Below are 222,279 nucleotides of genomic sequence, written 5' to 3' on the forward strand. Positions count from 1 at the left end.
GCAAAATGCGTCGATAGCGTCAGCATGAGGGCGGTTTGAACGGCGGTCATCTCTGAAGATCCTTTTGGCGAAGAATCTTCAATCTTACCCCTTCATCCCGCTCTCACTTAAACTGTCGTGTACGGTGGAAACACGGAAACGCTCTAGAGAAAACGGCGCTGCCCGGCTTCAGGCCTCGGCGGCGCCATCCCTTTTGCCCGAGAAGGCGGTGGCGAGCGCCGCATAGAGTTCGCGCGGGCTGAAGGGCTTGCGCAACGTTGTCGTGGCGCGCAGATCGGCCGGCATGCGCGCCGAGGCGCTGACCATGACGACCGGCGGCAAGCCGCCGGCGCAGCGGCTTTCCAGGGCGTCGAGCACGTCGGTGGCCGTCTCGTCGCGCAGCGTCCAGTCGACGATCACCACATCCGGCCGGCAGGTGGCGACGACGGCTTGCGCCTCGGCGCTGCCGCCGGCCTCGAACACGTCGACCTCGAAGGACTCGAGGATGCTGGTTATCAGCATGCGGGCGATCGGGCTGTCGTCGACGACCAGCGCCACCGGACGGGCTTCGCCGGCCGTCGCGTCGTCATCGCCGTCGCCGGCAGGGGTCGGAGCGACGGCGCGGCGGCCCAAGAGATGGCCGACGAGACGACGGCCGCCGATGATCGCCTGGGCGCCGCCGGAGCCGGCGGACGGAGAGGCAGGGGACGGTCGCATGGGCATGGTCGGTTTCCTGGCGAATGATCGGCCAAGAGTAGACGCCGGACCTTTCCGCCGTGTTAAACGTCGCACCTGGTCCACAAACCTCTTGAGAAACCGGTCTTTCGCCGATCGACCGTTGACGGCCGACCGCCGACCGGTATAGTCCGCCTCCGCTGCCCCAGTGGCGAAATGGTAGACGCGGCAGACTCAAAATCTGTTGTTCGCGAGAACGTGCTGGTTCGAGTCCGGCCTGGGGCACCATTTCATTATTTCATTTCTCTCGGCTCGTGCCCTGTCGAATCATGGTGCCGACCGATATGAAGCCGGAAAGGCCGCGAGGGTCGCGCCTTGGTTCTCGCAAACCCCCATCCGCCGCATGCCTCAGGCATTCTCGGGCATGTAGATCTGCACGGATATCAGGGTGTTTTGCGGCGTGCCCTCAAGCCGGCCGAGCAGCCTGGCCATGGTTTCCGCCGCCGTGCGCACTTCGGCCTCGGGGTTCTGATCGATGATGGCGTCGATCGCACGGGCGCGCAGCAGCCCTCTCCGGTCTTCGGTCAATTCGTGGGTGATCAGCTTGACGTCGTTCTGCCGCCCCAGCGCGCGGATGGCCTCGACGACCGGCAACGCGCCCGACGACAGGTGATAGACGCCTTTGATGCCCGGATTGTTTCTGAGGGCGGTGTAGATGATGTCGCCGGCCCGGTCGAATTTTTCACCGCTCTCCACCACCGCCACGACGCGGCACTCCGGATGGAATTGCCGCAGCACCTCGCGGAATCCCTGCTCGCGATCGCGATGCCCGCCGATGTCGCGCAGGCCGGCGATGATGACGATATCGCCGCCCTGGGGCTGGAGGAACCTTCCCATCAGGTCGCCGGCGACGCGGCCGGCCCTGAGGTCGTCGGGGCCGACATAGGCCGACCGGTTGCTGTCGTCGATGTCGGTCGCCAGCGTGATGGTCGGCAGCCGGGCCGACGCGTCCCGCAAGGCGGCGGCGATCGACGGATGGTTGGGAAGGGTGACGATCAGCCCGTCGTGCCGTTCCGCGGCCTTGCGGATCAACTCGGCGATCCGCGCCGGCTCGTTCGGATCGATGTGATAGACCAGGAACTGGATGTTGAGGTCGGAATAGACGCGCCCCGCCAGATCGAAGGCCCGCTTGAGCGCGGCGTGGAAGGGGTTGGCCGGCGGTTGCATCAGCAGGGCGACGCGCATCGTCCGGCTCGGCCGCACCGCAATTGACGGGCTCAGCCCGAGCCGTTTGGCCGCTTCGAGGACGCGCGCCTCCTTGTCCTCGGCAACGCCGCCGCGGCGGTTGAGCACCCGGTCGACGGTCGCCGGCGAGACATCGGCGGCCCGCGCCACCTCCCTGGCCGTGACTTTGCGGGGGCTCACGGTCCTAATCCTCCCAACACGCTGATTTGGCTCTTTAAAAATGATGGCAGTTCATCAGGGAACGGCTTCCGGCCAGCGGCCTATCCGCTTATCATCCAGTCAATCCGGATAGCAATCAAAATAACACGCCCCCGATCGCGAGATGATCCAGAGACGACGATCCTCCCTCGGATCGACGGCGAAGATGTTTCGCGCCTCGGAACGGGAGGAATTTCATGAGCATTACGATCACCACGGCGCCCTGCTGCTGGGGCGTCGACGACGTCGACAATCCCAACCTGCCGAGTTGGCGCCTCGTGCTCGACGAGGTGGCGGCGGCCGGCTTCGGCGGCCTCGAGCTCGGTCCCTACGGCTACATGCCGCTCGACCTGCCGCTGATTTCGCGCGAGCTCGAAAAGCGCGATCTTTTCATCGTCGCCGGCACGATCTTCGACAATCTGGTGGACCCGAAGAACCGCGACAGCCTCCTGCGCCAGACGGACGAGATCTGCGGCCTGGTCAGCCGCCTGCCGCAGCCGCGGAAGCGTCCCGGCCAGCGCTTTCCGACGCCCTATCTCACGGTGATGGACTGGGGCCACGACGAGCGGGACTATGCGGCCGGCCACGGCGACCGGGCGCCCCGGCTGTCCGACGGCGACTGGGCCGGCATGATCGCCAACATCGAGGCCATCGCCGACCTGGCCGCCAAGCGCTACGGCGTGCGGGCCGTCGTCCATCCCCATGCCGGCGGCTATATCGAGTTCGCCGACGAGATCGAGCGGCTCGTCGCCGGTATCCCGGCGTCGGCCGCCGGTCTCTGCGTCGACACCGGGCACGCTTTCTACTCGGGAATGGATCCCGTCCAGACGCTCGAGAAATACTATCCGCGCCTCGACTACATCCACTTCAAGGACATCGACCCCGCCAAGTATCGCGAGGTGATGGGCCGCCGCATCCGCTTTTTCGAAGCCTGCGCCGAGGGCGTGATGTGCCCGATCGGGCGCGGCTGCATCGACTATCCGGCCATCCGCGCGCTGCTCACCCGCCTTGGCTACGAGGGCTACATCACCGTCGAGCAGGAACGCGATCCGCGCAATTCCGGCGGCACGCTCGCCGACGTCAAGGCCAGCCGTAGCTATCTCGCCGGCGCCGGCTTCTGAGGACGAGGAAACAACATGATCAACGGTGAAAAGCACACCGAAGCGCCGATCCGCTGGGGCATGGTCGGCGGCGGCAAGGGCAGCCAGATCGGCTACATCCATCGCTCGGCCGCCCTGCGCGACAATACCTTCACCCTGGTTGCCGGAGCGCTCGACATCGTGCCCGAGCGTGGCCGCAGCTTCGGCATCGAGCTCGGCATCGATCCGTCGCGCTGCTATGCCGACTACGAAACGATGTTCGCAGCCGAAGCGCAACGGGCCGACGGCATCCAGGCGGTTTCCATCGCCACGCCCAACAACACCCACTTCGCCATCGCCAAGTCGGCTTTGGAACACGGCCTTCACGTCGTCTGCGAAAAGCCGCTGTGCTTCACCGTCGCCGAAGCCAAAGAACTGGAAGCTCTTGCCGCCGCCGGGAAGAAGGTGGTCGGCGTCACCTACGGCTATGCCGGCCATCAGTTGATCGAGCAGGCCCGCGAGATGGTGGCGCGCGGCGACCTCGGCGAGATCCGCCTCGTCAACCTGCAATTCGCCCACGGCTTCCATAGCGCGGCCGTCGAGGAGCAGAACCCGGCGACGCGCTGGCGGGTCGATCCGCGCTTCGCCGGTCCGAGCTACGTGCTCGGCGACGTCGGCACGCATCCGCTCTACCTGTCGGAGGTGATCCTGCCCGACCTCAGGATCAAGCGGCTGATGTGCGCCCGGCAGAGCTTCGTCAAGTCGCGGGCGCCGCTCGAGGACAACGCCGTCACGCTGATGGAATACCAGGGCGGCGCCTTCGGCACCGTCTGGTCGAGCTGCATCAACGCCGGCTCGATGCACGGCCAGAAGGTGCGCATCGTCGGCTCGAAGGCCAGCCTCGAATGGTGGGACGAGCGGCCCAATCAGTTGTCCTTCGAGGTCCAGGACGAGCCGGCGCGGGTGATCGAGCGCGGCATGGGCTATCTCTATCCGCCGGCGCTCGCCGACGACCGCATCGGCGCCGGCCATCCCGAGGGACTCTTCGAGGCCTGGGCCAATCTCTACTACCGCTTCGCCATGGCGATGGAGGCCAGCGACCGCGGCGACGCGGCGCGGCTGGCCGGCATCCGCTATCCCGACATCCGTGCCGGCATCGAGGGCGTGCGCTGGGTCGAGAACTGCGTGCGGTCGGCCGACCTCGGCGGCGTCTGGGTCGACTACGTCTGAGGCGATGGCGGCATCCGGCCGGTCGGGAGGATCGGCCGGACGCGCAATGCGGATATCCGCTTCCGGGCCCTGCCGGAGAGGGGCGAGCCCGGGGCGATACGCTCCCCGTGAGGAGGGGATCCGACGATGGACGCCGGTGGCGTCGGACACCGGAACAACGCAGAGCAACGAACAACGGGTGACCGCCCATGGCGCCGACTGTCCGATCGTGCGGAGCTGGAGACTCTCCGGCCGTTCAATCGATTAGGGCAACGAGGCAGGATCGGCGGTTTGGAGGAGAAGGAAATGAAAGTCAGGAAATTCGTCACGACCCTGCTGGCGGCCTCGATCATCGCCGGCCTCGGCCTGTCGCAGGCTGCGGCCGCCGACAAGGTCAAGATCGGCATGGTTCTGAAGACCGTATCGAGCCCGTACTGGCAGGCGATGGCCGCCGGCGCGCAGGCGGCGGCCAAGGAGAACGACGCCGAGCTGGTTCTGCTGGCGCCGCCGACCGAGGATGCCGTCGAGCAGCAGATCAACATGTTCCAGGACGTGCTGTTCCAGCAGCCGGCCGTCATGATTTTCTCGCCGACGCAGCCGCCGGCAGCCGTCAACATCATGGAGAAGGCCAAGGCGCAGAAGGTGCCGGTCGTGCTGGTCGACACACCGATGCCGCCGAAATTCACCGACTACGTCACCTTCGTCGGCATGGACAACGTGGGGATCGGCAAGGTGGGCGGCGAAGCGCTGGCCAAGGTGCTGAAGAAGGGCGACAAGGTGCTGCTGCTGGAGGGCGCGCCCGGCAACCCGACCAACACGGAACGGTGCAACGGCGCCGAAGAGGTCCTGAAGGCGGCGGGCATGGTGATCGCGGCGCGGCAGCCGGCCTATGACGATCGCGAGCGGGCCTATTCGGTCACCCAGAACGTGCTGCAGGCGAACCCGGATATCGCCGGCGTGTTCGGCGCCGACTACACCAAGCAACTCGCGGCCTCGCGCGCCTTCAAGCAGGTCGGCAAGGGCGAGGTGCCGATCGTCGGCGTCTATGCCAACGACGAGGTGATCAACGCCATCGCGGCGGGGGATCTTTACGCCTCCGTCCACATCAACAGCTACGACATGGGGCAACTGGCCGTGAAGACGGCGCTCGATATCGTCGCCGGGAAAGAAATTCCCAAGAACACCTACGTGAATACGGTCGTTGTCACCAAGGACAACGTGCAGGAGCTGATCGACCAGAACGCCAAGTTCGCCCAGTGAAGCGAAGGCGTGCTCGTGCCGGTGCCGGAGCATCGCTGCCAATTGCTCACTCCCGAGCAGGGGGCTCCGGCGTCGCCACGGTCGAAGCGACGCGGCCTTACCGCTTGGGCCGCGCCGCTTCGGCGCCCTCCATGCCGGGCGCCGGCGCGATGTCTCTCCCTTCGCGCGGGCGGCCCGGCATGGAAACCCGGCGGTCCGTTCGGCTGCCGGCCGAAGTTCACAAGCCCGAAGGCCGCTGGCACGGCCGGAGGGCCATGAGGAGGAAACGATGAAACTCGCGCTCGATCCCTACATGCACCGTCACCTGTCGCTGCCGGAGATCTGCCGGCTGACCGCCGAGCTCGGCTACGACGGCGTCGAGCTGTCGCCGCGCGCCGACTTCCTCGACTGGTGGGTGATGCCGCGCGCCACCCCCGAACGCCGCGCCGAGTTCAAAAAGGCGCTGAAAGACCACGGCCTCGAACTGATCACCTTGCAGCCGATGTACCGCTGGGCCAGCCCGGTGGAGGAAGAGCGCCAGATGGCGGTGCGCTACTGGAAGCGGGCCATCGAGGTGGCCGTCGACATGGGCTGCGACACCATGGTCTCCGAGTTCGGCCGCGGCACCTCGCCGGAACGCTCCAGGACGCTGCCGCTCGGCACCGACACCCGCGAGACCAAGGAAGCGGCCTGGTGGCGGTCGATCGAGGAACTGACGCCGATCTTCGAGAAGGAAGGCGTCGTCCTGTCGGTCGAGCCGCATCCGGAGGACTGGGTGGAGACCTTCCATCCGGCCTTCGACATCATCCGCATGGTCGGCTCGAAGAACGTCCGGATGAGCTACATCGCGCCGCACACCTTCTACTATTGCAGCGGCGACGCCAGCAAGATGGCGACGACGCTGCGCGAGGCGGCGCCGATCCTGCACCACGTTCGGGTGGCCGACACGTTCAATCCCTTCGTGTCGTCGGGCAACCGCTACATCGCCAACCCACCGGACGCGTCGATCCGGGTGCACCAGCACCTCGACATCGGTCAGGGCGAGATCGACTGGGAGACGTTCTTCAAGACGCTCGGCGAGGTGAAGTTCGACGGCATCTATTCGTCCTGCGTGTTCGCCTGGGAGGACCGGGCCGAGGAATCGTCGCGCTTCATGTGCCAGGAAATCAGACGGTACATCGAGAAATACGCCAAGGCCGGCGCCGCCCCGTGAAGGGGGCGGCATCGTGCCGCCTCCCGGCGCCCTTCATCGCCACAGGCCTACTTGCCGCGCTCGATGCGGCACGCATCAGCGCCAAGGAGGGTGGGTGGTGCTGGCAAAATAAGGATGTTGTCGGCTTCGGGATATCGAATGCAGTAAAGAACCCGATATCCTTTGGTGTGACGATTCGCTGAAGTCGCCCTGCGGCTCTGTCCGCGATGCGTGGTCTCTGCCGGCTGTCCTATCGATGGCAGCCGGCGAAGCCGAACGGCAGCCGTCCTGACGGACAAGAGCGCATTTGATGGTTGATCTTCAGAGTACCGTCCTTCAGCCGGTTTTCCTCGCGGTTGCGATTCCGGCGATCTTCAGCGTCGGCCTTTCCAAAGGCGGCCTCACGCCGGTCGGCGGGCTGGCCGTTCCCCTGCTCGCCTTCGTCGTGCCGCCGACGACGGCAGCCGGCATCGTCCTGCCTCTTCTGTGCTTTTCCGATCTCATCGCCATGTGGACGTTCCGCCACCATGTCGATGTCAAGCTCTTGTGGCCTCTGGTCCTGTCGGCCGTCGTCGGGGTGGTGATCGGCTTCCTGACGTTCCATCTGCTGGACGAGAAGACGATCGGCCTGCTGATCGGCCTGATCACCGTGGTCTTTACAATTCGCCATTGGCTGGGCGCGCTCGTGGAAAGGCTTGCCAGCGCGCGCCCAACGACGCGCGACGGCGTCATGTGGTCGATCGTCTCCGGCTTCACCAGCTTCGTCGCCCATGCCGGCGGCCCGCCGCTGATGTTCTATCTGCTGCCGCTCAAGCTCGACCGCATGACCTTCACCAGCACGTCGGTCTTCTTCTTCGGCATCGTAAACTACGCGAAGCTGCCTTTCTTTGCCGTTCTGGGCCTGTTGAGCGCCGACAATCTGATGACATCGCTGGTCCTGACGCCGGTCGCGCTTATCGGCGTGGCGGTCGGCACCTGGCTGCTGCGGGTCATGAACGAAGCCCTCTTCTACAGGCTGAGCTACCTGCTGACGTTCCTGGCCGGCCTGAAGCTGATCTGGGACGGCCTCGGTCTTTGACCGGCGTCGCCCCCCATTTTTCCGCGCGATGTTCTAGACATTTTCAGGGGTGATGATCTCGAAAGGAACAACCCGCTGGATAATGGACGATTGCTGCCCCTGTCCGATTGCCTCCAGCATGGCGTCGATCAGCTCGTGGGAGGTGCGGTCGCGGGGATGGCACAGCGCCGCCGCGATCAGGCCTTCGTTCAATCCTTTGCGGGCTTCGGTTCCGACGTCACGGCAGACGATCCGGATTTTCGCGCGCCGCTCGTCCGGAAGCTCGCGGATCGCCCGTAACACACCGGAAATGCCGCCACCGATGACGTAGAGGCCGACCAGATCCGGCTCGGTGGACAGGAGCTCGTCGACGATGTCATGGGCGGCATTCGCCTCCTCATGGGTCAGACAGGCATCGAGCACCGTCATGTGGCTTGCATGCTCGCGGATATAGGATCGAAAGCTGGCGTCGGATATGTCCTGGCACTGATAGCGATGATTGCCGATGAAGGTTGCGATCTTGCCCGAACCACTTACCATGTTGGCGATCAGATAGGCGGCCGTGCGCCCGAGCTTCCAATTGTCGGTGCCGACATAACCCGCCTTGTTGGAAGCTGATAGGTCCGTGATGAAGGCGATGACGGGAACCCCGCGCTCGCGAAGCGTATTGATCGTCTGACTGATCTGGGGGTGGTCGGCGCAAACGACCGCCAGGGCGTCGACCTGGATCCCGATCCGCAGCATCGCATCCGAAATGGACTGAGGCGACAGGTCGTCGACGAAATCGATGTTGGCGTGAATGTGGGCATCGTGCCAGTGGCGCGCCGTATCGGCGATGGATGTCGCAAACAGGCGATAAATCTCGCGGTTCGACTGCTGCAGCAGAAAACCCAGCCGGTAGCGGGGCAACGCATTTTTTTCGCGGTCAAGCAGAGTTCCCAAGCCGTAAAACTGAATTTCCTCGGCGGCCTTTCGAACGCGCTCCGCCGTGTCCTGCCTCACCTGAGCCGTGCCATGCAGCAGCCGATTGATGGTTGCGATACTGACGCCGGAAGCCTGAGCCAAGTCGGCGATGGTGGGGCGACGCATGGGAGTCTCAAATCATGTCATTTATGGTTGGTATAATATGACATTAAATAGATCAGCTTGGAAGCCGCTATCTTTCGCTAAACAAGCCCGTATGGTAGAAAATCGACATCGATATAGAAGGAAACAGCGCGGGGAGGCGCTGAAGAAGCCATCTCTTCTCGAACGGGTTGGAGTCGTCGTTTGATATTCTTCGGGATGAAGCAATGCTATTTTGTTTCATTTCCTGATGAATTCATCAGCCGCTGATGGTACGCGCCTTTGGTGTGCTGGCGTCTAATATCGTGTCGAGGAGAGGCAACAAGCTTCGGCCTAAAAGGCGCCGGGTGGGAGGAAAGACAATGAAGGTTTTGACGACCTTGTCGCTTTCGGCGGCGCTTACGGCCATCCCAATGGGACGCATGCCGAAATCATGATCCGATCGCGGCTATAGCTCCCGGGAACTTATCCGACTCAACGGTTCTGCTTTCCACGCCGGCACGCCCACCCGTGCCGACGAACGGGATTGCCATGGCCGTTCCGCAGACTTCTTTCCCAACACTCCGTTGGAGGCGCCCTGGCGCCCGATTGACTAGCTGAAAGGTTCAGAAATGTTGAATGGCGAAAAACTCATCCGGCGTCCGTTGCGCTGGGGCATGGTGGGCGGTGGCCGTACCGGCCAGGTCGGCTACAAGCATCGCACCGGGGCGCTCAGGGACAATACCGCCTACCGGCTGGTGTGCGGCGCCTTCGACATCGACCCGGCGCGCGGCAAGGATTTCGGCGTGAACATCGGCGTCGACGCCGATCGCTGCTATGCCGACTACAAGACGCTGATCGCCGGGGAGGCCAAGCGCGCCGACGGCGTCGAGGTGGTGACCGTCGCCACGCCCAACTTCACCCACTACGAGATCACCAGGGCCTGCCTGGAGGCCGGACTGCACGTCATCTGCGAGAAACCGCTGTTCTTCACGGTGAAGGAATGCCGGGAGATCGAGGAACTGGCGGCGCGCAAGGGCCTCGTCGTCGGCGTCACCTACGGCTTCACCGGTCACCCGCTCGTCCACCAGATGGCGGCGATGGTGAAGAAGGGCATACTGGGCGACATCCGCATCGTCGATCTGGAATATACCCACGGCTTCAACTCCGGCGACGATGTCGGCGCCTCCGAGGCGGTGAAATGGCGGACCAATCCCAAAACGGCTGGCCCGACCTTCGTGCTCGGCGACATTGGAACGCATCTCTACTATCTGTCGGAGATCGTTCTGCCGCATCTGAAGATCGAGAAACTGCTGTGCGACCGTAACGCCTTCATTTCGACCCGGGCGCCGCTCGAGGACCATGCCACGGTGCTGATGCACTATGATAATGGGGCTCGCGGCCGGCTTTGGGTGTCGTCGGTAGACGCGGGCAACATGGGGTCGCAGCGCTATCGCTTCGTCGGTTCGAAGGCATCGGTTTCCTGGTCCGATGCCCATCCCGACCAGCTCATCTATGAAATCCAGGGCGAGCCGCCGCAGATCCTGCACCACGGCATGCCTTATCTCGAGAAGGAAAGTCTCGCCTGCGACCGCATGGGCGCGCTGCATACCGAAGGCCTCGGCGACAGTTGGTCCAATATCTACCTGTGGATCGCCGAGGCCATCGACGCCAGGAATCGTGGCGACGAGGCCTTCCTGAAAACCCACCATTATCCGGGCATAGCGGCCGGCACCGAAGGCGTGCGCTGGCTGGAGAACTGCGTCCGGTCTGCCGACGCCGGCTCCGTGTGGGTCGACTTCCAGTGACCTTGCGGACGCCGCCGTCAGCGGCGCCCCTTCTTCCAAAGGATATCAAGATGAAGCTTTCCATCTGCACCGACGTGATGGGCAATCTCTCCTTCACGGAGATGCTCGACAAATGCGTCGCCCTCGGCGTCGAGGGCGTTGAGATGACCGGCGGCGGCTGGTCGCGGGCGCCGCATTTCCGCGCCGACGAACTCTTGGCCGACAAGGGGCTGCTGAGATCCAAGCTGAAGGAGATCGAGGCCCGTGGCCTTGAGATCGCCGCCCTCAACTGCTCGGCCAACCCGCTCGATCCCGGCGCCATGGGCGGGCGCCATCGCCAGGAGATGGAGGACACCATCCGCCTTGCCGGCGAGATCGGCGTCAAGACCATCGTCACCATGTCCGGCCTGCCGGAGGCGGCGCCCGGCGATACGGTGCCCAACTGGCTGGTCTACACCAAGAGCTGGCCCGACGAGATGCCGGAGCGCGACCGCTACCAGTGGGAAGACCGCGCCTTGCCGCTGTGGCACGACCTCGTCAAGCTCGCCAAGCAGGTCGGCGTCGAGCGCTATGCACTCGAAAACTTCTCGGCGATGCTGGTGTGGAACCCCGAGACGCTGTTCCGCCTGCGCAACGCGGTCGGCCCGACGGTGGGCATGAACCTCGATCCCAGCCATCTGATGTGGATGGGCGCCGACCCGATCGCCTCGGCGCGGGCGCTGGGGTCTGCCATCCACCATTGCCACGGCAAGGACACGCGCATCGAACGCGGCCGGTCCGATGTCGACGGGCTGCTCGAACTGCGCGAGGTCACCGACGTCGCCAACCGCACCTGGAACTACGTGGCGGTCGGCGCCGGCCATGACCTGCAATGGTGGAAGGAGTTCTTCTCCGTCGTTCGCATGGTCGGCTACAACGGCTGGGTCAGCCTGGAGATGGAAGACTTCACCATGTCGACCGACGCCGGCATCCAGACCTCGGTGGACGCGCTCAAGACGACCATCAGCCGCTGATATCGACGGCGGCCGTTCTCGAACCACGATGATGGATCGCGGCTCCTCAGCGACGCCATCGGTCATCGTGCCGACGCCGGGCATTGGTGCGAATTTCTCACTCCCGAGCACAATCCACCGGCGTCACCACAGTCGAAGCGACGCGGTTCGCTGTTCAGGCCGCGCCGCTTCGGCATGTTCCAATCCCCGGCGGCGACGTCGGGCACGTTCAAGCGGCGGCGGATGCGCGTGCAGATATCGGCTTCCGGGCTTTGCCGGAGAGGGGCGAGCCCGGAAGCGGTGTGCTCCCCATGAGGAGGGGATCCGACCAGGAATGTCGGTGGCGTCGGACACCGGAACAAAGCAGAGCAACCAACATCAAGCGGCTGTCTGTCGTGCCGATCATCGGGTCCGGCTGGGTCTGGCCGGACGGATGAATCATTGACCGTTTTTTTGAGGCAGGACAGGTGGCCTGGAGGAGAAGAAAATGAAAGTCAGGAAACTTATCAAGGCCTTGCTGGCCGCTTCGATCGTTGCCGGTGTCGGCCTGTCGCCGGCTGCGGCCGCCGACAAGGTCAAGATCGGCCTGGTGCTCAAGACGATGACGACCCCCTATTGGCAGGCGATGATCGCCGGGGCGCAGGATGTCGCCAGGGAGAACGACGTTGACCTCGTCATGCTGGCGCCGCCGACCGAGGATGCCGTCGAGCAGCAGATCAACATGTTCCAGGACGTGCTGTCGCAGAATCCGGCGGTCATGATCTTCGCCCCGACGCAGCCGCCGACCGCGATCAACATCATGGAGAAGGCCAAGGCGCAGAAGGTGCCGGTCGTGCTGGTCGACACGCCGATGCCCGAAGGGTTCGACGACTATGCCACCTTCGTCGGCATGGACAATATGGCGATCGGTCGTGTTGGCGGCGAAGCGCTGGCCAAGGTGCTGAAGAAAGGCGACAAGGTTATCCTGCTGGAAGGGGCGCCCGGCAATCCGACCAACACGGAGCGGTGCAACGGCGCCGAAGAGGTCCTGAAGGCGGCCGGCATGGTGATCGCGGCGCGGCAGCCCACCTACAACGACCGCGAACGGGCCTTCTCAGTCACGCAGAACATCCTGCAAGGCCAGTCGGATATCGCCGGGGCATTCGGCGCCGATTTCGACAAGCAACTCGGGGCCAAGCGCGCCTTCACCCAGAGCGGCAAAGATGTTCCGATCGTCGGCGTCTACGCGACCGACGAGGTGCTCAGAGGCCTTCTGAACGGCGAGCTTTACGCCTCGGTCCACATCAACAGCTACGATATCGGACAGCAGGCCGTAAAGGCGGCGCTTGACGTCATCGCCGGCAAGGATGTTCCGAAGCGTCTCTTCGTCGACGCGATGGTCGTCACCAAGGACAACGCGCAGGCCGTGCTCGATCAGGCCGCCAAATACGCTCGGTGAGCGGTTCTCCGGCGCCGTTTCGGTGCCCTCCATGCCGGGCGCCGGCGCGATGTCTCTCCCTTCGCGCGGGCGGCCCGGCATGGAATCCCGGCGGCCCGTTCGGCTGCCGGCCGAAGTTCACAAGCCCGAAGGCCGCTGGCACGGCCGGAGGGCCATGAGGAGGAAACGATGAAACTCGCGCTCGATCCCTACATGCACCGTCACCTGTCGCTGGCGGAGATCTGCCGGCTGACCGCCGAGCTCGGCTACGACGGCGTCGAGCTGTCGCCGCGCGCCGACTTCCTCGACTGGTGGGTGATGCCGCGCGCCACCCCCGAACGCCGCGCCGAATTCAAGAAGGCGCTGAAGGACCACAGCCTCGAACTGATCACCTTGCAGCCGATGTACCGCTGGGCCAGCCCGGTCGAGGAAGAACGCCAGATGGCGGTGCGCTACTGGAAGCGCGCCATCGAGGTGGCCGTCGACATGGGCTGCGACACCATGGTGTCCGAGTTCGGCCGCGGCACCTCGCCGGAACGTTCCAAAACGCTGCCGCTCGGCACCGACACCCGCGAGACCAGGGAGGCGGCCTGGTGGCGGTCGATCGAGGAGCTGACGCCGATCTTCGAGAAGGAAGGCGTCATCCTGTCGGTCGAGCCGCATCCGGAGGACTGGGTGGAGACCTTCCATCCGGCCTTCGACATCATCCGCATGGTCGGCTCGAAGAACGTCAGGATGAGCTACATCGCGCCGCACACCTTCTACTATTGCAGCGGCGACGCCAGCCAGATGGCGACGACGCTGCGCGAGGCGGCGCCGATCCTGCATCACGTTCGGGTGGCCGACACGTTCAATCCCTTCGTGTCGTCGGGCAATCGCTACATCGCCAACCCGCCGGATGCGTCGATCCGGGTGCACCAGCACCTCGACATCGGCCAGGGCGAGATCGACTGGGAGACCTTCTTCAAGACGCTCGGCGAGGTGAAGTTCGACGGCATCTATTCGTCCTGCGTCTTCGCCTGGGAGGACCGGGCCGAGGAATCGTCGCGCTTCATGTGCAAGGAAATCAGAAGGTACATCGAGAAATACGCCAAGGCCGGCGCCGCCGCGTGAAAGAGGGGCGGCAGCCTTCCACCTCGGCTCGATCGGCGGATTGCGGGACGTAATTCGAAAGCACCCGGCGGTTCGGTTCCGACATTGTTTCGCTTTCGGCCTCGACCTGATACATCGGACGCGCCAATCCCGATCGTCCGCAGGCCCAATGTCCGATACCGCGCCCAGCCAATCCTCGCTCATCCCGTTTCTCCGTGGTGCCCTCGACCGGCATACCAGCGGCGTCATCTATCGCGACCTGGCGGCGGCGCTGCGGCAGGCGATCACCGAGAACGTGCTGGGTGCCGGCGATGTGCTGCCCGGCGAGCGGGACCTTGCCGAGGAGATCGACGTCTCGCGCACCTCGGTGCGCAAGGCGATCGAGGCGCTGGTCGGCGATGGCGTGCTGATTCGCCGCCATGGCGCCCGCACCGCCGTGGCCGAGCGCGTCGAGAAGCCGCTGTCGGCGCTGACTTCCTTTTCCGAGGACATGCGCTCGCGCGGCATCGAGCCGGGCATGGCCTGGATCAGCCGCGAGGTGGGTCCCGCCTCGCCGGCCGAGATCATGGCGCTGCACCTCTCCGTCGGCGCCCGCGTCTGCCGCCTGAAGCGCCTCAGGACCGGCGATGGCCTGCCGATGGCCATCGAGCACGCGGTGGTGCCGGCCGACGTGCTCGACGATCCCGAGGTGGTCACCGGCTCGCTCTACGACGTGCTTGCCGAGCGGCATCGCCGGCCGGTCAGGGCCTTGCAGCGCCTGCGCGCCGCGGTGGCCGGCGCCGAGGACGGCCGCCTGCTGCACATCGAGATCGGCGCGCCGCTGCTGGTCGCCGAACGCCGCTGCTTCACCGCCGACGGCACGCCGGTGGAATTCACCCGCACCTATTATTGCGGCGAGCGCTACGACTTCCTGGTCGAGCTGCGTGCCCAGGACGGGATGTGATCACTTTAATACCAGTTGAGCAAATTATAGGCCTTTAGTCCAAACTGGTTGCTGACTGGTTCCTTCGCTGCTACCACTCTGATCGTGAACAGCAGCGAGGAAACCGTGTCCGACTGCCTCCAGCGCTTCGCCTCATCGCTCGTCGTCTCCTGCCAGCCGGTGCCGGAAGGGCCGCTCGACCATCCCGACCAGGTGGTCGGCTTCGCGCTGGCGGCGCTGGCGTCGGGCGGCCGCGGCCTTCGCATCGAAGGCATCGCCAATCTCAAGGCGGTGCGCGCGGCCACCGACGCGCCGATCATCGGCCTCATCAAGCGCGACCTCGATACGTCGCCGATCCGCATCACCCCCTTTCTCGACGACGTTGCGGCGCTGGCCGAGGCCGGCGCCGACATCATCGCCTTCGACGCCACCGACCGCGTGCGTCCCGTCGCCGTCGCCGAGCTTTGCAAGGCCGTGCAGGCCCACGGCAAGCTCGCCATGGCCGACATCTCGACCATCGAGGAAGCGAAGGCGGCGGTGGCGCTCGGCGTCGACGTCGTCGGCACCACCATGTCCGGCTACACCGGCGGCCCGGAGCCGTCCGATCCCGACTTTCCGCTGCTCGCCGCCGCCGTCCGGCTCGGCCGGCCGGTGATCGCCGAGGGGCGCATCCGCGTGCCGGAGCAGGCGGCCGAAGCGATCCGGCTCGGCGCCCACGGCGTGGTCGTCGGCTCGGCCATCACCCGTCCCGAGCACATCACCCACTGGTTCGCCGATGCCATCGCGGCGGCGCGCGCCGCCTCGGCCCGGCCGTCCCTCGCCTTCGACCTCGGCGGCACCAAGACGCTGGTGGCGCTGGTCGACGGCGACCGCATCGTCGAGGCGAACGAGCGGACCACCGACCGGCATCTCGATCCCGACGACTGGTGCGACGCCATCGCCGAGCTGGCCGCCCCCTGGCAGAGCCGCTATGGCGCGATCGGCGGCGCGGTGACCGGCGTCGTCCACGCCGGCCGCTGGTCGGCGCTCAATCCGGGCACGCTGCCGGTCTCGGCGAACTATCCCTTGGCCGACGCGCTGGAGAGGCGTCTCGGCCGGCCGGTGGTGCTCCATAACGACGCCCAGGCGGCGGCCTGGGGCGAGTACCGCTTCGGCGCCGGCGCCGGCCGCGACCTGTTGTTCGTCACCGTCTCCACCGGTATCGGCGGCGGCGCCGTCATCGGCGGCCGGCTGCTCACCGGCCGGGGTGGGGTGGCAGGCTCGGTCGGCCTCACTCAAGAAACGGCCGGCGTTCCGCTTGAAACGCTGGCGAGCGGCCGCTTCCTGGCCGACGCGGCGGCCGCGCTCGGTCATGCCGTCGACGCGCCGGCCGTCTTTGCGGCGGCGGCGCGCGGCGAGGCCTGGGCCTCCGCGGTTCTGGACCGCTCGGCCGACGTCGCGGCGCGGCTTCTTCAGAACCTGCAACTGCTGTTCGATCCGGCCATCATGGTCGTCGGCGGCGGCGTCGGCCTGGCCGACGGCTACCGCGCGCGCCTCGAAGCGCGACTGGCGCATCTGCCGCCACACCTGAAGCCCGAGATCCGCGCCGCGGCTCTCGGAAAATCCGCCGGCGTGATTGGCGCCGCCGATCTCGCCCGTCGCACATTATAAAATCCAAGGGGACACAAATGACGCGACTGAAGACTCTCCTGACCGGCGCCGCCCTGTTCGCGGCGCTTGGCGCAAGCGGGGCCATGGCCGAGGTGACCGTGCTCGGATGGCCGGGCGGGCCGGAGGAAGCCGGCCTGCGCAAGGCGGCCGACGCCTATAACGCCACCGCCTCCGATGCCGACAAGGTGAAGCTGATCTTCTTCAACCGCGACGGCTTCTTCGACAAGCTGGCCGCCGACCTCGCCGCCGGCTCGACCGATTTCGACGTCAACCTGCTCGCCACCTACGCGCTCGGCCGCTACGCGCCGTTCATGGAGCCGATCACCCTGCCGGACGCCTCCAAGGCGACCTTCCCCGAGAAGGTGCTGGCGACCATGCAGTATGACGGCAAGCAGTACGGCATCCCGACCGACCTGTCGCTGCACTTCATGTATTACCGCACCGACCTCGTCGAGAAGCTGCTTTCCGATGCCGACTGGAAGGCGAAATACGGCGAGATCTCCGAGAAGTATCTCGGCAAGAAGCTCGAGCCCAAGGATCCCGACGCCTGGACCTGGGAAGACTGGATGGCGACGGCGCTGTTCTTCACCAAGGCGATCAATTCCGACAGCCCGACCCGCTACGGCACGGTTCTCCAGATGAAGAACCTGTTGTTCAACATGATGGTCTGGCACTCGGCGGCACGCGCCGAGGGCGGCGACTGGATGAATGAGGCGGGCGAGATCACCGTCGACAGCCCGGCCTACCGCACCGCGCTCGACATCTACAAGAAGCTCTACGACGAGGGCACCTCGCCGAAGGATTCGACCACCTACGAGTTCGCCGAGGCCAACGCCGCCTTCGGCGCCGGCCAGGCGGCCACCATGCTGCAATGGAATGCCGCCTTCGGCGACCTCGACAACAAGGAAAAGACGCCGGCGGTCGCCGGCAAGGTCGGCACCGTGGCGCCGCCCACCGGGCCGGCCGGCCGCTTCACGCATATCCACGGCCTCGGTCTCGGCATCAACAAGGCGTCCAAGAACAAGGACGGCGCCGTCAAGTTCCTCAACTGGCTGGGCACGCCCGACGCCATGGAGATCTACGCCAAGGCCGGCGGCTCGCCGGCGCTCAGCGACGCCGTGGTGGAGAAGGTCAGCGCCGAGCGGCCCGACCTCGTCAAGCTCGGCCAATATGCCGGCGCCTACGGCTTCGTCATGCATGGCGGCACGGCGGCCAAGGCGCTGCAGGTCTACGAGCTGCAGGCCAAGGAGTTCACCGCCTACTGGGTCGGCGACAAGTCGATCGACGACGCGCTCACCGCCGCCAAGACCGGCATGGCCGAGCTGCTGAAGCCCTGATGCCGGGGCCTTTCAAGGACCCCGGCATTCCGGTCGCGAATTTCTCATGCCACTGATGCAAATGGGAAATTCGCGGAACAACGCGCGGATGCGTCAGCATCTTCGCGCGTTGGCAGGATTGTCCGGACGGCGGCCTGGCCGCCGCTGTTCCACCTCCGGCGGATGCGGTAGACTCGACAGTTGAGCCAGCAGCGCCGCGCCGCCGTCCCGCGCGCCGATCCCCCCGGCCGGCGCGCGGGCGCCTTTCCGACGTCGCCGACCTTCCGAGGACGAGACCCCTTATGCCGCGGACTTCCCGTTTCGAGGGGCGCCTTCTGATCGCCCCGCTCACGGCCTTCCTGATCGCCCTCCTGGGGTTCCCGCTCGTTCTCGACATCATCTATTCGGTCTCGCGCGTCGGCTTCGAGAATATCCGAGCGCCCGAGCCGATCGGCTTCTCCAACTATGCCAAGGCGGTGGCCGACCCGGAATTCTGGGCCGCCGCCTGGTTCTCGCTGCGCTTCGGTCTGATCGTCGCCGTCATCCAGGTGGTGGCGGGCCTCATGCTCGCCGTGTTCCTGGCGCCGCTGTTCGCCAAACGGCCGTGGCTGATCGCCCTCTTGATGCTGCCGATGATGGTGGCGCCGGCGCTGGTCGGCCTGATGTACCGGCTGATCCTGCATGAGTTCGTCGGCGCCGTGCCCTACTATCTCCTCGAATGGTACGGCGATTTCCCGGCCTTCCTCGGCCGCGACTGGGCATTCACCACGCTGGTCACCGTCGAGACGCTGCAATGGACGCCGTTCGCGCTGCTCATCCTGCATTCGTCCTACGCGGCGATCTCGCCGGACATCCGCGAGGCGGCGGCGCTCGACGGGGCGCGCGGCCGGCGGCTGTTCGTCAACATCGACCTGCCGCTGATGCTGCCGGCCCTCGGCCTCACCTTCTTCATCCGCTTCATCGACAGCTTCCGGGTGTTCGACAATCTCTACACCCTGGTCGGGCCGGGCGCCGGCGGCTCCACCACGTCGATGAGCATCTACATCTACCAGGCCTTCTTCAAGGTCGGCGACATCGGCCTTGCCGTCGCCGCCTCGATGCTGCTGCTCGCCGCCTCCTTCGTGGTGCTCTGGGCCATCAACGGGCTGACGGCCAGAAAGGCGCCGCTATGAGGAAGCCTCTCGTCAACGCCCTGCGCTGGCTGGTGTTCGCCGCCGCCGTGGTGATCCTGAACTTCCCGGTGATCGCCACGCTGGTGACGTCGCTGAAGAGCGAGGCCGAGATCATGACCAACGCCTCGCTGATGATCGAGGCGCCGACGCTCGACAACTACGCGGCCGTGTTCGCCATGGCCGACCGCTTCGACATCCTGCATTTCCTGATGAACAGCCTCGTCGCCTCGCTGATCGGCTCGGTGCTGGCCATCGCGCTGGCCTTTCCCGCCGCCTATGCCATGGCGCGCTTCGGCGTGGGGCGGAGCTGGCTGCTGCCGCTCGCCGTCAACCTCAGGGCGGTGCCGCTGATCATCTTCGCCATTCCGATCTATCTGATGTACCAGCAGGTCGGCCTGCTCGACACGCGCTTCGGCCTCGCCCTGATCCTCTGCCTCGTCAACGTGCCGCTGGTCCTGGTGCTGTTCGCCTCGTCGATCGCCGACCTGCCGCTGGAGATCGAGGAGGCCGGCCGGGTCGACGGCGCCGGCACGCTCAGGCTTCTCGCCTATGTGGTGGCGCCGATGTCGCTCAACGTCGTCGCCGCCTCGTCGGTGCTCGCCTTCATCTATTCCTGGAACGAGTTCCTGTTCGGCCTGATGCTGACCACCAACAACGCGACGCCGGTGTCGGTCGGCGCCTCCTTCTTCTTCGCCGCTTCAGGCGGTGGCGTACGCTGGGGCGTCGCCGCTGCCGTGATGATCCTGGCGACGCTGCCGCCGCTCGCCCTCGGCCTTCTGATGTATCGCCAGATCGGCCGGTCGATGACCGCCGGCGCCGTCAAGGGCTGAGCAAAACGCCTTACCGCCTCGAAATTTCCGGGAAACGACCATGGCCGAGATCGAGTTCAAGTCCGTCGCCAAATCCTTCGGCAAGGTCGGCGTGATCGCCGGCCTCGACCTCAAGGTCGACGACGGCGAGTTCATCGTGTTCGTCGGTCCGTCCGGCTGCGGCAAGTCGACGGCGCTCCGCATGATCGCCGGCCTCGAGGAGACCACTTCCGGCGACATCCGGATCGGCGGCCGCTCGATGGCCGGCCTCGCGCCGTCGGACCGCAACGTCGCCATGGTGTTCCAGAGCTATGCGCTCTATCCGCACATGACAGTCGCCGGCAACATCGGCTTCCCGCTGAAGATGGCCGGCCGGTCCTCGACCGAGATCGCCGAGCGGGTGCGGGAGGCGGCCGACATTCTCGACCTCGGTCCCTATCTCGATCGCCGGCCCGCCCAGTTGTCCGGCGGCCAGCGCCAGCGCGTCGCCCTGGGACGGGCGATCGTCCGCCATCCCGACGTCTTCCTGTTCGACGAGCCGCTCTCCAACCTCGACGCCGACCTGCGCGTCTCCATGCGCGGCGAGATCATGCGCCTTCGCGAGCGCATCCAAGCCACCATGATCTACGTGACGCACGACCAGACCGAGGCGATGACCATGGGCGACCGCATCGCCGTCTTCGCGCCGCTGAGGGACGGCCACGCCCGCAACCTGATGCAGGTCGGCAAGCCGGAAGAGCTCTACGAGCGGCCGTCCAACCTGTTCGTCGCCCGCTTTCTCGGCTCGCCGAAGATGAACCTGATGGCGGTCGCAGACGGAGAGGCGCCGGCCTTCGGAACCCTCGATGTCGCCCCGCGTCCGGCCGGTCGCGCCGGCGCGGTGCTGCTCGGCGTCCGTCCGGAGGACATCCGCATCGCCGAGGCCGGCGCGCCGGGCCTTGCCGGCCGCATACGGTTGGTCGAGGCGCTCGGGGCCGAGTATTACGTCCACGTCGAGACCGCGGCCGGCGAGCTGATCGTCCGCGTCATGGACAAGCGGCTGCGTCCCGAACCGGGCGACGACGTGTCGCTGCAGCCGGCGCCCGGCTCCTTTCACCTGTTCGACAAGGCGACGGGCGAGCGTATCGAAGGCTGATTACCCTACTCGATCCTGGCGATCGGTGCCGGACGGCCGCGCCACATGCGGGCCAGCGTGCCTTCGCGCCAGAGATAGGCATGGGCGAGCGCCATGGCGGTATGGCCGAGCACCAGGGCGAGCAGCGCCCAGCCGAGCAGGCCGTGCGCGGCGTTGGCCGGCGCCATCAGGGCTGGGATGCGTTCGCCGCCGCCGGCGAATACCTCGATGCCGAAGACCGAAAGGCCGCGGCCGCTGCCGTAGGTCCTGAGCACGGCGAGCAGCGGGACCGCAATCATCAAGAGATAGAGCGCAAGATGCCCCAGGCGGGCGGCGGCGCCAAGGAAACCCGTGGGGTGGGCCGGCCGGTTGCCGAGGTTGACGAGCGCCCAGACGCCGCGCAGGACGACGGCAGCCAGCAGCAGGAAGCCGACCGACATGTGCCAGGACCAGAAGAAGCGCGCCACCGGCATCTCCCGGTCGACGGCATGCAGGATGGCCGAGAGGAACTGCCAGGCGAACAGCGCCGCCATCAGCCAATGAAGGGCGCGGCTGACGGAGCCGTATCCTTCGGGGTGGTCAAACAACGTCGATTGATCGTTCGTCACGGCGTGGTCTCCTGTCGTTCGGCGGAAGGCCCCTGAATTGCGCAAATATGTGTAAAGCGCTCAAGAAATGCCAACCGGAATTCGGCAATCGCGTGACACACGCGGCTGCCTGTGGCTCAAAACTCCGTGAAGCTGGAACATTTGCCAAGAGGGCAGATCGGGCGTGACCCCAAGGTTGCCTCCCCGAGCGGCTTCCTTTAAATTTCCGGAAGATGCGGGATCCGGCGCTTGGTGGGAGGCGCCACCGGATCTGACCGGTGGCAGGAGGACCAATGAAGCGCGTTTCCGACTTGAATCATCCCTTCTATCGGCCGCTGTGGCGCCGCGTGCTGCTGGTCGCCGTCACCGGGCTCTGGGCGAGCTACGAGAATTTCGTGGTCAAGGACCCGATGTGGATGGTGCTCACCGCCGGCGTGTTCGTCTACGCCGCCTGGGTGTTCCTGATCAAATGGGTCGATCCGGCGGACAAGCCGGCGGAAATCACCGGCGTCGCCGACGAGGAGCCGCCGGCTGCCGAGCAGGACGACGAGGGCGTCGACCGGCGCTGACTTGCGGTCTATATTAAGGGATCCCACGTAGGAGGCGACACTGTCGTCGACACCGTTTCCGGGAGCCCGCCATGACCGTCGAAACTTTCCCCTTTACCCGCACCGACGAGGAGTGGCGGCGGCTGCTTACCGACGAGCAATACCGCGTCATGCGCGGCCACGGCACCGAGCCGCCCGGCAGTTGCGCGCTGCTTCATGAGAAACGGCGCGGCGTGTTCCACTGCGCCGGTTGCGATGCGCCGCTGTTCGCCTCGCACGACAAGTTCGAGAGCGGCACCGGCTGGCCGAGCTTCAACGAGCCGGAGCCGGGCGCCGTCGAGACGTCGGTCGATCGCAGTCATTTCATGGTGCGCACCGAGGCGCATTGCGCCCGCTGCGGCTCGCATCTCGGCCACGTGTTCGACGACGGGCCGCCGCCGACTGGCCTGCGCTACTGCATCAACGGCGTGGCGCTGGTCTTCCATCCGTCGGATTGACGACGGCGGCCGATCGGCCGCCGCCATTTCGCGATGTCATGACCGGAGGCATTTTCAATGCCTCCGGTATTCAGATGTCGGTCTTGCCGTTGGCAATCGCCGCGACGATCAGTTCCGCCGCCTCGTCGACGCCGCCCCAGCCGATCACCTTCACCCATTTGCCGGGCTCCAGATCCTTGTAGTGCTCGAAGAAGTGCTCGATCTGGTGGACGGTGATTTCCGGCAAGTCGTCGATCGTCTTGATCTTGGAATAGCGGGTGGTCAGCCGGTCGGAGGGAACGGCGATGATCTTTTCGTCGTGGCCGCTCTCGTCCTGCATCTTGAGGACGCCGATCGGCCGGCAGTTCATGATGGCGCCCGGCACGATGGCGCGCGTGTTGACCACCATGACGTCGATCGGGTCGCCGTCGTCGGACAGCGTGTGCGGCACGAAGCCGTAGTTTCCGGGATAATGCATCGCCGTATAAAGAAAGCGGTCGACGTACATGGCGCCGGCCGCCTTGTCCATCTCGTACTTGATGGGCTCGCCGCCGAGCGGCACCTCGATAATGACGTTAATATCTTCGGGCGGGTTTCGGCCGATGGGAACGGCGTCGATGCGCATGATCAATCCTTGAAAAGAAACAAAGCCGCGAGCACGTGTTTATCCGTAATGATGGGACGAAAGCAAGGCGGCACAAGCAGCGGCGGATTGGCGTGCCGCCGGAATTTCAGCCGCGTCCGACCGGCGGCCAGGCGTAGACGGTGACCGGCACGAGGCGACCGGCGATCTCCTCGCTGGAGTCGACCACCTGATGGCCGCTGAGCCGCTCGTAGAAGCCGACGCCGACGGCGTTGGAGGCCAGCACGCGCACCACGAGACCGTCGAGGCGCATGTCGGCGAGCGCGGCGCGCGCCTCCTCGAACAGCCGGCGGCCAAGGCCGATGCCGTGCATGTCGGGATGCAGATAGAGCTCGTAGATCTCGCCCCGGAAGGGCAGGGCGCGCATGCGGCTCGGCCCCAGCGTCGCATAGCCGGCGACGCGGCCTTCCACCTTGATGACCAGCATGGCGATATTGCGGGCGATGGCTTTGGCCCACCAGCGCGGCCCGCGTCGTTCGATCATCCGCTCGAGCTCGACGCCATCGAGAATGCCCCGATAGGCGTAGCGCCAGGCGGCGTCGTGGACGGCCGCGATTTCTGCGGCATCCTCGATGGCGGCGCGCTGGACGTCGATCGAAAGGGTGCTCATGGAGTAAGCTTAACCCGGTCCTTCCGGTAGCGGAAGACAAAAACGCCGTCGGCCGCCATCGCGGCCGACGCCTTTTTCAGAACCAACTGCCGATGCGGTCGAGAATGCTCTTGTCCCTGGCCGTCGGCGTCGGGTCGACGGCCGGCGCGGCGGCAAGCGATGGGCAGGGCGGCGTGCCGGCCGGTACCACCACGCCCGGCGCGGCGCAGGCGATCTGCGGTGCGGTCGGCTGGGCAACCGCGCCGGGCTGGCCCGTGACCGCCGGCGCCGGTTGACCGGGGAGCGGCGGAATGGGGGCGGCGGCCGTTATCGCAGGTACTGCTGTAGCAGCAGGTGCCGCTGCCACCGGCGCCCCCTGGGCCGGTATGGCCGGAACGAGGGCGGGCGTCGCCGGCGTCGGCAAGGCGGGCGCGGCGGCGGCCACCGGAATGATCGGCGCGGCGGCCGGTGCCTTGTCGCCGCCGGTCACGAAGGAGAACAGACGGGAAATGGCGCTGGCGCGCTCCTGCTCGACGGGCTCGGCCAACGCGACGGCGTGGATCTGCGGGCCGCGCGGATCGGCGATCGGAACCGGGGCGCCGGTCGGCGGCACGATCACCGGTCCTATGGTGATGCCGGCATCCGGGTTGGGCTCGGCGCCGAACAGCCGGGCGATGGTGCTCGGGTTGCGCTCGGCCTCGATGCGGGCCAGCTCGGCCTCGGCCTTGGCCTTTTCCGCGTCGGCCTTGCGCTTCTCGGCGGCCAGCGCCAACTGGATGCGCTTGTCCTCTTCCGCCTTTCGGTCGTTCTCGAGCTTGGCGAACATCACCTCGGCTTCGGCATAGTCGGCCTTGGCCCTGGTCTGAAGCGACGCGACGAGTTCCTTCGGCTGCCCGAGATCGACGGGACAGGCGGCGACCGTGTCGAGCGGCTCGGCCGGGTTGGCGTTGAAGACGTATTTGCGGCCGCAGACGTCGACCTTCGGTTCCTGGTGGGTCATCTCGAAGGTGTCGTAGCCCTCCTTCAGCATCTTCCAGAAGGGCATGTTGGGATCGTTCCAGTGCTTGGCCATGTTCTTGCCGTCGAGGCGGAACGGGAAGGCCTGCAACTGGAAGGCCTTCTGGCCGCCGCGAAACGCTTCGCGGGCCAGCGCGTAGATCTCCTGGATCTGCGGGTCGGTCATGGCATAGCAGCCGCGCGACGAGCAGGAGCCGTGCACCATCAGCGCCGTGCCGGTGCGGCCGTTGGCGCGGTCGTAGGCGTTGGGAAAACCGGTGTTGAAGGCGAGATACCAGTCCGACTTGGGATTCATCAGGCCGGGCGTGATGGGGTAGAAGCCCTCCGGCGCCTGCCGGTCGCCTTCCTTGACCTTGGGGCCGAGATTGCCGGACCAGCGGCAGATGTCATAGCTCTTGAGCAGCGCGTAGCGGCCGCTCGCGTTCATTTTCCAGACCTCGAACTTGTTCTCTTCCTTGAAGATGCGCATCAGCACCGGCGAGGAGAGCTTCATGTTGAGCTTCTTCATCGCCTCGAGCGTCTTCGGCGACACCGGGCGCTGGTCCTTGGGGCCGTAGCCATAACCGATCTCGTCGGCCTGGCAGGCGGCGAGCAGCGCGGCGACGCCAAGGGCGCCGGCAAGCCGCGCGAGGCGGCCGGCGGTCGAAATGCCTCGGGAGGGCTGGGTCGGGCGGAACGAGGTCATGCTCTCCGTTTCACTCATAGGCGCCGTGGTGGCATCCAGCGTATCGGGCTGACCGGCCGCCCCCCGGCGCCGGACAACATATCATGAAGCAATCCTCGGCGGCGATGGTTACCGAAAGGTTACCGCCCGATGGATCGAGCTGGCAAGCCGGCGCATCCGTCGGTCAAGGCCGCCCAGAGCATCTCCGCGGTCCATGGAAACGCGGGAACGCTCTATCTTTTTGAATCAACGTATTTTCTTCACGCGAACCGGCATCCACTTCGCTCGGAAATGCTCCGGGATCTCCCATTTCCATCGGAAACATGAGAAATTCATGGCAAGGCGGCGAAAAAACGCGATGTCGATGCTCGATGTCAGACCTTGAGGTCGCGGCCGATCGCCAGGAACTTGCGGCGGCGATCGGCGCGGATATCGTCGCGGCTCTTGCCGTCGAAGGTGGCGAACGCCGCCTCGACGACGCCGCCGACCGCCTCGATCACCTGATCGGGCGCCCGGTGGGCGCCGCCGACCGGCTCGTCGATGACGCCGTCGATGATGCCGTAGCGGGAGAGATCCTGGGCGGTGATGCGCATGTTCATGGCGGCGTCCTGCGCCTTGGCCGAGTCCTTCCACAGGATGGAGGCGGCGCCTTCGGGCGAGATCACCGAGTAGATGGAATGCTCCAGCATGAAGACGCGGTTGGCGGTGGCGATGGCGATGGCGCCGCCGGAACCGCCCTCGCCGATCACCACCGAGACGATGGGCACGCCGAGCCGCAGGCAGGCCTGCGTCGAACGGGCGATGGCCTCGGCCTGGCCGCGCTCCTCGGCGCCGATGCCGGGATAGGCGCCCGCCGTGTCGACCAGCGAGATGAGCGGCAGGTCGAAGCGGTCGGCCAGCTCCATGATGCGGATGGCCTTGCGGTAGCCTTCCGGGCGAGCCATGCCGAAGTTGTGGCGGATGCGCGTCTGGGTGTCGTGGCCCTTTTCCTGGCCGATCACCGCCACCGGCCGGCCGCGAAAGCTGCCGAGGCCGGCGATGATGGCCGCGTCCTCGCCGAAGTTGCGGTCGCCGGCGAGCGGCGTCCAGTCCGAAATCAGCCGGTCGATATAGTGTACGGCGTGCGGCCGGTCCGGGTGGCGGGCGACTTGCGCCTTCTGCCAGGGTGTCAGGCGAGTGTAGATGTCGGCAAGCGCCTGGGCAGCGCTCATCTCGAGCTTGGCGATGTCATCGTCGATTGAAAGAGCGTTGCCGCTATCCGCCAGGGCTTTCAGTTCCTGGACCTTGCCTTCAAGGTCGGCAATGGGTTTCTCAAAGTCGAGATAGCTTCTCATCCGGCTCTCTTCTGGTACCCCGGCCGCCGTCTTGTCCCGCGAGGACAACCGAGGGTGCGGCAGCCGCGCACACTTGGCTTCCGAACCACCGCCTTGTCAACGCCAATTGCCGCAAATGCCGGCAATTCTGTGGTGATCTCCGTGCCAATACCAAGCCGGTTATCGTTCGGACAGGGGATGATGGTCGGCGACCAGGGCGGCGAGACGGTGCTCGAGGACGTGCGTATAGATCTCGGTGGTGCCGATGTCGGCATGGCCGAGCAGCTCCTGGACGACGCGGAGATCGGCGCCATTTTGCAGCAGATGGCTGGCAAAGGCGTGGCGCAGCACGTGCGGCGATACCTTGTCGGGCGATATCCCCAGCCGGGCGGCGGCGTCCTTCAGCTCGCGGGCGAAGCTCTGGCGGGTGACGTGGCCGGTCTCGGAATTGGCCGGGAACAGGAAGGGACTGCCGGCGTGACGGCCGCTCGCTTTCAGGCGCTGGCGATAGGCGAGGACGGCGGCGCGGGCCGTGTTGCCGATCGGCACCAGCCGGTCCTTGGCGCCCTTGCCGCGCACGGTGATGGCCGCCGTGCCCTCGCGGATGGCGCCGGCCGGCAGCGAGACGAGCTCCGAGACGCGCAGGCCGGAGGCATAAAGCGTTTCCAGCATGGCCGAGAAACGGGCGCGGCGCAGCGCCTCGGCCTGGTCCTCGACGGGTTCGGCGGCGGCAAGCGCCACGGCGTCCATCAGCCGCCCCACCTCGTCGACGCTGAGCACCTTCGGCAGCGGCCGGCGGGTGCGCGGACGATCGACCCGGGCGGTGGGGTCGTCGGCCCGGCGGCCCTCGGTATAAAGGAACTTGTGCAACTGACGGACGGCGGACAGCCGGCGCGCCTGGGTAGCGGCGGCATAGCCCTCGGCGGCGAGCCCGGCGATGAACGCCTCGACGTCGGTCGTCCCGGCGTCGAGCAGGCCGCGGCCGCGGCCGGCGAGGAAGCCGGCATAAAGGTCGAGGTCGGCACGGTAGGCGGCAAGCGTGTTGTCGGAGGCGGCATCCTCGATGCTGGCCGCCTCGAGATAGGTCTCGATCAGCGTGGCGTCGCCGACGCTCATGGCGCTTTGCCCGGCAGGCTGGCGGGAGTAGCATCGGCCGCGGCGGGATCGGTGACGGCCGGCGCCGGCGGCGGCGACAGCGGCCGGGCGCCCGCAAGCACCGACGGATCGATCGGCACGGTGTAGGTGCGTGGCTCCGGCGTCACCAGATAGGCCAGCGCCAGAACGGCGGCCGTGGCGGCGGCGGCCAGAACGAGGAGAAAGCCGAGGAAGCGGGTAATGGTCGGCATGGTTCCGCTCCGGGTGCGGTCCGGCAGGTCGCTCGGCAGCGCTAACGGCTTGACAGACGCGCCGCCCCAACCCATGAGACTTCTCATGACCGACGTCAAGACCAGCCGCAGCCGCGACCCCGACGCCGCCCATCGGCGCGGTCGCGTTCATGCGCGCATCGTCGAGCTGCTCGGCGGCCGTTCGGTGGTGCTGGTGGGCATGATGGGGGCGGGCAAGACGTCGGTGGGCAAGCGCCTCGCCGGCCGTCTCGGGCTTACCTTCATCGATGCCGACACGGCGATCGAGGAAGCGGCCAAGAAGAGCGTGTCGGAGATTTTCTCCGAGCATGGCGAGGATTATTTCCGCCAGGGCGAGCGGCGGGTGATCGCCCGGTTGCTGCGCGAACCGCGCCAGATCATCGCCACCGGCGGCGGCGCCTTCATGAACGCCGAGACGCGGGCGGCGATCCGCGGCGCCGGCATATCGATCTGGCTCAGGGCCGACTGGGAGCTGCTTTTCGAGCGGGTGCGGCGGCGACCGACGCGGCCGCTCCTGCAGACGGCCGATCCCGAGGGGACGCTGAAGGCGCTCGTCGAGGCGCGCTATCCGGTCTATGCCGAGGCGGACCTCATCGTCCAGTCGGTCGACGTGCCGCACGAGGCGATGGTCGATGCGGTGGTGTCGGCCCTGGAGGCATGGCTCGTCGAGGACGCTGTAAAAAGAGCGCCGTGACGGCGCAAGAGGACGGGGAACGGGCGGGGATTGAAATGACGGTTGAAGAGGAAAAGGACGGCATCGTCCGGGTACCGGTGTCGCTCGGCGAGCGCTCCTACGACATCCTGATCGGCGAGGGGCTTGCCACCGATGCCGGCCGGTGGTTCCGGGCCGTGCTGCCGAAGGCGCGAGCCTGCATCATCACCGATTCCAACGTGTCCAGCCGGCATCTCGTCGGCTTCGAGAAGTCGCTGCGGCGGGCCGGCGTCACGGCCAGCGCCGTGGTCATCCCGGCCGGCGAGGCGTCCAAATGCTTCGACGTGTTCGAGCAGGTGGTCGACCAGGTGGTCGGCGGCCGCTACGAGCGCGGCGACGCGGTGGTGGCGCTGGGCGGCGGCGTGGTCGGCGATCTCGCCGGCTTCGTGGCGGGGGTCGTGCGGCGCGGCATGCGCTTCGTGCAGGTGCCGACGACGCTTCTTTCGCAAGTGGATTCGTCGGTCGGCGGCAAGACCGGCATCAACAGCCGCCACGGCAAGAACCTCGTCGGCGTGTTCCACCAGCCCGATCTGGTGCTGGCCGACACCAAGGTGCTCGATACGCTGCCCGAGCGCGAGTTCCGCGCCGGCTATGCCGAGGTGGTCAAATACGGCCTGATCGACAACGCCGATTTCTTCGCCTCGCTGGAGCGGAACTGGCGCGAGGTGTTTGCCGGCGGGCCGGCGCGCGCCGAGGCGATCGCCGTGTCCTGCCGTTCCAAGGCGGCCATCGTCGCCCGCGACGAGCGCGAGACCGGCGACCGGGCGCTGCTCAACCTCGGCCATACCTTCGGCCACGCCATCGAGACGGCGGCCGGCTACAACGGCGCCGTGGTGCACGGCGAGGCGGTGTCGCTCGGCATGGTGCTCGCCCACGACTTTTCGGCGCGCCTCAACCAGATGTCGCCGGATGACGCCGGCCGCGTTCGCGCCCATCTCGCCGAGGTCGGCCTGCCGACGCGGCTCTCGGAGATTCCCGGCGGGCCGCCGTCCGTCGCTGCCTTCATGGAGCTGATCGGCCAGGACAAGAAGGTGCAGAACGGCGCGCTGACCTTCATCCTGAGCCGCGGCATCGGCGACGCCTTCATCGCCAAGGACGTGCCGGCCGAGGCGGTGCGCGCCTTCCTCACCGACAAGCTCAGCGAGGGACAGGCCTGATGGACGACAGGGGCGGGGCGCTCGTCGATCTGCTCGTCGCCGGCGTGCCTGTCGCCCTGTTCGTCGTCATCACCGTCATCCTGTCGGCGGCCGGCTCGGCGCTTCTCGCCTCCAACCGCACCAAGCTGCACCACATGGAGCGGCTCGGCGACCGCCGCATCAAGCGGCTCGTCGAGCTGACCGCCGAGCGGGCGCGGGCGGTGTCGGCCATCCGCCTGGCGCGGCAGGTGTCGACGGTGGCGCTGACCATTTTCGCGACGCGAGCCGTGCTGTCCTACGAGACCGATCCGATGCGCCTCGCCGTCTGGGCGGTCGGCGGCATCCTGCTCGCCATTCTGCTCGACGCCGTGCCGCGCGTCATGGTGTCGCTGAGGCCGGAGCGCTCGGCCTTGATGCTTCTGCCGGCCATCGAGGCGTCGTCCCGCCTGCTGGAACCGCTGATCGGCGGCATCGAAAAAGCGGTGATCGCGCCGCTGCGGCTGGCCAGCAAGACGCCGCGCGAGGCGGCCTGGACGGCCCATGAGGAGATTCGCGAGGCGGTCGACCTCCTGCATCGCGAGGGCGGCGTGGTCAAGGCCGACCGCGACATGGTCGGCGGCGTGCTCGACCTCAGCGAGCTGCCGCTGTCGGACATCATGGTGCACCGCACCAAGATGCGCACGTTCGACATCGACATGCCGGTCGGCGATCTCCTGAAGGCGCTGATCGCCAGCCCGTTCACGCGCCATCCGCTGTGGCGCGACGAGCCGGACAACATCGTCGGCGTGCTGCATTCCAAGGAACTCATGCGCGCCGTCGACCGGGCCGGCGGCGACCCGGCCAAGGTCTGCGTCGAGACGCTGATGACACCGCCCTGGTTCGTGCCGGACACGACGCTGGCCGCCGACCAGCTCAAGGCGTTCCTGAAGCGCAAGATCCACCTGGCGTTGGTGGTCGACGAATATGGCGAGGTGCAGGGCCTCGTCACGCTGGAGGACATCCTCGAGGAAATCGTCGGCGACATCGCCGACGAGCAGGACGTGGTGGTGCAGGGCGTCCGCCCCTATCCCGACGGTTCGGCCTCGGTGGACGGAGCGGTGCCCATCCGCGATCTCAATCGCGTGATGGACTGGCGCCTGCCGGACGACGAGGCGACCACCATCGCCGGCCTGGTCATTCACGAGGCGCGGATGATTCCCGACCCCGGCCAGTCCTTCACCTTCCACGGCTTCCGCTTCCGCGTGCTGCGGCGGCAGAGGAACCGCATCACGGCGCTGAAGGTGGGGCCGGTCGACGGCGTCTTCCGGTCCGACTGAACGGTGCCATGCCGGCACAGCTCCGCACCGATGCGATCGCGCAGCCCTGATCCGCCTCCACCGCATGGGCGTGCCGGGACGGAAAGCCCTGCCGTTCCGGCAACCGCCCGGAATCACTCCCCCGGCGCGCGGGCGGTGACGGAGAGGGCATGCAGGCCGCCGTCGAACTCGGCTTTCAGGGCGTCCATGACGAGGCGCTGGCGGGCAACGCGGCTCTTGCCCTCGAAGGCCGCAGATACCACTTCTACGGCGAAATGGGTCTCGCCGCCCTCGCGCCAGCCGCCATGTCCGCGGTGGCGCTCGCTGTCGTCGACCACGTTCAGGTAGGACGGCGACAGCTCGGCGAGGAGCGCCGCCTCGATGCGGCTCTTGCGGGCGGGAACGGGCGGGGTCATCGAAGCCATCAGGCCTCCTCGGCGATTGGCACATGCGAAGCAATCCGGTATCTGGCGACCACGGATGCCGATTGTCAACGCCTTGCCGACGCGCTTTCCAGTGCCCATAATCGGCAGACCATGGACTCCTATTCCAAGCTCTTCGATAAAATCCGGATCAAGCCGGACAAGGAAAGCGTCGCCCGCGACCAGTTCCCACCCTGCGAGTGGGAAGGCTGCGAGAGCGCGGGCGCTTATCGCGCGCCGAAGGGCCGCGGCCGCGAGGGGCAGTATCACCACTACTGCCTCGAGCACGTGCAGCTCTACAACAAGTCCTACAACTACTTCTCGGGCATGGGTGACGACGATGTCATCGCCTTCCAGAAGGACGCCATCACCGGCCATCGCCCGACCTGGACGGTATCGGTCAACCGCTGGGGGCAGACCGATCCCAACGCCGGCCATCGCAGCCGGCCGGCCGAGCCGACCTACAACGATCCCTTCGGCGTCTTCCACGGCTCGCGGGCCGGCGGCATGCGGTCCGAGCCGGAGGAGCCGCGCCGGCACGTGTCGCCGATGACGCAGCGCGCCTTCGAAACGTTGCATCTCGAGGTCGGCGTCTCCAAGGAAGAGATCAAGGCGCAATACAAGGTCATGGTCAAACGCCACCACCCGGATGCCAACGGCGGCGACCGGTCCTCAGAGGAACGGTTGCGGGAGATCATCCAAGCCTATAATTACCTGAAGACCGCCGGTTTTTGTTGACCGGCTACATTTTCCCGATTCGACGGAGCGACTTCCTCCCTCCGCTTGGTCGCTCCAGGAGGTCTCATGGCTCAGACGTATGACGCGCCGCTACCCGATATCCGGGTCTCGGTCCGCGAGGTGTTCGGTATCGACACCGACATCGAAGTGCCCGCCTATTCCCGGGCTGACGAACACGTTCCCGATCTCGATCCGGACTATCTGTTCGACCGCGCCACCACTCTGGCGATCCTGGCCGGCTTCTCGCACAATCGCCGCGTCATGGTGTCGGGCTATCACGGCACCGGCAAGTCGACGCATATCGAGCAGGTGGCCGCCCGCCTCAACTGGCCGCTGGTGCGCGTCAACCTCGACAGCCACATCAGCCGCATCGACCTCATCGGCAAGGACGCCATCGTCCTCCGGGACGGCAAGCAGGTCACCGAATTCCGCGACGGCATCCTGCCCTGGGCGCTGCAGAACAACGTGGCGCTGGTGTTCGACGAATACGACGCCGGCCGGCCGGACGTGATGTTCGTCATCCAGCGCGTGCTGGAAGTGGCCGGCAAGCTGACGCTGCTCGACCAGAACCGCGTCATTCGTCCGCATCCGGCCTTCCGCCTGTTCGCGACGGCCAACACCATCGGCCTCGGCGACACCTCCGGCCTCTATCACGGCACGCAGCAGATCAACCAGGGCCAGATGGACCGCTGGTCGATCGTCACCACGCTCAACTACCTGCCGCACGACCACGAGGTGAACATCATCGCCGCAAAGGCCAAGACGTTCACCGGACCGGAAGGCCACGACGCCATCTCCAAGATGGTGCGGGTGGCCGACATGACGCGCTCGGCTTTCATCAACGGCGATATCTCGACGGTGATGAGCCCGCGCACCGTGCTGACCTGGGCCGAGAACGCCGCGATCTTCGGCGATGTCGGTTTCGCCTTCCGCCTCACTTTCCTCAACAAGTGCGACGAGACCGAGCGGGTGCAGGTGGCCGAGTTCTACCAGCGCTGCTTCGGCAAGGAGCTGCCGGAGAGCGCCGCCAACATCCTGTTGAGCTGATCCGGGAAGATTGCGAGATGGCGCATCCCGAAACGCAGAAGGGCGGCCAGCCGGTCGTCGAGCCGCTCAAGAAGGCGGTGACGACGGCGATGCGGGCCATCTCCGGCGATGGCGAGCTGGAGGTGGTGTTCGCCGCCGACCGGCCGTCGCTTGCTGGCCACAAGGCGCGCGTGCCCGACCCGCCGCGCCGGCCGACCGCCTTCGACGTTGCGGTGACCCGCGGCGTCGGCGACGCGCTGGCGCTGCGCCTTGCCTGCCATAACGAGGCGGTGCATCGCACCTTCGTGCCCGAGGGGCCGCGCGCCAAGGCGGTGTTCGAGGCGATGGAGCAGGCCCGCTGCGAGGCGCTCGGTGCCCGCGCCATGCCCGGCGTGGCCGGCAATCTCGCCGCCATGCTCGAGGAGCGCTATCTCCGGGCCAATCTCCAGCACATCGAAAGCCGCGACGACGCGCCGCTGTCCGAAGCGGTGGCGCTGATGGTGCGCGAGAAGCTGACCGGCGCGCCGCCGCCCAAGAGCGCGCAGGGCCTGATGGAGGCCTGGCGCGACTTCATCGAGGAGAGGGCCGGCGCCGACCTCGAGGGTCTTGCCGACGCCATTTCCAGCCAGCAGGCGTTCGCCCGCGCGACGCGCAACCTGCTCGTCAACCTCGAGATGGGCGACGAGCTCGGCAGCGATCCCGACCAGGACGACAACCAGGACGGCGAGCAGCAGGAGGCGGAGGACAGCGAGGCTTCGGCCGAGCCGGCCGACGACGCCGACGCCGACCAGTCGGCGGCCCGCGAGCGCGAGGTGGCCGGCGAGGACGAGGAGTCCTCGGAAGGCGACGCCGAATCGGAGATGTCGGACGATCCCGGTGATTTCAACGAGGAAGACGATTCGACCGATCCCGGCGAGGCCAAGCGGCCGGAGCTGCCGTTCACCAACCAGCCGCCGGTCAGCGACTACAAGGTGTTCACCCACAAGTTCGACGAGGTGACGCGGCCGGAGGACGTCTGCGACGGTGCCGAGCTCGAACGGCTGCGCGCGCTTCTCGACAAGCAGCTCGCCAACCTCGCCGGCGTGGTGGCGCGGCTCGCCAACCGCCTGCAGCGCCGCCTGATGGCCCAGCAGAACCGCTCCTGGGACTTCGACATCGAGGAAGGCATCCTCGACACGGCGCGCATCACCCGCGTGGTCACCGATCCCCTGGCGCCGCTCGCCTTCAAGATGGAGCGCGACACCGATTTCCGCGACACGGTGGTGACGCTCCTGATCGACAATTCCGGCTCGATGCGCGGCCGGCCGATCACGGTCGCCGCCGCCTGCGCCGATATCCTCGCCCGCACGCTGGAGCGCTGCGGCGTCAAGGTGGAGATCCTCGGCTTCACCACCAAGGCCTGGAAGGGCGGGCAGTCGCGCGAAGCCTGGCTCGCCGCCGGCAAGCCGGCCGGTCCCGGCCGGCTCAACGATCTGCGCCATATCGTCTACAAGCCGGCCGATGCGCCCTGGCGGCGGGCGCGGCGCAATCTCGGCCTGATGATGCGCGAGGGCCTCCTCAAGGAGAACATCGACGGCGAGGCGCTCGACTGGGCGCACCAGCGCCTGCTCGCCCGGTCGGAGAACCGCCGCATCCTGATGATGATCTCCGACGGCGCGCCGGTCGACGATTCGACGCTGTCGGTCAATCCCGGCAACTATCTCGAGCGTCACCTGCGCTACGTCATCGAGGAGATCGAGGAGCGTTCGCCGGTGGAACTGATCGCCATCGGCATCGGTCACGACGTGACGCGCTTCTACAAGCACGCCGTCACCATCGTCGATGTCGAAGAACTGGCCGGCGCCATGACCGATCAGCTCGCCGCGCTGTTCGAGGAGCAGCCGACGCAGAAGGCGATCCGGGCCGGCGCCCGGCCGCGGCCGCGGCGCGTCTCGACGCTGGGCCTCACATGAGGGGTGGGCGGGCGCTTCTTCCGGCCCTCACCGCCTTGATGCTGATCGCGACGGAGGCTGTCGCCGCCGACATCGCCACCCGTATCACCGTGCGGCCGCTTGCCGGCTTCTCGATTTCCGAGCCGGCAAAGGTTCGTTTCGGCCGGCTCGACTATGTCGGCGGCTTCGAGATCAGGGCCGACCGGCGCGAGGTGGGCGGCCTGTCCGGTCTGGTGATCTCGGACGCCGGCCGAAGCTTCCTGTCGCTCAGCGACGACGGCTTCATGGTGCAGGCGAAGATCGAACGCGACGCCCGCGGCCGGCCTGTCGGCCTGTCGTCGGCCTCGATCCGCCGGCTGCGGACTCCCAAGGGGCCGCTGTCCCTCAACAAGGCGCTGTCCGATACCGAGTCGATCGACGTCTACACCGGCGAGGGCCGCCGTCCGTTCGGCGTCGTCTCCTTCGAACGGCGGCCGACGGTGATGATCGGCCCGCTCGGCGCCGACGGCTTCGTCGGTCCGCTGACGGCGATCGACCTGCCGAAGGACGTCGGCCGTCTCCAGGCCAACCGTGGCCTCGAATCGGTGGCGGCGCTGCCGGCCGGCAACGGCCTTGGCGGCCGCTTCGTCATCCTCGCCGAGGCGGCGGAACGGGACGCCGCGACGGACAATCCGCCGGGCTGGGTGATCGGCGGCAAGGCGCCGTTTGCCTTTCGCGTTCGCCGCTCGGACGGCTACGACCTGACCGATGCCAAGGTCGGTCCCGATGGCCGTCTCTACGTTCTCGAACGAAGCTTTTCGTTCCTGGCCGGCATTCGCTGCCGCATCCGCGCTTTCCGCCTCGCCGATATCCGCCCCGGCGCGCTGATCGACGGCGACACGCTGCTCGAGGCGAGCATGTCGGAAGAGATCGACAACATGGAAGGCCTGTCGGTCTGGAAGACGGCGGGCGGCGAGACGCGGATTTCGCTGATTTCCGACGACAACCGCGCCTTCATTCAGCGGACGCTCTATCTCGAGTTCCGCCTCGGCGCGCCATGAGCGACCGGCGCCTTCCGACGGCGCTCGCCGCCGCCGTGGCCGAGCGCGCCCGTCCGGAGCGACTGGGCGCGGCGGCGGCGCGGCTGTCGGCCGGCTACCGCGCCAACCTCACGTCCCGCGAGGCCGTTCCCGACGCCGCCGGCGTCGCCGCCTATGCGGCGAGCCGCATGCCGGCCACCTATGCGGCGGTGACCGCGGCTCTCGACCGGCTCGCGGCGGCGCGGCCGGATTTTTCGCCGGCAACGGTGCTCGATCTCGGCGCCGGACCGGGCACGGCGAGCTGGGCGGCCGCCACGCTGTGGCCGTCGGTCGTTTCCGTCACCATGATGGAAGGCAGCGCCGATTTCCGGGCGCTCGCCGCCGATCTGGCGCGCGCCGGGCCGCCGGCGCTGCGACGGGCCGATATCCGGCGTGGCGACATCGCGCAGCCCTTCGGCCTGCCGGACGGGCCGGTCGATCTCGCGGTCATCGCCTATGCGCTGACCGAGCTCGACCTTGCGGCCGCCGGGCGGCTCGTTGCCGACTTGGTCGGACGGGCCGGTCGGCTGGTGATCGTCGAGCCGGGAACGCCGCGCGATCACGGCCGGCTGATGGCGGTGCGGCAGGCGGCGCTCGCCGCCGGCGCCCGCATCCTCGCGCCCTGTCCGCATGCCGGCCCCTGTCCGCTGCCGCCCGGCGACTGGTGCCACACCGCGGTGCGCGTCGAGCGGAGCCGCGCCCACATGCGCCTCAAGGGCGGAACGGTGCCGTTCGAGGACGAGCGCTACGCCTATCTGGTGCTGGAATCGGGATCGTCGGCCGGGAGCGAAAACGACAGCGGCGGCCGCATCCTGCGGCCGCCGCGTCTTGCCAAGCATGAGATCGCCTTCAGTCTCTGCCGCGCCGACGGAACGCTCGGCGAAGCGCGGATCGCCAGCCGCGAACGGACCGCCTTCAAGGCGGCCGGCAAGCTCGGCTGGGGTGACTTTCTGCCGGACGATCTCCGGGGTTGAGATCAGCCGCGGATCGGCTGGTAGGGCTTTATCCAGTTCATCAGGCTGGCGTAGGGCAGCAGCGAACAGATCGCCACCAGCATCTTCACCGAGAAGTCGCCGAGCGCCCATGTGGTCCAGGGCAGGCCGGAGCCGGCGAAGGCGATGGAGAAGAAGATGACCGTATCGAGCGCCGAGCCGATCGACGAGGAGACGAGCGGCGCCCGCCACCAGGAGCCGGCGCGCAGCCGGTTGAAGACGGTGACGTCGAGAAGCTGGGCGCACAGGAAGGCGGTGCCGGAGGCAAGCGCGATGCGCGGTTCCGACAGCCAGACCGACAGCAGCACGGCGATGGCGAAGCCGACGTAGACGACGCGCCGGGTCTTCACCGGCCCGAACCAGCGGTTGGTGAGGTCGGTCACCAGGAAGGCGAAGGGATAGGTGAAGGCGCCCCAGGTGAGGAGGTCGCCGAGCCCGAAGGGCGTGAACGGGTATTGGACGAGAATATTGGATGCGACGACGGTGACGACCATCGCCAGCACCGAGGGGGTGAGGCGTCTATCGAACATTCCAGAAGGTCTCCGGCAGAACAGACCAGGCTTTTGGAGCTATGATGCGAAATCCGGCCGATTACCGAATTTCACGCGATGTGTATCATCTGAGGCACACATAAATAAAGCCGCGATACCGTTTCCGGCATCGCGGCTGAATTCGCGGGGCAAATCGGCCCGGAAAACTCAGGCAGCAGCGGCCTCGGCGGCCTTCTTGGCGATCTGCTTCTTGATCAGCCGGGCGCGCGGGGACAGCTCGTCGTCGCCGGCCTTGGCGAGATAGGCATCGAGGCCGCCGCGATGCTCGACCGAACGCAGGGCGTTGGCGGAGATGCGCAGGCGCACCGACTGGCCGAGCGTGTCGGACAGGAGCGTCACGGCCAAGAGATTCGGCAGGAAGCGCCGCTTGGTCCTGTTGTTGGCGTGGCTGACGTTATTACCCGTCAGAACGGCCTTGCCGGTAAGTTCGCAGCGCCGGGCCATCGGGATACCCTCTTTTTCTGTTGGCGCGGGATCGAGGCCTTGCGGGCCGCTCCTCGCGACGAAATAAGCCAAGGCGCCGCTTGCATCTGCCGACGGCGCCGTTTCAAGTCGCGTTCCTATAGTCGGTCGGCATCGGCTCCGTCAACCCCGGAAGCGAGCGGAAGCCGGCAAAAATGCCGTCCGGCAGGGCGGAAGCAGTGGCCGGATTTCGCGCCGCGGGAACATCGAGGCTTTCGCGGCGTTAACCATCCGGTTACCATGACAGCCGATCATCCGAAAGACGGTGATCGGCCGGCAGGGCCGGCGGCTTGCCGCCGGCGGTGGCGTCGCCCGTCGGAATGATCTTCCAGACGTCGTTCCGGTCGCCGGTGGCGACCGAGGGTGAGGACGGTTCGCCGTCCGCAAACGGAGGTTCCGTAGTGGCTCGTGTCGAAACTCTCCCGCGCCGTGTGAAAGGCGCCATGGCCGCGGCGGTCTTCGTCGCCGCGCTGTCCGCGGTGCCGCCGTCCGGCGTGGCGGCGGCGCGCGAGGGCGAGGTGCAGGCCCTCTATGCCGCTTCCTTCATGGGCATCGGCATCGCCAAGGGATCGCTGTCGATCAAGGTGGAGCGCGGCGCCTATGCGGCCAAGCTGCACATCTCGACCGCGGGCCTCGCCCGCATCGTCAGCTCCGAAGAGAGCTACGTCGACGCCAAGGGTTACGTCGGCCGCACGCTGGTGCCGTCGACTTACGAGCTGATGAGCCGCGGCGACACGGTGACGCAGGTGTCGATGGCGCTCGGCGGCGGCAATGTCCGCAGCCTCAGGGCCATTCCCGAGCTCGTCGAATACGACGACCGCGTGCCGGTGACGGCGGCGGCCAAGCGCCGCGTGGTCGACCCGCTGTCGGCGGCGATCCTGCCGATCGCCCGCGACGACAAGGACGTCTGCGACCGCACGCTGCCGGTGTTCGACGGCTGGACCCGCTACGACATCAATCTCAGCTACACCGGCACGGATCAGGTGGACATCCCCGGCTACAAGGGCGACGCCGTCCACTGCTCGGCGCGCTGGGTGCCGGTGGCGGGCCATCGCGAGGGCACAAGGTCCACCGAATACATGCGGGACAACCGCGACCTCGACGTCTGGTTCGTGCCGATGGCCGACGGCCGGTTGATGGTGCCGAGCAAGATCTCGGTGAAGACCATGCGCGGCCTGCTGCTGGTGGTGGCGACTCAATTCGGCGACAATGCCAAGCTCGGCAAGGTGGAACAGGCGTCCAACTGACCCGGCCAATAGCCGCATCGACAAAAAGAGGCGTCCTTCGGGGCGCTTTTTTATTGCCGGTGGGACCGCGTGACCCTGTCATTTGTGCCAATCCAGGACACAGGCGTTAACGCTTCGGTGACCGGGGCAGGCGATAAGGACGGCGCTCCGCCGAGATCTTGTGTGTGGGGCGGCGTCCGGCGGTAGATGTGGCCGGAGCAAAACGAGAACATCGGCCTGTCGGCGATTCGCCCCGCCTTCGTTCCCGCTCTGTTGAAAGTGTTAACGCCTCCATCGTTCTACTTCGATATCTTAGTATAATTGGTTAACCATGATTTCGGTTCGGAGTCTTGGCGGAGATACGCTCTTGACATCGATTCGGGGCGCGAATCGAACGACTCTGCGGCTGGAGTCTCCGGATTCAACATAGCGCAGCGAAGACTCCGCCTCCCTCCATATCTTGTGGGGAACGAATGCAGAATCTCTTTGGAGTTGCGATTCGCCCCGCATCCGTTCTCGTTTGATTCCTTTTGGCGGCCGGCCGCCATGCTTCCGCCGGTTTTCTCTGGCCTCTCGGCGGGGCTTTTTCGTATAGGGAAGGTCACGGCGTCATCGCGCAACCGAACGGGACCCCATGAACATCGTCCGAGCGGCTCCCCTGTCCTCGTCCGTCCGCGCCCGGGCGGTGACGGCGGTGCTGGGGCCGACCAATACCGGCAAGACCCATCTCGCCATTGAGAAGATGCTGAGCCACGGTTCCGGCGCCATCGGCCTGCCGCTGCGCCTGTTGGCGCGCGAGGTCTATGGCCGGATCGTCGCCCGCGTCGGCGCGGGCGCGGTGGCGCTGGTGACCGGCGAGGAAAAGATCGTGCCGCGCGACGCCCGCTATTGGGTGGCGACGGTGGAGGCGATGCCGCGCGATCTCGACGTCGCCTTCGTGGCGATCGACGAGGTGCAACTCGCCGGCGACATCGAGCGCGGCCACGTGTTCACCGATCGCCTGCTCAACGTGCGCGGCCGGCAGGAGACCATGCTGCTCGGCTCGGCGACGGCGCAGCCGTTGATCGAGCGCCTGCTGCCGGGCATCGCCGTCACCTCGCGTCCGCGGCTCAGCCACCTCGCCTATACCGGCGCGAAGAAGATTACCCGGCTGCCGCCGCGTTCGGCCATCGTCGCCTTCTCGGCCGACGAGGTCTACGCCGTCGCCGAGCTGATCCGTCGCCAGCGCGGCGGCGCGGCGGTGGTGATGGGGGCGCTTTCCCCGCGCACCCGCAACGCGCAGGTGGCCCTCTTCCAGAACGGCGACGTCGATTTCCTGGTGGCGACCGACGCCATCGGCATGGGCCTCAACCTCGACGTCGATCACGTCGCCTTCGCCCAGGCGCGCAAGTTCGACGGCTACCAGTATCGCGGCCTGACGGCGGCCGAGCTCGGCCAGATCGCCGGCCGGGCCGGCCGCTATCTCAACGACGGCACCTTCGGCGTCACCGGCCGGGTGATGCCGTTCGACGACGACATCGTCGCGGCCATCGAGGGCCACGATTTCGAGCCGGTCGGCGTCTTCCAGTGGCGCAACGGCGATCTCGACTTTTCGTCGGTCGACGCCCTCCGCGCCTCGCTCGAAAGGCTGCCGGGCGTCGAGGGGCTGACGCGGGCCTTGCCGTCCGACGACCAGCGGGCGCTCGACTTCGCGCTGAGGGCCGAGGACGTGGCGGCGGCGGCGCGCGGCCGCGAGCGGGTGGCGCTTCTCTGGGACGTCTGCCAGGTTCCCGACTTCCGCAAGATATCGCCGGCCCAGCACGGTGATCTCATCGTCGCACTCTATCGATTCCTCATTGCAAAAGGCGTGATTCCAGACGATTGGTTTGCACGGCAGGTCGGGTTGTCTGATCGGACGGATGGCGATATCGATACGCTGTCGCGGCGTCTGGCGGACATCAGGACCTGGACCTTTGTCGCCAATCGGCCGGATTGGCTGTTTGCGCCGGGCCATTGGCGGGAGAAGACGCGCGCCATCGAGGATCGGCTGTCGGATGCGTTGCATGACCGGTTGACCCAGCGTTTCGTGGATCGCCGGACGTCGGTATTGTTGAAGAGATTGAGAGAGAACAACATGCTCGAAGCTGAAATCACCAGTACCGGCGGCGTGCTCGTCGAAGGGCAGGCGGTCGGGGAGCTGCACGGCTTCCGCTTCGTGCCCGATCCGGGTGTTGGCGGCGATGGTTCCGAAGCCAAGGCGCTGAAGGCGGCGGCCCAGCAGGCGCTCTCCGGCGAGTTCGACAAGCGCGCCGAGAAGATTTCCAAGGCGCCCAACGAAGAGATCGTGCTGTCCACCGACGGCAGCCTGCGCTGGCTCGGCGAGCCGGTGGGGCGGCTGGTGGCCGGTGACGACACGCTGGCGCCACGGGTGATGCTGCTCGCCGACGACCAGCTTGCCGGCGCCGCCCGCGACAAGGCGCAGGACCGGCTCGACCTCTGGGTCGGCGCCCACATCCAGACGCTCCTGAAGCCGCTGTTCGACCTGCGCAGCGCCGCCGACCTCGAAGGCATCGCCCGTGGCGTCGCCTTCCGCATGGTCGAGGCGCTCGGCACCGTCGAACGGCACGACATCGCCGACGACGTCAAGGCACTCGACCAGACGCAGCGCGCCGTCATGCGCAAATACGGCGTCCGCTTCGGCGCCTACCATATCTACGTGCCGGCGCTGTTGAAGCCGGCGCCGGCGGCGCTGGTCGCCCAGCTCTGGGCGCTGAAGCACGGCTCTCTCGACATGCCGGGCCTTGCCGAGCTGCCGCAGCTTTCCGCCTCCGGCCGCACGTCGATCAAGGTCGATCCGGCCTTCGACAAGACGCTCTATCGCCTGGTCGGCTTCCGCGTCGCCGGCGAGCGGGCGGTGCGCCTCGACATCCTGGAGCGCCTTGCCGACATCATCCGGCCGCTGATCGCCTTCAAGTCGGTGGACGGCGCCACGCCGCCCGAGGGCGCTCTGCCGCAGGGCGGCGGCTTCACGGTGACGGTGGCGATGACCTCGCTGCTCGGCTGTTCGGGCGAAGACTTCGCCTCCATCCTGCGCGGCCTCGGCTATCGCTCCGAGAAGCGGACGATCAAGGTGCCGGTCAAGCCGCAGAAGGCCGAGACGCCGGCGGCCGAGAGCGTTGCCGCCGAGGCGGCGCCCGCCGCCGCGACGACCGAGGAAACTTCGGTCGAAGCTCCCGTCGAGACGCCCGCCGCGGAGGCTGCGCCGGCCGAAACGCCGGTCGCCGAAACGCCGATCGCCGAGACGCCGGCGGCAGAAGCGCCGGCAGCCGAAGCGCCGGTGACGGAAACCACCGAGGCGCCGGCGGAAGCCGCCGCTCCGGAAGTCGTCGCCGAGGCGCCGGTCGAAGCCGCTGCTCCGGAAGCCGCCGCTCCGGAAGTCGTCGCCGAAGCGGCTGCCGAGCCGCCGGCCGAAGCGGCCGAGACCTTCGAGGACCGGGAAGTCGATGTCTGGCGGCCCGGTCGGGGTGACCGTCCGCGGCACGGCGATCACAGAGGCGAGCATCGGGGCGAGCACCGGAACGATCATCGCGGCGGCCGCGGCGGCCCGCATCGGGGCGCGCCACGGTCCGGCGAGCCCGGCGAGGCGGCGGCCGAGGGGCGCGGCCCGCACCCGCAGGACGATCGCCGCCAGGACCGTCGTCCGCAGGGCGATCGGCGCGAAGGACGCGAGGAGCGCCGTTTCGGCGACCGTCGCGACGGCCGGCCCGCCGAGCGGAACGGCGACCGCGGTGCCGAGCGGGCGCCGCGCAAGGAAAAGGTCGCCGATCCCAATTCGCCGTTCGCCGCGCTGGCCGCCCTCAAGGCGTCGCTCGAGCAGCAGAAGAAAAAGTAGGAGAGCGGACGGGCGTGTCCGGGGAACGGCAACGGATCGACAAGTGGCTGGTCTACGCGCGCGTGGTCAAGACGCGGACGCTCGGCCAGGCGCTCGCCGCGTCCGGCCATGTCCGCCTCAACGGCCGCAAGGTCGACGACCCCGCCCAACCCGTCAAGGCCGGCGACGTGCTGACCATCGGCCTGCATGGCCGCGTCAGGGTGCTGAAGGTGCTCGATTTCGCCGAGCGGCGCGGCTCCTATTCGGTCGCCTCCGAGCTCTACGAAGATCTGACGCCACCCGCTGCCGAGGAGGCCGGTCCGACCGTCGAGGCGGGCGAGGGGCGGCCGACGAAGCGCGATCGCCGCCGCTTCGACAAGCTGAACGAGCCGGACTGAACGGCTGATGATCGCCCTTGAACGGCGGAGGGAACTCCGGTAGGCCAGCATGCGTTCCGCCTGTGGATATCTGGGTACTGGCTCATGACCTATGTCGTCACCGACAACTGCATCGCCTGCAAATACACCGACTGCGTGGAAGTCTGTCCGGTCGACTGCTTCTACGAAGGCGAGAACATGCTCGTCATCAATCCCGACGAGTGCATCGATTGCGGCGTCTGTGAGCCCGAATGTCCGGCCGAGGCGATCAAGCCGGATACCGAGCCGGGGCTCGACAACTGGCTGAAACTCAACGCCGAATACTCCGTGATCTGGCCCAATCTCGCCGCTCGCCGCGATCCTTTGCCGGACGCCAAGGAATATGACGGCGTGGAAGGCAAGCTCGCCGCCCTGTTCTCGCCCAAACCGGGCAAGGGGGGCTGAGGAAAACCTGCCGCCGAACCCGCGGAATAGGCAATGCTGCCATGTGACGGCGCATTTTGCGGCGCATGGCGTCATATTGCTTTGTTTTTTGTGGTTTTTGTGCTATAGCTAACGTTGACAGTCGACGAACTTCTTCCGGTCGCCAGCGGGACCCTGCACGGGGTCTTTTTTATGACATGCATGGAGGCGCAAGCCTTGGTGCCGGTCTTGGCATGTGTGCAGCAAGTACGCTGCGGTTGGAAGCGAAACCCCAGTTCGACTGAAAACAACGCGAAAGCGTGCCGGCGGAGCGGACGTACAGGTTCGCAGTTCATAATCGACCCGTTTTTTCTTGCTGCCTCCCGGCAGGAGAGGGTGATTTTGTCATCGCCGGCACCGAGGAGTGGATGGACTGAATGGCCACTGCGAAGAAACCCGCTGTCCGTAATGGGTTCAAGACCAACGAGCACATCGTCTATCCGGCCCATGGGGTCGGCCAAATCGTTGCCGTCGAGGAACAGGAAATCGCCGGCATGAAGCTGGAGCTTTATGTCATCGTCTTCGAGAAGGACAAGATGACCCTGCGCGTGCCCATGGCCAAGGCCGAGCAGGTCGGCATGCGCAAGCTCGCCGAGGACGACACCGTCGACAAGGCGCTGGAGATCATCAAGGGCCGCGCCCGCGTCAAGCGCACCATGTGGAGCCGCCGCGCCCAGGAATACGAAGCCAAGATCAACTCCGGCGATCTGGTGGCCATTTCCGAAGTGGTGCGCGACCTGCACCGCGCCTCCAGCCAGCCCGAGCAGTCCTATTCGGAGCGTCAGCTCTACGAGGCGGCGCTCGACCGCATGGCGCGCGAGATTTCGGCGGTGTCCCGCATCACCGAGACCGAGGCCATCCGCCGCATCGAGGACAGCCTCAACAAGAGCCCGAAGCGCATCGCGGCGCGCGGCGATGCCGCCGAGGAAGTCGCCGACGAAAGCGAAGACGAGGCGGAAGCCGCCTGACAGGCTTCGGCCCGTTTGATTTAAAGGCCCGGCGGGGAGACCTGCCGGGCCTTTCTCTTGTGGTCTTCCAAGCGCCGCCCGTCAGCGTGCCATGTCGAACAGCAGGATTTCGGCGTCACTTCCGGCGACGATCGACAGGCGCGCCTGCCGCTCGATGGCGGCGCCGTCGCCTTCCCCGAGGGCCTGCCCGTTGACGGCGACGCTGCCGCGCACCACCTGCAGCCAGCCGAGCCGGCCCGACGCGAAGGCATGGGCGACCTCGGTGCCGGCCTTGAGGCGACCGGCGTAGAGGTCGACGTCGCGGTGAAGCGTCAGCGCGCCGTCGCGACCGTCGCGGGAAGCGACGAGCCGCAACCGATCCGACAGTTCGGCGTCGCCGAAGGTGGTCTGCTCGTAGGACGGGGCGAAGCCGTCGGCTTCCGGCAATATCCAGATCTGCAGGAAATGCACCGGATCGGTCGCCGAGGCGTTGAACTCGCTGTGGCGGATGCCGGTGCCGGCGCTCATGCGCTGCACGTCGCCGGGGCGGATCACCGAGCCGGTGCCGAGGCTGTCGCGGTGCTGCAGGGCGCCTTCCAGCACGTAGGAGACGATCTCCATGTCGGCATGCGGATGCGGAGGAAAGCCGCCGCCGCCGGCGACGCGGTCGTCGTTGATGACCCGGAGCGGGCCGAACCCCATGGCCTCGGGGTCGAAGTAGTGGCCGAACGAGAAGCTGTGGTGGCTGTCGAGCCAGCCGGCGTCGGTATGGCCGCGCGCGTCGGCCTTGCGGATGGTGATCATTGCGGGTCTCCCGGATCGGGGCGAAGCTTCGTCGCCCGCTTGGTGACCCGAAGATGGGACCCGACGCGCGGTTTGTCAGGATAGCGTGTTGCCGCCTGACCGTTCTCGAAAGGTGAACAATCCGCCCGGACCGATGCCTTGCGTCAGCGATCGACGATGATCTTGACGCGCGTGCCGGGGCGCGGCTCCTCGTTGGCGGCAAGGCCGTTGAGCGCCCGGAACAGGATGACGCCGCGGTCCATCGGCACCATGCGCCGGGTGAGCGTTTCGGCGGTGTCGCCGGCCCCGACGGTGACGACGCGGATGCGCAGCGGGGCGAGCGACGCCTTCTCCGCCTCGGACAGCGAGCGGAAGGAGGCGACCGTCGAGCTGAAGGTCTGGTCGAGCGCCGCGGCGTCGCCGCGCGTCGCGAACAGGAAGCGGAAGGCCTGGTCGTTGAAGCGGATGACGGCGATGCGATAGGTGAAGCCGCGCGCCGCCGCCGAGGCAACGGCGGCCGGCAGGCCGGCGATCGACACGGTGCGCACCGACTGCTGGTCGAGGCCGTTGACCCAGCCGGAGGTCAGATAGCCGACCAGGTCGCTGCCCGCCGCGACATTGGCGCCGTCGAAGCGCATGGCGACGCCGTCGGCATTGGTGGCCAGCACCGCCTTGGAGGTATTGTCGATCAGGAAGCCGTTCGGCACCTCGAAGGCGAAGCCCAGCTTGGCGTGCAGGAACTGGCGGCCGCGCACATAGCCCTCGTTCGGGTCGTCGCCATACATGATGCCGTCGATGCGCGACAGATAGCCGTCGCGGTCGACCTCGCCGTTGGTGACGCCGGTGGCGCGCGCCACCTCCTGCGCCTGGGCAAGGCGTTCGGGCGTCGAGGGATGCGACGACAGGAAGTCGATCGAGCCGGTGTCGTCTTCGGGAAGGCCGTTCTTCCAGGCGGCGAGGCGCGACATGGAGGTGAGGAAGCGCGGCGAGCCGAACGGATCGAAGCCGGCCTTGGCCAGCGTCGCGATGCCGATCCGGTCGGCCTCCAGCTCCTGGATCTGCGAGAAGCGGGCGAGCGACACCTGCGTCGAGGCGAGCGCCACGCGCTGCACCGCCGGATCCTGCACCACGTCCTGCACCGCCTGGCTGGCGACGGCGGCGGCCTCGGCCTTCTGGGCGCGCAGGAAGGCATGGCGCGCCGTGACGTGGGCCATCTCGTGGGAAATGACGGCGGCGACCTCGGCGGTGTCGCTGGCCAGCGCCAGGAGGCCGCGCGTCACGTAGACGTAACCGCCGGGAAGGGCGAAGGCGTTGACGGCCGGCGAATTGAGGATGGTGACGCGGTAGCTGCGCCAGGGCTCGGGGCTGGCGGCCACCAGGCGGCCGACCACGCTGGCGATCATCAGTTCGGCTTCGCGGTCCTCGTAGGTGCCGCCGAAGGCCGCGACGATCTTGGGATGCTCGCGCTCGGCGATCGCCACTTCGTTGGGATCGACCTTGCCCTGGGGAACCGCCGTCTGGGCGATCTGGTCGGCGGAAACGCCGCCGTCCTCGCTCGACAGCCCCAGGCAGCCGGCGAGCGACAGGGCAAGCGCCAGTGCGGCGGCCCGCGATGCCAGCCAGCAGAAATTGCCTGTCCCACCCATCCGTCCGGCCATGCTGCTTCCTAGTCCGTTCTCAGATCCGACGCCGCGTCCGCCAGCCGCAAGGCCTGCGGCGACTCCAGTTCCATATCGAGGCCGTCGCGCCGGTTGGCCCAGCCGCGCACCTCGATCACCCGGCCGGAAAGACTCTCCGGCGGCTGCCCGGCGGCAACGAGCGCCGACGTCATCGCTTCACGAAGGCGCACCGTGGCATCCGTCCGGAAGTTGCCGCCGAAATTGATATAAGTGGTACGACCCGATCGGCCAATCGAGGCGACCCTGCCACGACCGAGCACGAAATCGGGCAGGCCGGTAGCTGCCGCATTGAGATTCGTCCATATCCGGCTTTGCCGCCAAATACCACGCTTTTCCGCGCGTGCCCGGGCCTCGGCGGCGAGAAAGCGCGTCGCACACGGCGCAAACGACACATCGGCAAGACCGGCGCCGGCGGCGAGCAGCCGCTCGCCGAGACTGTCGCCCCCCTCCAGCCGGACGACGCCATGCCGGCGACCGCGACGGTCGGGAGCCTCGGCCGAAGCAACGAAGGCGGCGGGAGTGCCCTGAAGGCCGGCCATCACATCCGAATAGGCGGCCCGGGCCGCCTTGCCCGCCCTGGCCGGCAGGACGACGCCGTCGAGAACGACGATCACCGCGGATTCGGCGGCAGGCCGAAGCCCTTCCAGGGCGATCGCCGGCCGGACGGTTCCCGCCGGCGGCGGCAGGGCCGCTTCGATGCGGTGGGTCGGCGTCACCGGGCCGTCGGTGCAGGCTTCGTCCGCTCTGCCCGGCTGGGCAGCCAGCAGGGTCGTCACGAGAGGAAACACCACGGCAAGGCGGAGGGCGGCAAGCATCGACAGGTCTCTGATGCCCCAATTCTAGCGGATGTCGCGGCCGCCGCCTATCCCACGCGCCGGCAGGGCTGCTGTCCCTCACGGACATGCAACCTTTCGAAAGGGGCTGTCAAAGCCGGCGCCGATTTGCTAGATGAGCCAAAGCGGCCGGACCAAGGTCCGGCCGCGCCGCGTCCCGGTAGCTCAGCAGGATAGAGCAACGGTTTCCTAAACCGTAGGTCAGGGGTTCGAATCCCTTCCGGGACGCCACTTTCCAACCGATGCGCTACCGCTGGACCGCCCTGACGCCGCCGATCAGGATGCAGGCGCCGATGACGCCGGCGATGAGATAGCCGATCCAGCCACCGAACGAGACGCCGAGAATGCCGAACAGGAAGCTGGCAATGGCGGCGCCGATGATGCCGAGCACGATGTTCAGGAACAGTCCGGTATTGGTTTTCATCAGTCCCGAGGCGATCCAGCCCGCGAGGCCGCCGATAATGATGGCTGCGATCCAGCCGATGCTTGCGTCGTTCATCTTGTCACCTCGAGCAATCCGTTCGAAACGAATGGCCTTGCTGCCTTCGATTGCGCTTGCGTGCGGCAACCTTCGGCTGGCCGACGGGAGAATAACGTGGGACGGAGCGAGCAGTTCCCGTCCGGCTTGCGTCGACGGACTCGAATGACGGTCCGCCGGCCGGGAAGTGCCGCTCAGGGGAAGCGGGCGCGGAAATCGGCGAGCGTCGCGTAGGAGCGCTGGGTGCCCCGCCGGGTGATCGAGTCGGCGGCGTATTTCGCGGCTTCGGTCAGCGCCTCGAACACCGGCAGTCCCTCGGTGTAGAAATGGGCAAACGAGCCGATGAAGGCGTCGCCGGCGCCGGTGGTGTCGACCGGCTCGACCTTGACCGGCGGGACGCGGCGCGTGCCGCCGGCGTCGACCAGGAGGGCGCCGCGGCCGCCCATGGTGACCACCACCGTGCCGATGCCGCGGGCGATCAGCGACCGGGCGGCCGCTTCCGCTTCGTGCTCGTCGCCGACCGAGAGGCCGGTCAGCGTCGCCAGCTCTGTCTCGTTGGGCGTCAGGAAGGCGAGGTCGGCAAGCCGCGCCACATCGAGATCGGCGGCGGCCGGCGCCGGGTTGAGCAACGTCGGCACCCCGAGCTCCTTGGCCCGGCGGACCGTGTGGTAGACCGTTTCGACCGGTACTTCCATCTGCATCAGGATCAGCTTGCAGCCGGCGAGGGTCGGCGCGGCGGCGTCGACGTCGGCCGGCGTCAGGTCGGCATTGGCGCCCTTGACGATCAGGATGGAGTTCTCGCCCGACGGCTCGACGAAGATCGGCGCGACGCCCGACGAGCGGCCCGGCGTGCGCAGCACGTGGGTGGCGTCGATGCCGTTGCGCTCGAAGTTGGCGATGGTGGCGTCGGCGAAGGCGTCGTCGCCGACCCGCGTCACCATCATCACCTTGGAACCGAGCCGGGCGGCGGCGATCGCCTGGTTGGCGCCCTTGCCGCCGTGCCCCATCTCGAAGGTCGGCGCCTCGATGGTCTCGCCGCGCAACGGCATGCGGTTCACGTAGGTGATCAGGTCCATCATGTTGGAGCCGACAACGGCGATCTTCGACATCTGTTCCTCCGGTTGTCCCGCTGCCCGTTTCGGGGCGGCCGACTTGGTCTCGGGGCGCGGCGATCAGCCGGCCATGCGTTCGGATTCGCGCCGGCATTCCTCGGCGTCGAGGTGGCCGAGCTCGACGGTGAAGCGGGCGGTTTCGCCGGCCTGAAGGCTGCGGACGTTGCCCTTCCGCTTCTCCGCCGTGTAGCCCTCCGGCTCGCAGGTCGACGGCAGCGCGAAGGCGGCCACCTGCTGGTCATGGCCGGCGAGGATCCAGCGTACCGTCTTCGGAAAGTCGGTCGTGTTGTAACGGGCGAAGAAGGCGTCGCCCTCCGGCCGGCGCATCAGAAGGCGGGTGTCGCCGGCCGCGTCGGTGCCGAGGCCGCGCAGGTAGAACACCTGTTCGGGATCGTAGCCGTCGGCCCTGCGGACGAAGCGGCTGCCGGCCGGATCGTTGGCCAGCGCCGCGACGCGGGCGAGATAGGCGGGATTGGGCCGGACGTGCGCCGGCACCGCCGTGCGCGTCACGGTGCGGTCGGGCGTGAACGGCGCCTGCTGCAGGATCTCGGCGCCCTCGCTGAAGGCGTAGTTGACGTGGCACATGTACATCAGGTCCATCGGGTCGCCGGCCGACAGGTTCTTCACCTCCATTGCCATGTCGAAACGGGCCGAGCCGGCGCGCAGCGTCACCGACGGCCGCGCCAGGTAATGCGAACCGAAGCCCATGGCGTATTCGTAGGTGCCGACGATGCGGAGATAGTCGCCGCGTTCGTCGCTGCCCGCCTTGATGCCGGCCCAGTCCATGGCGGCGCAGGGCATTTCGCCGTGCGACGGATGATCGTCGGTAGGCCCGGGCACGCCGTTGCGCAACAGGCCCGAGTGGAAGGCGAAGCTGCCGTAGGTCTCGCCGATGGTCGGCACGCGGCGCGGCGCCTTGAAGATGCTCTTCATGGTGAGGTCGACGCCGTCGAAGGCGGCCCGCCAGATCATCTGCCCGAGATAGGGGAGAACGATCAGTGCGCCGCGGGCGTTCTCGAGGCGGATCGCCTCGACGCCGGTCGGGTAGCGGAACAGGCCGGCCTTGAGGCTGCCGTGCTCGACGGCCGGGCGTTCGACTTCGTCGAAGGCGGCGCGGGAAAGGTGGAAGGTGGTCATCTGCCGCGATTCCTCAGAACGTTGATCACCATGACGAGCAGCAGGAAGCCGCCCCAGATGAAATCGATGAGGTGGTTGGAAAAGCGCATCATCTGGAAGCCGGAGGCGAGCAGCATCAGCGCGATGACGGCGATGGAGACGCCGAGCACCGTGCCCTTGCCGCCGGCCGGATTGGTGCCGCCCAGCACCGAGATCAGCACCGCCTGGAGGAGGTAGGAGGTGCCGTAGTCGGATTTGGCGGCGTTGGTGCGGCCGGACAGCACGATGCCGGCCAGCGCGGCGAGGGTGCCGCTCAGCATGTAGGAGTAGAGCACCATGCGCTCGGTGCGGAGGCCGGCGAACACGGCGGCGCGCGGGTTGGTGCCGATCAGGAACAGGTTGAGGCCGAAGGGCGTCTTGGTCAGCATGACGGCGATCAGCACCGCCACCACCAGGAACAGGATCAGCGGCACGGCGACGCCGAGGATCTTGCCGTTGCCGATGAAGCCCCACCAGGCGGGGAAGCCGACGATGGCCGGACCGCCGGTCAGCACCATGCAGAAGCCGGTGAAGATCTGGCCGGTGCCGAGCGTGGCGAGGATCGGCGTGATCTTCACTTTGGCGATCAGCAGGCCGTTGAGCGTGCCGGCGAGCAGGCCGACGCCGAGCGCCAGCACCACGCCGGCGGCGACGCGCATCAGCTCGGCCGCCGCTCCGGCGTCCGGGCCGGCCGGATAGAGGCGGGTGAAGAACACGCCGGCCAGGATGCCGGCGAGATTGGCGATGCCGATCACCGACAGGTCGATGCCGCCTGTCAGCATGGCCAGCATCATGGCGATGGCGACGATGCCGAGCTCGGGAAAGATGAAGCTGATCGATTCGAAGTTGTAGTAGCGCAGGAACTTGTGCGGCTCCAGCGCCGACATCAGCAGGAAGATGATCGCCGTGATGACAAGGAGCTGGACGATGTTGTTGTCGCGATTGACGAAGCGTCTGAAGTCGGTGAGCTTGTTCATGGATCTGGCTTTCACACGAGCGCCTTGCGGTCACGCCAGGCGGTGAGAGCCGTGGCGATGACGATGACACAACCGACGACGACGCCCTGCCAGGTGTTGTCGATGCGCATGATGATCAGGCTGTTCTTGATCAGCGTCAGCATGAAGACGCCGAGGATGGTGCCGAACACCGAGCCGCGGCCGCCGAAGATCGAGGCGCCGCCCAGCACCACGGCGGCGATGACGTCGAGCTCGTAGCCGACGAAGTCGCGCGGGTTGGCGAGCCAGATCATCGACGAGTGCAACAGGCCGGCAAAGCCGGCCAGCGCGCCGGCGAGGCCGTAGACGAGATAGACGGTGCGGCGGGTGTTGAAGCCGACGCGCTTGGCCGATTCGGCGTCGTCGCCATAGGCGAACACGGCGCGGCCGGCCATGGTGCGCGTCAGGAACAGCCACATCAGCACGGCGATGCCGAGGTAGATGAAGATCATCAGCGACAATTTGCTGCCGCCGATGTCGACGGTGCTGCTGCCGAAGGCGATCAGCGACGGCGGCATGCGGTCGATGTTGATGATCGAGGTGCCGACGAGGCCGAGCAACAGGCCGCGCACCACCGAGGCCGAGCCGAGCGTGACGATCAGCGGAATCATGCGGAAGGTGTGGATGAAGAAGGCGTTGGCGAGGCCGCAGAGGAGGCCGATCAGCGTCGCGCCGATGAACGGCAGCACCACGCCCTGGTAGCCCGCCGCGTTCATGGCGATGACGGTGAGATACATGGCGGCGACGGCGAAGGCGGGGAAGGACACATCGATGCCGCCGGAGATCATGACGGTCAGCACGCTGAGAGCCATGATGCCGATCACCACGTTGGCCCTGAGCAGGTTGAACAGGTTGTCGGCCTGCCAGAAGGCCGGGTTGATCACGCCGATGACGAGCATCACCACGATCAGGATGGCCAGCACCGCCGTTTCGGACCGGCGCAGAAGTTTGGAAACAGCGGTCATCAGCGCAGACCCTTCAGGCGGCCGTGGATGTCGTCCTCTTCGACGCTCCGGGCGTCCAGGCGGTCGACGATCTCGCCCCGGTGCATCAGCAGGATGCGGTTGCAGTTCTGGATGAGCTCGGGCACGTCGTCGGAAATCATCAGCACGGCGAGGCCGGTGCTGGCGGCGAGCTCGCGGATGCGCCGGTGGATTTCCGCCTTGGAGCCGACGTCGACGCCGACGGTGGGGCCGTTGAGGATCAGCACCTTGGGGTTGGTGAGCAGCCAGCGGCCGATGACGACGCGCTGCTGGTTGCCGCCGGAGAGCTGGCCGGCGTGCTTGTCGATGTCCGGCGTGGCGATGCGCATGTCGGAGACCGTCTGCTCGGCCAGCGCATTGAGGCGATCGCCGTCGAGGAACGGGCCGCGCGTCGCCCGGCCGATGGCGCTGGCGATGACGTTGCGGGCGATCGGCTGCCGCATGAACAGGCCTTCGGACAGGCGATCCTCCGGCACGTAGGCGATGCCGGCGGCGACGGCGTCCTGCACGCTCGCAAGACGCAGCGGCGTGCCGTCGAGGCGGATCTCGCCGGTGTGCGGCTCCATGCCGAATAGGGCCATGGCCAGTTCGGTGCGGCCGGAGCCGAGCAGGCCACTGAGGCCGACGATCTCGCCCTTATGAAGATCGAGGTCGACGCCGCGCACCGTCTCGCCGGCGGAAAGACCGCGCACCGACAGGCGGGGCGCCTCGGTGTCGTCGCCGGCCCAGACGTGGCGCTCGTGGCCGATGTCATGGCCGGTCATGGCGCGGGTGATGCGCGCCTCGTTGAATTCGCCGGTGGGGCCTTCCTCGACCTTGCGGCCGTTGCGGAAGACGGTGATGCGCTCGGAAATCTCCAGCATCTCGCGCATCTTGTGGCTGACGAACAGCACGGCGATGCCCTTGGCCTGGATCTCGCGGACGATGGCGAACAGGCGGTCGACCTCGCGGCCGGTCAGCGCGGTGGTCGGCTCGTCCATGATCAGCAGGCGGGTGTCGCTCATCAGCGCGCGGGCGATGGCGACGATCTGGCGGTCGGCGGTCGACAGCGTGCCGACCGTGGCGTCGAGGTCGATCGCCACGTCGAGCCGGGCCAGCGCCTCGGCGCCGAGCTGGCGGCGGCGCTTGGGGTCGACGAAGGTCCTGCCCTCGCTGAGCAGCCGGTTGAGGGCGAGGTTTTCGGCCACCGTCAGGCTGGGGAACAGCGAGAAGTCCTGGTAGATCACCTGGATGCCGGCGGCGATGGCAGCGCGTGGACCGAAGTCGGCCACCGGCTTGCCGTCGACGAGGAGCTCGCCCTCGTCGAAGTCGTAGACGCCGGAGACGATCTTGATGAGGGTGGACTTGCCGGAGCCGTTCTCGCCGGCAAGGCAGACGATCTCGGCTGGGAATATCTGGAAGTCGACGCCGTCGAGCGCCTTCATGCCAGGAAAGCGCTTTGTGACGGCGCGGAGTTCGATCAGGGGTTCGGCCATGGTGTGCGCTTCGATTTCCGGACGGGGACGACCTTTGGAGCAGGCGGCTCGGCGGCCGGGCGCATCGGCGCCGACGGGCAAGACCCGTCGCCGTCCCGAGCGGTGACGACCGCGCAAGATAAGGGAACGGCGGTTCGCCGCCGCTCCCCCAGAACATTTCCGCGTTTCATGGAAACACGGAAATGCTCTATCTTATTGATTTGAAGCATTTTCCTCAGGCGAACCGGTATACTTCGCTCGAAAATGCTTCAGCCTTCCGTCAGAAGTTGTAGTCGGCCATGTTGTCCTTGGTGACACCGACCCAGCCCTGGCCATACAGCAGGTTGGGCGAGGCACCGGCCGGCGTCGTCAGGCTCTCGTAGCCCTTGAGGCCGAGGTTGAGACCGGCCTTGATCTCGTCCTTCTTGTCGGTGAGCGCCATGACGGCGAGCGTGTTCATGGCATAGGCGGCGACCGCCGGATCCCAGAACTGGATGTACTGGATGTCGCCATCCTGCAGGTACTTGCCGGCCACCGACGGCAGGCCGGTGCCGGAGAAGAACACCTTGTCCTTGAGGCCGCGCTCGGCGATCAGCCGGCCGGCGCCGGCCGAGGTCGGCATCGGGCCGCCGACGATGCCGGTGACGTCCGGATAGGTGGTCAGGGCTTCCGACAGGCGGTTGTAGTCGGTGTTGGCGTCGTCATAGGTCTCGAGGCGCTCGGTGGCGAGCGACATGTCCGGGAAGTGTTCCTTCTGGTAGGCGATGGCGCCGTCGATCCACTCGTTCTGCGACTGCGAGGTCAGGCTGCCGACGGTGGCGAGGTACTTGCCCTTGCCGCCCATCGACTCGCCGAGCACTTCCATCAGCTTGGCGCCGTAGGCCTTGTTGTCGAAGGCCTCGAGCACGTAGTCGGCGTTCTTCAGGTTGGAGGCTTCGTGGGCGATCACCACGATGCCGCGGTCGCGGGCCTTCTGCAGCACCGGCTCGACGGCTTCCACCGAGAAGGGCACGACGCAGATGGCGTCGACGCCCTGGGCGATCAGGTTCTCGATCAACTGCACCTGGGCCGCCGCGTCGGCCTGGCTCGGGCCGACCTGCCAGACGTCATGGCCGGTATCCTCGCCGAACTGCTTGACGCCGTCGCGCATGCGGTCGAACCAGGCGATGCCGTCGACCTTGACCACGGTGGCGATCGAGAAGGTCTTGCCGGCGGCGTCGGCGGAGATGTCCTTGCGGGCCTGGCTCACGTCGACGACGCCGTCGGCGAAGGCCGGCAGCGCCAGCATGGAGAGGCCGGCGGCCAGCGAAATCAGTGTCTTCCTCATTGTGTCGTCTCCTCCCAAGAGAACGATTGTTCAAGGCCCGTCAGTATCCGGCGGGGCCTCCCTTGCCGGCGCCGCCGACGATGGCGATACTGGCGCTGGCACCTATGCGCGTGGCGCCGGCTTCCACCATGGCCCACGCATTCTCGGCGGTGCGAACACCGCCGGAAGCCTTCACTCCCATCTCCGGACCGACCACCCGACGCATCAGCGCGATGTCCTCAACCGTCGCGCCACCGCTCGAGAAGCCGGTGGAGGTCTTCACGAAATCGGCGCCGAGCTCCTTGGCCGCCCGGCAGGCCGTCTCCTTCTGGGCGTCGTCGAGCAGGCAGGTCTCGATGATCACCTTCAGAACCTTGCCGGCCGTCGCCTGCCGCACGGCGGCGATATCGGCGCGGAACCGGTCGAGGTCGCCCTCGCGCAAGGCGCCGACGTCGATCACCATGTCGATCTCGTCGGCGCCGTCGGCGATGGCGCACACCGCCTCGTCGGCCTTGGCGGCGGCGCCCGAGGCGCCGAGCGGGAAGCCGACGACGACGCAGGTCCTGACCTTGCTGCCCTCGAGGCGCCCGGCCACGAAGCCGGCGTGCACGGCGTTGACGCAGACCGAGGCGAAGCCGTGGGCGATCGCCTCGTCGCAGAGGCGGGCGACCTCCGCCCTGGTCGCTTCGGGCTTCAGGATGGTGTGATCGATCATGCCGGCAAGAGCTTGCGAATTCCTGGCGGATTTATGTTTTGATTCTTCCACTTCCGGGCCTCCCTCCGGCCGTCATGTTATGATTTTAACAAGATTTGTTTGGAAGGTTTCATACCGGCCTTGACGAGTCAAGGGGAAAGGTGGATTGAAAAGCCGTGACCGGCGGGAGCAATTCGTGAAGAAGGCCGAGCGCCTGGGGCGCCTCGAGGACCGATTGCGGGAAGCGGGCGTGCTGCATCTCAGCGATGCGGCCGGCCACCTCGGCGTATCGGAAATGACCGTGCGGCGGGACCTCGCCTCGGCGCCGCACCTGTTCAATTATCTCGGCGGCTACATCCTGCCGGCCGGCGGCGAGCGCACCACCACCTATCGCCTCGACGCGGAGGCCGATACCCATGCCGAGGCGAAGGAGCTCGCCTGCCGCAAGGCGGCACGCCTCGTCGAGCCGGACGACACGATTTTCATCGATTGCGGAACCACCACGCCGCGGATGACCGAGTACCTGCCGGTGACCGGCAAGCTGACCGTCATCACCTATGCCATGAACGTCGCCGAGCGCGTCATGAAGCGGCCGAACACCAACCTGATCCTGCTGGGCGGCCTGTTCCACGCTTCGTCGCAGACGTTTTCCGGCGACGAGGCGCTTCGGACGGTGGAGCGGCTCGGGATCAGCAAGGCCTTCCTGTCGGCCGGCGGCCTGCATTCGCAGCACGGCGCCACCTGCTCCAACTTCCACGAAGTGCCGATCAAGCAGGCGGTGCTGGCCCGCGCCGGATTGAGCTATGTGGTGATCGATTCGAGCAAGCTCGAGAAGATCAAGCCGGCCTTCTTCGCGACCACCGACCAGTTCGACGAGATCATCACCGAGTGATGGCGAGCCGTGGCCGGCGAGGTGATGCTCGAAACGTTGCAGCGATCAGGCGAGCGCCGCGACGGCGGTCTTCACCTCGTCGAGGGCGGCGATGGCCTGATCCTTGGCCTCCTCGGTCCTGGCCTCGGCGAGAACCGTCTCGGCAATGGCCAGCTCGGAGGCCGCGACGGCCGGATCGAATTCGCTTTCCGGCACCGCCTTTTCGGCCAGCACGCTGAGACCGGCGGCGTTGACGTCGGCGAAGCCGCCGCGCACGTAGATGCGGCTGGAAAGACCGCCGGCCTTGACGGTGACGATGCCGGTCTTCAGCGTGGTGAGGAAGGGCGCGTGGCCGGCGAGCACGCCGAAGTCGCCCTCGCTGCCGGGCAGGTCCACCTGATCGGCGTCGACCGAGAGAATCAGGCGCTCGGGGCTGACGAGCTCGAACTTGAAGGTTGCCATCCGGCGCTCCCCACGGTGTTTTCCGGCAATTCCGGGTGAAAGCGGTCTTGCTTCCGGCAATTGCCCCGGCGGCCATCAAGGCCGGTCAATGTCTCTCGGCCGGGGCGATGGCACCGGCGGGGCGGGGCGGCGGGGCGCCGCCCGGTCCGATGGCGATCAGGCCGCCTGGGCGGCGAGGCGCTGGGCCTTCTCGACGGCGTCGTCGATGGTGCCGACCATGTAGAAGGCTGCTTCCGGCAGGTGGTCGTAGAGGCCCTCGCAGAGGCCCTTGAAGCCCTTGATGGTGTCCTCGAGGGCGACGAGCTTGCCGGGCGCGCCGGTGAACACTTCGGCGACGTGGAAGGGCTGGCTCAGGAAGCGCTCGATCTTGCGGGCGCGCGCCACCGTCAGCTTGTCTTCCTCGGAGAGCTCGTCCATGCCGAGGATGGCGATGATGTCCTGCAGGCCCTTGTACTTCTGCAGGATCTGCTGCACTTGGCGGGCGACGGCGTAGTGCTCCTCGCCGACGATCTGCGGGTCGAGCATGCGCGAGGTGGAATCGAGCGGATCGACGGCCGGGTAGATGCCCTTCTCGGAGATGGCGCGGTTGAGCACCGTCGTCGCGTCGAGGTGGGCGAACGAGGTGGCCGGCGCCGGGTCGGTCAGGTCGTCGGCCGGCACGTAGATCGCCTGCACCGAGGTGATCGAGCCCTTGTTGGTGGTGGTGATGCGCTCCTGCATGGCGCCCATGTCGGTGGCCAGCGTCGGCTGGTAGCCCACCGCCGAGGGAATGCGGCCCAAGAGGGCCGACACTTCCGAGCCGGCCTGGGTGAAGCGGAAGATGTTGTCGACGAAGAACAGCACGTCCTGCCCCTTGTCGCGGAAATGCTCGGCGACGGTGAGGCCGGCCAGCGCGACGCGGGCGCGGGCGCCCGGCGGCTCGTTCATCTGGCCGTAGACCAGGGCGCACTTGGAGCCCTCGGTCGAGCCGCCATGCTCGCGCGGGTCCTTGTTGACGCCCGATTCGATCATCTCGTGGTAGAGGTCGTTGCCCTCGCGGGTGCGCTCGCCGACGCCGGCGAACACCGAGTAGCCGCCGTGCGCCTTGGCGACGTTGTTGATCAACTCCTGGATCAGCACCGTCTTGCCGACGCCGGCGCCGCCGAACAGGCCGATCTTGCCGCCGCGGGCGTAGGGGGCGAGCAGGTCGACCACCTTGATGCCGGTGACCAGGATTTCGGCTTCCGTCGACTGGTCGGTGTAATCGGGCGCTTCCTGGTGGATGGCGCGCTTGGTCTCGCCGACGATCGGACCGACCTCGTCGACCGGCTCGCCGATGACGTTCATGATGCGGCCGAGGCAGCCGTCGCCGACCGGCACCGAAATCGGCGACCCGGTGTCGACCACTTCCTGACCGCGCACCAGGCCTTCCGTGGTGTCCATGGCGATGGTGCGGACGGTGTTCTCGCCGAGGTGCTGGGCAACCTCGAGCACCAGGCGGTGGCCGCCGTTCTTCGTCTCGAGCGCGTTCAGGATCGCCGGCAGGTGTTCGTCGAACTTGACGTCGACGACGGCGCCGATGACCTGGGTGATCCGTCCGATATGCGTTTCAGCCATCGATGTGGTCCTTGATCGAAGTTGCGGTCAGAGCGCCTCGGCGCCCGAAATGATTTCAACGAGTTCGGTGGTGATCTTGGCCTGGCGCGTGCGGTTGTAGGTGATCGACAGGCGGTCGATCATCTCGCCGGCGTTGCGCGTCGCGTTGTCCATGGCGCTCATCTTGGCGCCCATCTCGCCGGCGGCGTTCTCCAGCAGGGCGGAGAACAGCGTGACGGAGATGTAGCGCGGCAGCAGGGTCTCGAGGATCTCGGCCTCGTCGGGCTCGAACTCGTAGTCGGTCTCCGAAGCCGCCGCGGGGGCGTCGACCTTGACCGGCAGCAACTGCTTGGCGGTGGGGATCTGCTGGATGACCGACTTGAATTCCGAATAGAACAGCGTGCAGACGTCGAACTCGCCGGCGTCGTAGAGCTCGACGATGCGCTTGCCGAGATCGACGGCGATGTCGAAGCCGACCGACTTGACGCCGCGCAGCTCGATCCGGTCGATGATGCGCTCGCCGTGCTCGCGCTTCAGGGCGTCGGCGCCCTTCTTGCCGACGGTGAGGATCTTCACGGTCTTGCCGGCGGCGAGCAGGGAGGCGATGTGCTCGCGCGCCAGGCGGACGATCGACGAGTTGAAGCCGCCGCAGAGGCCGCGTTCGGCGGTGCAGACCACGAGGAGATGCACGTCGTCGCGGCCGGTGCCGGCCAGCAGGCGCGGCGCATCGTCGCGGCCGGCCATGGCGCCGGCGAGATTGGCGACCACCAGGCCGAGCCGGCGCGCGTAGGGACGGGCGGCGATCGCTGCCTCCTGCGCGCGGCGCAGCTTCGCCGCGGCGACCATCTGCATCGCCTTGGTGATCTTCTGCGTCGCCTTCACCGAAGCGATGCGGTTCTTGAGTTCTTTCAAGCTGGCCATATCGGCTCCTGCCCGGCGGGCATCGGGGCGCGGGAGAGGAGGGCGGCCGTCGCCCTCCCCGGTTCATCCGGCGTTGGCGTCAGGCGAAGGTCCTGGCGAAGTTGGTGATCGCCTCGTGGAGCTTGCCGCGCAATTCGTCGGAGAGCTGCTTCTCGGCCCAGATGCGTTCGAGGATGTCGGCGTGCTTCTCGCGCAGATAGCGCAGCAGCCCTTCCTCGAAGGGGCGCACCTTGCTGAGCGGCAGCGGATCGAGGAAGCCGGAGACGCCGGCGAAGATCACCGCCACCTCCTCCTGGGTCTTCAGCGGCGAGAACTGCGGCTGCTTCAGGAGCTCGGTGAGGCGGGCGCCGCGGTTGAGCAGCCGCTGGGTGGAGGCGTCGAGGTCGGAGCCGAACTGGGCGAAGGCGGCCATCTCGCGATACTGGGCGAGCTCGCCCTTGATGGTGCCGGCGACCTGCTTCATCGCCTTGATCTGGGCCGACGAGCCGACGCGCGACACCGATAGGCCGACGTTCACCGCCGGGCGGATGCCCTGGTAGAACAGCGAGGTCTCCAGGAAGATCTGGCCGTCGGTGATCGAGATGACGTTGGTCGGGATATAGGCCGACACGTCATTGGCCTGCGTCTCGATGACCGGCAGGGCGGTGAGCGAACCGGCGCCGTTGTCGTCGTTGAGCTTGGCGGCGCGCTCCAGGAGGCGGGAGTGCAGGTAGAACACGTCGCCGGGGAAGGCCTCGCGTCCCGGCGGACGGCGCAGGAGCAGCGACATCTGGCGGTAGGCGACGGCCTGCTTGGTCAGGTCGTCGTAGGCGATCAGCGCGTGCATGCCGTTGTCGCGGAAATACTCGCCCATGGCGCAGCCGGCGAAGGGGGCGATGTACTGCATCGGCGCCGGATCGGAGGCGGTGGCGGCGACGACGATCGAATACTTGAGCGCGCCGGCGTCCTCGAGCTTCTTGACGAACTGGGCGACGGTGGAGCGCTTCTGGCCGACGGCGACGTAGACGCAGTAGAGCTTGTGCTTCTCGTCGTCGCCCTCGTGCAGGGACTTCTGATTGAGGAAGGTGTCGAGGATGATGGCGGTCTTGCCGGTCTGGCGGTCGCCGATCACCAGCTCGCGCTGGCCGCGGCCGATCGGGATCATCGCGTCGATCGCCTTGAGGCCGGTCGACATCGGCTCGTGCACCGACTTGCGCGGGATGATGCCGGGCGCCTTGACGTCGACGCGGGCGCGCGTCTCGTACTCGACCGGGCCCTTGCCGTCGATCGGGTTGCCGAGGGCGTCGACGACGCGGCCGAGCAGGCCGCGGCCGATCGGCACGTCGACGATGGCGCCGGTGCGCTTGACCGTGTCGCCTTCCTTGATGTCGCGGTCGGAGCCGAAGATGACGACGCCGACGTTGTCGCTTTCGAGGTTGAGCGCCATGCCGCGGATGCCGCCGGGGAACTCGACCATCTCGCCCGCCTGGACGTTGTCGAGGCCGTAGACGCGGGCGATGCCGTCACCGACGGAGAGAACCTGGCCGACCTCGGATACCTCGGCATTGCGGCCGAAGTTCTTGATCTGCTCCTTGAGGATTGCGGAAATTTCCGCGGCGCGGATATCCATCAGCCGACCTCTTTCAATGCAATCTTGAGTGCGTCGAGTTTCGTTTTGAGCGACGTGTCGATCATGCGCGAGCCGAGCTTGACGACGAGGCCGCCGATCAGCGACGGGTCGACGTCGAGTTCAACATGAACCGACTTGCCGGATATGTCGGCCAGCGCGCCCTTGATGTCGGCGAGCTGGCCATCGGAAAGGGGAATTGCCGAAACGATGCCGGCGGTCACCTCGCCGCGCCGGTCGGCGAGCAGCTGACGGAAGCGGCGGAACATGTCGGGCAAATTCGAAAGGCGGTTGTTGGCGGCGACCAGCTTGACGAAATTGCTCACCGTGCGGCCGAGACCGGCGGCCTCGACGACGGCGCTGATGGCCTTGAGCTGGTCCTCGGTGGTGAAGACCAGCGATTTCATCAGGCGGCGAAGGTCGGCGCTTTCGTGGCGAAGGGTCTCGAAACGGGCGATGTCCGCCTCGACGATTTCGAGTTCGCCGGTCTCGCTCGCCAACTCGAACAGGGCCGTGGCATACCGTTCGGCGACCCCGAAGACCATCGTTTCCGCTTCGCTCACGTAACAACCCCTCATCGGTGCGAACCATCAAAGGTTCACCCGTTTGAACGCTTTGAAGATATTCGCAAAATAGCACACGACAGCGGCACGGCGCACGGCCCCGCAGCGAACTTGGCACCGTCTACCACAGGAGTTTCCCTCACGCAACGCGTTCACTGGATTCAGGAATTCGGTTTTTGCGCGGATATCCTTAGGTATTTGGCCGCTTGGGACATCTCCTTAAGAAACGCTTATCCTAAAGTCGAATGGTTTATCGTTTTAGGTGACATTCGACCCATTCCAAGGAAGTGACGATACTCCTATGGAGTGACTTTACACCTCTTGCCGGTCTTCACAAGAAATTCTGCGGATCGACGTCGACATAGGCTTCGACGCCGCGCGTCGGCCGGTCGGCGGCGGCGATCCAGGCGCGCATGTAGGCGGAGAGGTCGGTGTCGCGGCCCGAATGGGCGATCAGGCGGAAGCGGTGGCGGCCGCGTACCACGGCGAGCGCCGCCTCGGCCGGGCCGAGCACCTCGACCGCCGGATCGCGCGGCGCCGTGCGGGCGAGGTGGCGGGCGTGATCCTCGGCCAGTTCGCGGCTCGGTCCGGACACCAGGATCGCCGCCAAGCGGCCGAAGGGCGGCATGACCGACCGCTCGCGCTCGGCCAGCTCGGTGCGATAGAAGCGCTCGGCGTCGCCGGAGACCAGCGCCTCGATCACCGGACTTTCCGGCGCGTAGGTCTGCAGCAGGCCGAGGCCCTTGCCGATCACCCGGCCGGCGCGGCCGGTGACCTGGGCGAGCAACTGGAAGGTGCGCTCGGCGGCGCGCGGGTCGCCCTGGGACAGGCTGAGGTCGGCGTCGACCACGCCGACCAGCGTCAGCTTGGGGAAGGTGTGGCCCTTGGCCACCATCTGCGTGCCGACGACGATGTCGCACTCGCCCCTGGCCACCGCCTCGAACTCGGCGCGGAGGCGCTGGACGCCGCCGCCGATGTCCGAGGACAGCACGACGGTCCGCTTGTCGGGCAGGAGCGTCTGCATCTCCTCGGCGATGCGCTCGACACCGGGGCCGCAGGCGACGAGGCTGTCGAGCGTGCCGCAGGACGGGCAGGCCTCCGGCCGCGGCACCGAATGGCCGCAATGATGGCAGACGAGCCGGCCCCGGAAGCGGTGCTCGACCAGCCAGGCCGAGCATTGCGGGCACTGGAAGCGGTGGCCGCAGGAGCGGCAGAGGGTGAGCGGCGCATAGCCGCGCCGGTTGAGGAACAGCATGGCCTGCTCGCCGCGCGCCGTCACCTCGCGGATGGCGGCGACCAGGCCGGGCGCCAGGAAGCGGCCGCGCGGCGGACCGGCCTTGCGCATGTCGATGGCGTAGAGGCTGGGCAGATCGCGGCCGGTGGCGCGGGCCGGCAGCACGATGTGCCGGTAGCGGCCGCGCGCCGCGTTGACGCGGCTTTCCAGCGACGGCGTCGCCGAGGCGAGGATGACCGGGATCCTTTCGAGCCGGCCGCGCACCACCGCCATGTCGCGGGCGTGGTAGCTCGCCCATTCCTCCTGCTTGTAGGCGCCGTCGTGCTCCTCGTCGACGACGATCAGGCCGAGATCGGAGAAGGGCAGGAACAGCGCCGAGCGGGCGCCGACCACCACGCGCGCCTCGCCGAGCGCCACGGCGCGCCAGGTGCGGGCGCGCATCTTCGGGCCGACGTCGGAGTGCCATTCGGCCGGCAGCGCACCGAAGCGCTCGGAGAAGCGTTCGAGGAAGGCGCGGGTGAGCGCGATCTCCGGCACTAGGATCAGCGCCTGCCGGCCGGCCCGGAGCGCGTCGGCCACCGCCTCGAGGTAGACCTCGGTCTTGCCGGAGCCGGTGACGCCGTCGATCAGCGTCACGCCGTCGTCCTGCGCTTCGCGCAGCCTGGCGACGGCCGCCGACTGGTCGGGCGTCAGCGCGATGGGGTTGAAGTCGGGATCGGGCGCCCGGAACGGCCGGCCGGGCGTCAGCTCGATTTCGGCGAGCGTGCCGGCGGTCACCAGTCCCTCGACGACCGATGGAGAGACGCCGGCCGCCGCCGCGAGGCCGGCGCGCGTCCAGGCCTGGCCCTCGTTCTCGGCGAGCAAGGCCAGCACGCGGCGCCGGGCGTCGGTGAGGCGCTCGGGCGGCGCGCTGGTCGCGACGAGGCCGCGCAGGGGCGGCTCCGGTTCCAGCGCATCCGGCGCGCGCAGCACCATGCGCATCACCATGCCGCGCGGCGTCAGCGTGTAGCGGGCGACCCAGTCGACGAAGGCGAGCATCTCCGGCGTCAGCGGCGGCGCGTTGAAGACCGCCTCGATGGGACGGAGCCGGTTCGACGACGCCGACAGCTCGGCCGGCTCGGCGGTGACGACGCCCACCATCCTGCGCGGGCCGAGCGGCACCTGGACGATCGATCCCGGCCGCACCTCCATGCCGTGCGGCACGCGGTAGGAATAGGAGAGATCGAGACCGACCGGGGTGAGCACCTGCACCACTTCGCCGCCGGCCGCCGGGCGGGGGGCGGCCTCTCCGAACAGGTCGTGGAGCGAGGGGGCGGGTTTTTCGGTCGGCATCGGCTGATTCGGGATGTATGGGGAACGATCATAGGCTAAACGGAGGGCCGCCGCCTCGCCAAGCCGCCATCCATCCGGAAAAGCCGCCGACCATGAGCCGTCCCGCCGTCATCGTTCTCTCCTCCTTCGTCGCCCGCGGATCGGTGGGCGCCCGCGCCGCCTTTGCGCTGGAGCGGCTCGGCCACCGCGTCTGGACGCTGCCGACGGTCGTCCTGCCCTGGCATCCTGGCCACGGCCGCGCCCACCGGATGGCCCTGCCGGAAGCGGATTTCGCGGCGCTGTGCGCCGACCTCGCCCGCGCGCCCTGGCTCCCCGAGGTGGGCGGTATCATCACCGGCTATCTCGGCTCGGCCGGGCAGGCGGACGCCGCCGCCGCGCTGGTCGCCGCCGTCCGGGCGGCCAACCCGCGGGCGCTGCATCTCGCCGACCCGGTGATCGGCGACATAGGCGCCGGCGGCGCCGGCGGCCTTTATGTGCCCGAACCGGTCGCCGTGGCCCAGCGCGACCGGCTCGTCGCCATCGCCGACATCGCGACGCCCAACCGCTTCGAGCTCGGCTGGCTGACCGGCCGGCCGGTCGAAACCCTGACCGAGGTTGCCGCGGCCGCGCGGGCGCTGGGGCCGAAGCGCGTGGTCGTCACCTCGGCGCCGGCGCTGATGGCCGGCAAGATCGCGGCGGCGCTGGTCACCGCCGGCGAGACCATCGTCGCCGAGAACCAGTTGGTCGAGCGTGCGCCCAACGGCACCGGCGATCTGTTCGCGGCGCTGCTGCTGTCGCGGCTGATCGGCGGCGCTTCCGACGAGGCGGCGCTGGCCGCCGCTTCGGCCTCGACCTTCGAGGTGATCGTCCGGTCGGTGAAAGCGGGCGGGCGCGAGCTGGAGCTGGTGGACGAGCAGGAAGCGCTGGTCCGGCCGATGGCCATGGTCGACATCCGCCGCCTCGCCACCCCGCGACGGCCCGCGCGGCCCTCGGGGATCGAGGCGTCGTGAAGGCGGCGACGATTGACGCCCATAAGTAGACCTTCGTATAAACGCCGCGGCGGGGACCTGCCCGCCACCCTGCCGCTCCAGCCGGATGATCATCGATGACCGAACCGAAATCCTCCCTTCGCCCGAAGCTGCCCGCCTCCTTTCCGGGGCGCCTGACGACCGGCTACGAGGCCTTCCGGGACGGTCGATATCCGAGCGAGAACGAGCGCTACAAGCGGCTGGCGGCCGAGGGACAGAAGCCGCAGATCATGATCATCGGCTGCTCGGACAGCCGCGTGTCGCCGGAGGTGATCTTCGACGCCGGGCCGGGCGAGATCTTCGTCGTCCGCAACGTCGCCAACATCGTGCCGCCCTACACGCCGGACGGCGAGACGCACGGCACGTCGGCGGCCCTCGAATTCGCGGTGGTGGCGCTCGCCGTCCGCCACATCGTGGTGATGGGGCATGGCCGCTGCGGCGGCATCGCGGCGGCTCTCGATACGCGCGATCCGCTGACGCCGACCGACTTCATCGGCAAGTGGGTGTCGGTGCTGGACGAGACCACCGAGCGGGTGCGTTGCGACCACTCCATCACGCCCGGCCTGCGCTACACCGCCCTCGAACACGAGGCGGTCAAGGCGTCGCTCGGCAATCTCCTCCTCTATCCCTTCGTCCGCAGCCGGGTCGAGGCGGGCGCGCTGGCGCTGCATGGCGCCTGGTTCGACGTCGCCGAAGGCGAGCTGCACGTGCTCGACCGCGACAGCGGCGGCTTCACCGTCCTCTCCGGTACGCTTGCCCCTTGAACCTTGGCGGCAAGGCGATTACGGCTAACGGCCGATGTTTGGCCGGACGAGGCCGGACGCCCCGTTTTCAAGTTCGAGGATGCGACGATGGCAAAGAATTCGCTGTTCCTGCTGCCCGGCGACGGCATCGGCCCGGAAATCATGGCCGAGGTCGAGACGATCATCGCCTTCCTGAACGGCAAGGGCCTCACCGACTTCTCGCTCGATCGCGGCCTGGTCGGCGGTTCGGCCTACGACGCCCACGGCGCCGCCATCTCGGAAGCCGACATGGCCAAGGCGCTCGCCGCCGACGCGGTGCTGTTCGGCGCCGTCGGCGGCCCCAAGTGGGACAGCGTGCCCTATGACTGCCGGCCGGAAGCCGGCCTCCTGCGCCTCAGGAAGGACCTCGGCCTGTTCGCCAACCTGCGTCCGGCCATCTGCTATCCGGCGCTGGCCGACGCCTCGTCGCTGAAGCGCGAGGTGGTGGAAGGCCTCGACATCCTGATCGTCCGCGAGCTGACCGGCGGCGTCTATTTCGGCGAGCCGAAGGAAATCGTCACGCTGGAGAACGGCGAGAAGCGCGCCGTCGACACGCAGGTTTACACCACCCACGAGATCGAGCGCATCGCCCGCGTCGCCTTCGACCTCGCCAAGGCGCGCAACGGCCGCGTCTCGTCGGCCGAGAAGCGCAACGTCATGAAGTCGGGCGTGCTGTGGAACCAGGTGGTGACCAAGATCGGCAAGGAAGAATATGCCGACGTCAAGCTCGACCACATCCTCGCCGACAATTGCGCCATGCAGCTTGTCCGCTGGCCCAAGCAGTTCGACGTCATCCTGACCGACAACCTGTTCGGCGACGTGCTGTCGGACATCGGCGCCATGCTGACCGGTTCGCTCGGCATGCTGCCGTCGGCTTCGCTCGGCGCGCCTGATACGGCCACCGGCAAGCGCAAGGCGCTCTACGAGCCCGTCCACGGCTCGGCGCCGGACATCGCCGGCACCGGCGCAGCCAACCCGATCGCCATGATCGCCTCCTTCGGCATGGCGCTGCGCTATTCCTTCGGCCTGATCGATCTCGCCGGCAAGCTCGACGAAGCGATCGCCCGCGTGCTCGGCAAGGGTCTCCGCACCAGGGACATCGCCCAGAAGGGCGAGGCCACGGTCGACACGCGCGCCATGGGGGCCGCCATCCTCGGCGAATTCAAGGCGCTCCTTGGCTGAGGCATTCGACTTTCGGCGATCGCGGAGGCGCTCACGGGGTTGTTAACTCCGCGGCTCTTGTTTTCGGGTGGTGCCGCACCAAATCATGATCATGACGGCACCGCCCACCAGGCACTGCCCCCCGTCTCGCCAGCGGCGGTGACCGTCGGCCGGGTTCCCCTCCCGGCCCGCGCTGATCCCTAGCGCCGCGCCCAGCCTTCCCCCGAGGCTGGGCGCTTTCCTTTTGGAGTCTATTCCTTGAGATCCAGGCCCTCGTAGACATCGGCAAGCGACAGGCGCACGCCGATTTCCGGCAGGTCGACGAGGCCATGGCGACCCATTGCTTCGCCCTCGAGGACGAGTTCGCTCCCCGCCCGGCGCAGCACCGCCGCCCGCATGATGTCCTGATTCAGGATGACATAGGTGGAGATGGTCGGAACGGAGGCGTAGTCGCGCGGTTTCTGAAGATAGTCGGTGGTAAGCGAAGTCGGCGACGCCACCTCGATGACGACGGTCGGCCCAGTGGCAAGATGGTCTCCAAGTTGTCCTTTGCCACAGTCGACAAGAACGTCGGGATAGCGAATGTTTCCGGCTGCCGTCACGACGGCAAACTCGTCCATTGGCTGACCGGGTTTGCCGCGCAGGGCGCCATGAAGGAAGGTCAGGACATTTCTGGATATGAGACGATGGGCACGCGTGCCGCCGGTCATCAGTCGTGGCCGGCCGTCCACCAGCTCATGACGCTCCTCCTGCGTCTCCTGCCAGCGCAGGAATTCTTCGACGCTCATCGGGGTTTCGGCAAGCCGGGTCATGATGGCTGGTCCTCTCGCTTGGCCGCAATGCTATCACAACGGCGATTGTCGGCGGGCCGGTTTTTCAGTATAGAGCGTTTCTATGAAAGCGAAGCCGCAGCACACGCACCTGCCGACGTCGGCCGACTACTTCCCGGCCCACGATCACGCGCGTCTGCCCTGGCGGTTTCTGGCGCGGCAGATCGGCGACGGCCGACTCTGACGGATGCCCTGCCGGCGCCATCGGCGCTTTTCCCTTTTTCATCGCTTTCCGGGCCGACTTGCGCCCAATTCACGGAATCGAAAGTCCGACCATCATGACCGCCAAGCCCCGCACCCTCTATGACAAGATCTTCGACGACCACGTGGTCGAGACGCAGGCCGACGGCACTTCGCTGCTCTACATCGACCGCCACCTCGTGCACGAGGTGACCAGCCCGCAGGCCTTCGAGGGCCTGAGGACCGCCGGCCGCAAGGTGCACCAGCCGGGCAAGACGCTGGCCGTCGTCGACCACAACGTGCCGACTACCGACCGCACCAAGGGCATCGAGGATCCCGAGAGCCGTGATCAGGTCGCCCAGCTTGCCATCAACGCCGCTGAATTCGGCGTCGAGTATTACAACGAGCTCGACCGGCGGCAGGGCGTCGTCCACGTGGTCGGCCCCGAGCAGGGCTTCACGCTGCCCGGCATGACCATCGTCTGCGGCGACAGCCATACCTCGACGCACGGCGCCTTCGGCGCGCTCGCCCACGGCATCGGCACCTCCGAGGTGGAGCACGTGCTCGCCACCCAGACGCTGATCCAGAAGAAGGCCAGGAACATGCTGGTGCGCGTCGACGGCAAGGCGCCGGCCGGCGTCACCGCCAAGGACATCGTGCTGGCGATCATCGGCGAGATCGGCACGGCCGGTGGCACCGGCCACGTCATCGAATATGCCGGCGAGGCGATCCGCGCCCTTTCGATGGAAGGCCGCATGACCGTCTGCAACATGTCGATCGAGGGCGGCGCCCGCGCCGGCCTGATCGCGCCGGACGAGACGACCTACGCCTATATCGCCGGCCGGCCGAAGGCGCCGACGGGCGAGGCGCTCGAACGCGCCAAGGCCTACTGGCAGACGCTCTATACCGACGAGGGCGCCCATTTCGACAAGGTGGTGACGCTCGACGCGGCCAGCCTGCCGCCGATCGTCACCTGGGGCACCAGCCCGGAGGACGTCGTGTCGGTCACCGGCGCGGTGCCCGACCCGGACGCCATCGCCGACGAGGTGAAGCGCGTGTCCAAGTGGCGGGCGCTCGACTACATGGGCCTCAAGCCCGGCCAGAAGATGACCGACATCGCCCTCGACAAGGTGTTCGTCGGCTCCTGCACCAACGGCCGCATCGAGGACCTCAGGGCCGCCGCCGCCGTGGCCCAGGGCCGCAAGGTGGCGCCGTCGATCAAGCTCGCCATGGTCGTGCCGGGCTCCGGCCTCGTCAAGGAACAGGCGGAAGCCGAAGGCCTCGACAAGGTGTTCATCGAGGCGGGCTTCGAGTGGCGCGAGCCGGGCTGTTCGATGTGCCTTGCCATGAACCCCGACAAGCTGGCGCCCGGCGAGCGCTGCGCCTCCACCTCGAACCGCAACTTCGAGGGCCGGCAGGGCTACATGGGCCGCACCCACCTGGTGTCGCCGGCCATGGCGGCGGCCGCGGCGATCGCCGGCCACTTCGTGGATATCCGCGACTGGAAGTGAAGACGGCGCTCTCGCGGCAAAATATCGGGCCGGGGCCATCGCCCCGGCTTTTTCTTTGCTATTCGCCGAGCCAGCGCAGCCAGCGGCCATGGAAGTCGCCGCGGGCGAGGACATGGTGCTCGCCGGAGGGGAACAGCGTGACGAGAAGGCCGGCGCCGGGGGTGCGGCCGTCCGCCTCGAGCCGCAGCCAGGCGAGCGGCGCCGCCTCGGCCGCCCTCAGCATCGCCGTCTGGATGCCGAGGCGCGCCGGGTCGGCGAGATATTGCCAGAAGATCGAATGCACCACGACGCGCAGCGCCCCGTCGGTCGGCGGCGCGGCCAGTTCGCGGGCGAGGAACTCCGCCGCGTCGGCCGCTTCCACTCGCTCGGGCCGGGCGGCGGCATGGTCGAGGGCGGCGACGAGGCGCGCCTTGCGCTCGGCCTGGTCGGCCCAGACGTAGGAGAGAAGGCGCGTCCGATGCTCGGGGTTGGTCGGATCGAGGGGCGACAGGTCGCAGGCCCCGCGGTGCACCACCTCGACCGCGCCGTCGAGGGGCGGAGGCGCGTCGCAGTCGGGAGACAGCTCGATCGGCGCCTTCGGATTGCCCCAGCGGGTGTCTCCGTAGCGATAGGCGTAGTCGTCCCAGTGAAGGTTGAGGCCGGCGCTGGCGCCGATCTCCAGAATGTCGAGCTTCGGCCCGAAGCGGCGGGCAAGCCACAGGAAGCCGGGCAGCAGCATGGCCGAGCGGCCGACCTCGTTGGTCTGCGGCGGGCTCATCAGGATGTCGTGGAGCTCATGGTCGTGCTGGGCGACGGCGGCGCCCACGGCGGCGGCGATCGCCTCGTCGGACGCCTCGGCCGGCGGATAGACGGCCGCCAGTCCGGCGTCGCGGCCGGTCAGCACCAGCCGGTGCAGGCCGCCGAACAGGCGCAGCGGCACCGCGTCCTCGCCGGCGTGGCCGTTCCAGGCGATGACGCGGCGGCCGGTCAGCGTCGTCCGGTCGACGAAGCGCGGCGCGAGGTCGGCGAGGCGGGCGGTGAACGGCGAGCCCATGGCGCGGCAGGCCTCGGCCTGACGGCGGAAATGGTCGAAGATGTCGCTCATTGCGGCTTGTCCCCCGGCGTTTTCCCGATTCCGGCCGCGACGATAACGATGGCGGCGCCCGATGACCAGCCCGCCCGCCGTCAAGCCGGTGTGAGGGGCGGTTGCCGGCTTCCGGTTCAAAAAACGTTCCTCCCGTCCGTCTCAGCCTTGCCCAAGCCAGCCGCATGGGGCAAGTAATGCAGGTGCGTAAGTATCGCTTTTCCGGGGGACTTTTGATCATGTCGCTGACGATTGCCGCTGTCACCCAGGCGGATGCCCACAAGCTGGCGCCGATCATCGCCGCCTATGCCCAGGCAATGAAGCGCGGAGCGCCGCGCCGCCCGGACGAATATTATGCCGAACTGCTCGCCGTCGATCCGGCGACGGAAGTGCTGGGCGCCTTCGTCGATGAAGAGCTGGTCGGCTTCGCCGTGTTCTTCGACCTGCCCGATACCATGTCCGGCCACCGGGTCGGCCATCTCGAGGATATCTACGTCCTGCCTGCCTTCCGCAACCGCGGCATCGGCCGCAAGTTCGTCGACGTTCTGAAGATCGAGGGCCAGAGCCGCGGCTGGGACCGCCTGCGCTGGGTGGTGCCGCCGCCGGTCGACGCCGCCGCCACCGGCCTGCCCACCGACACTGCGCTCTATGAAGAGATCGCCGCGCCGTCGACCTCCAGGCTCTACGACATCATCATCGACCCGCTGTCGCGCAAGTCCTGACGGTCTGCCCATAAAGCAAGCAGGCGCCGCCCAAGCTCAGGGCTTTCCCGGATGGGCGTTTCGCCCTTAAATGCGGTCGCGCCCGACGCGATCGCAGGGAGAGATGATGGCCGTCCTGACCAAGCTGACGCATGTCACCCGCTATGTCTATGACAAGCCGGTGGTTCTGTCTCCCCAGGTGGTGCGCCTCAGGCCGGCCCCGCACAGCCGCACCGCCGTGCCGGCCTATGCGCTGAAGGTCACGCCGGAGAACCACTTCGTCAACTGGCAGCAGGACCCGCACGGCAACTGGCTGGCCCGCTTCGTCTTCCCCGAGCCGGCCGCCGAATTCTCCGTCAGCGTCGACCTGCTCGCCGAAATGGCGGTCTACAACCCGTTCGACTTCTTCATCGAAGAGTATGCCGAGCATTGGCCGTTCACCTACGCGCCGGAGCTCGCCAAGGATCTGGCGCCCTTCCTCGAATGCGAGGGAGAGGGCGGGCTGTTCGAGGCCTACCTCACGACGATCCCGCGGGAGCGCACCCAGACCACCGATTTCGTCGTGGCGGTGAACCAGGCGCTGCACCGGCATGTCGCCTACGAGATCCGCCTGGAACCGGGCGTGCAAAGCCCGGAGGAGACGCTGTCGCGGCGCGCCGGCTCCTGCCGCGACAGCGGCTGGCTGCTGGTGCAATTGCTCCGCCGGCTCGGCCTCGCCGCCCGCTTCGTCTCCGGCTACCTCATCCAGCTCAAGCCCGACGTCAAGGCGCTGGACGGCCCGTCGGGCACCGAGGTCGACTTCACCGACCTGCACGCCTGGGCGGAGGTCTACATCCCCGGCGCCGGCTGGATCGGCCTCGATCCCACCTCGGGTCTTCTGACCGGCGAAAGCCATATTCCGCTCGCCGCCACGCCGCATTATCGCTCGGCGGCGCCGATCGTCGGCTCCTACAGCGCGCCGCCCGACACCAGGACCGAGTTCTTCTTCGACATGAAGATCGCCCGCATCGACGAGCGGCCGCGCGTCACCTGGCCGTTCTCGGACGAGGCCTGGGCGCGGCTCGACCGGCTGGGCGAAGCGGTGGACGCCGATCTCCAGGCCGGCGACGTCCGTCTCACCATGGGTGGCGAGCCGACCTTCGTTGCCATCGACGACTATCAGTCCGACGAGTGGAACACCGCCGCCGTCGGTCCGACCAAGCGGGGCCTTGCCGACGAGCTGATTCGCCGCCTCGCCGCCTGTTTCGCGCCGGGCGGCTTCCTGCATTACGGCCAGGGCAAATGGTATCCGGGCGAAAGCCTGCCGCGCTGGACCTTCTCGCTCTACTGGCGCAAGGACGGCAAGCCGATCTGGCGCAACCTCGACCTCGTGGCGCCCGAGCGCCAGCCGGCGCCGGCCGACGCCGAGGCGGCCTGCGCGCTGGCCCGCGGCGTCGCCCGCCGGCTCGGCGTGCCCGGCCGCTGCGCCGTTGCCGCCTACGAGGATCCGGCCCATTGGATCCTGAAGGAAGCGGAACTGCCGGACAATGTCAGCGCCGAGGACAGCAAGCTCGACGATCCGGAGGCGCGGGCGCGCATCGCCCGGGTGTTCGAACGGGGCCTCGGCGCGCCCAGCGCCTACGTGCTGCCGGTGCAGCACTGGCAGGGAGCGGCGGGCGCCAACTGGCTGTCGGAAGTCTGGAGTTTCCGGCGCGGCAAGCTCTACCTGATCCCCGGCGATTCGCCGGCCGGCTTCCGCCTGCCGCTCGCCTCGCTGCCGTGGGTGCCGCCGGCCGCCTATCCGTTCCACGTCGACCGCGACCTGATGGGCGAGCTGCCCGACCTGCCGGACCCGGACGAACTTTCGCGCGTCTACGAGCATTCGCGCGAGCCGGCGCCCAACGATCCGCGCGTCGCCCAGTGGATGGCCGATGGCGGCGCGGTGCGCACGGCGCTGAGCGTCGAGCCGAGGGACGGCCGGCTCTGCGTGTTCATGCCGCCGATGGCCGGCGCCGACGACTATCTGGAACTGCTGGCCGCCGTCGAATCCACGGCCGAGGATCTCGGCCTGCCGGTCCACATCGAGGGCTATGCGCCGCCGCACGATCCGCGCCTCAACGTCATCCGCGTGGCGCCCGACCCCGGCGTCATCGAGGTCAACATCCATCCGGCCGCCGGCTGGCGGGATTGCGTCGCCATCACCTCGGCCGTCTACGAGGAGGCGCGGCTCTCCCGCCTCGGCACCGACAAGTTCATGATCGACGGCCGCCACACCGGCACCGGCGGCGGCAACCACGTGGTGGTCGGCGGCGCAAGCCCGGCCGACAGCCCGTTCCTGCGCCGGCCCGATCTTCTGAAAAGCCTCGTCCTCTACTGGCAGCGGCATCCGTCGCTCAGCTACCTGTTCTCAGGCCTGTTCATCGGCCCGACCAGCCAGGCGCCGCGCGTCGACGAGGCGCGGCAGGATGCCCTCTACGAGCTGGAGATCGCGCTCGCCCAGGTGCCGGCGCCCGGCGAGGGACCGGCGCCCTTGCCCTGGCTGGTCGACCGGCTGTTCCGCAACCTTCTGACCGACGTCACCGGCAATACCCATCGCTCGGAAATCTGCATCGACAAGCTGTTCTCGCCGGATGGGCCGACGGGGCGGCTGGGTCTCGTCGAGTTCCGCTCCTTCGAGATGCCGCCGGACGCCCGCATGTCGCTCGCCCAGCAACTCCTGCTGCGCGCTTTGATCGCCTGGTTCTGGAAGGAACCGCTCGAGGGCAGCTTCACGCGCCACGGCACGGCGCTGTTCGACCGCTTCATGCTGGAGCATTTCGTCTGGCAGGACTTCCTGGAAGTGATCGCCGACCTCGACCGGGCCGGCTATCCGATGGAGCCGGTCTGGTACGACGCCCAGCGCGAGTTCCGCTTTCCCTATTTCGGCACCGTCAGCCGGCAGGGCGTGTCGCTGGAACTCCGGGGCGCGCTCGAACCCTGGCACGTCACCGGCGAGCAGGGGGCGATCGGCGGCACCGTGCGCTTCGTCGACAGCTCGGTCGAACGGCTGCAGGCGCGCGTCTCCGGCTTCGATCCGGCCCGCCACGTGCTGGCCTGCAACGGCCGGCGCGTGCCGCTCGCCGCCACCGGCCGCAACGGCAGCCATGTCGGCGGCGTCCGCTTCAAGGCCTGGCAGCCGGCGAACGGCATCCATCCGGCGCTGCCGGTCAACGCACCGCTGACCTTCGAGATCGTCGACCGCTGGTCGAAGCGCTCGCTCGGCGGCGCCACCTATTTCGTCGCCCATCCCGGCGGCCGCAACTACGAGACCTTCCCGGTCAACGCCTACGAGGCCGAGGCGCGGCGGCTCGCCCGCTTCCAGGATTTCGGCCATTCGCAGGGGACGGTGGACCTGCCGGCCGAGGAGGTGCCCGGCGAATTCCCGACGACGCTCGACCTGCGGCGGCCGCCGGGCGTCTGAACGGATGCCGGCCGGCGAGCATCTTGGCGATGCCGCGCCGGTCTGCTTAACTCGTAGTCTCGCCGTCCACTTCGGAAACCCGATGAGCCAGCTCCAGCCAGATCCGATCGCCGCCGGACAGACCGCCGGGCCTGATGCCGGACTTGGCCTGCTGACGCGGGGCTATTGGCCGCTCGCCGGGACCTACGACGAGATGATGGCGCCGGACGGCACGCTGCGTGGCCCCTGGCCGGCCTTTCTCAGGCGGCTCGCCGAGCTCGGCGAGGAGGGGGTGCGCGAGGCCTTCGCCGGCGCCGAGCAGCAGCTCAGGAACTCCGGCGTGTTCTTCCGCGTCTACGACGATCCGGCCGGCGCCGAGCGGCCGTGGCCGCTGACGCCGGTGCCGCTTCTCGTCTCGCAGTCGGAATGGGCGGCGCTGTCGGCCGGCGCCGTCCAGCGCGCCCGCCTCGCCGAGGCGCTGCTCGCCGACGTCTACGGTGCGGGCCGGCTCGCCCGCGACGGCATCCTGCCGGCCGCCGCCATCGCCGGCAGCCCGGATTTCCTGCGGCCGCTGGTCGGCGTCGAGCCTAAGGGCGGCCGCTTCCTGCGCTTCTTCGCCGTCGACCTCGGCCGGGGGCCGGACGGCCGCTGGTGGGTGCTCAGCGATCGGGCGCAGGCGCCGTCGGGCGCCGGCTACGCGCTGGAAAACCGCCTGGCGGTGACGCGGGCGCTGCCGGAGGTGGCGCGCGGCCTCAACGTCGAGCGGCTCGCGCCGTTCTTCCAGGCGTTCCGCGACGACCTCGCCGCCCTCAACGCCGGCGCCGATGCGCGGGTCGGCCTGCTCACCCCCGGCCGCCTCAACGAGACCTATTTCGAGCACGCCTATCTCGCCCGCTACCTCGGCTTCCTGCTGGTGGAGGGCGGCGACCTGACGGTGCGCGGCGATGCGGTCTACGTGCGCACCGTGTCCGGCCTCAAGCGCATCGACGCGCTGTGGCGGCGCCTCGACGGCGATTTCGCCGATCCCCTGGAGCTGCGCACCGCTTCGGCGCTCGGCGTGCCGGGCCTCGTGCAGGCGGTGCGGGCCGGCCGCGTCGACGTCACCAACGCGCTCGGCTCCGGCGTCGCCGAATCGCGGGCGCTGATGGGCTTCATGCCGGCGCTCTGCCGGCATCTGCTCGGCGAGGAGCTGACGCTGCCCAACCTCGCCACCTGGTGGTGCGGACAGGAGAGCGAACGCCGGGCGGTGCTGGACGGCTTCGACAGGATGGCCATCGCCTCCGCCTTTTCCGGGCCGCTGCCGGGGCTTCCCTTCTGGAGCAAGCTCGGCGCGGCGATGAGCGAAAGCGAGCGGCAGGTGGCGCGGGCGTTGATCGAGACGCGCGGCCTCGACGTGGTCGGCCAGGAGAACGTCGGTCTCTCCACCATGCCGGTGTGGGACGGCGGCCGTCTCAAGCCCAAGCCCTTCGTGCTGCGCCTGTTCGTGGCGGCGGTCGGCGACCGCGACTGGACGGTGCTGCCCGGCGGCTTCTGCCGCATCTCCGGGGCGAACGACGCCCATCTCGTGTCGATGCAGCAGGGGGCGGAGACGGCCGACGTCTGGGTGCTGTCCGATGCCCCCGTCAAGCAGACTTCCCTGCTGCCGCAGCCGGACCGCGTCGCCATCCGCCGCTCCACCGGCACGCTGCCGTCGCGCTCGGCCGACAATCTCTACTGGCTGGCCCGCTATCTCGAACGGGCGGAAGGGACGCTGCGCCTCCTGCGGGCGCTGATCAACCGGCTGGTGGAGGCCGGCGGCGATGCCGACCAGCCGATCGTCCGGCTGCTGATCGAGCACCTGCGCTTCATCGGCACCATCGAGGCCGAGCGCGAGGGCTCGCCGATCGACCTCGTCGCCGCCGCCCTCAGCGATCCGGCCTCGCCTTCCGGCCTGCCGGCGCTGACCGGCGCGGCGCGCGCCGCCGGTTCGGCCATCCGCGACCGGCTGGCGCCGGACGCCTTCCGGGCGGTGACCGAGATCGCCGTCCTGTTCGAGACCATCGGCCGGCAGCGGCTGACGCCGGCCCAGATGCTCGACGAGGTCAACCACGGCCTTCGCCGCATCGCCGCCTTCGCCGGTCTCGCCGCCGAGAACATGAACCGGGCCATGGGCTGGCGCTTCCTCGACCTCGGCCGGCGCATCGAGCGGGGGCTCGCCACGGCGGCCGTCGTCCGCCGCTTCGCCCTCGATGCGCCGTCGACCGAGGCGCTCGACCTGGCGCTCGAGGCGGGCGATAGCCAGATCACCTACCGCTGGCGCTACGTCATGCGGCCGGCGCCGCTGCCGGTGATCGACCTTCTGATGCTCGACGACGCCAATCCGCGCTCCATCGCCTTCCAGACGGCGCGCATCGTCGAGCATCTCGAGGCGCTGCCGGCCACCCGGCTCGACGGCCGGCCGGTGGAACTGCTGCGCCTTGCCCGCAAGCTCGACGCCCGCCTCGCCAATACCGCCGCCGAGAAGATCGACACGCGCGACATCGACCGGATCACCGGCCGGCTGCTGCGGCTGTCCGGCCTCGTCACCGACCGCTTCTTCACCCAGCGCCCCAGCGAGGCGCGGCCGGAGGAGCTCGAATGATCTACGAGCTCAGCCAGGAAACCCGCTACGTCTACACGGCGGAGGTCCCCTATTCGAGCCACGTCGCCCGCCTGCTGCCGGTGGACCGCAGGGGACAGACGGTGCGGCAGGCGATGCTTTTCATCGCGCCCGTCCCGGCCGAGCGGCGGGAGACCACCGATTTCTTCGGCAACCGCCTCTGTCATTTCGCCCTCGACCGGCCGCACGACGAATTGCTGGTCCGCCTCGAAGCCGAGGTGGAGGTGGCGCCGGCCGAACCCTATCTCGCCGCGCTGACGCCCCCCGCCGAGGAGGTGCGGGCCTTGGCGGCGGCGAGCGGCGACCCCGGCGCCGATTCCCCGGTGCACGGCCTCTTTCCGTCGCCGTCGGTGCCGCTCGACACGGCCGTCAGCCGCTACGCGGCGCTGTCCTTTCCGGCGCGGCGGCCGGTGCTCGACGGCGCCATCGATCTCATGAAGCGGATCAAGGCCGATTTCGCCTACGTGCCCGGCGCCACCGATGCCGACACCAGCCCGTCCGACGCCTTCATCGCCCGTAAGGGCGTCTGCCAGGATTTCGCCCACGTGATGATCGCCGGCCTCAGGGGGCTCGCGCTGCCGGCCCGCTACGTCTCCGGCTATCTCCGCACCGAACCGCCGCCGGGCAAGCAGCGGCTCGAAGGCGCCGACGCCACGCATGCCTGGGTGGAGGTGTGGTGCGGCGACGAGGCCGGCTGGGTGGGGCTCGATCCCACCAACGGCATAGCGGCCGGCGAGGACCACCTCATCCTGGCCATCGGCCGCGACTATTCCGACGTGTCGCCGCTCGACGGCGTCATCGTGGCGTCCGGCGCCCACAGCCTGACGGTGGCGGTCGACGTCATTCCCCTGTCCGGTCCGCCCGGAAAGAGGCTGCTCCGGGCGGTGGAGTGAGGTCTCATCCCTTCGCGAAATCGAGGCAGGCGGCGAGCACGGCCCGGAGCGTCCCGCGTGTCGGCGCGGCGAAGTCCGCATCGAAGGCGACCGGCCAATCGGCTTCGGTGACTGCTCCCATGGGCTCGCGGATATAGCCGCGGCAGGCGAGCTCCATCTGCAACGCGTGGACGCCGTTCTCCGGCCGGCCGTAGTGGCGGGTGATGTAGCCGCCCTTGAAGCGACCGTCGACCACATGGCTGCGGCCGGAGGCGGCGATGATGTCGGCGACGCGCGCCATCAGCGCCGGATCGGCCGACGCGCCGCTGTTGGTGCCGAGGTTGAAGACGGGTAGTTTGCCGGCAAATAATCTGGGAATGGCGGAACGGATGGAATGGCAGTCGTAGACGACGATGCGCTCATGTAGGTTACGTAGCCGGCTAATTTCGTCCGCCAAAGCCTTGTGGTAAGGCCGGTAGAAGGTGTCGATGCGCGCCTCGATCTCCTTGGCGTCCGGCTCCTCGCCCTGATGATAGAGCGCTTCGCCGTCGAAGGTTTCAACGGGGCAGAGGCCGGTGGTGGCCTGCCCCGGATAGAGCGAGACGCCGGTCGGATCGCGGTTGAGGTCGATCACCGTGCGCGACCAGTGGGCGCGGACGATGGTGGCATCGAGGTCCGCCGCGAAGGCGTAGAGCTCGCCGATCCACCAGTCGGCGTCCTTGCGGGCCAGCCAGGGCGAGACGAGCCGCGTCTCGATGTCCTCGGGAATCGCCGTGCCGACATGCGGCAGGGAAAGGACGAGCGGCGCCGCGCCGTGCCGGATGACCGGGTCCGCCGCGCCGCTCATGCCTGCACCAGCGCCGGCAGGAGGTCGTTGCCGAGGACGGCGGCGAGCCGGCCGGAGGTGACGAGGCGGGTGGCCGCCTCGATGTCCGGCGCGAAATGCCGGTCGTCGGCAAGCGGCGGCACGTCGGCGCGCAGCAGGTGAATCGCGGCGGTGAGCGGCGTCGAGGTGCCGAGCGGCGCGTGGAAGCCGATGCCCTGGGCGGCGGCGAGATATTCGATGCCGATGACGTGGGCGGCATTGCTCGCCATGCCCCGGAGGCGGCGGGCGCCATGGGCGGCCATCGAGACGTGGTCTTCCTGGTTGGCCGATGTCGGGATGGAATCGACCGAGGCCGGATGGGCCATCTGCTTGTTTTCCGAGACGAGGGCGGCCGCCGTCACCTGCGGGATCATGAAGCCGGAGTTGAGGCCGGGCTTCGGCGTCAGGAAGGCCGGCAGGCCGCTGAGCGCCGGATCGACCAGCATGGCGACGCGCCGCTCGGCCAGCGAGCCGATCTCGCAGAGGGCGAGGGCGATGATGTCGGCGGCGAATGCCACCGGCTCGGCGTGGAAGTTGCCGCCGGAGATCACCTCGCCGGTGTCGGTGAACACCAGCGGATTGTCGGAAACGCCGTTGGCCTCGTCGCTCAGCGTGGCCGCCGCCTGGCGCAGTAGGTCGAGGCAGGCGCCCATCACCTGCGGCTGGCAGCGCAGGCAGTAGGGGTCCTGCACGCGGCCGTGGTCGTCGAGATGCGAGGCGCGGATGGCCGAACCCGACAGCAGGGCGCGCAGGCTGGCCGCGACGTCGATCTGGCCCTTGTGGCGGCGCAGGACATGGATGCGCGGATCGAACGGACCGTCGGAGCCCATGGCGGCATCGACGGAGAGCGCGCCGGTGACCAGCGCCGCCTGAAACACGCGCTCGGCCTCGAACAGGCCGGCCAGCGCCAGCGCCGTCGACACCTGGGTGCCGTTGAGCAGCGCCAGCCCTTCCTTGGGGCCGAGGACGAGCGGCTTGAGGCCGTTCGCTTCCAGCGCCGCGGCGGCGTCGACCGGCCGTCCGTCGACGAACACCTGGCCGACGCCCATCAGCGCCGCCGTCATGTGGGCGAGCGGCGCGAGGTCGCCGGAAGCGCCGACCGAACCCTGGCCGGGAATGACCGGGATCAGGCCGCGTTCGAGGCAGGCGCCGAGATGAACCAGCGTGTCCCAGCGCACGCCGGAGGCGCCCTGGGCGAGGCTCGCCAGCTTCAGCGCCATGATCAGCCGGACGACGGCTATCGGCAGCGGCTCGCCGACGCCGGCGGCGTGCGATAGCACGATGTTGCGCTGCAGCGTTTCGAGGTCGGCGGCGTCGATGCGCACCGAGGCGAGCTTGCCGAAGCCGGTATTGACGCCGTAGACCGGATCGCCCTTGCCGATGATCGCTTCGATGGCGGCGGCCGCCTTGTCGACCGGACCGCGCGCGGCGGCATCGATGGTCGCGCCGTCGCCGAAGTAGACGGCGCGCCAGACCGACAGCGGCACCTCGCCGGGCACGAGGCGATGGAGGATCGGAGTGTCTTTCATTCACCTCTCCAGTAGCGGGCGGCGAGCGGGTTGAAGCCCATGCGGTAGACGAGTTCGGCCGGGCGTTCGACGTCCCAGACGGCGAGATCGCACCATTTGCCTTCCTCGATCGATCCGGTCTCGCCGGCAAGGCCGAGGGCGGCGGCGGCGTGGATGGTCATGCCGGCCAGGCACTCGGCCACCGTCAGGCGGAACAGCGTCGCCGCCATGTTCATGACGAGCAGCGGCGAGGTCAGCGGCGAGGTGCCGGGGTTGCAATCGGTGGCGATGGCGATGCGGGTGCCGTGCTTGCGGAACAGATCGACCGGCGGCACCCTGGTCTCGCGGATGAAATAGAAGGCGCCGGGCAACAGCACGGCGACGGTGCCGGCGGCGGCCATGGCGGCGGCGCCCGCCTCGTCGGTGTGCTCGAGATGATCGGCCGACAGCGCGCCGTGGCGAGCGGCGAGCGCCGCGCCGCCGAGGTCGGACAACTGGTCGGCGTGCAGCCGCACCTTGAAACCCAGGCGGCGGGCGGCCGAGAACAGTTCGTCCACCTCGTCGGGCGAGAAGGCGATCGCCTCGCAGAAGGCATCGACGCAGTCGGCCAGCCCTTCGGCGGCGATGGCCGGCAGCATGTTGTCGCGAACGAGCGCCAGATAGCCGGCGCGGTCGTCGCGGAATTCGGTCGGCAGCGCGTGGGCGCCGAGGAAGCTGGTGCTGACCGTCACCTTTCGCTCGCTGGCAAGGCGGCGGGCGGCGCGCAACTGGGCGCGCTCGCTGTCGAGATCGAGGCCGTAGCCGGACTTGACCTCGACGGTGGTGACGCCCTCGGCGATCAGGTGATCGAGGCGGGGCAGGGCGCTTGCCAGAAGACCGTCCTCGCCGGCCGACCGGGTGGCCGTGACGGTCGAGACGATGCCGCCGCCGGCGCGGGCGATCTCCTCGTAGCTGGCGCCGGCGAGGCGCAGCTCGAATTCGTGGGCGCGGTCGCCGCCGTGCACGAGGTGAGTGTGGCAGTCGATGAGGCCCGGCGTCACCAGCCGTCCCTCGAGGTCGATCGTCTCGGCATCGGAAGCCGTCGCCGGCAGGCCGGCCTCGGGACCGGCATAGGCGATGCGGCCGTTGACGGCGAGGATCGCCGCCCACTCCACCGGCGCAATACTGGCGGGATCGGCCATCGTGACGAGGCGGGCGTTGCGGAACAGGCGGGCAGCCATGTCGGTACCTGAGGTGGATGTCGTTCCCATATGTATAGACAACCTCGATGGTGATGCAAGCCATTGGCAAGGGCATCATGGGAGACGGCAGCCGGCTTGCGCAAGACAGCCGCGCGAAATCCGAATGGGCCATCGAAAATCGGTATTACCTCTATGGACATCATAGCCCGGAAATGCTGCATTGCCGGCCGCATCGTCCGGCTGCTCCAGAAGGGCCGGAAAGTCCTGTTTTTGCCGGAGTTCCCCGCATGCCGCCGCTCGCTCTCTTCAGTCTCGAAGGCCGCAGGGCGCTGGTGACCGGGGCGAGCCGGGGCATCGGCCGGGCGCTTGCCGAGGCGCTGGCCGGCGCGGGTGCCGACGTCGCGATAACCGCCCGCGACGCGGCGTCGCTCGAGGAAACCGTTGCCGCCATCGCGGCGCTCGGCCGGCGCGCCGTGCCGCTCGCTCACGACGTGCGCGATGTCGCCGGCAGCCGGTCGGTCGTCGAGAAGGCTGCCAACGGGCTCGGCGGGCTCGACATCCTCGTCAACAACGCCGGCTACGAGGAAGTGACGCCGTCGCTCGACATCGAGGAGGAGGTGTGGGACCGGGTGGTCGACACCAACCTCAAGGGCGCCTTCTTCGTGGCGCAGGCGGCGGCACGGCAGATGCAAGCCGCCGGGCGGGGCGGCGCCATCGTCAACCTCGCCTCGCTGACCAGCTATGTCGGCGTGCCGACCGCCGTGCCCTACGGCTCGTCGAAGGCCGGCATTGTCGGCATGACGCACGCGCTGGCCACCGAATGGGCCGGCCTCGGCATCCGCGTCAACGCCGTGGCGCCCGGCTATTTCCGCACGGCGATGACCGACGTTTTCTACCGCGACGATGGCTGGCAGACCTCGATGCTCGGCAAGATTCCGCTCGGTCGCTTCGGGGCGCTCGGCGACCTGGCCGGCACGGTGATCTTCCTCACTTCCGACGCCTCCGCCTACGTCACCGGCCAGTGCATTCCGGTGGATGGCGGCTATCTTGCCTCAATTTGAGGCATGCTTAAAAATACCTCGGACGGCGGGTGACGACCTGTCTAGAGATGTATATGGTACTGCGGCGCCTCCGGACGGCAGGGGATCGGAAGCGCGGCGAATTCGAGAGTCAGAGAGTAAGGGGATGACGGAAACGATAGCAGCCGGCACGCCGTTCGCGGTGTCGGTCCGCGACGTCAACATGGTGTTCGACGGCGTGCACGCGGTGCGCGACGCCACGTTCGACCTGGAAAGGGGGCGGTTCCTCACCATTCTCGGCCCGTCGGGCTCGGGCAAGACGACGCTGCTCCGGATGATCGCCGGCTTCGGCAAGCCGACCTCCGGCGAGGTGTTCATCAACGGCCTTGCCGTCGGCAGCGTGCCGCCGCACAGGCGGTCGATCGGCATGGTGTTCCAGAAGCTCGCGCTGTTCCCGCACATGACGGCGGCCGAGAACGTCGCCTTCCCCTTGCGCATGCGCCGCTTCGACGCGCGCACCATCCCCGACCGGGTGCAGCGGTATCTCGACCTCGTCAAGCTCGGCAGGCTCGGCGACCGCCGCATCCACGAGCTTTCCGGCGGCCAGCAGCAGCGCGTCGCCATCGCCCGCGCCCTGGTGTTCGAGCCGGACCTGTTGCTGCTCGACGAGCCGCTGGCGGCGCTGGACCGCAAGCTGCGCGAGGAGATGCAGCTCGAATTCCGCCGCATCCAGCGCGAGCTCGACGTCACCACCATCAACGTCACCCACGACCAGCGCGAGGCGCTGGTGGTGTCCGACGAGATCATCGTCATGGACCACGGCCGCATCCAGCAGAAGGCGCGGCCGGAAGCCACCTACCGCCAGCCGAACAACGCCTTCGTCGCCAATTTCATCGGCGTCACCAACTTCATCGAGGGCACTGTGGCGAGCGTCGACGGCGAGCGGATCGCCTTCGAGCGTGCCGGTTTCGCCGGCCGGACTGGCAACGGATTCCGCCCGACGGCCGGTGCCTCCGCTCGCGGGGCGCTCCGGGCCGAGCAGATCCGCATCGCCGGTGGCCGCGAGGCGCTGGGCGACGTCGATACCGTGGTCGACGGCACGGTCACCGACGCCATCTTCGAGGGCGAGCGCGTCGTCTACGAGGTGGCGGTGGCCGATCTCGGCGAAGCGACGCTCCGCGTCTTCGACCATGACCCCGTGGCCCATAGCCAGCACGACGTCGGATCGGCGGTTGCGCTGGGATGGAACGTGAAGGATGTGCTGGTCTTCGGGGATTGAGCCGACCGGCGCGTAAGCATCGGACCGCAAAATGGAAGCCGGTCTTCGGGCGATCCGATGCGGGAAAAAAAGAAACAGAGCCAGAGGAGAACGACAATGACTGGATCGACCAAGCCTCCCTTCAATTTCGGCCGTCGCCGTTTCCTGCAGGACGTCGGCCTTGCCGGCGCCGCCGGCCTCGTCGGCATGCCGTTCGGCCGCGCCTTCGCCGCCGAGCCGGAGAAGCCCAAGGAAATCATCGTCCGCGCCTGGGGCGGTTCCTGGGTCGACAGCCTGAAGAAGGGCGTCTCCGACCCCTTCACCAAGGCGACCGGCATCGCCGTCCGTCACGACCTCACCGAGGACAACGAGATCCAGCCCAAGCTGTGGGCCGCCGCGGCGCAAAAGCGCGTGCCGCCGATCCACGTCAACTGGGACACGACCACCAACGCCACCAAGTCGGCGCTGCGCGGCGTGACCGAAGACCTGTCCGACCTTTCCAACCTGGCGGGCGTGACCGAACTCGCCAAGCCGGTCGGCCTCGACGGCTATCCGATCGTCAACACCTACGGCTACGTCTACGTGCTGGCCTATCGTCCGGGCGCCTTCCCGGACGGCGCGCCGAAGTCGTGGAAGGACCTGCTCGACCCGAAGTTCAAGGGCCGCATCGCCCTCTACAACGACGGCATCGGCTTCCATTTCCCGGCGCAGGTGGCCGGCGGCGGCAAGCTCGAGGACATCCCCGACAACATGCAGCCGGCCTGGGACTTCATCGCCAAGATCAAGGAACAGGCACCGCTGCTCGGCGAGGACCCGGACTTCACCGCCTGGTTCCAGAAGGGCGAGATCGACGCGGCCTGCACCATCTCCACCAATGCCCGCGAAGCCAAGGCCAACGGCGTCGACATCGCCTGGACGGTGCCGGAAGAGGGCGCCAAATACGACACCGACGGCCTGTGGATTCCCAAGGGCCTGCCGGAGAACGAACTCTACTGGGCCAAGCAGTACATCAACTTCGCCATCACCAAGGAAGCGCAGCAAGTCTGGCTCGACGGCCTCGGCCTGCCGGGCGTGGTGCCGGGCGTCACGCCGCCGGCCGACCTCGTCGGCGACCCGTCCTACCCGACCACCGAAGCCGACTTCGGCAAGCTGATCCGCATCTCCTCCAAGGTGCAGGTCGAGCACGAGAGCGAGTGGTTCGGCAAGTTCAAGGAAATCATGCAGGGCTGATCGCCCTTCCTGTTTCATCAGGGTCCGCCGCTCCGAAGCGGCGGACCGCCTTTCGAGAAAACTAGCCTGAACAATGCGCCCGAGCCGCACATCCTATCCCCTGTCCTGGCGACTGATGGACGCCCTCGAAGCGATCGCCGCCGCCGTCTGGCCGCGCAGCTTCTCGGCGGCCGTGCCCTGGCTGATGCTGTTGCCGGCCGTCGTGCTGGTCGGGCTGCTGGTTCTCGGCCTCTGGGACATGGCCGATGGTTCGTTCCGGACGCTGGATACGGCGACCTTCCTGCCGTCCGACGATTATTCGCTGGCGAACTATCACCGCGCCTTCACCGAGAGGCTGTTCTTCACGGTGGCGAGCCGCAGCCTGATCGGTTCGCTGATCGTCACGGCGATCACGCTCTTTCTCGCCTTTCCCTATTCCTACGTCATGGTGCGCACCCGCTCGGCCGCCTTGCGCAAGTTCCTGCTGATCGCCCTGTTCCTGCCGTTCTTCATCGGCCAGGTGGTGCGCGCCTACGGCTGGCTGATCATTCTTGGCTCGCAGGGCATGGTCAACGAGGCGCTCGGCCTGGTCGGCGTATCGCCGATACGCCTCCTCTATAATTATCCGGCGGTGCTGTTCGGCCTCGTGCAGTACATGCTGCCGTTCGCCGTGCTGATGCTGGCGCCGGCGCTCACAGCAATACCCGAGGAGATGGAATCGGCGGCCGGTTCGCTCGGCGCCAACTGGGTGAGGACCTTCCTCCACGTGGTGCTGCCGCTCGCCAAGCCGGGCTTCATCGGCGCCGGCCTGGTGGTGCTGACGCTGTCGCTCACCGATTTCGCCATCCCGGCCATCCTCGGCGGCGGCTCGCAGGACTTCATCGCCAACGCCATCTACGACCAGTTCTTCCGGACCTCCGATCAGGGCATGGGCGCAACGCTGGCGCTGCTCCTGGTGGCCGTCGGCTCGATGATGGTCGGCGTGGTGTTCGCGCTGTTCGGGGCCGGCACGCTGGCCATGGGGAGGTCGAAATGAAGGGCGACCGTTCCAAGGCCGTGACGCTCTGGACCTTCGTCACCATCGCGCTGGTCATGCTGTCGGCGCCGACGCTGGTGGTGCTGGGCGCCTCGTTCACGGCCGGCAACATGATCACCTTTCCGCCCGAGGGCCTGTCGCTCAAGTGGTACGCGGCGATCGCCGGCGCCACCGACCTGCGCGACGCCTTCCTGCGCTCGGTGATCGTCGCCACCATCTGCACGGCGATCTCCATCCCCACCGGAACGCTGGCCGGCATCGCGCTGGCGAAATATCGCGTGCGCTTCGCCTGGGGCGTGCAGGTCTACCTGCTGCTGCCGTTCACCGTGCCGCTGATCGGCTCGGGCATCGGCCTGATGCTGATCTTCGGCAAGTGGGGGCTGCTAGGCCAGCTCTGGCCGGTGGGCATCGCCTGCGCGGTGATCAACCTGCCGTTCATGATCTGGGCGGTGACGGCCAGCGCCGCCAGCCTCGACCCGGATCTGGAGCTGGCCGCCGCCAACTGCGGCGCGCCGCCGCTGTCCACCTTCCTGGCGGTGACGGTGCCGGCGGTGACGCCCGGCATCATCACCGGCGCGCTCCTGATGTTCATCCTGGCGCTCAACGAGTTCCTGGTGTCGCTGCTGCTGGTCGACGCGCGCATCGTCACGCTGCCGGTGCAGATCTACAATTCCATCCGCTCCATCATCACCCCCGACCTCGCCGCCATCTCCGTGGTGTTCATCGCCGTCGCCGCCATCGCCATCGCGCTGCTCGACTGGCTGGTCGGGCTGGACATTTTCCTGAAATCGAAATGAGTGCGCGCCAAGCGCCCTTCCGAGGATCGCAACCATGACCGACGTTTCCTTCCACGACTATGCCAAGCTCGACGCGGCGGGCCGCGCGGCCCTGCTCAAGCGCTCGGAAACCGACCTCACCTTCTTCCTCGACAAGGTCGGGCCGATCATCGAGGCGGTGAAGACGGAAGGCGACGCGGCGCTCCATCGCTTTGCCCGCGACCTCGACAAGTCGGAGGTCAAGCCCGGCGCGCTGAAGGCGAGCGAGGCCGAGTTCGATGCCGCCTTCAAGGCCGTCGAGCCGGAGGTGGTGGAGGCGATCCGCTACGGCATCGACAATATCCGCCGCTTCCACGAAGAGCAGAAGCCGGAGGCGATGTGGCTGAAGGAGATCCGCCCCGGCGCCTTCGCCGGCGACCGGGTGACGCCGATCAAGTCGGTGGCGCTCTACATTCCGCGCGGCAAGGGCGCCTTCCCGTCGGTGACCATGATGACGGCGGTGCCGGCGGTGGTGGCCGGCGTGCCGAAGCTGGCCATCGTCACGCCGCCGACGCCCGATGGTTCGGTCGACGCGGCGACGCTGGTCGCCGCCCGTCTCGCCGGCGTCGAGACGGTCTACAAGGTCGGCGGCGCGCAGGCTGTGGCCGCCGTCGCCTTCGGCACCGAGACGGTGAAGCCGGCGTTGAAGATCGTCGGCCCCGGCAGCCCGTGGGTGGTGGCGGCCAAGCGCCTTCTCTCCGGCGTCATCGACGCCGGCTTGCCGGCCGGGCCATCGGAAGCGATCATTTTCGCCGACGATACGGTGCATGGCGGTCTCGCCGCCCTCGACGTGCTGATCGAGGCCGAGCATGGCCCGGATTCGTCGGCCTATATCGTCACCCATTCGCGCCGCGTCGCCGAGGAGGCGCTGGCCGCGCTGCCCGAGCATTGGGCGCGCATGACGCCGCAGCGCGTCGAGTTCTCGAAGAAGGTGCTGGGCGGCGCCTTCGGCGGCATCATCCTGACCTCGTCGGTCGAGGAGAGCCATGCCTTCGTCAACGCCTATGCGCCGGAGCATCTGGAGATCCTCTCCACCGACCCCTACGCCCATCTCGGCAAGATCACCGAGGCGGCGGAGATCCTGATGGGTCCCTATACGCCGGTCTCCATCGCCAATTTCGGCCTCGGCCCCAACGCCGTGCTGCCGACCAGCCGCTGGGCGCGCACCTGGGGACCGCTGTCGGTGTTCGACTTCGTCAAGCGGTCGTCGGTCGGCTATGTCACGGCGTCCGCCTATCCGGAGCTGGCGCATACCGCCCGGGTGCTCGCCCGCTACGAGGGCTTCTCGTCGCACGAGCATGCGGTGTCGGCGGTGCGCGACGCCTATCTCAAGGGCTGAGCGATGAAGGCCGTCCGCCTCTATGCCGCCGGCGACCTCAGGGTCGAGGATATCGCGCCGCCACCGGCCCCACGGGCCGGCGAAGTGCGGCTGACCGTGACGGCGGCCGGCATCTGCGGCTCCGACCTTCACAACTTCCGCACCGGCGCCTGGATCAGCCGGTCGCCGTCGGTGGCCGGGCATGAGTTCGCCGGCAGGGTGGCGGCACTCGGCGAAGGCGTCGATGGCTTGGCGTTGGGCGATGCGGTGGTGGCCGATTCGCGCGTCACCTGCGGCGTCTGCGCCGCTTGCCGCGATGGCCGTCCGAACGTCTGCGAAAAGCTCGGCTTCGTCGGCGAGGTCTGCGACGGCGGCTTTGCCGAGGAAGCGGTGCTGCCGGCCTCGCTGCTCATCAAGGCGCCCGACGATGCCGATGCGGCGGCGCTGGCCATGGCCGAGCCGTTGGCCGTGGCGCTGCATGCGGTCAGGCGCCTTGCCGCTCCGGCAGGATCGCCGGTGCTGATCGCCGGCTGCGGACCGATCGGCGGCCTCGCGGCGCTGCTGCTGTCCGAACGGCATGATGGGCCTTTGTTCGTTGCCGACCGCAACGCCGCTCGGGCCGGACGCGTCGCCGAGGTGACGGGTGCCCGGATCACCGAGCTCACGGCGGAAGCCGTTGCCGGGGTGCTTGGCGGCGCGCCGCTGCTGGCCGCGCTGGACGCCACCGGTCATCCCGGCGTGATCGGCACGCTGGTCGATCTCGTTGCGCCGGGCGGTATCTTGGCGCTGGTCGGCATTGGCCACGGCAGCCTGGCCGTCGATCCGGTGCGGCTGGTCGAGCGGGAGATCACGCTCGCCGGCTGCCACGCCTTTACCGACGAGTTGCCGCAGGCGGTGGCGCTGATGCCGGCGCTTCAGCATCGTCTGCTGGCGCTGGTCGACGAGACCATCGATCTCGACGGCGTGCCGGCCGCTTACGAGCGCCTTCTGGCCGGCCGGTCGGTTGGCCTCAAGACGATCATCCAGCCGAGGCGAGCATGACCTCACCGAGCCGCACCGCCGAGATCCGGCGTCTCGCCGCGACGGACGAGGGCGCGGCCGTCGCCGCGCTGGCGGCGCTGTTCGCCGACCTGTTCGGCCTCTCGGCCGAGGGCGTCGCCATCAACCGCGACCAGTACAGCCTCAACTCGCTGAACGGCTTCTTCTCGGCCGGCGGCGCCGACTATTTCTTCAAGTTCCATCAGGAGGACGGTGAGGAGGCGATGACCGGCGAATATTATCGCGCCGACATCCTCGCCCGGGCCGGCCTGCCGGTGGACATGCCGGTGTTCGTTTCCAACCTGCCGGGCGAGCAGGTGCTGGTCTACCGCCGTCGCTCCGATCCCCGCTTTTCCGATGTGCTGCGGGCGCTCGATATCGCCGGCCTCGAAGGCCGGCGCGACCTCGCCGGCGAGGCGGATGCGGTCGCCGCCGAACGCGGTCTCGATGCGGCGATCGCGCGCGTCTATCTCGACAGCCTGCATCCGGTCACCGTGAGCGAGGCGGCGGCCGAGCCGATCCACCGCCTGTTCCACGACCGCCTGGTCGACATGCCCGGCCGGCGCTTTTCCGGCGGCCGGCTTGCCGGCTTCTATCTCGGCAAGACGGTGCGCCTGCCGGGCGCCGAACTCGACTGGGACGATTTCGCGGCTCGGCGCATCGTGGTCAACGGCCGGGCCTACCGCCGGACGATCGGCGAGTTGTTCGCGGCGGCCGGCGCGCGGCTGCGGCCGGATCTGCTCGCCGATGCCGGCGGCGTGGTGGCGCATGGCGACGCCCACAACGCCAATGTCTGGTACGGTCGGGGGGCGGACGAACCGGCGCTCAGCTTCTACGATCCGGCCTTTGCCGGCGCGCATGTGCCGGCGCTGATCGCCGAGGTGAAGGCCACCTTCCACAACGTGTTCGCCCACCCGCTCTGGCTCTACGATCCGGCCGAGGCGACGCGGCGGTTTTCGGCCTCGGCGCGGCCCGGCGACGGCATCCTCGCCATCGATACCGACTGGGCGCCGACGCCGGTGCGGCGGGCGCTTCTCGCCGCCAAGGCGGAGCTGGTGTGGAAGCCGCTGCTTTCCACGCTCAAGGCGCGCGGCCTGCTGCCGGCCGACTGGCGGCAGGTGATTCGCCTGGCGCTGTTCCTCTGCCCGACGCTGGTGATGAATCTGAGGGCCGGCGCGGCGACGCATACCGAGACGTCCTCGGCCATCGCCTTTGCGGTCTCCGTCATGGCTGGCAGCGAGCCGGACATGGGCGAAGACGACATCACCGCCTTTCTCGACGCCATCGATCCGGATCGGTAGGCGCAAAGCAAAGGGAGCGGCGCCGGTGGGCGTCCGCTCCCTCGATTTGGCAGGAAGGCGCCGGTCGCGGCGGCGCCTTCCGAAAAGCTGTCAGCCTCAGGCGGCAGCCGGCATGCACGAGCCCGACGGGCAGACTTCGGCGCACTGCTGCGTGTCGAAGTGGCCTTCGCACTCGGTGCACTTCTTGGCGTTAATCGAATAGACCTTGCCCTTGTGGCTGATCGCCTTGTTGGGGCATTCGTCTTCGCAAGCGCCGCAGGAGGTGCAGGTGTCGGTGTCGATCATATAGGCCATGGGTGTCACTCCTCTTGGTTGTCCAACGGGGCCGCGGCTGTCCGTTTTATGTGCGGCTCCGATCCCAGGTCGCCGGAGCAAGTGGTTCGCGCCCTTGCTCTGGCTCCAGTTTTCGCGCATTTGCGCCGTCCGAAAAGTCTGCAACTTTCCGGATGACCGTCCTCAGCGTTCCGTGCAGGAAAGGCAGGGGTCGATGCTGTTGACGATCATGGCGATGTCCGCGACCTTGGCGTCCTGCAGCATGAAGCGCAGGCTGTCCCAGTTCATGAAGGTCGGCACGCGCCACTTGACGCGCTCGGGCTGCGGGGTGTCGTTGGTGCGGAGGTAGTAGATCACCTCGCCGCGCGGCGCCTCGCTGCGGGTCACCGCCTGTCCGGGCGGGATGTCCGGGCGGTCGTTGATGTTGACCGGGCCGCCGGGCAGATCGCGCAGGCAGACGCGCAGCAGGTCGATCGAGGTCAGGATCTCCTCGAGACGGACCATGGCGCGCGACCAGACGTCGCCGTCGGTCAGCGAGTGCACCACCAGCGGCAGCCGGTCGTAGGCGGCATACGGCGCTTCGCGGCGCACGTCATAGTCGACGCCGGAGGCGCGGGCCACCGGGCCGACGACGCCGCAGGTGATGGCCTCGGCATGGGTGAGCACGCCCACGCCCTTGGTGCGGCGCAGGATGGAGCCGTTGGTCTTGAAGGTCTTGATGATGTCCTTGGTCTCGGCCTCGATCTTGTCGAGGGCGCCCTTGATGTAGGCGATCGACTTGTCGTCGAGGTCGTAACGGACGCCGCCGATGCACATGGCGCCGATGTCCTGACGGTTGCCGAAGATCGACTCCAGCATGTCCTGGCCGATCTCGCGCACCTGCATCATGTGCATGAAGTAGGTCTCGTAGCCGACGAGGTGCACCAGGAGCGCCACGTTGAACAGGTGCGAGGTGACGCGCTTCATTTCGTCGGCGACGGTGCGCAGATAAATGCCGCGCTCGGGCACCTCGATGCCGGCGATCTTCTCGGCCGCCATGGCGAAGGTCTGCGGATGGCTGTTGGAGCACAGCGAGCAGATACGCTCGGTCAGCACCACGTTCTGGTACATCGTCCGCTTGGTGGTCAGGTACTCGATGCCGCGGTGGGCGTGACCGGCGTTGATGTCGATGTGGCTGACGGTCTCGCCCTGCACGTCGATCTTGAAGTACATCGGCTCCTCGAGGGCCACATGCAGCGGGCCGACGGGAATGCTGAAGGTCTCGGGTACGTTGTGCGTGCTCATGCTGCACCCTTCTTTCCGGCGAGGAGGCGTTCCCACAGGCCCTTGGTGCTGGCGGCGTTGACCAGCGTCGAGAACGGAATCAGCCGCTCGAGAACGGCGCCGTCGACCGAGGCGTCGAGGAACAGGCGGCGCGGATCGGGATGGTCGGTCACCTTGACGGCGTAGAGCTCCATCATCTCGCGCTCGTGCCAGTCGGCATTGCGGAACAGCGGCGTCAGCGAGGCGATGCTGCCGCCCTGCGGCACGTAGGCGATGACGGTCAGGGCGTCGCCGGCGATGTCGAAGTGATAGTCGATCTCGTAGGAGGTGCCGTCGAGCGGCGTGCCACCGAACGACTTCGGCGTCTCCTTGGGCTCGGTCTCGGCCTTCTCCTCGCCGTCCTCATCATCCTCGTCCTCGTCTTCCTCCTCCTCTTCGGGAGCGGAGGGCTGGGCGCAGGTGATCATCGAGAGGCGCGCGCCCATCTCCTTGAGAAGGGTGGCGACCGGCGACAGATCGGCGGCGCTGGCTAGGCCCAGCCAGGCGACGGTGACGCCGTACTGGTCGGTTTCGGCCGAGAACTCAACGCCGGCCGGGGCCGCGGCGGTGAGGCGGGCTTCCAGGTCTTGCGGTAGGCGGCTCATGCTGGGACCTTCCGGTTCTTGAGATACTTGGCGCGGCACTTGGGGCAGCGCGCGCGCAGCTCAGTATATTCCTCGGCGCTGAGCGGCGGCTTGGCATTCTTGATCACCGGCGCCGTATTCAGCGCGGTGGCGCCACACTCGACGCACTTCTGGTTGGGAATCAGGCCGTGCTCCACCATGTCGAATTTGTCGGCGTTGACGTGGGAGAGGTCCCAGTCGTTGGTCTGATGGATGGCGTCCGTCGGGCAATAGAATTCGCAATTGCCGCAGAACACGCAGGTGTTGTGCCAGCAGTCGAAGGTCATGCCGTCGGGCGTTTTGGCGAAGCGGATGGCATTGGCCGGGCAGACGCGCTCGCAGATGCGGCAGCCCTCGCAATGGTCGGCGTTGAACTCGATGCGGCCGCGCAGACGCTCGGGCGTGAAGGCCGGTCCCAGAGGGAAGGCCTCGGTCTGAGGGCCCTGCTTCAGGTTGCGGGCGAAAATCGTCAGGAAGTTCATCTTGGGACCTTTCCTCAGAGACGCTCGCGCCAGATTTCGATGGCCTTGGCGACGCCGGCGATGATCGCCTGCGGCCGGGGCGGACAGCCGGGCACGTTGACGTCGATCGGAATGTACTGGTCGATCGGCGCCAGCACGGCGTAGCTCTCGCGGAAGATGCCGCCGGAGATCGGACAGACGCCGACCGCCACCGTCACCTTCGGGTCGGGGATCTCCTCGTACATGCGCAGCACGGCATCCTTGACGCGGACGGTGAGCGGACCGGAGATCAGCACGATGTCGGCGTGCTTGGGGCTGCCGCAGTACTGGCAGCCGAGACGCTCGATGTCATAGCGGGGAATCAGCGCGGTGGTTGCCATCTCCACGTCGCAGCCGTTGCAGGAGCCGGCGTTGATCCGGTAGATCCAGGGCGAGCGCGTGGCGATCTTCTTGAAATCGGGTATCAGGCCCATCTAGCCCTCCTCAGACCACGACGACGACCGCAAGGCTCGCCACGGCGAGCAGCAGGGGCCACTTCAGGAAAAACACGAAGGCCTGGTCGATGCGCATGCGGCCCATGGACAGGCGGACCGCGGTGATGCCGACCAGCATCAGCACCGCCATCTTGATCAGCCACACCAGGAAGCCGCCGACGATGCCGGCCGGCGCCGCCGGGAAGAACAGGGCGATGCCCAGGCTGAGCACCACCACCTTCTTCAGCGCCGACATGATCTTGAACAGCGCCAGCACCGGGCCCGAGTATTCGAGCAGCGGGCCTTCCAGCACTTCGGTCTCGGCCTCCGGAATGTCGAAGGGCACGATGCCGAGGTTGGCCGGATAGAAGAAGCAGAAGGCGGCGACCGCCGGCCACATCACCGGGTCGAACAGGAAGGAGCCGTGGGCCTGCTGGTAGGCGATGATGTCGTTCAGCGAGAAGGTGGCCCAGCCGCCGAGCCCCAAGCCGGTGCGGATGGCGACGGCGGCGGCGATCAGCACCAGCGGGCCCTCGTAGGCGATCATCAGGGCCATCTCGCGCGAGAAGCCGATGGCGCCGTAGGGCGAGCCGGAGGCCGAGCCGGCGATCATCAGCACGATGCCGGGGATCATCAGCAGGTAGAGCAGCACCAGGAGGTTGCCGATGGCGGCATCCGGCGCATAGACCGAGGTGATCGGCACCAGGGCGGCGGCGATCAGCATCGAGACGACGCCGACCAGCGGCGTGTAGAGGAACACCGTCTCGTTGGCGGCGGCCGGCACCATGGTGCGCTTGAAGCCGAGCTTGACGATGTCGAAGAACGGCTGCAGCAACGGCGGGCCGACGCGGCTCTGCAGGCGGGCGGCGACGCGGCGGTCGACACCCTTCATGGCAAGGCCGAACACGAGGGCGAACACTCCACCTGGGAAGAGGAGCACCGCCAGCAAGATAGCGATCTGGTTGGACATTTTCTCTCCTCCCCCGTCAGTGCTGCTCGTTGGCCTTGGCGGGCTTGCCCGCCAGGAGGCCGCGGATGGCAGCGGTCGGGGACTCGAACAGGTTGGCGGTGCCGACACGGCCGCCGGCTTCCGGACGGAAGTCGTCGGGTGTGGCGCCGGCGAAGTGCAGGCCGCTCTTCTGGACGCCGCGGTGGGCGAGACGCATCCAGGGGATGAATACCGCCGCGACGATCAACACCAGGAGGCTGAGGGCGAGCGGGCTCCAGCCACCGGCGCCCGGCAGCGGGCCGAAGATCGAGGCGTCGATCGGGGTGAGGCCGAGTTCGGTCTGCATCTTGGCGATCGGCACCAGGGCGAGGCCCGGGAAGAAGCCGAGCAGCACGCTCGCTCCCACCAGCACGCCCATCGGCAGCAGCATGGACAGCGGCGCTTCCTCGGCCGCGAGGGCCTTCTGCGTCGGCGCGCCCATGAAGGCGGCGTGGGCGAACTTCAGCACGGCGGCCAGCGTGAACAGCGACGACAGCATGGCGCCGGCGCCGAGCGCCCAATGGCCGCTCTCGAAGGCCGCGGAGAAGATCATCCACTTCGAGGAGAAGCCGTTGAGCGGCGGCACGCCGGCCAGCGACAGGCCGGCGAACAGGAAGAAGCCGAAGGTGATCGGCATCTTGCGGCCGAGGCCACCCAGTTCGTCGAGCTGGCTGGCATGGCTCTTGACCATGACGGCGCCGGCCACCAGGAACAGCGTGTCCTTCAGGAACATGTGATTGACGAAGTGGAACAGGCCGCCGGCGACGCCGAGCGAGGTGCCGAGGCAGAGCGCCATCAGCACGTAGCCGAGCTGGCTGACGGTGGAGTAGATCAGCAGGAGCTTGATGCCGTTCTGAACCACCGCCATGGCGCCGGCGTAGACGACGGTGATGCCGGCGATGACGGCGATGATGTCGATCAGCGCCGGAACGCCGCCGATCTCGCCGCCGAGGCGCAGGAACACCGCGCTGCCGCCGAACAGGCTGAACAGCTTCAAGACGCCCCACGGACCCGACTTCAGCAGCACCGCCGAGATGTAGCCGGAGACCGGCGTCGGCGCGAGGGCCGGGTGCATCTGCACGTCGATGCGGACGGGCAGCATGGCGGCCTTCATGACGAGGCCGATGAACACCGGGATGATGCCGATGGCCAGCGTGGCGAGCGGCATGTCGAGCGCCTTCTGGCCGATCTCGACGAGATCGAAGGTGCCGGCATGGGCGGCGAGCGCCGCGACGCCCAGGAACATGAAGGAGGCGCCGATGGTGTTGAAGAAGAAGTACTTGAAGCCTTCCCTCCGCGCCTCGTCGTTCTCCTCGTGGATGATGGCGGCCCACAGCGCCCAGCTCGACATCAGCTCCCAGAAGCCGAAGAAGGTGAAGATGTCTTTCGCCGCCGTCATGCCCAAGAGGCCGGCGATCATGATGCCGAAGGCGGCGAAGAAACGCGGCTGGGCGTGGTTGTGGGCGAGATAGGCGGTGGCGTGCAGCATGTTGAGCGCGCCGACGCCGGCGATCAGCACCGCGAACCAGAAGGACAGCGTGTCGTAGGCCGGCGCGGTGAAGATCACCGCCAGGAAGGCGGCGACCAGCACCGCCACGGCGAGCCAGCCGGCCTGCTCGACCGACTTGCGGCCGACGAGCCAGACCGCCACGGCGCCGAGGAAGGCGATGGTGGCGGGCAGCGTCCAGCTCATGACCAGCGACGGCAGCGCCGCTGCGGCAAGACCGCCGCGGGCAGCCACCTCGGCGCCGACGGCACCGACGAGGTCGAGCTGGAAGGACGGTACGAAACCGCCGAAGATGATGGCGGCGGCGAGGACGCCGACGGCGATCAGCATGGGAAGCGGCGCTTCCTTGACGCCGGCCTCGCCCTTCCACGGACGGAAGAACAGCATGCCGACGACGCGGAGATAGTAGACGACGGCGATGATGCCGCCGACCAGCAGGCCGATGGCCACTTCATAGTGGCCGGCCTCGGCCGCCGCGTAGACCATCAGGAACTTCGAGACGAAGCCCGAGAAGGGCGGCAGGCCCATGATCGACACGGTGGCGAGCGCGTAGCAGCCGGCGGTGAACGGCATGACGCGGCCGACGCCGGCGAGGTCGGCGATGTTGCGCCGGCCGGTCTGCATGATGAAGGCGCCGGCGGCGAAGAACAGCAGCGTCTTCATCACCGCGTGGTTGGTGACGTGCAAGAGGCTGGCGTCGGTGGCGAGCGCCGTGCCGATGCCGAGCACCGCGACGATCTCGCCGACCTGGGCGAGCGTCGAGAAGGCCAGCATCCGCTTGATCTCGGTCTCGAACAGGGCGCGGATCTCGCCGTAGAGCAGCGTGATCAGGCCGAGGCCGATCAGCACCACCTCGAGGCTGAGGCCCCAGCCGGTGAAGGTGGAGAGCGCCGGCACGCCGATGACGATGAACAGCACCTTGACGAGGCCGAACACGCCGGCCTTGGTCAGGATGCCGGACAGCGGACCGGAGATCGACGACGGCGCCGCCGGATGGGCGATCGGCAGCCAGCTATGCACCGGCCAGACGCCCGCCTTCACCGCGAAGCCGGCGAAGAAGCACAGCGCGATGACGAGGCCGGCGACCGGCGAGATGGTGCCGACCTTGTCGGCCAGCGCCGCGAACTCGAACGAGCCGATCTCGGCGTGCGTCAGCAGGATGCCGAAGTGCATCAGGTAGGCGCCGGAGGCGCACATCATGAAATAGATGAGGCCGGCGCGCAGCGACTTCTGGTTCTGCTCGTGGATGACCAGGAAGTAGGAGGTCCAGGTCATCAGTTCCCAGTAGACGTAGAAGTTGCCCATCTCGTGCGCGGTGGTGAGGCCGAGCAGCGAGCCGATCATCAGGAAGGCGAAGAAATAGTAGCGGTTGGTCCACTCGGCGCGGGCCATGTAGCCGACCGAGTAGACGATCATCACGGCGGTGATGCCGGCGAATACCAGCGCGAAGACGCGCGAGGCCGGATCGAGGCTCGTATCGAACACCACCAGGGCCAGCGTCGCGACGGCGAGGATCACGGCGCCGATGTCGCGGGCGCGGGTCGAGACGTGGCCGAGGCCGTAGATCGCGAAACCGCCGATATAGGGAACGAGGACAAGCAGCGCCCAAGGCGACTCGAATTCGGGCACGCCGCTGGCGGCGCCGGCCAGCGCTTCCGCCGCGTGCTGGAAGGGCAGCGGGAACACCGAGATCAGCGCGGTGACGGCGGCGAGCGCCCAGGCGATCGGCAGGGCGAGAGCCGGCGCGTCTTTGAGCTCGACGCGGCGCGCCGGATGCTCGAGGCAGACGCGCTGGATCACCACCAGGTAATAGTAGGCGGCGACGATCGAGGCGGCGGTGCCGACGAGCGCGATGGCCCAGTGGCCCTGCTCGATGGCGGCGTAGAGCACCAGGAACTTGGAGAAGGATCCCTTGAACGGCGACAGGCCCATCACCGAGAACATGCCGAAGCCGAACAGCGTCGCGGCGACCGGCATGCGGTGGCCGGAGCCGGCGAGGTCGTCGAGGCGCGACGAGCCGGTGCGGCGGATGATGTACCAGCCGGCGGCGACGACGAGGCCGCGCATGATGATCTGATAGCCGAAATGCATGTAGGCGCCGGTCAGGCCGGCTTCACCGCCGAGGCCGATACCGATCAGGATGTAGCCGATCTCGGCGATGGTCGACCAGACGACCACGCGCACCAGGCTCGGCAGACTCATGAGGGCGGCGACTTCGCCGAAGAACAGGAAGATCGCGCCCATCCAGGCCAGCGCCATCGGGTCGATCTGAGTGAGGGAGAGCATGAGAGGAGATCCTTCCGCAGACATGCATCTTGGCTGTCATGGATGACGTTAATCGGAGCATCCACTAGGGTATGTCGGCTAGCCGACATATACGCATTCGCACGACGACGATGCTTTGGTATTGGAAGTAAAAATGATTTTTACATTCATGTTATTATGAGGCTATAAAGTCATGAAAAATCAGTCGTATACGCCTGAACGGTGTCCATGCGGAGCCTCGGCGGGGGAACTTTCTAAAGGATTTAGCCGTCCGTTTCGGCCGATTTTCTAAGTAGTATGTCCGATACAGCTTTGTGCATCCCGGCCATGCAGAATCCAAGGGATTCCCGCTAGTTGCGAGCGATTTGCAGAAAGCGGCGCAAAAACCGCCCTTTCGTGGCCAAGTATTTCCTCTACGCCCGCGAATGGGATAGAGAACAAACGGCACCCGAAAGGAATAGGCGATGCACGAAACGGCGGTGGTCGAGGGGCTGATGCGCATCCTAACCGAGCATGCCCGGCAGAACGGCGTCGACCGGGTCGTCGCCGTGCGTCTGAAGATCGGCAAGCTGCGCGGCATCGACAGCCGGCAGATCCGCCTGGCCTTCGAGATATTCGCCGAAGGCACGCTGGCCGAGGGTGCGCGGCTCGATATCGACGAGGTCGGCGTGACCGCGAAATGCCGGACCTGCGGCACCGTATTCGAGGTGGAGAAATACCGCTTCGTCTGCTCGGGCTGCGGCGGCTCGGATGCCGACGTGCTGACAGGACGCGAACTCTACATCGAGAGCTTCGAAGCGGCGAAGACCTGAGAGACCGTTTGGAAATTCTACTCCGGCGGTCGTCCAGCTCGACTTTCTGTGCTTCCGGTGCTCACGAACAGGAAGTTCGCTCCGCTCCGGTTCTCGAAAGCCGCGCCAGCCGACTCCCCGGAGCGAATTTCGAAACGGTCTCTGAGCGCCGGTCAGGAGCGGCCCAGCGCCTGCCGCCGCTCGGCGAGGCGGTCGACGATCCATTGCGTCCAGGCATCGAGGCCGGCGCCCTTCTTGGCCGACACTTCGATGACCGGGCCGGGGCCATGGACGCGGCCGACGGCGGCGCGGGCGCGCTCGGTCGAGAATTCCTCGATGGCCGGCAGCAGGTCGGTCTTGGTGATCAGCACCAGCTCGGCCTTGCGGAAGATCACCGGATACTTGTCGGGCTTGTCGTCGCCCTCGGTCACCGACAGCAGCACCACGTCGTGATGCTGGCCGACGTCGAAGTCGGCGGGGCAGACGAGGTTGCCGACATTCTCGACGAACAGCACGTCGATGTCGTCGAGGTCGAGCACGTGCAGCGCGTCCTGGATCATCACCGCGTCGAGATGACAGGTGACGCCGGTGGTGATCTGCACCGCCGGCACGCCGTGGCGGCGGATGCGGTCGGCGTCGTTCTCGGTCTCGAGATCGCCCTCGACGACGGCGACGCGGATGCCCTTGGGCAGCGCGGCGATGGTCGCCTCGAGAAGCTGCGTCTTGCCCGAGCCGGGCGACGACATCAGGTTGATCGACAGCACGCCGTGGGCGTCGAGATGCTCGCGGACGTGGGCGGCGATCCGGTCGTTCTCCGACAGGAGGTTCTCGACGACGGGAATGGTGGTGGTGGCGGTCTTGTCGCCGCAGCCGCAGGCGCTGCACATGGGATGGAACTCCAGAAAAGGGCGGTCAGCGGACGTCGGCGAGCTCGCGGCGCAGGCGGCCGAGATCGGAGATCACCATCGAGCCGCCGCCGAAGCGGTAGAGGATGCCCGAGCGCACCAGCTCGGCGATGACGGTGGAGACCGACTGCCGCGTGGCGCCGATCTGCATGGCGAAATCCTCGGCGTTGGGCAGGTGGTCGATGACGATGCCTTCCTCGGCCGGACGGCCGATCCGGTCGGCGGTGTCGCAGAGCACGCGGATGAGGCGATGCTTGACGCCGTGGAAGGCGATGTCCTCGATCATGCGGATCGACTTCTGCGCCAGGCGGTCGAGGGCCGGCAGCACGGCGAGCGCCAGTTCCGGCTCGGCGAGCACCAGCTGGCGCAGGACGGCGGGCGAGGCGAGCACGACGTCGGCGGCGGTGCGCACCTCCAGCATGGCGCCGCCGTGCAGGTAGATGGCGTCGCCGGCCTCGAGCAAATAGAGCGTCAGCTCCTTGCCCTCGAAGGAGGTGAAGCAGCGCAGCCGGCCGGACCGGACGATCAAGAGGTCGCCGTCGGCAGTTTCGTCGCCGCCATAGACGATCTGGCCGGCGCGCATCGAACGCTGGCTGAACAGGCGGCCGTGGCCATCCTTCAGGAGACGTTCGATGATGGCGCTCAGCGGATTGTCGGTGTGCATCGGCTTTCCAGGGGTACCGGCTTGAAGTGTTCGCTTCGGGTCAGTTTATCATATGGGAAATTACGTGTTCGTTGTTAATGAGAATAGGCCAAAGCGGGTCAACTTTTCAAGTTTGGCTATATCCTTCAAGACGTTGGTTTTTTATGGTCTGGGTTGCCATATTTGCATGGTAAGTGTCGCAAGGTCTTCGCACTTCCGGCCGACTTATACTTTGGTCGCGATTGGCGGCCGGACGGCCCCGCGCAGGGTGAACAGGATGTAGCCCAGGAAGGCGATGGCCCAGCTCCAGCGGGCCAGCGGAATCAGCCTGTCGTAGAACTCGAAATCCAGGGCGGCGCCGACCCGGGCGACGGCGGCGCCGGCGATCGCCACGTAGATGACGTCGGCGAGCAGCGACGGCATCAGCGATCGCTTGTCCTTCTTGCGGACGATGGAGGTGGCGATGCCGATGGCCAGCGTCGCGAGGCCGCCGACCGCGAAGGCGTGGATGACGGCGAAGGGCGAGATGCCGGCGACGCCGAGATCCATCAGCGCCAGCAGGAGAAAGGCGACACGTTTCCACAGGAGGCCGACCGCCAGGATGACGCAGCCGGCATAGGGCCTGATGCGCCAGGGCTGGATATGGACGAGCCAGGCCATGCCGAACAGGAAGGCGGCGAGCGCCGGCCAGCCGGCGTTCCAGCCGAGCCCCCAGAGGGCGAGCGCCAGAACGGTGAAGGCGCGCTGCGGCAGGGCGATGAGGGCCGGGACGGGCGTCAGCTTCGGATAGCCGGCGCGCTCGCGGGCCACCGCCAGCACGGCGACGCCGATGCGGTTCGACACCTCGATGCAGATCAGCACGATGACGGCGAGGCCGGCCATGGTGGCGCCGGACCAGCCGTGCAGGAAGGCGGCGATGCCGATCAGCGCATGCAGCGCGGCGAGGCCGAGAATCGGCAGCGTCTCCGCCGTCTTGCCGGACGGGGTGGTGGAGAGCAGCAGCGCGACGCCGGACAGCGTCGCCAGGGCGCGCAGCACACCGCCCATCTCGAGGCCGACGCAGCCCCAGAGAAAGGCGGCGGCGTGGGCGGCGAGCACCGCCCAGAGCACCGGCGCCGGGGTGATCGGCTTGCCGATCCAGCGCGGCAGCGCCACGGTCAGGAAGCCGAACAACTGGATGCCGAAGAAGCCGAAGATCAGCTCGTTCGGATGGGTGGCGATGTCGCCGATCCCCGGGCCGATCGCCCGGAGCGCCGTCAGCGCCGCCAGCACGAAGGCGACGCGGAACGGGTCGGGCCTCGTCATGCCATTTCCACGCGGGCGCTCCCCGGCTGACCGCGCGTGAAGCCGTCGACGAGTTCGCCGGGGAGGTCGAGCGCCTTCAGCGCGGCGAGCGTCTCGGCCCGGTCGGCCCGGCCGTCGAGCAGCGCCCGGTAGAGGCGGCTGACCGCAACCATGTCGGTGGTGTGCGGCGAGAGCCGCAGGCGGCGGACGCCGAGCCTGGCGAGATCGTCCGGCGTCGGGCAGAAGGCCTCGACGCCGTTCGACAGCGTCTGGATGCCGTTGATGGCCAGGAAGCGCTGGCCGTCCAGCGTGTCGACGGGCAGGCCGTCCGGATCGCGGTCGCAGACGAACTGGCAGCCGTCCTTGTGCAGGCCGTGCAGGCGGGCGTGATAGCAGCGGCCGGACAGCGCCAGCGGCAGGCGGCCGAAGGCGAACAGCTCGAATTCCACCTCGGGCAACGCGGCGGCAATGATCGCGACCGAGGCGATCGGCAGCTCCACCGGCAGGCAGATGCCGGTGGCGCCGCGGCCGGCCAGGAAGCGGGCGGCGCCTTCGTTGTAGACGTTGACGAACGGGCCGACCACGAACGGCTTGCCGGCAACGGTCGGCAGGGCGGTGAGGTCGTTGATCTCGGCGAGTTCGCCGGCCCGGCAGAAGTCGATGACCGCCTTGCGCTCGCGCGGATTGTAGGGGAGGGCGAGCGTCGACAGCACGACCTGCTTGCCGGCCGCCTGAAGGCGCTCGATCAGCTCCGGCCACAGGCCATCGGTGAAAGGCTGTCGCTTGCCGCAGACCACCTCGCCGAGATGGACGCGGTCGACCTCCGCCTCGTCGGCGATGCGGGCGTAGAAATCGCGCAGGCGGTCGGCCGACCAGTTGAAGAGAACGGGGCCGAGGGTGAGGCCGGTCTTGGTCATCTCAATCGACTTTTCTGTTCCGGGCATCAGCGCCAGGCCTTCTTGTAGGCGCCCGAGGTCTGGCGGCCGCCCTCGACGAGGCCGGCGAGCAGACGCCCGACCTCGACCTCGGTGCCGCCGGCGTCGATCGCCTCGACGGCGGCGCGGAAGGTGCGGACCACTTCCGTGACGTAGCCCTTGCCGCGCTGGCGGCCTTCGATCTTCAGCGCCGTGATGCCGGCCTTGGCCAGCGCGGCGATGAGGCTCGCCGCGTTGAGGCTGACCGGGTCCTCGAACAGATAGGAGGTCTTGCCGCCGGCCATGAAGCGGCCCTTGCAGAGCGTCGGATAGCCGGCCTGCTCGCCGGCGCCGAAGCGGTCGATGGTGAAGCCGTTGAGGCGGGTCGCCGTGCCGTTCCGGTCCTCGGAATAGGCGACGTGCTCGGGCGGCGAACAGACGCCGGTGAGGTTGGGCGACTTGCCGGTGGCGTAGGACGACAGCGAGCAGCGCCCTTCGGTCATCGGGCAGAGGCCGCCGAACACGAAGGCTTCGGTCTCGACGTCGATCGCCGCGTTGAGCTTGGCGATCTCCTCCACGGAGAGGACGCGCGGCATGACGACGCGCTTGACGCCGAAGGTGTCGGCATAGAAGGCGATCGCCTCGGGCGTCGCGGCGGCGGCCTGGACGGAAAGGTGCAGGCGCAGGTCGGGATGATGGGTCGCCGCGTGGTCGAGCACCGCGAGGTCGGCGAGAATCACCGCGTCGGCGCCGGCCTTCTCGGCGTTGGCGAGCGCCGCCTTCCAGGCGTCCATGGCGCCGGCCTTGGCGAAGGTGTTGATGGCCACCAGCACCTTGGCGCCGTGCGCATGGGCGAAACGGATGCCCTCGACGAGTTCGTCGGGCGAGAAGTTGAGGCCGGGGAAGTTGCGGGCGTTGGTCTCGTCGCGGAAGCCGCAGTAGACCGAATGGGCGCCCGCCTCGACGGCGGCGCGCAACGCCGCCGGCGTGCCGGCCGGGCAGACCAGTTCCAAGCTCATGACGGCTCTCCCGGAATGGGCGAGCCGGTGAAGCGACGGGCAAGGCCGAGGCCGCCGATCACCGAGCGGTCGACCAGCTTGCCGAGGCCACCGGTGGCGCCGACGAAGTCGGCCGGCGTCAGCTCGGCGTCCTCGATGGCGTTGCGGAGGGCCACCAGCGCGTCGGTGCGGCCGGATACGGCGATGGCGCGGTTGAAGAACAGGGCGTCGCCGTCGAAGGTGCCGTCGAGCAGGCCGAGGAGCACGAGGAGCGGGCCGCGCACCGTCACGTCGGCGGTCTGGCCGGCCCGGCGCCTCAGGCATTTCACCTCGGCGCGGGTTCCGTCGGGCACCATCAGGAAGCTGATGTCGAGGTCGGACGGCTCGATCAGGAACGAGCATTTGCCATAGTCGCCCAGCCGGTCGAAGACGGCCGGCTTGCGGCGGGCGAATCGGCGGACGGCCAGCGTCAGGGCCGGTCCGAGCGGCAGGAAACCGGCCGGCGCCGCCAGGATGCGGAGAAGTCTGGGCAATTCGCCCCGGAAATGTTCGGCCATCGCAATATCCATTTCGAAGACGGCGAGCTTAGGACAGTCCGCCGCTCATGTTTTTGTCATAACGCAAAGACGTACCGCTTTTTAGCATGGCAGCCTATCGGATTGGCGAAAGGGTGTTATGTCTCTGGCGAGAATGAGCAACGCGGGGCGCTTTATACCCCTCTCTCCAACTCTCCCCCACAAGGGGGGAGAGGGTTCGTCGAGGCAAATATCCAGAGCCGAGAGTCGTCTTCAGTTCTGGAAAGAACCAATCGGAGCCCTCTCCCTCTTGTGGGGGAGAGTTGGAGAGAGGGGTGAGGCCGAAGGCCTTCCGTGTCGCACCTGGTGAAAAAGGTCGGAAAAGTCGAAATGTTCAGCCGCAGCCTGCCGCGTTTTCCCGATCTCGCCAGCTTTCTCGCCTTCCTGGAGACAAAAGGCGACGTCCGCGACGTGGCGGCGTCGGTCGATATGCGTCTCGAAGTGACGGAGATCCACCGGCGGGTGATCGCGGCCGGTGGGCCGGTGCTGCGCTTTTCGGCGCCCACCGTCGGCGGCCGGCCGTCGGCGATGCCGGTGGTCGCCAACCTGTTCGGCACGCGGGCGCGGGTTGCCGCCGGTCTCGGCACCGACGAGGCCGGCCTTGGCCGGCTCGGCCGCATGATGGCTTTCCTGCGCTCACCGAAGCCGCCGCGCTCGCTCGGCGAGGCCACCAGCCTGTGGCCGGTGGCGCGGGCGACGCTCAACGCCCGGCCGAAGATCGTCGGCGATCGCGGCCGCTGGCGCGACCTTCCCGTCGATCTCGCGGCGCTGCCGATCCAGACCTGCTGGCCGGGCGACGCCGGCCCGCTGATCACCTGGCCGCTGGTGGTCACCCGGCCGCCCGGCGCCGACGACCTCAACGCCTATAACCTCGGCGTCTACCGCATGCAGGTGCTCGACGGAACGAGCGCCATCATGCGCTGGCTGCCGATGCGCGGCGGCGCCCAGCACCATCGGCAATGGCTGAAAGCCGGCGAGACCATGCCGGTGGCGGTGGTGATCGGCGCCGATCCGGCTACCATCCTCGCCGCCGTCATGCCGGCGCCGGAAGGGGTGACGGAACTGTCGCTGGCCGGCCTGATCGCCGGCAGCCGCCTTCCCGTCGCGCCCTGCCGCACCATTCCGCTGCATGTGCCGGCCTCGGCCGAGATCGTCCTCGAAGGCATGATCACCGCCGGCGACATGGCGATGGAGGGACCGTTCGGCGACCACACCGGCTATTACAATCCGCCCGAGCCGCATGCGGTGTTCCGCCTCACCGCCGTCCGGGCGCGCGAGGGCGCGCCTTACCTCACCACCTTCACCGGCCGGGCGCCGGACGAACCGGCGGTGATGGGCGACGCGCTGGCCGAGGTGTTCAAGCCGCTGCTGATGGAAGCCATTCCGGAGATCCGCGACCTGTGGCTGCCGCCGGAGACCTGCTCCTACCGTGTCGCCGTCATCGCCATCGACAAGCGTTTCGCCGGCCAGGCGCGGCGGGTGATGATGGGCTTCTGGTCGCTGTTGCCGCAGTTTACCATGACCAAGATGGTGATCGTCGTCGACGACGACATCGACGTGCGCTCGTGGTCCGATGTGATGTGGGCGGTGGCGACGCGCGCCGACCCGGCCCGCGACACGCTGGTGCTCAATCGCACGCCGATGGACCATCTCGATTTCGCCTCGCCGCTCGAGGGACTCGGTGGCAAGATCGGCATCGACGCCACCAACAAGATCGGCGCCGAGACCAGCCGCCAATGGGGCCGGGTGATGACCATGGATGAGACTGTGAAAAAGTCAGTCGATGCCCGTTGGACCGAGCTGTTCGGAGCGGCGCCATGAGGGTCGTCGTCGGCATCAGCGGCGCCTCGGGCGCCGCGCTCGGCCGCGAGGTGCTGCGCCAGCTCGGCGCGGCCAACGTCGAGACGCATCTCGTCGTCACCGCCGGCGGCGAGCGCACGATTGCGCACGAGCTGGGGCCGGACGGCCTTGCCGAGGTGCGGCGGCTCGCCACCTTCGTGCACGACATCGACGATCTCGGCGCCTCGATCGCCTCCGGCTCGTTCGGCGCCGAGGCGATGGCGGTGGCGCCCTGCTCGATGCGGACGCTGTCGGCGCTCGCCCATGGCTTCGGCGACAACCTGTTGACGCGGGCCGGCGACGTGATGCTGAAGGAGCGGCGGCGGCTGGTGCTGCTGCCGCGCGAGGCGCCGCTCACCGAGGCGCATCTCAAGTCGATGCTGATGCTCACCCGCATGGGCGCCATGGTGGCGCCGCCGGTGCCGCCCTTCTATGCCAAGCCCGAGACCATCGACGACATGATCCGCGAGATGGCGGCGCGGGTGGTTTCCTGGCTCGGCGTCGATCCCGGCGAGGCGCTGACGCGCTGGCAGGGACTGTGAGCCCTTGTCAGTTCGCATTTCTGCGGGTATAGCCCTTGTCATGACCACGACGTCCGACATCTCGCGCTTCATCTCCGCCGAGGGCACCGCCCCCGGGGATCGCGCACGGATGCTCGGCTCGCTGCTTCGTCTCGGCCTTATCAGCGGTTGCCGGGTCCAGTGAGGGAGCGCCCGGCGGCCGATAGCCCGCCGCTGGCCATGAGCTCTCTCGTTCTCAACCCATCGCATGACCAATTGCGCCTTACGCCGCCTATCGACGTCGCTGGAACGACGCGGCCGGCCCGAGGCGCCAGCCAGAGACGAGTGACAGCATCATGACCGATATGAGCCGCGACCGGGTAGGCATGCCCAACGCGTCCGCTAAATACCGCCCTTTTTCGCCCATCAACCTCAGCGATCGCACCTGGCCGGGCAAGGCGATCGACAAGGCGCCGATCTGGTGCTCGGTCGACCTCAGGGACGGCAACCAGGCGCTGGTCGATCCCATGGGCCACGATCGCAAGGCCCACATGTTCCGCCTGCTCCTGGAGATGGGCTTCAAGGAGATCGAGGTCGGCTTTCCGTCGGCCTCGCAGACCGATTTCGACTTCGCCCGCTGGTGCGTCGAAGAGGGCGGCGCGCCGGATGACGTGTCGCTGCAGGTGCTGGTGCAGTGCCGGCCGGAGCTGATCGTCCGCACCTTCGAGGCGTTGCAAGGCGCCAGGCAGCCGATCGTCCATTTCTACAATTCGACCAGCAGCCTGCAGCGGCGGGTGGTGTTCGGCAAGGACGTCGCGGGCATCAAGCAGATCGCCGTCGACGGCGCCAAGCTGATCGCCGACATGGCGGCCAAGGCCGGTGGCGGCTTCCGCTTCGAGTATTCGCCGGAGAGCTTCACCGGCACCGAGCTGGAGGTGGCGCTGGAGATCTCCAACGCGGTGATCGAGGTGATCGATCCGACGCCCGACAACAAGCTGATCCTCAACCTGCCGTCGACCGTCGAGATGGCGACGCCCAACGTCTACGCCGACCAGATCGAATGGATGAGCCGCAACGTCGACCGGCGCGACTCGGTGCTGATCTCGCTGCATCCGCACAACGATCGCGGCACCGGCGTCGCCGCCGCCGAGCTGGCGCTGATGGCCGGCGCCGACCGCGTCGAGGGCACGCTGTTCGGCAACGGCGAGCGCACCGGCAACGTCGATGTCGTCACCATGGCGCTCAACATGTTCACGCAAGGCGTCGATCCCGGCCTCGACTGCTCGAACATCGAGCGCATCCGCGACGTGTTCGAATATTCCAACCAGATGAAGGTGCCCGAGCGGCATCCTTACGTCGGCGAACTGGTCTACACCGCCTTCTCCGGCTCGCACCAGGACGCCATCAACAAGGGCCTCAAGGCCATGAAGGCGTCGAACACCGGCGTCTGGGAAGTGCCCTACCTGCCAATCGATCCGCAGGACGTCGGCCGCTCCTACGAGGCGATCATCCGCATCAACTCGCAGTCGGGCAAGGGCGGCATCGCCTACCTGATGCAGAACGACCACGGCATCAACCTGCCGCGCGCCCTGCAGGTGGAGTTCCGCGAGGACATCCAGGCGATCACCGACCGCGAGGGCCGCGAGCTCAGCTCGCAGCGCATCTACGAGCGCTTCATGCAGCTCTACGTCGACCAGCCGGCGGGGCGGCTCAAGTTCGTCGACCACCACACCTACCCCGATCCTGAGGTAAAGGGTCAGCGCATCTGCGTCGCCGAGATCGTCGACGGCGGCGTTCCGCGCACCATCGAGGGCCACGGCAACGGCCCGATCGACGGCTTCGTGCATGCGCTGTCGGTCCATATCGGCATCCCCATATCGGTGGCCGACTATTCCGAGCATTCGCTGCAGCAGGGGTCGGACGCCTCGGCCATCGCCTATGTCGAGCTGAAGCATCCCGGCGGCAAACTCAACGGCGTCGGCATCAACACCAACATCGTCACGGCGTCGCTCTCCGCCGTGGTGTCGGCGGTCAACCGGGTGCTGGAACTCAACGCCGGCTGATCCGGCGGAATCGCGACGAAACACGCTCCCGGTCCGGCGACCGGGGGCTTTTCGATGCCTGCCCGGCGAACTTGACTTTCGCCGTCCGCCACGTGCAAGCATGGCCCATGCCGCTTCCCGACGATCTCGCGAACTGCCTTGTGCTCAACACCGTTGCGGCGGCGCGCGCGCTGGTCCGCCGCTACGATGCCAAGCTGAAGCCGTTCGGGGTCACGGTGCAGCAATTCTCGCTGCTCGCCGCCATCCGCTACAACCCCGGCGCCACGGCGGCGGCGCTGTCGTCCCGCATCCATCTCGACCGCACCAGCCTGATCCGCAACCTCGACCGGCTCGAACTGAAGGGTCTGGCGCGGCGGGTGGACGGTTCCGGCGGCAACATGCGGGTCAGCCAACTCACCGACGAAGGCGATGCCCTGCTCGATCGCCTGCTCGTCGAATGGCAGGCGGCCCAGGCCGGTCTGATGCGCGGCAGTTCGCCGGAGGAGACCGCAGCCTATCTCAAGATCAGCCGGCGGTTCTCCCGCTGACGACGGCGACGGGTTGTTTGTCATGCCGATAGTGTATATGCACTGTGCTGGTACACATGGAGGCGGACATGCAGGAGCCGATCGTCGTGACGGGCATGGGAGCGGTGTCGCCGCTCGGTGCCGGCGTTGAAACCAACTGGCGGCGCCTGGTCGCCGGCGACAGCGGCATCGGAAGGAACGATCGCTTCGACACCGAGGGCTGGAAATGTCGTATCGCCGGCCTGGTTCCCGGCCGTGACGCGCCGGGCGGCTTCGATCCCGAGGCGGTCATGGACCCGCGGGACCTGCGCCGCACCGACCTGTTCATCCACTACGCCATGGCGGCGGCGTCGGAAGCGCTCGGCCAGGCGGGCTGGCATCCGGAAGCCGAGGCCGAACGGACGCGCACGGCGACGGTGATCGCCACCGGCGTCGGCGGCGTGCCGGCGATCACGGCGGCCAGCGAAACCGTGCGGACCGACGGCGTTCGCCGGTTGTCGCCCTTCGTGGTGCCGTCCTTCCTGCCCAATCTCGCCGCCGGACAGGTGACGATCCGCTTCGGCTTCCGCGGGCCGTCGGGTGCGCCGGTCACCGCCTGCGCCGCCTCGGCCCAGGCGATCGGTGACGCCGTGCGCCTGATCCGCAATGGCGAGGCGGACATCGCGCTGTGCGGCGGCAGCGAGGGCTGCGTCGATCCGGTGGCCATCGGCGGCTTCACGGCGGCCAAGGCGCTGTCGTTCAACTTCAACGACGAGCCATGGCGGGCGTCGCGGCCGTTCGACGCCGACCATGACGGTTTCGTGCTGTCGGAGGGCGCGGCGGCGCTGGTGATCGAGCGGCTGTCGCATGCCGAGGCGCGCGGGGCGACGCCGTTGGCCATCGTGGCGGGTTACGGCACCACCACCGACGCCCATCACGTCACCGCCGGCTGGCCGGACGGCCGGGAAGCGGCGCGCGCCATGCGGCTGGCGCTCGGCATGGCCGGCGTCGAGCCCGATGCCATCGGCTATGTCAACGCGCATGCCACCTCGACGCCGGTCGGCGACGCGGCGGAGCTCGCCGCCCTTGCGGCGGTGTTCGGTCCGGGCGGCGGTGGCGTGCCGGTCAGCTCCACCAAGTCGGCGACCGGCCACATGCTGGGGGCGGCCGGCGCCATCGAGGCGATCTTTTCGGTCCTGGCGCTGCGTCACCAGATCTTGCCGCCGGGCCTCAACATCGAGCGGCCGATGGCCGAGGCCGACGGCTTCGACCTGATCGGCTCCGCTGCCCGCCCCGCCGCCGTCGACCACGTGCTGTCCAACGCCTTCGGCTTCGGCGGCGTCAACGCGGCGCTGGTGTTTTCCCGCTTTCGCTGACCGATTGCGCGAAAAAAACGGGCGGCAGGTCGCCCCGCCGCCCGGCTTTCAATCCTCGAAAAGCGCCTGATCAGTAGATCATGGTGCTCATCTTGATCTCGCCCCAGATCTCCTTGACCGTCAGTTCCAGCTCGGCCTTGCGGTCGGTGTAGAAGGTGTGCAGGAGGTGGTGCGCCTTCTCCGAGTTCGGCGAACCCAGGAAGTCGCGGTAGAGGGCCTTGACCTGCTCGTTGTTGTGCGACTGGCGCACCTTGGCCTTGCGGTCGATGCCGAACATCGTCTCGCGCCGCTTGAGGGCATAGGGCAGGTACTGCTTCTTGGAGCGCAGCGTGCCGCCGCCGTCGACGCAGCCGCCGGGGCAGGCCATGATCTCGATGAAGTCGAAGTCGGCCTCGCCGGCCTTGATCGCCTCCATCAGGGCGCGCGTCTCGCCGAGGCCATGGGCCATGGCGATCTTCACTTCGCCGATGTTGCCGCCGAGATCGACGGTGGCCGAGCGGACGCCCTCGAAGCCGCGCAGCTGGGTCAGCTCGATCTGATCGAGCTCCTTGCCGTTGACGACCTTGTAGACGGTCCTGAGCGCCGCTTCCATGACGCCGCCGGTGGTGCCGAAGATGACGCCGGCGCCGGTGTACTCGCTCATGTAGGGGTTGTCGAAGGTCGACGGCTCGATGGTGTTGAGATCGAGGCCTTCGCGCTTCAAGAGGCGCGCGAACTCGCGCGTCGTCAGCACGACGTCGACGTTCGGCATGTCGTCGTCACCGAGCTGCGGCCGGACGATCTCGTCCTTCTTGGCCGTGCAGGGCATGATGGAGATGACGCGGATCTTCTTCGGATCGAGCCCCATCTTGACCGGCAGGTAGCTCTTGGCGATGGCACCGACGACCGCCTGCGGCGAGCGGGTGGACGACAGGAGCGGCAGCAGCTCGGGATAGTGGACCTCGGCGAAGTTGATCCAGGCCGGGCAGCAGGAGGTGATGGTCGGCCGCTTGCGCTCGCCGAGGCGATGCAGAAGCTCGGTGCCTTCCTCCATGATCACCACGTCGGCGCCGAAGTTGGTGTCGAGCACGATGTCGACGCCGAGCTTGCGCGAGGCGGCGATGATCTGCCCCTCGACGTTGGTGCCCGGCGGCATGCCGAATTCCTCGCCGAAGCCGACGCGGATGGCCGGCGCGAACTGCAGGACGGTGGTGATTTCCGGATCGTAGATATAGTCGAGGACGCGATCGGTCTCGTCCTTTTCGGCGAGCGCGCCGGTCGGGCAGACCAGGACGCACTGGCCGCAGGTGACGCAGGTGGAGTCCTTCTGGTTCTTGCCGTGGCGCAGGCCGACGGCCGTGTTGAGGCCGGTGCCGGTGATGACCAGCGCGTCGACTTCCTGGTAGTTGCGGCAGACCGCGACGCAGCGCTGGCAGCGGATGCACTTGGTCATGTCGCGGACCATGGCCGGCGACGAGTGGTCGATCTCGCGGGCGGCGACGCGGATCGGGTCGAAGAAGCGGTTCTCCTTGAGGCCGACGAACTGCGCGACGTCCTGCAACTCGCAGGAGCCGTGGCGGATGCAGGTGGCGCAGTCCTGCAGGTGGTCGGCCATCAGGAGCTCGACCTGCAGCTTCTGCATGTCGCGCACCTTCTTGGTGCGCGTCTCGATGGCGAGGCCTTCCTTCACCGGCGTGTTGCAGGCCGTCACCATGTGGGTGCTGGCCTGGCCGGGCATCTGGATCTCGACGAGGCAGACGCGGCAGGTGCCGGGCGTGTGGTCGATGTCGGCCAGCTCGCACAGCGTCGGAATGTAGAAGTCATGCCGGCGGGCGGCCGAGAGAATCGTCTCGTTCGGATAGGCCGTGACGGCCTTGCCATTGATCTTGAAGCCGATGGTGGCTTCGGCGCCGACGGGGATGAGGGTTTCGACGTTGCACATGGTCTCACGCCGCTCCTTCGGGGATGGAGTGTTCGGTGATCACGGAATAGATGCGGTAGCAGCGCATGCAGCGCATGGACTCCTTGTAGGCGTCCTCCGAGCTGATGATCTGCTCGACTTCCCCGAACATGGTCTTGCGCACTTCCGGCGACAGTTCCGGATGGTGGACGCGATACTCGTTCTTGACCGGCACTTCGATGCAGTCGTTGGAGAACAGCTTGTTGTTCTCCAGGATCTTGCGCATGCGCGAGCGCGGGAAGAAGCGGGTCGAGCCCCGCCGCAGGTAGTCGTCGATGTTGCGGGCGGCCTTGAGGCCGTCGGCCATGGCGGCGATCAGCGTCGACGGGCCGAGGTAGCAGTCGCCGCCGGCGAACACGCCCGGCCGCGAGGTGGCGAGCGTTTCCTTGTTGGCGACCACCCAGTTCCACTTGCTCATCTCGACGCCGTCCTGGGGCTTGACCGAGCCGGTGTCGACCTGCTGGCCGATGGCGGCGATCACCACCGAGCAGGGCATGACGTATTCGCTGCCGGGGATCGGCCGCACGTTGCGGCGACCCTTGGCGTCCATCTCCGTCTGCTCCATCTTGGTCAGCCTGACGCCGGTGACCCTGCCGTCCTCCGAGATGATGGCCAGCGGGTTGGTCAGCACGTGGAACTCGATGCCCTCGTCATGGGCGGCCACGACCTCCTCGCGGTCGGCCGGCATGTCGGCCTCGGTGCGGCGGTAGACCAGGTGAACCTTCTTGGCGCCCATGCGGATGGCCGAGCGGACGCAGTCCATGGCGACGTTGCCGCCGCCGACCACCACCACTTCGCCGTCGATCTCATGCTTCTTGATGCCGGCCACGTGGTCGTGGACCTTGAGCAGGAAGCCGACGCCGGACTCGTAGCCCGCGAGGCTGGTGTCCTCGTTGTCGCAGCCCATCTTGGTGCCTTCCTGGCAGCCGAGGGCGAGGAACACCGACTTGTAGCCGCGCTTGAACAGGTCGTCGACCGAGAAGTCGCTGCCGAGGCGCTGGTTGAAGAAGAAGCGGCCGCCGAGCTTGGTGATGGCGTTCATCTCGTTGAGCAGAACGTCCTTCGGCAGGCGGTAGGACGGGATGCCGATGGCGGCCATGCCGCCCATCTCGCCCTGCGCCTCGTAGACGTCGACGTGGTAGCCGCGCATCAACAGGTGATAGGCGCAGGAGACGCCGGCCGGGCCGGCGCCGACGACGGCGACGCGCTGGTCTTCCGGCAGGATGTTGGCGATCATGTCCTTGGAGAACACCAGCGGATGCGGGCCGGTCTGGTATTCGGCGACGTAGCGCTTGAGAATCTTGATGCCGACCGCCTCGTCGACCATCTTGCGCCGACAGGCCGCCTCGCAGAAGCGGACGCAGACGCGGCTGCAGGTGGCGGCCATCGGATATTTCTGCAGGATGACGCCGAGCGAATGCTCGGGCTTGCCGTCGCGGATATAGTCGATGTAGCGGGGGACATTGACCTTGGACGGACAGGCCTCGATGCAGGGCGCCGTCATGTAGCTCATGGCATGCTGCCGACGGGCCGGCTCGTGCTTGGCGAGCTCGGCCTCGAACTCGTCGCGGAAGGCGGCGATGGCCTTGCCGAGGGCGGTGCCGCAGGACTGGCCGAGACCGCAGAGCGAGGTGGCGCGCATCTGCTCGGCCATGGTGGCGATCTCGTCGAGGCCGAGATCGGCCTCGAGGCCACGGCGCATGGCGCCGAGAGCGTCGCGCACCAGAACGGTGCCCATGCGGCAGGGCGTGCACTTGCCGCAGGACTCCTCGGCCGCCTTGCTGAGATACTGCCAGAAGGTGTCGATGAGGTTGACGTTCTCATCGAAGACGAAGAAGCCGCGATCGGCCACGAAGGCGCGGATCGGGTTGTCGTCGTCGAAGACCTCGAAATCCTTGAGGTCGGGAGGCGTCGCGCCCTCCACGGCCTTTCCCTGGCGATAATCGTGGACGACACCGTCCCACACGCCATAAATAACCTGTGCCATGCTCCATCCCCACTTTGGTTGGGCGTTCCCCGGCAAGTCTGTCACAGGCGAGCGACCCTCGGGGAAGTGTGTCCGTATCATGCGTTCCATACGCATCTGCCATGCGAACAGCAATGACGAAAGTCAAACGACGCGGGCTACGTAGTTGCTTTTTCTCTTTTTCGATTTAGATGCTTCCTGTTCTCAACTTTCATGTTACGTGTTAGTGCGTACAACGGTAAATCCCTATCCGTATCTCTTCGGAAAAGCTTGCAATTCGATTTATTGCTTATCAAGTGAAGGTATTTTCTCAGGCGATTTCCCAGGGACGTGAATTGGTCTAGTGTCATGCGAGCGTTTCTCAGGACGCGATTGCCCCAGCCGTCTTCAGGGTCCACCATGACAGTTTCCTCCATGCCCCGAGGCATGAGCCGTCGCCGTTTCCTCGAGTGCCTTGCCGCCGCCGGTCTGGCCGCGCTGCCGGTCCCGACGGCCACCCGCGCCGCCGGCCTCGACCAGCTCACCGTCTGGGGCATGCCGGCGTCGCCCTCGGTGGTGCTGGCCCGGGCCGTGGCCTCGGGCGCGCTGGCGCCGCTGGCGGGCGAGGCGCGCTTCGACGTCTGGCGCACGGCCGACCAGATGCGGGCGGGCGTCGTCTCGGGCGATATCGCGCTGTTCGCCGCGCCGAGCTATGCCGCCGCCAACCTGTTCAATCGCGGCGCCGGCGTCCGTCTCGTCAACATCCTGACCTGGGGGCTGCTCTATATCTTCGCCGGCGACGGCGTGCGTCTCGAAACGATCGGGGATCTCAAGGGCAAGACGCTGCTGGTCGGCGCCAAGAACGACGCGCCGGACCTGCTCACCCGTTTCGTGCTGAAATCGGCCGGGCTCGAGCCGGGCCGGGATGTCGGCCTCTCCTACGTCGGCACGTCGGCCGAGGCGGTGCCGCTGCTCCTGGCCGGCAAGGCGGATGCCGCCGTGCTGCCGGAGCCGGCGGCCAGCGCCGCCGAGATCAAGGCTAAGCAGGCGAACCTCAACGTCATGCGCGCCCTCGACGTCACCGACCTCTACGCTGCGCACAGCGGCCGGCCCGCCGGCATTCCGCAGGCCGGCCTCGCGGTGACGGAGGCCTTTCTCGATGCCCATCCCGACATCGTCGCGGCGCTGCATGCCGCCTCGGTCGAGGCGGCCGGCTGGGTCGGCGACAACCCGAAAGCCGCGGCGGCGCTGGTCGCCGATCCGCTGAAGCTGCCGGCGCCGATCATCGAGGCGTCGCTGCCGCGTTTCCGGCTGAAGGTGGCGTCGGCGCTGGAGGCCAAGGCCGACCTCGAGGCCTATTTCGAGGCCCTGATGACGCTGTCGCCTGACATCGTCGCCGGACGCCTGCCGGACCCGGCCTTCTACTGGGGACGCTGAGACCATGCCGAGGCTTTCCTGGCGCCGGCTGACCGGCGGTGGCGAACGCCGCTGGGCGATGCTCGGACTCGCCGTCGTCGTCGCGCTCTGGGAGATCGGCCATCGCGCCTACGGCGACTTCGTGCTGCCGTCGCCGCTGGCAACGCTCGCCGCCCTCGGGCGCCTCGCCGCCGGCGGCGAACTCGGGCCGGCGGTGGCGACGACGGCACGCGACGCGCTGAGCGGCTTTGTTGCGGCGACGCTGGCCGGTTCGTTCCTCGGCGGCCTCGCCGGGCGTTCGATGCCGGTGAGGGCCATGCTGCAGCCGATCGCCACCATGCTGATCGGCGTGCCGGCCATCGCCTGGGTGGTGCTGTCGCTCCTGTGGTTCGGCAGCTCCGGACTGGCCGCCACCTTCTCCGTGGCGGTCGCCGCCGGCCCCCTGGTGTTTGCCGCGGCGACGCAGGGCACGCGCACCGTCGACGGCGGCCTTCGCACCATGGCGCGCGCCTTCCGCGTGCCGCTCGGCGCCAGGATCGTCGACGTCTACCTGCCGCACGTGCTCTCCCATCTCCTGCCGGCGCTCGGAACGGCGCTGGCCATGAGCTGGAAGGTAGCGGTGATGGCCGAACTGCTGTCGGGAGCCGGCGGCATCGGCGACGGTCTCGCCGCGGCCCGCGCCGAGGTCGACACCGCCAAGACCATGGCCTGGGTGGTCGTTGTCGTGGCGCTGCTGCTTGTCGTCGAACGTCTGATCATCGAACCGGCGCGCCGGCATTTCGAGACCTGGCGGCGCGGTCTGCCGGGAGAGGCGGCATGAACGGCGAGGGCGGCCTCGTTGCCGGCGGCGTCGCCCACGGCTTCGCCGGCACGAAAGTGCTCGACGGCATCGATCTCCGCGTGCCGCGGGGCGGCGTCCTGGCCATCCTCGGACCATCGGGTGCCGGCAAGACGACGCTGCTCCACATCCTCGGCGGTCTGCTCGAACCGGACGCCGGACGCATCGACCGGCCGTTCGAGCGATCGGCCTTCGTCTTCCAGGATCCGCTGCTCCTGCCCTGGCGGACGGCGCGCGGCAACGTCGTGTTCGGCCTTGCCGGCGAGCGGCTCTCCCGCGCCGAACGCCTCGCCCGGGCGCGATCGATGCTGGTCAAGGTCGGTCTCGGCCAGGGCGATGCCGGCCTTTATCCGCACCAGTTGTCCGGCGGCATGAAGAAGCGGGTGGCGCTGGCGCGGGCCCTCGCCGTCCTACCCGACCTGCTGCTGCTCGACGAGGCTTTCTCGGCGCTCGACGTCGGCCTGTCGCGTGAGATGCAGCAGCTCGTCCGCCTCGACGCGCAGGAGCGCGGCGTCACGGTGGTGCTGGTGACCCACGACCTGTCCGAGGCGGTGCGGCTCGCCGATCGGGCGGTGGTGCTGGCCGGCCGACCGGGGCGGATCGTCGCCCGCCTCGCCATCGACCGACCGGCCCGCCTTCGGGACGACGCCTTCGTCGAAGCGGAAATCCGCCGCATCGCGGCGCTGGATGCGATCCGCGACGCCTTCCGGCCGACGCTGTCGGGCTGAAGCCTCCCTAGGCGGCCAGCCTTCGATGCGGTTGGTCCGAACCGATCGGCGGCCGCGTCCCGGATATCGAACTTATCAAGTTGGTTCATCCGGGCTTCCGGCGCTTCCGGACGAAGCCATCTATTCCAGGTTGGCGTGACGGGTGAACATCCCGTCGCTGGTCGCCCCGCGCCGCGCCATCAGCTCGAGAATGACCGCATCGAGGAGCAGCAGCAGCGCCTGCTCGAACAGCGAGCCCATGGGCTGGATCGACCGGACGCCGTCGCCGGCCTTCGCCTTCGGCGATGGCGCCGGCAGCACCAGGCGGCGGTCGGCGAGCTTGCCGATGGTGGAATCCGGCACGATGGTCACCAGCGCGATCTTGCCGCCGATCCGCCGCGCCTTGTCGGCGATCGACACCAGGCTCCCCGTTTCGCCCGAGCCGGAGCAGACGACGAGCAGGTCATCCCCGGAATAGGCGGGCGTGGCGATTTCGCCGATGACGAAGGCGTCGAGGCCGAAGTGCATCAGGCGCATGGCGAAGGCTCTGCCCGCCAGTCCGGACCGGCCGGCGCCGGCGACGAAGATCCGCCGCGCCGCCAGAAGATCGCCGGCGAAAGCGCTCACCTCGTCGGGCGACACCTTCGACAATACGGCCCGCAGTTCCTCCAGGATGGCGCTGCCATAGTCCGCGACGTTCATTCTTCCCGCTCCTTCGTTTCCCGATGGGCCAGCCGGGCCAGCTCCTCCGCCGCCTTCGCCGGGTCGGCGGCGTGCCGGATGCCGCCGCCGACGATGGCCACGTCGGCGCCGAGACGGATGTATTGCGATATGGTGGCCGGGGTGATGCCGCCGGCGACGAACAGCTCGGACTGCCGCGCCACCTCCTTCATCACCTTCAGCTCGTCGGCCGGCGTGCGGCCGGCCGCCTGCTGGTCGACGCCGGTGTGGACGGCCAGCGCCTTGATGCCGAGGTCTTCCAGACGGCGGATGCGGTCGGGAAGGTCGGCGACGCAGATCATGTCGGCGATGACGGTGCCGCCGAAATCCGCCGCCACGTCCAGGCAGCCCTTGACCGTGAGGAGATCGGTGACGCCGAGCACGGTGACGTAGGCCGCGCCGGCGGCGAAGGCCTGCCGCGCCTCGTAATGGCCGGCGTCCATGATCTTGACGTCGGCCAGCACCGGCAGGTCGGGGTAGCGGGCGCGGAAATCGCGCACGGGCCGCAGCCCGTCCTCGATGAGAAAGGGAGTTCCCACCTCGACGATATCGATGAACGGGCGCACCCGATCGATGAGGGCCACCGCCTCGTCGATCGTGATGTCATCCAACGCGAGCTGCAGTTTCATCCGGTCTGTCCTCCTGGCGCCGGACCTCGTCCGGAACGCGGATTGCGCAAGGCCTCCGGGGAGCGGCGGCACGATAATGAGCACGATCCCATTGGCTGAGCCTCCGAAACGCCTCTCCTGGCCGACGAGCGCCGCCATTCCGGCCTGACGCCTCCCCGGAATGGCCAATTGGTAGTTTAGCGCAGCTCCAAAAGTCGTAAAAGCGGTCCACTACATAGATGTTTCGGCAATATTGACAGGCCCGGGCACCTATGTCAGTTTGCCCCAACAAATGAGATCGGTCTCATATATCACAAAGGGCCGGATCGGTCGAGGGAGGCAGCGGCATGGACGACGGCAAGTCGGGGGAGATCGGCGACGGCGCGCGCAAGCGGGCGCGGCTCATCGACGTCGCCCGGCGGGCGAACGTGTCGCGCGCCACCGCCGCGCGGGCGCTCGGCAACTACGGCCTGGTGACCAAGGAGACGCGGGCCAAGGTGCTGGCCGCCGCCGAAGCGCTCAACTACCGGGTCAACGAGCTGGCCCGCTCGATGCGGTCGGGTCGCACGCTGACCATCGGCGTCGTGGTCGCCGACATTTCCAACTCCTTCTTCAGTACGTCGATCCGCGCCATCATCGACACCGCCGCCTCGTCCGACTACCAGATCCTGGTCCTGAACACCGGCGACGACCTCGAGGCCGAGCGCGACGCCATCCGCGTGCTGCTGGAAAAGCGGGTCGACGGCATGGTGGTGGTGCCCTCCTCGCGCAGCCACTTCAGCCATCTCCAGTTGGAGGACGGCGGTCCTTCGGTGCCGATCGTGCTGCTCGACCGCTATGTCGAGGGGCTGAAGATCAGCTCGGTGACCACCGACGACTTCGCCGCCTCGCGCGAGGCGGTGCGCCATTTCGTCGCCTGCGGCCACCGCCGCATCGGCCTGATGGTGGCCACCGCCGCCGTCAACGGCCACTCCACCAAGGAGCCGGCCGACATCGTCTGGACCGCCCAGGCCCGCATGCACGGCGGCATGGTCGGGCTGGCCGAGGCGGGCATCACGCCGACGCACAAGTGGCTGCGCTACAGCCGCGGCGAGTTCGAGCACGCCAGGGCGGCGGCCATGACCATCCTGAAGGACGAGCCGCGGCCGACCGCCATCCTGGCGACCAACGAGGAAATGGCCATCGGTTGCATCTCCGTCGCCAATGAGATCGGTCTCACCATCGGTCGCGACCTGTCGCTGATCCTGTTCGACGACCCGCCCTGGGTGTCGGTGTTCACCCCGCCGCTCACCGTCATCCGCCGCCCGACCTATGATCTTGGGCGCCTCGCCATGCAATTGCTGCTGGCCGAAATCAATGGCGAAGGGACCTACCAGGCAGCCATGCTGCGCACCGAAATCGTCCATCGGCAGTCGGTGCTGACGCTGCGGGCAACGGAGGTTGACCGGCATTAGTATATATTGAAATAAGTTTATATTACTTTATTTTACGTGGCTAACCACCGCGTATATTCCGATTCTGCCCTGAGTATACTTCTATAATACTTTAAGATGACATCTTTTTCTATTGCGTCGCCTGAAAAGCGTGCTATATGTCGACGCCGCGTACCGAGGAGGATCGGTACGCCGCAAGGCCGGTGAGGCCCTCGTGAACGGCACGAAGCAGTCGTCACCGTCCGCGATCCCTTGGGAGGTCCCTCGATGAAAAAACTCGTCACGGCGGCACTTGCCGCCGCCTTCATGCTGCCTGTCGTCGCGCAGGCGGCCGACAAGAAGTTCACGGTGGCCGGCATCGTCTTCCAGGAAGACCAGTTCATGAAGACGACGCTGCTCGGCATGAAATCGGTGGCCGAGAAGGAAGGCGTCAACCTGTTGACGTCCAACACCTCGAACCAGATCAGCAAGGAAGTCGAGGTGGTCAACACCTACGCCGCCCGCGGCGTCGACGCCATCGCCATCACCTATCTCGATCCGGCCGCCGCGTCGATTCCGGCCGTCAAAGCCGCCAGCGACAAGGGCATCAAGATCGTCAGCTTCAACAACAAGCTGGCCGCCGACTTCCCGGTGTCGACCGTCATGTCGGACAATACGCTGCTCGGGGCCGGTTCGGGCAAGGAAGCCGCCGCCTACATCAAGGCCCACTACGGCGACAAGACGGAGATCAAGGTCGCCATCATCAACTACAAGGCCCAGCTTCCGCCGGAAAGCAACGCCCGCCAGGACGGCTTCTGGAATGAGATCAAGGACATCCCCGGCGTGACGCTGGTCGCCGAGGCCTCGTCGCCGGTCGCGGAGGAGGCCATCAAGAAGGCCGCCGACATCATTACGGCTCATCCTGATATCGATCTCATGTACGGCTGCAACGCCGGCGGCCTGATCGGCGCCGTGCTGGCCGTCAAGAACTCCGGCAAGGCCATCCCGGTGTTCGGCATCGACCTCGACAAGCAGATCGTCGGCTTCCTGCAGTCGAAGGACAACATCCTTCAGGCCTCCACCGCCCAGGACCCGTTCAAGATCGGGGCTCTCGCCATGGAGAACGCCATCAAGTCGCTGAAGGGCGAAGCGGTCGAAAAGGAGATCATCGTTCCCGGCCTGACGCTGTCCCGCACCGACTCGGCGGCGGTTGCCGAATACGCCAAGACCGTCAAGTAACCGAGGTTAGGAACGGATGATGGGACCCGCAAAGCTCGAAATCAGCAATCTGACGAAAGCCTATACCGGGGTCCTCGCTCTCGACGACTTTTCCGCCGACTTCGACGGCGGAAAAGTCTACGCGTTGCTGGGCAAGAACGGGTCGGGAAAGAGCACCTTCGTCAAATGCCTGTCGGGAGCGGTCATTCCGACATCCGGCGAGATCCGGATCGACGGCGTTCCGGTCCGCTTCAAGGGGCCGGCGGACGCCAATGCCGCCGGCATCGCCGTCGTCTATCAGGAGCTCAGCCTGATCCTCGACTTCACGGTGGCCGAGAATATCATGCTCGGCCGCTTCCCTACCGTCGGGCCGGGCAACATCACGGTCGACTGGAAGGCAACCAACGCTCACGTCCAGGACATCCTGACGTCGCTGAAGATCGACATTCCGGTCACCCGCAAGATTTCCGACCTCTCGGTCGGCCAGCGGCAGGTGATCGAGATCGCCAAGGCGATGTCGCTCAATCCGCGCGTGCTGCTGCTCGACGAGCCGACCTCGGCGCTGGCCCGCCACGAGATCAACAGCCTGCTGGAAGTGGTGCGCTCGCTGCGCGAGAAGGGCGTGGCGATCATCTTCATCACCCACAAGCTCAACGAAATCCGCGGCGTCGCCGACTATGTGACGGTGCTGCGCGACGGCCGGATGGTCGGCACCGTGCCGATCGACGTGGCGACGCCCAAGGTGATCGTCGACATGATGTTCGGCGAGACGACGCTCAAAAGCCGGCCGGCCGACCTCAAGGTGGGCGAGGAAATCCGCCTCAAGGTCACCGGCCTCAAGCGCAAGGACAAGTACGAGGACATCAGCTTCGAGCTCCGGGCCGGCGAAATCCTCGGCATCGCCGGCATGCTCGGCGCCGGCCGCAGCGAGCTGTTGCGCGGCATCTTCGGCGCCGACGCCATCGACGGCGGCGCCATCGTGCTCAACGGCACCGAGGTGCGGCGGCCGACGGTGGCCCGCATGAAGACTCTCGGCCTAGCCATGACCATGGAGAACCGCAAGGAGGAGGGGCTCATCCAGATCATGTCGATCGAGGACAACCTCTGCCTCGCCAGCCTCGACGAGGTGGGGCAGCGGGGCTTCCTCAGCCACTTCCTGCAGGCGCCGGTGGCCGAGAAATGGATCGGGCGGTTGCAGATCAAGGTGTCGGACGCCTTGCAGGAGGTGCAGTCGCTGTCGGGCGGCAACCAGCAGAAGGTGGTCGTCGGCAACTGGCTCAACACCGACCCCAAGGTGGTGTTCTTCGACGAGCCGACGCGCGGCATCGACATCGTCGCCAAGCAGCAGATCTTCCAGATCATGTGGGATCTATCGCGCCGCGGCCTCAGCGTCGTCTTCGTGTCCTCCGAGCTCGAGGAACTGCTCGAGGTCTGCCACCGCATCCTGATCATGGAGGCCGGACGCTTCATCGGCGAGGTCCGGGAGCCGGAGAACACGCCGATCGAGTCGCTATACGCCATGTGCATGGGGGAAACGGCGAAATGACCACCACCGATACCACCGGCCGCGCCAAGGACAAGGCCGCCCTCCGGGCGCCGATCGCGCGCCGGCCCTTCTTCAAGCTGTCCGACTTCGTTCTCGAAGCCATCCTGCTGGCCATCATCGTGCTGCTCGCCTTCACCGCGCCCGGCTTCGCCTCCTGGGACAACGCGATGAACATCCTGCGCAACGCGGCGATGACCGGCATCATCGCCTTCGGCATGACCTTCGTGCTGATCCTCGGCGAGATCGACATCTCCGTCGGCTCGGGCCTCGCTTTCTTCGGCTGCCTGCTGGCCGTGGTCACCGACAGCATGACCGCCACCGGCTGGTCGGCCGAGATCGGCGTCGGCGCCGGCGTCGTGCTCTGCCTCGGCATCGCCATCCTGGCCGGCATGTTCACCGGCTGGGTGCGCCACGCCCTCGCCGTGCCGACCTTCATCACCACGCTGGCCTGGATGGCCGCCTTCCGTGGCGGCGCCTATCTCCTGACCGGCAGCTTTCCGGTGACGCCCTATCCGGAATGGTTCTTCTTCTTCGGTTCGGGCGCCATCTTGGGCATCCCCTTCCAGGCCTTCGTCTTCCTCTTGGTGTTCGTCGTCACCTGGTTCATCTCCCGCTATACGGTGTTCGGCAAGTCGGCCTATGCGGTGGGCGGCAACGCCGAGTCGGCGCGGCTCTCCGGCATCAACGTGCTGGGCGTCCGCATGGCGGTGATGGCGATGATCGGCGTCTTCACCGTGCTCTCCGCCATCATGGTGTCGAGCCAGATCCAGGCCGGCAATCCGACGGTGGGCGTCACCTGGGAATTCACGGTGATCACCGCCTGCGTCATCGGCGGCGTCAGCCTGATGGGCGGCAAGGGCCGCGTCTGGGGCACCTTCGTCGGCGTGCTGTTCCTGTCGATCATGCTGAACGGCATGACGCTGCTCAACATCGACGAGTACTGGCAGTACGTCGCCCGCGCCATCCTGATCCTCGGCGCCGTGCTGATCTACCAGGTACAGGCCATGAATGCCCGGCGCGGCTGATCCCGCCGGCAGCGGGCACGGCGCGAGCCCCTTTCCTCCGCTCCGCCGTGCCGCTCCCCCGAACTCCATCGGAGAAAGATCGTGCAACCTTATGAAAACGTGTTCCGCGATACCTCGCACCTGGTGGTCGAGGAGCTGTCCCGGACGCTCGAGCGCATCGACCCTGCCCAGGTGCAAGCCTTCGTCGACGCCCTGCTCGCCGCCGACAAGGTATTCGTGGTGGGCGTCGGCCGCGTGCTGCTGGCGCTGCAGGCGATGACCAAGCGCTTCGCCCACCTCGGCATCGCCATCACCTATGTCGGCGCCATCACCGAGCCGGCCATCACGCCGAAGGACTTGCTTGTCGTCGGCTCGGGCAGCGGCTCGTCGCTGTTCCCGCTGGCCATCGCCCGCAAGGCCAAGGCGATCGGCGCCAAGGTGGTGCACATCGGCTCCAACCCGCAGTCCGACATGAAGGACGTCGCCGACTTCATGGTGCGCATTCCCGTCCGCACCAAGCTCTATCTCGACGACGAGATCGACTCCCGCCAGCCGATGACCTCGCTGTTCGAGCAGTCGCTGCTCATCTTCGGCGACATCGTCGCCAAGATGATCATCGACGAGCGCCAGCTCGACCTGAAGGGGCTGTGGCAACACCACGCCAATCTCGAATGACGACGCTGACCAAACGCGAGCTGCTGGCACGCGTCGGCAGCGTGCAGCAGGTGGCTTCGGTCCGGCCGATCACCTTCCGCGAGGGGCGGGCCGACGGCCTCACCGCCTATGCGGTCAGGAACGGGCCGCTGGCCTTCGACGTGCTCGCCGACAAGGGCCTCGACATCGGCAGCTTCAGCTATCGCGGCGTCGGCTTCGACTTCCTGGCGAAGCCCGGGCTGATCGGCCGTACCGCCTATGACACCCATGGCGCCGAGGCGCTGCGCTCGATCATGGGCGGGCTGATGTTCACCTCGGGCTACGAGAACATCTGCGCGCCCTGCACCATCGACGGCAAGGACTATCCGATGCACGGCCGCATCCGCACGACGCCGGCCGAGCACCGTTCGGCCGACGCCTTCTGGGAGGACGATGCTTATGTGCTGCGCCTCTCCGGCGAGATGCGCGAGGCCGAGCTGTTCGGCGAGAACCTGGTGCTCAGGCGCTCGATCGAGACGCGGCTCGGGACGCGGGCGGTGCGCATCGTCGACGAGGTCGAGAACGAGGCGTTCCGGCCGGAGCCGCTGATGCTGCTCTACCATTTCAACGTCGGCCATCCGCTGCTGTCGGAGGCGGCGCGCGTCGTGCTGCCGGCGCTGGCCACGCAGCCGCGCGACGAGGTCAGCCGGCCGCAGGTCGACGGCTGGGCGACGATGGCGCCGCCCCGGGCGAACGAACCGGAATACGTCTTCCTGCACGAGTTGGCCGCCGACGAAGCCGGCAACACCTTTGCCGCCATCGTCAACCCGGAGCTGAAGCTCGGCGTGCGCCTCGGCTTCAACCGCGAGGTTCTGCCCTACTTCATGCAGTGGAAGTCGACGGCGGCCGGCGATTACGTGATCGGCCTCGAGCCGGCCAATGCGTCGGTCTACGGCAAGCCGCACCACGTCGCCGCCGGCGACCAGCATCTGCTGGCGCCGGGAGCCAGAGAAATCTTCGAGCTCACCATCACCGTCCTCGACGGCGACGAGGAGCTCGACCGCGTCCAGGAAGAAGCCGATCGGCTGTCGCGCCGATGAACCGGAGGAAACCCGATGAAAAGATCCGAAATCAATGGCGCCATCAAGCGCATGGAGAAGATGCTCGGCGACTACAGGTTCGCGCTGCCGCCCTTCCTGCACTGGACGCCCGAGGACTGGAAGACGGCCGGACACGAGTATGACGAGATCCGCGACAACATGCTCGGCTGGGACGTCACCGACTACGGCATGGGCAAGTATGCCGAGCTCGGCATCGCGCTGATCACGCTGCGCAACGGCAACGTCAAGAACAAGAAATACACCAAGACCTATGCCGAGAAGGTCATCATGATCGAGGAAGGCCAGGTGTCGCCGATGCACTTCCACTGGTCGAAGATGGAAGACATCATCAATCGCGGCGGCGGCAACCTGATCTTCCGCCTGTACAACGCCACCAAGGACGGCGCCATGGCCGATACCGACGTGGAGATCAACCGCGACGGCCGCCGCTACACGGTGAAGGCCGGGGAGGACATCGTCGTCGCGCCGGGCGAAAGCCTGACTTTCTATCCCTATTATTATCACGAATTCGTGGTGCAGCCGGGCACCGGCTCGGTGCTGATCGGCGAAGTGTCGATGTGCAACGACGACAACACCGACAACCGCTTCCTCGAACAGTATCCGCGCTTCCCGAAGATCGAGGAAGACGAGCCGCCCTATCGGCTGCTCTGCACCGAATATCCCAAGGCCGCCTAAGGCGGCAGCGTGCCGCCGGTGCGATGCGGGAAAACGTTCGTCCGGCAACACGCCGGACGGACGACCGGAGGAGTTTGACGCGTGGATCTTCTTTCAATCGGCGAAATGGTCATCGACTTCCTTCCCGGCCCCGAGCCGGGCAGCTATCTGCGCAACGCCGGCGGCGCGCCGGCCAACGTCGCCATCGCCGCGACGCGCAGCGGGCTGACGGCCGCCTTTCTCGGCAAGCTGGGCAACGACGATTTCGGCCGCTTCCTGGCGGCGACGCTCGAGGAGAACGGCGTCGAGGTGGTGCTGAAGGAGCCGACCGACGAGGCGGTGACGACGATGACCTTCGTCACGCTCGGCGCGGACGGCGAACGCAGCTTCACTTTCGTCCGCAAGCCAGGCGCCGACATGCTGCTCGCGCCAGCCGACATTCGGCCGGAGGTGGTCGGGGCATCGACGATCGTCCACATCGGCTCCTGCTCGCTGTCGGGCTCGCCGTGCGCCGAGGCGACGCTCGCGGCGCTGCGGCTCGCCCGGGCGCAGGGCAAGCTCGTCTCCTTCGACGTCAACTACCGGGCGCCGCTCTGGGCACGCCAGAGTGACGCCGCCGCCAGGATTGCCGAGGCGCTGCCGTTTGTCGACCTGCTCAAGGTGTCCGAGGAGGAGGTGCATCTGGTTGGTGGAACCGCGGGCCTTGCCGGCTGCCTGAAGGCGCACGGCATCGCCGTCGCCGTCGAAACGCTGGGCGCGCGCGGCGCCCGATGCCACTTCGCCGGCGAAACCATCCATGTACCGGCGCCGCCGGCCGTGGCCATCGACGCGACCGGTGCCGGCGACGCTTTCTGGGGCGCGCTCCTCTCGCATCTCATCACGGCCGGTGTCCGGCGCGTTGGCGATCTCTCCCTCGGCGCGCTGCGCGACGCGGCCACCTATGGCGCCGCCGCCGGCTCGCTCTGCGTGCGGCGAAAGGGCGCAATTCCCGCCCTGCCGACGCGGGCCGAAATCCTTACCCTTCTCAACAAGGAAGTTGCCTGATGAGCTTTTCCTGGCGCAAGTCCTGCATCGTCGCCCCGTCGCTGATCTGCCTCGACCTCTGTAACCTGCAAGCCCAAGTCGAGGCCTGCGAGGCGGCGGGCATCGAGGTTCTGCATGTCGACATCATCGACGGCCATTTCAGCCCCAGCCTGCCGCTCGGCCTCGAAACCGTCCGCCGCCTGCGCCAGCTCACCAGGCTGAAATTCGACGTCCATCTGATGGCGACCGACAACGACTATTTCGTCGACGAGCTGATCGACATCGGCGTCGAGCAACTGGTCTTCCACCTCGAAACGGAGCGGCACGTCGACAACCAGCTCAACCGCATCCGCGCCAAGGGCGTGCGGGCCGGCGTGGCGCTGAAGCCGTCGACGCCGGTCGGTCTGCTCGACTGCGTCGTCGAGAAGTGCGATGCCGTCCTGCTGATGCTGATCAACCCTGGCTATGCCTGGAACAAGGGCGAGAAGCAGGTCGCCTTCGCCGACCGCAAGATCCGCGAGCTGCGCGCCTTGATCGACGCCCGCGGCTCGGACACGGCGATCAGCATCGACGGACGCGTCTCGACCCAGAACATCGCCGACTACGGCGCCGGTCTCGTCGACATCTTCGTTGGTGGCACCACCTGCATCTCGCGCGACGACATCGCCGGCAGCGTCGGCAAGCTCAACGCTCTGCGCGAAACCTTCTCTCCGATCTGAGGGCCACGATTTCCGGGAAGCGATATCTAGGTTATCGGATTTTCCGCCGGTGGCCCGGCCTTCTCCTCGCGGATGCGGAACCAGGTGACGTAGAGCGCCGGCAGGAAGATCAGCGTCAGGGCGGTGCCGACGAGGATGCCGCCGATCATGGCGAAGGCCATCGGTTGCCAGAACACCTCGCTGGCGATCGGGATGAGGCCCAGGCTGGCCGCCAGCGCCGTCAGCACGATCGGCCGGAAGCGGTGGTCGGTCGCCTCGATCACCGCGTTCCAGGCCGGCACGCCCTCCGCCCGCAGCCGTTCGATCTGGTCGACCAGGATCACCGAGTTGCGGATGAGGATGCCGATCAGCGCCAGCACGCCGAGGATGGCGACGAAGCCGAGCGGTGCGCCGGTGGGCAGCAGCGCCGCCACCACGCCGATCAGCGCCAGCGGCGCCACCGCCACCACCAATATGAGGCGGCTGAAGCTCTGGAGCTGGATCATCAGCACGGTGAGCATGACGAATATCATCAGCGGCACGACGGCGACGATCGGCGCCATCGCCTTCTGCGATTCCTCGGCCGAGCCGGCGGTCGTCACCTTGTAGCCGGCCGGCAGGGTGGCGGCGAAGTCGTCGATCGCCGGCTTGAGCTGCTTGACGATGGTGTCGGCCTGCGTCGCGTCGGCGCGGGCCGCCTTGACGGTGACGGTCGGCAGGCGGTTGCGGCTCCACACCACCGGCTGTTCCATCTCGTAGCGCAGGTTGGCGACGGCGGCGAGCGGCACGCTCGACCCGGTCTGGCTCGCAAGCTGGAGGTTTTTCAGCGTCTCGATGGAGTTGCGCTCTTCCGAGACGGCGCGGCCGATGACGTCGATCTGGTAGATGTCGTCGCGGATCTTGGTGACGGTGGCGCCGCCGATGATGCCGTAGAGCGCGTTGGAGATATCCTGCGAGGAGACGCCGAGCAGGCGCGCCTTGTCCTGCATGACGTCGACCTTGACGACGCGTCCGGGCTCGCCCCAGTCGGTGACGATATTGTCGACGTGGGCGTTGGTGGCGACGACGGCGGCGAGCCGGCCGGCGGCGTCGCGCACGCCCTCGATATCCGGGCCGGACAGGCGGTAGGCGACCGGCCGGCCGACCGGCGGTCCGATCTCCAGGAGGCGGACGAAGCTGTCGACGCCGGGGAAGGTGCGGCGGAGATAGTCGGAGAATTCCGCCTTGAGGCGGTCGCGCGTCTCCTCGTCGCGGGTGACGACGACGATCTGGCCGAAATAGGGGGCGGCCGGCTCCTGGTCGAAGGTGAGCAGGAAGCGCACGGCGCCCCGGCCGACATAGGACGACCAGTGGTCGACGCCGTCGTTGCCCGCCAGCATGTCCTTTTCGAAGCGGGCGATCACCCGGCCGGTTTCCTCGATGGCGGCGTTCTGGGGCAGCGTGAAGTCGACGATCAGCTCGGAGCGGTCGCTGTCGGGAAAGAACTGCTGCTGGACGTGGGTGAGGCCGTAGAGCGAGGCGCCGAAGGCGAAGAGCGTCAGGCCGATGACGATGAAGCGGTGGCGCAGGCCGGCGACCAGAAGGCGCTCGAAGCCGCGGGCGAAGCGGGTTTTCTCCGTCTTCTGGTGCTTCAGCTTCGCCGGCAGCACGGTGACGCCGATCAGCGGCGTGAACACCACGGCGACGATCCAGGAGATGACCAGCGACACGGCGATGACGACGAACATGGTGAAGGTGAATTCGCCCGCCATCGACGAGTTGAGGCCGACCGGAATGAAGCCGGCCACCGTCACCAGCGTTCCCGTCAGCATCGGGAAGGCGGTGGAGGTGTAGACGGCGGTCGCCGCCTTCCTGAGCGAATCGCCCTTTTCGAGGCGGGCGATCATCATCTCGACGGCGATCATGGCGTCGTCGACCAGCAGGCCGAGGGCGATGATCAGCGCGCCGAGCGACACCCGCTGCAGCGAGATGGCCGATGTCTCCATCACCATGAAGGTGATGGCGAGCACCAGCGGAATGGACAATGCCACCACCACGCCGGCCCTGAGGCCAAGGCTGACGAAGCTGACCAGCAGGACGATGGCGATGGCCTCGAACAGCGCCTGCGTAAAGCCGGAGACCGCCTTCTCCACCAGCGCCGGCTGGTCGGCGACCTGGTGCACGGCGATGCCGATCGGCAGCTCCGCCTCGATCCCCACCATCTCGGCCCGGAGCGCCTCGCCGAACTTCAGGAGGTTGGCGCCGGCCTTCATGCCGATGGCGATGGCCACCGCCGGCTCGCCATTGTAGCGGAACAGCTCGGTCGGCGGGTCGGCGTAGCCGCGGCTGATCTTCGCCACGTCGGACAGGCGGAAGAACCGGCCGTTGACGCGGAGATTGACCGCCTCGAGGCTCTTTTCCGAGCGGAATTCGCCGGTGACCCGCACCGACACCCGCTCGGAGCCCGTCTCGATGGTGCCCGACGGATTGACGGCGTTCTGCTCGGCGAGCGTCGTCAGCACCGCCTTTTCGTCGAGGCCGTAGGCGGCGAGCTGGCGCGGCGAGAACTCGAGATAGATCACCTCGTCCTCGGCGCCGATGATCTCCACCTTGCCGACGTTGTCGACCGAAAGGATGCGGGTGCGGATGTCCTCGGCATAGTCGCGCAACTGGCGCGGCGTGAAGCCGTCGGCGGTCAGCGCGTAGATGTTGCCGTAGACGTCGCCGAAGTCGTCGTTGAAGAACGGGCCGACGACGCCGTCCGGCAGCTCGCCGCGGATGTCGGAGATCAGGTTGCGCACCCGCACCCAAGTGCCGTCGACATCGGCCGCCCTGGTGTCGTTGCGCAGGTTGACGAACACGGTGGTGACGCCCGGCCGCGTCAGGTTGCGCGTGAAGTCGAGGTTCGGCAGCTCCTGCAGCTTCTTCTCGATGCGGTCGGTGACCTGCCGGGTCATCTCGGGGACCGAGGCGCCCGGCCAGTAGGCCTGCACCACCATGGTCTTGATGGTGAAGGAGGGATCTTCCTCGCGGCCGAGATTGACGTAGGAGAACACGCCGAACAGCGTGAAGACGACCATGAAGTACCAGACGAGGGACTTGTGATCGAGCGACCAGTCCGAGAGATTGAACCTTTTCACGGTGCATCTCCCTCGGCGCCGTCCCGGCCGTCGGCCAGCACCAGGACCTTCTGCCCTTCCTTAAGGCTGTGCACGCCGGCGATCGCCACCCGCTCGCCGGCCGAAAGGCCGGACAGGATGCGGAGGCGCCCCTCGCCCGCCGGCGCGGTGGTCACCGGCCGAAGGGCGACGCTGCCCTCGCGCCGCGCCGCAGGGCTCGCCTCGTCGACCGTCACCACCCAGACGAAGCTGCCGTCCTGGCGCGTCAGCACGGCGGCCTCCGGCAAGGTGATCGTCGGGCTTGCCTGCCGGTCGGCGCGCACCTCGACCGTGGAACCGAGGCGGAACAGGCTGGGCGGCTCGGCGAGGGCGATCTTGATCCGGCGGGTGCGGGTGATGGGATCGGCCTCCGGCGCAATCTCCCGCAGCCGGCCGGCGATCGGCTGGTCGGGCGCGATCTGCGGCGCAACGACGAAGGACGCTTCGGGCGACAGCGTGCCGGCCATCCAGTCGGGCATGTCGATCACCGCGTCGCGCGGATCGGGCTTGGCGATGGTGACGACGCTCTGGCCGGCCGCCACCGTCTGGCCGGGTTCGGCGCCGGTGGCGGTGACGACGCCGGCAAAGCCGGCCCTCAGTTCGGCATAGCCGAAGGCGTCGCGCGCCTTGGCCAGGTCGGCTTCCGCCTGGCGGACGGCGGCGTCGGCGGCGTCGAAAGCGGCGCGGGCGTCGTCGAGGCTGGCTTCGGCCGCCGTGCCGCTGGCCCGCAGCGTCTCGATGCGGGTGACCGTGGCGGCGGCGTTCTCCCGCTCGGCGCGGCGGTTGCCGAGCGCCGCCTGGGCCGAGCGGACCGTGAGATCGAGCGTCGTGGCGTCGATGGCGGCGACGAGGTCGCCGGGACCGACCATGTCGCCGATGTCGACGTTGCGCGTCATCAGCCGGCCGAGCACCTGGAAGCTGAGATCGGCCTTGTCGCGCGCCTCCACCGTGCCGACGAAGGACTGCTCTCCGATGTCGTCGACGGCGACGCGCGCCGACAGGACCGGCCGCACGGGCGGCGGCGTTTCGATCTTTTCCTGGCAGGCGGCGAGCATGAGGCCGGCGAGGGCTGCCAGGGCCAGGCGGCGGATCATGGCGCGTCCTCCCCGACGATTTCCACGCTGGCGCCGGGGCGGAGCAGCTTGCCGCCGCTGGTGACGACGCGGTCGCCGTCGGCGAGGCCAGATGCGACCACGATGCTGTCGGTGGTGTAGGCGGCGATGCCGATCGGGCGAAGTTCGGCGCGGGCGCCGTCGGCGGCGACCACCCATACGGCAGCACTGCCGTCGCTTTCGTTGAGGGCGCCGGCCGGCAGCAATACCGAAGGCATTTCCCGGCTGGCGATGCGGCCGGTAACCGGCGCGCCAAGGCTCATGGCGGCCGGCGGGCTGCCGATATCCACCTTGACCCGGACGGTTCCGGTCTGCGTCTCGACGGTCGGCGATATCTCGCGCACGTTGCCGGGCACGGTGACGGACGGATCCTTGACGAGGCCGACCGTTATGTCGGGCAGGCTGGTAATCGACAGGAAGAGCTGTTCGTATACGTCGAAGACGGCGTCGCGCGGGCCGTCGGCGGCGATGACGAAGATCGGCCGGGCAGCGGCGACCACCTCGCCGGCATCGGCGTTGCGGGCGGTGACGACGCCGTCGGCGTCCGCCCGAAGTTCGGTATAGGCGAGATTGGCGCGGGCGATGTCGAGGGCGGCCTTGGCGGAATCGACCGTGCCGCCGGTGGTCCGCACCGCCTTGGTTGCCGCGTCGAAGGCCGACTGGGTGGTGAAGCCCTTGTCGAGCAACGTTTTCTGGCGCTCGAAGGCCGAAGCGGCCTGACGGGCGCCGGCTTCGGCGGCGGCCAGCGCCGCCTCGGCGTTGGCCACGTCGGCCTGCTGCTGGCTGGGATCGAGGCGGGCGAGCAGGTCGCCTTTCTTCAGGTGGTCGCCGACGTCCGCGAAACGTTCGGCGATGCGGCCGGAAAGGCGAAAGGAGAGCTGCGACGAGGTGCGCGCCCGGATCTCGCCGGTCAGCGCCAGCGTTTCGCTGTGAGGCACCAGCCGGGCAGTGGTGATCCTGACGGCAACCGGACGGCCGCCGGCGCTCGATGGCTCATCGGCGAATGCCGGCGAAAGGGCAATGGACCACGCGGCGATCAGCGACAGCAGTAGCTTCACGGTGAGCTCCGTCAAACGCATGGATGCCAGGGTTTAGTCTCGGCGGCCCAGCGGGTCAACGAAGAGGAGGGAACCTCGGTTCGCCCCACTCGAAGCGCGAATGGAAGCGGACGCCCCGGCGGGATGCCGGCTTTCGTCATGGCGGACTTGCAAGTCGCCATCCCGACCGGGGCGCCGGATATCAGCTTTCCGGCGCGTAGTAATAGTAGCTGTTGTACTTGTTCCGATAGGAGCCGACGCCGAGTTCGGCCTTGGACAACACGGCGGCGATCGGCAGGTCGTCACCGGCGGTGGTGCGCAGGTCGTTGATCGCCGCGCGGACATCGCGCTGCGAGGTGGACGCCCAGTGGACGACCAGCGTGACGATGTCGGCGCGGGTGGCAAGATATTGCGCGTCGACGACCGGCAGGATCGGCGGCGTATCCAGCACGATGATCTCGAAACGCTCCTTGGCGAGTTCCATCAGCAGATTGAACTGAGCGGTTTCGATGAGGCTGTCGGTCGACGTTCTGTGGCTGTTCTTGCCGACGATCATGTCGAGGCCCGGCACCTTGTCCTTGGTGACGAACTGGCGGATCGACTGGGAATCGAGCGACAGGGTCAGATAGTCGGCGAGGCCGCTTTCCGGCGTCAGCCCAAGCGACGGGGCGATCGACGGCCGGCGGAGGTCGCAATCGACGAGCAGCACGCGCTTGCCCGACATGGCGAAGGCGCGGGCGATGGCGATGGCTGTGGTCGTCTTGCCCTCGCCGGGAATGGCCGAGCCGACCATGATGATGAGGCCGCCTTCCCGGTTCTTGTCCTGCAGCTTGCGCTTCAGGATGTTCTCGAGGCCGAGACGGATGCGCCGGATCGACTCGCTGTAGGCGGTCAAGGGGTGGTCGAGCAGCTCGCTCGCCACTTGCGCCCGCTCGGTGATCGAGCGCCCGGCCCGCGACAGCAGCGGGATGGACGAGATGACCGGCACGCCGAGCACCGCCTCGAACTGCTGGTCCGAGGTGAAGCCGCCGATGAAGTTCTCGTTGAGGAAGGCGAGGCCGAGGCCGAGGCCAAGGCCGGCGACGATGGCGAGCGTCAGAATTAGCTTGGTCTTCGGGGCGCTTGGCGCGTCCGGAGGCAGGGCCGAAGAGACGACGCGGCTGTCGGCGAGCTGCAGGTCGGCCTGGGTCTCGACGCCGCGCAGGCGCTGCAGCAGATCCTGGTAGAGCGTCTTGGCGACCGTCGACTCCTGCTGGAGCTCGTAGATCTTGACCATGACGTCGTTGGACAGGTTGCTGGACAGCACGGTGTCGCGGATGGAGGCGCGCAACCGATCCTGTTCCTGCTGCGCCGTCTTGACGTGGTCGGAAAGCGTGCCGAGCTCGACGTTGACCTGATCGGTGAGGCGCTGGTCGATCTGGGCGAGGCTGGCGCGCAGGTTGCTTTCTCGCGCCGATCCCGCGGCAGCGCTGCCGATATCGGCCAGGACCTTGTCGCGCTCGGCCTTGATCTGGGTGATGGTGTCGGATCTCAGTTGGGCGGCGATGCCATCCCAATCCTTGTTGGCCGCCAGCGAGGCGACGCTCGTCTGCAACGACTGGGCCGAAACGCTCTCGGCCTTGAGCGCCTCGAGGTTGGCGCGCATCGTCGTGATGTCGGCCCGGGTGCTTTCGTTGGAGACTTTTTCGATATTCTCGTTGACGAAGGCGTCGATGCGGTTTTCGTTTTCGTTGATGGTCGTCGATGCCTGGGCGAGGCGGCGGTTGAGCGCATCGCGCACGCTCAGGGCATTGGAGATCTTGGCGTCGACCTGAGCATCGATGTAGGTGCTGGAAAGGGTGTTGGCGATCAGCGCCGCCTTGGCCGGATCGGCCGAAGTGGCGGAGACGCTGATCACATAGGTCAGGCCGCGGCGGGCGATGGAGACGTTGTCGGAAAAGCGCGCCAGCACCGCGCGCAACTGGGCGTCGGTATCGGCCAGCAGGTTCTCCATCGTCTTGATCTTGAGGAAAACCATCAGCCGGTCGACGGTGCTGAGCTTCACGCCGAATTCCGGATCCTTGATGAGCCCAAGGCGGGAAATCGCCTGGATCTGGGTCGACGGAGACTTCAGAATCTCGACTTCGCTTTCGACCCGCGCGTTGTCGGTGGGCAGAAGCGACATCTGGCTTTCCGGGTCCAGCGCGTTTTTCTGCCGGGGATCGACCAGGATCAATGTCGAGGCGGTGTAGGTCGGCGTTTGGAGAAAGACGTAGACGGCGGCCAGGCCGACGATAATCAGAACGGTTGAGACAATGAGCCAAATCTGGCGACGGACGAGACCAATTGCGTTGCGAACATCGAACTCGGATGAATCCATTTGAAGAAAACTTCCTTGAACTTCCTTCGACGCTATCACTATGACCGAAATCGTGCCGCCAACCAAGCGGACAAGCGGCCCAAAATGTGCTGCGGGATGAAGAAATCTCGAAAAAAGAGATATTTGGTTAACTATATTCGCGCCGAAATCCTGAAGGCAATTGCTACCATTCGGCAGTCAGGTCGAGGACCACAGCACGCACGATTGCCGTCGTCGCGATCAAACGAGAAACAACGCAAAACAAAGGTCGTGGTCTCGATTCAAGACCACGACCCTTTTTGGGCAATACGCTATATATCAGCCACCGGCACCGGCGCTGGCACTGGGGTCGACGATCTGGGCCGAACCAAAGCTACCACCGCCACCGCCCGGCGAACCGCCGGCGGGAGCGCCGCCAGCCGGCGTGCCCGTCGCGCCAGTCGGAGCCGTCGGCGAAAGAGCGTCGACGCTGCTGGCAAGCGTAATATAGTTCGGGTTAGTCGTCACGCCCGGCGTGTTCGCCGCCGTATCCCGTGCGAGCGAAGCGACATCCGCGGCCAGCGGGCCGGAGAGGCCCAATGCCTGGGCCGCCGCCACAAGGTTTTCCAGAGCAATGATGCAGGCGTTCGAGCTCGCTCCCGAGCAAGCGCCAGGCAGGCTCTGAATTTCAGCGATCAGGTTGTTTCGCGCGGCCGATGCGGGCAGGGACGAAAGCGAGCTGATCAGTGAATTCGCCGCGCTGGCATTGACGGCGGCCGAGGCGCCCGTCATGGCGGAAAGAGCCAATGCGGCGCTCAACGACGCAGAGAGGAAAAATCTCTTCATATTTATTGTCTCCTATCGAGTTTGCATAAAACCGGAGCTTTCGGCCCAACCTGTCGCCGCATTTTCCAATAATTTACATTAAGTAGTTGTCGGTACGCAAGGGTTGATTCTCGATTTAAACGAATTTTCAAGCATATGGTCAATTTGCAACGGATTCCGGCCGGATCGCTCGGGAAAAGCCGTATTCGGCAATTGAAATGCCCGTCGATGACGTCGAGCCGCCGCTTGAAAGGCGACCTTACCCATTCGCCGCAACCTCTTCCGTTTCGAGTTCCGGTTAATGGAAGATATCCGACAATGACCAGAATTTGAACCACATTTGCTTCAATTCGAACGCTTTGCGCTGTGAATTCATTGGTCAGTTCGCCTAACCTAATCTCAAAGAAAATCTGGTGTACTCGGTCCACATAAAGTTCGACGGGAGTTTACCGCCATGAACAAGTTGGTCCGCTTGCTGATTGTCCTCGCTGCCGCCGCCGTGCTTCCCCAGGCGGCGTCGGCCGGCTTTCTGAATGTTCCCAAGCAGAGTCTGGATCTGCCCACGGCCGGCCGCGTCAACACAAAAGGCAATACGGTCGGTCCGACCGGCTTTTATGTGATGTGCTCGGTCATACCCTCCGCCTGCAAAGTCCAGCGCGCCCGGAATGTCGGAACAGCGGCTGGCAACGTCAAGCTGACGGTGGATACGCTGGCTCTGCTCGATCGCGTCAACCGGGAGGTCAACGGGGCGATGCGCCCGCAGGCGGAAACCGGCCTGACCGACGTCTGGCAGATCGGCGGATCGTCCGGCGATTGCGAGGATTACGCGCTGACCAAGCGGGCGGCCCTGCTGCGCAAGGGCTTCCCGAGCTCGGCGTTGCTGATGACGACGGTGGTTACCGGACGCGGCGAACCGCATGCCGTATTGATGGTGCGCACTGATCGCGGTGACTTTGTGCTCGATAACCTCAACCAGATCGTCAAGCCGTGGAACAGCACCGGCTATCGGTTCGTCTCCATGCAGTCGCCGGACAATCCGCGTATCTGGGTTAATCTTTGAGCCGGGCCGGTGGGCCTCTCCCCAAGGGAACGCAACGCAAAACGCCCTCCCGGACAGGAGGGCGTTTTGTTTTTCCATCGGATGGGCTGCCGATCAGAAGCCCTTGCCGCGCAGGACTTCGTTGATCAGGGTGCGGAAAAGGATGCGGATATCCAGCCAGATCGAGAAGTTGCGGATGTATTCGATGTCGCAGGCCACCCGCATGACCGACGGCTCGACCTCGATGGTTGGTCCGCGAAGACCGTTGGCCTGAGCAAGTCCGGTGATGCCGGGGCGCATGGCGTGGCGGCGTTCGTAGCCCAGGACGAGCTCTTCGTAGCGAACGCCGGCGGCCAGCATGCCCGGGACGTGCGGGCGGGGCCCGACCAGCGACATGTCGCCCAGCAAGACGTTGATGAGCTGCGGCAGCTCGTCGATGTTGGTTTTGCGGATGATGCGGCCGATCGGCGTGACGCACGGATCGTCGGCGACCGTTTGCGCCACACCCGAGAGATCGCAACGGTCGGTGTACATCGAACGGAACTTGAGGATCTGGAACGACTTGTTGTCCAGTCCCGTCCGCTCCTGACGGAAGAATACCGGCCCGACGCTGGTCAGCTTGATGATGGCGGCAACGGCGATGAGCAGTGGCGACAGCAGGAGGAGACCAAAGGCCGCGCCGACGATATCGACCAGCCTTTTGGCCACGAGATGGGCCGGGCGCCAGTTGACCCCGGCTTCCGACTGCCCGTCGTCGATAACGGCTCCGTCGAAGGTGGCGACCGCCACCGACTGTGCCGGCGAAAAGGTCGACGCCGGCATTATGCGGGCGGTGTGGGATGCCCCATAACGCCCGGAAGATCCGCCTTCGGCCAGCGCGAGATCATGCAATCCGGACGAACTTTCTGCGCCGCCCTTCGAAAAATCATGGGTAAGATCTGTAAGACGCATTACATCCCCCGAAAATAAAAATCAAAATCCGGCAATTCCACCGAAGCCAGCAGGGCGAAAACCGCCGCAACCATCACTTCGGGATAACGAAACGTTTACCAAACTAGTGGATTTCCCCTAGTTCCGCAAGCCGACAGGCCGTCGGAAAAAGCGGAAAGCCCATGCGCTCAATGCAATGCTCGGCTTCGCCTGCCAGCCGCCAATCGCCAAATAGCAATCGCCATGCCATGCGCGGCCCGCCGATTTCGTGCCAGAATCGCACAAGGCGCGTCCGGCCTTCGCATCCTCTCCATAGTTAATTTTGATTAAACTTATATCACACCTGCCCGATTCAAACCCGGATTCCGGGCCTGACGGTGGAGCGTCCGTTTCCGGCGGACCCTCCTGCGTCTTGCATGACGTCTTGGCGGGTCATTTCAGCCGGAGCGGCAGGCCGGCGGCAATGAACCACGCCTCGTCGGCGATGGCGGCGATCTTCTGGTTGAGGCGGCCGGCTTCGTCACGGAAACGGCGGGCCAGGGCGTTTTCGGGGACGATGGACAGCCCCACTTCGTTCGATACCAGCACCACCGGTCCATCGGCCGCGGCAAGCGCCGCGGCGAGATGATCGCCCTCGGCGTCGAGGTCGGCGTCGGCGAGGAGGTGATTGGTGAGCCACAGCGTCAGGCAATCGACAAGCATGGCCCGGTCGCCGCGCGCTTCGGCGGAAAGCGTCTCGGCGAGCCGGTATGGCGCTTCGACCGTGCGCCAATCGGCGCCGCGCCGGGCACGGTGGAGGGCGATGCGGCTTTCCATCTCCGCGTCGCGGCACTCGGCGGTGGCGATATAGACGTTCTCCTGCGCCGCAAAGCGGCGTGTCCGCTCCTCGGCGAAGCGGCTCTTGCCGGAGCGGGCGCCGCCCAGAACGAAGATGATCGGTGCCATGGCTTTATTCCCCCCGCAGTAACCGTCGCGTCACCGGCTAGCGGCCGGACGGCCCTTGCGCAAGCCGCCGCCGCCGGACTATTGGCCGAAAGTAGCATGATCCTTGCAAAGCACGCTGCAGCTTCAACGCCCCACCGTTCACAGGGACCGCTTCGGCGGGAACGGAAGTCGATCTCGAATCGCGTCGCGTGGGAAGCTCATAAAGATGAAAAGGGGAACGCAATGTCCACCTCCGAAGGAAGCGTCAGCTACAAGAAAGCCGACGCCAGCTATTTCGAGCAGCGGCATCTATCGCGCTACGCCGGCATCTGGTCGCTGTGGGCGCTGGGCGTCGGCGCGGTGATTTCCGGCCATTTTTCCGGCTGGAACTTCGGATTTGCCACCGGCGGCTGGGGCGGCATGCTGGCCGCCGGCGCCATCATCGCCGTCATGTACCTCGGTCTCACCTTCTCGATCGCCGAGATGAGCCCGGCGCTGCCGCATACCGGCGCCGCCTATTCCTTCGCCCGCACGGCCATGGGCCCGTGGGGCGGCTTCGTCACCGGCCTCTGCGAAAACGTCGAATATGTCATCACGCCGGCGGTGATCGTCACCTTCATCACCGCCTACGTAAACTCCATTCTCGGCCTCGACGCTGCCTATTCGCCGCTCGTCTGGATCGTTTTCTATGCGATCTTCCTCGGTCTCAACGTGTTCGGCCTCGAACTGTCGTTCAAGGTGACGCTGGTGGTGACCGTGCTGTCGCTGGCCGTCCTGGTGTTCTTCTGGGTGAGCGCCATTCCCAACATGGACTTCTCGCGTTGGGCGCTGAACATCGGCGCCGGTCCCGACGGCACGGCGATCGAGCTGCCGGAGGGCGGCGGCGCGTGGTTCCCGTTCGGCTTCTCTGGCGTGCTCGCCACGCTGCCGTTCGCCGTCTGGCTGTTCCTCGCCATCGAGCAGCTGCCGCTGGCCGCCGAGGAATCGGTCGATCCCAAGCGTGACATGCCCAAGGGCATCATTCTCGGCATCTCGACGCTGATCCTTTCCGCCTTCATGATCGTGCTGCTCAACCCGTCGGTCGCCGGCGTCGGCGCCTTCCACCTGGGGTCCTCGCTCGAGCCGCTGCTCGACGGCTTCCGCGCCGTCTACGGCGACGGCGGCGTGGTGCTGCTCGGCATCGTGGCGCTGACCGGCCTGATCGCCTCCTTCCACACCATCCTCTATGCGCAAGGGCGGCAGGTCTATTCGCTGTCGCGCGCCGGCTATTTCCCGACGGCGCTGTCACTGACCCACGCCAAATACCGGACGCCGCACGTCGCCATGATCACCGGCTCCATCGCCGGGCTACTGGTGATGCTGGTCATCTGGTTTGCGCTCGGCGCGGCCGAAGGCGGCGCGGCGATCGGCTCGGTGCTGCTCAACATGGCGGTGTTCGGCGCCATGTTCTCCTACATCATGCAGGCGATCTCCTTCATCCTGCTCAGGGTCAACCAGCCGGATATCGAACGTCCCTACAGGAGCCCGCTCGGCATTCCCGGCGCGGCGCTGACCATCGTCATCGCGGTGGTCACGCTCTATTATCAGGTGCAGGATCCGAACTTCTCCAAGGGCGTGCTGTGGGTGGCCGTATGGTTCGCGGTGGCGATCGCCTATTTCGCGCTCGTCGGCCGTCACAAGCTGATCCTGTCGCCGGAGGAAGAGTTCGCCATCGCCCACGCTGGCGGTACCGAACCCGGCTCGGAGGAGCCCGCTCCGGCGGAGTGAGCCGTCTTTTCCACGCGAACAGCACGGGGCGCCTCCACTGGCGCCCCGTTTTTCATGTTGCGTCTGTCTCTTGATTGCAGGGCGCCGGCATGCAGAGATGAAGACTTGGGTGTCTGCTGGTCGGCGCCCCAGAGAGCGAATGGAGCACCCATCGTGTCCGACGTCATGACGCTCGTTTCGCCCGTCGACGGCTCGGTCTATGCCGAACGCCGGATTGCCGCCGAAGCGGAGATGAACCGCGTGTTCCGTCTCGCCCGCGATGCCCAGAAGCCCTGGGCGAAGCTGCCGCTCGAAACCCGCGTCGACTATTGCCTCAAGGCGCTCGACGCGCTGCTGGCCATGCGGCCGCGCATCGCCGAGGAACTGACCTGGCAGATGGGCCGGCCGATCCGCTACACGCCGTTCGAGCTCAACGGCGTCGAGCAGCGCACCCGCCATATGGCTGAGATCGCCTCGGCCAGCCTCCAGCCGCTCGACAGCGGCCTCGAGTTCGGCGACCACGGCGCCCACCGCACTATCAGCCGCGAACCGCTCGGCGTCGTCTTCGTGGTGGCGCCCTGGAACTATCCCTATCTCACCACCGTCAACTCGGTGATGCCGGCGCTGATGGCCGGCAACACGGTGGTGCTGAAGCATTCCGACCAGACGCTCCTGGTGGCCGAGCGTTTCCAGGACGCCTTCGACGCCGCCGGCCTGCCGGAGGGCGTGTTCCAGCACATCGTGCTCAGCCACGACCAGACGGCGGCGGCGATCGCCGGCCGCAAGGCCGACATGGTGGCCTTCACCGGCTCGGTGGCCGGCGGCGCGGCGATGGAACGGGCGGCGGCCGGCACCTTCATCGCCGTCAACCTGGAGCTCGGCGGCAAGGACCCGGCCTACGTCCGGCCCGATGCCAGGCTCGATTTCGCCATCGAGAACGTCGCCGACGGCGCTTTCTTCAATTCGGGACAGTGCTGCTGCGGCATCGAGCGCGTCTACGTTCATGAGAAGGTCTACGACGATTTCCTGGTCGGCCTCGTCGATCTGACCAGGAAATACGTGCTCGGCAATCCCACCGATCCCTCGGTCACCTTGGGGCCGATGGCGCGCGCCCGCGGCGCGGCGACGGTGCGCGCGCAGATCGCCGCGGCGCTGCGGGGCGGCGCCGTCGCCCATATCGACCCGAAGCTGTTCCCGGCCGATCGGGACGGTACGCCCTATATCGCGCCGCAGGTGCTGACCTCGGTCAATCACCAGATGGCCTTCATGACCGAGGAGACCTTCGGCCCGGCCGTCGGCATCATGAAGGTGCGTGATGACGCCGAGGCGCTGGCCCTGATGAACGATTCGAAATACGGGCTGACCTGCTCGCTGTGGACCGAGGATCTCGATGCCGCCGAGGCGATCGGCCGCGACCTCGAAACCGGCACCGTCTTCGTCAACCGCTGCGACTATCTCGACCCGGCGCTCACCTGGACCGGCGTCAAGGATACCGGTCGCGGGGCGGCGCTGTCGCCGCTCGGCTTCCACGGCCTGACGCGGCCGAAGAGCTGGTACGTGCGGCAGGCGCCGGTGTAGCCGGGCTGCCGCCCGGACCTGCCCGGAGGCACAGCCTCCGGACCTCCCGTTCTCTTTTCAAAAAGCTGGAGGGTGTGGGAGGCTGCGCTTCCCACACGGGGATCGGGGCGGCAGCCCCGAATTCCGGCGATCGAGGCTTTCTCCGGCCGGCAATGCCGCCGAGAGCGCCGTGCGTTCTGTCGAACGCAAGGTGTCGCTCTCGGTTATTGCCTTGTCGCATCGCTTTCGCGGAAAACCGGTTCCCACTTTTCCGCACGATGCGTTATATCGCCTACCGAGCTCGTTTCCCGGAGATCCGCCATGCCCGTCATTCCTTTCGCCGACCGCTTCGAGGCGATCGCCGACCGCCGCTCGCCGCTCACCGTCGGCATCGATCCGGCGCCGGAGGTGCTGAAGGCGTGGGATCTGCCCTACAACGCCGAGGGCGTGCGGGTGTTCGGCCTCGAAATGGTCGAGGCGGTGGGCGATCTCGTCGGTGTCTTCAAGCCGCAGATCGCCTTTTTCGAGCGCTTCGGCTGGCAGGGCCTCAAATCGGCGGCCGAGGTGATCGGCCACGCCCGCTCGGCCGATGCGCTGGTCATCGCCGACATCAAGCGGATGGACATCGGCCATACCATCGAGGCCTACGCCGGCGCCTGGATCGGCGACGACGCGGGAACGCCGGTCGATGCCATCACCCTCGGTGCCTACATGGGCTCGGGATCGCTGAAGCCGGTGGTCAAGCGCGCCGCCGAGCACGGCGCCGGCCTGTTCGTCGTGGTGCGCTCGTCGAATCCCGACGGCATCCTGCTACAGACCGCCCGGCAGGCCGATGAGCGCACGGTGGCCGACGCGCTGGCCGACGACCTCACCGCCTTCAATCAGGGCGCGCTCGGCAAAACGGGCAACGGTCCCTGCGGGGCGGTGGTCGGCGCGACGCTCGACGACGCCGACGAGGTGCTCGAACGGCTGCCGACGTCGCTGATCCTCGCCCCCGGCATCGGCGCGCAGGGCGCCACCATGGCCGACCTCAGGTCGCGCTTCGGCCGGGCGGCGGCCAAGCGGACGCTGCCCAACGTCTCGCGGCAGGTGGCGGCGGCCGGTCCGTCGAGGAAGGCCTTGCGCGAGACCGTCGAGCGCCTCGCCGAAGACGCCTTCGCGCTGCGCGGCTGACGGAGACGATAGCGGATGGCTTCTCCCCCGGTTCTGTTCCTCAGGAATATCCGTCTCACCTTCGGCGCGACGCCGCTCTTGACCGGCGCCGACCTGACGGTCGGCGAGGGCGACCGCATCACGCTGGTCGGCCGCAACGGCTCGGGCAAGTCGACGCTCTTGAAGATCGCCGCCGGCCTCGTCGAGGCCGACGACGGCGAGCGCTTTGTCCAGCCGGGCAAGACGGTGCGCTACCTGCCGCAGGAGCCGGATCTCACGGCCTTCAGGACGACGCTCGACTATGTCGAATCGGGGCTCACGCCCGGCGACGACCATTACCGGGCGCTCTACCTGCTCAACGAGCTCGGCATGACCGGCAACGAGCCGACGGCGTCGCTGTCCGGCGGCGAGACGCGGCGGGCGGCGCTGGCCCACGTGCTGGCGCCCGAGCCGGACATCCTGCTGCTCGACGAGCCGACCAACCACCTCGACCTGCCGGCCATCGAATGGCTGGAAGGCGAGCTGAAGGGCATGAAGTCGGCGCTGGTGCTGATCTCGCACGACCGCCGCTTCCTGGAGAACCTGTCGCGCACCACCGTCTGGCTCGACCGGGGCGTGACGCGTACGCTCGATCGGGGGTTTTCGCATTTCGAGGCCTGGCGCGACCAAGTGCTGGAAGAGGAAGAGCGGGAACTCGTCAAGCTCGACCGCAAGATCGAGGCCGAGGAACACTGGATGCGCTACGGCGTCACGGCGCGCCGCAAGCGCAACGTCCGCCGCGTCGACCTTCTGGCCGATCTTAGGAAAGAGAAGCGCGAGCATCGCGGCTCGCTGGGCAACGTCAAGATGGCCGCCGCCGAGGCCGAGGCGTCGTCGAAGCTGGTGATCGAGGCGAAATCGATCTCCAAGTCGTTCGGCGACCGGCCGATCGTCAGGGACTTCTCGATCCGGGTGGCGCGCGGCGACCGCATCGGCATCGTCGGTCCCAACGGCGCCGGCAAGACGACGCTGCTGAGGCTCTTGACCGGCGATCTCGAACCGGACAGCGGCAGCGTCAAGCTCGGCCTGTCGCTCGACATGCAGACGCTGGAGCAGAAGCGCGACAGCCTCGATCCGGAGACGACGCTGGCCGACGCGCTCACCGAGGGCAAGGGCGACTGGGTGGTGATCGGCGAGGAGAAGCGCCACGTCGTCGGCTACATGAAGGACTTCCTGTTCTCGCCCGAGCAGGCGCGGACGCCGCTCAGCGCGCTGTCGGGCGGCGAGCGCGGCCGGGTGATGCTGGCGCGGGCGCTGGCCAAGCCGTCCAACATGCTGGTGCTCGACGAGCCGACCAACGACCTCGACCTCGAGACGCTCGATCTCCTCGAAGAAATGCTCGGCGACTATCGGGGCACGGTCATCGTCATCAGCCATGACCGCGACTTTCTCGACCGCGTCGTCGCTTCGGTGGTGATGAGCGAGGGCGACGGCCGCTGGCTCGAATATGCCGGCGGCTATACCGACATGCTGGCCCAGCGGGGCAGGGGCGTCGAGGCGAGAAAGACCGAGAAGTCCGCCGCCGCGCCGAAAAAGGACGCCGCGTCCGCCGCCGTCGCGCCGCCGAAGGCCCGTTCCAAGCTCAGCTTCAAGGACAAGCACGCCCTCGAGACGCTGCCGGGCCGGATCGACGAGCTTGCCGATGAGGCGAGGCGCCTGCATGCCGTGCTCGACGATCCCGGCCTCTACGGCCGCGATCCCAGCCTGTTCGCGGCGACCACCGAGAAGCTCGCCACCAGCGAGGCGGCGCTGGCCGCCGCCGAGGAGGAATGGCTGCGTCTCGAGATGCTGCGCGAGGAACTGGAGGGCTGACGGGGCGTTGCCGTGTGCCGGCTTGCGCACCGCCACCTTTTAGGCAAGACAGGAGGCTAATTCGGTCGATGATGATGCGAACCATGCCCGTCCTCCGCTTTCTCGTCCTTCTTTTCACCCTTGTCCTGCCGGTCATGGCCGAGGCGCAGACGGCTCCGGCCCCCGCCATTCCGACGCCGAAGATCGTCGTGCCGACCCAGCCGGCGGCGCCGGAGGCCGCTCCCGTCACCTCGCCGGAGGCGGCGAAGGCGCTGGCCGACATCCTGAAGGATGATACCGCACGGGCGGCGCTGATCGGCGAACTGGAACGGCTGGCCCAGCCGGCCACGACGGGCGAGGCGACCGCCAATGGCGGCGAGGCGGCCCCGCCCGCCGACGCGACGGCTGCCGAGCCGGCCACCCCGGTGGTGCCGCTGGCCCGCGAGATCGGATCGGTGACGCAGGACCTGTCGCGGCAGGTGGTCGACGTGGTGCTGAAGATCGGCCGCGGCCTCGGCAACCTGACGCGCCTCGTCGACGGCAGCGCCGCCATCAACTGGGAGGGGGTGCGCGAGCAGGGCGTGTCGCTGGTGATCCTGGTGGTCTTCGCCTTCGCGACGCTGACGATCGCCCGCTTTATCGCCCGCTGGCCGCTCGGCGCGGTCGAGAGGGCCGCCGGGGACAAGCCGTGGACGCGACGCATCCTGTGGAGCGGCCTTGCGCTCTTCATCGACTGGGCGGTGATCGGCCTCGCCTGGTTCGTCACCTCGGCCTATGCCATCGCCGCCTCGGGTGGCGGTCGCATCGACCTGATGCAGAGCCTGTTCATCGACGCCTTCGTGGTGATCGAATTCCTGAAGAGCTGCCTTGCCGCCGTCCTCCAGTATCGCCGGCCGGCCCTCAAGGTATTCGATCTCGATCCGGCGACGGCGCGCTTCTGGTATCTCTGGCTCAGCCGCCTGATCGGCTTTCTCGGCTACGGCGTGCTGGTCGCCCATCCCCTGGTCAACCAGGCGATCGGCTTTTCGGTCGGCATCGGCTTCCGCCTCGCCGTGGTGCTGATCACGCTGGTGGGCGCCACGGTGCTGGTGACGCTGAAGCGCGACGAGGTGAGGGCCGGCCTCTACCGGCTGATCGAGCCGGTGAAGAGCTCGGTGCCGCGCACGGCGCTGGCGCTGCTCGCCCATAGCTGGCACATCGTCGTCATCGTCTATCTCGCGGTGGCCTTCGTGCTCTGGGTGAGCCGGCCGTTCGACGCCGTCGACTACATGGCCTGGGCGACGGTCGAGACGGTGCTGGCCATCGCCCTCGGCGGCCTCGCCGACGGCCTGATTTCCCACGCCATCTCCGGCGGCGTCCGCCTGCCGGCCGACGTCAAGAAGACGCTGCCCCTCTTGGAAGCGCGGCTCAACATGATGGTGCCGATGATCTTCCGCGCCGTGCGCATCGTGCTGGTGGTGGTGGTGGTGGCCGTGGTGCTGCAGAGCTGGGGCGTCGTCGACCTGATCGCCTGGTTCCAGTCCGACGGCGGCACCGACGCGGTCGGCCGCATCCTGTCGGCGGCGATCATCGTGCTCATCGCCGGCGGCATCTGGCTCGCCGCTTCGAGCTGGGTGGAATACCGTCTCAACCCGTCGCTCGGCCGCATCACGAATGCCCGCACGCGCACGCTGCTGTCGCTGTTCCGCAACGCCTTCTCGATCGTGCTGATCATCATCGCCGCCATGCTGACGCTCAGCCAGCTCGGCGTCGACATCGCCCCGCTGATCGCCGGCGCCGGCGTCGTCGGCCTCGCCGTCGGCTTCGGCTCGCAGAAGCTGGTGCAGGACATCATCACCGGCGCCTTCATCCAGTTCGAGAATGCCATGAACGAGGGCGACACGGTCACCGTCGCCGGCCTCACCGGCACCGTGGACCGGCTGACCATCCGGTCGGTCGGCATCCGCGACGGCGACGGCGTCTACCACATCATCCCCTTCTCGTCGGTGACCAGCGTGTCGAACGCCATGCGGGGCTTCGCCTTCGCCTCGTCGACGATCAGCGTCTCCTATGCCACCGATCTGGAGGTGGCGAAATCCGCCATGCGGGAGGCGTTCGACCGGCTGATGGACGGACCGCGCGGCGCCGTCATCCTGGAGCCGTTGGAAATGCAGGGTCTCGTTTCCTTCTCCGCGGCCGGCGTGGCGGTGAAGGTGCGGATCAAGACGCTGCCCGGCGAGCAGGGAGCGACCGGGCGGCTCTACAACGAGCTGGTCAAGCAGGTGTTCGACGAGCGCGGCATCCAATTCTCCTTCCCCTGACCGGCGGGCGATATCGCCGATCTGCAAGGCCGTGGTTACGCTCTTGCCGAAAAAGACATTTGCGTTTGACGGCCGGCGTTCTAAATGAAAGGCCAGAGGCGCGGGGCCGCGCGCCCGACCGGCCCTTCCCGGATGGAGACGACAGGATTTGAGCGATCCCACCGACGACGACACCAGCGCGGGAGCGCCGCCGGGACGTATAGCGCGCGTGCTGAAGTGGGTCGGCCCAGCCATTGCCGTGGTGTTGATCGCTGGTGCGGTCTGGGTGCTGTGGGACATGGCGACCAAGATGTCGCTGGCCGACATCCATGCCGCGCTGGTGGCGCTGCCGGCCCACCGTTTCGCGCTGGCTTTCGCCTTTACCTTTTGCGGCCTCGCGGCGCTCGCCACCTACGACCTGCTGGCGCTGCATGCGCTCAACTACACCAGTTCCATCAGCCTGACGCGGGCGGTGTTCGGCGGCCTCATCGCCAACGTGTTCGCCAACACTCTCGGCTTTCCGCTGCTGTCGGGCGGCGGCGCCCGTTACCGCATCTATTCCATGGTCGGCGTCAGCTTCTCGGTGGTGGCCAGGCTGATCGTCATGAGCTGGCTGACCATGTGGTCCGGCATCCTGTTCGTGCTGGGGCTGGCGCTGACGCTGGAGCCGACGACGCAGTATCCGGTGTTTCCCCACCACTATATCGACCGGCTGGTCGGCCTCGTCGTTCTGGTGGCGCTCACCGGCTTCATCGTCTGGCTGGCGAAGAAGCGCCGGGCGATCAGGGTCAGCGGCATGGTGGTGCGCATGCCCAAGGCCAAGCCCGCCTTCCTGATGGTGCTGGCCGGAGCGATCGATCTTCTTGCAGCCTGCGGCACGCTGTATGTCCTGCTGCCGCCCGACGCGGTGCCCGACACCGCCCGCTATCTCGTCACCTACTCGCTGGCCTTTCTGGCGGGCATGGCCGCCAACACGCCCGGCGGCGTCGGCGTGTTCGAGGCGACGGTGGTCACCGGGCTCGGTATCGCCCACCGTCCGGACGTCGCCGCCGCGCTGATCCTGTTCCGCGTCATCTATTTCGTGGTGCCGCTCATCTTCGCCCTGGTGCTGCTGGCCTTCTTCGAAGGCCGCCACCGGCTCGCCGTGCGGCGGGCGCGCCGCGAGGAAGTGTGAGCCGGAAGTAACGGTGCGGCGCACCGAACCATAGAGCCATGGGCAAGGCTTGTTCGGCGCTCCGTTCTGGATCACTACTCGTCGCCCGCCGGCCGTGAGCCGCGTCCGCCCGAGTGACCATATGAGCCATCCGACGTCGACGAACGCCTTCGCCCACCGGCCGTATGTTCTCTACTGGCTGGCCCGTCTGTTCGCCACCTTCGCCATCCAGATCGTGGTGGTCGCCGTCGGCTGGAAGGTCTACGACCTCACCCACGATCCCATGGCGCTCGGCTATGTCGGGCTGATGCAGTTCCTGCCGGCCTTCCTCCTGGTGCTGATTACCGGCACGGTGGCCGACCGCGTCTCGCGGCGCTTCATCATCGTCGTTTGTTTCACTGTGGAGGCAGCGGCGGCCGTCTGGCTGTTCGCGCTGTCCTGGACGGCGTCGCCGAGCGTGGCGCCGATCTACCTCATCCTCCTGGTGCTGGGCGTCGCCCGCGCCTTCATGGGGCCGGCCATGCAGTCGGTGGTGCCGAATCTGGTGCCCAGGGCGGCGCTCGCCAACGCCATCGGCTGGGTATCGTCGTCCTGGCAGGTGGCGGCGATCGGCGGACCGGTGGCCGGCGGCCTGCTCTACGGCATATCCGAATTCGCCGCCTTCGGCACGGCGGTGGTGCTGCTGGCCGCCGCCGTCGGCCTGATGCTGGCGCTGCCGCCGATCATCGTGGCCCGGCAGGGCAAGGAGTCGGCGTGGCAGGCGGTGTCGGCTGGCTTCCGCTACGTGTTCTCCAACCGCATCGTGCTCGGCGCCATCTCGCTCGACCTGTTCGCGGTGCTGCTCGGCGGCGCCGTGGCGCTGATGCCGGTCTATGCGTCCGACATCCTGGTGCTCGGCCCGACCGGTCTCGGCATGATGCGGGCGGCGCCCGGCGTCGGCGCCATCCTGGTGGCGGCTTTCCTGGCGCGCTTTCCGATCCGGGCGATGGCCGGCGTCAAGATGTTCCTGGGCGTTGCGGTGTTCGGGCTGGCCACCGTGGTGTTCGGCGTCTCGGTGACGCCGTGGCTGTCCATCCTTTGCCTCGGGCTGATGGGCGCCGGCGACATGATCTCGGTCTACGTGCGCGAGACGCTGATCCAGCTCGCCACGCCCGACGAACTGCGCGGCCGCGTCTCGGCCGTCAACATGGTGTTCGTCGGCGCCTCCAACGAACTCGGCGAGTTCCGCGCCGGCAGCATGGCGGCCTTGATCGGCACCGTGCCGGCGGTGGTGTTCGGCGGCGCCGGCACGCTTTTCGTCGCCGGCCTGTGGTCGGCGATCTTCCCCGACCTCCGCCGCGCCGAGAAGCTCGATGGAAGTTGATCGGGCCATTTTGTTGGCCTCAATCGCCGGCGGGCCTCCGGCCCTTAGGCTTTCCGCTCCGCTAGACGCATTTCGAGGCGATTCTTGCCTCGAAATGCCGCTTCGCGCGGTGCCGTTCGGCACCGAAAGCCGCTTGGCGCGGCTTCAAGCAATGTCGTTTCAGGCGGCCGCTACCGCCTTCAGGAAACGCTCGATCTCGCCGGCGAGCTCGTCCTTCACCGCGTCGACGGTGGCGGCCGCCTCCAGCACCCGGTTCGCCGCGTTGCGCGTTTCGCCGACGGCGGCGTTGAGGTTGTCGACGTTGTCGGCGACCGTGCGGGTCTCGCGCGACGCCGCGTCGACGCTGGAACCGATCTCGGAGGTGGCGGCGCCCTGTTCCTCCACGGCGGCGGCGATGGTGGCGGCGTGGCTGTTGACGTCCTCCATGGTGCTGGCGATGCCGGCGATCACCTCCACGGCCTCGCCGGTGGCCTGCTGGATGGCGGCGATCTGGTGGGAGATCTCCTCGGTGGCCTTGGCGGTCTGGCCGGCGAGGTTCTTCACCTCGGAGGCGACGACGGCGAAGCCCTTGCCGGCTTCGCCGGCGCGTGCCGCCTCGATGGTGGCGTTGAGCGCCAGGAGATTGGTCTGGTCGGCCACCGCCTGGATCAGCGTCACCACTTCGCCGATCTTGGCGGCGGCCTTGGCGAGCTCGCCGACCTTCTGGTGGCTGACGCGGGCGCCTTCGGTCGCCGAGCCGATCACCGTCGAGGTGCGGGCGACCTGAGCCGAGATCTCGCCGATGGAGGCGGCCAGTTCCTCGGCCGCCGAAGCGACGGTCTGGACATTGCCGGACGCCCGGCCGGCGGCCTCGTGGGCGATGCCGGCCCGCTCGGTGCTCTGGCCGGCCGAGGCGGCCATTTGCCGCGCGATGGCGTCGAGATCGCGGCTGGCGATGGAGACGCGGCCGATGGTGGCCGTCGCTTCCCCGCGGAAGCCGGCGACCAGCGCGTCGATTTCGGCCTGCCGTGCGTCGCGGCGCGTCGCCTCCGTCGCCTGGTCGTTCTCCAGTTCGCGGCGGGCGATGGCGTGATCGCGGAACACGTTGATGGCGCGGGCCATGGCGCCGATCTCGTCGGCACGGTCGGCGCCCTCGACGGCGACGGAGGTGTCGCCGGCGGCGAGCGCCTGCATGCGGCCGGTCATGTCGCCGATCGGCTTGGCCAGCGTGTGGGCGAGATAGCCGACGAAGCCGAGCGCCACCAGCAGGGCCGCCACCGACACGGCGGCCATCAGGGCGCCGGTGTCGCGGGCTCCGGCCGTCAGCGTCGCTTCGGGGATGGTGGCCACCAGCGTCCAGGTTTCCTTGACGCCGGGAAAGGCGACCTTGGCGGTGGTAAGATAGGTGGCGCCGCCGCCGACGGTCACCAGTTGGCTGCCGCCGGGCGGCAGGGCGGCGGCCGCCTTGGCGATGTCGTCGTCGGCGTTCTTGCCGATCAATGCCGCGTCGGGGTTGGCAACCCAAAGGCCGCCGGTGCCGATCAGCCGCACGGAGCCGGTGTCGAACGGCTTCAGCGACGAGACGAAGGCCGAGATGTCGGTGAGCGGCAGGTCGGCGGTGGCTATGCCGATCGGCTTGCCGCTGCGATGCACCACCACCGACAGCGTCGACATCAGCACGTCCTTGCCGTTGACCGGGTAGATGTAGGGAGCGGTCAGCAGGTCGCGATTTTCGCGCAGCGGCTGGTCGTACCAGCCTTCGGTGCCCGCCTCCTTGGTCATCACCAGCTTCTCGACGGCGACGGTGCCGTCGGGCTGGTTGTAGAAATAGGGCACGAAGCGGCCGGTGGCGTCGGAGTAGGGATGCGTCTTGAAAGCCTGGTCGGCGCCGTCGAGGGCGTCGGGCTCGAAGGCGAGCGTCATGCCGACGAGGTCGGGATGGGCGCCGATGACGGCGGCCATGAAGGCGCCGATGCGGTCGCGGTCGGCCTTGCCGTCGGCGACCATGCCCTCGACGCCGCGGGCGGTGGTGGTGGCCAGGGCGAAGGCGCTGTCGACCTTGTTGCGGACCTCCAGCGTGTAGCCGGTGAGAAGATCGGCGGCGCGGCGCTCGGCGGCGGTGCGCTCGCTTGCCATCATCATGGTGGTGCCGAGGATCGTGACGGCGCCGAGAGCGACGGCGAAAAGGATGCCGGTGCCGGCAATGAGCTTGGTACGGAGGGGCAGGTCGCTGAGGCGCATGGCGGTGGTTCTCGACGTGATTTCTGAAGCGGGCCGATGCTGGGACAGCAGAAGTTAACCGCTGATGACGGTGGGGCGGATTCCGAGGCGTGGCCCTGAAATTTTTCCCAATGGCAAGTATCAGGAGGTGCGGGGCCGGCAAATCTCTCCCGCATGAGATGTCCGAATTGTCGCGCCGCCGGAAAGCGGCTAGGTGTCTCCGGCGGTTCCGGACATGTGCCGGGCTTACGGGAGAGGAATGATGTACATCGGGATCGACTGGGGCGGAACGAAGATGGAGGTGATCGGCCTCGATGCGGAGGGCCGCGAACTCTGCCGGCACCGCATCCCGACGCCGCGCCAGGATTACGACGCCTCGATCCGGGCGGTGGTCGATCTGGTGGGCCATGTCGAGGCGACGACCGGCGAGACGGGCAGCGTCGGCATCGGCCTGCCCGGCAGCCCCAATCCGCTCACCGGCCTCATCCGCAACTCCAACGCCTTCTGGCTGAACGGCAAGCCGCTCGGCCGCGACCTCGAAGCGGCGCTCGGCCGGCCGGTTCGGCTCGCCAACGACGGCAACTGCCTCGCCGTCTCCGAGGCGGTCGATGGCGCCGGCGCCGGGCTCGACGTGGTGGTCGGCATCATCCTCGGCACCGGCCACGGCGGCGGCATCGCCCTCAAGGGGAAGAGCCACGCCGGCTTCCAGGGGTTGGCCGGCGAGATCGGCCACTATTCGCTGCCCTGGCCGAAGGAGGGCGAGTATCCCGGTCCGAAATGCTGGTGCGGCCGGCGCGGCTGCCTCGAGATGTTCTGCTCGGGCACCGGCTTCGAGCTCGACTACAGGACGACGACCGGCGTCGCCCGCAAGGCGTCGGAGGTGATCGGGCTGAAGCGGGCCGGCGATCCCGTGGCCATGGCGGTCTATGGCCGCTACGTCGATCGCCTCGCCCGGTCGCTGGCGCTGATCATCGATCTCGTCGACCCGGACGTGTTCGTGCTGGGCGGCGGCATGAGCAACGTCGACGAGCTCTATGACGACGTGCCGAAGCTGTTGTCGGCCCGCACCAATCTCTGGGAAGGCGGAGAGGACGGCTCCGGCGACGGCCGGCTGGCGTTCTCCGACAGCGTGGCGACGCCGATCCGCAAGGCCAGACACGGCGACAGCTCGGGCGTCCGGGGAGCGGCCTTCCTGTGGAAGGAGTAGGATAGGGGCGCCTTATATCCGTCCCTTGCCTTATTCTGCCCGAGGTCCTGCGCCTGCGCGCAGGATGACAGGTTTATATAATAAAAACAAATATATAGATTGTCATCCTGCGCGCAGGCGCAGGACCTCGGGCAGGATGGAGCGATCGGCGAATATAGGTCGTCCCTTCTCTGCCCCGGAAAGCGCACGAGCGATTGCCTTCCCGCATGAAAAGAAGGAGGAGCTGACACAGCTCCTCCCCGGCAACGCGGATCGCCCGTACCGGCTCAGAGATCGACCCAGCGGCCGGTCTTTGCCGATTCGACGATGGCGTCGAGGATCTTCATCATCTGGATCGCGTCGCGCGGACCGTAGGGCAGCGGCTCGACGCCGCGGATCGCCTTGGCGAAGGCCTCGCCCTGCAGGCCGTACTGGTCGCAGGCCGGCAGGCGGATCTCTTCGATCTCGGCGTCGCCGAGAACCTTGCCGCGATCGAGCCGGATCACCGTCTCCGCCATCGCCGGGGCGTTGAAGGGGATCAGCACCTCGATGCGGCCGGTGGAACCGACGATGTTGACGTGCTGGTGCGGCACCGTCTGCGTGCCGACGGTGAACGTCAGGTGCCGGCCCTCGCCGAAGTCGAGGATGGCCGAGGTCAGCACGTCGGTGCCGAACGTCGGGTCGAGCTCGATCAGGCCGACCACCCGTTTCGGCTCGGCGTCGAACGCAAATCGGGCGGTGACGATGGGATAGACGCCGATGTCCCAGAGGCCGCCGCCGCCGTTTTCCGGCTTGTTGCGGATATTGGCGGGGTCGTCGAGGAAATAGGAGAAGAAGGCCTGCGCCGCCGCCACCTTGCCGATGGCGCCGCCGCGAACGAGCTCGCGCGCCTTCAGCCACTGCGGATGGTGGCGGACCATGAAGGCCTCGAGATAGACGATGCCCTGCGGCAGGGCGGCAAGCCGCTCGGCGTCCTTGGCGTTCATCGCCGCCGGCTTCTCGCAGAGCACGTGCTTGCCGGCGCGGGCGGCGGCGAGCGCCAGGTCGACGTGGCTGTCGTTGGGCGTCGGAATATACACCGCTTCGATGGTGGGATCGGCGAACAGCGCCTCGTAGGAGCCGTGGGCGACGGGGATGCCGAGAGCGGCGGCCGCCGCCTTCGCCGTGTTGGCGTTGCGCGAGGCAATGGCCGCCACCTCCAGCCAAGGCGTGGTGCGGAAGCCGGGGATCACCTTTTCACGAGCGATGTTGGCGGTGGAAACGACGCCGATACGGACCGGCTTTTGCGTGGACATATGCGCCCTCCCTACTGTTTTGTATGACTTATACGGGAGGGCTCGCCGGAAGGAAAGCGGTCAGCCGCCGTCCGATGGCCAGCCGTCGGACGAGGCCAGGCCGGCGTGCAGGCGGGCGAGTTCGCCGGTGGTCAGCGCCCGTTTGCGTTCGGTGGCGACCCGCCGCACCGCTTCGACCAGCGGCGCGGCGAGCCGCGGGTCGAGGGCAACGCCGCGGCTCGCCAGCACGTGGGCCAGGGCCTGGGCGCCGGAATGCTTGCCGACGACGACGGAATGCTGGCGGCCGAACAGCCGGGGATCGAGGCCCTGGTAGGTACCGGCCTCTTTCAGGAGGCCGGCGACGTGCAGGCCGCTCTCGTGGGCGAAGACGTCGCGGCCGACCACCGCCTTGCCGGGCGGCACGCCGCGGCCGGCCGCCGCGGCGACCGCCTCGGCGAGCGGCTTCAGCGACGGCAGGTCGATGCCGGTCGACAGGCCGTCGAGGCGGAGCAGGGCGACGGCCACTTCCTCCAGCGCCGCGTTGCCGGCCCGTTCGCCAAGGCCGAGCACGGTGACCGAGGCCTCGGTGCAGCCGGCGCGCAGGGCGGCCAGCGTGTTGGCGGTGGCAAGGCCGAGGTCGTCATGGCCGTGGAATTCCAGGGCGAGCGAGGTGCGGGATTTCAGTCCGGCCACCAGCGTCGCCGTCGACAGCGGATCGAGCACGCCGACCGTGTCGGCGAGCCGGAGGCGCCAGCCGCCGGCCCGTTCCACCGCCTCGGCCATGGCGGCGAGATGGCCGGGGTCGGCGCGCGAGGCATCCTCGGCGCCGACCGACACCGAAAAGCCGAGGTCGAGCGCCATCGGCACGAAGCGGCCGATGCGGAGAAGCGCCTCGCGCCGGTCGATACCGAGCTTGGCGGCGAGCTGCAAATCGGAGGCGGGGATGGAGAGGTTGATCGCCGGCGCGCCGCTGCGGACGGCGGCGGCGATGTCTCCGTCGCGCATGCGGCACCAGACGGCGACGCGGGCCGGCAGCGCCAGCCCGACGATGGCGGCGATGGTGTCGATCTCCTCGTCGCCCATGGCCGGTGTGCCGGCCTCGATCTCGGCGACGCCGGCAGCGGCGAGCGCCTCGGCGATGGCCAGCTTTTCGCCGCGCGTGAAGGCGACGCCCGGCGCCTGCTCGCCGTCGCGCAAGGTGGTGTCGTTGAGGCGGGCGTCGGTCATGCCGCGGTCTCCGGGATGCGGGCCTCCCGCGCGATGGCCGGCAGCACCTCGACGAGGCGGTCGACGTCGGCGTCGGTATTGAAGCGGGAGAGCGAGATTCGGACGGTCGAGCCGGCGAGGCGCCCGAGCCCCATGGCGAGGAGCACGCGGCTCGGCGCGGCGCCGCCGGCGGCGCAGGCCGAACCCGAGGAGGCGGCGATGCCGGCCCGGTCGAGGCGGTGCAGCATCATCTCGGCGTCCGAGCCGGGGAAGGCGAGGCAGGCCGTGTTGACGAGGCGGGCGTCGCGGTCGCCGAGGACGATGGCGCCGGGCAGGGCGGCGAGGATGGCCGCTTCGAGGCGGTCGCGCAGGCGGGCGAGGCGGCCGGCGTCGCCATCGGCGAGGGCGAGCCGGGCGGCGACGCCGAAACCGACGATGCCCGGCACGTTCTCGGTGCCGGCCCGGCGGCCGCGCTCCTGGCCGCCGCCGGTGATCAGGCTCGAAAAGGCCGTGCCGCGCCGGACGTAGAGGGCGCCGACGCCCTTCGGACCGTGCAGCTTGTGGGCGCTGAGCGAGGCCATGTCGACGCCGCCGGCGGCGACGGCTAGGTCGAGGCGGCCGGCCGCCTGCACGGCGTCGGTATGGAACAGGGCGCCGGCGGCGTGGGCGGCCGGCACGAGGCCGGCGATGGGGAACAGCGTGCCGGTCTCGTTGTTGGCGGTCATCAGCGTGACCAGCGCCGTGGCGGGGCCGAGGGCGGCGCGATAGGCGTCGAGGTCGAGCCGGCCGCGGCCGTCGACGGGCAGGCGGCGGACGACAATGCCGTCGGTCGCCGCGAGGCGGTCGAGCGTCGCGTCGACCGATGCGTGCTCGACGGCGGAGGTCAGCACCTCGCGCCGGCCGGGGCGGGCGGCGAGCGCCGCCCGGATGGCCGCGACGTTGCTCTCGCTGCCGCCGGAGGTGAAGACGATCTCGTCCGGCCGCTCGGCGCCGGCGAGCGCCGCCACCTCGCGCCGGGCGGTCTCGACGGCGCGCCTTGCCTCGCGGCCGGCCGCGTGGCCGGAGGACGGGTTGCCGGGAAGGCCGGTCAGCGCGGCGAGCATCGCCTCGACGACGCGCGGATCGGCCGGCGTGGTGGCGTTGGCATCGAGATAGACAAGCGGAGCGCCGGTCATGGTGGATGTCCGGATCAGGCGACGGCGGCGGCGCGGCCGAAGCGCTCGGCGTAGACCTTGCCGACGGCGGCCTCGATATAGTCGTAGGCATGGGCGTCGCTGACGATGATGCCGGCGGCGGCGAGCGCCTCACGCGGGCAGTCGCCCACCTTGGCGCAGAGCACGGTGTCGATGCCGTCGAGGGCGGCGATGGTGGGATCGAGCGTCGCGTCCTCGCCGAAGCCGCCCATGCAATAGGCGTCGACCTTGCGGTGGCCGGTGAGCGTGATGCCCTTCGGTCCCGCCTCGTAGACCTGGAATTCGCGGGCGTGGCCGAAGTGCTCGTTGACGCGGGCGCCGCCCTTGGTGGCGACGGCGACGAGGAGGCGGACGTCGTCGGTCACCGTGCCGACGCTGCGGAGAGCGTCGGCGCGGGCGGCGCCCCGGTCGCCGCGCTCGGCGGCGACGAAGGCGCGATAGGCTTGCCGGGGAGCGGGATCGTAGGTGACGGCCGCCGGCAGCCGGTCGAGGGTGAATTCCTGGCCGCGGTCCTCGCCGAGCAGGCCGATGGCGTCGGCGCGGCACTGGCGGCAATGGCGCATCAATTTGGCGCCGCCGTCGAGCCGGTCCTGCAATGCCTTGAGTTCGGCCGGCGTCGGTCCCCGCTGGCCGGTGAGGCCGAAATGGGTGCCGTGCGCCGGATCGGAGATCAGCGGCATGACGTTGTGCAGGAAGGCGCCGCGCGCCCGCACCGCCCGGTTGACCTCCGGGAGATGGTCGTCGTTGATGCCGGGGATCATCACCGAGTTGATCTTCACGAGGACGCCGCGCGCCGTCAGCATCTCGAGGCCGCGCATCTGCCGCTCGAGCAGAATGGTCGCCGCTTCCAGGCCGGTGCGGCGCTTGTGGTCGAAGAAGATCCACGGGTAGATCCGGGCGCCGATCGCCGGATCGACGGCGTTGATGGTGATCGTCACGTGGTCGATGGCCATGCCGGCGATCTCGTCGGCGTGGTCGGGCAGGACGAGGCCGTTGGTGGAGAGGCAGAGCTTGATGTCGGGAATGACCGCCCGCACCGCCTCGAAGGTGGCGCGGGTCTTCTTCCAGTTGGCGAGCGCGTCGCCGGGCCCGGCGATGCCGAGCACCGACAGCTCCGGCACGGCGGCGGCCACCGCCACCACTTTCCGCACCGCCTCTTCCGGCGTCAGCCGCTCGGAGACGACGCCGGGCCGGCTCTCGTTGGAGCAGTCGTATTTGCGATTGCAGTAGTTGCACTGGATGTTGCAGGCCGGCGCCACGGCGACGTGCATGCGGGCAAAATAGTGGTGCGCCTCCTCCGAATAGCAGGGGTGATCCTTGATCTTCTCCCAGATGGCCGGGTCGACATCGGCGGGGCGGGCCGAGGTGCCGCAGGACGACGAGGCGCAGCCGCCGCGCCTCGGGCTTGGCGAGGCCATCAGGCTGTCGAGGGAGACGATCTGCGAGGACATGGCAACTCTCCGGGCGAAACGAGGTCATCTCGTCTCCGCAAGCGATGTGCCAAAGTGAAAACCGTTAAATATCAGTCTGTTGTCTAGCCATGCCGCGAAAGCGACAGGGGAAACGACAGGCTTTGTCGGACTTGCGACACGACATCGCCGCGAGCGCGCACCGTCAAAAAACCGCGTCGGGTCAGGTGCCTTGCGCCTTCGCATCGGTTAGGCGGCGAATACTAGTAAAATCCCTTATTTTTCAATCGGAAACGCCATACATTAAAATGCCTCTAAGAAAGGCTTGCAATTCGTGCCGGATGTGTCGATAGTGCCGCCCGTCCCTTTCAAACTCACTCGTGACGAGGATATTTCCCATGCTCGGTATTGGCGACAAGCTCCCTTCCTTCACCGTCACCGGCGTCAAGCCCGGCTTCAACAACCACGTCGAGGGGGGCGTCTCCGCATTCGAGGAAATCACCGAAGCGTCCTTCCCCGGCAAGTGGAAGGTGATCTTCTTCTACCCGAAGGACTTCACCTTCGTCTGCCCGACCGAGATCGCCGAGTTCGCCCGTCTCGCCAAGGATTTCGAGGACCGTGACGCCGTCGTGCTCGGCGGCTCCACCGACAACGAATTCGTCAAGCTGGCCTGGCGGCGCGACCACAAGGATCTCGACAAGCTGCCGATCTGGTCGTTCGCCGACAGCAACGGCTCGCTGGTCGACGGCCTCGGCGTGCGCTCGCCGGACGGCGTCGCCTACCGCGTGACGGTGGTCGTCGATCCCGACAACACGATCCAGCACATCTACGGCACCAACCTCAACGTCGGCCGCAACCCGAAGGACACGCTGCGCGTCCTCGACGCCCTGCAGACCGACGAGCTCTGCCCGTGCAACCGCGAGGTCGGCGGCGAAACGCTGAAGGCCGCCTGATGTCGATCGCCAGCCTGCAGGACAGGCTTCCCCCCTATGCCCGCGACGTGAAGCTGAACCTGTCGGCCATGGCCGAGGACGACAGCCTGACGCCGCAGCAGAAGTACGGGTTGTTCGTCGCCTGTGGCCACGCGACGCGCAACGCGGACGTGGCGGCGGCGCTCGAAGGGGAGGCGGCGAGCCACCTCTCCGCCGAGGCGCTGGACGCCGCCCGCGGCGCCGGCGTGCTGATGGGCATGAACAACGTCTACTACCGCTTCCTGCACCTGACCTCGAACCCGGAATACCGGACCATGCCGGCGCGGCTGCGCATGCAGCTGATCGGCAAGCCGGGCGTCGACAAGGTCGACTTCGAGCTGTGGTGCCTCGCCGTTTCGGCCATCAATGGCTGCGGCATGTGCATGGACAGCCACGAGAAGGTGGTGCGCGAGGCCGGCTTGCCGGCGTCGGCGGTGCAGACCGCCGTCCGCTTCGCCGCCATCATCCAGTCGGCGGCGGTGGCGCTCGAGACGGCGGCGGTGGTCGCCGCCTGATCCCGACGCCCTTTATCGATCATTGAGCGCCCGGCCGGATACCTCCGGCCGGGCGTTCCGTTACCACTGATCGGCGGGCGGTCGGCCTTCGAACAGCTCGGCGAGGCGGCGGCGCGTCGCCGCGGTCGTTCCCTCCGGCAGGTCGTCCGGCGGGAAAAGGCCGATTTCGGCGATCTCGCGATTGGCGCGGAAGGCGCGACGCACCGCGCAGGCCGGCAGGTGGTAGAGGGCGACGTGGTCGCGGCCGGCCATGGCCGGATTGAAGTAAAGGCCGAGGAAGCGGGCGGGGCCGGTCGCCTCGTAGCCGGTTTCCTCCAGAAGCTCGCGGCAGGCGGCGGCCTCGGCCGTCTCGCCGGCATGGACGCCGCCGCCGGGCAGGTGCCAGCCGGACACGTAGGTGTGGCGGACCAGCAGCAGGCGCGCGTCGTCGAAGGCGATGGCGCGCACGCCCAGCGTGGTGCCGCGCCACAGCCGCACGGCCAGGGATCTGGCATGCCCGACAAGAGGTTGCATCGCATCGACGAGGCCGGAACGGGTCATGGGTTCCTCATTGCGCGAGCGGATGAGACGTTGGAAATGAGCCGAAAGTTAGCCCTCGTGCAAAAGCCGATCGGTCCGGCGTGGACCCTCTTTCCCCACGCATCCGCACGGTCCGGAAAGTCTGTGAACTTTCGGGTGGATGATTTAGCCTTTCGTCTAGGTCATACTTCGGGTTAACCACTTTTACCTCAAAGGAAAGCTCAGTGTTTAGCCTCATGGCAAAAACATCGTGCATTTGCTATAGCTTTCCTGTGAAAGAGAAGTCGCTGGTGATTTCTCTCGACAACCTCAGAAGAAGGCTATCATGTTTTCCCTCTTCCGCCGTCGCTTCAACCGTGCCCCGCGTTATAGTTGGGTGTCGGCCGTCGACGCGAGCAATCCCCATATCGTCGCCGCCGTGCTGACTTTCTGGGGGCGTTAGTCCGGTTCGGACACGCAACGGTTCGAGGCGTGAACCAACTTCATGAGCATACCATTCGGGGCGGGTCGCCGGGCGGCGATCCGCCCCTCGCTTTCAAGGTCGCGCCATCTGGCTTTACCGGCGGCCGGGCATCGGCTACCCAGGGATCATGTTCCGCCTGATCCACATTTCCGACCTGCATCTCGGTCCGCTGCCGGCGACGCGCATCCGCGATCTCGCGTCCAAGCGCATCCTCGGCTACGTCAACTGGCGACGCAACCGGTCGCGCGCCTTCGGCGACGATATCGAAGCGGCGCTCATCGCCGCCATCGCCGCCGAGCGGCCCGACCATGTCGCCGTGACGGGTGACCTCGTCAACATCGCGCTGGCCGGGGAGTATGTCACCGCCCGCGCTTTTCTCGGTCTCCTAGGGCCGGACGACGCGGTGAGCGCCGTGCCCGGCAATCACGACGCCTACGTGCCGGGCGCCGCCCGCCGGGCGCGGGAGGCCTGGGCGGCCTATATGACGGCGGATGCCGGCGAGGCGGGCGGCTGGCCCTATGTGCGCAGGCGCGGCGACGTCGCCATCGTCGGCGCGTCATCGGCCGTCGCCACCGGCCCGTTCATGGCGACGGGCAGCTTTTCCGAGGAGCAGGAGGAGCGGCTCTCGGCGGCGCTCGACACGCTCGGCCGGGCCGGTCTTTGCCGGGTGGTGCTGATCCATCATCCGCCGGTCAAGGGCGCGACGGCCTGGCACAAGCGGCTCTCCGGCGCCTCGCGCTTCCGCAAGGCGATCGCCAGGCACGGCGCGGAGCTCATCCTGCACGGCCATACCCACCAGCCGACCCGGCTGTCGGTTGCCGGCCCGAAGGGCGACGTGCCGGTGATCGGCGTTTCCGCCGCGACGCAACGGCCGGACGGCAGCCATCCGGCCGCCGGCTTCAACCTGTTCGATATCGAGAAGATCGATCCGGGATTCCGCATCCGTCACCGCCTGATGCAGGTGACGCCGGGCGGCGCGTTCGAGGAAACGCGCGCCGAGGAAATTATCAGCCCGGTACCATGAACCAGGCATAGGCGACGAGGCCGAGCGCCCCGACGGCAAATCCGGCCAGGAAGACGATCAGCGCCCAGACGAGGGCCGAGCCACGGTCGCCCGTCCGGCCCGCCGCCGGTTCGCCGGCCGTCTCGCGGCGGTCCAGCGCCACGCTTCGCAGCTTTTCGACCAGCGCGTCGCTTTCGAGCGAGCGTTCGCGCTCGACCACCCGCTCGGCGATATAGTCGGTCACCGCGTCGGCGGCCGCGTCGAGGTCGGCGCTCTCGTGCAGCGTGAGGCGGCCGAGGCGGGTGTCCTTCAGGAAACGGTAGGAGCGGCGGTCGCGCGCCATCACCACATGCGTGGTGGGGTCGATCCACAGGCGCGGCGGCGTCGAGCCGGCCACCTCGCAGATGAAATAGGGATCGTCGGCGGGCAGTTCGGCAAAGACGCTCTGGAGCTCTTCGGCCAGCAGCGTCAACCGCGCCCGGTCGCCGTCGTGCAGGTCGGCATAGGCGTCGGCCCGCTCGCTCTCGGCGATGCGCACGCGGCGCACGGCGTCGGAAAGACGCCGGACCTTGCCCTCGCCGATCTGGTTGTCGCCCGCCTCGCCGCCTGCCATGGATCACCTTGATTGGTTGGGTCCAGTCTGGAACCTCACTCGAAATCATACATGGATGGCGGAATTAGGACTAGCTTAACCATTCTGTGCCCACAGCGGCCGCCGCGCTCCGGGGAAATGGCTGGCGTGGCCTTTCCAGGTGGGGCTTGCCGTCCGGCCTTTCGTCGTGCTTGAAGTCTGCCATGATGCCCGGCGCCGTCCGGCGACCGTCGGCGAGGAGGAAGCCCATGAAGCCCGTTTTCATCCAGTTGCAGTGCACGCCCGGCCGGACCTACGCGGTGGCCGACGCCATCTACGCCCTCGAAATCGCTTCCGAACTCTACTCGACGTCGGGCGAATACGATCTGCTGATGAAGATCTACGTCGACTCGTCGGCCCATGACGACATCGGCAAGTTCATCAACGAGAAGATCTCGTCGATTCCCGGCATCGTACGGACGCTGACGACGCTGACGTTCCGGGCGTTTTAATCCGCGCGGCGTCCGACGGCGCTCAGCTGCCGCTGCCGCTCTGGAGCGCCAGGCGGGTGGCGCCGAGGATCGGGCCGGGCAGGCCGCCCTTCTTGGCCTGAACGATGACGGCAAGGCCGGCGGTGCCCTCGGGGGCCACGTCGGCGAGCGGCAGTTCCAGCGTCATCGCGTCGCCGGACCACATCCCGACCACCTGCATCCGGTCGACGACGTTGACATAGGTGACCGAGGCATCGCGATTCTCGCCGGAGCGGATATTCACCGTCTTCGGCGGCAGGTAGCCGGCGATCCACACCGAGGCCTCGCCGGCGTGTTCCCGTGCCGGCAGGGTGATGACGACGCGGTCGTCGGCGATGCGGGCGGCGACCGCCAGGTCGGGCGTCTCGCCGTTGTCGCGCATGACGTCGAAGGAGGCGCGGATTTCGTCCTGCCGGCTGCCGATCACCGCGCTGCGGCCGTTGAGCACCGCCTGCGGCGTGAAGACGGCGTGGTCGGCGCGCGCCTTGGCATATTCGCGCTGGCGGCGCGTGAATTCCGGCTTGGCGTAGGTGTCGCGCCAGCCGAGATAGTCCCAGTAGTCGACGGCGAAGGTAAGGGCGACGGTGTTGGGATCCTTGGCGAGCTGGGCCAGTACCTTGTCGGCCGGCGGGCAGGCGGAGCAGCCCTGGCTGGTGAACAGCTCGACGACATCGGCCGCCGCGGCGCTGCCGCCGCCGACTGCCAGGGCGACGCAGCAGGATGCCATGCTGCGAGCAAATCCGCCGAAGGTTCCCCGCCACACTAACGTATCCAAGGCCGACCTCTTCGCCTCTGTTCTTTACCGAAGCAAGGAATACGACGGCGGCGCATGACGATCCACTCACGAGTGCTTGACCGAACCAATCGGTCAACGCTGCCGCCCGGCCGAAGATCTCCCGGATAATCTCGCGGAATCAGGCCGGATTCCGCAACGCGGTGGCCTCGATCTCGATCTTCATTTCCGGGCGGATGAGGCCGGCGACAATCATGGTGGCGGCCGGCCGGACGTCGGCGAACCAGCGTCCGACCACCGAGAACACCGGATCGGCATAGGCGGCATCGGTGACGACACGTCCAAAAATCTGGCACTTAGGGTTTTACATGATTCAATGAGCCGTAGGGCCGATTCCGGCGAAGGGAATGTCTGGATTTTCGACATTGACGGACGGTTGGAGGTCTTCCGGCCAAGGGCGACGATCTCTTCCACCTTGGGCCATTTTAATGTCCTTCTCAGGCCCACTAGCCGTAACGTAAAAAGGATCACCTTTCAGGGGGGCTAATAAGTCCAAATGTTAAGCACGAATAATTGAAAATCTGTCAGTCATACTTTATTCAAATGGTGTAAAGTCATCAACAGGGCAACTTTCGGCATTTACCTATCTAATTCTCTACAAAATTAGAGAGTGTTTCGTAGATGCTCCCTGGGGTTGGGTTGTTAAGATCTTTTTTTATGTGGCTTTTATAAAAATGGATCAGGACTAAAGGCATCGAAAGATATTTCTCAGGATCGTCAATGGCATCGAATAATGGGACTTGCAATGCCGTCAGACAATATTCCGGCGGCAGGATTTGCCCATCAAAAGTGTTCTTTTGTAGCATGTCAAAAATTGCAAGGCGACCAAGCGCTCCCCATGGTAGGTGTTTCGCATGCATATTACAGGATAGCAGTGACCTGCGAAAAAATACCCAGGTTTTATGGGGATTTTTCCAAGACAAACCGCGCAAGGGATTCTGGAAGCGGCCGATAATCTCTTCAACGATCGGATGGTTCGGTTCAAGTTTCAGCACAGCATTGTTGATGCTCTCAAGTGTGGCGTGTCCCTCGTAGGCGAGGATATTCTTTCCGGAAAAATCAAAGTGGCGCACCAGAAAAATGTCCGCATCCAGCCATAGCGCCTCGAAGTGCTTCATGATTGTGACGCGATAGAGGTCGGAGAATATCGCGAGGCTTTTTTTCCGCGCCGTGCGGAAAACTTGGCTCTCAGGGATTAGCTGTGCGGCGTTGAACAGCTCGACGCCGTCCGGTACCTGAGGGTGATCATAAGAGTGCAAAACAACCCTATAGCCTAAGCGAACCCAGGATTTCAGGCACAGCTTCTCAAGGGGGCCTAATTCTCCATACACCCACAATGTATGGATAGCATATGTAGGCTTACTAGCTTCAGAGGGGGGCATTTCAAGTCCGGCAAGAGAAGCCCAAGACAGGTCCAGGGCAGCTTTTAGTCAGCTTAATGCCACATAGGATATCAAGGGCATACTATTTTTATAAGCGAGGCAAAAAATGTCCCGTAATTGAGCTCAGGCCATGTCCGTGGCTTGGGATGGGAAAAGTCCGTTCGGGCGAATTGTTTGCCCACACATGGCCCCACAAAATGACTTTTGATTCAATGCACCCGCTTTCCGATGAGCCCGCCGAGTATCTGATCAAGGATCGGCATGTCGTTCATGCGCTCTCTTGGGCTGGGTTGGTGCATGCCGTGCCGGACGCCAACACGATCTGAATCTTTCGCGAGGCGCTGAAGACGGCCGACGCCATCAGCCGGTGGTGCCGGAGACGAAGCACCAGGGGCCATCGGCGACGGCCCGCGAATAGCCGGCGGCCTTCTCGAAGGGCGAGCCGGTGGAAACGAGCTGGCGCATGGGCGCGGCCTCACATGAAAACGCCCTCCGAGGGGAGGGCGTCTCAGGAGAAATCAGGCCCAGGGACGGGCGGTGGCGTTCTTCGTCTCGAAGGCGGCGATTTCCGGCGCCTTCTCGAGCGTCAGGCCGATGTCGTCGAGGCCGTTCAGCAGGCAGTGCTTCTTGAACGGGTCGATGTCGAAGGAGACCTGGCCGCCGTCCGGGCCCTTGATCACCTGATTGACGAGGTCGACGGTCAGCGTGGCATTGGCGCCGCGCTCGGCGTCGTCCATCAGCTTCTTGAGGTCGTCGGGCGGGACGACGATCGGCAGGATGCCGTTCTTGAAGCAGTTGTTATAGAAGATGTCGGCAAAGCTCGTGGAGATGACGCAGCGGATGCCGTAGTCGAGGAGCGCCCAGGGCGCGTGCTCGCGCGAGGAGCCGCAGCCGAAGTTGTCGCCGGCCACCAGGATCTCCGCCTTGCGCCAGGCCGGCTTGTTGAGGACGAAGTCGGGGTTCTCCGAGCCGTCCTCGCGATAGCGCATCTCCGAGAACAGGCCCTTGCCGAGACCGGTGCGCTTGATGGTCTTGAGGTACTGCTTGGGGATGATCATGTCGGTGTCGATGTTGAGGATCGGCAGCGGCGCGGCGACCCCGGTGAGCACGTCGAATTTCTGCATGATCTGTCCTTTCCCGAAGCAAGCCATTACGCGGGGAGGAGGCCGGTAGTGGCCGGCCGTCCCAGCATCAGGTTGAGGTTCTGAACGGCGGCGCCGGAGGCGCCCTTGCCGAGGTTGTCGTAGAGCGAGACGATCAGCGCCTCGTCGCCGGCAGCGTCGGCGAACACGTAAAGGCGCAGTTCGTTGGTGTCGTTGAGCGCCCGCGGGTCGAGGCCGGCGAGCCGCTCGGTCGCTTCGAACGGCATCACCTTGACGAAGGTCTCGCCGGCATAGCGCTCGGCGAGCATCTCGTGGATCGCCTTCGCCTTGAGGCCGGGCGCCTGCGCCCACAGGCGGAGCGGCACGAAGGTCAGCATGCCCTGCGCGAAATTGCCGACCGACGGCTGGAACTGCGGCGCGTGGGTGAGACCGGTATAGGCGGCCATCTCCGGCAGGTGCTTGTGCTTGAAGGTGAGGCCGTAGGGCAGGAACGGCGCCGGATCGGCGGCGGACACATAGTCCTCGACCATCTTGCGGCCGCCGCCCGAATAGCCGGAGACGCCGTTGTAGCTGAGCGGCGCCCCGGCGGGCAGCAGGCCGGCCTCGACGAGCGGGCGGATGGCGGCGATCAGGCCCTGCGGCCAGCAGCCGGGGTTGGCGACGCGCTTCGATCCGGCGATCGCCTCGGCCTGGCCCCTGGCCATCTCGGCGAAGCCGTAGGTCCAGCCGGGCGCGACGCGATGGGCGGTGGAGGCATCGATCACCGCCGTGCGGTCGTTGTCGATGAGATTCACCGACTCCCTCGCCGCATCGTCGGGCAGGCAGAGGATGGCGACGTCGGCGGCGTTGAGGAGGCGCCGGCGCTCGTCCATGTCCTTGCGCTTGGCCGGGTCGATGGCCAGCAGCTCGATGTCGTCGCGGGCGGCGAGGCGGTCGCGGATCTGAAGGCCGGTGGTGCCTGCTTCGCCGTCGATATAGATCTTCGCCCGCGTCATGCTCGTTGCCCGGAATTGGCCGGCTCAGGCCGGCACATGTTGGAAAGTCCGCCGCGGCGGGGCGCCGGGCGGAGTGCCGAGAGGCTTTACCATCATCGGCCGCTCCTGTCATGCGCCTTGAAGGGCGACGCCGGCGCCAGGGGGCGGTATCCGACGGACTCGGGATCAGATGGGCAGGAGATAGGTGACGACGAGATAGGCGCAAAGGCCGATGGCCAGCACGGCCCCCAGCCCCCGGGCAATCTTGCGCGCAAAGATGACGTCGGGGTCTTCGTTGTCGTTGGCGGGGTCGTCGAACTGCATGGCTCCGGCCCGGTCGGAATGGTTTCGCTTGTATATAAGCGCCCTCGGGGTGCGGCCAAGTGAACAAAAGGGCTTGCATCGGGGTTAGCCTTCGGTCGACCCTTGCAGTGCACCGTCCGTCCGCCTGCCGATTCCCCTTGGGGGAGCGCCAGCCACCCGGACGGCAACGCCGAAGAGGTTGCCATGGCCAGGCTGTTCACCGCCCTCGAAATCCCCGCCGCGGCCGGCTTCCACCTGTCGCTCCTGAAGGGCGGCCTGCCCGGCGCCCGCTGGATCGACCCGGCCAACTATCACGTGACGCTGCGCTTCATCGGCGATATCGACCACCGCACCGCCGACGAGGTGGCCGCCGCGCTCGACCGCATCTACCGGCCGCCGTTCGAGATCAGCCTCAGGGGGCTGCACTGCTTCGCCTCCGGCCGCGTGCCGCATTCGCTGGCCGTCAAGGTGGAGCCGACCGACCAGTTGATCGAGCTGCAGGCCGAGCACGAGCGCATCATCCAGCGCCTCGGCTTGCCGGCCGAAGGGCGGCGCTACATTCCGCACGTCACGCTGGCCCGCTTCAAGGGCACCACCTCGACCGACGTTGCCCGCTGGCTGTCCGAGCACGGCGACTTCGTCGGCCCGCGCTTTCCCGTCGACCGCTTCGTGCTCTATTCGTCGCGCGCCTCGGTGGGCGGCGGCCCCTATCTCGTCGAGGAAGCCTATCCGCTGGCGGCTTGATCAGCTACCGGCGCGAAGCTTTTCCATGAAGGCGCGGGCGGCCCGGTCGCAGAGGTCGAACACGGCGTCGAAGGCCCGCTCGTCCTGGTAATAGGGATCGGGCACCTCGCCGGCGAGGCCGAGCGCTTCCTCGAGGCAGAGACCGATGCGCGCCGTCGAGCCGGCCGGCGCCAGGCGGTTGAGGTCGGCGACGTTCTGCCGGTCCATGCCGACGATCAGGTCGAAATCGGAAAAATCGGCCGGCCGCACCTGGCGGGCGCGCAGCGGCGCCAGATCGACACCGCGCTTGCGGGCGGCGGCGATGGCGCGCCGATCGGGCGGGTCGCCGGCGTGCCAGCCGCCGATGCCGGCGCTGTCGACGCGGGCGTGCCGGGAAAGACCGGCGGCGGCGAGGTGGTTGAGCATCAGCCCCTCGGCGGTGGGCGAGCGGCAGATGTTTCCGAGGCAGACGAACAGGATCGAGCGCATGGGGCGGTTTTCGCCGCGACGCGCCTTGCGGTCAAGACGGCGGCGATCATACTGTCCCTTATTGGAGTGTGCCGAATGGATTTCCTGCCGACGGGCGGCGTGCTCGCCGCCTATACGCTGGCCGTGCTGGCGCTCAACTATACGCCCGGACCGGACATGGCGATGTTCGTCGGCACGGCGATCACCCGCGGCCGGCGGGCGGGGATCGCCGCCTTTCTCGGCACCAATACCGGCATTCTCGTGCATACGCTTCTGGTGACCTTCGGCCTCGCGGCGCTGCTCGCCGCTTCGCCGGTTGCCTTCGACGTGCTCAAGGTGATCGGCGCGTTCTATCTGCTGCATGTCGCCGTCGGCTCCATCCGGCATGGCAGCCGCTTCGCGCCGGAAGGTGGCGCCCTGCCGCCCGAGCCGGCCAGCCGGCTCTACCTCAAGGGGCTCGCCATCAACGTGCTGAACCCCAAGGTGGCGCTGTTCTTCCTGACCTTCCTGCCGCAGTTCGTCGAGCCGGGCGATCCGGCGGCCCGCGGCAAGCTGCTGTTCCTCGGCCTGTGGTTTCTTCTGGTGTCGACGCTGTCGACGCTGCCGCTGATCCTCGGGGCGAGCGGCGTCGCCGCCTTTCTCAAGGCGCGGCCGAAGGTAATGCGGGGCATCGACTATGTGTTCGCCGGGGTGATGGGCGCCTTCGCGGTCAAGCTGGTCACGGCTCGTCTTTAGAGCTCCGCCGTCCGGTCAGGAAAACGCCGTCGACGCCGGCCATGCGGCCGGCCGCCAGCCAGTAGACGAAGCCGCCGATGAAACCGGCGGCGATCAGGATGGCGATGCGGCGCGGATCGCCGTCGAGCGGGCGCATCATCGGCGCGATTCCGAAGGCGGGCAGGGCGCCGAGGAAGCCGCCGGCGACGAGATAGATGAGAACCGAGCGCAGGCGGAACACCTCGGTGACCAGGATGATCACCGCCCAGGGGGCGAGCGCCATGGCGCCGAGGTAGCTGGCGGCAAAGGCGGCGCCGACGCCGAAGTTGCCCCAGAACCAAACGCTGTCGGCCGGATCGGCGGGGCCGAGACCGACCGAGGCGGCCAGCATGAACACGGCGGCGGCGATCACCGCCAGGATGAAGCCGATCAGCGCGGCGAAGATGCGGCCGACCGCCCGCATCAGTCCTCTCCGTGGCCGGCCACCATGGCGCGCATGGCGAGATCGGCCTCCATGAGCCCCATCTCCAGCCGGAGCCGCTCGGTCTTCCTGAGCCGCTCGCTCTCGCTCTTCAACTGGCCGCAGGCGGCGGCGATGTCGCGGCCGCGCGGCGTGCGGATCGGCGAGGCGTAGCCGGCGTCGTTGACGAACTGGGCGAAGGCCTCGATCGTTTCCCAGTCGGAGCACTCATAGGCGGTACCCGGCCAGGGATTGAAGGGAATGAGGTTGATCTTGGCCGGAATGCCCTTCAGGAGCTTGACCAGATCGCGGGCGTCCTCGAGGCTGTCGTTGACGCCCTTCAGCATCACGTATTCGAAGGTGATGCGGCGCGCATTCGACAGGCCCGGATAGGCGCGGCAGGCGTCCATCAGCTCCTTCAGCGGATACTTCTTGTTGATCGGCACCAGCACGTTGCGCAGGTCGTCGCGCACGGCGTGCAGCGAGATGGCCAGCATGCAGCCGATCTCGTCGCCGGTACGGGCGATGTTCGGCACCATGCCGGAAGTGGACAGCGTGACGCGGCGCTTCGACAGCGACAGGCCGTCGCCGTCCATGATGATGGCGAGCGCCTGCTTGACGGCGTCGAAATTGTAGAGCGGCTCGCCCATGCCCATCATGACGACGTTGGAAACGAGACGTCCCTCGCTCGGGATGGCCGCCTCGGCGTTGTGCGCCACGTCCGGATAGTCGCCGAGCCGATCGCGGGCGACCAGCACCTGCGCCACGATCTCCTCGGCGGTGAGGTTGCGCACCAGCATCTGCGTGCCGGTGTGGCAGAAGGCGCAGTTGAGCGTGCAGCCGACCTGCGAGGAGACGCAGAGCGTGCCGCGCCCCTCCTCGGGAATGTAGACGGTCTCGATCTCCACCGGCTTGCCGGCGCCGCGCGAGGGAAAGCGCATCAGCCATTTTCGCGTGCCGTCGGCCGATACCTGCTCGGCGACGATTTCCGGCCGGCCGACGACGTAGGCGGCGTCGAGGCGGGCGCGCAGCTCCTTGGCGACGTTGGTCATCGCCGAAAACTCGCGCACGCCGCGCACGTAGATCCAGTGCCAGAGCTGGGCGACGCGCATGCGGAGCTGCCGCTCCTCGACGCCGATGGCGAGGAGCGCCTTGGCCATCTCGACGCGCGTCATGCCGACGAGCGACGGCTTTTCCGGCGCGGCGGCGGGCAAGGCGGCAACAGGGCGATGGTCGATGAGGGTCGACATGGGCGTTCGGTCGGTCCTGATGGGGTTGGGAGGCGAAAAATGTCGCCGGAAAAACAAGAACGGCCGCGGACGTCACCGTCCCGACCGTTCCCGGTTAAGAAAAGCCATAGCAGAAAACCGGAGAAAACCCAAGCCTAGGTTGGGTTGATCCCGATTCAGGCGTGCAACTTACTGACACTCGCCATCGATGCGCTTCAAGGCGGCGCTGACGCCCTTCAGCGAATAGGTATCCGTCGTCACGGTGCCGCGGCGCGAGGTGCCGGTGATCACCATATCCGAGCCGGCCTTCATGGCGTTGATGAAGCGGCTTTCCTCGGCGGCGTTGTCGACCCAGGCGCCCTGGTCCTTGGTGTACATGCTGAAGGTGGCGTCGCCGATCTTGACGGTGGTCTTGGAGCCTTCCTTGTAGGGATAGCCGGTGATCACCGACACCTCGTGCTTGACGCCTTCCTTCGGACGATTGGTGATGAACATGAACACCGGGTCGCGGTTGACGCCTTGCGGCTGCGTGTCGGTCGGCTGCGTGGCAGCGTAGCAGACCTTGGCGCCGGCATTGTTGTAGGTGTAGGTGGCCCAGCGCTCGAACGTCTGGAGCGGCGTGGGCGCCTTGGTCTGCTGCTGCTGGGCGCCGGCGATGGTCGTCGCGCCGAGCAGCAGTGCGACGGCCAAGCCGAGGGTGCGTGCGTTCGTCATCTAATCACCTTGGGTCTTGTCGTGGGACACGGATGCGCCCACCGAAGCGGTCCGCATGAAGCCTAAGGGAAACGTTAAGGCGTCATGGTTACCAAAGTGTTGCTCCGGCGTTTCGTTTCGTCGGGCGATGGTGGCCATGGGCGCCTCACGTTGCTGCGGCGCGAGGCTTGGCCCGAAATCGGGCGACAATGCGGCCAGCCGTGGTGGTCTCGTTTCGCTGTCGCGAGTTATCCGGCTTTTTCGGCGGCGAGCCGGTCGAGGGCAACGCGGGCGGCCAGGCGGTGGCGCTCGCCGATGTGGCGCCGCACCATGCCGATGGCGGTGACCAGCACGGTGATGTCGTCGGAGAAGCCGAACCCCAGAATGAAGTCCGGCACGATGTCGAGCGGCACCACGAAATAGGCGAGGGCGGCGAGCAGCGTCGCCCGCACCGATGCCGGCGTCTCGGGGTCGAGGGCGCAGTAATAGGCGGCCACCACCTCGTCGATGAAGGGAATGGCGGCGATCGCTTTCTTGACCGTCTTCCAGAAGCGGGAGCGGACACGGGCCTCGTGGCCTTCGGCCGGGCCGATGATCTCGGGGTCGGGATGGTGGGATTTGCGCATGGCGTCGAAAATGGGAATCCGGGCGGCCGCTGTCAACGGTCGATGCGGTAGATCGGCATGCGGCCGCCCGGCGCCTTGTAGATGCGGGTGTCGAGGGCGCCGAGCGGCTCGATCCGCTCCGGCGCGATGCCGAGCGCCGCCGGATCGGCCTCGGTGACCAGCAGCGCCGGACCATGGACGGCGGGCTCATAGGGAATGGTCATCTCGAACTGGTCGGCCGGCGCGGCGCCGGGCGCCACATAGGGCCGGACGTCGAGGCCGCTGTCGCGCAATTCGTAGAGGGTTTCGGAGGTCATCGGCCGTCCGACGGTGACGACGGTGCGGACACCGGCCGCCCGGGCGGCCTCGGCAAGCTTGTCGCCGTAATCGGCCCAGTGCAGCAGGCGATGGAGCTGCCGCGGCTTTTCCGGCAGCGGCACATGGCCGACGAGGCTGGCGCCGGCGGCCAGCGCCACGGCCGCCGCCGTGCCGATCGCCGCCGACAGCTTCAGGAGACCGCGCCAGCGGCCGTTGCAGAGCAGGGCGCTGGCGAAGACGATCAGCGCCGGGAAGGCGGTGGCCGCCCAGTTGCCGTGCAGCTTGGCGAAGGCGGCATTGACGCCGATGACGATCAGGATGGGCAGGCTCAGCCACATCATCAGCCGGTCGGCCGCCGGCCTGGCCGATCGCCAGCCGAGGATGGCGGCGAGGATGGCGACGGCGAACAGGATCGGCCCGGGAATGACCGCCTGCCCGCCGAGATATTCGAAGATCTTGCCGAACTTGAAGCCGATCTTCTCCCAGCCGGCGTTGTCGCCGGTATGATGGAAGGTGACGAAGCCGTTGTGCGCGTTCCAGATCAGGTTGGGCAGGAAACCGGCGAGGCCGCCGAGAAGCGCCACCCAGGTGGCGCCGGTGCGCAGGAGCGGGCGCCGGTCGGCCGTCGCGACGAGATAGACGAGCAGCGAGGCCGGCAGGTAGATCATCGCGTATTTGGCGTTGAGGCCGACGGCGACGGTGCCGGCGAGATAGAAGGCGCGGGCGAGGGACCGCTTTTCGAGGAGCAGCACCGTCGCGTGCAGGCCGACGCACCAGAAGAACAGGAGCGGCACGTCGGTGTTGAGAATCAGCGACGACAGGCTGACGGCCGGCATCGCCACATAGGCGAAGGCGCTCCAGAAGGCGACGCGGGCGTCATAGAGGCGGCGGGCGGCGAGGAAGACGAACCAGGCGGCCGCCGCGTGCAGGATGGGCGCCGGCGCCCGCACGCAGGCGACGCCGTCGCCGCAGACTTCCGTCGTGCCGCGGATCAGCCAGGCGATCAGGCCCGGCTTGGTGAAATAGCCGAAGGCGAGGTGCCGCGACCAGGCCCAATACTGCGCCTCGTCATAGGTGAGCTCGAAACCGCTCAACAGGAGGGCGGCGAGGCGAAGGAGAAGGAAGGCGGCGATGACCAGAAGGGTCAGCCTCGTCCAGTCACGGTCGGAAATCGGATGCGGATCGGTCATGCTCGGCTCGGCTGGCAAGGTGGCGGCCGGTTTATCAGCTGCGATCGTGGCCGGCAAATGGCGAATCTCCAGCCTTGCGCGGCCGGCATAGTCGGTTAAATTGCCGCCGATCCTTTCGAGCCGCCGGCGACCCTCCCGCCGACCGCCGCGGCGTTCATCCTCACGGAGTTTCCATGAAAAAGGGCGAAGTCAAGAAAGTCGTGCTGGCCTATTCGGGCGGCCTCGACACGTCGATCATCCTCAAGTGGCTGCAGACCGAGCTCGGCGCCGAGGTGGTGACCTTCACCGCCGACCTCGGCCAGGGCGACGGCGATCTCGAGCCGGCCCGCAAGAAGGCCGAGATGCTGGGCATCAAGGAGATCTTCATCGAGGACGTGCGCGAGGAGTTCGTCCGCGATTTCGTCTTCCCGATGTTCCGCGCCAACGCCGTCTACGAGGGCGTCTACCTGCTCGGCACGTCGATCGCCCGGCCGCTGATCTCCAAACACCTGATCGACATCGCCAAGAAGACCGGCGCCGACGCCATCGCCCACGGCGCCACCGGCAAGGGCAACGACCAGGTGCGCTTCGAATTGTCCGCCTACGCGCTCAACCCGGACATCAAGATCATCGCCCCCTGGCGCGACTGGACGTTCAAGAGCCGCACCGACCTCCTGGACTTCGCCGAGAAGCACCAGATCCCGATCGCCAAGGACAAGAAGGGCGAGGCGCCCTTCTCGGTCGACGCCAACCTGCTGCACTCGTCCTCCGAGGGCAAGGTACTGGAGGATCCGTCGCAGCCGGCGCCGGAATACGTCCACATGCGCACCATCTCGCCGGAGGAGGCGCCCGACAAGGCGACCATCATCACCGTCGGCTTCGAGAAGGGCGATGCCGTTTCCATCAACGGCAAGCGCATGAGCCCGGCCGAACTTCTGACGGCGCTCAACACCTACGGCCATGACAACGGCATCGGCCGTATCGATCTGGTCGAGAACCGGTTCGTCGGCATGAAGTCGCGCGGCGTCTACGAGACCCCCGGCGGCACCATCCTGCTCGCCGCCCACCGGGCGATCGAAAGCATCACGCTCGACCGCGGCGCGGCGCACCTCAAGGACGAGTTGATGCCGCGCTACGCGGAGCTGATCTACTACGGCTTCTGGTTCGCGCCCGAGCGCTACATGCTGCAGGCGCTGATCGACAAGAGCCAGGAGAATGTCGAGGGCGAGGTGACGCTGAAGCTCTACAAGGGCAACGTCATCGTCACCGGCCGCTCGTCGCCGAAGACGCTCTACTCGTCGACGCTGGTCACCTTCGAGGACGATCAGGGCGCCTACGATCAGAAGGACGCCGCCGGCTTCATCAAGCTCAACGCGCTGCGGCTCAGGACGCTCGCCAAGCGCGACCGCGGCTAAGCGCTATCAGAATGGCAATTCCTCCTGCCCGTCGCCCTCATCGGGGGCAGCGGGTGGGAGCAGGTCGAACTCGACCTGTTGAGCTGCGGCATTTGCGGCATTGCGGCCGACCTTCAGGCAATAGAAAGCCGCCGGCTCGAAATGCATCGGCACGATATCGAAGCTGATATCCCCGGTTTTCTGCCTGGTGGTGATCACGATATTTGGCGATGGGGCAGGCCAGTTGAGCGAGCGGGCGTGTTTCGCCGCGAATTTGCGCAGGTAGCCGAGATCTCCGGGGCGTTCGAAAAAGCGGTCCGTCCATTTGATCTCGACGATCCATGCCGGTTCGCCGAACTGGACGGAAACAATGTCGATCTCCCCCTCCTTGTCCCTTGCATAACGAAGATGATCCTTGGCCTTGGCGTCGTGGAACCATTGGGCGAAGATCGCCGTCTCGACCATGGCGCCCATGATGTCGTCGTCCGCCCTGACGGGTCCGAACAAAGCCGCCCGAAGGCAAGGATTGGTCAGGTAGACCTTGAAATAATGGTTGCGCTGGAAGCGCTGAGCGTTGATGTCGATGCGTTCCACGGTGCGCACCAGGAAGGCGGCTTCCAGATATTCGATATAGCGCCTGAGGGTGTTCTTGGCGACGCGGGAGCTTTTCGACAGCCCTTCCAGCGAGACCTCCTGGCCGGTGTTGAAAGCCAACACCTTGAAGAGATGCTGCAATTCCTGAACGTCGGAAATGCCGTAGAGGCTCGGCAAATCGCGTAACAGCACCTTCTCGACGATGTCCTGGCCGATGTAGCGCGCCGGGTTCCGCTTGGCTTCCTCGGACAGGGCGAGTTCCGGATAGCCGCCGTAGTTAAGGTAGTCGACGAAGGCGGCGTTGAGTTCGCCGATGCGGTCGATCAGATCCGTTTCCCCCATGACGGTTGCCAGGGGATGCCCTGTCAGGCGCAAGAACTCGGCGAAGGTCAACGGCGGCAGCAGAAACTCGGTGAAGCGGCCGGCCCCTGATTCCCGCGATCCACGCGAGAGGGCGGCAGCGGCCGAGCCGGAGACCACGAACTTGATGTCGCGATAGCTGTCGACCAGCGACTTCAGGTGAACTTCCCAGTCCTTGAGGTATTGAATTTCATCGAAGAAGATCGTCCTGTCGCCCGGCGCGCCGCCATAGCTGCCGAGATAGACCTGAAGCAGCTTTTCGAGCGGCAGGCCGGAAAACAGCGGCGTATCGAGCGAGATGAACAGCAGGTTCTGCTTGTCAGCTCCCGCTGCTAGCAAATGCTTTATGGCCTGCTGCATCATGATCGTCTTGCCGACGCGGCGCGGCCCCATCAGCACCACGGCCCGGCGAAGCTGCCGTTGGCGAACAAGGTCGAGGAAAGGCGCGAAATAGTCGCGCTCGGGATAGGCGGAAACATCCTGAGGTATGGCACCGCTGCCCCACCACGGATTGTCGAAGCGCATTCGGTTGACGAGTTCTTCGTCAGATATGGTCAGCATTTGGATCACCCAATTGATCCTATAGGCGCCTCAACCGCTAACAAGGTCATTTGACTGATCTTATTTGACATGCCTTATGAATAAGATCAATGGGCTGACTCTAAAAAATGGTCGGCACCCCTAACCAACCGGAATAGCGGCGCTTTGGCCTGTTTGATGCCGCACGCGGGCTGCCGACTGGCGTTCAAAGTCGACTGATAGCGACACCAGATGGGGCACGGCTGGTCTGTTCGGCGGCCACTGAATATTCTGGGCAATCGCCGGTGGCCACGCCCTGTTTCTCGACCGCGTCGCGTTCGAGGACGTAACCTCGCGAATCGTCGAGGTAATGGATTCGGCCGGCAAACGTAAACTTGTATCCGGAATACAACAAAAATGTCATCCGGTCTGCCTCGGTCTTGCTCGCGCGGCGTCCGCCACCCTACAACGGCTGGTATCGATGAAGGGCCGTGCGGGGGCATGCCTGGCTGCGGGCAAATCTCTTGCGGCAGATCCGTCTTGCCGGCGGCTGGCAAGGCGCGCAATGCCCCGTTCCCGACGCGCGGCGATCTTTCCTCGCTTTGAAAGACAAGGAGACCTGCATGACGCGCCTCGTTGCCAACGCCACGGCCGCCGTTGCCCATCCCGAAGCGGTGATCGCCGAGGTTTGCGAGCACTTCAGCGACCATGAAGCCCGCATCGACCGGGACGGGAGTGCATATGTGGTGACGTTCCCCTTCGGCACCGGGCGCCTCGCTGCGCAAGGCGGCACGATCGTCATTCAGGCCGAGGCCGACGACATCACCGGTCTCTACTACATGCGCATGGCGATCGCCGGACACGTCAAGGAACTGGCCGGCCCGTCCATGCCGAACATCGTCTGGACCGGCGATGGCCAGGATATCAGGACCCCGCCCAACTTCCGCATGGTGCGGGTGCTCCGGGTGGAGGATCTGACCGGCAGCCTCCGCCGGGTCACCTTCGCCGGCGAGGACATCGCCCGTTTCGCCACCGACGATGCCCTGCATGTCGGCCTGTTGATCCCGCCGCCCGGCAGCCTCCTCCTGCCGCCGACCGTCGGGGCGGACGGGCTGCTGGTCTGGCCCGAGGGCACGGATCGCCCGGCCATCCGGCGATACACCATCCGCAGTTGCGACGCCTCGGCCGGAACGCTCGACGTCGATTTCGTCCTGCATGCCGATGCGGGGCCGGGTTCGGCCTTTGCGGCCAGAGCCAGGGAGGGGGACGTGATCGGCGTCGCCGGCCCGATGGGTGGCTCCATCCGGCCCGACAAGGACTGGTATCTGCTGGCCGGCGACGAGACGGCTCTGCCGGCGATTGCCCGCATCCTCGAGTTCCTGCCGGCGGAGAAGCGCGGCATCGCCCTGATCGAGGTCGACGATGCCCGCTCGGAGATCGAGCTCCGCAACAATACCGCCATCGAGGTGACCTGGGTGCACCGGCGCGGCGGGGATCATGAAACCGCGTCCCCGCTGGCCGAGGCGGTGCGGCGCGCCCGGTTTCCGGACGATCTTTCCGCGGCCTACGCCTGGGTCGGCTGCGAGTTCGCCGACTTCAAGGCAATCCGCTCGTTCCTGCGAAGCGAGGTGCGGCTTCCGAAGGACCAGCATCTCGTCGTCGCCTACTGGCGCAAGGGACAGGCCGACGATCCCACCTCTTCCGCGGCCCATGACGAATAGCCGGGATTTGCCCCGGCTGGACCGTCAGACGGGGCAGCCGTCGGGAAAGCCGGCGATCCCGCCGGTCTGGCGATTGGCCAGCCTGGCTTTCTCGTAAAGCGCCCGCCGGGCCTCGGGCGTGATGATCTGCCCGAGATCGGTGACCGTCGTCATCACGCAGACGAGTTCGTTCTGGGCGTCGAATACCGGGGCGGCCTGGCCGGTGATGCCGGGCAGCAGGTGATTGGTCAACTCGGCCCAGCAGGACGTTCGGACCTCTGCAAGCCGCTCCGGCGAGGGCGCCGCGCCACGAAAGCGCTCCGGTTGCACCTGTCGCGCCGCCTCGACCCGGCTCCGCGGCAGGAAGGCCTGGAACACCAGCCCGCTGGCGGTATTGTCGAGCGGCAGCGCATCGCCGAGCCCGAGCGAACTGATGGAAAAAAAGGCGCTGCGATACCACCGCACGAGGGTTGGCCCGCGGTCGGTCCAGATGGCGACGCCACCGCTGGCGGCGATGTGCTGGGCAAGGTCGCGCATGTGCCGGGCGGCGATCTCCACCGGCTCGATGCGCTTGAGGGCGGCAATCCCTATGCCGAGCGCCGTACTGCCAAGGTCGTAATGGCCGCTGTAGGGATCCTGGCGGGCGAGGCCTTCCTTGACGAGGCTGTGCATGTAGCGATGCGCGGTGGAAGAGCTCGTCCCGGCCAGCCGGGCAAGCGAGCCGAGCGGCAACGCGCCGCCGGCATTGGCGAGGATGCCGAGGAACCGGGCGGCAATGGAAACGGATTGGATCGCCCCGGATCTCTTTTCTGTCTTTTCGGCCTCAACAGGCAAAGCGCTTTACCTCATATCCGGCAGCGATTTTCCCGATCCGAAAACCGAGAACGTAACCTCGGGCAGCGGCCGACAGTTGTCGCGCGAGGTGGATACACCGCGCATTGCACTAGCACCAATTCGGCTTGGGTGCAGTTGGCGATTATAACCATTCCCGGGTGCACGGCCGCCCGAAGCCGGGTTGCCGACGGCCGGCCCATCCGTTTTCCACAACGGTCCCGCTCCACCCATCGAAGGAACCATGTCCGCCGGCGTTCGGCGCAGCGGGCTGGCTTCCTAGGTACTTACTCTTATTGCAATGCGGAATACGTTTTGTACTGTGGAAAAATTATGACAATTTGGGGGCAGATATGAGTCAGAATGCGGCTGAATTGCTAATGAGAGGCATTAGCGTAATCGGCATGGTAGCCGCATCCGCGACGATCGGCGTTGCGCAGGACCTGACGGAGCAAACGGTCGATTCCATCGAGATCGAACCGATTGTCGTCACCGGCGAGAAGGTCGGGCGCAGCCTTCAGAAAACGGCCTCGTCGGTCTCGGTGATCAAGTCTTCCGACCTCAAGGAGATCAACGGCGCCGCGACCGTCAGCGATGCCATCGCCAGCGTTCCCAACGTCATCTACAACAGCACGGTCGGGGCGCCGATCATCCGCGGGCAGGACACGCAAGGCCCCAATTTCGGTTCCACGGCCTTCTTCGGCGGCACCATTCCGCGCGCCACCGTCAACTTCGATGGCCACTACCAGAACTTCTATGAATATGTCTTCGGGTCGACGCCGATCTGGGACGTGGACAGCATCGAGGTGTTCCGCGGACCGCAGACGACATCGCAGGGCGCCAACGCCATCGCCGGGGCGATCATCGTCAATACCAAGGATCCGACGTTCACGCGCGAGGCGGCCTATCAGGCCGAGATCGGCAGCTACAACCGGCGCCGTACCTCATTGATGCTGAACGGGCCGATCATCGAAAACCAGCTCGCCGGCCGGCTCGCCATCGACTACTGGGGGCGCGATACCTTCATCGACTATGTCAACAGCAGCTTCTCGCGGGGCGATATCAACCTGGATTTCCGCTCGTTCAACGCGCGGGCCAAGCTGCTTTGGGAGCCGACCGACCTTCCGGAGCTGAGCGCCAAGCTCACCTATTCCCACACCTACAACAATCGCCCGACCTGGGAAGCGGCGTTTTCGCCCTACGAGGACCTCGAGAGCAATGCGGCGACGATGCCGAGCTGGAATGCCGACACCGATACCGCCGTCCTGGACGTCAACTACGATCTCGGGAACGACCTCAAGCTGTTCAACCAGACGCAGTTCAGCAACACCCACGTCGATCGCGTGGCCGAGCCGGCGTCCAGTGGATCGGCGGTGATCGACCAGCAGAACTATTCCAACGAAACACGCCTGACGTTCGGCAACGAGGATTCGGTGTGGAGCGGCGTCGTCGGCCTTTACCTGGCCACCACCCGTTCCGACGACACGCTCTATATCGCCGGCACCTCGGATTTCGACGATCGCAAGAACAATCTCGGCCTGTTCGCCGAAACCTCCTATCGCCTGACCGACCGCTGGCTGCTGACGGGCGGGTTGCGCTATCAGGTCGACGACATCAACCGGACGGGCACCTCGCCTTATGCCCCCGCACAGGCCCTCGACTATGACGAGACCTTCGACGCCTTCCTTCCCAAGCTGTCGATCGCCTACGACCTGACGCCGGACGTCACCGTCGGCGCCCTCATCAGCCGCGGCTACAATCCGGGCGGCGTCAACCTCAGCTTCGCCGGCAAGGACTACATCACCTTCAAGGAAGAAACCGTCTGGAACTACGAGCTGTTCGCCAGGGCCGCTCTTCTCAACAATCGCCTCAACCTCACCGGCAATCTGTTTTATGCCGACTACACGGATTCCCAGCGGCTGTTGCCCGACTATCTCGGGTCCATCCAGTACGGGTCCGTCGTGGTCAATGCCGATAGCGCACAGGCCTATGGCCTCGAAGTCGGCGCCGACTACCGCGTCTTCGACAATCTCCGTCTGAAGGCGGGGGCGGGCCTGCTGCACACCGAGATCGGTCAGTTCACCGACGCGCTCGGCATCTCCTACAAGGACAACGAGTTCGGCAGCGCTCCCGGCTACATGCTGAGCGTCGGCCTCGACTGGACCATCATTCCCGACCTGAAGCTCGGCCTGGAGGCGCGTTTCACCGACGGGTATTACTCCACCGACGAGAACAAGCCCGCCTACGAGGTCGACAAGTACGTCGTTGCCAATGCCCGGTTGAGCTACGCGCTTCACGAGCACATGGAGATCTACGGCTTCGTCAACAACATCTTCGACGAACGCTCTCCGCTCTATTTCTCCACCGACCGTTCGTCGGGGATCAACACCGTCGCCAACATGCTGGAGCCGCGCACCTTCGGCATCGGCATCAAGGGCACCTTCTAGGGCATCGGACCGAAAAGCGGAATCCGGTTTTCGGAAAATCCGATGCATAAACAAAAATCTGGAGCGGCAGCCCGGATATATCGGGCGCCCGCCGCTCCAGGGCATTTCCGGCGGAAACAGGTTCGCCGGAAATACTCTGTCTCTTTGAATGGGCGTTCGATGCCGCCGCCGCCCGTCAATTCTCCAAAGCCAGGATTCCCCATGCGCTTCGTTGTCCCGCTCATGGCTCTGCTTTTTTCGGCCGGGCCGGCCTTCGCCGGCGATCGGACCGTTACCGACGACGCCGGCCGGCAGGTCGTTGTTCCCGACAGGCCCCAGCGGATCGTAGTCATGCACGAACCGCTTCTCGGCGTGCCGCTGATCGAGCTCGGCGTGCCGGTCGTCGGCAGCTACGGGCGCAACGACGACGGCAGTTTCGTGACGGCGACCGATTTTATCGATGTCGTTCTCGGCGAGGGCCACGCCAAGCCGAAGGGAATCGGGCCGGTCGGCCAGATCGACCTCGAGAAGCTGCGGGCGCTGGCGCCCGATCTGATCGTCGGTTCGGAACTCGATATCGGCAAGGTGCCGCAACTGGAGACGGTGGCGCCGGTCTATCTGCAGAATGCCGGCAAGGGGCGGGCCTATGGGTTCGACGTCGAGGAGAAGCTCGCCGGACTGGTCGGCCGGCAGGAGGCCTTCGAGGCGCTTCGGACGGCCTACAGCCGGCGTCTTGCCGATGTGCGCGCGGCTTTGCCGTCCGATCCTGCCGGCCAGACCTATCTCGCGGTCTTCCTGACCGACCAGATCAACGTGGTCTGGGATATGTCGGGGGCCGTGCAGGCGCTGGAGGATATCGGCTACGTGCGGCTCAAGCTCGATGAGGATGGGTCGGGATCGACCTTGGGGTCGACGCTGATGGTGCCGGTCAGCGCCGAAACCTTCGGCCAGCTCGATCCCGATCTCCTGGTGGTGATGAACAGCTATGCCGGCACGACGCGCGGCGAGACGGAAACGCGCGCCGCCCTCGACAGGATCGTTCCGGGCTGGGACCGTTTCGTGCGGGCGGCCCGCGAGGAGCGGCTGGTGTTCGTCGATTCGGCCAAGGTCACCACGCCGACCGTGGCAAGCGCCAGGCACATGCTGGACGCCCTCGAGGCCTGGTCGAACCGGTAGGGCCGTCGCCGCATGCTTTCAGTTCACGACCTGGTTGTCCACTACGGGAACACGCCCGTCCTCACGGGCTTGACGCAGCGCTTCGCCCGTGGCCGGGTGACGGCGCTGGTCGGCCCCAACGGCTGCGGCAAGTCGACCTTGCTCAGGGCGATCATGGGATTTCTGCCCGCCGCGCGGGGCGAGGTGCGGCTTGAGGGGCAGCCGATGCGCGGCATCGGCCGCCGCGAACTGGCCAGGAGGGTGGCCTATCTCCCTCAGGAGTGTCATTGCCCCGACTACATGACGCTCGGCGAGTTGATCGAACTCTCGGGCTACGCGCGCTACTCCCTGGCCGGCGGCCCGTCGGACCGGGACCGGGCGCTTTTCCGGCAATCGCTCGAAATCGTCGGCTTGGCCGACCGGGCCGGCAGCCAGATGAACACCTTGTCGGGCGGCCAGCGGCAGCGGGCCTGGATTGCCATGATGCTGGCCCAGGACACCGAGATGGTTCTGCTGGACGAGCCGGTCAATCATCTCGACATGAAGTATCAGTACGCCGTCATGGGACTGATCCGGACCCTGTCGCTGCGTCACGGCAAGACGGTGATCGTGGTTCTGCACGACCTCAACCTCGCCACGGCGTTCACCGACGACGTGGTGATGCTGGCCGACGGTCAGGTGCAGGCTGCCGGTCCGGTCGGCGAGATCATCACGGCCGCCAACGTCGAGCGGGTCTTCGGCATCGTCACCGACGTCTTTACCCGGGACGGCCGGCTGATGTGCCTGCCGCGCCTGATCGACAGCCTGCCGGTCACGGCATGACCCTTCGCCTTCTCTATCTCGCCGGGGCCGCGGTCGGTCTGGTCGTCCTCTCCGCCATCAACCTCGGCTATGGCCTCACCACCCTGTCGCCGGCCGACATCGTTCGGACGGTGTTCCAGGCGGACGCATCGAGCTTCGAGCAGGCGATCCTGCTTCATCAGCGCCTGCCTCGCGTTCTGATCGCCGTCTATGTGGGAGCGACGACGGCCGTCGGCGGCGTCGTGCTCCAGGGATTGGTGCGCAATCCCCTGGCGGCTCCCTCCACCCTCGGCATCAATGCCGGAGCGACGGTTTTCGTCATCGCCGGCGCCTTCCTGTTCGACCTCGGCATGTCCGCCCAGGGCGTCGCGGCGCTGGCGGGTGCGTTCGCCGGCTTCGCCGCCTGCTTCCTGGTGGCCCGTCTCGCTGCGCGCGATCGCGATCCGCGCGGCCTTGCGCTGATCCTGTCGGGCGCCTTGGTGTCGATGTTGTGCGTCGGCCTCACCAACGCCCTGCTGCTTTCCGACCCCACCCGCCGCAACGATTATCTCGGCTGGGTCAGCGGCAACATCAACCATGCCTACGCCGATCGCCTTTATGCCTTCTGGTGGATCGGGGCGATCGCCCTGGCCGTGCTGATGTGGCTCGCCCGTCCCCTGACCTTGCTGCTGTTCGGCGCCGAAAAGGCGGCCTCGGCGGGCGTCGACGTCCGGGCGGTCTCCCGCCTCGGGCTGGCGGCGACCATGTTTGCCACCGGATCGTCGGTCGCCATCTGCGGCCCCATCGGCTTCGCCGGTCTCGTGGTGCCGCACATCGTCCGGCCGCTCGTCGGGTCGAATTTCGTCACCCTGCTGCCGGCCGCCGCGCTCGTCGGCGCCGATCTCTGCCTTGCCGCCGACTTCGCGGCCCGCGAGGCCTTCCGTCCCTACGTGCTGCATACGGGATTGTTCACCGACCTGATCGGCGGCCTGTTCTTCGTGGCCATCGTAAAGCGCTTCTATCTGGCGTCGCCCGGGGCCGTTCAGCGATGAGAAAGGCTCGTTCCACCGACGGCCGGCCGATCCTGCGCTTCGCCAGCGGGCTCGCCATTCGGCTCGGCAATCTCCGGGCGGCGGCCGGGCTTGTCGCGCTCGTGGCGGCGATCGCCGTGCTGTCGGCCGGCTTCGGCACGACCCGAGCCGGCATGCTCGACCTTCTCCGCGAGATCATCGGCGCCGACCTGACCGACGCCCAGAGCTACGCGTTGTGGACCGTTCGCCTGCCCCGCATCGCGCTGGGGTTCATGACCGGCTGGGCCGTCGCCCTTTCGGGCGCCATGCTGCAATCGATCGCCCGCAATCCCCTGGCCGATCCCGGCCTGCTCGGCGTCAGCCAGGGCTCCATGACCACCATCATGCTGCTGCTGGTCCTGGTTCCGGCGGCTCCCAAGGCGCTGGTCGCCGGCATGGCGGTGGGCGGCGGCCTGTCCGTGGCGCTGCTGCTGATCTGGCTGGTGGGCGGCGAACGTTCCAGCGGCCTTGCCCTGCTGCTGATGGGCATCGCCGTCGAAACGGTGCTGTCGTCGGTCGGCGCGATGCTGCTGCTCTACACGCCGCCGGAAATATCGCTGTCGCTGGCCGACTGGATGGCCGGCTCGCTGTTCGCGGCCGACTGGCCGACCGTCGCCGCCTTTGCGCCGCTGTTCGCGCTGAGCATGGCCGGCGCCTTCCTGGTCGGAGCGAGGCTGTCGGTCTACGAACTCGGCGGCGAAATGGCCGTCTCGCTCGGCGAATCGGTCAGGTGGTCGCGACCGGCGATCCTGATCCTCGCCGTCGTGCTCAGCGCGTCCGCCGTGACGGCCGTCGGGCCGCTGATCTTCCTTGGCGTCCTTGCGCCGCATATTGCCGGTTTCCTGTCGCCGGCAACGGCGCGGGCACGCCTCTATCTGTCCGGCCTCACGGGCGGCGCGCTGGTGATCGCCGCCGACGCGATTTCCCGCGGTGCCGCCACCGGCATTCCGCTGCCGGTCGGCCTGGCCCTGACATTGATCGGCGTGCCGCTTTTCATCCTGACATTACGGTTGCAGGCCCTGCGCCGGAGAGGCTGACCGGGCCGCGCGAGGCTCGGTCAACGCCTTTTGGGCAGGCCCTCACGCCGCGCGCAGGCTGTCGACGAACTTGCCCACTTCGCTCTGCAGGTCGACGGACTGGCGTTCGAGGTCGGCCGACAGCGACATCAGGTGGGTCGAGGCGCGGCCGGTCTGTTCGGCGGCCTCGCCGACGCCGGCGATGGAGCCGGTCACCGTCTGGGTGCCCTCGGCGGCCCGCTGGGTGTTCTGGGCGATCTCGCCGGTGGCCGCGCCCTGCTCCTCGACCGCGCCGGCGATCGAGGCGGTCACCTCGCGGATCATCGAGATGGTCGAGGTGATGCGGCCGATGGCGGTGACCGTCTCGTTGGTCGCCTCCTGGATCTCGCCGATCTTGGAACCGATCTCGTCGGTGGCCTTGGCGGTCTGGGCGGCGAGCTGCTTCACCTCGCTGGCGACGACCGCGAAGCCCTTGCCGGCGTCGCCGGCCCGCGCCGCCTCGATGGTGGCGTTAAGCGCCAACAGGTTGGTCTGCTCGGCGATCGCCCGGATCAGGTTGACCACGTCGCCGATGCGCACGGCGGCGTCGGTCAGCGCCCGCACCTTGGTCTCGGTGCGCGACGCTTCGGCGGCCGCCTCCTCGGCGATGCCGGCCGACTTGGACACCTGGGTGTTGATCTCGCGGATCGAGGCGGTGAGCTCCTCGGCGCCGGCCGCCACGGTCTGCACGTTGGAGGCGGCGGTCTCGGCGGCGCCGGTCACCGACTGCGCCCGGCCGGACGTGGCGTCGGCGGTCCCGGACAGTTCGCGCGCCGCTTCGGCCACCTCGGCCGACGAGCGGGCGAAGCGGTCGGCCAGCGCGCCCATGGTCGACTGGAAGGCGTCGGCGAGCGTCTGCCGATCCTGAAGCTGCCGCTCGGCGGCCAAGCGGTCCTTCTCGCCCTGCTCGGCCCGGAGACGCTCAGTCTCCGACAGTCCCCTGGCGAACACGTCGAGCGTCCGCGCCATGTCGCCGACCTCGTTGCGATGGCCGGCGTAGGGAATGGTCGCGTCGCGGTCGCCGGCGGCGACCGCCTTCATGGCGGCGGTGATGCGGCCGATCGGCTTGACGATGCCACGCGCCAGGAGCAGGCCGAACACCAGCGTCATCGCCATGATGGCGCCGAAGACGATTATCAACTGGTCGCGGGCGTCGCGGCGGGCACGGATTTCCGAGGTGGAGGCGGCGGTGTCGACGCTGCGGATCGTCGAGACCAGGTTGTCGAGCTGCGGTTCCAGCGCCTTGTAGCCGTTGGACAACTGCTCGTAGATGCTGAGGAACTTCTGCTGCAACGCCACCCACTGGCCGACGTTGTTGGCATATTCCTCGGCCGCCTTGCCGAGCGCCGCCTTGGCGTCGGCGCCGAGCGTGCTGTGGGCGAGTGCGCGGGTGAAGTCCATGGAGGTCTTGCCGAAGGCGGTGAAGGCCTGCGGGTCGCTCTTCAGCATGAACTCCTTCTCGAAGGTGCGCATGGTGGCGAACAGCGCCGCCAGATCGGGCGCCGGGTTGGCGGCCAGAAGATCGGTCACCGCCTGGCTGGATTTGAGGAGCGCGCCGTTGACGCCCTGCTGCGGATAGAGCCCGAGCTGCTTCTTGATATCCAGGATCTCCTTGAAGGAGGCGCCGTATTCCTCGAGGCCGGCCTTGATCTTGGCGACGTTCTCCCCCTTTGACGGGTCGGTCGCCTTGATGCGCGCCTCGAGCTGCTGGAGGTTGGAGCCGGTCATGCGCGTCAGGTCGCCGTGCAGGCCGGAATAGCGCTCGTTGCCGGTGAACAGAAACTCGATCTCGGCGCGGCGGAGCTGCAGCGTGGTGGTCTGCAGCGTGCCGGCGAGATCGGCGTTGATGCGGGCGCTGGCGGCGCGCTGGCGATAGGCGTTGGCGTTGATATCCTGGATCATGTAGAGCCCGCCGACCACGGCGAGGGCCAACAGCGAAAACAGCCCGAAGGCGAGCACCTTCGTGGCGATGCGGAAACGCGACCCCAGCGCGAATCCCTTGAGCCTGAACTTCGGCATGCGGCAAACTCCCCCGGGTTGAACCGGTCCGGCGGCGCCCTGCCCAAGCCTGGCGTGCGCCGTCTCCTCCCGACCGGCCTCCATGCCGAGCAGCATCGCCTTCGCCGATTAATTGCACGTAAAGCTTCCTGCCGAAAATGACGCGAATCGGCGTCGGATGACCGATGACGACGATGCCGGTATTCTCCGCCGGACGGATAGCGGCCTGGTGCTGCCCACCTTATCGGCACGGCGGCGATTGCGCGGCGCGGCGATTTGCGGGAAGCTCCGCCGTCTCCTGCCAGAAGGCCCGCTTTTCCATGCCGCTTTCGCTTCTTCTTTCGGCCTTCGTCGCCGCCTTTCTCTATGTCGTCATCCCCGGTCCGGCCTTCATCGCGCTGCTCGGTATCGGCGCCGGGCAGGGGCGGGGCGCCGGCGCCCGCTTCATCGTCGGCCACCTCGCCGGCGACACGCTGTGGACGAGCCTTGCCCTCGTCGCGCTGGTCGGCGCGCACGTGGTGGGGCCGATGGTGTTCGACCTGCTCGGCTGCGTCTGCGGCGCCTATCTCGCCTTCATCGGCTGGCGCGCCTTCCGCGCCCGGCCGCGCGGCGAGGGGCGGGCGGTGATGGCGGTGGAGCGGCCGTTCCGGCGCGGCCTGATCTTCGGCCTCACCAACCCCAAGGGCTATCCGGTGGCGCTCGCCACCTTCACGGCGCTGGTCGGCGGCGTCGCCGACACGCTGTCCTTCTCCAGCCTGCCGGCGCTGCTCGCCGCGTCCTTCCTCGGCTTCCTCGTCGCCGACGTGGTGATGATCTCCATCATCGGCGCCGGCGCGGTGCGCCGTTTCTACCGGGCGCACGAACTGGCCATCGTCAGGGGCTCGGGCCTGTTGTTCATGGGCTTCGCGGCGCAGGCCTTCTGGCACTCGGCGCCGGGCCTTCTCGGCTACCGCCGCGCCTGACGGCCGCGCTCAGTCGCGCTCCCGTTCCGTGAAGCCGAGCAGCAGCGCGGCCGAGGTGACGACCGGGATCACCATGGCGAAGGCGAGCGGCGGCGAGCCGATCATCGCCACCGCGCCGGACGCGACGAAGCCGCTGCCCATCTGGGCAAAGCCCAGGAGGGCGGCGGCCGCGCCGGCCTTTTCCGGGAAGGCGGCCATGGCGCGGGTGGTGAGGTCGGGCGTCACCAGGGCCAGCGCGAAGGCGAACAGGGCGACCGGCGTCATGACCGTGAGGTAGGACGGCGGCCAGAGGGCGGTCGACGCCGTCATGGCCAAAGCGCCGGCCATGGCGAGCGCGAGACCCGGCAGCACCAGATGCCGGGCCGGAACGTGCTTCAGCAGCGCCTTGGTGACGATGCCGCCGAGGATATAGGCGCCGGTCTGGCCCAGCATGCCGAAGCCGAAGGTCTGCGGGCTGAGGCCGGCGATGTCGATCAACAGGAAAGGCAGCATCGAGCTCAGCGAATAGAAGCCGCCGAGCACCAGGCCGAGCATCAGCGCCGGAAACAGGAAGCGGCCGTCGCTGCCGAGGGCGGCATAGGCGCGGACGAGGCCGGTCGGGCTGGCGCGGGCCGGATCGGGCGCGCGGTTGGTCTCCGGCAGGAAGCGATGGACGGCGACGAGCAGCGCGCCGCCATAGACCACCATCAGCACGAAGATCGCCCGCCAGTCGAAGGCCAGCATGGCGAGGCTGCCGAGCGTCGGCGCCACCGCCGGGCCGATGGCCAGGAAGATGCCGATGGTATTCATCACCCGCGCCGACTGTTCGCCGGTGAAGTTGTCGCGGACGATGGCGCGGGCGACCGAAATGCCGACGGCGGCGCCGGTGCCCTGGACGAGGCGGGCCAGCGTCAGCGCGTGGATGGTGGGCGCCAGCATGGCGCCGATCGATCCGGCGGCATAGAGCGTCAGGAAGGCGAGCGCGGCGGGGCGGCGGCCGTAGGCGTCCGACAGCGGGCCGCAGATCAACTGGGCCAGGGCGAAGCCGGCGAAATAGGCGGCCAGCGTCGCCTTCACCGCCGGATAGGTCGTGGCGAAGTCGCTGACCAGCTCCGGCATGGCCGGCGTGTAAAGCGCCAGCGACACCGGCCCGAGGGCGATGAGCAGGGAGCCGATCGCCGCGACATGGCGTTCGGTCATCGGGGCATGCTGCATGGGACGTCCCGGAAGTGAAGGGCGAAGGCGGCGCTTTTAGCAGAGACGGCGTGGTGCTGTTAAGGGGCTCTCATCAAGTGTCGCTGCCCGTTGCATGGCTGATGATCGCAGCAATAATCAGGTTTTTCTTGCTACCGTCACATTCATTTGTATAGTGCGCGCCAGAATGACGGTCCGGAGGCTCGCTTCGGGCCGTCTGTCTTTTCCCAACCGAGTACGCCCATGCAATTGCGCAACATCGCCATCATCGCGCACGTCGACCATGGCAAGACCACGCTGGTCGACGAGCTTCTGAAGCAGTCCGGCACCTATCGCGAGAACCAGAAGGTGGCCGAGCGCGTGATGGATTCCAACGACCTCGAGAAGGAGCGCGGCATCACCATCCTTGCCAAGGCGACCTCGGTGGTCTGGAAGGACGTGCGGATCAATATCGTCGACACCCCTGGCCATGCCGACTTCGGCGGCGAGGTGGAGCGCATCCTCAACATGGTGGACGGCGCCATCGTGCTGGTCGACGCCGCCGAGGGGCCGATGCCGCAGACCAAGTTCGTGGTCGGCAAGGCGCTGAAGGTTGGCCTGAAGCCGATCGTCGCCATCAACAAGGTCGACCGTCAGGACGCCCGCATCCACGAGGTGGTGGACGAGGTGTTCGACCTGTTCGCCAACCTCGACGCCACCGAGGAGCAGCTCGACTTCCCGATCCTCTACGGCTCGGGCCGCAACGGCTGGTTCTCGACCTCGCCGGAAGGCGGCGAGGGCGACGGCATGGCGCCGCTGTTTGACCTGGTGCTGCGCCACGTCGAGCCGCCGCATGTCGAGCAGGACGTCCCGTTCCGGATGATCGGCACGCTGCTCGAGGCCAACCCGTTCCTCGGGCGTCTGGTGACCGGCCGCATCACCTCGGGTTCGGTGAAGACCAACCAGACCATCAAGGTGCTCGACCAGGACGGCAACGTCGTCGACCAGGGCCGCGTTTCCAAGCTCCTGGCCTTCCGCGGCCTCGAGCGCACGGCGATCGACCTCGGCGAAGCCGGCGACATCGTGGCGATCGCCGGCCTGACCAAGGGCACGGTGGCCGAGACTTTCTGCGCCCTCGAGGTGACCGAGCCGCTGCACGCCCAGCCGATCGATCCGCCGACCGTCACCATGACCTTCCTCGTCAACAACTCGCCGCTGGCCGGCACCGAGGGCGACAAGGTGACGAGCCGCATGATCCGCGATCGCCTTCTGCGCGAGGCGGAGGGCAACGTCGCCCTGAAGATCGAGGAGAGCACCGAGAAGGATTCGTTCTTCGTCTCCGGTCGCGGCGAACTGCAGCTCGCCGTGCTGATCGAGACCATGCGCCGCGAGGGCTTCGAGCTCGCCGTGTCGCGGCCGCGCGTCGTGTTCCGCAAGGACGAGGCCACCGGCGAGACGCTGGAGCCGATCGAAGAGGTGGTGATCGACGTCGACGAGGATTATTCCTCGGTGGTCGTCCAGAAGATGAGCGAGCGCAAGGCCGACATGGTGGAGATGCGCCCGTCCGGCGGCAACCGCCTGCGCCTCGTCTTCTTCGCGCCGACGCGCGGCCTGATCGGCTACCAGTCGGAGCTTCTGACCGACACGCGCGGCACGGCGGTGATGAACCGGCTGTTCCACGACTACCAGCCGCACAAGGGCGAGCTGCCGGGCCGGCGCAACGGCGTGCTGATCTCCAACGACATCGGCGAGGCCGTCGCCTACGCCCTCTGGAACCTCGAGGATCGCGGCCCGATGATGATCGAGCCGGGCTGGAAGGTCTACCAGGGCATGATCGTCGGCGAGCACACGCGCGAGAACGACCTCGAGGTCAACGTCCTGAAGGGCAAGAAGCTGACCAACGTCCGTTCGGCCGGCAAGGACGAGGCGGTGCGCCTGACGCCGCCGATCCGCATGACGCTGGAGCGGGCGCTGGCCTGGATCCAGGAGGACGAGCTGGTCGAGGTGACGCCGAAGTCGATCCGCCTCCGGAAGACCACGCTCGACCCGATCGAGCGCAAGCGCGAGCGGTCGCGCGAGGCGGCCGCCTGAGGCTTTCTCCGGCAGGGCATTTTCGAAAAAGGGCGGCGCTGCGGTGCCGCCCTTTTCGTTATGGCGTGTCGTCTTGTCGGCGAACGACAAGGGCCGCGTCGCTGCCGACGCGGCCCTTCGCTCTTCAAGTCTCGAACTGAAAAGCCTCAGCCCTTGTCGCCTTCCGGGCCGCTGTCGGCCGTGGCCTTGGTGCGGCGGGTGCGCGGACGGGTAGTTGGGGCGATCGGCGTGCCGAGCGTGGTGGCGCGGCGGCGCGGCACGCGCTTGCGCGGCGCCTCCTCCTCGGCTCCCGTTTCGGCCGGAGCGGCGGCCGCCGGCTCGGGCGACGGCTCGCGGGCCGGTTCGGCTGCCGGAACAGGGCGTTCGACGGCGGGAGCGGGACGCTCGGCAGTCGGCGTGGGCCGTTCGGCCACGGCCACCGGAGCGGGCTCGGAAACGCGCGGCTGGCGTTCGAGCAGGAAGGCCGGCAGGCCGGCCTCGGCGGCGGATGGCGCCGGGCGCTCGCGCTCGACGCGGACCACCGGCTGCGGCGCGTCGGGGAAGCTGACGTCGGGCTGCGGCGCGTCGGCCAGCGTCGGCACCGGGGCCGGCTGCGGCTGGCGCTCGCCGCCGCGATTGTCCTGGTTCTGACCCTGCCCCTGACCCTGGCGGTCGCCCCGGTTGTCGCGGCCGAAGCGGTCGAAGCGCTGGCGGCGGTCGCGACGATAGTCGTTGCGGTCCTGCTGCTGGCGGTCGCCACCGGCGTTGTCGCTGTTGCGGTTGCGGTCACCGCCGGCATTGTCGCCGTTGCGGTTGTTGTCGCCATTGCGATTGTAGTCGCGCTGCTGGCCGTTGTTGTCGCGGTTCTGGTAGCCGCCCTCGCGCGAGTCCCGCTGCTCGTTCGGCTGGCGGTTGTTGTCGAACTGGCCGGGCTGGCGGATCTCGATCTGGCGCGGCTCGAAGCGATCGGAGCCGATCGGCTCGAAATCGTCGTCCTCGCTCTCGTCCTCGCGTCCCGCCGCGGCGGCGGCCTGGGCGGCCTGGGCGGCGGCGATGATGCGGTAATAGTGCTCGGCGTGCTGGAGGTAATTCTCCGCCATCACCCGGTCGCCGGCCGACGACGCATCGCGGGCGAGCTGGGTATATTTCTCGGCGATGTGAAGGGCGGTGCCTCTGATCTTGATATCCGGGCCGTTGGAGTCGAACGACCGGGTCAGCGGATTGGGAGCCTTGCGGTTGGGCCGGCCGCGCATCCGTTGCTTGTTCTGCTGGTTCTGCCTCATATGTCCGCTATCTCTTGCCTTCGCGGGTCAAAAAAGCACGAGGCGCGAGGCCGCGGGTCCCGTTGACTGTCGGCTCTCCCGATGAGGAGGCCGGTGAAGTCGCGGCGCCTGGTGCAAACATATCATCCATCAAGAACGACCGTCCGCTCGGGCACAGCCCATGACGGTGTCGCCTCAGCATCCTCTACGTTTGATCGTATCGAGAACGGGTCTGAGCGGGATCCTGGCCCACGCCTTGGCTCTGTCGGCAGCCGGTCGCCGTGAGCGAGCTCCGACTGCTCATCCGCCAGGGCAAGAGGTCATGCCTCCCGAATACGGCTTTTCGACGGTGACGTCAAATACAGCCGATTCTCTATGAAAGGGACCCTAGCTGTTTCGTCACGAGTTTCCAAGCTGAATTTTGCGTTCAAAGTCAATAAAGCGAGGGAATTTCAGTCGATTTGCCCGACAAGGGAGCCGGAGACCACCCGGTCGCGGCCGCCGAGGTCGCGGTGGACTTCGATTTCCGACAATCCGGCGGCCCCGAACAGCGCGCCGACCGCCGCGCCCTGGTCCCAGCCGATCTCGACGGCGAGGACACCGCCGGGCGTCAGATGCTCGCGAATGCCGCCCAGGATGGCCCGGTAGGCGTCGAGCCCGTCGGCGCCGCCGTCGAGGGCGAGCAGCGGGTCGTGCAGGCGCACCTCGCGATCGAGGCCGGCGATGACGCCGCTCGCTATATAGGGCGGGTTGGAGACGACCAGGTCGAAGCGGCCGCCGGCGGCGGCGAAGAAGTCGCCCTGCGCGAAATCGAGCCGGTCGCCGACGCCGTGGCGAGCGGCATTGTCCCTGGCCACTGCGAGGGCGCCGGCAGAAAGGTCGGTGGCAAGGCCGCGCGCCCGCGGCAGCCTGGCGAGCAGCGCCACGGCGACGGCGCCGGTGCCGGTGCCGAGATCGACGAGGCGGAGGCCGTCGCCGTCCGGCGAAACGCCGGGAATCCGTCCGGTACGAACGGTGGCGAGCGCCACTTCCACCAGCGTCTCGGTGTCCGGCCGCGGCTCCAGCGTGTCCGGACCGAGCGCGAAGTCGAGGCCGTAGAAGGAGGCGGTGCCGAGGATGCGGCCGACCGGCTCGCCGGCGGCCCGGCGGTCGATCCAGCCGTCGAGCCGGGCGGCGGCATCGGCGGCGACCGAACGGTCGGCGGCGGCGACAAGGTCGAGCCGGCTGGCGCCGGTGGCCGCCGCGACGAGCAGGCGGGCATCGATCGCCGCCGTGTCGACGCCGGCCGCCGTCAGGCGCCGGCGGGCGTCGGCGAGGAGGGCACCGAGGGTCAAGGCGCCGCTCATGCTTCGGCTTCGGCCAGCAGCCTGGCCTGATGGTCGGTGATCAGCGCGTCGACGATGTCGTCGAGGTCGCCTTCCATCACCTGCGGCAGCTTGTAGAGCGTCAGGTTAATGCGGTGGTCGGTGACGCGCCCTTGCGGGAAATTGTAGGTGCGGATGCGCTCGGAGCGGTCGCCGGAGCCGACCTGGCCGCGCCGGTCGGCGGCGCGGGCGCTGTCGGCCTTGTCGCGCTCGATCTCGTAGAGGCGGGCGCGCAACAGCTTCATCGCCTTGGCGCGGTTCTTGTGCTGCGACCGCTCCTCCTGGCAGGCGACGGCGATGCCGGTGGGAATGTGGGTGATGCGGATGGCGCTGTCGGTGGTGTTGACGTGCTGGCCGCCGGCGCCCGACGAGCGGTAGGTGTCGACGCGCAGGTCGGCCTCGTTGATGGCGATGTCCACCTCCTCGGCCTCCGGCAGCACCGCCACGGTGGCGGCCGAGGTGTGGATGCGGCCCGAACTTTCGGTCGCCGGCACCCGCTGCACCCGGTGGACGCCGGATTCGAACTTCAGCCGGGCATAGACGCCGGCGCCGTCGATCGAGGCGACGATCTCCTTGTAGCCGCCGAGCTCGGCTTCCGACAGGCTCATCACCTCGACGCGCCAGCCGCGCGCCTCGGCGTAGCGCTGGTACATGCGGAACAGGTCGCCGGCGAACAGCGCCGCCTCGTCGCCGCCGGTGCCGGCGCGCACTTCCAGGATGGCGCTCTTATCGTCGGCGCGGTCGCGCGGCAAGAGCGCGATGCGGACGTCCTGCCTCAGCGCCTCGACCTTCTCGGCAAGCTCGGGCCGCTCCGCCTCCGCGAGCGCCCGCATGTCCGGGTCGGTGGCGGGGTCGGCGAGCATCGCCTCGATGTCGGCCAGTTCGCCGCCGGCCTGCCGCAGGGCGCGGATGCGGGCGATGAGCGGCTCCAGCTCGGCGTAGTCGCGCGACAGGCGGACGAAGGTGTCGGCGTCCGGGTTGCCGGCAAGCCGCGCCTCGAGAATGGCGAAACGGTCGAGGAGAGCCTCGAGACGAGCGTCGAAAGGGGTCATGCCGTGGTGGGGGCCTTGGTCGGAAGCCGGATCAGTTGAGCGGGATGTCGCGGGATTCCGCGAAGTCCTGCAAGAGCTTGCGGATCGGCGGGCCGTCGGGACGGTTGAGGGCCGGCGCCAGCAGCGCCTCGAGTTCGCCGAGGTTGACCGAGCGGATCATGTCCTTGACCGGGCCGACCGAGGTGGCGGCCATGGACATCGAGCGGAAGCCGATGGCCATCAGCGCCATGGCGGTGAGCGGCGTGCCGCCCAGCTCGCCGCACAGCGTCGCCGGCTTGCCGTATTCGGCCGACTTGCGGGCGATGGTGCGGAGCGCGCGCAGGAAGGAGGGAGCGAGTGGGTCGAAGCGCTGCGCCACCTTGGCGTTGCCGCGGTCGACGGCCAGCATGAACTGGAACAGGTCGTTGGTGCCGACCGAGACGAAGTCGACCACCGACAGCAGTTCGTCGAGCTCGAACAGCAGCGCCGGCACCTCGATCATGGCGCCGAGCTTCAGCGACGACGGCAGGGCGTGGCCGTGCTTTTCGAGGAAGCGCTGCTCGCCCTTGACCAGTTCCTTGGCTTTCACGAATTCCTCGACCGTCGAGATCATCGGGAACATGACGCGCAGCTCGCGGCCGCCGGCCGCCTTCAGCAAGGCGCGCACCTGCGTCCTCAGGATGACCGTGCGGTCGAGCCCGATGCGGATGGCGCGCCAGCCCATGGCCGGGTTCTCTTCCTGCACCGAGCGGGTGAGGTAGGGCAGCACCTTGTCGCCGCCGATGTCGAGCGTGCGGAAGGTGACCGGCCGGCCGGTGGCGCCGTCGAGGATCTTGGAATAGAGCTCCGCCTGCTGGCCCATCTTGGGGAAGGTGGGGGCGATCATGAACTGCAATTCGGTGCGGAACAGGCCGATGCCGTCGGCGCCCGATTCGTCGAAATGCGGCAGGTCGAACAGCAGGCCGGCGTTGGTGTTGAGGGCGATCCTGACGCCGTCGAGCGTCACCGGCGCCTTGAAGCGCAACTGGCGATAGCGCTCCTGCCGGCGGGCGCGGAAGCGCACCTTGGTGACGTAGGCCTGCTCGACGTCGGCCGGCGGCCTCAGGTGAACGTAGCCGCTCTCGCCGTCGATGATGATGCTGTCGCCGTTGTCGGCCAGCGACACGACGTTGGCGAGCTGGCCGACCGCCGGGATCGACAGGGCGCGGGCGACGATCGCCACGTGGCTGGTGGTGGTGCCTTCCTCGAGGACGAGGCCGCGCAGCTTGGAGCGGTCGTAGTCGAGGAGCTCGGCGGCGCCCATCGAGCGGGCGACGACGACGGCGTTCTCCGGCAGCTCGGTGCTCTTGTCCTTGCCCATCAGCTCGCGCAGCAGGCGATAGGTCAGGTCGTCGAAGTCGTGCAGGCGCTCGAGCAGGTAAGGGTCGGTCTGGCGCTGCATGCGGGCGCGGGTGTCGGACTGCACGCGCTCCACCGCCGCCTCGGCGGACAGGCCGGAGCGGACGATCGCCTCCTCCATGCGCCGCGTCCAGCCGCGGTCGTAGGCGAACATGCGGTAGGCTTCCAGCACGTCGCGATGCTCGCCGTGGTGGGCGACCTCGCCGCTGTCGATCATGTCGTCGATCGAAAGGCGCAGGTTGGCGATGGCGGCGGTCAGCCGCTTCACCTCCTGCTCGGGATCCTCGGCGATGAAGTTGGTGACGACGACGCGCGGCTCGTGCAGCACGACATGGCCGAGGCCGACGCCGTCGGACAGCACCACGCCGGGCACGTGCATCGGACGGTTGAGGTCGAGCACCGTCTGCTGGCTGGCGGCGAGGCCCAGCACCTCGCCGGAGGCGATGATCTCGGCGATGATCATGCCGGTGGTCTGGAGCGCCTCCTCCTCCTCGTCCGAATAGGTCTTGCGGACGCGGTTCTGCACCACCAGGACGCCGAGCGTGCGGCCGGAGCGCAGGATCGGCACGCCGAGGAAGGAGTGGTAGGCCTCCTCGTCGGTGCCGGGAATGTAGGAGAAGGCCGGGTGTTCCTGGGCGTCTGCGAGGTTGAGCACCGCCGCCTCGGCGGCGATCAGGCCGACCAGGCCCTGGCCGACGCGAAGCGAGGCCTTGTGGACGGCCTCCCGGTTGAGGCCCTCGGTGGCGAACAGTTCGAGCACGCCGTCGGCCCTGAGGACGTAGAGCGAGCAGACCTCCGCGACCATGTTGGCCGCGATGGTGACGACGATCTTGTCCAATCGCTCCTGGGCGCTGATCGGCTCCGCCATCACCTCGCGGAGGCGGCGGAGCAGAACGCGCGGTCCGGAAAGGCCTCCCCGCATCGTCGGCTTCCTGCTCTCTCCCGCGGGCCGGAACGGCGCCAGGCCGGCCACGGGCTCATTCACTCCATGATGCCAGCCCTAGCGCTTTTTGCGGCCGGCTTGAAGCCATCAATATGGCAGCGTGCCCTTGCGGGCGGCTGCCGGAAAACGAACAGGCTCCAGCCTGTTGATACGGCCTCGCCGTTCGCCCGGCGAGGCCCCTTTTCTTCGAGCCCTCACAAATCGGCGTGAGCGAACCGGCCCCGGGACCTCTCCGGCGCCGGTGCGCCCCGTCAGGCCTTGTCGAGGCCGTAGGCCGAATGCAGCGTGCGGACGGCGAGCTCGGTATAGGCCTCGTCGATCAGCACGGAGATCTTGATCTCGGAGGTGGTGATCGCCCGGATGTTGATGCCCTTGTCCGACAGCGCCTTGAAGGCCTGGGCAGCGACGCCGGCATGGCTGCGCATGCCGACGCCGATCACCGACACCTTGCACATGCCGGTGGTGCCCTCGAAGGTCTTGTAGCCGATCTCGGCCTTCTTCTCGTTGAGCACGGCGGTGGCGCGCTCGTAGTCGGTGGCCGGCAGCGTGAAGGTGATGTCGGTCTCGGCGCCGTCGGCGGAGATGTTCTGGACGATCATGTCGACGTTGACGTTGGCAGCGGCCAGCGGCCCGAACACCGCGGCGGCGACGCCCGGCTGGTCCGGCACGCGGCGGATGGAGATCTGCGCCTCGTCCTTGGAGTAGGCGATCCCGGTGACGACTTCCTGTTCCACGATCTCGTCCTCATCGCAAATGAGCGTTCCGAACGGGTCGCCGTTCGGCATGGTCTTGGGGTTGATGGGGTCCTCGAAGGACGACCGCACGAAGGTGCGCACCTTGTGGACCATGGCAAGCTCGACGGAGCGCACCTGCAGCACCTTGGAGCCGAGCGAGGCCATCTCCAGCATCTCCTCGAAGGAGACCTTGTCGAGACGGCGGGCCTTGGGCACGACGCGCGGGTCGGTGGTGTAGACGCCGTCGACGTCGGTGTAGATGTCGCAGCGGTCGGCCTTCACCGCCGCCGCCACGGCGACGGCCGAGGTGTCGGAGCCGCCGCGGCCAAGCGTGGAGACGCGGCCGTCGGGGCCGATGCCCTGGAAGCCGGCGATGACGGCGACGCGGCCGGCCTGCATCTGCTCGATGACCCGCGTGCCGTCGATCGACTGGATGCGGGCGGCGCCGTGGGCGCCATCGGTGACGATCGGCAGTTGCCAGCCCTGCCAGGAACGGGCGTCGATGCCCATCGCCTGCAGCGTGATGGCGAGAAGACCGCTCGTCACCTGCTCGCCCGAGGCGACGACGGCGTCGTATTCGCGCGCGTCGTGCAGGGCGGAGGCGCCCCGGCAGAGTGCGACCAACTCGTTGGTCTTGCCGGCCATGGCCGACACGACGACGGCGACCTGATGGCCGGCGTCGGTCTCGCGCTTCACGTGGGCCGCGACATTGCGGATCCTATCGAGATCGGCGACCGAAGTGCCGCCGAATTTCATCACCAATCGAGCCATTTTCCGACGTCGTTTCCTGAGGGGCGGGAACCCCGTTGCGAGCGGTGAAAAGGCGGGCCGCCGAACGGCACCCGCGGAGCCGCGCCCTCAATACAGGAAGGTGCGGCGCCGGGCAATCGTCGGAGGTTTGTTTTCAGCCTCAATAGCCCGAAGCCGCCAATGCGGCTTCGGGCTTGTTCTGGCCTCAGTCGCCGGCGGGCATCCGGCCTTTGGCTTTCGCTCCGCTTTGCGTCTTTCGGGGCTTCGCCACGAAAGACTCGCTTCGCGCGGCGCCGCTTGGCGCCGGAAGCCGCTCCGCGACTTCGATATCATCCGCTCTGATGCACAGCACGGCGACCTATATAGGCCGCCTGCTCCGTTCTGCCCGAGGTCCTGCGCCTTCGCGCAGGACCTCGGGCAGGAAAAGGCAAGGGGCACACATAGGGCTCCGCCTGTACGGCGTCGTTGGTTACCAGCGTCGATGCCGGGCGGGCGGTTTGCCGCTTGGCGCCGGAAGCCGCTGTGGTGGCTTCGGGTGCGTTTGTTTTCAGAGCCGGAAGATGGCGCGGGCCCAGGCGACGATGTGCTCGAAAAAGGGCGTGACGGCACGCAGGCGGCCATAGTCGCCGGCGCAGCCGTGGTGCAGCCCCTCGTAGCGGTGGAAGTCGAGCATGACGCCAGCGGCGGCGAGGCGGCCGGCATAGGCTTCGCCCTCGTCGCGCAGCACGTCGCAGCCGGCCGTCAGCAGCAGGGTCGGCGGCAGGCCGGCGAGGCTTTCGGCGCGCAGTGGCGAGGCGTGCGGATGGGTGCGCTCAGTCGGGTCGGGCACGTAATGGTCCCAGAACCAGGCCATGTCGTCGGCGGTAAGGCCGAAACCGTCGGCGAATTCGACATAGGACGGATGGCCGGCCGCGATATCGTCGGTCACCGGATAGATCAACATCTGGCCGGCGAGCGCCGGTCCGCCCTCGTCGCGGATGCGCAGCGCCGTGACGGCGGAAAGATTGCCGCCGGCGCTGTCGCCGCCGACGATCAGCCTGGCGGGATCGATGCCGAGATCGGACGCGTGGGCGGCTATCCAGCGGACGGCGGCGAGACAATCGTCGCTCGCCACCGGGAAACGATGCTCGGGCGCCATGCGGTAATCGACCGAGACGACGACGGCACCGACGCTGGCGGCGAGGTTGCGGCAGATGTTGTCGTGGGTGTCGAGCGAGCACAGCACCCAGCCGCCGCCATGGATGTAGACGATGCCGGGCAGGGCGTCGCTATCGCCGAACGGCCGGTAGACCCGTGCCGCGATGGTGCCGCTCTTCACGGGAAGGGCGATCGTTTCCACCGCTTTCACCGGCGCGCCGGCGACGCGCGGCTCGGCCTCGGCGCGGGCTCGGGCGGCCTGGGCCGACAGCTCCTTCAGGGGTGGTTCGCCGCGCGCGGCGGCGAGCGCCAGGTCGGCGGCGATTTCGGGATGAAGCGGCATAAGGAACCTCCGGCATATTTTTCACTAGTGAAGCGCTTCAGAGCAACGCCGGAAAGGCCGCTTTTTCGCTTATGACCAGAATTCGAACGCCGGAATCCGAACGATCGGCCGATGATCGATGCCGAGGGTTGACTTGGCAGCCGGCCGGTTCGAAAAGTCGAGGCCTGCCCCGATCCGGGCGGTGACAGCGGCGCGGAGAAAGCCATGACCGAGACGAAGCGTGACAGCGTCGATCAGGCCGAAGTCGACCGCTTCTCGGCGATGGCCAAGGAGTGGTGGGACCCGAACGGCAAGTTCAAGCCGCTGCACCGGTTCAGCCCGGCGCGGCTCGGCTACATCAAGCGGGAGGTGTGCCGGCATTTCGGCCGGGACGAGCGTGCCGCCGACGCCTTTTCCGGCCTGTCCTTCCTGGACATCGGCTGCGGCGGCGGGCTCGTATCGGAGCCGATGGCCCGGCTCGGCGCCACCGTCACCGGCGTCGACCCGTCGCCTGTCAATATCGAGGTGGCGCGTCTGCATGCCGCCGAGACCGGCGTGACCATCGATTATCGGGCGACCACGGCCGAGGAGGTGCTCCCCGCCGGCGATCGCTTCGACGTGGTGCTGGCGCTCGAAGTGGTCGAGCATGTTGCCGACGTGCCGGCCTTCCTCGCCACGGTGGCCGATCTGGTGAAGCCCGGCGGCCTCGTCATCGCCGCCACGCTCAACCGCACGCTGAAGGCGCTGGGGCTCGCGGTGGTCGGCGCCGAATACGTGCTGCGCTGGCTGCCGGCCGGCACTCACGACTGGAAGAAGTTCGTCAAGCCCGAGGAACTGGAAGCGCCGTTGCAGGACGCCGGCCTGACGCTGCTCGACCGGCGCGGTATCGTCTTCGATCCCCTCCGCTTTTCCTGGAAGGAAAGTGACGATACCGACGTTAATTACATGGTTCTTGCAGCCCGGCCGAAGGCTTAGTTCCGCTCGCCGGGCAGGACGGGCAGCGGCAGGATGTCGATGCCTTCTTCCACCAATGCGCGGGCGTCTTCCTGGGTGGCCTCGCCGTGCACGGCGCGGGCCGGCGCCTCGCCGAAGTGGATGCGCCGCGCTTCCTCGGCGAAACGCTTGCCGACGTTCTCGGAGCCGTCGAGCAGGGCAGCCTTGATTTCCTTCAGCTTCTCGAGAAACTCGCGCGCCTCGGGCGGGATGGCGACCTGTTGCTTGTCCCGGGCGGCGGCCGGCACGACGGCTTTGGCTTCCGACGTCGCGACGTTCGGCCGCATCAGCGCCTTGGCAACCGACGTCGAGCCGCACTCGGGACAGGCGCAGAGACCGGCCGACGACTGGGCGTCGAAATCCTCCGAGGAACGGAACCATCCCTCGAATTCATGGGCGTTGGAACAGACGAGCGAATAGCGGATCATGACTTTCAACATGGCGCGCCGGCCCTGCCATCGCAAGTCCGGCGCTGCTTTTTAGCCGAACCGGCACTCAAAGCGTAAAGCGACGCTCGTTTTCCAGCGAAGGGATGCGGGCGCGGGTGAGTTCCACTTCGTCGAGGTCGATATCGGCGACGACGATGTCCGGGTCGGCGTGGTTGGCCTCGGCGATCACCTTGCCCCAGGGGCCGACGATCAGCGAATGACCGTAGGTGTCGCGGCCGTCCTCGTGGGTGCCGCCCTGGGCGGCCGACACCATGAAGCAGCCGTTCTCGATGGCGCGGGCCCGCTGCAGCACGTGCCAGTGCGCCTCGCCGGTCTGGCGGGTGAAGGCGGCCGGCGCGCCCATGATCTCGACGCCGGCATGGCCATAGGCGCGGAACAGTTGGGGAAAGCGCAGGTCGTAGCAGATGGCGAGGCCGATCCTGGTGCCGGCCGCCTCGACGACGATGGCGCTTTCGCCCGGCGTGTAGGCGGCGCTCTCGCGCCAGGTTTCGCCCATGGGCAGGTCGACGTCGAACATGTGGATCTTGTCGTAGCGGGCGCGGAGGTCGCCCGACGGGCCGAACACATAGGCGCGGTTGGCGATCTTGCCGTCGTCGCGGCGAATGGCCAGCGAGCCGAAATGCAGCGTGACGGCGAGCTCGCGGGCGAGCTGGGCGCCGCGGGCGACGAAGGCGTCCTTCGCCTCGACCTCCAGCTTGCCCAGCATGTCGGCCCGGTCGCGCTCGATGACGTTGGTCATCTCCGGCGTCTGGATATAGGTGGCTCCGGCGCCGGCGGCGTCGCGGATCAGCGCCTCCACCTCGGGCAGGTTCTTTGAGGGATCGCGGCCGGACCGGAGCTGGACGGCGGCGACGCAGAGCGGACGCGTCATATCGTTTCCCTAACCGGCAAGAAGCGCGTCGAGACGCCCTTCGGCGTTGAGCGCATAAAGGTCGTCGCAGCCGCCGACGTGGGTGTCGCCGAGGAAGATCTGCGGGAAGGTGGTGCGGCCGGAGCGCTCCACCATCTCCGCCTTGAGGGCGGGGTCGGCGCCGGCGTGGAGCTCGGTGAAGGCGGCGCCCTTTTTGGTCAGGAGCGCCTTGGCCCTGACGCAGTAGCCGCAGCCCTCGCGGGTGTAGATGGTGACCGGAACCATGGCGGACCTCCTGGGATCGGTGTTGCCGGGATTCTATAGCCCGCTTCAGCTCGGCGCCACAACCCGCGCCAGCGTCAGCACGTCGACGGCTGCGGCGCCGGCGGCGAGCAGCGCCCGGGTGGCGGCCTCCAGCGTGGCGCCGGTGGTCAGCACGTCGTCGACAAGAACCGGCCGGCGGCCGGCGAGTTCCATCCGCTTGCCGTCGGGCACCGCGAAGGCGCCGCGCATGTTGCGCACCCGCTCGTCGCGGCCGAGCCCGACCTGCCGCGGCGTGCGCCGGTTTCGCAGGAGAAGACGGGTGGCGACCGGCAGGCCGGTAAGGCGCCCCACTTCGTGCGCCAGCAGGGCCGCCTGGTTGAAGCGGCGGCGGGCGAGGCGCCCCCAGTGCAGCGGCACCGGCACCAGCATGTCGGCGTCGGCGACGAGCTCATGGGCGGCGCGCGCCATCCAGGCGCCGAGCATCGGCGCGAGATCGGTGCGGTCGGCGTATTTGAGGGCATGGACGAGGTCGGGCACCGGCCCTTCGTAGGACACCGCCGAGCGGGCGCGGGCGAAAGCCGGCGGATCGGCGACGGCGGCGGCCGACAGGATGCCGGGCCCGAGATCGAGGGGAAGCGGCGTGCCGAGCCGTTCGCACCAGGGGCGTTCGAGGAAGCGCACGCCCTGCCAGCAATCGGCGCAAAGGCCGCCGGGGCTGCCGAGGCGGGCGCGGCACACCGGGCAGGCGGGCGGCAGCACGAGGTCGGCCATCTCGCCGCAGGCGGCGCGGGCAAGGCGGCCGGCGGCGCCGAGAACGCCAAGGCTCAACATCGGCCGGCGCGGCGCGTCGGCGGCGAGCGGAAACCAGAGATCGGGGTCAGCGGCCATGATGGGGTCGTCGGGTTGCGGCAGGAAGTTAAGCACGGATCGTTGGGCGCGCCCAGAGGTTGCCGGCGCCTACGACCCGGTTTGACTGCCTGTCCGATGCCGCCTATCAGGGTGCCAGCCATGGAATCCCGCCGATGACGCCGCTGATCTTCGATCGCCGACTTTTCGCCCGCCGCCGGGCGCGGGCGCTTGCCGAGCGGCGGCCGGGCGCCGATTTCCTGCTGGCGCTCGCCGCCGACGATCTCGCCGACCGGCTCGCCGCCGTCGAGCGCCGCTTCTCGCGGGCGCTGGTGGTCGGCGATCCGACCGGCCTGCTGGCGGCGCGGATCGCCGCCGGCCGGGTCGACGCGGTGGTGCGCGCCGACCTGCTGGTTGCCGGCCTCGATGGCGGCGGCGCGGTGGTGATCGACGACGAGGCGCTGCCGTTCGTGAGCGGCGCCTTCGACCTGGTCGTTTCCTCGCTCGCCCTGCAATTTGCCAACGACCTGCCGGGAGCGCTGATCGAGGCGCGGCGCGTGCTGAGGCCGGACGGCCTGTTCCTCGGCGTGCTCTGCGGCGGCGACACGCTGACCGAGCTGCGGCAGGCCTTCCTGATGGCCGAGAGCCGGCGCTCGGGCGGCGCCTCGCCGCGCGTCGCGCCGATGGGCGAGGTGCGCGACCTCGGCGGCCTGTTGCAGCGGGCAGGCTTCGCGCTGCCGGTGGCCGATCAGGACCGGCTGACGCTGCGCTATTCGAGTGCCCTGGCGCTGATGGACGATCTCAAGGCGATGGGCGCGACCAGCGTGCTGGTCGATCGCCGCCGCGGTCTGACCGGACCGGCGCTGTTCGCCGAGGTCGCGGCCACCTACCAGGAGATGTTCGGCGATCCGGACGGGCGCGTCCGGGCGAACCTTACGCTGATTTCGCTGTCGGGCTGGGCGCCGCACGAAAGCCAACAGAAGCCGCTGCGGCCCGGCAGCGCCAAAATGCGGCTCGCCGATGCGCTGAAGGCGCCACCGCCAAGCGACGACGACTGACCGCTCAGCGTGACAATGTATCCGAGACGTAGTTGAAGGTGTCGTCGATCTGGTTGGCGACGCTGGTCAGCGACACCATGCCGAGCAGCGCCAGGCCGATCATCATGACGATGATGCCGTATTCGACGGCGGTGGCGCCACGATCATCGCGCAGGAAGGCATTGAGCCGGCGCTGTTCCGGACGCTTCTCCGCCATGCTGCCGCCTCTTCCTGTTCCGGGGATAATGTCGTGATGAGCCGTCCGCCGCCGCCCCCTGCGCGCCGCCTGCATTGTTGCCGCCAAATCGTGATGATTTCGTATATGGCGGTCAAGAACCGCCGGATAGCGGCGACAGAAGGTCGAGAAGGTGGGGAATGAGCGGGGCGTCGGCCGGCGGCATCGGATAGTCGCGCAATTTTCCCGGCCGCACCCAGGCCAGCGCCTGTCCCTCGCGGCCGGCAATTTCACCTTCCCAGCGGCGGCAGACGTAGAGCGGCATCAGCAGATGGAAGTCGTCGTAGGCATGGCTGGCGAAGGTGAGGGGGGCGAGGCAGGCGTGCCTGACCGTGATGCCGAGCTCCTCGGCGAGCTCGCGGATCAGCGCGTCCTCCGGCCGTTCCCCGGCTTCGAGCTTGCCACCGGGAAACTCCCAGAGGCCGGCGAGCGCCTTGCCCTCCGGCCTCTGGGCCAGCAGGATGCGTCCGTCGGCGTCGATCAGCGCGCAGGCGACGACCAGCACCATCTTCATCGGCGGCTCTCCGGACATTCGTTTTCACGCATCCGCTTGATCCGAAAAATCTGCAACTTTTCGGGCGGATGCTTTAGCTCCGATAGTCGCCGTTGATGGCGACGTATTCCTTGGTGAGGTCGCAGGTCCACACCGTGGCGCGTCCCTCGCCGAGGCCGATGTCGGCGCGGATGACGATCTCGTCCTTGCGCATCGCCGCCGAGGCGGCGTCCTCGGAATAATCCGGGTCGCGCTCGCCGTCGACGGCGACGCGGATGCCGCCGAAATAGATGGCCAGGCGATCGCGGTCGGCCGGCTCGCCGGCCTTGCCGACGGCCATGACGACGCGGCCCCAGTTGGCGTCCTCGCCGGCGACCGCCGTCTTGACCAGCGGCGAGTTGGCGATGGCGAAGGCGATCCGCTTGGCCGAGGCGTCGTCGGCGGCGCCGGTGACGTTGACCTCGATGAACTTGCGGGCGCCCTCGCCGTCGCGCACCACCATCTTGGCGAGGTCGGCGAGCAGGCCGTCGAGCGCCGCGCGGAAGGCGGCAAGGCGCGGGTCGGCCGGGTCGGCGATGCGCGGCGCGCCGCGGGCCGCCGCCCTGCCGGTCGAAAACAGCAGCAGCGTGTCGGACGTCGAGGTGTCGCTGTCGACGGTGATCGAATTGAACGACGGCTTGACGCCCTTGCCGATCAGGTCCTGCAGCACCGGGGCGGCGAGCGGCGCGTCGGTGAAGATGAAGGACAGCATGGTCGCCATGTCGGGCGCGATCATGCCGGCGCCCTTGGCCATGCCGTTGATGGTCACCGGCACGCCATCGAGCAGGACGGTGGCGGTCACCACCTTCGGGAAGGTGTCGGTGGTCATGATGGCGCGGGCGGCGTCGATCCACGGCGCCGGCGCGAGGCGCGCCGAAAGATCGCCGAGCACCGCCTCGAACTTCCTGGCGTCGAGCGGCTCGCCGATGACGCCGGTCGAGGCGAGGAACACCTCGCCGGCCGGCACGCCGAGGGCGGCGGCGACGTAGGCGGCGGAGGCCTCAACCGTGTCGCGGCCCTTTTTGCCGGTGAAGGCGTTGGCATTGCCGGAGTTGACCATCAGCGCCCGCGCCTTGCCTTTCGGCAGGTTGGCGCGGCACCAGTCGACCGGCGCCGACGGGCACTTCGACGTGGTGAAGACGCCGGCCACCTCGGTTGCCTCGTCGAGGGCGACCAGCAGCACGTCGGTGCGGCCCTTGTACTTGACGCCGGCGGCGGCGGTCGCAAAGCGCACGCCCTCGAGGGCCGGCAGCTCGGGATGGGATTTCGGGGCGAGCGGGGACAGGGTTCCGGACATCTTCGGCTCTTCGCGAGGAGATAGCGGACCCCGGCCGCGCGGGCGGCCGGGGCGGCAAGGCTCAGTTGGCGGGCGCCGGGGCGGCGGCCGGGTCGGCCGGCGCGGCGGGCGGCGTCAGGATCTCGATCTTGGCCTCGCCGCGCATCTTGGCGAGGGTCTCCTGATACTTGTCGCGCTCGACCATCTGGATCACCTGCTCGCGCACCTGGTCGAGGGTCGGCACCGGCTGGGCGCGGCGCTCCTCGACCTTGACGATGTGATAGCCGAACTGGGTCTTGATGGGCTTGGCCGACGTCTCGCCGGGCTTCAGCGCGAAGGCCTCGGCCTCGAATTCCGGCACCATCTGGCCCTTGGCGAAGAAGCCGAGGTCGCCGCCGTTGCCCTTGGAGCCGGGGTCCTCGGACTTTTCCTTGGCGAGGGCTTCGAAATTGCCGCCGTCGGCGAGCTGCTTCAGGATGGCGTTGGCCTCGTCCTCGGTCTTCACGAGGATGTGACGGGCGTGCACTTCCTCGGGCGGGACGTAGCCGGCGATGTCCTTTTCGTAGCGCGCCTTGATGTCGTCGTCGGAAATCTTGCCCTGCAACTGCTCCTCGACATAGGTGTTGCGCAGCGCCTGCGCTTCGAGGAAGGCCATGCGCGCCTTGTATTTCGGGCTGTCGGCGGTGCCGGCGGCGAGCGCGGCGTCGGCCATGACGTGCATGTCGACCAGGGCGTCGACCACCATCGAGCGGCGCTGCGCCTCGGGAACCTGGGCGAGCTGCTCGCCGAACACGTCGGTGGCCATCTGCACCTCGGCGGCGGTGATATCCTTGCCGTTGACGCGGGCCACCACGTCGTCGGCCGAGGCCGGCAGCACGGAAAGCGGCAGCGCGAGGAGGGCGGCGGCGAGAAGACCGAGGCGACCGCGAGCGCCGGTGGCGGGAGCAAAGTTCATCGGGACGATCCTGTCTTCGGTCCGGCGCCCGGAGATCGGGCCGGCACCGTGATGGCAGCCCTATAGCGCGCCCGGGCCGCTGCGGCAAATTCTCCGTGACGGTGCGGGCAAAAAACAGCCCCCTGAAGACAGGGCGCCGGCACCGCCGCGCCGGCGAAGACCGGCAGGCCGCGCCGCCGTGGGAAGCGCCAATTCCGGCCATCCGGGTGGGGCCAGCGTTGACATATCTCCGACCCCGCCATAGATGGAGCGTGGCTCGGCAGGTCGGGCGAACGGTTGGCCCGGGAACCAGACGCCGGACACTGCCGTTTCCCGCACCTGCACACGGAATTCTGATCGAAGGGATGGGCTGCCATGGTCGGCCTCGGCGGATTAGCACGCAAGATTTTCGGTTCGGCGAATGATCGCCGCATCCGCTCCTACCGCCCCACCGTGCAGGCGATCGGCGCGCTCGAAAAAGAGATGGAGGCGCTTTCCGACGAGGCGCTGGCCGGCAAGACGACCGAATTCCGCCAGCAGCTCGCCGCCGGCGCCGATCTCGACACGCTGCTCGAGCCCGCCTTCGCCGTGGTGCGCGAAGCAGCCAAGCGGGCCCTCGGCCAGCGCCACTTCGACGTGCAGCTGATCGGCGGCATGGTGCTCAACGACGGCGACATCGCCGAGATGAAGACCGGCGAAGGCAAGACGCTGGTGGCGACGCTCGCCGTCTATCTCAACGCGCTGCCGGGCAAGGGCGTGCACGTCGTCACCGTCAACGACTATCTGGCCCGTCGCGACGCCGAATGGATGGGGCGCGTCTATCGCTTCCTCGGCCTGACGGTCGGCATCATCGTCCACGGCCTTTCCGACGACGAGCGCCGCGCCGCCTACGCCGCGGACATCACCTACGCCACCAACAACGAGCTCGGCTTCGACTACCTGCGCGACAACATGAAGTACGAGAAGGCGCAGATGGTGCAGCGCGGCCACCACTACGCCATCGTCGACGAGGTGGACTCGATCCTGGTCGACGAGGCGCGCACGCCGCTGATCATCTCCGGCCCGCTCGAGGACCGCTCGGACTTCTACAACACCATGGATACGTTCATCCCCGGCATCGCCGAGGAGGATTTCGAGGTCGACGAAAAGCAGCGCACGGCGATCTTCTCGGAGATCGGCACCGAGCGGATGGAAGAGCGGCTCAGGGCGGCGGGCCTCCTGAAGGGCAACTCGCTCTACGACGTCGAGAACGTGTCGCTCGTCCACCACCTCAACCAGGCGCTCCGGGCGCACAAGCTGTTCCAGCGCGACCGCGACTACATCGTCAAGGACGGCGAGGTGGTGATCATCGACGAGTTCACCGGCCGCATGATGCCGGGCCGCCGCTATTCGGACGGCCTGCACCAGGCGCTGGAGGCCAAGGAGCACGTGCGCATCCAGCCGGAGAACCAGACGCTCGCCTCGATCACCTTCCAGAACTATTTCCGCATGTACGAGAAGCTGGCCGGCATGACCGGCACGGCCTCGACGGAAGCCGACGAGTTCGCCGACATCTACGATCTGGAGGTCGTCGAGATTCCGACGCACCGCCCGATCGCCCGCATCGACGACCACGACGAGGTCTATCGCACCGTCGACGAGAAATACGCGGCGATCATCGAGACCATCCGCGCCTGCAAGGAAAAGGGCCAGCCGATCCTGGTCGGCACCACCTCGATCGAGAAGTCCGAGCAACTGGCCGATCTTCTGAAGAAGCGCGGCTTCCAGCAAAGCGATCCGGACGTGCTGATGGACGGCGACAAGCCGGTGTTCCAGGTGCTCAACGCCCGCTATCACGAGCAGGAAGCCTACATCATCTCGCAGGCCGGCCTGCCCGGCGCCGTGACGATCGCCACCAACATGGCCGGCCGCGGCACCGACATCCAGCTCGGCGGCAACGCCGACATGCTGATCGCCCGCCGTCTCGCCGACGTGCCGCCGGGACCGGAGCGCGACGCCCGCGAGGCGAAGATCCGCGAGGACGTGGTCCGTCTCAAGGAAAAGGCGCTGGCTGCCGGCGGCCTGTTCGTGCTCGGCACCGAGCGCCACGAGAGCCGCCGCATCGACAACCAGTTGCGCGGCCGTTCCGGCCGCCAGGGCGACCCCGGCCAGTCGCGCTTCTACCTGTCGCTTCAGGACGACCTGATGCGCATCTTCGGCTCCGACCGCATGGACGGCATGCTGCAGAAGCTCGGCCTGAAGGACGGCGAGGCCATCATCCATCCGTGGATCAACAAGGCCCTCGAAAAGGCGCAGCAGAAGGTCGAGGCGCGCAACTTCGACATCCGCAAGAACCTCCTGAAGTTCGACAACGTCATGAACGATCAGCGCAAGGTGATCTTCGAGCAGCGTATCGAGCTGATGACCGAGGAGAGCGTCGCCGACACCGTCGCCGACATGCGGCGCGAGGTGATCTCGGCTCTGGTGGCGCAGCATATCCCCGAGAACGCCTATGCCGAGCAGTGGGACGTCAAGGGGCTGCACGACGCGGTGATCGAAACGCTGAACATCGACGTTCCCATCCCCGACTGGGCCAAGGAAGAGGGCATCGCCGACCAGGAGATCGAGGAGCGTCTGGTTGCCGCCGCCGAGGCCGACTTCGCCGCCCGCGAGGAACGCGTCGGCGCCGAGCTGATGCGCCGGGTCGAGAAGGCGATCCTGCTGCAGACGCTGGACAACCTCTGGCGCGAGCATCTCGCCCATCTCGATCACCTGCGCTCGGTGGTCGGCTTCCGCGGCTATGCCCAGCGCGATCCGCTCAACGAATACAAGACCGAGGCCTTCTCGCTGTTCGAGGCGCTGCTCAACGACCTTCGCCGGCAGGTGACGGCCAACCTGTCGCGTGTCGAGATCCGGCAGGCGCCGCCCGAGACGCCGGCCTTCGACGAGCGGGCGCTGTCGGCCCATCACGCCGATCCGGCGACCGGCCTCGATCAGGAGCCGGTCGGCGCGGCGCCGGCCTTGGTCGCCACGTCCGCCGAGCGCGACCCCAACGATCCCAGCACCTGGGGTCATGTCGGCCGCAACGAGCCGTGCCCCTGCGGCTCCGGCAAGAAGTACAAACACTGCCACGGCCAGTTCGCCTGAGAGCCTGCCCCCCGCGTCCGCCCGGGAAGCCGCCGGCTTTCCGGCCGGACGGCGGTCCGGGGTTAGGCAATTCGTCGATATTTCCGGTGGAATCGCCGGCCGGAAAAGCTGATCAGCAATTGCACGAATTATGTCGGCCGCCTCAAAGGCGCATGCTGGATCTGAACGATTAATCTTGACTTTTAATGTCAACTCTTTAATCAGATGGTGTCATGCGCCTTACCCAAGCCACCAACTATTCGATCAGGGTGCTGCTCTATTGCGCGGTAAATCCCGAGCGCCCGAGCCGCGTCGCTGACATCGCCGCCACCTTCGACATGTCGGAGACGCACCTTTTCAAGATTTTGAAGGTGCTGGTGGATCACAAGTTCATCGAGACCATCCGTGGTCGCCACGGCGGTCTGAAGCTCGGCCGGCCGGCCGAGGAGATCAAGGTCGGCGACGTCATCGCCGCCACCGAGGAGAGCTTCCAGATGGCGGAGTGCTTCTCGGAGGAGGGGCGCAAGGACTGCCCGCTGATCCTGTCCTGCGAGTACAACCGCGTGCTGCGCGAGGCGCTCGGCGCCTTCTTCGCGGTGCTCGACCGCTACACGGTGGCCGACATCGCCAGGGATCGCAGCATGCTGCGCGGCGCGCTCGGCATCGACGATCTCTATCCGGCGCTGGCCAGCGCCTGATATCGGCTTCTTCATCCGGTCTTTCGGCCCGCCCGGCGAATTCCGCCGCGGCGGGCTTTGTCTTTTCCGCGGCCTCTTTTCGGCGCCCGCCTCGTTCCCCATATTGGTCGGCGAGGAGCAAGGGTCGTGACCCATGCTCCACGATATCCAGACGCTTCCGCCGGGCTTCGGACGGTGGGGGCGGGCTCCAGGAAAGGATGTCCAGATGAATTTCGAAAAATATACCGAGCGGGCGCGCGGTTTCGTTCAGTCGGCGCAGACCATGGCGCTCGGCCGCGGCCACCAGCAATTCGCGCCGGAGCATCTCCTGAAGGTGCTGCTCGACGATCCCGAGGGCATGGCCGCCGGCCTGATCAACGCCGCCGGCGGCGATGCCGGCCGGGCGCTTGCCGCCGTCGACCGCGCCCTTGACGCCATGCCGCGGGTTTCCGGCGGCAACGGCCAGCTCTACCTGACGGCGCCGACGGCCAAGGTGTTCTCCACCGCCGAGGCGCTGGCCGACAAGGCGGGCGACAGCTTCGTCACCGTCGAGCGCCTGTTGATCGCGCTGGCCGTCGAGGCCGACGCGGCGACGGCCAAGATCCTGAAGGACGCCGGCGTCACCGCCAACGCGCTCAACGCGGCGGTCAACGAGATCCGCAAGGGCCGCACCGCCGACAGCGCCTCGGCCGAGAGCGGCTACGACGCGCTGAAGAAATATGCCCGCGACCTCACGAAGGCGGCGCGCGACGGCAAGCTCGACCCGGTGATCGGCCGCGACGAGGAGATCCGCCGCACCATCCAGGTGCTCAGCCGCCGCACCAAGAACAATCCGGTGCTGATCGGCGAGCCGGGCGTCGGCAAGACGGCCATCGCCGAGGGTCTGGCGCTCCGGATCGTCAACGGCGACGTGCCGGAGAGCCTGAAGGACAAGGAGCTGCTCGCCCTCGACATGGGGGCGCTGATCGCCGGCGCCAAATATCGCGGCGAGTTCGAGGAGCGCCTGAAGGCGGTGCTGTCGGAAGTGACGGCGGCCGAGGGCGGCGTCATCCTGTTCATCGACGAGATGCACACGCTGGTCGGCGCCGGCAAGGCCGACGGGGCGATGGATGCCTCCAACCTCCTGAAGCCGGCGTTGTCGCGCGGCGAATTGCACTGCGTCGGCGCCACCACGCTCGACGAATATCGCAAGTATGTCGAGAAGGACGCGGCGCTGGCCCGGCGCTTCCAGCCGGTGTTCGTCGACGAGCCGACGGTGGCCGACACCATCTCCATCCTGCGCGGCATCAAGGAGAAATACGAGCAGCACCACAAGGTGCGCATCACCGACGCGGCGCTGGTGGCGGCGGCGACGCTCAGCAATCGCTACATCACCGACCGCTTCCTGCCCGACAAGGCGATCGACCTGGTCGACGAGGCGGGGTCGCGGCTCAGGATGCAGGTGGATTCCAAACCGGAAGAACTCGACGAGATCGACCGGCGGGTGATCCAGCTCAGGATCGAGCAGGAGGCGCTGAAGAAGGAAACCGACGCCGCCTCGCGCGACCGCTTGGAGCGCCTCGAGCGCGAGCTTGCCGAGCTCGAGCAGGAGTCGGCGGCGCTGACCGCCCGCTGGAAGGCGGAGAAGGACAAGCTCGGCCACGCCGCCGAGCTGAAGCGCCGCCTCGACGAGGCCCGCAACGACCTCGCCATCGCCCAGCGCAAGGGCGAATACCAGCGGGCCGGCGAGCTCACCTACGGCGTCATCCCCGGCATCGAGACCGAGCTGAGGGCGATCGAGGCGGCCGGCGGCGGCGACGGCGGCATGCTGGAGGAAGCGGTGACGCCCGACCACGTGGCGCAGGTCGTCTCGCGCTGGACCGGTGTTCCCGTCGACAAGATGCTGGAAGGCGAGCGCGAGAAGCTGCTCCGGATGGAAGACGAGCTCGCCAAGCGCGTCGTCGGCCAGGCGGAGGCGGTGCACGCCGTCTCGACCGCCGTCCGCCGGGCGCGCGCCGGCCTGCAGGATCCCAACCGTCCCATCGGCTCGTTCATGTTCCTCGGCCCGACCGGCGTCGGCAAGACCGAGCTGACCAAGGCGCTCGCCGCCTACCTGTTCGACGACGAGCACGCCATGGTCAGGATCGACATGTCCGAGTACATGGAGAAGCACTCGGTCTCCAGGCTGATCGGCGCCCCTCCGGGCTACGTCGGCTATGACGAGGGCGGCGCGCTCACCGAGGCGGTGCGGCGGCGGCCCTACCAGGTGGTGCTGTTCGACGAGATCGAGAAGGCGCATCCGGACGTCTTCAACGTGCTGCTGCAGGTGCTCGACGACGGCCGGCTGACCGACGGCCAGGGCCGCACGGTGGACTTCAAGAACACGCTGATCATCCTGACGTCCAACCTCGGCTCGGAGTATCTCGCCAATCAGAAGGACGGCGAGGACGTCGACGCGGTGCGCGAGCAGGTGATGGGCGTGGTGCGCTCGGCCTTCCGGCCGGAGTTCCTCAACCGGCTCGACGAGATCGTGCTGTTCCACCGCCTGAAGCGGACGGAGATGGGCGCCATCGTCGACATCCAGCTCAAGCGCCTCGAGGCGCTGTTGGAGGACCGCAAGGTGACGCTGACGCTCGACGACAGCGCCAAGGCGTGGCTGGCCGAGAAGGGCTACGATCCGGTCTACGGCGCGCGGCCGCTGAAGCGCGTCATCCAGCGCCAGCTCCAGGATCCGCTGGCCGAGCGCATCCTGGCCGGCCACGTCCACGACGGCGACACGGTGGCGGTGACCGGCGGCAGCGACCGGCTGCTGTTCTCGGAAATCCGCGACGTGGCGGCGTAAGAAATATCGGTCGGCCGGGGCAACCCGGCCGATCTTGTTTCAGAACGCCATCGACCACAGCACCGATACCGGCATGGCCATTAGCAGGCCGGGCAGCATGTTGCCGATCGGGAACATCTTGATGCCGCAGATGCGCAGGCCGGTGGCCAGCATCATCACGCCGCCGGTGGCCGAGAAGTCGGCGATCATTTCCGGTGTCGTCAGCGGCATCAGCAATGTGGCGCCGAAAGCCAGCGCCAGTTGAATGGCCATCTGCGGCACGGCGATGGTGGCGACCGACAGGCCGAGGGTGGTCGCGAAGATGGCGGCGGTCGGCAGGTCGAGGAAGGCCTTGGCGATCAGCACGCTCGGATCGTGCGCCATGCCCTCGTTGAGGGCGCCGAAGATGCCGGCGCCGGAGGCGCAGAACAGCACGAGGATGGCGACGAAGCTCTCGATGAAGGCCTCGTGGGAAATGCCGCGCGGCGTCGTCGCCACCTTCTCCACCAGCCGCCTGGCAAGGCCGCCGACCAGCGCCAGGCCGTCCTCGATGCGGATGAGTTCGCCGGCGAGCGCGCCGAGCACGGTGGCGATCACCATCACCGGCATGTGGGCGACGCGGGCGATCAGCACGACGCCCATGGCCATCGACGATACGCCGAAGGCGAGCGGCATGCCGGTCCGGAGCCGTTCCGGCATGCGATGGGCGACGAGCGCGCCGCCGAGAGCGCCGAGGATGATGGCGGCGCCGTTGATGAAGGGTCCGATGATCATGAAAGCCGTTCCGTCTGGATCGGCCTTCTATACCGTTCCGGCCGATCACCGGAAGCCGGTTCACCCCGATTTGATGATCGTCCTCAGCCGTTGCCGGTCACCGCCGGGTTTTTCGCCTCCTGCCGCGTCTTCAGGAGGCTCACCACGACGCCGCCGGCGATCAGCGCGAAGGTGACGCCGAGCGACACGGCGGCCGGGAACTTGTCGAGGCCCAGGAGTTCGGCCGCGAACACCTTGCCGCCGATGAACACCAGCACCAGGGCCAGCGCCGGCTTCAGGTAGCGGAAGCGGTGGATCATGGCGGCGAGCGCGAAATAGAGGGCGCGCAGGCCGAGGATGGCGAAGATGTTCGAGGTGTAGATGACGAAGGCGTCGGTGGTGATGGCGAAGATGGCCGGCACCGAGTCGACGGCGAAGACGATGTCGGCGGCCTCGATCAGCACCAGCGCCAGGAACAGCGGCGTCGCGTGCAGGGCGATGCGGCCGCTGCCGGGCAGCGGCTTTTTCACGAAGAAGCGGTCGCCGTCGAGCTGGTCGGTGACGTTGAGGCGGCGGCGCAGAAAGCCGACCAGCGGATTTTTGTCGAGATCGGGCTCTTTGTCCTCGGTCACCAGCATCTTGATGCCGGTCAGCACCAGGAAGGCGGCGAACAGGTAGAGGATCCAGTGGAACTCGGCGACCAGGGTGGCGCCGGCGCCGATCATGATGCCGCGCAGCACGATGACGCCGAGGATGCCCCAGAACAGCGCCCTATGCTGGTAGCGCCTGGGGATGGCGAAGAAGGAGAAGATCAGCGCGATGACGAAGATGTTGTCGAGCGCCAGTGTCTTCTCGATGACGAAGCCGGTGAGGTAGGCGAGGCCCGCCTCGGCACCGATATGCCACCAGACGAAGCCGCCGAACATCAGGCCGATGGCGATGTAGCCGCTCGACAGCATGAGGCTCTGGCGGATGGAAATCTCCTCCGACTTGCGGTGGAGAACGCCGAGGTCGAAGGCGAGCAGCAGGGCGACGAGCGTGAGGAAGGCCAGCCACAGATAGAGCGGCGTGCCGAGCCAGGGGGCGGCGAGAAAATCCAAGATCGCGAACTCTGCCGGCGGAATGCGTCGACAAAGGTCCGACATCGCAGACGCGCCGGCGGCTTCTGCCAGAGGGGCCCGGACCTAACGGGTCGGGGCTGAGATGGGGCGACAGCGGCCGCCGTTCAAGAGGAACGGTTGAATGCCGAGGCCGCGTAGCGGCTTCCGGCGCCAAGCGGCGCCCGCGCGGAGCGCGAAAGCCAAGGGCCGGAGGCCCGCCGGCGACTGAGGCAGAATTGAAAAAGATCAGCCGCCGCTCGCCGGGGCGGTGGCGGCTCGGGCGGTCTGGCTGTCGCCGGCCAAGAGCGTGTCGACGCGGTCGCGCTCGGACTGGAAGGCGGCGAGTATGTCGCCGTCGAGCGTGCGGCCCTGCGGCAGCTTGATGCGGAGCGGATCGACCGGCGTGCCGTTGACGTGCACCTCGTAGTGGAGGTGGGGGCCGGTGGACAGGCCCGTGGTGCCGACATAGCCGATCACCTGGCCCTGGCGGACGCGCACGCCTTCCTTGATGCCCTTGGCGAAGCCGGTCTGGTGGGCATAGGCGCTGGCATAGCCGTTGGTGTGCTGCACCTCGATGTAGTTGCCGTAGCCGTTCTTCCAGCGGGCATAGGTGACGATGCCGTCGCCGGCCGCCATGATCGGCGTGCCGCGCGGCGCCGCCCAGTCGACGCCGGTGTGCATGCGGGTGACGCCGAGCAGCGGATGGTTGCGGGCGCCGAAGCCCGAGCGGAAGGTGCCGCCCGACATCGGCTTGCGCATCAGGAACTTCTTGGCGCTCTTGCCGCTGTCGTCATAATAGTCGACCGAGCCGTCGTCGGGGGCGCGATAGCGGTAGAAGCGGCGCTCCTTGCCGCCGAGAGTGATCGAGGTGAAGACGATCTCGCCGTTGTCGGTCTCCTCGCCGTTGTCGCCGAGCGTGTAGACCATCTGAAAGCTGTCGCCCGGCTGGATGCGGGTATTGAGATCGAGATCGAAGGAGAAGACGCGCACCAGCTCGTCGATCAGCGCCGGCGGCACGCCATTCTTGAGCGAGGTCTCGTAGAGGCTCTCGTAAAGGCGCGGCCGCGGGCTGTTCTCGTCGCCCTCGGTGCCGGCGTCGGCCTGTTCGGTGGCCGGCGGCTCGTCGACGGCGATATAGCTGCCGTCGTCGCCGAGGCCAACCGAGCCGAGATGGCCGCCGTCGCGATAGACCGAGACGAGGATGGGCCGATAGCGCGTCGTCTCGTCGTCGGGGTCGGGCGCCAGGCGGATGCGCACCTCGTCGCCGGCTTTCAGGAGGCGCAGGCGGTCGGCCTTGTGGAAGGCGAGAACGATGTCGCCGGCCTCGTCGTCGGTCGCCTCGTTGTCGGTCAGGAGCTGCTCGAGCGGCTCGTCGGCCTCGACGGCGACGCGGCGGTCCTCGAAGGCGTTGCCGGTGCCGGACGCCGCCGGTTCGGCGGTGGTGGTCGGCACGAAGGAGACGTTCTCGGGGATGATGCGGACGCCGAACTGGTCGAGCGACGACGGCTCGGCAAAGCCGAAGTCGAAGCGCGACTGGTCGACCGGCGACAGCGAGGCGGTCTTGACGTTGGTGCCGTTGAGGAAGCTCGCCGCCTCGCGCACGATCCGCTCGGTCTGGGCGATGTCGAGCGGGATGGAGGCTTCGAGGTTCGGGTCGTTCACCGGGAAATCGGTGACCTTCAGCATCATGTCGCTTTCGATGGCGGCGCCATAGAGCGTCGCCTCGCCATCGGCGGGGCTGCCGGCGTTGGCGTCGGCGAAGATGCGCAGGGGATTGTAGGGCGGAATGGGGTCGGTGATCTCGGCCATGTCCGAGACGAGGGCGGTCGACACCTTGGCGAACGGCTTCAGGCGGATGATGTCGTGCTCGCCGTCCTTGGCGATGGTCGACACCTTGAGGATCTGCCGGGCCGGCTCGACGCTGGCTTCCTGGACGGGAAAGTCGCCCTTGGCGATCATCTCGTCGTCGGGCGTCGGCACCACCACGGCGGAGCGGGTGACGGTGCCGGAGGGCTCGGCGATGGTCTCGCGGCCGTCGAAGGCGGCATAGAGGGCGCCGCCCATCAGGAAGGTCGAGGCGAAGGTGGCCATCACCGTGCCGGTCAGCCAGCGGATCGACACGCCGCGGCGGTCGGGCAGACCTCGGGCACCGGACGTCAGGAGCGGCGGCAGGTCACCGAGCTCGACGTTATCGTTGCGGTGCAGGGGACGCGCGGCATTCATGGATAGGGTCTTGCTTCCGCCCGTTGATCTGGTGGAGCGCCTCTTCGCGCGGACATGCCGGCGAACCCTGGCGCCTTCCTTGAATTTGGCGGTGACTTTGCCGCCCGCCATCGCGGCTTGTCAATGTCGGCTCCGCCCGCGGCGGCGCTTCTCTTGGGAAAAGCGTTGGCCAACCGTTTCCGTCGGCGAAAAATGGGGCGGGAGTGGGGCATGGGCGCCTGGAAGGGCGTTTCGCGGGCCTTTCTGCGGCTGACGAAAATTAAGGCACACAAAAGTTCGATGAAATTGTCGGCAACTTATCCGGCTTTGCTGCCGGGCCGGCAAAAATGTCCCGGAAATCAGCCGAAAGTCGACTTTCGTCAGCGAAAAACGCGTGTCACAAGACCGTGTTGACAGGCTTGGTCGTGCCCCCTATAAGCACGTCCAACGACGGCGGCGCTGCGGCGACGTAGTGCCGGCGGTGTTCTGTTGTCGGGTCCTGGCTGTGAGCTTGGGGTTCTGGCGGTGGGCTTTGAGGGACTGGTTTTCCTCCGTTCTTTGACAAGTGAATAGGAAGAAAGAGAAACGTGGCCGGCGTTTAGGGCTTGTCGGTACGTTGCCTGGTCCTTCGGGATTGGGGGATGTGCCAGGAAGAGCTAAGGCCGGAGTGCACGTTTCTTGATAAGGTTTCCGTTTTGGCTTTGTCCGGAAGGGTGGGGCTAAGGTGGAAAGACCTCGTCGAGTGAACTTGTGATTTCGGGAATGGACTCTTTGAAC

The 222,279-nt window shown here is 67.4% G+C and carries 193 protein-coding genes, 2 tRNA genes and 2 pseudogenes; 97 read left to right on the forward strand and 100 right to left on the reverse strand.

Annotation, left to right across the window (positions count from 1 at the left end; translation table 11 throughout):
• Positions 1–168 precede the first annotated feature (168 nt).
• Positions 169–702, reverse strand: coding sequence for a response regulator (locus CJ014_RS10215; protein ID WP_100080384.1), 534 nt, complete (start codon positions 700–702; stop codon positions 169–171).
• 154 nt (positions 703–856) lie between these two features.
• On the opposite strand from CJ014_RS10215, the gene CJ014_RS10220 reads away from it, so the two are divergent.
• Positions 857–942, forward strand: a tRNA-Leu gene (locus CJ014_RS10220).
• A 120-nt stretch (positions 943–1,062) separates the two neighbouring features.
• On the opposite strand, the gene CJ014_RS10225 is transcribed toward CJ014_RS10220, so the two are convergent.
• On the reverse strand, positions 1,063–2,079 hold the full coding sequence (locus tag CJ014_RS10225; RefSeq protein WP_100080385.1) for a LacI family DNA-binding transcriptional regulator: 1,017 nt from the start codon (positions 2,077–2,079) through the stop codon (positions 1,063–1,065).
• Positions 2,080–2,294: 215 nt separating this feature from the next.
• Here CJ014_RS10225 and CJ014_RS10230 point away from each other — a divergent pair, with 215 nt between their 5' ends.
• The 5 genes from CJ014_RS10230 (at position 2,295) to CJ014_RS10250 (ending at position 7,894) form a co-directional block, all read left to right on the forward strand.
• Positions 2,295–3,218, forward strand: a complete 924-nt coding sequence (locus tag CJ014_RS10230; RefSeq protein WP_100080386.1) for a TIM barrel protein — start codon at positions 2,295–2,297, stop codon at positions 3,216–3,218.
• A 15-nt stretch (positions 3,219–3,233) separates the two neighbouring features.
• Positions 3,234–4,406, forward strand: a complete 1,173-nt coding sequence (locus tag CJ014_RS10235; RefSeq protein WP_100080387.1) for a Gfo/Idh/MocA family protein — start codon at positions 3,234–3,236, stop codon at positions 4,404–4,406.
• 285 nt (positions 4,407–4,691) lie between these two features.
• Complete coding sequence (locus tag CJ014_RS10240) at positions 4,692–5,645, forward strand: sugar ABC transporter substrate-binding protein (protein WP_165790813.1); 954 nt, start codon at positions 4,692–4,694, stop codon at positions 5,643–5,645.
• 268 nt (positions 5,646–5,913) lie between these two features.
• Positions 5,914–6,837, forward strand: a complete 924-nt coding sequence (locus tag CJ014_RS10245) for a sugar phosphate isomerase/epimerase family protein (protein WP_100080389.1) — start codon at positions 5,914–5,916, stop codon at positions 6,835–6,837.
• A gap of 289 nt (positions 6,838–7,126) precedes the next feature.
• Positions 7,127–7,894 (forward strand): sulfite exporter TauE/SafE family protein, encoded by a 768-nt coding sequence (locus CJ014_RS10250; RefSeq protein ID WP_100080390.1) that lies wholly within the window; start codon positions 7,127–7,129, stop codon positions 7,892–7,894.
• 33 nt (positions 7,895–7,927) lie between these two features.
• On the opposite strand, the gene CJ014_RS10255 is transcribed toward CJ014_RS10250, so the two are convergent.
• Positions 7,928–8,962: a LacI family DNA-binding transcriptional regulator gene (locus CJ014_RS10255; protein WP_100080391.1), complete on the reverse strand. Its 1,035-nt coding sequence runs from the start codon at positions 8,960–8,962 to the stop codon at positions 7,928–7,930.
• Positions 8,963–9,549: 587 nt separating this feature from the next.
• Between CJ014_RS10255 and CJ014_RS10260 the strand changes: the two genes are divergently transcribed.
• From CJ014_RS10260 to CJ014_RS10305, 10 genes are all read left to right on the forward strand, one after another.
• On the forward strand, positions 9,550–10,725 hold the full coding sequence (locus CJ014_RS10260) for a Gfo/Idh/MocA family protein (protein ID WP_100080392.1): 1,176 nt from the start codon (positions 9,550–9,552) through the stop codon (positions 10,723–10,725).
• A gap of 50 nt (positions 10,726–10,775) precedes the next feature.
• A complete protein-coding gene (locus CJ014_RS10265) occupies positions 10,776–11,717 on the forward strand; it encodes a sugar phosphate isomerase/epimerase family protein (protein ID WP_100080393.1) in 942 nt (313 codons plus the stop codon).
• Between the two features lie 466 nt (positions 11,718–12,183).
• Positions 12,184–13,134, forward strand: coding sequence for a sugar ABC transporter substrate-binding protein (locus CJ014_RS10270; protein ID WP_100080394.1), 951 nt, complete (start codon positions 12,184–12,186; stop codon positions 13,132–13,134).
• A 168-nt stretch (positions 13,135–13,302) separates the two neighbouring features.
• A complete protein-coding gene (locus CJ014_RS10275) occupies positions 13,303–14,226 on the forward strand; it encodes a sugar phosphate isomerase/epimerase family protein (RefSeq protein ID WP_100080395.1) in 924 nt (307 codons plus the stop codon).
• A gap of 148 nt (positions 14,227–14,374) precedes the next feature.
• Complete coding sequence (locus CJ014_RS10280) at positions 14,375–15,148, forward strand: GntR family transcriptional regulator (RefSeq protein ID WP_100080396.1); 774 nt, start codon at positions 14,375–14,377, stop codon at positions 15,146–15,148.
• A gap of 105 nt (positions 15,149–15,253) precedes the next feature.
• Positions 15,254–16,777, forward strand: coding sequence for a putative N-acetylmannosamine-6-phosphate 2-epimerase (locus CJ014_RS10285; protein WP_100080397.1), 1,524 nt, complete (start codon positions 15,254–15,256; stop codon positions 16,775–16,777).
• Between the two features lie 17 nt (positions 16,778–16,794).
• Positions 16,795–18,114, forward strand: a complete 1,320-nt coding sequence (locus CJ014_RS10290; protein WP_100080398.1) for an ABC transporter substrate-binding protein — start codon at positions 16,795–16,797, stop codon at positions 18,112–18,114.
• 281 nt (positions 18,115–18,395) lie between these two features.
• Positions 18,396–19,265 (forward strand): carbohydrate ABC transporter permease, encoded by an 870-nt coding sequence (locus CJ014_RS10295; RefSeq protein WP_100080399.1) that lies wholly within the window; start codon positions 18,396–18,398, stop codon positions 19,263–19,265.
• Positions 19,262–20,095 carry a carbohydrate ABC transporter permease gene (locus CJ014_RS10300; protein ID WP_100080400.1) on the forward strand — a complete coding sequence of 278 codons (834 nt, stop codon included), beginning with the start codon at positions 19,262–19,264 and terminating at the stop codon, positions 20,093–20,095. The genes CJ014_RS10295 and CJ014_RS10300 overlap by 4 nt, the downstream gene beginning before the upstream one ends.
• Before the next feature lie 40 nt (positions 20,096–20,135).
• Entirely contained in the window at positions 20,136–21,209 is a 1,074-nt protein-coding gene (locus CJ014_RS10305; RefSeq protein ID WP_100080401.1) for an ABC transporter ATP-binding protein, read from the forward strand.
• A gap of 5 nt (positions 21,210–21,214) precedes the next feature.
• On the opposite strand, the gene CJ014_RS10310 is transcribed toward CJ014_RS10305, so the two are convergent.
• Positions 21,215–21,796, reverse strand: a complete 582-nt coding sequence (locus tag CJ014_RS10310; protein WP_245427243.1) for a cytochrome b — start codon at positions 21,794–21,796, stop codon at positions 21,215–21,217.
• Between the two features lie 272 nt (positions 21,797–22,068).
• On the opposite strand from CJ014_RS10310, the gene CJ014_RS10315 reads away from it, so the two are divergent.
• The gene (locus CJ014_RS10315; RefSeq protein ID WP_100080402.1) at positions 22,069–22,344 is read left to right on the forward strand and encodes a hypothetical protein; all 276 of its coding nucleotides are present in this window, start codon (positions 22,069–22,071) and stop codon (positions 22,342–22,344) included.
• A 71-nt stretch (positions 22,345–22,415) separates the two neighbouring features.
• On the forward strand, positions 22,416–22,820 hold the full coding sequence (gene msrB, locus CJ014_RS10320; protein WP_100080403.1) for a peptide-methionine (R)-S-oxide reductase MsrB: 405 nt from the start codon (positions 22,416–22,418) through the stop codon (positions 22,818–22,820).
• 70 nt (positions 22,821–22,890) lie between these two features.
• Here the strand turns inward: msrB and ppa are convergent, their stop codons facing one another.
• The 6 genes from ppa to CJ014_RS28040 form a co-directional block, all read right to left on the reverse strand.
• A complete protein-coding gene (gene ppa, locus CJ014_RS10325) occupies positions 22,891–23,424 on the reverse strand; it encodes an inorganic diphosphatase (RefSeq protein WP_100080562.1) in 534 nt (177 codons plus the stop codon).
• A 106-nt stretch (positions 23,425–23,530) separates the two neighbouring features.
• Positions 23,531–24,052, reverse strand: coding sequence for a GNAT family N-acetyltransferase (locus CJ014_RS10330; protein ID WP_100080404.1), 522 nt, complete (start codon positions 24,050–24,052; stop codon positions 23,531–23,533).
• 76 nt (positions 24,053–24,128) lie between these two features.
• Complete coding sequence (locus CJ014_RS10335) at positions 24,129–25,733, reverse strand: L,D-transpeptidase family protein (protein WP_100080405.1); 1,605 nt, start codon at positions 25,731–25,733, stop codon at positions 24,129–24,131.
• Positions 25,734–26,086: 353 nt separating this feature from the next.
• Positions 26,087–27,046 carry an acetyl-CoA carboxylase carboxyltransferase subunit alpha gene (locus tag CJ014_RS10340; protein ID WP_100080406.1) on the reverse strand — a complete coding sequence of 320 codons (960 nt, stop codon included), beginning with the start codon at positions 27,044–27,046 and terminating at the stop codon, positions 26,087–26,089.
• Between the two features lie 159 nt (positions 27,047–27,205).
• Positions 27,206–28,141 carry a site-specific tyrosine recombinase XerD gene (locus CJ014_RS10345; RefSeq protein ID WP_100080407.1) on the reverse strand — a complete coding sequence of 312 codons (936 nt, stop codon included), beginning with the start codon at positions 28,139–28,141 and terminating at the stop codon, positions 27,206–27,208.
• Positions 28,138–28,371: a hypothetical protein gene (locus CJ014_RS28040; protein ID WP_207765722.1), complete on the reverse strand. Its 234-nt coding sequence runs from the start codon at positions 28,369–28,371 to the stop codon at positions 28,138–28,140. Before CJ014_RS28040 ends, CJ014_RS10345 begins: the two co-directional genes overlap by 4 nt.
• An 85-nt stretch (positions 28,372–28,456) precedes the next feature.
• Here CJ014_RS28040 and CJ014_RS10355 point away from each other — a divergent pair, with 85 nt between their 5' ends.
• Genes CJ014_RS10355 through CJ014_RS10365 form a run of 3 tightly spaced genes read left to right on the forward strand, consistent with a single transcriptional unit; the run spans position 28,457 to position 31,553 of the window.
• Positions 28,457–29,083, forward strand: coding sequence for a shikimate kinase (locus CJ014_RS10355; RefSeq protein ID WP_100080563.1), 627 nt, complete (start codon positions 28,457–28,459; stop codon positions 29,081–29,083).
• Positions 29,084–29,118: 35 nt separating this feature from the next.
• Positions 29,119–30,258 (forward strand): 3-dehydroquinate synthase, encoded by a 1,140-nt coding sequence (gene aroB, locus CJ014_RS10360; protein ID WP_100080408.1) that lies wholly within the window; start codon positions 29,119–29,121, stop codon positions 30,256–30,258.
• The gene (locus tag CJ014_RS10365) at positions 30,258–31,553 is read left to right on the forward strand and encodes an HlyC/CorC family transporter (protein WP_100080409.1); all 1,296 of its coding nucleotides are present in this window, start codon (positions 30,258–30,260) and stop codon (positions 31,551–31,553) included. The genes aroB and CJ014_RS10365 overlap by 1 nt, the downstream gene beginning before the upstream one ends.
• Before the next feature lie 113 nt (positions 31,554–31,666).
• Here the strand turns inward: CJ014_RS10365 and CJ014_RS10370 are convergent, their stop codons facing one another.
• Positions 31,667–31,957 (reverse strand): BolA family protein, encoded by a 291-nt coding sequence (locus tag CJ014_RS10370; protein ID WP_342588535.1) that lies wholly within the window; start codon positions 31,955–31,957, stop codon positions 31,667–31,669.
• A 111-nt stretch (positions 31,958–32,068) separates the two neighbouring features.
• Between CJ014_RS10370 and CJ014_RS10375 the strand changes: the two genes are divergently transcribed.
• The 5 genes from CJ014_RS10375 (at position 32,069) to CJ014_RS10395 (ending at position 37,681) form a co-directional block, all read left to right on the forward strand.
• Positions 32,069–32,692 (forward strand): J domain-containing protein, encoded by a 624-nt coding sequence (locus tag CJ014_RS10375; RefSeq protein WP_100080410.1) that lies wholly within the window; start codon positions 32,069–32,071, stop codon positions 32,690–32,692.
• A gap of 66 nt (positions 32,693–32,758) precedes the next feature.
• Positions 32,759–33,739, forward strand: coding sequence for a cobaltochelatase subunit CobS (gene cobS, locus CJ014_RS10380; RefSeq protein ID WP_100080411.1), 981 nt, complete (start codon positions 32,759–32,761; stop codon positions 33,737–33,739).
• Positions 33,740–33,756: 17 nt separating this feature from the next.
• Positions 33,757–35,670, forward strand: a complete 1,914-nt coding sequence (gene cobT / locus CJ014_RS10385) for a cobaltochelatase subunit CobT (RefSeq protein ID WP_100080412.1) — start codon at positions 33,757–33,759, stop codon at positions 35,668–35,670.
• A 38-nt stretch (positions 35,671–35,708) separates the two neighbouring features.
• Entirely contained in the window at positions 35,709–36,689 is a 981-nt protein-coding gene (locus CJ014_RS10390; RefSeq protein ID WP_165790814.1) for an esterase-like activity of phytase family protein, read from the forward strand.
• On the forward strand, positions 36,686–37,681 hold the full coding sequence (locus CJ014_RS10395; RefSeq protein WP_100080414.1) for a small ribosomal subunit Rsm22 family protein: 996 nt from the start codon (positions 36,686–36,688) through the stop codon (positions 37,679–37,681). Before CJ014_RS10390 ends, CJ014_RS10395 begins: the two co-directional genes overlap by 4 nt.
• Before the next feature lie 2 nt (positions 37,682–37,683).
• Here the strand turns inward: CJ014_RS10395 and CJ014_RS10400 are convergent, their stop codons facing one another.
• Both CJ014_RS10400 and rpmB read right to left on the reverse strand, forming a co-directional pair.
• Entirely contained in the window at positions 37,684–38,229 is a 546-nt protein-coding gene (locus tag CJ014_RS10400) for a queuosine precursor transporter (protein ID WP_100080415.1), read from the reverse strand.
• 168 nt (positions 38,230–38,397) lie between these two features.
• Positions 38,398–38,694 (reverse strand): 50S ribosomal protein L28, encoded by a 297-nt coding sequence (gene rpmB, locus CJ014_RS10405; protein WP_100080416.1) that lies wholly within the window; start codon positions 38,692–38,694, stop codon positions 38,398–38,400.
• A 461-nt stretch (positions 38,695–39,155) separates the two neighbouring features.
• Between rpmB and CJ014_RS10410 the strand changes: the two genes are divergently transcribed.
• The 5 genes from CJ014_RS10410 to CJ014_RS10430 all read left to right on the forward strand — a co-directional run bounded on the left by CJ014_RS10410 (position 39,156) and on the right by CJ014_RS10430 (position 45,595).
• Positions 39,156–39,959 (forward strand): DUF3108 domain-containing protein, encoded by an 804-nt coding sequence (locus CJ014_RS10410; RefSeq protein WP_165790815.1) that lies wholly within the window; start codon positions 39,156–39,158, stop codon positions 39,957–39,959.
• Between the two features lie 613 nt (positions 39,960–40,572).
• The gene (locus CJ014_RS10415; RefSeq protein WP_100080418.1) at positions 40,573–43,809 is read left to right on the forward strand and encodes a helicase-related protein; all 3,237 of its coding nucleotides are present in this window, start codon (positions 40,573–40,575) and stop codon (positions 43,807–43,809) included.
• Between the two features lie 14 nt (positions 43,810–43,823).
• A complete protein-coding gene (locus CJ014_RS10420) occupies positions 43,824–44,186 on the forward strand; it encodes an RNA-binding S4 domain-containing protein (RefSeq protein WP_100080419.1) in 363 nt (120 codons plus the stop codon).
• Positions 44,187–44,270: 84 nt separating this feature from the next.
• Complete coding sequence (gene fdxA, locus CJ014_RS10425; protein WP_100080420.1) at positions 44,271–44,609, forward strand: ferredoxin FdxA; 339 nt, start codon at positions 44,271–44,273, stop codon at positions 44,607–44,609.
• Between the two features lie 395 nt (positions 44,610–45,004).
• The gene (locus CJ014_RS10430) at positions 45,005–45,595 is read left to right on the forward strand and encodes a CarD family transcriptional regulator (protein ID WP_100080421.1); all 591 of its coding nucleotides are present in this window, start codon (positions 45,005–45,007) and stop codon (positions 45,593–45,595) included.
• 81 nt (positions 45,596–45,676) lie between these two features.
• Here CJ014_RS10430 and CJ014_RS10435 read toward each other — a convergent pair whose 3' ends face one another.
• The 3 genes from CJ014_RS10435 to CJ014_RS10445 all read right to left on the reverse strand — a co-directional run bounded on the left by CJ014_RS10435 (position 45,677) and on the right by CJ014_RS10445 (position 48,851).
• Positions 45,677–46,378, reverse strand: coding sequence for a pirin family protein (locus tag CJ014_RS10435; RefSeq protein WP_100080422.1), 702 nt, complete (start codon positions 46,376–46,378; stop codon positions 45,677–45,679).
• 143 nt (positions 46,379–46,521) lie between these two features.
• Complete coding sequence (locus CJ014_RS10440) at positions 46,522–48,015, reverse strand: M48 family metalloprotease (RefSeq protein WP_245427245.1); 1,494 nt, start codon at positions 48,013–48,015, stop codon at positions 46,522–46,524.
• Positions 48,016–48,023: 8 nt separating this feature from the next.
• A complete protein-coding gene (locus CJ014_RS10445) occupies positions 48,024–48,851 on the reverse strand; it encodes a hypothetical protein (RefSeq protein ID WP_100080423.1) in 828 nt (275 codons plus the stop codon).
• Between the two features lie 172 nt (positions 48,852–49,023).
• Here CJ014_RS10445 and CJ014_RS10450 point away from each other — a divergent pair.
• Positions 49,024–49,100 (forward strand) — tRNA-Arg (locus tag CJ014_RS10450).
• Between the two features lie 16 nt (positions 49,101–49,116).
• Here CJ014_RS10450 and CJ014_RS10455 read toward each other — a convergent pair.
• The 8 genes from CJ014_RS10455 to deoC all read right to left on the reverse strand — a co-directional run bounded on the left by CJ014_RS10455 (position 49,117) and on the right by deoC (position 57,067).
• A complete protein-coding gene (locus tag CJ014_RS10455) occupies positions 49,117–49,368 on the reverse strand; it encodes a GlsB/YeaQ/YmgE family stress response membrane protein (protein ID WP_100080424.1) in 252 nt (83 codons plus the stop codon).
• Positions 49,369–49,541: 173 nt separating this feature from the next.
• Positions 49,542–50,456 (reverse strand): ribokinase, encoded by a 915-nt coding sequence (rbsK, locus tag CJ014_RS10460; protein ID WP_100080425.1) that lies wholly within the window; start codon positions 50,454–50,456, stop codon positions 49,542–49,544.
• 63 nt (positions 50,457–50,519) lie between these two features.
• Positions 50,520–51,596: an aldose 1-epimerase family protein gene (locus CJ014_RS10465; RefSeq protein ID WP_100080426.1), complete on the reverse strand. Its 1,077-nt coding sequence runs from the start codon at positions 51,594–51,596 to the stop codon at positions 50,520–50,522.
• Positions 51,593–52,591, reverse strand: a complete 999-nt coding sequence (locus CJ014_RS10470; protein WP_100080427.1) for an ABC transporter permease — start codon at positions 52,589–52,591, stop codon at positions 51,593–51,595. The genes CJ014_RS10465 and CJ014_RS10470 overlap by 4 nt, the downstream gene beginning before the upstream one ends.
• Positions 52,592–52,602: 11 nt before the next feature.
• Positions 52,603–53,574 carry an ABC transporter permease gene (locus CJ014_RS10475; RefSeq protein WP_100080428.1) on the reverse strand — a complete coding sequence of 324 codons (972 nt, stop codon included), beginning with the start codon at positions 53,572–53,574 and terminating at the stop codon, positions 52,603–52,605.
• Complete coding sequence (locus tag CJ014_RS10480) at positions 53,574–55,067, reverse strand: sugar ABC transporter ATP-binding protein (protein ID WP_100080429.1); 1,494 nt, start codon at positions 55,065–55,067, stop codon at positions 53,574–53,576. The genes CJ014_RS10475 and CJ014_RS10480 overlap by 1 nt, the downstream gene beginning before the upstream one ends.
• Positions 55,068–55,326: 259 nt before the next feature.
• Complete coding sequence (locus tag CJ014_RS10485; RefSeq protein ID WP_100080430.1) at positions 55,327–56,373, reverse strand: autoinducer 2 ABC transporter substrate-binding protein; 1,047 nt, start codon at positions 56,371–56,373, stop codon at positions 55,327–55,329.
• Between the two features lie 40 nt (positions 56,374–56,413).
• A complete protein-coding gene (gene deoC, locus CJ014_RS10490; RefSeq protein ID WP_100080431.1) occupies positions 56,414–57,067 on the reverse strand; it encodes a deoxyribose-phosphate aldolase in 654 nt (217 codons plus the stop codon).
• Positions 57,068–57,242: 175 nt separating this feature from the next.
• Here deoC and CJ014_RS10495 point away from each other — a divergent pair, with 175 nt between their 5' ends.
• Positions 57,243–57,938 carry a DeoR/GlpR family DNA-binding transcription regulator gene (locus tag CJ014_RS10495; RefSeq protein WP_207765723.1) on the forward strand — a complete coding sequence of 232 codons (696 nt, stop codon included), beginning with the start codon at positions 57,243–57,245 and terminating at the stop codon, positions 57,936–57,938.
• A 45-nt stretch (positions 57,939–57,983) separates the two neighbouring features.
• Here CJ014_RS10495 and CJ014_RS10500 read toward each other — a convergent pair whose 3' ends face one another.
• From CJ014_RS10500 to CJ014_RS10525, 6 genes are all read right to left on the reverse strand, one after another.
• Complete coding sequence (locus CJ014_RS10500; protein WP_100080433.1) at positions 57,984–58,379, reverse strand: F0F1 ATP synthase subunit epsilon; 396 nt, start codon at positions 58,377–58,379, stop codon at positions 57,984–57,986.
• Between the two features lie 156 nt (positions 58,380–58,535).
• Positions 58,536–59,975 (reverse strand): F0F1 ATP synthase subunit beta, encoded by a 1,440-nt coding sequence (atpD, locus tag CJ014_RS10505; RefSeq protein ID WP_100080434.1) that lies wholly within the window; start codon positions 59,973–59,975, stop codon positions 58,536–58,538.
• 27 nt (positions 59,976–60,002) lie between these two features.
• Entirely contained in the window at positions 60,003–60,875 is an 873-nt protein-coding gene (locus tag CJ014_RS10510; RefSeq protein WP_100080435.1) for a F0F1 ATP synthase subunit gamma, read from the reverse strand.
• A 79-nt stretch (positions 60,876–60,954) separates the two neighbouring features.
• On the reverse strand, positions 60,955–62,484 hold the full coding sequence (atpA, locus tag CJ014_RS10515; protein WP_100080436.1) for a F0F1 ATP synthase subunit alpha: 1,530 nt from the start codon (positions 62,482–62,484) through the stop codon (positions 60,955–60,957).
• Positions 62,484–63,044 (reverse strand): F0F1 ATP synthase subunit delta, encoded by a 561-nt coding sequence (locus CJ014_RS10520; RefSeq protein WP_245427247.1) that lies wholly within the window; start codon positions 63,042–63,044, stop codon positions 62,484–62,486. The genes atpA and CJ014_RS10520 overlap by 1 nt, the downstream gene beginning before the upstream one ends.
• A gap of 331 nt (positions 63,045–63,375) precedes the next feature.
• Entirely contained in the window at positions 63,376–65,610 is a 2,235-nt protein-coding gene (locus CJ014_RS10525) for a primosomal protein N' (RefSeq protein ID WP_100080438.1), read from the reverse strand.
• Between the two features lie 92 nt (positions 65,611–65,702).
• Between CJ014_RS10525 and pdxY the strand changes: the two genes are divergently transcribed.
• The 3 genes from pdxY to leuB all read left to right on the forward strand — a co-directional run bounded on the left by pdxY (position 65,703) and on the right by leuB (position 68,581).
• Positions 65,703–66,599, forward strand: coding sequence for a pyridoxal kinase (pdxY, locus tag CJ014_RS10530; protein ID WP_100080439.1), 897 nt, complete (start codon positions 65,703–65,705; stop codon positions 66,597–66,599).
• A 95-nt stretch (positions 66,600–66,694) separates the two neighbouring features.
• Positions 66,695–67,381, forward strand: coding sequence for a carbonic anhydrase (locus tag CJ014_RS10535; protein WP_100080440.1), 687 nt, complete (start codon positions 66,695–66,697; stop codon positions 67,379–67,381).
• A gap of 87 nt (positions 67,382–67,468) precedes the next feature.
• Positions 67,469–68,581, forward strand: a complete 1,113-nt coding sequence (leuB, locus tag CJ014_RS10540; protein ID WP_100080441.1) for a 3-isopropylmalate dehydrogenase — start codon at positions 67,469–67,471, stop codon at positions 68,579–68,581.
• 230 nt (positions 68,582–68,811) lie between these two features.
• Here leuB and CJ014_RS10545 read toward each other — a convergent pair whose 3' ends face one another.
• Entirely contained in the window at positions 68,812–69,372 is a 561-nt protein-coding gene (locus CJ014_RS10545) for a Uma2 family endonuclease (RefSeq protein WP_100080442.1), read from the reverse strand.
• 296 nt (positions 69,373–69,668) lie between these two features.
• Between CJ014_RS10545 and leuC the strand changes: the two genes are divergently transcribed.
• Positions 69,669–71,081: a 3-isopropylmalate dehydratase large subunit gene (gene leuC, locus CJ014_RS10550; protein ID WP_100080443.1), complete on the forward strand. Its 1,413-nt coding sequence runs from the start codon at positions 69,669–69,671 to the stop codon at positions 71,079–71,081.
• A gap of 58 nt (positions 71,082–71,139) precedes the next feature.
• Here the strand turns inward: leuC and CJ014_RS10555 are convergent, their stop codons facing one another.
• Positions 71,140–72,165 carry a DUF2332 domain-containing protein gene (locus CJ014_RS10555; RefSeq protein WP_100080444.1) on the reverse strand — a complete coding sequence of 342 codons (1,026 nt, stop codon included), beginning with the start codon at positions 72,163–72,165 and terminating at the stop codon, positions 71,140–71,142.
• Between the two features lie 218 nt (positions 72,166–72,383).
• On the opposite strand from CJ014_RS10555, the gene CJ014_RS10560 reads away from it, so the two are divergent.
• From CJ014_RS10560 to CJ014_RS10575, 4 genes are all read left to right on the forward strand, one after another.
• Entirely contained in the window at positions 72,384–72,866 is a 483-nt protein-coding gene (locus tag CJ014_RS10560) for a GNAT family N-acetyltransferase (RefSeq protein WP_100080445.1), read from the forward strand.
• 106 nt (positions 72,867–72,972) lie between these two features.
• Positions 72,973–76,284 (forward strand): transglutaminase family protein, encoded by a 3,312-nt coding sequence (locus tag CJ014_RS10565; protein ID WP_100080446.1) that lies wholly within the window; start codon positions 72,973–72,975, stop codon positions 76,282–76,284.
• Between the two features lie 82 nt (positions 76,285–76,366).
• Positions 76,367–78,883 carry a circularly permuted type 2 ATP-grasp protein gene (locus CJ014_RS10570; protein ID WP_245427249.1) on the forward strand — a complete coding sequence of 839 codons (2,517 nt, stop codon included), beginning with the start codon at positions 76,367–76,369 and terminating at the stop codon, positions 78,881–78,883.
• Complete coding sequence (locus CJ014_RS10575; protein WP_100080447.1) at positions 78,880–79,794, forward strand: transglutaminase family protein; 915 nt, start codon at positions 78,880–78,882, stop codon at positions 79,792–79,794. Before CJ014_RS10570 ends, CJ014_RS10575 begins: the two co-directional genes overlap by 4 nt.
• 4 nt (positions 79,795–79,798) lie before the next feature.
• Here the strand turns inward: CJ014_RS10575 and hutG are convergent, their stop codons facing one another.
• The 3 genes from hutG to hutI are packed head-to-tail and all read right to left on the reverse strand — an operon-like array spanning position 79,799 to position 83,366.
• A complete protein-coding gene (gene hutG, locus CJ014_RS10580) occupies positions 79,799–80,620 on the reverse strand; it encodes an N-formylglutamate deformylase (RefSeq protein ID WP_100080448.1) in 822 nt (273 codons plus the stop codon).
• Positions 80,617–82,167, reverse strand: coding sequence for a histidine ammonia-lyase (gene hutH, locus CJ014_RS10585; RefSeq protein ID WP_100080449.1), 1,551 nt, complete (start codon positions 82,165–82,167; stop codon positions 80,617–80,619). The genes hutG and hutH overlap by 4 nt, the downstream gene beginning before the upstream one ends.
• Entirely contained in the window at positions 82,164–83,366 is a 1,203-nt protein-coding gene (hutI, locus tag CJ014_RS10590) for an imidazolonepropionase (RefSeq protein WP_100080450.1), read from the reverse strand. The genes hutH and hutI overlap by 4 nt, the downstream gene beginning before the upstream one ends.
• Before the next feature lie 248 nt (positions 83,367–83,614).
• Between hutI and CJ014_RS10595 the strand changes: the two genes are divergently transcribed.
• The 8 genes from CJ014_RS10595 (at position 83,615) to CJ014_RS10630 (ending at position 92,321) form a co-directional block, all read left to right on the forward strand.
• Positions 83,615–84,388: an SDR family NAD(P)-dependent oxidoreductase gene (locus CJ014_RS10595; RefSeq protein WP_100080451.1), complete on the forward strand. Its 774-nt coding sequence runs from the start codon at positions 83,615–83,617 to the stop codon at positions 84,386–84,388.
• Positions 84,389–84,512: 124 nt separating this feature from the next.
• On the forward strand, positions 84,513–85,625 hold the full coding sequence (locus tag CJ014_RS10600) for an ABC transporter ATP-binding protein (RefSeq protein ID WP_245427251.1): 1,113 nt from the start codon (positions 84,513–84,515) through the stop codon (positions 85,623–85,625).
• Positions 85,626–85,721: 96 nt separating this feature from the next.
• Positions 85,722–86,834 (forward strand): ABC transporter substrate-binding protein, encoded by a 1,113-nt coding sequence (locus tag CJ014_RS10605; protein WP_100080452.1) that lies wholly within the window; start codon positions 85,722–85,724, stop codon positions 86,832–86,834.
• Between the two features lie 73 nt (positions 86,835–86,907).
• A complete protein-coding gene (locus CJ014_RS10610) occupies positions 86,908–87,849 on the forward strand; it encodes an ABC transporter permease (RefSeq protein WP_100080453.1) in 942 nt (313 codons plus the stop codon).
• On the forward strand, positions 87,846–88,646 hold the full coding sequence (locus CJ014_RS10615; protein ID WP_100080454.1) for an ABC transporter permease: 801 nt from the start codon (positions 87,846–87,848) through the stop codon (positions 88,644–88,646). Before CJ014_RS10610 ends, CJ014_RS10615 begins: the two co-directional genes overlap by 4 nt.
• A gap of 34 nt (positions 88,647–88,680) precedes the next feature.
• Complete coding sequence (gene hisD / locus CJ014_RS10620; RefSeq protein WP_100080455.1) at positions 88,681–90,003, forward strand: histidinol dehydrogenase; 1,323 nt, start codon at positions 88,681–88,683, stop codon at positions 90,001–90,003.
• A 3-nt stretch (positions 90,004–90,006) separates the two neighbouring features.
• The gene (locus CJ014_RS10625) at positions 90,007–91,023 is read left to right on the forward strand and encodes a zinc-dependent alcohol dehydrogenase (RefSeq protein WP_100080456.1); all 1,017 of its coding nucleotides are present in this window, start codon (positions 90,007–90,009) and stop codon (positions 91,021–91,023) included.
• Positions 91,020–92,321 carry a hypothetical protein gene (locus CJ014_RS10630; RefSeq protein ID WP_100080457.1) on the forward strand — a complete coding sequence of 434 codons (1,302 nt, stop codon included), beginning with the start codon at positions 91,020–91,022 and terminating at the stop codon, positions 92,319–92,321. The genes CJ014_RS10625 and CJ014_RS10630 overlap by 4 nt, the downstream gene beginning before the upstream one ends.
• Positions 92,322–92,417: 96 nt before the next feature.
• Here CJ014_RS10630 and CJ014_RS10635 read toward each other — a convergent pair whose 3' ends face one another.
• The 7 genes from CJ014_RS10635 to CJ014_RS10665 form a co-directional block, all read right to left on the reverse strand.
• The gene (locus CJ014_RS10635; RefSeq protein WP_100080458.1) at positions 92,418–92,615 is read right to left on the reverse strand and encodes a 4Fe-4S dicluster domain-containing protein; all 198 of its coding nucleotides are present in this window, start codon (positions 92,613–92,615) and stop codon (positions 92,418–92,420) included.
• 162 nt (positions 92,616–92,777) lie between these two features.
• Positions 92,778–93,878: a hydrogenase large subunit gene (locus CJ014_RS10640; protein ID WP_100080459.1), complete on the reverse strand. Its 1,101-nt coding sequence runs from the start codon at positions 93,876–93,878 to the stop codon at positions 92,778–92,780.
• Positions 93,875–94,501, reverse strand: a complete 627-nt coding sequence (locus CJ014_RS10645) for an NADH-quinone oxidoreductase subunit C (RefSeq protein ID WP_100080460.1) — start codon at positions 94,499–94,501, stop codon at positions 93,875–93,877. Before CJ014_RS10645 ends, CJ014_RS10640 begins: the two co-directional genes overlap by 4 nt.
• Entirely contained in the window at positions 94,498–95,001 is a 504-nt protein-coding gene (locus tag CJ014_RS10650) for a 4Fe-4S binding protein (protein ID WP_100080461.1), read from the reverse strand. Before CJ014_RS10650 ends, CJ014_RS10645 begins: the two co-directional genes overlap by 4 nt.
• A 14-nt stretch (positions 95,002–95,015) precedes the next feature.
• Complete coding sequence (locus tag CJ014_RS10655; protein WP_100080462.1) at positions 95,016–95,453, reverse strand: NADH-quinone oxidoreductase subunit B family protein; 438 nt, start codon at positions 95,451–95,453, stop codon at positions 95,016–95,018.
• A gap of 10 nt (positions 95,454–95,463) precedes the next feature.
• Complete coding sequence (locus CJ014_RS10660) at positions 95,464–96,423, reverse strand: respiratory chain complex I subunit 1 family protein (protein WP_100080463.1); 960 nt, start codon at positions 96,421–96,423, stop codon at positions 95,464–95,466.
• Positions 96,424–96,439: 16 nt separating this feature from the next.
• Entirely contained in the window at positions 96,440–100,234 is a 3,795-nt protein-coding gene (locus CJ014_RS10665) for a proton-conducting transporter transmembrane domain-containing protein (RefSeq protein ID WP_100080464.1), read from the reverse strand.
• Between the two features lie 443 nt (positions 100,235–100,677).
• Between CJ014_RS10665 and hypA the strand changes: the two genes are divergently transcribed.
• On the forward strand, positions 100,678–101,025 hold the full coding sequence (gene hypA, locus CJ014_RS10670) for a hydrogenase maturation nickel metallochaperone HypA (protein ID WP_100080465.1): 348 nt from the start codon (positions 100,678–100,680) through the stop codon (positions 101,023–101,025).
• Between the two features lie 152 nt (positions 101,026–101,177).
• Here the strand turns inward: hypA and hypB are convergent, their stop codons facing one another.
• The 6 genes from hypB to ubiT all read right to left on the reverse strand — a co-directional run bounded on the left by hypB (position 101,178) and on the right by ubiT (position 106,305).
• Positions 101,178–101,891 (reverse strand): hydrogenase nickel incorporation protein HypB, encoded by a 714-nt coding sequence (gene hypB / locus CJ014_RS10675; RefSeq protein ID WP_100080466.1) that lies wholly within the window; start codon positions 101,889–101,891, stop codon positions 101,178–101,180.
• A 25-nt stretch (positions 101,892–101,916) separates the two neighbouring features.
• Positions 101,917–102,573 (reverse strand): Crp/Fnr family transcriptional regulator, encoded by a 657-nt coding sequence (locus CJ014_RS10680; protein ID WP_100080467.1) that lies wholly within the window; start codon positions 102,571–102,573, stop codon positions 101,917–101,919.
• A 204-nt stretch (positions 102,574–102,777) separates the two neighbouring features.
• Complete coding sequence (locus tag CJ014_RS10685; RefSeq protein WP_100080468.1) at positions 102,778–103,857, reverse strand: NnrS family protein; 1,080 nt, start codon at positions 103,855–103,857, stop codon at positions 102,778–102,780.
• A complete protein-coding gene (gene ubiV, locus CJ014_RS10690) occupies positions 103,854–104,753 on the reverse strand; it encodes a ubiquinone anaerobic biosynthesis protein UbiV (RefSeq protein ID WP_100080469.1) in 900 nt (299 codons plus the stop codon). The genes CJ014_RS10685 and ubiV overlap by 4 nt, the downstream gene beginning before the upstream one ends.
• A 26-nt stretch (positions 104,754–104,779) precedes the next feature.
• Complete coding sequence (gene ubiU / locus CJ014_RS10695) at positions 104,780–105,769, reverse strand: ubiquinone anaerobic biosynthesis protein UbiU (RefSeq protein WP_100080470.1); 990 nt, start codon at positions 105,767–105,769, stop codon at positions 104,780–104,782.
• Positions 105,766–106,305, reverse strand: coding sequence for a ubiquinone anaerobic biosynthesis accessory factor UbiT (gene ubiT / locus CJ014_RS10700; protein WP_100080471.1), 540 nt, complete (start codon positions 106,303–106,305; stop codon positions 105,766–105,768). Before ubiT ends, ubiU begins: the two co-directional genes overlap by 4 nt.
• Before the next feature lie 348 nt (positions 106,306–106,653).
• Here ubiT and CJ014_RS10705 point away from each other — a divergent pair, with 348 nt between their 5' ends.
• The 6 genes from CJ014_RS10705 to fabF all read left to right on the forward strand — a co-directional run bounded on the left by CJ014_RS10705 (position 106,654) and on the right by fabF (position 112,586).
• Entirely contained in the window at positions 106,654–108,144 is a 1,491-nt protein-coding gene (locus tag CJ014_RS10705) for a UbiD family decarboxylase (RefSeq protein WP_100080472.1), read from the forward strand.
• Entirely contained in the window at positions 108,141–108,704 is a 564-nt protein-coding gene (locus tag CJ014_RS10710) for a UbiX family flavin prenyltransferase (protein WP_100080473.1), read from the forward strand. Before CJ014_RS10705 ends, CJ014_RS10710 begins: the two co-directional genes overlap by 4 nt.
• A gap of 40 nt (positions 108,705–108,744) precedes the next feature.
• Entirely contained in the window at positions 108,745–108,867 is a 123-nt protein-coding gene (locus CJ014_RS28295; protein ID WP_280952336.1) for a hypothetical protein, read from the forward strand.
• A gap of 151 nt (positions 108,868–109,018) precedes the next feature.
• On the forward strand, positions 109,019–110,725 hold the full coding sequence (gene leuA / locus CJ014_RS10715; protein WP_100080474.1) for a 2-isopropylmalate synthase: 1,707 nt from the start codon (positions 109,019–109,021) through the stop codon (positions 110,723–110,725).
• 107 nt (positions 110,726–110,832) lie between these two features.
• Positions 110,833–111,252, forward strand: coding sequence for a MarR family winged helix-turn-helix transcriptional regulator (locus CJ014_RS10720; protein ID WP_100080475.1), 420 nt, complete (start codon positions 110,833–110,835; stop codon positions 111,250–111,252).
• Positions 111,253–111,320: 68 nt separating this feature from the next.
• On the forward strand, positions 111,321–112,586 hold the full coding sequence (fabF, locus tag CJ014_RS10725) for a beta-ketoacyl-ACP synthase II (RefSeq protein ID WP_100080568.1): 1,266 nt from the start codon (positions 111,321–111,323) through the stop codon (positions 112,584–112,586).
• A 70-nt stretch (positions 112,587–112,656) separates the two neighbouring features.
• On the opposite strand, the gene CJ014_RS10730 is transcribed toward fabF, so the two are convergent.
• Together CJ014_RS10730 and CJ014_RS10735 are read right to left on the reverse strand one after the other, a co-directional pair.
• Complete coding sequence (locus CJ014_RS10730) at positions 112,657–114,507, reverse strand: [FeFe] hydrogenase, group A (RefSeq protein WP_100080476.1); 1,851 nt, start codon at positions 114,505–114,507, stop codon at positions 112,657–112,659.
• A gap of 4 nt (positions 114,508–114,511) precedes the next feature.
• Positions 114,512–116,512, reverse strand: a complete 2,001-nt coding sequence (locus CJ014_RS10735) for an FAD-dependent oxidoreductase (RefSeq protein ID WP_100080477.1) — start codon at positions 116,510–116,512, stop codon at positions 114,512–114,514.
• A 405-nt stretch (positions 116,513–116,917) separates the two neighbouring features.
• Between CJ014_RS10735 and CJ014_RS10740 the strand changes: the two genes are divergently transcribed.
• Genes CJ014_RS10740 through CJ014_RS10750 form a run of 3 tightly spaced genes read left to right on the forward strand, consistent with a single transcriptional unit; the run spans position 116,918 to position 119,452 of the window.
• On the forward strand, positions 116,918–117,907 hold the full coding sequence (locus CJ014_RS10740; protein WP_245427254.1) for an ABC transporter substrate-binding protein: 990 nt from the start codon (positions 116,918–116,920) through the stop codon (positions 117,905–117,907).
• A gap of 4 nt (positions 117,908–117,911) precedes the next feature.
• Positions 117,912–118,706 carry an ABC transporter permease gene (locus CJ014_RS10745; RefSeq protein ID WP_100080479.1) on the forward strand — a complete coding sequence of 265 codons (795 nt, stop codon included), beginning with the start codon at positions 117,912–117,914 and terminating at the stop codon, positions 118,704–118,706.
• Positions 118,703–119,452 (forward strand): ABC transporter ATP-binding protein, encoded by a 750-nt coding sequence (locus CJ014_RS10750; RefSeq protein ID WP_100080480.1) that lies wholly within the window; start codon positions 118,703–118,705, stop codon positions 119,450–119,452. Before CJ014_RS10745 ends, CJ014_RS10750 begins: the two co-directional genes overlap by 4 nt.
• A gap of 120 nt (positions 119,453–119,572) precedes the next feature.
• On the opposite strand, the gene hxlB (CJ014_RS10755) is transcribed toward CJ014_RS10750, so the two are convergent.
• Complete coding sequence (gene hxlB / locus CJ014_RS10755; protein WP_100080481.1) at positions 119,573–120,133, reverse strand: 6-phospho-3-hexuloisomerase; 561 nt, start codon at positions 120,131–120,133, stop codon at positions 119,573–119,575.
• On the reverse strand, positions 120,130–120,780 hold the full coding sequence (gene hxlA, locus CJ014_RS10760; protein ID WP_100080482.1) for a 3-hexulose-6-phosphate synthase: 651 nt from the start codon (positions 120,778–120,780) through the stop codon (positions 120,130–120,132). The genes hxlB (CJ014_RS10755) and hxlA overlap by 4 nt, the downstream gene beginning before the upstream one ends.
• 326 nt (positions 120,781–121,106) lie before the next feature.
• On the opposite strand from hxlA, the gene CJ014_RS10765 reads away from it, so the two are divergent.
• The 9 genes from CJ014_RS10765 (at position 121,107) to CJ014_RS10805 (ending at position 130,089) form a co-directional block, all read left to right on the forward strand.
• Complete coding sequence (locus tag CJ014_RS10765; RefSeq protein WP_100080483.1) at positions 121,107–122,213, forward strand: LacI family DNA-binding transcriptional regulator; 1,107 nt, start codon at positions 121,107–121,109, stop codon at positions 122,211–122,213.
• A gap of 246 nt (positions 122,214–122,459) precedes the next feature.
• Positions 122,460–123,410, forward strand: coding sequence for a substrate-binding domain-containing protein (locus CJ014_RS10770; protein WP_100080484.1), 951 nt, complete (start codon positions 122,460–122,462; stop codon positions 123,408–123,410).
• Positions 123,411–123,426: 16 nt separating this feature from the next.
• On the forward strand, positions 123,427–124,935 hold the full coding sequence (locus CJ014_RS10775) for a sugar ABC transporter ATP-binding protein (protein ID WP_207765724.1): 1,509 nt from the start codon (positions 123,427–123,429) through the stop codon (positions 124,933–124,935).
• Complete coding sequence (locus tag CJ014_RS10780; RefSeq protein ID WP_100080485.1) at positions 124,932–125,960, forward strand: ABC transporter permease; 1,029 nt, start codon at positions 124,932–124,934, stop codon at positions 125,958–125,960. Before CJ014_RS10775 ends, CJ014_RS10780 begins: the two co-directional genes overlap by 4 nt.
• A gap of 81 nt (positions 125,961–126,041) precedes the next feature.
• Complete coding sequence (gene hxlB, locus CJ014_RS10785) at positions 126,042–126,614, forward strand: 6-phospho-3-hexuloisomerase (RefSeq protein WP_118847916.1); 573 nt, start codon at positions 126,042–126,044, stop codon at positions 126,612–126,614.
• The gene (locus CJ014_RS10790) at positions 126,611–127,672 is read left to right on the forward strand and encodes an aldose 1-epimerase family protein (RefSeq protein WP_100080487.1); all 1,062 of its coding nucleotides are present in this window, start codon (positions 126,611–126,613) and stop codon (positions 127,670–127,672) included. The genes hxlB (CJ014_RS10785) and CJ014_RS10790 overlap by 4 nt, the downstream gene beginning before the upstream one ends.
• A 15-nt stretch (positions 127,673–127,687) precedes the next feature.
• Entirely contained in the window at positions 127,688–128,368 is a 681-nt protein-coding gene (locus CJ014_RS10795) for a D-lyxose/D-mannose family sugar isomerase (RefSeq protein WP_100080488.1), read from the forward strand.
• A gap of 81 nt (positions 128,369–128,449) precedes the next feature.
• The gene (locus tag CJ014_RS10800) at positions 128,450–129,391 is read left to right on the forward strand and encodes a carbohydrate kinase family protein (RefSeq protein ID WP_100080489.1); all 942 of its coding nucleotides are present in this window, start codon (positions 128,450–128,452) and stop codon (positions 129,389–129,391) included.
• Positions 129,391–130,089: a ribulose-phosphate 3-epimerase gene (locus CJ014_RS10805; protein ID WP_100080490.1), complete on the forward strand. Its 699-nt coding sequence runs from the start codon at positions 129,391–129,393 to the stop codon at positions 130,087–130,089. Before CJ014_RS10800 ends, CJ014_RS10805 begins: the two co-directional genes overlap by 1 nt.
• Positions 130,090–130,115: 26 nt before the next feature.
• On the opposite strand, the gene CJ014_RS10810 is transcribed toward CJ014_RS10805, so the two are convergent.
• The 5 genes from CJ014_RS10810 to CJ014_RS10830 form a co-directional block, all read right to left on the reverse strand.
• Entirely contained in the window at positions 130,116–133,187 is a 3,072-nt protein-coding gene (locus tag CJ014_RS10810; protein ID WP_100080491.1) for an efflux RND transporter permease subunit, read from the reverse strand.
• Positions 133,184–134,299 carry an efflux RND transporter periplasmic adaptor subunit gene (locus CJ014_RS10815; RefSeq protein ID WP_100080492.1) on the reverse strand — a complete coding sequence of 372 codons (1,116 nt, stop codon included), beginning with the start codon at positions 134,297–134,299 and terminating at the stop codon, positions 133,184–133,186. Before CJ014_RS10815 ends, CJ014_RS10810 begins: the two co-directional genes overlap by 4 nt.
• A complete protein-coding gene (locus CJ014_RS10820) occupies positions 134,296–135,375 on the reverse strand; it encodes an efflux RND transporter periplasmic adaptor subunit (RefSeq protein WP_165790816.1) in 1,080 nt (359 codons plus the stop codon). The genes CJ014_RS10815 and CJ014_RS10820 overlap by 4 nt, the downstream gene beginning before the upstream one ends.
• A gap of 181 nt (positions 135,376–135,556) precedes the next feature.
• Positions 135,557–137,713 carry a GumC family protein gene (locus tag CJ014_RS10825; protein ID WP_100080494.1) on the reverse strand — a complete coding sequence of 719 codons (2,157 nt, stop codon included), beginning with the start codon at positions 137,711–137,713 and terminating at the stop codon, positions 135,557–135,559.
• A 297-nt stretch (positions 137,714–138,010) separates the two neighbouring features.
• A complete protein-coding gene (locus CJ014_RS10830; protein WP_100080495.1) occupies positions 138,011–138,517 on the reverse strand; it encodes a hypothetical protein in 507 nt (168 codons plus the stop codon).
• A gap of 433 nt (positions 138,518–138,950) precedes the next feature.
• On the opposite strand from CJ014_RS10830, the gene CJ014_RS10835 reads away from it, so the two are divergent.
• Positions 138,951–139,556 (forward strand): transglutaminase-like cysteine peptidase, encoded by a 606-nt coding sequence (locus CJ014_RS10835; RefSeq protein ID WP_100080496.1) that lies wholly within the window; start codon positions 138,951–138,953, stop codon positions 139,554–139,556.
• 93 nt (positions 139,557–139,649) lie between these two features.
• Here CJ014_RS10835 and CJ014_RS10840 read toward each other — a convergent pair whose 3' ends face one another.
• Complete coding sequence (locus CJ014_RS10840) at positions 139,650–140,486, reverse strand: sugar transferase (protein ID WP_245427256.1); 837 nt, start codon at positions 140,484–140,486, stop codon at positions 139,650–139,652.
• Between the two features lie 411 nt (positions 140,487–140,897).
• Entirely contained in the window at positions 140,898–141,410 is a 513-nt protein-coding gene (gene cobU / locus CJ014_RS10845; RefSeq protein WP_100080498.1) for a bifunctional adenosylcobinamide kinase/adenosylcobinamide-phosphate guanylyltransferase, read from the reverse strand.
• Positions 141,411–141,632: 222 nt separating this feature from the next.
• Here cobU and CJ014_RS10850 point away from each other — a divergent pair, with 222 nt between their 5' ends.
• The 7 genes from CJ014_RS10850 (at position 141,633) to CJ014_RS10880 (ending at position 152,469) form a co-directional block, all read left to right on the forward strand.
• Positions 141,633–143,156, forward strand: a complete 1,524-nt coding sequence (locus CJ014_RS10850; RefSeq protein ID WP_100080499.1) for an amino acid permease — start codon at positions 141,633–141,635, stop codon at positions 143,154–143,156.
• Between the two features lie 153 nt (positions 143,157–143,309).
• Positions 143,310–144,713, forward strand: a complete 1,404-nt coding sequence (locus CJ014_RS10855) for an aldehyde dehydrogenase family protein (protein ID WP_100080500.1) — start codon at positions 143,310–143,312, stop codon at positions 144,711–144,713.
• Between the two features lie 300 nt (positions 144,714–145,013).
• Positions 145,014–145,865: an orotidine-5'-phosphate decarboxylase gene (pyrF, locus tag CJ014_RS10860; protein WP_100080501.1), complete on the forward strand. Its 852-nt coding sequence runs from the start codon at positions 145,014–145,016 to the stop codon at positions 145,863–145,865.
• Positions 145,866–145,880: 15 nt separating this feature from the next.
• Positions 145,881–147,695 (forward strand): ABC-F family ATP-binding cassette domain-containing protein, encoded by a 1,815-nt coding sequence (locus CJ014_RS10865; protein ID WP_100080502.1) that lies wholly within the window; start codon positions 145,881–145,883, stop codon positions 147,693–147,695.
• Between the two features lie 83 nt (positions 147,696–147,778).
• Entirely contained in the window at positions 147,779–149,974 is a 2,196-nt protein-coding gene (locus CJ014_RS10870) for a mechanosensitive ion channel domain-containing protein (protein WP_165790817.1), read from the forward strand.
• Positions 149,975–150,122: 148 nt separating this feature from the next.
• Entirely contained in the window at positions 150,123–151,127 is a 1,005-nt protein-coding gene (locus CJ014_RS10875; protein ID WP_100080504.1) for a putative bifunctional lysylphosphatidylglycerol flippase/synthetase, read from the forward strand.
• Positions 151,128–151,248: 121 nt separating this feature from the next.
• Positions 151,249–152,469 carry an MFS transporter gene (locus CJ014_RS10880; protein ID WP_100080505.1) on the forward strand — a complete coding sequence of 407 codons (1,221 nt, stop codon included), beginning with the start codon at positions 151,249–151,251 and terminating at the stop codon, positions 152,467–152,469.
• A 159-nt stretch (positions 152,470–152,628) separates the two neighbouring features.
• Here CJ014_RS10880 and CJ014_RS10885 read toward each other — a convergent pair whose 3' ends face one another.
• Positions 152,629–154,689, reverse strand: a complete 2,061-nt coding sequence (locus CJ014_RS10885; protein WP_100080506.1) for a methyl-accepting chemotaxis protein — start codon at positions 154,687–154,689, stop codon at positions 152,629–152,631.
• Between the two features lie 241 nt (positions 154,690–154,930).
• On the opposite strand from CJ014_RS10885, the gene CJ014_RS10890 reads away from it, so the two are divergent.
• Positions 154,931–155,875, forward strand: a complete 945-nt coding sequence (locus CJ014_RS10890; RefSeq protein ID WP_100080507.1) for an ROK family protein — start codon at positions 154,931–154,933, stop codon at positions 155,873–155,875.
• Between the two features lie 266 nt (positions 155,876–156,141).
• Here CJ014_RS10890 and CJ014_RS10895 read toward each other — a convergent pair whose 3' ends face one another.
• Genes CJ014_RS10895 through nifB form a run of 4 tightly spaced genes read right to left on the reverse strand, consistent with a single transcriptional unit; the run spans position 156,142 to position 160,978 of the window.
• Positions 156,142–157,149: a Gfo/Idh/MocA family protein gene (locus CJ014_RS10895; protein WP_100080508.1), complete on the reverse strand. Its 1,008-nt coding sequence runs from the start codon at positions 157,147–157,149 to the stop codon at positions 156,142–156,144.
• Between the two features lie 60 nt (positions 157,150–157,209).
• Positions 157,210–158,355: a homocitrate synthase gene (gene nifV / locus CJ014_RS10900; protein WP_100080509.1), complete on the reverse strand. Its 1,146-nt coding sequence runs from the start codon at positions 158,353–158,355 to the stop codon at positions 157,210–157,212.
• Positions 158,352–159,509, reverse strand: coding sequence for a cysteine desulfurase family protein (locus CJ014_RS10905; protein WP_100080510.1), 1,158 nt, complete (start codon positions 159,507–159,509; stop codon positions 158,352–158,354). Before CJ014_RS10905 ends, nifV begins: the two co-directional genes overlap by 4 nt.
• A 14-nt stretch (positions 159,510–159,523) precedes the next feature.
• Complete coding sequence (gene nifB, locus CJ014_RS10910; protein WP_100080511.1) at positions 159,524–160,978, reverse strand: nitrogenase cofactor biosynthesis protein NifB; 1,455 nt, start codon at positions 160,976–160,978, stop codon at positions 159,524–159,526.
• 356 nt (positions 160,979–161,334) lie between these two features.
• Here nifB and CJ014_RS10915 point away from each other — a divergent pair, with 356 nt between their 5' ends.
• Both CJ014_RS10915 and ahpD read left to right on the forward strand, forming a co-directional pair.
• A complete protein-coding gene (locus CJ014_RS10915; RefSeq protein WP_100080512.1) occupies positions 161,335–161,889 on the forward strand; it encodes a peroxiredoxin in 555 nt (184 codons plus the stop codon).
• A complete protein-coding gene (ahpD, locus tag CJ014_RS10920; protein ID WP_100080513.1) occupies positions 161,889–162,422 on the forward strand; it encodes an alkylhydroperoxidase, AhpD family in 534 nt (177 codons plus the stop codon). The genes CJ014_RS10915 and ahpD overlap by 1 nt, the downstream gene beginning before the upstream one ends.
• Positions 162,423–162,482: 60 nt before the next feature.
• Here the strand turns inward: ahpD and CJ014_RS10925 are convergent, their stop codons facing one another.
• Positions 162,483–162,962, reverse strand: coding sequence for an NUDIX domain-containing protein (locus CJ014_RS10925; RefSeq protein ID WP_342588537.1), 480 nt, complete (start codon positions 162,960–162,962; stop codon positions 162,483–162,485).
• A gap of 569 nt (positions 162,963–163,531) precedes the next feature.
• Here CJ014_RS10925 and CJ014_RS10930 point away from each other — a divergent pair.
• On the forward strand, positions 163,532–164,428 hold the full coding sequence (locus tag CJ014_RS10930) for a metallophosphoesterase family protein (RefSeq protein ID WP_100080514.1): 897 nt from the start codon (positions 163,532–163,534) through the stop codon (positions 164,426–164,428).
• Here CJ014_RS10930 and CJ014_RS10935 read toward each other — a convergent pair.
• Positions 164,412–165,020 (reverse strand): hypothetical protein, encoded by a 609-nt coding sequence (locus CJ014_RS10935; protein ID WP_100080515.1) that lies wholly within the window; start codon positions 165,018–165,020, stop codon positions 164,412–164,414. The genes CJ014_RS10930 and CJ014_RS10935 overlap by 17 nt on opposite strands.
• A gap of 227 nt (positions 165,021–165,247) precedes the next feature.
• Between CJ014_RS10935 and CJ014_RS10940 the strand changes: the two genes are divergently transcribed.
• Positions 165,248–165,490 carry an Lrp/AsnC ligand binding domain-containing protein gene (locus tag CJ014_RS10940; protein ID WP_100080516.1) on the forward strand — a complete coding sequence of 81 codons (243 nt, stop codon included), beginning with the start codon at positions 165,248–165,250 and terminating at the stop codon, positions 165,488–165,490.
• Between the two features lie 22 nt (positions 165,491–165,512).
• Here CJ014_RS10940 and CJ014_RS10945 read toward each other — a convergent pair whose 3' ends face one another.
• The 7 genes and pseudogenes from CJ014_RS10945 to CJ014_RS27830 all read right to left on the reverse strand — a co-directional run bounded on the left by CJ014_RS10945 (position 165,513) and on the right by CJ014_RS27830 (position 170,084).
• A complete protein-coding gene (locus tag CJ014_RS10945) occupies positions 165,513–166,235 on the reverse strand; it encodes a DUF1223 domain-containing protein (RefSeq protein WP_100080517.1) in 723 nt (240 codons plus the stop codon).
• A 187-nt stretch (positions 166,236–166,422) separates the two neighbouring features.
• A pseudogene (locus CJ014_RS28170) lies at positions 166,423–166,575 on the reverse strand (RidA family protein); the annotation flags it as partial.
• Positions 166,576–166,888: 313 nt separating this feature from the next.
• Positions 166,889–167,683, reverse strand: coding sequence for a glycosyltransferase family 32 protein (locus tag CJ014_RS27545; protein WP_133121840.1), 795 nt, complete (start codon positions 167,681–167,683; stop codon positions 166,889–166,891).
• A 363-nt stretch (positions 167,684–168,046) separates the two neighbouring features.
• Positions 168,047–168,148: pseudogene (locus tag CJ014_RS10960) on the reverse strand (RidA family protein); the annotation flags it as partial.
• A 53-nt stretch (positions 168,149–168,201) separates the two neighbouring features.
• On the reverse strand, positions 168,202–168,807 hold the full coding sequence (gene leuD / locus CJ014_RS10965) for a 3-isopropylmalate dehydratase small subunit (RefSeq protein WP_100080519.1): 606 nt from the start codon (positions 168,805–168,807) through the stop codon (positions 168,202–168,204).
• 26 nt (positions 168,808–168,833) lie between these two features.
• On the reverse strand, positions 168,834–169,781 hold the full coding sequence (argC, locus tag CJ014_RS10970) for an N-acetyl-gamma-glutamyl-phosphate reductase (RefSeq protein WP_100080520.1): 948 nt from the start codon (positions 169,779–169,781) through the stop codon (positions 168,834–168,836).
• A gap of 165 nt (positions 169,782–169,946) precedes the next feature.
• Positions 169,947–170,084: a hypothetical protein gene (locus CJ014_RS27830; protein ID WP_165790818.1), complete on the reverse strand. Its 138-nt coding sequence runs from the start codon at positions 170,082–170,084 to the stop codon at positions 169,947–169,949.
• A gap of 183 nt (positions 170,085–170,267) precedes the next feature.
• On the opposite strand from CJ014_RS27830, the gene thpR reads away from it, so the two are divergent.
• Entirely contained in the window at positions 170,268–170,807 is a 540-nt protein-coding gene (thpR, locus tag CJ014_RS10975) for an RNA 2',3'-cyclic phosphodiesterase (RefSeq protein WP_100080521.1), read from the forward strand.
• On the opposite strand, the gene CJ014_RS10980 is transcribed toward thpR, so the two are convergent.
• Positions 170,808–171,275 carry a low molecular weight protein-tyrosine-phosphatase gene (locus CJ014_RS10980; RefSeq protein WP_100080522.1) on the reverse strand — a complete coding sequence of 156 codons (468 nt, stop codon included), beginning with the start codon at positions 171,273–171,275 and terminating at the stop codon, positions 170,808–170,810. It abuts the gene before it with no gap.
• A 75-nt stretch (positions 171,276–171,350) separates the two neighbouring features.
• Between CJ014_RS10980 and CJ014_RS10985 the strand changes: the two genes are divergently transcribed.
• Positions 171,351–171,989, forward strand: a complete 639-nt coding sequence (locus tag CJ014_RS10985; protein ID WP_100080523.1) for a LysE family translocator — start codon at positions 171,351–171,353, stop codon at positions 171,987–171,989.
• Here CJ014_RS10985 and CJ014_RS10990 read toward each other — a convergent pair.
• The 5 genes from CJ014_RS10990 to CJ014_RS11010 form a co-directional block, all read right to left on the reverse strand.
• Positions 171,973–172,431: a hypothetical protein gene (locus tag CJ014_RS10990; protein ID WP_100080524.1), complete on the reverse strand. Its 459-nt coding sequence runs from the start codon at positions 172,429–172,431 to the stop codon at positions 171,973–171,975. The genes CJ014_RS10985 and CJ014_RS10990 overlap by 17 nt on opposite strands.
• A complete protein-coding gene (rlmN, locus tag CJ014_RS10995) occupies positions 172,431–173,678 on the reverse strand; it encodes a dual-specificity RNA methyltransferase RlmN (RefSeq protein ID WP_100080525.1) in 1,248 nt (415 codons plus the stop codon). The genes CJ014_RS10990 and rlmN overlap by 1 nt, the downstream gene beginning before the upstream one ends.
• A 168-nt stretch (positions 173,679–173,846) precedes the next feature.
• Positions 173,847–174,371 (reverse strand): invasion associated locus B family protein, encoded by a 525-nt coding sequence (locus CJ014_RS11000; protein WP_245427258.1) that lies wholly within the window; start codon positions 174,369–174,371, stop codon positions 173,847–173,849.
• A 227-nt stretch (positions 174,372–174,598) separates the two neighbouring features.
• Entirely contained in the window at positions 174,599–174,976 is a 378-nt protein-coding gene (locus tag CJ014_RS11005) for a YkvA family protein (RefSeq protein ID WP_100080526.1), read from the reverse strand.
• 32 nt (positions 174,977–175,008) lie between these two features.
• The gene (locus CJ014_RS11010) at positions 175,009–176,463 is read right to left on the reverse strand and encodes an ArnT family glycosyltransferase (protein WP_100080527.1); all 1,455 of its coding nucleotides are present in this window, start codon (positions 176,461–176,463) and stop codon (positions 175,009–175,011) included.
• 173 nt (positions 176,464–176,636) lie between these two features.
• Here CJ014_RS11010 and CJ014_RS11015 point away from each other — a divergent pair, with 173 nt between their 5' ends.
• Positions 176,637–177,857: an argininosuccinate synthase gene (locus tag CJ014_RS11015; RefSeq protein ID WP_100080528.1), complete on the forward strand. Its 1,221-nt coding sequence runs from the start codon at positions 176,637–176,639 to the stop codon at positions 177,855–177,857.
• Between the two features lie 6 nt (positions 177,858–177,863).
• Here the strand turns inward: CJ014_RS11015 and CJ014_RS11020 are convergent, their stop codons facing one another.
• A complete protein-coding gene (locus tag CJ014_RS11020; protein ID WP_100080529.1) occupies positions 177,864–179,351 on the reverse strand; it encodes an ATP-binding protein in 1,488 nt (495 codons plus the stop codon).
• Between the two features lie 581 nt (positions 179,352–179,932).
• Between CJ014_RS11020 and CJ014_RS11025 the strand changes: the two genes are divergently transcribed.
• Positions 179,933–181,030 carry a siderophore-interacting protein gene (locus CJ014_RS11025; protein WP_100080530.1) on the forward strand — a complete coding sequence of 366 codons (1,098 nt, stop codon included), beginning with the start codon at positions 179,933–179,935 and terminating at the stop codon, positions 181,028–181,030.
• A 24-nt stretch (positions 181,031–181,054) separates the two neighbouring features.
• Here the strand turns inward: CJ014_RS11025 and CJ014_RS11030 are convergent, their stop codons facing one another.
• Complete coding sequence (locus tag CJ014_RS11030; RefSeq protein WP_100080531.1) at positions 181,055–181,843, reverse strand: IclR family transcriptional regulator; 789 nt, start codon at positions 181,841–181,843, stop codon at positions 181,055–181,057.
• 401 nt (positions 181,844–182,244) lie between these two features.
• Between CJ014_RS11030 and CJ014_RS11035 the strand changes: the two genes are divergently transcribed.
• From CJ014_RS11035 to CJ014_RS11055, 5 genes are all read left to right on the forward strand, one after another.
• On the forward strand, positions 182,245–184,287 hold the full coding sequence (locus CJ014_RS11035) for a TonB-dependent receptor (RefSeq protein ID WP_245427260.1): 2,043 nt from the start codon (positions 182,245–182,247) through the stop codon (positions 184,285–184,287).
• Positions 184,288–184,488: 201 nt separating this feature from the next.
• The gene (locus CJ014_RS11040; protein WP_100080533.1) at positions 184,489–185,442 is read left to right on the forward strand and encodes an ABC transporter substrate-binding protein; all 954 of its coding nucleotides are present in this window, start codon (positions 184,489–184,491) and stop codon (positions 185,440–185,442) included.
• 12 nt (positions 185,443–185,454) lie between these two features.
• On the forward strand, positions 185,455–186,243 hold the full coding sequence (locus tag CJ014_RS11045) for an ABC transporter ATP-binding protein (protein WP_100080534.1): 789 nt from the start codon (positions 185,455–185,457) through the stop codon (positions 186,241–186,243).
• A complete protein-coding gene (locus CJ014_RS11050) occupies positions 186,240–187,253 on the forward strand; it encodes a FecCD family ABC transporter permease (protein ID WP_100080535.1) in 1,014 nt (337 codons plus the stop codon). The genes CJ014_RS11045 and CJ014_RS11050 overlap by 4 nt, the downstream gene beginning before the upstream one ends.
• Positions 187,250–188,308, forward strand: coding sequence for a FecCD family ABC transporter permease (locus CJ014_RS11055; RefSeq protein WP_100080536.1), 1,059 nt, complete (start codon positions 187,250–187,252; stop codon positions 188,306–188,308). The genes CJ014_RS11050 and CJ014_RS11055 overlap by 4 nt, the downstream gene beginning before the upstream one ends.
• A gap of 42 nt (positions 188,309–188,350) precedes the next feature.
• On the opposite strand, the gene CJ014_RS11060 is transcribed toward CJ014_RS11055, so the two are convergent.
• Positions 188,351–190,345 (reverse strand): methyl-accepting chemotaxis protein, encoded by a 1,995-nt coding sequence (locus tag CJ014_RS11060; RefSeq protein ID WP_165790819.1) that lies wholly within the window; start codon positions 190,343–190,345, stop codon positions 188,351–188,353.
• Between the two features lie 299 nt (positions 190,346–190,644).
• On the opposite strand from CJ014_RS11060, the gene CJ014_RS11065 reads away from it, so the two are divergent.
• A complete protein-coding gene (locus CJ014_RS11065; RefSeq protein WP_100080538.1) occupies positions 190,645–191,286 on the forward strand; it encodes a LysE family translocator in 642 nt (213 codons plus the stop codon).
• A gap of 9 nt (positions 191,287–191,295) precedes the next feature.
• Here CJ014_RS11065 and CJ014_RS11070 read toward each other — a convergent pair whose 3' ends face one another.
• Positions 191,296–192,480: a multidrug effflux MFS transporter gene (locus CJ014_RS11070; protein ID WP_100080539.1), complete on the reverse strand. Its 1,185-nt coding sequence runs from the start codon at positions 192,478–192,480 to the stop codon at positions 191,296–191,298.
• A 222-nt stretch (positions 192,481–192,702) separates the two neighbouring features.
• Between CJ014_RS11070 and typA the strand changes: the two genes are divergently transcribed.
• Positions 192,703–194,529 carry a translational GTPase TypA gene (gene typA / locus CJ014_RS11075; RefSeq protein WP_100080540.1) on the forward strand — a complete coding sequence of 609 codons (1,827 nt, stop codon included), beginning with the start codon at positions 192,703–192,705 and terminating at the stop codon, positions 194,527–194,529.
• Positions 194,530–194,675: 146 nt separating this feature from the next.
• Here typA and CJ014_RS11080 read toward each other — a convergent pair whose 3' ends face one another.
• The 6 genes from CJ014_RS11080 to CJ014_RS11105 form a co-directional block, all read right to left on the reverse strand.
• Positions 194,676–195,791, reverse strand: a complete 1,116-nt coding sequence (locus tag CJ014_RS11080) for a DUF4167 domain-containing protein (protein ID WP_100080541.1) — start codon at positions 195,789–195,791, stop codon at positions 194,676–194,678.
• A 431-nt stretch (positions 195,792–196,222) separates the two neighbouring features.
• Positions 196,223–197,116: a peptide chain release factor N(5)-glutamine methyltransferase gene (gene prmC / locus CJ014_RS11085; RefSeq protein ID WP_100080542.1), complete on the reverse strand. Its 894-nt coding sequence runs from the start codon at positions 197,114–197,116 to the stop codon at positions 196,223–196,225.
• The gene (gene prfA / locus CJ014_RS11090) at positions 197,113–198,186 is read right to left on the reverse strand and encodes a peptide chain release factor 1 (RefSeq protein WP_100080543.1); all 1,074 of its coding nucleotides are present in this window, start codon (positions 198,184–198,186) and stop codon (positions 197,113–197,115) included. Before prfA ends, prmC begins: the two co-directional genes overlap by 4 nt.
• A gap of 31 nt (positions 198,187–198,217) precedes the next feature.
• A complete protein-coding gene (gene ptsP / locus CJ014_RS11095; protein WP_100080544.1) occupies positions 198,218–200,485 on the reverse strand; it encodes a phosphoenolpyruvate--protein phosphotransferase in 2,268 nt (755 codons plus the stop codon).
• A 272-nt stretch (positions 200,486–200,757) separates the two neighbouring features.
• Positions 200,758–202,011, reverse strand: a complete 1,254-nt coding sequence (locus CJ014_RS11100) for an aspartate kinase (RefSeq protein ID WP_100080545.1) — start codon at positions 202,009–202,011, stop codon at positions 200,758–200,760.
• A gap of 526 nt (positions 202,012–202,537) precedes the next feature.
• A complete protein-coding gene (locus CJ014_RS11105) occupies positions 202,538–203,470 on the reverse strand; it encodes an alpha/beta hydrolase (RefSeq protein WP_100080546.1) in 933 nt (310 codons plus the stop codon).
• A gap of 204 nt (positions 203,471–203,674) precedes the next feature.
• Between CJ014_RS11105 and ubiG the strand changes: the two genes are divergently transcribed.
• Complete coding sequence (gene ubiG, locus CJ014_RS11110; protein ID WP_100080547.1) at positions 203,675–204,424, forward strand: bifunctional 2-polyprenyl-6-hydroxyphenol methylase/3-demethylubiquinol 3-O-methyltransferase UbiG; 750 nt, start codon at positions 203,675–203,677, stop codon at positions 204,422–204,424.
• On the opposite strand, the gene CJ014_RS11115 is transcribed toward ubiG, so the two are convergent.
• The 4 genes from CJ014_RS11115 to CJ014_RS11130 all read right to left on the reverse strand — a co-directional run bounded on the left by CJ014_RS11115 (position 204,421) and on the right by CJ014_RS11130 (position 206,893).
• On the reverse strand, positions 204,421–204,870 hold the full coding sequence (locus tag CJ014_RS11115; RefSeq protein ID WP_100080548.1) for a DUF1178 family protein: 450 nt from the start codon (positions 204,868–204,870) through the stop codon (positions 204,421–204,423). The two genes, ubiG and CJ014_RS11115, sit on opposite strands and share 4 nt — an antisense overlap.
• A gap of 67 nt (positions 204,871–204,937) precedes the next feature.
• Positions 204,938–205,762, reverse strand: coding sequence for a carbon-nitrogen hydrolase family protein (locus tag CJ014_RS11120; protein ID WP_100080549.1), 825 nt, complete (start codon positions 205,760–205,762; stop codon positions 204,938–204,940).
• A gap of 9 nt (positions 205,763–205,771) precedes the next feature.
• The gene (gene grxC / locus CJ014_RS11125; RefSeq protein ID WP_100080550.1) at positions 205,772–206,026 is read right to left on the reverse strand and encodes a glutaredoxin 3; all 255 of its coding nucleotides are present in this window, start codon (positions 206,024–206,026) and stop codon (positions 205,772–205,774) included.
• A gap of 45 nt (positions 206,027–206,071) precedes the next feature.
• Complete coding sequence (locus CJ014_RS11130) at positions 206,072–206,893, reverse strand: ComF family protein (protein WP_245427262.1); 822 nt, start codon at positions 206,891–206,893, stop codon at positions 206,072–206,074.
• Positions 206,894–207,027: 134 nt separating this feature from the next.
• Between CJ014_RS11130 and CJ014_RS11135 the strand changes: the two genes are divergently transcribed.
• Positions 207,028–207,909, forward strand: coding sequence for a methyltransferase domain-containing protein (locus tag CJ014_RS11135; protein ID WP_100080551.1), 882 nt, complete (start codon positions 207,028–207,030; stop codon positions 207,907–207,909).
• Positions 207,910–207,913: 4 nt separating this feature from the next.
• Here CJ014_RS11135 and CJ014_RS11140 read toward each other — a convergent pair whose 3' ends face one another.
• From CJ014_RS11140 to CJ014_RS11155, 4 genes are all read right to left on the reverse strand, one after another.
• A complete protein-coding gene (locus CJ014_RS11140) occupies positions 207,914–208,105 on the reverse strand; it encodes a Flp family type IVb pilin (RefSeq protein ID WP_165790820.1) in 192 nt (63 codons plus the stop codon).
• Positions 208,106–208,217: 112 nt separating this feature from the next.
• Positions 208,218–208,637, reverse strand: coding sequence for an 8-oxo-dGTP diphosphatase MutT (gene mutT, locus CJ014_RS11145; RefSeq protein ID WP_100080553.1), 420 nt, complete (start codon positions 208,635–208,637; stop codon positions 208,218–208,220).
• A gap of 73 nt (positions 208,638–208,710) precedes the next feature.
• A complete protein-coding gene (gene argJ / locus CJ014_RS11150; RefSeq protein ID WP_100080554.1) occupies positions 208,711–209,952 on the reverse strand; it encodes a bifunctional glutamate N-acetyltransferase/amino-acid acetyltransferase ArgJ in 1,242 nt (413 codons plus the stop codon).
• Between the two features lie 61 nt (positions 209,953–210,013).
• Entirely contained in the window at positions 210,014–210,886 is an 873-nt protein-coding gene (locus CJ014_RS11155; protein WP_245427264.1) for a peptidylprolyl isomerase, read from the reverse strand.
• Positions 210,887–211,240: 354 nt separating this feature from the next.
• On the opposite strand from CJ014_RS11155, the gene secA reads away from it, so the two are divergent.
• The 3 genes from secA to clpB all read left to right on the forward strand — a co-directional run bounded on the left by secA (position 211,241) and on the right by clpB (position 217,468).
• Positions 211,241–213,991 (forward strand): preprotein translocase subunit SecA, encoded by a 2,751-nt coding sequence (gene secA, locus CJ014_RS11160; RefSeq protein ID WP_100080555.1) that lies wholly within the window; start codon positions 211,241–211,243, stop codon positions 213,989–213,991.
• Positions 213,992–214,203: 212 nt separating this feature from the next.
• Positions 214,204–214,668 (forward strand): Rrf2 family transcriptional regulator, encoded by a 465-nt coding sequence (locus tag CJ014_RS11165; protein WP_100080556.1) that lies wholly within the window; start codon positions 214,204–214,206, stop codon positions 214,666–214,668.
• Positions 214,669–214,873: 205 nt separating this feature from the next.
• On the forward strand, positions 214,874–217,468 hold the full coding sequence (clpB, locus tag CJ014_RS11170) for an ATP-dependent chaperone ClpB (protein WP_100080557.1): 2,595 nt from the start codon (positions 214,874–214,876) through the stop codon (positions 217,466–217,468).
• A 39-nt stretch (positions 217,469–217,507) separates the two neighbouring features.
• Here the strand turns inward: clpB and CJ014_RS11175 are convergent, their stop codons facing one another.
• The 3 genes from CJ014_RS11175 to CJ014_RS11185 form a co-directional block, all read right to left on the reverse strand.
• On the reverse strand, positions 217,508–218,221 hold the full coding sequence (locus tag CJ014_RS11175; protein ID WP_100080558.1) for a DUF554 domain-containing protein: 714 nt from the start codon (positions 218,219–218,221) through the stop codon (positions 217,508–217,510).
• A gap of 83 nt (positions 218,222–218,304) precedes the next feature.
• Positions 218,305–219,345, reverse strand: coding sequence for a TerC family protein (locus tag CJ014_RS11180; RefSeq protein ID WP_100080559.1), 1,041 nt, complete (start codon positions 219,343–219,345; stop codon positions 218,305–218,307).
• A 201-nt stretch (positions 219,346–219,546) separates the two neighbouring features.
• The gene (locus tag CJ014_RS11185; protein WP_100080560.1) at positions 219,547–221,523 is read right to left on the reverse strand and encodes a M23 family metallopeptidase; all 1,977 of its coding nucleotides are present in this window, start codon (positions 221,521–221,523) and stop codon (positions 219,547–219,549) included.
• Between the last annotated feature and the right edge of the window lie 756 nt (positions 221,524–222,279).

Source organism: Pleomorphomonas carboxyditropha, assembly GCF_002770725.1.
In the GTDB taxonomy this organism is placed as follows: Bacteria; Pseudomonadota; Alphaproteobacteria; order Rhizobiales; family Pleomorphomonadaceae; genus Pleomorphomonas; species Pleomorphomonas carboxyditropha.

What these genes read in the sequence shown, in the direction of transcription:
- CJ014_RS10215 (WP_100080384.1), bottom strand. Translation starts at nt 702, where the DNA reads ATGCCCATGCGACCGTCCCCTGCCTCTCCGTCCGCCGGCTCCGGCGGC.
- CJ014_RS10230 (WP_100080386.1), top strand. Translation starts at nt 2,295, where the DNA reads ATGAGCATTACGATCACCACGGCGCCCTGCTGCTGGGGCGTCGACGAC.
- CJ014_RS10235 (WP_100080387.1), top strand. Translation starts at nt 3,234, where the DNA reads ATGATCAACGGTGAAAAGCACACCGAAGCGCCGATCCGCTGGGGCATG.
- CJ014_RS10240 (WP_165790813.1), top strand. Translation starts at nt 4,692, where the DNA reads ATGAAAGTCAGGAAATTCGTCACGACCCTGCTGGCGGCCTCGATCATC.
- CJ014_RS10245 (WP_100080389.1), top strand. Translation starts at nt 5,914, where the DNA reads ATGAAACTCGCGCTCGATCCCTACATGCACCGTCACCTGTCGCTGCCG.
- CJ014_RS10250 (WP_100080390.1), top strand. Translation starts at nt 7,127, where the DNA reads ATGGTTGATCTTCAGAGTACCGTCCTTCAGCCGGTTTTCCTCGCGGTT.
- CJ014_RS10255 (WP_100080391.1), bottom strand. Translation starts at nt 8,962, where the DNA reads ATGCGTCGCCCCACCATCGCCGACTTGGCTCAGGCTTCCGGCGTCAGT.
- CJ014_RS10260 (WP_100080392.1), top strand. Translation starts at nt 9,550, where the DNA reads ATGTTGAATGGCGAAAAACTCATCCGGCGTCCGTTGCGCTGGGGCATG.
- CJ014_RS10265 (WP_100080393.1), top strand. Translation starts at nt 10,776, where the DNA reads ATGAAGCTTTCCATCTGCACCGACGTGATGGGCAATCTCTCCTTCACG.
- CJ014_RS10270 (WP_100080394.1), top strand. Translation starts at nt 12,184, where the DNA reads ATGAAAGTCAGGAAACTTATCAAGGCCTTGCTGGCCGCTTCGATCGTT.
- CJ014_RS10275 (WP_100080395.1), top strand. Translation starts at nt 13,303, where the DNA reads ATGAAACTCGCGCTCGATCCCTACATGCACCGTCACCTGTCGCTGGCG.
- CJ014_RS10280 (WP_100080396.1), top strand. Translation starts at nt 14,375, where the DNA reads ATGTCCGATACCGCGCCCAGCCAATCCTCGCTCATCCCGTTTCTCCGT.
- CJ014_RS10290 (WP_100080398.1), top strand. Translation starts at nt 16,795, where the DNA reads ATGACGCGACTGAAGACTCTCCTGACCGGCGCCGCCCTGTTCGCGGCG.
- CJ014_RS10295 (WP_100080399.1), top strand. Translation starts at nt 18,396, where the DNA reads ATGCCGCGGACTTCCCGTTTCGAGGGGCGCCTTCTGATCGCCCCGCTC.
- CJ014_RS10300 (WP_100080400.1), top strand. Translation starts at nt 19,262, where the DNA reads ATGAGGAAGCCTCTCGTCAACGCCCTGCGCTGGCTGGTGTTCGCCGCC.
- CJ014_RS10305 (WP_100080401.1), top strand. Translation starts at nt 20,136, where the DNA reads ATGGCCGAGATCGAGTTCAAGTCCGTCGCCAAATCCTTCGGCAAGGTC.
- CJ014_RS10315 (WP_100080402.1), top strand. Translation starts at nt 22,069, where the DNA reads ATGAAGCGCGTTTCCGACTTGAATCATCCCTTCTATCGGCCGCTGTGG.
- msrB (WP_100080403.1), top strand. Translation starts at nt 22,416, where the DNA reads ATGACCGTCGAAACTTTCCCCTTTACCCGCACCGACGAGGAGTGGCGG.
- ppa (WP_100080562.1), bottom strand. Translation starts at nt 23,424, where the DNA reads ATGCGCATCGACGCCGTTCCCATCGGCCGAAACCCGCCCGAAGATATT.
- CJ014_RS10330 (WP_100080404.1), bottom strand. Translation starts at nt 24,052, where the DNA reads ATGAGCACCCTTTCGATCGACGTCCAGCGCGCCGCCATCGAGGATGCC.
- CJ014_RS10335 (WP_100080405.1), bottom strand. Translation starts at nt 25,733, where the DNA reads ATGACCTCGTTCCGCCCGACCCAGCCCTCCCGAGGCATTTCGACCGCC.
- CJ014_RS10340 (WP_100080406.1), bottom strand. Translation starts at nt 27,046, where the DNA reads ATGAGAAGCTATCTCGACTTTGAGAAACCCATTGCCGACCTTGAAGGC.
- CJ014_RS10345 (WP_100080407.1), bottom strand. Translation starts at nt 28,141, where the DNA reads ATGAGCGTCGGCGACGCCACGCTGATCGAGACCTATCTCGAGGCGGCC.
- CJ014_RS28040 (WP_207765722.1), bottom strand. Translation starts at nt 28,371, where the DNA reads ATGCCGACCATTACCCGCTTCCTCGGCTTTCTCCTCGTTCTGGCCGCC.
- CJ014_RS10355 (WP_100080563.1), top strand. Translation starts at nt 28,457, where the DNA reads ATGACCGACGTCAAGACCAGCCGCAGCCGCGACCCCGACGCCGCCCAT.
- aroB (WP_100080408.1), top strand. Translation starts at nt 29,119, where the DNA reads ATGACGGTTGAAGAGGAAAAGGACGGCATCGTCCGGGTACCGGTGTCG.
- CJ014_RS10365 (WP_100080409.1), top strand. Translation starts at nt 30,258, where the DNA reads ATGGACGACAGGGGCGGGGCGCTCGTCGATCTGCTCGTCGCCGGCGTG.
- CJ014_RS10370 (WP_342588535.1), bottom strand. Translation starts at nt 31,957, where the DNA reads ATGGCTTCGATGACCCCGCCCGTTCCCGCCCGCAAGAGCCGCATCGAG.
- CJ014_RS10375 (WP_100080410.1), top strand. Translation starts at nt 32,069, where the DNA reads ATGGACTCCTATTCCAAGCTCTTCGATAAAATCCGGATCAAGCCGGAC.
- cobS (WP_100080411.1), top strand. Translation starts at nt 32,759, where the DNA reads ATGGCTCAGACGTATGACGCGCCGCTACCCGATATCCGGGTCTCGGTC.
- cobT (WP_100080412.1), top strand. Translation starts at nt 33,757, where the DNA reads ATGGCGCATCCCGAAACGCAGAAGGGCGGCCAGCCGGTCGTCGAGCCG.
- CJ014_RS10390 (WP_165790814.1), top strand. Translation starts at nt 35,709, where the DNA reads ATGCTGATCGCGACGGAGGCTGTCGCCGCCGACATCGCCACCCGTATC.
- CJ014_RS10395 (WP_100080414.1), top strand. Translation starts at nt 36,686, where the DNA reads ATGAGCGACCGGCGCCTTCCGACGGCGCTCGCCGCCGCCGTGGCCGAG.
- CJ014_RS10400 (WP_100080415.1), bottom strand. Translation starts at nt 38,229, where the DNA reads ATGTTCGATAGACGCCTCACCCCCTCGGTGCTGGCGATGGTCGTCACC.
- rpmB (WP_100080416.1), bottom strand. Translation starts at nt 38,694, where the DNA reads ATGGCCCGGCGCTGCGAACTTACCGGCAAGGCCGTTCTGACGGGTAAT.
- CJ014_RS10410 (WP_165790815.1), top strand. Translation starts at nt 39,156, where the DNA reads ATGGCCGCGGCGGTCTTCGTCGCCGCGCTGTCCGCGGTGCCGCCGTCC.
- CJ014_RS10415 (WP_100080418.1), top strand. Translation starts at nt 40,573, where the DNA reads ATGAACATCGTCCGAGCGGCTCCCCTGTCCTCGTCCGTCCGCGCCCGG.
- fdxA (WP_100080420.1), top strand. Translation starts at nt 44,271, where the DNA reads ATGACCTATGTCGTCACCGACAACTGCATCGCCTGCAAATACACCGAC.
- CJ014_RS10430 (WP_100080421.1), top strand. Translation starts at nt 45,005, where the DNA reads ATGGCCACTGCGAAGAAACCCGCTGTCCGTAATGGGTTCAAGACCAAC.
- CJ014_RS10435 (WP_100080422.1), bottom strand. Translation starts at nt 46,378, where the DNA reads ATGATCACCATCCGCAAGGCCGACGCGCGCGGCCATACCGACGCCGGC.
- CJ014_RS10440 (WP_245427245.1), bottom strand. Translation starts at nt 48,015, where the DNA reads ATGGCCGGACGGATGGGTGGGACAGGCAATTTCTGCTGGCTGGCATCG.
- CJ014_RS10445 (WP_100080423.1), bottom strand. Translation starts at nt 48,851, where the DNA reads ATGCTTGCCGCCCTCCGCCTTGCCGTGGTGTTTCCTCTCGTGACGACC.
- CJ014_RS10455 (WP_100080424.1), bottom strand. Translation starts at nt 49,368, where the DNA reads ATGAACGACGCAAGCATCGGCTGGATCGCAGCCATCATTATCGGCGGC.
- rbsK (WP_100080425.1), bottom strand. Translation starts at nt 50,456, where the DNA reads ATGTCGAAGATCGCCGTTGTCGGCTCCAACATGATGGACCTGATCACC.
- CJ014_RS10465 (WP_100080426.1), bottom strand. Translation starts at nt 51,596, where the DNA reads ATGACCACCTTCCACCTTTCCCGCGCCGCCTTCGACGAAGTCGAACGC.
- CJ014_RS10470 (WP_100080427.1), bottom strand. Translation starts at nt 52,591, where the DNA reads ATGAACAAGCTCACCGACTTCAGACGCTTCGTCAATCGCGACAACAAC.
- CJ014_RS10475 (WP_100080428.1), bottom strand. Translation starts at nt 53,574, where the DNA reads ATGACCGCTGTTTCCAAACTTCTGCGCCGGTCCGAAACGGCGGTGCTG.
- CJ014_RS10480 (WP_100080429.1), bottom strand. Translation starts at nt 55,067, where the DNA reads ATGGCCGAACCCCTGATCGAACTCCGCGCCGTCACAAAGCGCTTTCCT.
- CJ014_RS10485 (WP_100080430.1), bottom strand. Translation starts at nt 56,373, where the DNA reads ATGAGGAAGACACTGATTTCGCTGGCCGCCGGCCTCTCCATGCTGGCG.
- deoC (WP_100080431.1), bottom strand. Translation starts at nt 57,067, where the DNA reads ATGATCGATCACACCATCCTGAAGCCCGAAGCGACCAGGGCGGAGGTC.
- CJ014_RS10500 (WP_100080433.1), bottom strand. Translation starts at nt 58,379, where the DNA reads ATGGCAACCTTCAAGTTCGAGCTCGTCAGCCCCGAGCGCCTGATTCTC.
- atpD (WP_100080434.1), bottom strand. Translation starts at nt 59,975, where the DNA reads ATGGCTGAAACGCATATCGGACGGATCACCCAGGTCATCGGCGCCGTC.
- CJ014_RS10510 (WP_100080435.1), bottom strand. Translation starts at nt 60,875, where the DNA reads ATGGCCAGCTTGAAAGAACTCAAGAACCGCATCGCTTCGGTGAAGGCG.
- atpA (WP_100080436.1), bottom strand. Translation starts at nt 62,484, where the DNA reads ATGGATATCCGCGCCGCGGAAATTTCCGCAATCCTCAAGGAGCAGATC.
- CJ014_RS10525 (WP_100080438.1), bottom strand. Translation starts at nt 65,610, where the DNA reads ATGCCGACCGAAAAACCCGCCCCCTCGCTCCACGACCTGTTCGGAGAG.
- pdxY (WP_100080439.1), top strand. Translation starts at nt 65,703, where the DNA reads ATGAGCCGTCCCGCCGTCATCGTTCTCTCCTCCTTCGTCGCCCGCGGA.
- CJ014_RS10535 (WP_100080440.1), top strand. Translation starts at nt 66,695, where the DNA reads ATGACCGAACCGAAATCCTCCCTTCGCCCGAAGCTGCCCGCCTCCTTT.
- leuB (WP_100080441.1), top strand. Translation starts at nt 67,469, where the DNA reads ATGGCAAAGAATTCGCTGTTCCTGCTGCCCGGCGACGGCATCGGCCCG.
- CJ014_RS10545 (WP_100080442.1), bottom strand. Translation starts at nt 69,372, where the DNA reads ATGACCCGGCTTGCCGAAACCCCGATGAGCGTCGAAGAATTCCTGCGC.
- leuC (WP_100080443.1), top strand. Translation starts at nt 69,669, where the DNA reads ATGACCGCCAAGCCCCGCACCCTCTATGACAAGATCTTCGACGACCAC.
- CJ014_RS10555 (WP_100080444.1), bottom strand. Translation starts at nt 72,165, where the DNA reads ATGAGCGACATCTTCGACCATTTCCGCCGTCAGGCCGAGGCCTGCCGC.
- CJ014_RS10560 (WP_100080445.1), top strand. Translation starts at nt 72,384, where the DNA reads ATGTCGCTGACGATTGCCGCTGTCACCCAGGCGGATGCCCACAAGCTG.
- CJ014_RS10565 (WP_100080446.1), top strand. Translation starts at nt 72,973, where the DNA reads ATGGCCGTCCTGACCAAGCTGACGCATGTCACCCGCTATGTCTATGAC.
- CJ014_RS10570 (WP_245427249.1), top strand. Translation starts at nt 76,367, where the DNA reads ATGAGCCAGCTCCAGCCAGATCCGATCGCCGCCGGACAGACCGCCGGG.
- CJ014_RS10575 (WP_100080447.1), top strand. Translation starts at nt 78,880, where the DNA reads ATGATCTACGAGCTCAGCCAGGAAACCCGCTACGTCTACACGGCGGAG.
- hutG (WP_100080448.1), bottom strand. Translation starts at nt 80,620, where the DNA reads ATGAGCGGCGCGGCGGACCCGGTCATCCGGCACGGCGCGGCGCCGCTC.
- hutH (WP_100080449.1), bottom strand. Translation starts at nt 82,167, where the DNA reads ATGAAAGACACTCCGATCCTCCATCGCCTCGTGCCCGGCGAGGTGCCG.
- hutI (WP_100080450.1), bottom strand. Translation starts at nt 83,366, where the DNA reads ATGGCTGCCCGCCTGTTCCGCAACGCCCGCCTCGTCACGATGGCCGAT.
- CJ014_RS10595 (WP_100080451.1), top strand. Translation starts at nt 83,615, where the DNA reads ATGCCGCCGCTCGCTCTCTTCAGTCTCGAAGGCCGCAGGGCGCTGGTG.
- CJ014_RS10600 (WP_245427251.1), top strand. Translation starts at nt 84,513, where the DNA reads ATGACGGAAACGATAGCAGCCGGCACGCCGTTCGCGGTGTCGGTCCGC.
- CJ014_RS10605 (WP_100080452.1), top strand. Translation starts at nt 85,722, where the DNA reads ATGACTGGATCGACCAAGCCTCCCTTCAATTTCGGCCGTCGCCGTTTC.
- CJ014_RS10610 (WP_100080453.1), top strand. Translation starts at nt 86,908, where the DNA reads ATGCGCCCGAGCCGCACATCCTATCCCCTGTCCTGGCGACTGATGGAC.
- CJ014_RS10615 (WP_100080454.1), top strand. Translation starts at nt 87,846, where the DNA reads ATGAAGGGCGACCGTTCCAAGGCCGTGACGCTCTGGACCTTCGTCACC.
- hisD (WP_100080455.1), top strand. Translation starts at nt 88,681, where the DNA reads ATGACCGACGTTTCCTTCCACGACTATGCCAAGCTCGACGCGGCGGGC.
- CJ014_RS10625 (WP_100080456.1), top strand. Translation starts at nt 90,007, where the DNA reads ATGAAGGCCGTCCGCCTCTATGCCGCCGGCGACCTCAGGGTCGAGGAT.
- CJ014_RS10630 (WP_100080457.1), top strand. Translation starts at nt 91,020, where the DNA reads ATGACCTCACCGAGCCGCACCGCCGAGATCCGGCGTCTCGCCGCGACG.
- CJ014_RS10635 (WP_100080458.1), bottom strand. Translation starts at nt 92,615, where the DNA reads ATGGCCTATATGATCGACACCGACACCTGCACCTCCTGCGGCGCTTGC.
- CJ014_RS10640 (WP_100080459.1), bottom strand. Translation starts at nt 93,878, where the DNA reads ATGAGCACGCACAACGTACCCGAGACCTTCAGCATTCCCGTCGGCCCG.
- CJ014_RS10645 (WP_100080460.1), bottom strand. Translation starts at nt 94,501, where the DNA reads ATGAGCCGCCTACCGCAAGACCTGGAAGCCCGCCTCACCGCCGCGGCC.
- CJ014_RS10650 (WP_100080461.1), bottom strand. Translation starts at nt 95,001, where the DNA reads ATGAACTTCCTGACGATTTTCGCCCGCAACCTGAAGCAGGGCCCTCAG.
- CJ014_RS10655 (WP_100080462.1), bottom strand. Translation starts at nt 95,453, where the DNA reads ATGGGCCTGATACCCGATTTCAAGAAGATCGCCACGCGCTCGCCCTGG.
- CJ014_RS10660 (WP_100080463.1), bottom strand. Translation starts at nt 96,423, where the DNA reads ATGTCCAACCAGATCGCTATCTTGCTGGCGGTGCTCCTCTTCCCAGGT.
- CJ014_RS10665 (WP_100080464.1), bottom strand. Translation starts at nt 100,234, where the DNA reads ATGCTCTCCCTCACTCAGATCGACCCGATGGCGCTGGCCTGGATGGGC.
- hypA (WP_100080465.1), top strand. Translation starts at nt 100,678, where the DNA reads ATGCACGAAACGGCGGTGGTCGAGGGGCTGATGCGCATCCTAACCGAG.
- hypB (WP_100080466.1), bottom strand. Translation starts at nt 101,891, where the DNA reads ATGTGCAGCGCCTGCGGCTGCGGCGACAAGACCGCCACCACCACCATT.
- CJ014_RS10680 (WP_100080467.1), bottom strand. Translation starts at nt 102,573, where the DNA reads ATGCACACCGACAATCCGCTGAGCGCCATCATCGAACGTCTCCTGAAG.
- CJ014_RS10685 (WP_100080468.1), bottom strand. Translation starts at nt 103,857, where the DNA reads ATGACGAGGCCCGACCCGTTCCGCGTCGCCTTCGTGCTGGCGGCGCTG.
- ubiV (WP_100080469.1), bottom strand. Translation starts at nt 104,753, where the DNA reads ATGACCAAGACCGGCCTCACCCTCGGCCCCGTTCTCTTCAACTGGTCG.
- ubiU (WP_100080470.1), bottom strand. Translation starts at nt 105,769, where the DNA reads ATGAGCTTGGAACTGGTCTGCCCGGCCGGCACGCCGGCGGCGTTGCGC.
- ubiT (WP_100080471.1), bottom strand. Translation starts at nt 106,305, where the DNA reads ATGGCCGAACATTTCCGGGGCGAATTGCCCAGACTTCTCCGCATCCTG.
- CJ014_RS10705 (WP_100080472.1), top strand. Translation starts at nt 106,654, where the DNA reads ATGTTCAGCCGCAGCCTGCCGCGTTTTCCCGATCTCGCCAGCTTTCTC.
- CJ014_RS10710 (WP_100080473.1), top strand. Translation starts at nt 108,141, where the DNA reads ATGAGGGTCGTCGTCGGCATCAGCGGCGCCTCGGGCGCCGCGCTCGGC.
- CJ014_RS28295 (WP_280952336.1), top strand. Translation starts at nt 108,745, where the DNA reads ATGACCACGACGTCCGACATCTCGCGCTTCATCTCCGCCGAGGGCACC.
- leuA (WP_100080474.1), top strand. Translation starts at nt 109,019, where the DNA reads ATGACCGATATGAGCCGCGACCGGGTAGGCATGCCCAACGCGTCCGCT.
- CJ014_RS10720 (WP_100080475.1), top strand. Translation starts at nt 110,833, where the DNA reads ATGCCGCTTCCCGACGATCTCGCGAACTGCCTTGTGCTCAACACCGTT.
- fabF (WP_100080568.1), top strand. Translation starts at nt 111,321, where the DNA reads ATGCAGGAGCCGATCGTCGTGACGGGCATGGGAGCGGTGTCGCCGCTC.
- CJ014_RS10730 (WP_100080476.1), bottom strand. Translation starts at nt 114,507, where the DNA reads ATGTGCAACGTCGAAACCCTCATCCCCGTCGGCGCCGAAGCCACCATC.
- CJ014_RS10735 (WP_100080477.1), bottom strand. Translation starts at nt 116,512, where the DNA reads ATGGCACAGGTTATTTATGGCGTGTGGGACGGTGTCGTCCACGATTAT.
- CJ014_RS10740 (WP_245427254.1), top strand. Translation starts at nt 116,918, where the DNA reads ATGAGCCGTCGCCGTTTCCTCGAGTGCCTTGCCGCCGCCGGTCTGGCC.
- CJ014_RS10745 (WP_100080479.1), top strand. Translation starts at nt 117,912, where the DNA reads ATGCCGAGGCTTTCCTGGCGCCGGCTGACCGGCGGTGGCGAACGCCGC.
- CJ014_RS10750 (WP_100080480.1), top strand. Translation starts at nt 118,703, where the DNA reads ATGAACGGCGAGGGCGGCCTCGTTGCCGGCGGCGTCGCCCACGGCTTC.
- hxlB (WP_100080481.1), bottom strand. Translation starts at nt 120,133, where the DNA reads ATGAACGTCGCGGACTATGGCAGCGCCATCCTGGAGGAACTGCGGGCC.
- hxlA (WP_100080482.1), bottom strand. Translation starts at nt 120,780, where the DNA reads ATGAAACTGCAGCTCGCGTTGGATGACATCACGATCGACGAGGCGGTG.
- CJ014_RS10765 (WP_100080483.1), top strand. Translation starts at nt 121,107, where the DNA reads ATGGACGACGGCAAGTCGGGGGAGATCGGCGACGGCGCGCGCAAGCGG.
- CJ014_RS10770 (WP_100080484.1), top strand. Translation starts at nt 122,460, where the DNA reads ATGAAAAAACTCGTCACGGCGGCACTTGCCGCCGCCTTCATGCTGCCT.
- CJ014_RS10775 (WP_207765724.1), top strand. Translation starts at nt 123,427, where the DNA reads ATGATGGGACCCGCAAAGCTCGAAATCAGCAATCTGACGAAAGCCTAT.
- CJ014_RS10780 (WP_100080485.1), top strand. Translation starts at nt 124,932, where the DNA reads ATGACCACCACCGATACCACCGGCCGCGCCAAGGACAAGGCCGCCCTC.
- CJ014_RS10790 (WP_100080487.1), top strand. Translation starts at nt 126,611, where the DNA reads ATGACGACGCTGACCAAACGCGAGCTGCTGGCACGCGTCGGCAGCGTG.
- CJ014_RS10795 (WP_100080488.1), top strand. Translation starts at nt 127,688, where the DNA reads ATGAAAAGATCCGAAATCAATGGCGCCATCAAGCGCATGGAGAAGATG.
- CJ014_RS10805 (WP_100080490.1), top strand. Translation starts at nt 129,391, where the DNA reads ATGAGCTTTTCCTGGCGCAAGTCCTGCATCGTCGCCCCGTCGCTGATC.
- CJ014_RS10815 (WP_100080492.1), bottom strand. Translation starts at nt 134,299, where the DNA reads ATGATCCGCCGCCTGGCCCTGGCAGCCCTCGCCGGCCTCATGCTCGCC.
- CJ014_RS10825 (WP_100080494.1), bottom strand. Translation starts at nt 137,713, where the DNA reads ATGGATTCATCCGAGTTCGATGTTCGCAACGCAATTGGTCTCGTCCGT.
- CJ014_RS10830 (WP_100080495.1), bottom strand. Translation starts at nt 138,517, where the DNA reads ATGAAGAGATTTTTCCTCTCTGCGTCGTTGAGCGCCGCATTGGCTCTT.
- CJ014_RS10835 (WP_100080496.1), top strand. Translation starts at nt 138,951, where the DNA reads ATGAACAAGTTGGTCCGCTTGCTGATTGTCCTCGCTGCCGCCGCCGTG.
- CJ014_RS10840 (WP_245427256.1), bottom strand. Translation starts at nt 140,486, where the DNA reads ATGCGTCTTACAGATCTTACCCATGATTTTTCGAAGGGCGGCGCAGAA.
- cobU (WP_100080498.1), bottom strand. Translation starts at nt 141,410, where the DNA reads ATGGCACCGATCATCTTCGTTCTGGGCGGCGCCCGCTCCGGCAAGAGC.
- CJ014_RS10850 (WP_100080499.1), top strand. Translation starts at nt 141,633, where the DNA reads ATGTCCACCTCCGAAGGAAGCGTCAGCTACAAGAAAGCCGACGCCAGC.
- pyrF (WP_100080501.1), top strand. Translation starts at nt 145,014, where the DNA reads ATGCCCGTCATTCCTTTCGCCGACCGCTTCGAGGCGATCGCCGACCGC.
- CJ014_RS10865 (WP_100080502.1), top strand. Translation starts at nt 145,881, where the DNA reads ATGGCTTCTCCCCCGGTTCTGTTCCTCAGGAATATCCGTCTCACCTTC.
- CJ014_RS10870 (WP_165790817.1), top strand. Translation starts at nt 147,779, where the DNA reads ATGCCCGTCCTCCGCTTTCTCGTCCTTCTTTTCACCCTTGTCCTGCCG.
- CJ014_RS10880 (WP_100080505.1), top strand. Translation starts at nt 151,249, where the DNA reads ATGAGCCATCCGACGTCGACGAACGCCTTCGCCCACCGGCCGTATGTT.
- CJ014_RS10885 (WP_100080506.1), bottom strand. Translation starts at nt 154,689, where the DNA reads ATGCGCCTCAGCGACCTGCCCCTCCGTACCAAGCTCATTGCCGGCACC.
- CJ014_RS10890 (WP_100080507.1), top strand. Translation starts at nt 154,931, where the DNA reads ATGTACATCGGGATCGACTGGGGCGGAACGAAGATGGAGGTGATCGGC.
- CJ014_RS10895 (WP_100080508.1), bottom strand. Translation starts at nt 157,149, where the DNA reads ATGTCCACGCAAAAGCCGGTCCGTATCGGCGTCGTTTCCACCGCCAAC.
- nifV (WP_100080509.1), bottom strand. Translation starts at nt 158,355, where the DNA reads ATGACCGACGCCCGCCTCAACGACACCACCTTGCGCGACGGCGAGCAG.
- CJ014_RS10905 (WP_100080510.1), bottom strand. Translation starts at nt 159,509, where the DNA reads ATGACCGGCGCTCCGCTTGTCTATCTCGATGCCAACGCCACCACGCCG.
- nifB (WP_100080511.1), bottom strand. Translation starts at nt 160,978, where the DNA reads ATGTCCTCGCAGATCGTCTCCCTCGACAGCCTGATGGCCTCGCCAAGC.
- CJ014_RS10915 (WP_100080512.1), top strand. Translation starts at nt 161,335, where the DNA reads ATGCTCGGTATTGGCGACAAGCTCCCTTCCTTCACCGTCACCGGCGTC.
- ahpD (WP_100080513.1), top strand. Translation starts at nt 161,889, where the DNA reads ATGTCGATCGCCAGCCTGCAGGACAGGCTTCCCCCCTATGCCCGCGAC.
- CJ014_RS10925 (WP_342588537.1), bottom strand. Translation starts at nt 162,962, where the DNA reads ATGACCCGTTCCGGCCTCGTCGATGCGATGCAACCTCTTGTCGGGCAT.
- CJ014_RS10930 (WP_100080514.1), top strand. Translation starts at nt 163,532, where the DNA reads ATGTTCCGCCTGATCCACATTTCCGACCTGCATCTCGGTCCGCTGCCG.
- CJ014_RS10935 (WP_100080515.1), bottom strand. Translation starts at nt 165,020, where the DNA reads ATGGCAGGCGGCGAGGCGGGCGACAACCAGATCGGCGAGGGCAAGGTC.
- CJ014_RS10940 (WP_100080516.1), top strand. Translation starts at nt 165,248, where the DNA reads ATGAAGCCCGTTTTCATCCAGTTGCAGTGCACGCCCGGCCGGACCTAC.
- CJ014_RS10945 (WP_100080517.1), bottom strand. Translation starts at nt 166,235, where the DNA reads ATGGCATCCTGCTGCGTCGCCCTGGCAGTCGGCGGCGGCAGCGCCGCG.
- CJ014_RS27545 (WP_133121840.1), bottom strand. Translation starts at nt 167,683, where the DNA reads ATGCCCCCCTCTGAAGCTAGTAAGCCTACATATGCTATCCATACATTG.
- leuD (WP_100080519.1), bottom strand. Translation starts at nt 168,807, where the DNA reads ATGCAGAAATTCGACGTGCTCACCGGGGTCGCCGCGCCGCTGCCGATC.
- argC (WP_100080520.1), bottom strand. Translation starts at nt 169,781, where the DNA reads ATGACGCGGGCGAAGATCTATATCGACGGCGAAGCAGGCACCACCGGC.
- CJ014_RS27830 (WP_165790818.1), bottom strand. Translation starts at nt 170,084, where the DNA reads ATGCAGTTCGACGACCCCGCCAACGACAACGAAGACCCCGACGTCATC.
- thpR (WP_100080521.1), top strand. Translation starts at nt 170,268, where the DNA reads ATGGCCAGGCTGTTCACCGCCCTCGAAATCCCCGCCGCGGCCGGCTTC.
- CJ014_RS10980 (WP_100080522.1), bottom strand. Translation starts at nt 171,275, where the DNA reads ATGCGCTCGATCCTGTTCGTCTGCCTCGGAAACATCTGCCGCTCGCCC.
- CJ014_RS10985 (WP_100080523.1), top strand. Translation starts at nt 171,351, where the DNA reads ATGGATTTCCTGCCGACGGGCGGCGTGCTCGCCGCCTATACGCTGGCC.
- CJ014_RS10990 (WP_100080524.1), bottom strand. Translation starts at nt 172,431, where the DNA reads ATGCGGGCGGTCGGCCGCATCTTCGCCGCGCTGATCGGCTTCATCCTG.
- rlmN (WP_100080525.1), bottom strand. Translation starts at nt 173,678, where the DNA reads ATGTCGACCCTCATCGACCATCGCCCTGTTGCCGCCTTGCCCGCCGCC.
- CJ014_RS11000 (WP_245427258.1), bottom strand. Translation starts at nt 174,371, where the DNA reads ATGACGAACGCACGCACCCTCGGCTTGGCCGTCGCACTGCTGCTCGGC.
- CJ014_RS11005 (WP_100080526.1), bottom strand. Translation starts at nt 174,976, where the DNA reads ATGCGCAAATCCCACCATCCCGACCCCGAGATCATCGGCCCGGCCGAA.
- CJ014_RS11010 (WP_100080527.1), bottom strand. Translation starts at nt 176,463, where the DNA reads ATGACCGATCCGCATCCGATTTCCGACCGTGACTGGACGAGGCTGACC.
- CJ014_RS11015 (WP_100080528.1), top strand. Translation starts at nt 176,637, where the DNA reads ATGAAAAAGGGCGAAGTCAAGAAAGTCGTGCTGGCCTATTCGGGCGGC.
- CJ014_RS11020 (WP_100080529.1), bottom strand. Translation starts at nt 179,351, where the DNA reads ATGCTGACCATATCTGACGAAGAACTCGTCAACCGAATGCGCTTCGAC.
- CJ014_RS11025 (WP_100080530.1), top strand. Translation starts at nt 179,933, where the DNA reads ATGACGCGCCTCGTTGCCAACGCCACGGCCGCCGTTGCCCATCCCGAA.
- CJ014_RS11035 (WP_245427260.1), top strand. Translation starts at nt 182,245, where the DNA reads ATGGTAGCCGCATCCGCGACGATCGGCGTTGCGCAGGACCTGACGGAG.
- CJ014_RS11040 (WP_100080533.1), top strand. Translation starts at nt 184,489, where the DNA reads ATGCGCTTCGTTGTCCCGCTCATGGCTCTGCTTTTTTCGGCCGGGCCG.
- CJ014_RS11045 (WP_100080534.1), top strand. Translation starts at nt 185,455, where the DNA reads ATGCTTTCAGTTCACGACCTGGTTGTCCACTACGGGAACACGCCCGTC.
- CJ014_RS11050 (WP_100080535.1), top strand. Translation starts at nt 186,240, where the DNA reads ATGACCCTTCGCCTTCTCTATCTCGCCGGGGCCGCGGTCGGTCTGGTC.
- CJ014_RS11055 (WP_100080536.1), top strand. Translation starts at nt 187,250, where the DNA reads ATGAGAAAGGCTCGTTCCACCGACGGCCGGCCGATCCTGCGCTTCGCC.
- CJ014_RS11060 (WP_165790819.1), bottom strand. Translation starts at nt 190,345, where the DNA reads ATGCCGAAGTTCAGGCTCAAGGGATTCGCGCTGGGGTCGCGTTTCCGC.
- CJ014_RS11065 (WP_100080538.1), top strand. Translation starts at nt 190,645, where the DNA reads ATGCCGCTTTCGCTTCTTCTTTCGGCCTTCGTCGCCGCCTTTCTCTAT.
- CJ014_RS11070 (WP_100080539.1), bottom strand. Translation starts at nt 192,480, where the DNA reads ATGCAGCATGCCCCGATGACCGAACGCCATGTCGCGGCGATCGGCTCC.
- typA (WP_100080540.1), top strand. Translation starts at nt 192,703, where the DNA reads ATGCAATTGCGCAACATCGCCATCATCGCGCACGTCGACCATGGCAAG.
- CJ014_RS11080 (WP_100080541.1), bottom strand. Translation starts at nt 195,791, where the DNA reads ATGAGGCAGAACCAGCAGAACAAGCAACGGATGCGCGGCCGGCCCAAC.
- prmC (WP_100080542.1), bottom strand. Translation starts at nt 197,116, where the DNA reads ATGAGCGGCGCCTTGACCCTCGGTGCCCTCCTCGCCGACGCCCGCCGG.
- prfA (WP_100080543.1), bottom strand. Translation starts at nt 198,186, where the DNA reads ATGACCCCTTTCGACGCTCGTCTCGAGGCTCTCCTCGACCGTTTCGCC.
- ptsP (WP_100080544.1), bottom strand. Translation starts at nt 200,485, where the DNA reads ATGCGGGGAGGCCTTTCCGGACCGCGCGTTCTGCTCCGCCGCCTCCGC.
- CJ014_RS11100 (WP_100080545.1), bottom strand. Translation starts at nt 202,011, where the DNA reads ATGGCTCGATTGGTGATGAAATTCGGCGGCACTTCGGTCGCCGATCTC.
- CJ014_RS11105 (WP_100080546.1), bottom strand. Translation starts at nt 203,470, where the DNA reads ATGCCGCTTCATCCCGAAATCGCCGCCGACCTGGCGCTCGCCGCCGCG.
- ubiG (WP_100080547.1), top strand. Translation starts at nt 203,675, where the DNA reads ATGACCGAGACGAAGCGTGACAGCGTCGATCAGGCCGAAGTCGACCGC.
- CJ014_RS11115 (WP_100080548.1), bottom strand. Translation starts at nt 204,870, where the DNA reads ATGATCCGCTATTCGCTCGTCTGTTCCAACGCCCATGAATTCGAGGGA.
- CJ014_RS11120 (WP_100080549.1), bottom strand. Translation starts at nt 205,762, where the DNA reads ATGACGCGTCCGCTCTGCGTCGCCGCCGTCCAGCTCCGGTCCGGCCGC.
- grxC (WP_100080550.1), bottom strand. Translation starts at nt 206,026, where the DNA reads ATGGTTCCGGTCACCATCTACACCCGCGAGGGCTGCGGCTACTGCGTC.
- CJ014_RS11130 (WP_245427262.1), bottom strand. Translation starts at nt 206,893, where the DNA reads ATGGCCGCTGACCCCGATCTCTGGTTTCCGCTCGCCGCCGACGCGCCG.
- CJ014_RS11135 (WP_100080551.1), top strand. Translation starts at nt 207,028, where the DNA reads ATGACGCCGCTGATCTTCGATCGCCGACTTTTCGCCCGCCGCCGGGCG.
- CJ014_RS11140 (WP_165790820.1), bottom strand. Translation starts at nt 208,105, where the DNA reads ATGGCGGAGAAGCGTCCGGAACAGCGCCGGCTCAATGCCTTCCTGCGC.
- mutT (WP_100080553.1), bottom strand. Translation starts at nt 208,637, where the DNA reads ATGAAGATGGTGCTGGTCGTCGCCTGCGCGCTGATCGACGCCGACGGA.
- argJ (WP_100080554.1), bottom strand. Translation starts at nt 209,952, where the DNA reads ATGTCCGGAACCCTGTCCCCGCTCGCCCCGAAATCCCATCCCGAGCTG.
- CJ014_RS11155 (WP_245427264.1), bottom strand. Translation starts at nt 210,886, where the DNA reads ATGAACTTTGCTCCCGCCACCGGCGCTCGCGGTCGCCTCGGTCTTCTC.
- secA (WP_100080555.1), top strand. Translation starts at nt 211,241, where the DNA reads ATGGTCGGCCTCGGCGGATTAGCACGCAAGATTTTCGGTTCGGCGAAT.
- CJ014_RS11165 (WP_100080556.1), top strand. Translation starts at nt 214,204, where the DNA reads ATGCGCCTTACCCAAGCCACCAACTATTCGATCAGGGTGCTGCTCTAT.
- clpB (WP_100080557.1), top strand. Translation starts at nt 214,874, where the DNA reads ATGAATTTCGAAAAATATACCGAGCGGGCGCGCGGTTTCGTTCAGTCG.
- CJ014_RS11175 (WP_100080558.1), bottom strand. Translation starts at nt 218,221, where the DNA reads ATGATCATCGGACCCTTCATCAACGGCGCCGCCATCATCCTCGGCGCT.
- CJ014_RS11180 (WP_100080559.1), bottom strand. Translation starts at nt 219,345, where the DNA reads ATGTCGGACCTTTGTCGACGCATTCCGCCGGCAGAGTTCGCGATCTTG.
- CJ014_RS11185 (WP_100080560.1), bottom strand. Translation starts at nt 221,523, where the DNA reads ATGAATGCCGCGCGTCCCCTGCACCGCAACGATAACGTCGAGCTCGGT.